The sequence below is a fragment of the Pseudarthrobacter sp. NS4 genome (genome assembly GCF_024758005.1).
Classification (GTDB): Bacteria; Actinomycetota; Actinomycetes; order Actinomycetales; family Micrococcaceae; genus Arthrobacter.
The window spans coordinates 285,202-513,141 of sequence record NZ_CP103288.1; the positions used below are offsets into that span (position 1 = coordinate 285,202).

Here is a 227,940-nt window from a genome sequence, read left to right on the forward strand (position 1 = left end):
GGAGCGGCGTTCCGTTGAGAACACTATCGGCGAAGTGTTCGCCCATCCGTACGAAATGGTTTTCGCCCTTGACCCCGTGATAGACGGTGTCCTGCCCGAAGTGATGTTCCTCCAGGACCGAATTCTCCTCCAGGAGCCCAAACGGATTGTCAAGGTAGAGACGGCCCCCGGTGCCCGTGACTTCCAAAAAGTTGCGGCGCTCGAGGTTCAGCCCTGTATCAAACAGCGCGGTTGCGCCCTCGGGAAAGCGCAGTATGCCCGCAATGCTGGAGTCGATCCGACCGCTGTCGTTGGCGTCACGGTAGTTGCCAAAGGCGGCGACATGAGCAGGCTCCTGCCCCGTGACCATCCGGCTCATGTTGACGCAGTAGCACCCGGCATCGAAAAGTGCGCCGCCGCCGAGCCCGGTGTACCAGCGGATGTTGTCGTCCCCGCCCGCGTCGAAGGAGTGTGCGACGTGGACAAAGGTCAATGTGCCCACCGCGCTGGCTGCAAGCAACTCCTGCAGCTTTTCGAAACGTGGGTGAAAACGGTACATGAAGCCTTCCAGGACTTTCAGCCCGGTCTCGTTGGCCTTGCGCGCAATCTCCCCGCACTCGGCGGCGCTCATTGCCAAAGGCTTTTCAGAAAGGACATGCTTGCCTGCGTCCAGGGCTTTAAGAATCCATTCGAGGTGCAGTGCGTTCGGCAGCGCAATGTAGACGGCGTCGATGTCCGGGGAAGCGAGCAGCGCCTCATAAGAACCAAAAGCCTGTGGAATGCCGTGCTTATCAGCGTACTCTCGGGCCTTTTGCTCGGTGCGGGACGCAATACCTAGGACCTCACCGTTTCTCGTTTCCTGCAACGCCGGAATTGTCTTTCGGACGATGCGTGCGGTGCCCAGGACGCCCCAACGCAATTTCTCTCCCATTGAACTCTCCGTTTCTACAACCTACCTTGACTGAAAACAGTACTGTTGGAACCACCTTCGCAGACAAACGGGCCAGCCGGTTTCCGGTATAAGTTCCTGCACAACAGACGCGAATTTCGGTCATGATGCGGCCAGCTGTAGTTCGTAGTCGTCCTGAATGTGGAACAGACAGCGGCCATCAAAAGGATCGTGGACCCAAATGATTGGTAGAACAGCGGGTTCAAAAGTTGGGCCGCTCTGCCCTGGCTCGCTGAGGAACAAGAGGAACCAGCGGTTCGAATGGCGGACGGATTCCGCGAAACCCCTAATCGTCATCAAACCCGTGTCGGCATCCGCCCGGACTCACTACACTGGACCGCATGACCGGGCAGGAACCGGCCCCTTCCAGGGCCGCTGAAGCTCACGACGGCGGCGCGAACCTGAACGAGGACGCGGCCCACGCCTCCGCCCAGGCAGAGGATGGCGGCGCTCCCCGCCTGACTGATCCCGACGCCGTCGACACCTCCTTGCGCAGCCCGGACCAGCGCCAGCGCACCTTCGCCGGGATCCTGGTGAACACCGCGCTCGCCAACATCACCACCAGCTACCTCTGGTTCGCCCTGACATTCTGGGTGTACCTGGAGACCCGCAACGTGATCGCCACCGGCGTGATCGGCGGGGCGTACATGCTGTTGATCGCCCTCTCCAGCATCAGCTTCGGCACCTTCGTGGACCGCTACCGCAAACTGGCCGTGATGCGCTTCGCCGCCGGCTTCACCCTGGTGATGTTCGTGCTGTCCGGAGTCATGTTCCTGCTGACACCCACGCCAAGGCTGCTGGACCTGACCCAGCCCTGGTTCTGGATCTTCGCCTTGATCATCCTGGTGGGCGCCGTGGTGGAAAACATGCGCAACGTCGCCCTCTCCACCACGGTCACCATCCTCATCGAGCCGGACCGGCGGGCCAACGCCAACGGCATGGTGGGCATGGTGCAGGGGCTCGCCTTTATCGTCACCTCTGTGCTCTCCGGACTCTCCATCGGGCTGCTGGGAATGGGCTGGACCGTCGTCGTCGCCGGTGTGCTCACGGCGCTGGCGTTCGCACACCTGCTCACCCTGCGCATGCCCGAGGAAGTACGCGTGGCCGCGACGGACGCCCACGGCGCCTTCGACCTCCGCGGTTCCATTGCCGCCGTCATGGCCATCGCCGGACTGTTCGCGCTGATCCTGTTCTCCACCTTCAACAACTTCATCGGCGGCGTGTACATGGCACTGATGGATCCGTACGGCCTGGAGATGTTCCCCGTGGAGCTTTGGGGGGCCTTCTTCGCTCTCGGTTCCACCGGGTTCATCGTGGGCGGTGCGCTGATCGGCAAGTTCGGCCTCGGCTCCAACCCGCTGCGCAGCATGCTCATCGCCGTGGTGGTGATGGGGTTCCTCGGCGCGGTGTTTACCATCCGTGAATGGGCGTGGCTCTACGTCGCCGGCATCTGGCTGTACCTGGTCCTGATACCTGTCGTGGAAGCTGCCGAGCAGACCGTCATACAGCAGGTGGTGCCGCTGCACCGGCAGGGCCGCGTGTTCGGGTTCGCGATGGCGTTCGAGTCCGCGGCAGCACCCATCACCGCCTTCCTCATCGCACCCATCGCGCAGTTCTGGATCATCCCGTACGCGAGGTCCGAGGAGGGTTCCGCGCAGCTGGCCCCGCTGCTGGGCGAGGGCGTCTCCCGCGGGATCGCCCTGGTATTCCTGATCGCCGGAATCATCATGATCACCGCCGCGCTGCTGGCCTTCCTCACCCCGGTGTACCGCCGCGTTTCAGCCTCGTACGCGCGGGCGGCTGCCGAGGCTGCCCGTGACAAGGACGCCGCCGGCGGCCCGGCAAGCGACAATGAGGCGGCCGGCGACAGCGGCACCACCGCCCGGCCCCTGGCTGATTAAGGGTTAACCCCGCAGCGCGCCCAGTCCCGAAATCAGCGCCTCCAGGCCCAAGGTAAATGCAGTGTCGGCCGAACGTTCCGACGACGGCGGCGCGGCAATGCTGCGGACGGCGGCGGTGAAGTGCGGGGTTGATTCAGCCATGGAACCGGGCTCGAAGATGTCCTCCGGCGCGGTGACATCGTAGGCGGACCCAAAGATGAAGGACTCCAGCGCCACAATCGAGGAGACAATCCGCGACTCCGGAAAGCCGGCGTCGAGGAATCCCTTGCTGATTGCCTCGTACATCGCCAGCGTTTGCGGCGCGTCCGTCACGGGCAGGACGGCGATAACCGGGATCAGCGGGGTGTGCTCCGCGAAGACATTCCGGTAGCTCCAGGCCCACGAGCGCACAGCCTCCTCCCACGGCGAGGTGCCAAAGCCGGAAACATCCACCAGGGACATCAGGTGGTCCTCCACCAGGAGCAGCACGTCACGCTTGGACGCCACATGGTTGTACAGGGCAGAAGGCGCGACGTCGAGCTGCCTGGCCAAAGCGGCCATGGTCAGCCCCTCGTAGCCTTTCCGGCTGACGAGTTCCAGCGCGGCGCCGGTGATGCCCACCTTGTCCAGCACGGCCGCCGAAGGCCTGCCCGCCCGCCGTCGCCGTGCCTCAGCATTGCCGGCGGCTTTTCCGGTGGAGCGTCCCTGTGCGGCTGATACTGCCGGCATTACTGCCCTTTCTCTGGTGGTCTCAAGCATTATTCCACCCGGGCACTTCCGGTTCCTGCCAGGAACCGCTATAGTTCTAAAAAATGAATGGCATTCATTTAGTGGTCCCGGTCACTCGCGGACCGCAGAAAGGACATCATGCTGAACCTTAACCGCGACGTTGTGGTCGTTGGAGCCGGACCGTCCGGATTGACAGCGGCACGCGAACTGAAGAAGGCCGGCCTCACCGTGGCAGTGCTTGAGGCGCGCGACCGCGTGGGCGGCCGCACCTGGACCGACACCGTTGACGGCGCCATGCTGGAGATCGGCGGCCAGTGGGTCTCGCCGGACCAGGCCGTGCTCCTGGAACTGCTTGATGAGCTGGGCCTGCAGACCTACCCCCGGTACCGCCAGGGCGAGTCCGTCTACATCGGTCCGGACGGCATTCCCATGCGCTACACCGGCGACACCTTCCCCGTAGACCCCGCAACCGCCGTCGAAATGGACAGGCTGGTAGCCCTGCTGGACGTACTCGCGGCCGAGATTGGGCCCACCGAACCCTGGGCGCACCCCAAGGCCCGCGAGCTGGACACCATCTCCTTCCACCACTGGCTGCGGCAGAACTCCGCCAACGAGGAGGCCTGCAAAAACATCGGCCTGTTCATCGCCGGCGGCATGCTCACCAAGCCCGCGCACGCCTTCTCCGCGCTGCAGGCCGTGCTGATGGCAGCCTCCGCCGGATCATTCACCCACCTCACGGATGAGGACTTCATCCTGGACCGGCGGGTGGTGGGCGGCATGCAGCAGGTCTCCCTGCTGCTCGCACAGGAACTCGGTGACGACGTCGTCCTCAATTCCCCGGTGCGCACCGTCAACTGGGAGCCCGACGCCGACGGCGGCCACCGCGTCACCGTCGAATCCGACCGCGCCACCGTCAATGCCCGGTTCGTGATCATGGCCGTTCCGCCCAACCTGTACTCCCGCGTCTCGTTCAACCCGCCGCTGCCCCGGCGCCAGCACCAGATGCACCAGCACCAGTCCCTGGGCCTGGTCATCAAGGTGCACGCCGTCTATAGCCAGCCGTTCTGGCGCAACGCCGGGCTGTCCGGCACCGGTTTCGGCGCCGACGCCCTGGTGCAGGAGGTGTACGACAACACCAACTACGGCGACACCCGCGGCACCCTGGTGGGCTTCATCTCGGACGAAAAAGCGGACGCCGTGTTCGAGCTGAGTGCCGAAGGCCGCAAAAAGGCCATCCTGGCCTCGATCGCCGGCTTCCTTGGCGAGGAGGCGCTGACGCCCGAGGTCTACTACGAGTCCGACTGGGGCTCGGAGGAATGGACGCGCGGTGCCTACGCAGCCAGCTACGACCTGGGCGGGCTGCACCGCTACGGCAAGGACCAGCACGCCGCCGTCGGGCCCATCTACTGGTCCTCCTCGGACCTCGCGGCCGAGGGGTACCAGCACGTGGACGGCGCCATCCGGATGGGTCTCCGCACGGCAGCCCGGGTTGCCGAAGAAGCGAAGGTGGCTGTTCCCGCCGGATGGTAAATAAGCATGCTTACTAATAGGCTGGCCGGTGGGGAACGTCCCCGCCCCCAGACGAAAGAGGTGAGGCATGACTGACGCCCAGAGCATCAGCAAGGTTACGGATATCATCAACGATTCCAAGATCGGAATGTTGACCACCATCAACGAAGAGGGCGCCCTCGTCAGCCGCCCGCTGGCCGTCCAGGAAGTCAAGGACGACGGCGACATGTGGTTCTACACCGGGCTCGGCACTTCCCAGGTTGCCCACGTCCGGGCGGACTCCCGCGTCAACGTCGCGTTTGGCAAGAACACAGAGTGGGTTTCGGTGGCAGGCCGCGCGGAGGTTGTGACGGACCGCGCCAGGATCCGTGAGATGTGGAACCAGGCGGTTGAAGCCTGGTTCCCGGACGGACCGGACACCCCGGAGGTCTGCCTGCTCCGCGTCGACTCGGACTCGGCGGAGTACTGGACCAGCCCCGGCGGCACGGCAGCCACGGTGCTGCAGTGGGTGAAGTCCAAGGTCACCAACAGCAAGATGAGCGTCGGCGAAAGCGGCACCGTCGAGCTTTAAGTTCACATGCAGGAAGGCGGGGCAGCAGATTGCTGCCCCGCCTTTCGCGCCTTCCGGGCCGGGGCGCAGGAAGGTCAGGCGCGGGAGCCCGCCGGTAGGCTAATCCTGGCCGGTCAGTGCCCCTAGTACCGCCGGCAGCAGCACGTCATTCCGGCCCCACACCGGGTCCAGGATTTCCACGTACCAGGAGTCGGCGAGCAGCAGCGCCAGGGAATCGTTGGTTTCCTCAGCCCAGTCCCGGATCTGTTCCTCATCCACCGGGTTCTCGCTGGAGCCAAGCACCGTGGTCACTTCCGTTCCGGCCAGGGTCACGGGGATGGCGGCGCTGCTCTCCTCGCCCGGGGCGTGGGCCACGGTCACCAGTTCGGTGCGGGTGGAGAGCGCCAGCAGTGCTCCGGCCATGGTGGCGCTGCAAAAACCCGTTACATACTCCCGTTGCGCGGCCGAGCCGGACAAGAGGCCGGGCTGGGATTCCTTGGTGAACAACCCGTTCCGGTTCAGCTTGGCCAGGGCGGCCGCGATGGGGGCCGTCTCCTCGTCAAAGCCGGCCGCCAGGTGTCCCGGCTGGTAGGAGCTTCCACCCTCCAGCCAGCGTGCGGTCAGCTCCCCGGCCGCCTCAAGGGAGGTGGCCTGCCGCCAGACCCCGCGGTCCTCCAGCAGCCGGCCGAACTGGTCACGGGATGGCAATTCCTCGGGCTTCATCTTCGGATGCTATCCCCGTCACCGCAGACCACTCCACTGCGGCCGACACACCACTTAACGTCCGCCGCCTGAAAATGCCTGAAAAACTGCCGCCTAGGACTGCTCGGCCGGAATTCCTGCTGCCCGCTCCGCAGCAGCGAGGGAGGCGGCCAGGCGGGCGACGGCTTCGGGGTAGCCCTGGTGGGGATCATTGCGCAGCTGGTCTGCCGCCCGCATCGCCTTGATGAGGGCCGACGTCTCCGGAAGCCGGACGTCCGTCAGGGAGGGGTAGTCGATGCTGCAGGCCGGATCAAGCTCATAGCGGCGCCACCGGGCAATCAGCTCATCATGCTGGGCCCGCGCTGCCACATGGGCGGACTCCAGCGCCTGGTAGTCACTCCGGGCGGCACGCCGCGCCAGATACTTGGGGGTGCCCCGGTAGGCAGCAACCCCGGCAGCCACCCCCGCCCCGCCCAAAAACAGGCCCGTCCACGGCGAAATCAGGGTGGGGATCAGCAGGGCAGGAACGGCAACGGCTGATCCCAGGAAGAGGTCCCAAAACAGCTGGTCCGAGCGTTCACTCCCGCTGTCCCCGCCGGCCAGGGCGCGGCGCCGCACCACAAAGACCGTCGCGGCCACGCTGGCAACCAGTATGGGGCCGCAGAGTATCAGGGCCCAAACTCCCTGGACCAGTCCCTCGAACAGTGCTTCCCCCATGGCCGACACCCCACCTCCTGCGCATGCCCGGCCCGCGGATTTCCCGGGCTGTTATTCCATTGCACCCTGTTCGGGAACCGGGGTCAATGGCCCGGGCAGGTCAGCCTGAGCAGTCCTGCGGGATGTGCGGCAGCCCGCGTTTCATCGGTCCCCTGGCGCCCAGAAGCGGCTGGAGCCACGCAGGGCCGCTGACTGAGTCCAGCCACCCCCGCGCCCGTCCCGGATCATCCGCAGTTCCACCCGCCGCCAGCAACTCCAGCCCCCGGCAAACATCCTCAAAGGAGCCCAACGGCCAGACGTGAACATCTATGTTGCTGCTGCGCAAGCCCGCGACATGCAGCCGGGACAGGTTTTCGAACCCGGAGTACAAAGTGGTGGCACCGGTGCGGGCCAATGTTGCCGTGAGTTCTTCCTGCTGCTCAGCGGTGCCAGGAAAAGCGCTGATGATAAGGCCGCGGGGAACATCCGGCAGGTGCTGCTGCAGCCGGAACAAAGCTTCGGGCAGGAAGCTGCTGAACCTGATCCGCGGCAGCCAGCCAGGACGCCTGAACAACAGGTCGGCGATGCCCGGAACGGCGGCGGGATCTTTGATCTCCATCTGGAGCCGTACTTCGACCATATCCAGCACATCGGCAAGAGTAAGGACCGGCTGCCCGGAGGCCAGGGGGACTGAACGGACCTGTGCCAGTGATAACTGGTTGAGAGGCACATCCCCGAGAGGGTGTTTGCCGGCCGCGAGGCGGCCGAGGGTGGGGTCGTGAACGACGACGGGAACGGCGTCAGCTGTTATTCGGACATCCAGTTCGATTTCGTCGGCATGGCAGGCCGCCAGATGGAACGACAATGCGCTGTTCTCGGGCGCCAGGGTCATCGCTCCACGGTGGCCCGAAATAACGAAGGCACCTGGCCATTCCTCGCCATAGGAACTGGTAATTGAATCAAATTGAACGTTCTGCTCTTGCACAGCGGAAAGGACTTCGTTGCTGGTCACCAGTCGAAACTATTGGAGCAAAGCCAACAGCGGGGCGCCTTCCACTTAACCGGAATACAACGGCGCCCTAAGTCCTTCTGCCGGCCTTCCCGCGTACCCTAGGCACCATGAGACTCAAAATGTGCAGCATCCACGTCAAGGACCCCGCCGCTGCCCACGCCTTCTACACCGGCACCCTGGGCTTCGAAACCCTGATGGCCATGCCCGAGTACAACCTGTTCATCATCAAGGATCCGGGCGCCGGCGACGGCTCGGTTGGCCTGCTCCTGGAACCCACCGACAACCCGATCGGCGCCAACTACATGAATGCGCTGCACGACGCCGGGATGCCGGCCATCGTCTTCGGCGTCCCGGACGTGCGGGCGGAGTACGACCGGCTGGTGAACGCGGGCGTGGTGTTCAAGGGAGAACCGGCCGAGGACCCCTCAGGCATCAGCGCCGTGTTCGACGACGGCTGCGGCAACTTCGTCCAGCTGCACCAGGACTGACCTCTTAAGCGCCAGAGGCTCGTCCGCGGGTGCTGACCCTGGGGGCCGGATCCGCGAACAAGCCTCTGACTTGAGTCGGTCAGCCTACTCAGCCCTGGCGCGGGCCTTCTTCGCTTCCTTCTTGGCTGCTTCTTCCTTCACGCGCTGGGCTTCGGCACGCACGGCGGCATGCGTGGCGCGTTCGGTGACCAGCCACTGCGGGGGAGCCTGGAGCAGCGCGGTGATTTCCGCCGTCGTCAGCGCCTCTTCAACCCCGCCGCGGGCGAGGCCGCTGATGGAAACGTTCAGCTTCTGCGCCACCACGGGGCGGGGGTGCGGCCCGTTGCGGCGGAGCTCGGCGAGCCATTCCGGCGGGTTGGCCTGGAGCTCGGCGAATTCGGCCCGGGTGATGCTTGATTCCTGGAACTCCTGGGGCGTTGCGGGCAGGTAGATGCCAAGTTTCTTGGCAACGGTGGCCGGCTTCATGGACTGGGAGTTTGCAGAGGTCATGCTTCAAGGGTATCCGGGCGGACGGTACTGTGAAGACGTGCCCTCCGACAACACCTCCCCGCCTGACGCTCCCGCCGAACATGATGTCCCGGCTGAGCAGGCCGTGCCCCAGACGCTCCGCATTGCCTACGTGCCTGGGGTGACGCCAGGCAAATGGATCCGCCGGTGGGAGGAGCGGATGCCGGATATTCCGCTGGAGGCGTTTATGCACGACGGCGGTGCGGGGGTTGAGGCGGTGCGCGGCGGTTCCGCGGACATGGCCTTTGTTCGTCTGCCCATTGAGCGCGACGGCCTCAGTGTCATTCCACTGTACGGGGAGCAGCCCGTCGTGGTGGCCCCGAAAGGCCACGAGATTTCAGTATTCGAGGAAGTGGCGCTCGCGGACCTGGAGCAGGAGGCATTCCTTGACGTCTCCGCGCTGGGCGGTCCGGAAGCTGCCCTCGCGGTGGTTGCCGCCGGCGCCGGACTGGTGATCCTGCCCATGTCCGTGGCCCGCCATTTCAACGTCAAGGACACTGTTGCGCGCCGGCTCACCGGCGCACCCGGAACGGAAATTGCCCTGGTGTGGCCCGCGGATTCAACCAACGAGGTTCTTGAGGAGTTCATCGGGATCGTCCGGGGGCGCACCGCCCAAAGCTCGCGGCAACCATCAGCGCAGCCCGCGAAGGTGAAGAAGGAGCCCAAGCCGGACCGGCGCGGCAGCGGGACCAGGAAGGCGCCAAAGGTGGCCCAGCGGTATGCGCCCAACCCGGACAAGGGCCGCGGCAAGGGCTCACGCAAAAAGGGCAAACGCTAGCTGAACCTGACAACAGGCCGGCTCCCGGATGGGGAGCCGGCCTGTCACGTCTGGTTAGGCCACCGTATTAGGTGTTTTGGACGTTGGTTTTGGCGTCGGTGGCGCGGTCCTTGACGTCGGTGGCGGCGTGTTGGCCTTCGGCTTTGACGTTTTGGGCTGCGTCGGTGGCGGTGGCTTTGACGTTGTCCATGGCTTCCTGGGCAGGTTCCTTGAGGTCCTGGACCATGTCCTTGGCGGCGTCGGTGACCTGGGTGGCCAGGGGCTGCGCGGCGGTTTTGAGCTGGTCGGCCGCTTCGCGCTCCTTCTGGCTTGGCGGGATCAGGGACGAGACGAGCATCCCGGCGCCGAACGCGATCAGGCCTGCGGCCAGGGGGTTGCCCTGGGTTCTGGCTTTGACCTGGTCCGGTGCCTGGGAGATCGCGGTCCCGGCGTCGGAGAGTTTGGCCGCGGCGTTGTCCTTGGCCCCGTGCAGGCTGTCACCGGCGGAGTGCATGGCGCCACCGGTGCTGCTGGTGCCCGACGAGACCTTCTCCTGGACAGTGGAAACCTTGTCTCCGACTGTGGACGTGGCGGAATCGGCTGCTCCCATTACCTTCTCCTTGACTCCTGCGACGGCGTCCTTGACGCTGCCCTTGACCTTGTCGGTTTGCCGCTGGACGACATTGGCTGGGGTGACCTTGTCCGCGACGGCGTCCACGTTGGTGCCCAGGCGTGCTCGGGTGGCTTCAATATCTGAACGGATTGCGTCCGGGTTATCGCTCATCGGTTTACCTCACCTGGTTTTAGGGTTGGGGGGATCTCGGAAAGTGTTTCGCCGGTCTGGGGCATGCCCTGGATCTGCTTGAGTTTCTTGCGGCCGATCGCTGCCAGGACGGCGGCGATGATGCCCCAGATCACGGCGACGATCACGGCAGCCCAGCCCAGCGGCATCAGGGCGCCCAGGGCGAACATCAGCGCCAGGGACAGGAAGACCAGAACGAAGTGCCCGGCCACCCCGGCGCCGGCGAGCATGCCCGCGCCCTTGCCTGCCTTCGTGGCGGACTGCTTGGCCTCTGCCTTGGCCAGCTCCAATTCCTGGCGCATCAGCGTGGACAGGTCCCGGGTCACATCACCCAGCAACTCACCCAACGAGGCGTTATCGGCCTTCACATGCGCTTCACTCGGAGGAGGCTCCGGAATCTGGCTGCTCACAGCTGGCGTCCTTCCGTCGACCGGTAAGTGCCGTCCGCAGCGTGGTAGCTGCCGTCCTCATCGCGGTAGGGGTCATCCTCGAACCTGAGCGGGGAGTCCTCCGCGGTTCCCGACGGCAGCGTTGAGGTGGATACGGGTGCACGTGTGCCCACCACCGGCTCATCGAAGAGATCGTCAGTGCCTGCGGCATAGACGGTCTCCTGGCGGAGGGGCGCAACCGGCTGGGGCTGCGCCACGCGCTGCGACGGCGCGGCCTGCACTGCATTCTGCGACTGAGTGGCGCCGGCGGTGAGGCCGCGGGTGAGGCGGCCTGCCAGGACGCCTGCGCCTGCTGCCAGCAGCAGGAAGGTGCCGGGACGGTTGCGGGCGAACCTCTGGACTTCACCGAGCAGGTCGCCCGGTTCCTTGTTCTCGAGCCATGAAGCCACGGATTCGCTGCGCTGGGCAGCCTGCCGGATGAGGTCGCTGGCCATGCCCTGCTGGTCCGGTGCGTCCGCCATGCTCTGCAGCTGGCTGGAGATGGTCCGGATACCCTCGGCGGCCTTCTGCTGCTGGGTACCGGCCTGGCTGCTCAGTCCCGACTTTGCCTGGCCAAGGAGGTCCTGTGCGCTGGACTTCGCCTCGGAGGCAACGTTGGCTGCCTCTTCCTTGGCAGTCTGGGCTACATTCTGGGCTGCCGATGCGGCCTGGCCGGCCACGTTCGAGGCCTCTTCCTTAGCCGCCTGGCTCTTGGACGTTCCGGAGGAGTCCGGGGCGGGGGCGGTGGTGAAGCTGTCTTCAGTTCCTACCTCTGATGCGCCATACGGGTTGGTCACAGGGGTAGTGGGCGTCTGGGGCCATTGGTTCTCTGTCATCGGGCTCTCTTTCCTCAAGGGCTGGCTGGCGATCAAGAACCAGCAGTGCTGGGTTAGTAAGCAAGGTTACTAATTAGATACTAAGCACACTTCCCTTTTGATGCGCAAGGGGCGCTGGTGATGTCAGCCCAGTTCAAGGCGTGTTTGGGCGGCCCATAGTAAGCCTACTTGCGAATATGATGCTAAGCATGCTTATTGTAGGAAGGTAGCGACGCAGGGCGACCCCCGCACTTTGCCACCTACAGGAAGGCCTCGGCCGATGACCAGCAATCTCGATCCGGACGCCCGGAGCAGTTACCGCCTGATCACTCTGGCGGCACGTCTGGTCCAGCGGCGCCAGGACGACGCGTTGGCGCACTTGGGCCTGACCCGCGCTGCCGTCATAGCCCTCGAAGGGCTGGCTGCCGGACCGCTCAATCAGGAGCAGCTGGCGGAAGCCATCCGCGTTCAGAGCCAGACATTGGGCCGGGTACTCACACGACTCGAAGCTTCGGGGCACCTCACCAGGACGCGGCATGCCGCAGACCGCCGGCAGTTGAAAGTGGAACTGACGGAAGCCGGGCATGCTGCCCTCCAGGCCGCCCGGGAGGCTGAAATCAACGCCTATCCGGACGATCCGGGCATCGCCTGGAAAGTGCTTAGGGAAGAGTTGGCAAAATTTGTTAAGGCCCTGCCCGCCGGCCACGATCCCGAAGTGGTCCCGTTCGTTGCCCCCGAGCACCGCTCGGTCCGGCGTCAGCACACCGGGCATAGCGGTCGCAGCGGCGGCCGGCGCGGAATGGACCAGCATCCGGATTGGGACCAGGACTCACAGTCCTGATCCCGGCAGTGGGCGGTTGTTGGTTGCCGAAACCCGGCTTCGACAACTCAACCACCTATTCGGCGAGGCCAGTCCTGGCCTCCGGCGGCACTTTCTACGACGACGCCGGCGCGGCCGGACCTGTTGACCAGCGGAGCAGGGCGGCAACATCCACGCCCTCGGGCAGGACGGGGCCGGGAACCAGAAGAACCCGCGCATCGGTCAGGGCGGCCGCACGCAACAGCGCTGCGGGAGCGGGAACCTTTCCCAGGACGTTTGCCGCCAGGGATTCCTCCTCAGCGGTGGCGATCCACGGCTCGGCGTCGAGGGCCAGCAACGTCCGCTCGGACAGGGCCTGATCATTGAAGATCAGCACCTCCACCTGTGCCTGCTGCAGCGCATGCACCACGGCGCCGACCCCGGTGGTTGACTCCGGGTTGGCCTGGCCCTCCTGCATTGCCAGCCGGTCCATGATTTCCTGCTGCTCTGCAGCCCAGACCTCGGCGACCCGCTGGTTGACCTGGTCATTGAGGAGGGAATCGTCGGCACCGCCCGTATGGGTGTGGGAGTCAACCACTGACACCAGGGGCTGGGTGGCCTTGGCGAGCTGCTCCTGGACCAAGCCGCGGGCCCGGACGTCGCCGGCCAGAACCACCAGCCGGGCGCCGCTGTCGGCGACGAGCCTGTCAATCTCGCCGGCCACCTCGTCGGCGTTCCGGCGCCAAACGTCCTCGGTGTGGTGCTGGAACCGGAGGTGGGCCCAGCCCCCGCCCTGGAACTTGCTCACATGCCCGGTTTCGCCCTGGACCTCCTGGGTGCTCTCAGGTGCTCCGGCACCTGCCCGATACAACCGGATTTCCCCGTGCTCCCGGCTTACTTCGGCAACGATGTAGGGGAATTCTTCCGGCCGGTGCTTCACCAGCGGCAACAGATCGGGAACCGGGTCCACCGACAGCCGCTCCGGGAGGACCCGCTCACCCGGCAGGACCTCGTTGATTTCAGTTTTGCCTTGATGGACCAGGACGAACCTCGCGACTGGAGCGGGGACTCCTGGCTCCGGCTGCAGTGCCTGCTCCAACGCTTCAAGGTCTGCGGCAGCTGCTCCCTGGGGCTCCAGCCGGGTGCGGGCGTTGCCGGGCCAGGCGTCCCCGGCCTCCAGCGTGTCCACCGTCCCGGTTCCCGCGTCTACGTACGCTGTGCACCAGGGGCCGGGCAGCCGGTAGAGGTCCGCGTATTCCTTCAGGCTGCCGGTCACTGTTCCCCCTCCTCATCGCTGAGCGGGTCCGGAGCTGCAACCGGGTTGAGGGCCTCCTGCACCTCGGCAGGATCCGTGTCATCCGGGAAGGGCTCCGTTTCACGCCATTCCTCTGCGTGGGCCGGCTGGTTGCCGTGGACCACGCCCTGGGTTTCGTGCTTCATCTGGTCGTCCAGATTTGAACCGTGCTTCGTATTGCCGCGTTCCGCTGCCATGACGATCTCCTTTGCGCGTGATTAGTATCACAGGCTTACTAGCTCGTCATTTCACGGTAGCACCAAGAACCAGGCGGCTAAAGGGGTAAATCTTTGGGGCACAACCTACGCTGAACAGGCGTCCTTCAGGGCCTGGACGGACTCAGCCGGCACCTGGTCCCCGGCCTCCGCAATCTCGCCCAGCGGCGTCGTAATTTCGGACGGGACACCGGCAGTCCGTGCCGCCGAGACAAGGCCGCCCAGCACCTGCTTGTCCTCAGCGCTGACCAGGCCGTCCTGGATAACAGCGCAAACCTGCCGGTTCACTTCGTCCGCGGCCGCCGTGGCAACCTTCGACACGGCGTCACTGGCTGCATTGCCGGCAGCCTCTTCCACGGCACCGCAGCCGGCAAGCAGCAGCATCAAAGGGACGGCGGACAGGACGGCGAGGCGGCGTTTCATCTGTCCAGCCTAACCGGTAGCGCCACGCGCCCAACCGCCGCAGCTCAGCGGGAGCTGGCGGCGGGCACGCCGAGGATGCTGTCCAGCAGCGGGTTGCGGAACTTGCCGCCCGGATCGTGCGCAGCGGCGAGGGAGCGGAAGTCTGCGAAGCGGGGGTACAGCAGCTCCCAGTCGTGGCCGTCCGGGGAGAACAGCTTGCCCCAGTGCGGCCTGGCGCCGAAGGGGCGCAGCAGATCCTCGAGCTCCGGAAGCAGTGCTTCCACCTCCGGCTGCAGCGGCTTCCAGGTGAAGTGCAGCGCCACGCTCTGCTGGCGGTAGAAAGGGCTGAGCCAGAACTCGTCGGCCGCGCCGGTGCGGATCTCCGACACAAACAGCAGGGGTGCCAACTTGTCGGCGAGGCTGCGGACAGCCTGGATGGCGGCCGGCGCGTGCTCCAGCGGGAGGATGAATTCGCTTTGCAGCTCCTCACCCTTGCTGGGCGTGAACTCGTGGCGGAAGTGCGGCAGCCGGTCCAGCCACAGGCCGGGCTCGTCCAGCTGGAGCGTGCAGTTCTCCGCCGACATGTCCGGCAGGGGGTGCCGGGGACTGAGGGCTGCGGTGGCGCCAAACAGGTCCGCCAGGGGCGGTTCGTCCTCCAGCGCCTTGAGCCAGACCTGGCTGATGGCATCCCCTGCGTAGTCAGTGAAAAGGCTCACGCTGTAGGCGCTCGAGACGAGTTCGTCGAACCTCTCCAGCGCGCCGTCCCAGGGCAGGTCCACCAAAACACGCTGGCGCATCCGGAAGCTGGGACGGACTGCAAGTTCCAGTCCGGTCACGATGCCCAGGGCACCCACGGCCACCACGCTCGCCAGGAACTCATCGCCGCCGGCGCGGGACAGGGTCACCTGCTCCCCCGAGGGCCGGACCAGTTCGATGGACCCGACGGCACCAGCGAGCGACGGGTTGTCCACACCGGACCCGTGCGTGCCGGTCTGCACTGCCCCTGCCACCGAAATATGCGGCAGCGATGCCAGGTTGTGGATGGCGACGCCGGACTGTTCCAGCGTGCGGCACAGCGCCCCGTAGCTGACGCCGCCGCTGACCCGGACCGTCCCCTTCGAGGAGTCCAGATCGATCTGCTGCGGCAGGGCATCCAACAGGACGTGCACGCCGTCCGTGTCTCCCACCCGGTTGAAGGAGTGCCGCGAGCCCAGAGCCTTGACGCGGTGCGAGCGGGCAACCACCTCGGCGAGTTCAGCCACGGACTCCGGGCGCTGCACATCGGCTGAAGCGTATTCGAGGTTTCCTGCCCAGTTCTTCATCATGGCTTTCCGGTTGGGGGAGTTGGCTCATCCAACTGTCAGCGCTAACAAATCTCCTGTCAAGACAGTGTCACGGCGCGGCCACCCCCTCTGTGGAGGCGGCAACAAGAGTGGTGGCGCATTTCTTTCTATCGTTGTAAGTGTGCCGGATGACTCTTGCGGGACCCCAGGCGGCTACAACGACATGGCCGAGCTGGAGCTGGACCCCTACGGCAGGCAGTTGCCCGCCGTCAACAGGTTTCCCTCGGCAGCAGGTGGACTGGGCTTCAAGCCGCTCGGCGACTGGAAACACCGACAACTTCGGCCTCAACCACGGGCACGCCGGCGCGCAGGCCTACTACGATTCCCGGAAGCGCCCACATGTGGCGGGTCTCCGACGATCTCTGGGACGTGTGGGAGGACGTGGAGGCACAGTTCACCCGGATGGCCCGCTGGGCGCCACACCAGCAGCCGGGCGGGTGGGCAGATGCCGACATGCTGCCCGTTGGGCGGATCGCCCTGCGCGCCGAGCGGGGGAAGGAACGGCTCAGCCGCCTGACGCCGGCGAGCAGCGGACCATGCTGTCGCTCTGGTGCATGTCCCGTTCCCCGCTCATGCTCGGCTGCGACCTCCCGTCCTCGCCCCCGGAAGCGCTGGAACTGCTCACCAACCAGGACCTGCTGGACGTCCTCAAAGGGAGCCGCAACAACCGTGAACTGCTGCGCGACGGCCACCTGGTCCTGTTGGCGGCAGAGAGTACGACGTCGGACGACCGTTTCGCGGCCGCCTTCAACACCGGGACCACCCGGCTGGGCCGGACGCTTGCCCTCACGGACCCAGGCCCGTCCTTCCTGAATCCAGTGCCCGGGGCAACTGCAGTGGCCCTGGTCATGCCGTTGTTTCTTTCCCAGGGGACGTGGTGCGTGGCGGCGGTACCCGGCGGCTGCCGGTGGCTTCGAAGGCTGCGGCCAGGTGCAGCAGTTCCGTGTCGCTGTAGGCCCTGCCGGCAATGGTGAGCCCCACGGGCATGCCGATGTCCGGGGCCACGCCCATGGGGACCGTGACGGTGGGGATGCCCAAGTGCCGGGGGACCAGGTTCCCGTTCGCCACCCAGACCCCATTGCGCCACGCCAGGTCTGCGGAGGCCTCGTTCCGGTCGGCGTCGGCGGGCCCGATGTCCGCCACCGCAGGGAACACGACGGCGTCGATGCCCAGCCCGTCCATCCACTCCTCGAGGTCGATCCGGCGGGTTTCCTCAAGTCCGGTCAGCCCTGCCTTGAGGTGGGGGATCTCCGTCAGGGACGGCACCCCGTTTTTCCGGATCCAGGCGGGGTAGTCGCTGATGTCGTCGTCGAAGCCTTGGTAGCGGTCCGGCAGTGACCCGTCCGGCGCGGGGAAGATCGCAACACCGTCGACGTGGGCCAGGCGGCGGAGGTGAGGGTCTCCGTTGGCGTCGAGGAAGTCGTTCCACGCCCAGGCGGAGAGGTCCACGATCTCCCGGCGCAGGTAGTCCGGGGATACCAGGCCGCGGGTGGCGATGGTGGGGGCGCCGGGACGGTCCCCCTCATAGTTGGACACGGCCGGAAAATCGACCTCGATGACCTCGGCGCCCGCGGCTTCCAAATCGTGCCGGGCCGCATTCCACAAGTCGATGATGGAGGCCCGGGTGTGGATGCGCCGGCCTGTGGGGCCGCCGATGCCGGGTGCCTCGGCGGTGCCGGCGCCCGGGTCTGCGTTGATGTACATCCGGGGGACTCCGATGCGCTTGCCGGCCAGGACGCGTTGAGCCGCGGCCGGGTCCGGGACCGCCAGCTCCAGGTATGAGTCCGGGCGAACCTCGGATGCCTTGGGGAGCGGGACCCAGGGCTGTACCCGCCAGAAGTCACCGCGGGTTTCGTCGTCGTCCGCCACCACCACGTCGAGGACCTCCAAAAGGTCGTCCATGGTACGCGTGTGCGGAACAACCACGTCCATGGTGGGAACCAGCGGCCAGTTGCCGCGGACGGAGATCACACCGCGTGAAGGGGTGTAGGCGCACAGGGCATTGTTCGACGCCGGCGCACGTCCTGATGACCAGGTTTCCTCCGCGAGGCCGAAGGCGGCGAAGCTGGCGGCCGTGGCCGTGCCGGAACCATTCGAGGATCCGGAGGCGAAGGCTGCCGTGAGGTAATCGGCGTTGTAGGGGCTTTCAGCCCGGCCGTAGACGCCGCGCTGCATCCCGCCATTGGCCATCGGGGGCATGTTGGTGAGGCCGATCAGGACGGCACCGCCGCCACGCAGCCGCTCGATGGTGAAGGCGTCGTTCTGCGCCACCAGGTCCTGGAACGCCGGGGACCCTGCGGCGACAGTGAGGCCGCGCGCCTGGTAGCTGTCCTTGGCAGTGTAGGGAATGCCGTCGAGCGGCCCCAGTTTTGCGCCGTCGGCACGGCGCGCGTCCGACGCCCTTGCATCGGCCAGCGCGTCCGGATTCATCACTACAAGCGCGTTCAGGCATATGCCTGACGAGTCATACTTCGCAATCCGCTGAAGGTAAAGACGCACCAGCTCCTCACTGGTGACCTCGCCTGCCTCCAGCGCCGCGCGCAGCTCGCCAATGCCGGCTTCCACAATATCGAACGGGTTCACGCCGGGGAGCCCTTCTTTGCGGGTGCCGGCTGCTGCTGGGTGATGCAATGGATGCCGCCGCCGAATGCGAAGATGTCCCGCGCGTCCACCAGTTCCACTGTCCGGTCCGGATAGGCACGTCCCACGATCTTCAAGGCTATGGCGTCATTGGGATCGTTGAAGGCGCACAGCACCACCGCGTTGTTCGCCACATAGTGGTTGATGTAGGACCAGTCCACGAACCCTTCGCCGTCTTGAAGGACGGTGGGTGCCGGGACGTCGATGATCCGCAGGGAACGGCCCTTGGCATCCACTTGGCCGGCGAGGACGGCGGAAAGTTCCTGGTAGACCGCATGGTCCGGATGGGCGGGGTCGTCCTGGCGGTGCAGCAAAACAGTGCCGGGGCCCGCGAAGGAAGCCACAATATCAACGTGGCCGCGCGTGCCGAACTCGTCGTAGTCGCGCGTCAGGCCACGGGGCAGCCAGATGGCCTTGGTGGTGCCCAAGGCGGCGTGGATTTCGGCTTCGACCGATTCCCTGGTGGCGCCGGGGTTGCGTCCCGGGTCCAGTTGCACCGTCTCGGTCAGCAGCACGGTCCCTTCACCGTCCACGTGGAATCCCCCGCCCTCATTGACCAGCGAACTGGGCCGGACCGGCACTGAAACGTTCGCAGCCACTGTGCGTGCCACGTCCTGGTCATTCCCCCACGCGGCCCACTCCTGTGCGCCCCAGCCGTTGAAGACCCAGTCGACGGCGGCCAGCGAGCCGTCAGGCTGGTGGACGAAGGTGGGTCCGCTGTCACGCAGCCATGCGTCATCGAGGGGAACTTCCACCACGGTGATCCCGTCGCCGAGCGACTCTTTGGCGGCGGCGGCATCGCCCGGATCGGCCACGACCGTAACCGGCTCATAGCGGGCGATGGTGCGGGCTACCGTGGACCAGGCAGCCCGGGCGCGGTCCAGGGTGGGGCTTCCGGCCGGACCGAAGGTTTCGTTGGGTGGCGGAAAGGCCATCCACGTTCCCTGGTGGGCCTCCCATTCGGCAGGCATGCGGCCGCTGGAGGCCGGTTCAGGGGCCGGTGTTGTCGTGGCGGGGGCGGGTGCTGGTTTCATCTGTCTTCCAGGGTTCTTTCTGATCGTCCGTGGTATTGCTTCAGGCGGGCTGGCCGAGGCGGTGCCTGTCCACTGCGCCGTGCGGGGAAGCAGCGGGGAGCGGGGGAGCTGCGGCGGTGCCGGCGTCGAACATTGTTGTGCCGCCCACCACGGTGAGCCGGGCGTGGTTGGTGAGCAGCCGGGACGCGTCAGCCTGGAGCGGATTGGTGTCCAGGACGGTGAAGTCTGCAAGGTGGCCGGCAGCGATCCGGCCCTGCTGGTCTTCGGCGCGGCAGGAGAAGGCGGCATCGCGGGTGGCATGGCAGAGTGCGTCGGTGAGGTCCAGGGCATATTCGGGCAGGTTCGCTTCGAGGGACGGATCGAGTGCGGAAAGCCGTGTTGCGGCTATGTACATATTGGGCAGCGGCTTGTGTGGAGCCGTGGGCGCGTCAGTGCTCAGGGCAAGGGTTGCGCCGGCCTCCGTAAATTCGGTCCAGGGGAAAGCCCTCTCGATGCGGTGGTCACCCAGGACGCTCCGCCAGTTGTCCTGGATGGCGGGGTCTGCGTGGACAGGCTGCATAGAGGCCACCACCCCAAGGGCAGCAAGCCGCCGGACGTTGGCCTCGGTCACGGTTTCCAGGTGCTCGATACGGTGCCGCCGGTCCCGCGGACCATTGCGGCGGTATGCCTCCTCGAGGGCGTCCAGGGCGATGTCGGAGGCTTCGTCGCCGATGGCGTGCAGTGCTATCTGGAGGCCGGCGGCGTCTGCGGCCACCACCACGGGAATCAGGGATTCCCGGTCCCAGATGGGCTCGCAGGAGCTTCCGTCAGCGTACGGTTCCTTCATGGCAGCGGTGCAGCTGTCGATGACGCCGTCCACGATGAGCTTGATGCCGCAGATCTGCAGCCAGTCGCCGTCGAGCTCGGCGGCCAGCCACGCTGCTTTGGCCACCTGCACCAGGTTCTCAGCCGCAGATGCATGGCGGGACACAAGGATGTGGCCTTTGACCCGGATGGGCAGGGTGCCGCCGCGCCGTTCCATGGCGCGGCGGAAGGCGGCCAGGTCGTCGTCCTGGACCGCCATGTCCACGGCGCCGGTGACGCCTACGGCGAGGTAGTTCGCGAAGGCCTCCTCCAGCTGGGCATCGCGGTCCTGGTCCGTGGCATGGGCAGCCAGTGCCGGCCAGACAATCTGTTGGGCTGCCGTCTCGAACAGCATGCCGTCAGCCTCGCCCGTGTCCGGGTCGCGCCCAATCCGTCCCCCGATGGGATCGGGAGTGTTGCCATCGATCCCCAGTTCGGCCAGGGCCGCGCTGTTGACCCAGACCGAGTGCAGGTCATTGGCATCCAGGTAGACGGGACGGTCCGGCACCGCTTCGTCCAGCAGCTGCCGGGTGGGGGCCTGGCCGGCGAGTGAACTGTAGAGCCATCCAGCCCCCAGGATCCGGGCGGCGTCGCTGGCGTTGGCGGCCTCCCGGAGGCGTCGCTGCAGATCGGCAGGATCACTCGCGTCCCGCAGCGGGACCTTTTTCAGGGCCTGCCCCATCATCAGCAGGTGCGTGTGGGCGTCGATGAAGCCGGGAAGGACAAATCCGCCGGCAAGATCGACTTCAGTGGCTTCTTCGCCGGCCACGTTCCGGGCAGCGGCTTGGTCGCCGACATGGATGAAGCGGGAGCCATCCACCACGAAGGCCTCGGCGAGGGAGCCGTCAGCGGTGAAAACGGTGGCGTTGGTGTAGAGCGTACGCGCAGTCAAGGAAATGCTTTCTTTCAGGAGGGGGAGGGGCGTCAGGCGATTGCCGCTTTGTTGATGTCGGCGGGCGGTGCGGCCACGCCGGCTGCCTCGGCACGGACCGAGATCCGGGAGATGAGGAGCAGCGGAACCATCAGGACGAGGGTCATGCCGGCCAGGACATAGCCGAGGACGTCGTAACCGGCCGTGGAAGAAAGGAAGGTTCCAAAGAACGGGGCAAACGAGGATCCAAGGAGGTAGACGCCCAGCACCGGTGCGGACCAGCGTCCGGAGGCGTCCAGGGCGGCGGCAGTGGCCACGATGTAGATGAAGGCCAGGATGTAGATGGTGTTCCAGGCGATGATGACGGCGATGTAAAGGTTGGGATCAGTCACGGTTCCGGAGAGCATCTTGAGTGCGGCCCCGGCCACGAGTGCCACGGCCAGCGGCGCGGTCCGTCCAAGCCGGCGCCCGGCCAGCCCCACCAGGCCGGAGGCGAGCAGTCCGCCAAGGGTGGAGAGGCTCAGGACCAGGCCCATGCCGGTTTCGTCGAGCTGTGCCTGGTCCGCTCCCATGGTGGCCGCGACAGCCCAAAGGGAGTCCTCGCTGAGTGCCCACAGCGCGAAGCAGGCCAGCAGGCCGATGCCTGCGATGGTGGTGGTCCTGGAGCCCTTGGCTGGAGTGGAAATGGCCAGCGGCGCGGCTTCGGAGCGGGTGGGGCGGTCCGGCAGCCAGGCGGTGGTGAACAGGGCCGCCAGGGCAAGGCCCGCGAGCAGGCCGAAGGCGCTGCCCATGCCGGCGCCCAGGGCCGGAATGATGAACAGGAGAACCGATACGATGGCGCGGTTGGTGAACCCGCTGATGCCGGAAGCGCGGTCAGGATTTCGGAGGGCGCCGAGGGCGGCACCGCCGGCGGAAACAGCTCCGCCCGCGCCGAGCCCGCCGATGAGGACCCCGGCGACGACGACGGGTGCGGACGGGACGAACGCGGCGGCGCCGAATCCTGCCGCCGTCAGAACCAGGCCGGCACGTGCCACCAGGTACCGCCCGTTCCTGGCTGCCCATTTCGAGGTGAGCAGGCAGGCGAGGGCGCAGGCCAGCAGCGAGCCGGTCACCAGCGAACCCGCCCCGGTGTCGGAGAAGCCAAGCTCTCCAGTCAGTGCGACGATCATGACCGGCACCAGGTTGGCCGTCATGAACCCGACAACGCTGATGCCGAAAACGGAGACCGCCCTGGTGGCGGTCAGGGGAACGCGCCCTGTTTCGTTATCGTCCGGAGACATAGCTTCTCCTTGCTGGGATGGGGTGAAGGCCGTCACAAAATGAATGGTCTTCATTTATTATGGGGATGCCCCGCCGCCAGCACAAGGGTTTTTGTGAAAGCCTTTCAGAAACTTGCTTTTGTGACCGCCCTGATGCCGGCCAGCAGCGTCTCCAGCCCGAACGCAAAGGCAGTGTCGGAGCGCTCCGCCGGTGTCCCCAGATCGGCGATCGCTGCCGACAGTGCCGGGAATTGTCCCGGCGGGGGCGACCAGACGACGTCGGGCGCGGTGAGTTCCAGGGCGGAACCAAGGACCAGGTAGTCTACGGCGGTGATGGCCGGAACGATGGCCGGTGACGCCAGGCCGGCCTTGCCGAGTACTGTCGCCATGTCCTCATAGATGCGCATGACGCCCAGGTCCTGCACCGTCTGGGTCACCAGAAGCGGCACCAGCCGGGGGTGGTCCACCAGGCAGTCACGGTATTCGTGGGCAAGGATGCGCAGCGCCTCATCCCACGGCAGGTTCTGTGTATCGAGGTGCTGCCGTTCGGAAAAGACGCGGCCCCGCATCAGTTCAATAATGTGTTCGCGGTTTTCAATGTAGTTGTACAGGGCGGCCTGGCTGACTCCGAGTTCCCTCGCCACCTTCGGAAAGCTGAAGTCGCCGGTGGAATCGACCAGGGCCAGGGCGGCGGCGACGATGGCGTCTACGGACAGGAGCGGCGATCGCGGACGTGGCATGTGGACTCCTCGGCAGGGGGCGTCCGTTCAATGTAACCTGTGCGCCCCGTCCACGGCCGCCAGGATGGCCCGGGCCAGTTCCGCCGGCCTGGTGAACTGCGGCCAATGCCCGGTGGGCAGGTCCACGTACTCCACATCACGGACGCGGGCCAGCTCGGCGACGAACGGATGGCCGGCAGCGATCCACTCACGAAGCATGGCGGACGGGAACTCGCAGGCAATGACGGTGGCCGGGACGTCGTAGCGCCGCTCGTCGTGCAGATGCTGCTGGTCGTAGGCAACCCCCTTGGGTTGGGGAATGGCGCGGGCGCGGAAAGCCTCGCGGAGGCCGTTGTCCAGGTCCACCAGGTCTGCGTCCTCGAACGCTTCCCACGGCGGCAGCGGAACATCGTCACCGTCGGCCGGCAGTTCGTCATTGATAACCCCGCCTTCACCGAGCGGGCCGCTGTCCACATAAATGGCCCGTTCCACTTTGTTGGGTCGGGCGTCCACCACGCCATGGACAATTGCGCCGCCGCCCGAGTGTCCCACCAGGACCACCTTGCCCTCGATGGCATCGGCAGCCGCCGTGACGGCGGCGATGTGCTGTTGCAGGCCAATTCCTGCGCGGCTGGCGTCGACGCTTTCCAGGCCCGGCAGCGTAAGGGGATGCGTGCGGTGTCCCGCGGTTTTCAGCGCCGGTGTCACCTCATCCCACGAGGAAGCGTCCAACCAAAAACCGGGAACCAGGATGATGTCCATGACGGAACCCTACTCCTGGGGGACCATGGCCGGCAGGGCGGTCCATATATCCGGCCGACAGGAAGCCAGGGGTTTCGTGCGGCGGCGGGCAGCAGTAAAGTCCGGGAGTAGCCCGTGAACTCACCTCCAACGCCAGCTGAGAGAGAGCACCACATGAAACGGCCAGAATATTGCTGTTGCCAGGGTCCGGCCTTTGGCGTCCGGGCAATGATGCGGGGGTGGTGAGATGAGCAGTTCCCCAGCCGCCCGCCCATCCGCTCCGGTGAAGCGCGAAACATTTTCTTCACGCCGGCTTTTCATTCTGTCCGCCATCGGTTCGGCAGTGGGACTGGGCAATATCTGGCGCTTCCCGTACATTGCCTACGACAACGGCGGCGGGGCGTTCCTGATCCCGTACCTGGTGGCACTGCTGACAGCCGGCATTCCGCTGCTTTTCCTGGACTACTCCGTCGGTCACAAATTCCGGGGTTCCACCCCGCTGGCCTACCGGCGGCTCCACCGGGCCGCCGAACCGCTCGGCTGGTGGCAGGTTCTGGTCTGCTTCGTCATCGCGGCGTATTACGCAGTGATCATCGCATGGGCCCTGATGTACACCATCTTCTCCTTCACGGAGGCATGGGGCGATGACGCCGAAGGCTTCTTCTTCGGCAACTTCCTGGGCGTCGCCGAGGCCCCGGGTCTCGGGTTCGACTTCGTCCCGTCAGTCTTCTTCCCGCTGCTGCTGATCTGGGCGGCAGTCATCCTCATCATGGTCGCCGGGATCCGCAAGGGCATTTCCCGCGCGAACGCGGTCCTGTTGCCGCTGCTGGTAACGATGTTCATCCTGCTGGTGGTCCAGGCGCTTTTCCTTCCAGGGGCAGCCCAGGGCCTCAACGCCTTCTTCACGCCCGACTGGTCCGCGCTCGCCGACCCGTCAGTGTGGGCGGCAGCCTACGGACACATCTTCTTTTCGCTCTCCGTCGGCTACGGCATCATGGTCACCTATTCCTCCTACCTGAAGCGCAGGACGGATCTCACAGGCTCCGGCATGGTGGTTGCCTTCTCCAATTCCGGGTTCGAAATCCTGGCCGGCATCGGTGTTTTTGCCGCCTTGGGCTTTATGGCGCAGGCAGCGGGTACCGGCGTAAACGAGGTGGTGACCCAGGGCATCGGCCTGGCGTTTGTCGCGTTCCCCACCATCGTGTCGCAGGCGCCTTTCGGGGCTGCCATGGGTGTGCTGTTCTTCGGTTCCCTGGTCTTTGCGGGAATCACGTCCCTGATCTCCGTGCTCGAAGTCATCGTTGCCGCCGTGCAGGACAAGCTCGGCTGGGGCAGGATCAAGGCCTCCCTGGTGGTCAGCATCCTGGTGGCCGCCGTTTCGCTGGCATTCTTTCCGACGGCGACCGGCCTCTACCTGCTGGACACATCCGACGCATTCGTCAACAGCTTCGGCATCACCCTCGGGGCACTGGTAACAGTGGTGGTGCTTGCCTGGTTCCTGCGCAAACTCCCGATGCTGTCCGCCCACCTGAACCGGATCTCTACGGTCAAGATGCGCGGAACCTGGATGGTGCTCGTTGCGGGTGTGGTGCCGCTCGCGCTGATCTACATGGTGGCCAACGAGTTCATCAGCAAAATCTCCACTACGTATGAGGGCTATCCGGAGTGGTTCGTGGGCGTATTTGGCTGGGGGATGTCAGGGGCGCTGGTGGTCCTGGCGCTGGTGCTGACTTTCATCCCGTGGAGCCGCAGCTCCAAAGCCCATGACGATCCCGAGTATGACGCCGTGGTGGAGCAAGAGGCAAAGGAGACCGCACTGTGACACCGATCGCCATCACCATGATGATCATCGCCATCCTTACCGTCTGGGGCGGGCTCGCACTGGCGCTGCTCAACCTGAAGCGGCACCCGGAGGACGAAGGCGCCCTGCCGGAAGAGCCTGCGCGGGAGCTTTAGGCCGGCAGGGTCATCAGGGACGGCTCACCAGCTGGACGGACAACAGGTCACCGGTGCTGCAGCCGGGCAGTGCGTGGACTGAAAAGACGATGCGCCCGGCGCCGGACTGTCCGTCCCGCGGTTCGGGCAGGGCATAGTCCGTCACCACCTGGTCCCCTTCCTGCCACTCCTGGGACGGTTCATCCAGAAGTACCCCGTCCAGCCGCAGTTCATGGCCCCGTCCCTGAACCTGGCGGAAACGCACCCGCAGCACCCCTGCGCGCTGGTCCGGATCCGCCAGGACGTAGGAAAACCAGCCGGTGGCGCTGCGCCAGTGGATACCTTCCCTGCCGCCGGCGCGGGTAGACTCACCGGCGAAACCATGGTCGGACTCGGGCTGTTGTTCGCCTGCGGTCACCGCATCAACAACCTGCCCCTGGGCCGCCATTTCCCGGTCCAGGTCCCGAAGTTCCCCATGCCGCCTGGCAGGGTCACCAGTGGGCCAGTACACGGTGTAGCGCTCATCGTGGATTCCGGAAAACGGCTCCAGGACCACGGTGCCCGTCCGCCCGCCGGCGTCAACCACCGGCAGCTCGGCCGCCAGCGCCGCACGGTCCAGCAACCGGACGGAACCGGCGTCGGGCACCACCGGGGTCTGCGCGAGTGGCAGCAGTGCCCCGGCGGCCACGTGGCCCATCCGTTCGTCCGCAGCTTCAAAGCCGGGTACCCCTTCTGATCCTGCCCGTGCGGACAGCACCACCGGACCATAGAGGAACGAGACCCACGGCGAACCGTCCGGCAGCGCCTCGGAGCGAACCTCCGCGGCAACGTTTATCTGGATCGCGGACGTGCCGTGCCAGGTACGGCTGATGCTGACGTAGCCGTCTTCTTCGGTGACGGGACCGCCCGCTCCACCGCCGCCGTCGACCGCCATTTCCGCTGCCCAGCCCGGTCGGCGAAGCCGGATGGTGGCTTTAACCGGAGAGTCCGCGGAAACATGCAGCGTCACCAGGCCGGAGCGCGGAAACCCGGTTTCCAGCCGCACGTTAAGGCCCCGCTCTGCCCAGTCCAGCGTTGAGGGAATGTACAGATTGACCAGGAGGTCGTCGCCGTCGTGGCTATAGATGAGCTCCCCATAGCGCGCATGGTTCTCTAGGCCTGACCCGACGCAGCACCACATCGATTCCTGCGCCCGGGAGTAGACGCGGTAGTGCCCGGGCCGCATCGGCGTGAAGTACACCAGGCCGCCACTGACAGGATGCTGCGAGGACAGGATGTGGTTGTAGGTGGCCCGCTCGTAGAAGTCGACGGCGGCGGGGTCGCCCGAGGCTTCAAAGCGCAGTTTGGCGAGTTTGAGCATGTTGTAGGTGTTGCAGGTTTCCGGGCCCTGCGGGTCCAGCACCATGGGCGTGAAATCCGACGCCGGGTGGAAGTGCTCCCGCACACTGTTGCCGCCGACGGAGACGGAACGCCGGGAAACCACGGAATCCCAGAAGGAGCTGCCGGCCTGCGCAAACTCGGGATCACCCGTTGCGGCTGCGAGGCGGGCGTAGCCCACTACCTTGGGAATCTGGGTATTGGCGTGCAGCCCGTCAAGCTGGTCCCGCCCGGCCGCCAGCGGCTCCAGGAGGGCGCGGTGCGAGAACCGGCGGGCCTCCTGGAGGTACTCATCCCTGCCCGTGAGCTCCCACAGGATGGCGAAGGCGTCATTCATGCCGCCGAATTCGGTGTGCAGGACCTCCTCGAAAGCTTCCGTTCCCAGGTGGGCTGAGATCCCGAGCCACCAGTCCGCGAGGCCGGCGGCGATTGCGAGGGCCTGGTCAGACCCGGCGAAGACGTGGGCGTCCAGCAGCCCGGCCAGCGTCTTGTGCAGGTTATAGAGCGGAACCCACCTGCCATTGAGGGTGAACAGGTCCGCGTCCACGTTCCCGCCGGCCAGCTGCTTTCCGAGCTCCCGGCCGGCGGGGATGCCTCCCACGTAGCCATCCCCGCCGGCCTCCTGGCAGTTCCCGAGAACCCCGACGACGGTCCGAACCTTCGCCAGCAGCTCCGGATTCCCGGTAGCCGCGAAAAGCCTGGCGCAGGCCGAGAGGTAATGGCCCCCGATATGGCCTCCCATGCCGTCGGCTTCCCAGCTGCCATACGGATCCGCGGCAGTACCCAGTCCGGCCTCCCGGAGGTACGGAGCACACAGCCGCTGAAGGTCGAGGGACAGGACGTAGCGGATGGAAGTGTCCTGGGCGTTCTTGAAGTCGCCCTCGAGGAGGCGGACCCTATGCAGCGGAAAAGAGGCAGGGCCGCTGCTGCGGTGACTGGCCACGGTCACCGGACAGGGCCCCCCGCGGGTTTGTTGCCAGGGACTGCAGGGAACGGGACGGCGTCGGTCGCGGCCTTGCCATGGGCGTTGTGGAACACTGCCCGTACCAGCAGGTCCTCTCCGCTGCCCTCCCCGGCGGGAAGCTCAAGCGTGGAGCGGTAAGTCCCTTCGTCCGTCCGCTTGGTGACCGGCTGGGTGTCCGCCCGCTGCCAGTCCGCGCCACCGTCGGACGATGTTTCCCAGACTGCCACCGGGCCGGGCGTGCCTGCGGCAGTGGCGGTGAAGCTGGCGGCAGTGCCGGCAACCGTGGCTTTGGGCTGCTTGAGAACCGATGGCAGCTCCACTGTCTGGTTGAATTCCGGCCAGCCGTCCGCCCAGTCAATTTTCTGGAGGCCGAGGGTGGGGAAGAAGGGAATGTCTTGGTTGGAGCCGTCGTAGTAATGGAACGCCAGGTAATCGCCAAAGACCGACTGCCCGCCGGGGCCGGTAACTGCGCCGTGGGAATCCAGCACCACGGACCCGCCGCCACCGAACATGTCGCGGCCCTCCTTGTCCAGGTACGGACCCTTCACCGAAGTGGACCGACCCACAGCCACCTTGTAGGTGGAGTCCCCGCCACGGCAGCAGGAATCGAATGAGACAAACAGGTAGTAGTAGTCGCCATGCTTGGTGATGTACGGGGCTTCGACGGGGTTCCCGGGCATGAACCGGTCCGCGATGTTCACCGTTTTCGACTGCCAGTCCGCCACCGGCTTGCCGCTGGGCCATTCGATGGGGACCAGGAAAATCCCGTACCAGAAGGAGCCGATGGCCATGTAGGGGGTGCCGTCGGCATCCTCGACAATGCCGGCGTCGATCGCGTTGAAGGTCTTGCCGGGGTTGGCGGGATCCAGGCCGGTGGCAGGGGACGAAACCACCAGTCCCTGGTCCACCCACTCGTAGTCCGGATCATTGGGGTTGAGGGTGGTGTTGGTGGCCAGCGCCGTGAGGGAGTTGTTCCCGCCAAAGCGCGACGCCGAGTAGTACAGGTAGTAGGTTCCGTCATGTTCGGTGATTTCCGGCGCCCAGAGGCTGCCGGGCAGCTCGCCGTCAGCGAAGTGCTCATCAATCCAGGCCGGAATCCGGTCCCAGACGGTGCCGCTGTAGTTCCACGTGGTTCCCTGGTCATGCGACGCCCAGATCTGGATGGTGCCGCCGTTCTCCCGGTTCACCAGGCCCGTGGAGTAGACGTACCAGGTGCCGTCGTCGTCGATAATCAGCGCGGGATCATGGATGGGGGAGGTCTGGCCCACCACCGTTTTGCCGCCCGGCAGGTCGGCGTGGAGCTTCTGTTGCGCGGGCTTCCGCTCTGATGCCTGGCCGAAGGAAACTTGAGCGGTTGGGGCATCCGTGCCGCTGCGGGAAGTGCCCGATGGTGGGAGTGCTGCTGCCGTCAGGGCGATAACCGCTGCTGCTGCCAATCCTGCGGCGCGCAGCGCCCATGGACGTGACTTCATCATCACGTGGTCCTTTCAAGAGCTGGGGCGGCGCTGTCGCCGCAGGGGGTGCAGAACGTGGAAAACTTGCAACGTTGTAACGCAAATATCGCATGAGACGCCGATCACGTCAATGAACCCCGATGCACAACCAAAAGTAATTCCGCGTGAACCCTTGACGACTCTTTGTGGACTGTGTGATTGTTTCTTACAACGTTGCAAAGGATCCGCCCCGGATGCCGGTCCGCCACCGCGGACAGTGGGGCCCCAGTACCACTCAACTCAGTCAATACACTTGTTTGCTCCACCAACCCGGAAGGACTGCGTGATGATGAAGTCACGTCCCATGGCCGCGACCCTGGCGCTTTTTACCGCCGCCGGCCTCATGCTCGGCGGTTGCTCCGCCCCCACCGCCGATGACAGCGGGGAAAAGAAACTTACCTTCATGTTCCGTGGAGGTGAGGACGAGAAGAAGGCCTACGAGAAGGCCGTTGAGCAGTTCGAAGCCGCCAACGGGGTGGACGTGGACATCATCGTCACCACCGCGGACCAGTACGCCACCAAGCTGAAGGCTGCCATCGCCGGCAAGCAGGTCCCGGACGTCTTCTACATCGGCCCCGGAGATCTCCAGGCCTACGTACAGAACGGGATTGTCAAGGACATCACCGAATACGTTGAAGGCTCCGACACGATCGACCTGGACAACATCTGGGAGTACGGCGTAGACAGCTACCGCTACGACGGCAAGCGCGTGGGCGAAGGCGCCATCTACGCGCTTCCCAAGGACGTGGGCCCGTTCTCCTTCGGCTACAACAAGACGATGCTGGAGAAAGCCGGGATCCCGCTGCCGGACAAGGACAAGCCCTACACGTTTGACGAGTTCGTGGCAGCCGCCAAGAAGCTGACCGCCGATACCAACGGCGACGGCACCCTGGACCAGTGGGGCACCGGCCTGAACGTCCAGTGGAACCTGCAGCCGTTTGTCTGGTCCAACGGCGGGGACTGGCTCAACGAAGACCGCACCAAAGTCACCGTGGACACCCCGGAGTTCGCCAAATCACTGCAGTGGTTCGCGGACCTGCAGAACGTCCATGGTGTGACGCCTTCGGTGGGTGAAGCCCAGACCCTGGACACCTACCAGCGCTGGATGAAGGGCGAAATCGGGTTCTTCCCCGTCGCCCCCTGGGATCTCTCCACGTACCAGAAGCTGGGCTTTGAGTGGGACGTCATCCCTTACCCGGCCGGAGACACCGGCAAGACAGCCAGCTGGATCGGTACGCTCGGCATCGCTGTTTCCGAAAGCACCAAGCACCCTGAAGAAGCTGTAAAGCTGGTGGAGTACCTCACAGCCAACAAGGAAGCCCAGCAGAGCCTGGTGGACGCGGGCATCCAGATCCCCAACCTGAAGGACATGGCCGAGACCTGGGCCGCGGACACCACCACCAAACCGGCCAACAAGGCCGAGTTCCTCGAGATTGTGAAGGACTATGGCCGGGCGCTTCCGGGCGGCAACACCTTCAACGCTGAGTGGTACGACGAACTCTGGACCAACATCCAGCCGGTGCTCGACGGCAAGCAGACCGCCGCCGACTACCTGAAGGAGGCGCAGCCGCGAATGCAGGAATTCCTGGACGCCGCCAACCAGCAGGCCGGCAACTAGCTGACCCGTCCCGCCAGGGACCCCACACCAGGTGCCGCGGTCCAGCCGGAGCGGGCCGCGGCACCTTATCCAACCCGCCTTTCCCGGGCTGCCCGTCGGCGCCCAACACGAATCAATGAGGATCCAGCGATGACCACAATCACGCGCCCGCGACGCTCGCGGCTTCACCGGAAGGAACACCAGGCCGCCCTTGTCTTCGTTGCCATACCGGTGATCGGGTTCCTCCTCTTTACGCTCTTCCCGCTCCTCTTCTCCGTCTACGCGTCCTTCACAAACTGGAACGGCATCTCCGCCCCGGTCTTCAAGGGCCTGGACAACTACACGAAAATGTTCGGGGACCGCTACTTCCTGAAGTCGTTGTGGAACACGCTGTACATGATGCTCGGCATTCCCATCGGCCTGGCTATTTCCCTGGCACTGGCCCTGGCGATGAACCGGAAGATGCGCGGGACAACCTTTTTCCGCACGGTCTACTACCTGCCCGTGATCTCGTCCATCGCCGCCGTCGCCATCCTTTGGCAGTGGGCTTTCAACGGCGACTTCGGCCTCATCAACCAGGGCCTGGCGCTGGTCGGCATCGACGGCCCCAACTGGCTCCAGGACACCGCCACGGTAAAGCCGGCGCTGATCATCATGGCCATCTGGAAAGGCCTGGGCTACTCCATGCTGCTCTACCTGGCAGCCCTGCAGTCCGTGCCCCGCTACCTCTACGAGGCGGCAGCCCTCGACGGCGCCTCCGCCTGGCAGCAGTTCCGGCACATCACCATCCCCATGGTCCGCCCGGTCACGTTCTTCCTGATCGTCACCAGCATCATCGCAGGATCCCAGATCTTCGTGGAAATCAACATCATGACCCCCACCGGCGGGCCTGAGTTCGAGTCCGCATCCATCGTTTGGTACATCTGGCAGAAAGCGTTCGACAACCTGCAGATGGGCTACGCCTCCGCCATGTCGGTGGTCCTGGGACTGCTGGTCTTCGTCATTACCTTCATCCAGTTCCGGCTCAACCGCCGCAACCAGTTTTCGATCGATTGAGGCAGGCAGCCATGTCCGCACAGAACGTGATCACCACCCCTCCGCTGGAGCCCACGGACGCCATTCCCGGCACCGGCACGTCCCGCCGTCAGGCCGGCCCCGCCGGCCCTGGCCAGCGGTCGGTCAAGGACCGCACCCGGCTGGGCAACCTCATCACCACCCTTATCCTGTCCCTGGGCGCCGTAGTGATGATCGCCCCGCTGGTCTGGACGTTTTCGACGTCCCTGAAAACCAAGGACGGCGTCTTCGAGCTTCCGCCGCAGTGGATCCCGGACCCCTTTGTCTGGGAGAACTATGCCCGCATCTGGACCGCCGGCCCGCTCCTGAGCGGAATCCAGAACAGCCTGATCGTGGCGTGTTCGGTGACCATCATCGGCTCCCTCACGTCCGCACTCGCGGCCTTCGCGTTCGCCAAGATGCGTATGCCGTTCAAGAACGTGCTGTTCCTGGGGCTGCTCTCGGGCCTGATGATTCCGTTCCCCACGCTCATGATTCCGCAGTTCACCATCTTCGCCGGAATCGGCTGGGTGGACACGCTGCTTCCATTGATCGTGCCGGGGCTGTTCGGCAACATCATCATGATCTTCTTCCTGCGCCAGTTCCTGAACAGCGTCCCGGATTCCATCGTGGAGGCCGCCCGGATCGACGGTGCGTCCTACCTCCAGATCTTCTGGACGCTCATCCTGCCCGCCATCCGGCCGGCGCTCGCAGCCCAGTTCATCCTCTGGTTCATGGCCATGTGGAACGACTACCTGGCGCCCATCATCTACCTCAACTCCCCGGGGACACAGACCCTCCAGCTGGTCATCGCCAACTTCAATGCCCAGTACGCCATCCAGACCGACTACCCGCTGATCATGGCGGCGTCCTTCATCGCACTGCTTCCGGTGCTGATCGTGTTCATCGTCTTCCAGCGCCAGATCATCGAATCCATCGCGCTGTCCGGATCCAAGGGCTGAACCATGCCGCATCCCGATCTTGAGCAGGCAACGCTGCAGCGCGAGCTGGCCCCTGCAGAAACCTCTGCCGACCCCGCCACGTGGGGCGCCCGGCATGCCCACGACCCCACGGTGGTGCGCGACGACGACGGCACCTACTTCATGTTCTCCACCGACGCCGTTGCCAACTCGCAGGATATTCCTTCCGGAGTACATATCCGTAGGTCCCCTGACCTGGTGCAGTGGACCTACGCCGGAACAGCGTTCGACGGCGTTCCCACCGCTGCCGCCGAATGGTCCGGCGCGCGCGGTCTCTGGGCCCCGGAAGTGGTCCGCTGGCCGGGTGGCGGATGGCATATGTACTACTCCGCTTCCACCTTCGGTTCCAACACCTCCGCCATCGGCCTGGCCGTGGCACCGGCACCGGACGGGCCGTGGGAGGACCGCGGCATTGTGGTTGCCACCAGGGCCGGAGAACAGACCCAGAACGCCATTGACGCGGCGGTCACGTTTGGCCGGGACGGGCAGCCGTGGCTGACGTACGGCTCCTTCTTTTCCGGGATCTACACCCTGCCGCTGGACCGGACGTCCGGCGCCCCGGTGAGGGCCGGGGACCTGGGCACCTGCATCGCCCGCCGGCCCGTCTCCGTGGACAGGGCCATCGAGGGCGCCTTTATCCTGTACCGCCCGGAGGAGGACCGCTACGTCCTGTTCTGCTCGTACGACTCACTTTTCGACACCTACAACATGCGGGTGGCGGTGGCGGAGCACATCACCGGGCCCTACCGCGACGTCAGGGGAACATCACTCACGGAACCTGCCGCGCCCCCGGCTTTGGCGGGCACGAAGGTGCTGGGGAGCTACCGGTTCAGTGGCGGCACCGGCTGGCTGGCCCCAGGACACAACTCCGTCCTGGCCCAGCCCGGCCCCGAGGGAACCACCGAGCATTTTGTGGTGCACCACGTCCGGTTCGCCGATGATCCCAGCCAGCACGTGGTGCAGGTCCGGCGGATGTTCTTCAACGCCGCGGGGTGGCCGCTGGTCTCACCCCAGCCCTACGCGGGCAGGGCCAGCGAGGTCCTTCCGGCTCCGGTCCCCGTGGACGGCAGATGGCAGGTGCTCCGGTTCGATCCTGAATCCACTGACGTTGTGGAGGCCGTATCCCGCCAGGTCGGGAGCCGGCAGGATCGTGCAGCCCCGGACAGCGTCCCGGGTGAACCCGAGCGGCTGGCCCTTCTCGTGCAGGATCCCGACGGCGGCACCGTGGAACTGGACGCCGTGGTCTTCCCGTCGTGGGACTGGGCAGGCAACCGGGCCGCGCTGTCCTTCAGCGGAATCGACCCCCACGGAGTGGTGTGGAGCGGTACCAGGGAGGACTCATGAATGACGCTCCCCTGGGATGGGCCGGGCGCCTGATGGAATGGCTGCGGTTCGCCACCAGCCTGGTCCTGGTCAACGTGCTGTTCATCGCCGGATCGCTGGCCGGCCTGGTACTCCTGGGCATTTTCCCGGCAGCCGTCGCAGCCACCACGGTCCTGGCGCGTTTGCGGGCCGGTGAAACCGCGCACGTGGTGCGGGACTTCGTGGCCGTCTACCGCTCCCGGTTCCGGCACGCGAACCTGGTGGGCAGCATTTTCTGGCTGGCGGGCCTGCTGCTGGGCCTCAACCTGCTTGCTGCCATGGTGCCCTCGGGCACCGGGGCCTCCCCGGTCAGTGCCGTGCTCCTGCTCCTCTCCGTGCTTGCAGGCGCGGCAACACTCCTCGCGGCAGCGGCAGCGGTCACCCTGTGCGGGCGCTACCGGGACTCCGTGCTGAACACCTGGAAAGCCGCCTTCCTGCTTCCGCTCGTATCACCTGGAATGAGCGTTTCGCTGCTGGGAGTCCTGGCAGCGCTCGCCGTCATTTTCGCCGCTGCGCCCATCCTGCTGCCGCTGGTGGGCGCCGCTGTTCCGCTCCTGGCATGCGGCGCACTGGTAAGCCGCAGGGCCGCCCGCCTATGGGACCAGCTGCCTGCGGGCACCCGGCCGGTTACCGCCTAAAAAGTTCCCTGCCTTCCATAAGCTCAACACCCCGTACTTCTACAACGTTATAAAGAATAGGAAAAACCATGACCATCACCTCTCCAGCCACACAGGACGCCGCCCTGGCCGTTGTGGCGCCTACTGTCATCACCGTGGACCGTTCAGCTGTGGTGGCCCCTGTCAGCCGCCGCATCTTCGGTTCCTTTGTGGAGCACCTGGGCCGCTGCGTCTACGACGGTATTTACGAACCCAACCACCCCACCGCAAACGAGGACGGTTTCCGCCTGGACGTCATCGAACTCGTCAAGGAGCTCGGCTCCAGCACCATCCGCTACCCCGGCGGCAACTTCGTCTCCGGCTACCGCTGGGAGGACGGCGTTGGCCCCCGGGACCAGCGGCCGGTCCGCCGCGACCTGGCCTGGCACTCCCTGGAGTCCAACCAGGTCGGCCTGGACGAATTCGCCCGCTGGTGCAAGCTCACCGGCTCTGAACTGATGATGGCCGTCAACCTGGGCACCCGCGGGATCGAGGCCGCCCTTGACCTGCTGGAGTACACGAACCACCCCTCCGGCACGGCACTCAGCGAGCAGCGCATCGCCAACGGCGCGAAAGACCCCTACAACATCCGCATGTGGTGCCTGGGCAACGAGATGGACGGACCCTGGCAGATCGGCCACATGTCCGCCGAGGACTACGGAAAGCTCGCCGCCCGCACCGCGTCCGCCATGAAGACGGCGGACAAGAACCTGGAGCTGGTGGTCTGCGGCTCGTCCGGGTCCTCCATGCCCACGTTCGGCGAGTGGGAGCGCGTGGTCCTCGAACACAGCTACAACTACGTGGACTACATCTCCTGCCACGCCTACTACCAGGAACGCAACGGCGACCTGGGCTCCTACCTGGCCTCATCGCTGGACATGCAGTACTTCATCGAGACCGTGGTGGCCACCGCGGACCACGTCAAGCACAAGCTCAAGAGCAAGAAGACCATCCAGCTCTCCTTTGACGAGTGGAACATCTGGTACCTGGACGAGCACCAGGCCTCCGACGAGGTCAACGAGGAATGGACGCACGCGCCGCGCCAGCTGGAGGATACCTACTCGGTGGCCGACGCCGTGGTGTTCGGCAACCTGCTGATGACGCTCCTGAAGAACCATGACCGGGTTGCCGCTGCATCCCTCGCCCAGCTGGTGAACGTCATTGCGCCCATCATGACAGAACCGGGCGGCGCCACCTGGCGCCAGACCACGTTCTTCCCGTTCTCCGTCACGTCACGGCTTGCCAAGGGCGAGGTGCTCCGCCCGCGGATCGAGGCCGGAACCTACACGACGGCGGTGTACGGCGAGGCCCCGCTGGTGGACTCGGTGGCAACCACCGATGCCGCTACCGGAGAATCCGCCCTCTTCCTGGTCAACCGCAGCCAGACCGAGGCGATCGATGTAACCATCAACGTGGCCGAGCTCAACGCCACTGTGATCACCGAGGCCGTGACCCTGCACGATGAGGACGTCTACGCCAAGAACACCCTGCAGGACCAGGACCGCGTGGGCCTGAAGCAGCTCGAAGGCGCCGTCCTGGACGAAGGCACGCTCACGGTGACGCTGCCGCCCGTGTCCTGGTCCGCCGTCGCGCTCGGCTGACGTGGCCCAGCCAAACAAGTCCGCCGCCAGCCGCCCTGCTGTTCGATGGACAGCGGTACGGCTGGCGGCGGTGCTGGCCGCCGCCGTCCTTGTCCTGACTGGATGCGGCGCAGCGGCGCCGGCGTCGGACGCCCGCCCGGCCGCCGAACTCAGCGGTGACTTCTTCACCCATGATCCCGCCCTCGTGAAGGGGGAGGAGGGCGAACCCTGGTTCATCTACTCCACCGGGAACGGGCAGGTGGCGGACGGCAACATCCAGATCCGGAGCTCCACCGATGGCACCGACTGGGAGTACGCGGGGGAAGTGTGGCAGCAGAAACCCGCCTGGCTCAAGGAAGCGGTGCCGGGCGTGGACAACCTCTGGGCGCCGGAACTCTACAAGCATGACGGCACCTGGTACCTCTACTACTCGGCGTCGACATTCGGGAAAAACCTGTCCGTCATCGCCCTGGCCACGAACACCACCCTGGACCCGGCAGATCCCGCGTACGAATGGGTGGACCGCGGGCAGGTGGTCTCGTCAAAGGGGGAGCGGTTCAACGCCATAGACCCCGGCATCGCGGAGGACGCGGACGGGACGCCGTGGCTGTCCTTTGGCTCCTTCTGGACCGGGCTGCAGCTCATGCAGCTCGAGTGGCCCACCGGGATGCCGGCCAACGCGGCGGAACCGCTCACCATTGCGGACCGGAAGGAGCCGCCCAACGCGATCGAGGCGCCGTACATCCTGCCGCGCGACGGCAAGTACTACCTGTTCTTCTCCCGCGACTTCTGCTGCAAGGGACTGGACAGCACTTACAACATCGCGGTGGGCAGGGCGGACAGCATCACCGGGCCGTACCTGGACGCCGACGGCAAGCCACTGCTCGACGGCGGCGGCACGCCTGTGCTGGGCGCAGCCGGCGACCGTGTGGGTCCGGGCGGCCAGTCCATCTCCGGTGGCACGCTTGCGTACCATTACTACGCCAAGGAACTGGACGGTGCCTTCCGGCTGGGGCTGCTGGACCTCGAGTGGAAGGACGGGTGGCCGTCAGTGCCGCAGGACTGAGGCTGGCCGGGCCGGCGGCCCACGTCAGCCGCCTGAGCCCACCGTGGATTCGCGGGCCACAATCCGGAACGCCGTCTCGATTTCCCGGGGCGGGGTTCCGTCCCGGTCCTTGATCCGTTCCATAAGCATCCGGATGGCGGTCTCGGCGATCTCGGTGCGGCCGGGGTCCACGGTGCTCAGCGTGGGGAGGGTATACCGGGTCTCATCGAGGTCGTCGAAGCCGATGACCGCCACATCGTCCGGCACGCGGAAGCCGGCTTCCTGCAGGACGCGCACCGCACCTTGCGCCAGGGTGTCATTGAGCCCGAAGACCGCATCGAACCCGGCGCCGCGGTCCAGAAGGTCGTGCATGGCAGCAGCGCCGTTGGACCGGTGCCAGTCCACCACGTAGGCGACTATGCCGTCGTCGTACGGAATGCCCCGCGCATCCAGCGCCTCCCGGTACCCACGCAGGCGCAGGCCGGCCGAGCCGATGACTTCCCCTTCATGGGCGCCCACCACGGCGATCCGCTTCCGGCCGATGTCCAGCAGGTGCTCGGTGGCGGCCCGGGCAGCGGTGACGTTCTGCATGGTGACATGGTCCGAGGCGCTGCCGAAGATGCGCTCGCCGAGCAGGACGATGGGCACGTCAGCCTTGATCAGGTCCGCGTCCTCCTGGCCGAGCGCCAGCGGGCTGAAAATCAGGCCGTCGGACATCTTCAGCCGCGGGCTGGACATCACCTCAAGCTCGCGGGTCCGGTCGGCGCCGGTCTGCTCGATCAGCACCACCAGCCCGCGCTTCGCGGCGGCTTCGATCACGGAGTCGGCCAGCTCGGCGAAGTACGGCAGTTTCAGCTGGGGCAGGGCCAGGGTGATGGCTCCCGTGTGGCCTGACCGGAGGCTGCGCGCGGTGAGGTTGGGCCGGTAGCCCAGCTCCTGGATGGCCAGTTCAACCTTGGCGCGCGTGGTGTCCCGGACATGGGGGTGGTTGTTGATGACGTTGGAAACCGTCTTGAAGGAAACCCCTGCCACCCGGGCAACGTCGTGAAGCGTAGCCGCCATGTGGCCCCCCTTGCGTCAGTCAAAGGCCCGCAGGCCGGTTACCCAAATTTTACAACGTTGAATTCAAAAGACGCAGTTCACGGCCTGCGGCTGGACACCGGACCGCGTCCTGCTCCAGCCGCAGCCGCCGTCGGAGCCAATACCGGGGACAGAAAAGGCAGGATTCACTTCCGGCGGCTATCAGCGCTGCAGCTCAAGTGCACGCTTCTGGCGCGCGGAGATGGACGAGACGTACCCGCAGTTGGTGCAAGTGATGTGGTATTTCCGGGACGTGGTGAACACCGGGATGAAGAACAACGTGAACTTGGTGGCCCGCTCCTCCAGGTGGTGATGGACAAAGGAACGGCAGTACTGGCAGGTCGCCGCCTTCCCCGGAAGTGCTTTTAGTACCGTTTTGAAGCCAAAGAGAAGGAACATGGCCGGCCTTTCGCTAGTCCTTATGCTTACGGACCACCCTAGGCGCTTTCCTTCATGTTTTTTATGGCTCCGGGTGCTGCTGCGCGTTCAGGGGTGCGGTGCGATACTTGGGGCAGGCAGCTTTCGGCGTTGGGGGGGGGAACTTCGGAAATATGGCTCTGGATACCGTGACTCTCCGGATCGCATTCGGCCTGATGGCGCTGGTGCTGGTTTTCCTTTTCTACTTCTCCGCCTACCGGGTGACGCGCTCGCCGTACAGCGGCTGGTGGTGCCTGGCCCTCATCTTCTTCCTCACCGGGGCTGCCTGCTTCCTCCTGGACGGGACAGTCCACCAGGTCTGGGCCAACCCGGCAGGCAATGTGCTGCTGGTGCACGGCGGGGTGGCCGTGTGGGCAGGCGCCCGTTCGCTGCGGACAGTGCATCCGCCGAAATGGGCGTTCACCGGCATCCCGCTGGTTACCCTGATTGCCTCCGTGCTGGACAACCCGGCTACCAACACCTGGTCCGGCGGCCCGGTGTTCCTTGCCGCGATGGGCATCACCATAGGGTTGGCGGCACGCGAACTATGGCGCCTGGAGCCGGGGTATTCACGCGTCCGGATTCCCATGGCCGTGTCCGCCGGTGGACTCGCCGTCTTCTACTTATTCCGCTGGCTGGCGTTTGTGCTGGAGGGCCAGGATGGACCCACCTTTACAACCGTCTTCGGCTCCGCGGTGACCACCCTGGTGACCATGGTGCTGCTGGTGGTGGTTTCCTTCAGCATGGCAGCCCTGAGCAGCGAACAGCAGACCCGGGCCTTGCGGGTGGTGGCCTCGCGCGACGACCTCACCGGGCTGCTGAACCGCAAAGCCTTCCTGGACCTGGCCGCCGAGCAGCTGGCGGACCACGACGTCGCCAAGGGCTCCGGCGCGCTGATCCTCGCCGACCTGGACCACTTCAAAGCAGTCAACGATACCCATGGCCACGCCGCCGGTGACGTCGCCCTGCAGTCCTTCGCGGGCGCCTGCACCGCAACGGTGCGCTCCACAGACCTGGTGGGGCGTTACGGCGGCGAAGAGTTCGTCCTCCTTGTCCCGGGATCCAGTCCTGAGCGGGCCGAAGATATCGCCGAAGAGATCAGCCGACGCTTAGCGTCGGCACCGCCCCTGAACGGGATGGAGATGCCCACGGTGAGCTACGGGATATCCATGTATGATTCCCGGACCCGCAACGTTGAGGAGCTCATCGCTTCGGCCGACGCCGCGCTCTACGTGGCCAAGTCACTGGGCAGGAACCGGACTGCCCGCAGCGACCGGATGATGTAACCGGGTCAGTGGCACGCCCGCAGGCCGGGCAGCGGTGCTGCGCACCGTTACCCCCGCCCCCGTGCGGGCGGCTTCCAGCACGCATTCCATGACGTCCAAAACATGGAATGCCAGTTCCCCGCCGGCGCGGGGTTCGCTGCCGGCAGGGGTGGTGGCCAGGTCAGCTATTCCAAAGCCACGCCCGGCCTCCTCGTAACCGGCCGAAACCGGAAGCACCTCCCAGTCCGCCGCGCCGAGGGCACAAAGCTCCACATCGCCGTCGAACCGGTTGGGATCCGGCACTGCCAGGGAACCCAGCTCACCGTGGATTTCGAGGTTGGGGCTCTTGGTCCGGACGGCATCGAAGCTCATCACGAGGGTGGAGATGGCACCGCCCGTGTGTGTCAGCGTGCCCGTTACGTGCGTGTTCACCTCGACCGGAACCACTTCACCCGCGCGGGGCCCAGAGTCGATTGTCCGCTCCGTTCTGGTCTGGCTGGCGGTGCCGGTCACGGAAACCACCGGCCCCAGCAGGGTCACCAGCGCGCTGACGTAGTACGGGCCAGCAGCGGCCCGCCGCCGGGCTGGTAGTAGAAGTCCGGGTTCGGGTGCCAGCGTTCGTGCCCGGGAGTGGCCATCACTGCGGTGGCGGAGACGGGCCTGCCGATCAGGCCGTCATCGATTGCCTTCCGTGCTGTCTGGATGCCGGTGCCCAGGACGGTGTCCGGAGCGCACCCGAGCAGCGCTCCGGCCGCACGTGCCGCCTCGAGCACTTCCTGCGCCTGTTCCCGGGTGGCGGCCAGTGGCTTTTCGCCGTAGACGCCCGTCCCGGCGGCGATGGCTTTAAGGGCAACCTCTGCGTGGGCGGCGGGCACGGTCAGGTTCAGGACAAGGTGGACGGCGGGATCCGCAAGGAGGGCGTCCACGCTCAGCGCCCGCACGCCGTCACAGGAGCCGGCAACGGCCTGTGCACGGGCGGTGTCCAGGTCCGCCACCGCCACAAGCCGGACCGTGCTGAGTCGGCGGAAGGTGGCCAGGTACTGCGCGCTGATGGCGCCGCAGCCCACGATGCCCACGTTCAATACCTTGGACCCGTTCAGCGGCTCGCCCACAGCATGCCCCTTTCGATGATGGTGCGGACGTTGCTGTCCTCCAGGACTTCCACGCGGTGGCCGGGGGTGGAGACGAAGATCCGGCCTTCGCCCCACTGGCGGGTCCAAATCGCCGGGGAAGTTACCTCACGGTGCCAGGGGTCCCAAGCCCGCACTTTCTGCGTGCTGGTGGCAAGGACGTCGATGTAGTCGTCGGCCAGGACCCAGTACTGCTCAGTGAACAGGTCAAAATCCCCGATGCCGCGGGTGATGGGGTGGTCCGCTGCCGCGGGAAGCATGTTCACCGTATACGGGACGTAGTTGTCCGACTGGTCGCCCCTCCGATCATCCGGATGCTTTCCTGGATGGGAGGCGAACTGGCCGCCGATCAGGTGCAGGTAATCCGACGTGTTGCGGTAGGAATCGGCAATCCCGCCATGCCATCCTGCCAGGCCCGTCCCGTTTTCGACGGCAGCGTGGAGCCCCTGGAATTCGTCCCGTTCGATGGTGGACATGGTCATGCATTGCACGATGAGGTCAACGCCCGCCATGTATTCCGCATCGGCGTAGATCTTGGGTGACTCCTCGATGCGGACGCCGTAGCCGTTGTCCTCGAGGAAGGGGATGAACACGTTCGTAGCTTCGACGGGCTGGTGCCCCTCCCACCCGCCGCGGACCACCAGCGCTGTCTTAGTGCCGTTCATGCTTATATTCCTTCATCAGTATTTTTCCGGGGGAGTGCTGGGTGTGCCGTGAGCGTGCTGCCGGCGGAACGGGTTGGCGGCACGTGTTTCAACTGCCTTTTCCTCTTCAAAAATTCGAAACGTTTCGAAAAGAGTAGTCTTGTCCTTGAACCTATTCGGGCCAGAGTTGCGCAGTCAACGATTTGAATCTCCGAAAAGTTTCGAGCTTGGTGAGGACGTGTAATGCAGGGACAACAGAGCAGGCTCACGCTGGCGTCGTTGGCCCGCGAGGCGGGCGTTTCCGCGCCGACGGTCTCCAAGGTGATCAACGGCCGTCCGGATGTTTCCGCTGAAACCCGGAAAAGGGTGCTGGCGATACTGGCCCGCACCGGCTACAAATCACCGCTGCAGCAGCGCCGTACCTTCGCGGCCAACCCCGTGGTTGAGGTGGTGCTGGACTCCCTCAATTCCGGTTACACGGCAGAGGTGCTCAACGGCATCCTGGAGTACGCGGCCGGTGCCGGCGTCGAAATATTGCTGGGCAGCACCGGTATGAAAGGCGGCCCCGCGCCCACTCCGGAACAGCGCGCGCAACGCATCGTCGACCAGGGCCGCTACGGGATGATCGTGATCACGTCGGCATTCGCAGATGCCCCGCTTGATGCCTTCCACCGCCGGGGCATCCCGGTGGTGGTTATCGATCCGCTCAACCCCCCATCGGAGCAGGTTGTGAGCGTCGGATGCACGGACTGGGCGGGAGCCAAGGACGCTACCTCCCATTTGCTGGGATTGGGGCACCGCCGGATCGCGTTCCTCGGCGGGCCGGAAACGGTGGACTGCAACCAGGCCCGGCTCCACGGCTACCTTGCCGCGCTCCGCTCCCGCGGTGTTGCAGCCCAGGACGGGTATGTCCTGGCCGGAGAGTTCCGGTCCGACGACGGCGCGCGCCGGCTGCGCTCATTGCTGCAGTTGGACCCGGGGCCCACAGCCGTCTTCGCCGCCAGCGACACCATCGCGCTGGGGGTGGTGGCCGAGGCGCTCCGGCAACAGGTCCGGATCCCGGAGGACCTCAGCGTGGTGGGTTTCGACGGCATCCGCCAGACTGAAGAGGCCGTTCCCGCCCTGACCACTGTGGCGCAGCCGCTGCGCGACATCGGGCGTGCGGCCCTGCGGATCATCCTGCGCCAGGTCAAGGGCGAGGTGCCGGATTCGCGCCGCGTTGAGCTCGCCACGACGTTGGTGGTCCGGGAATCCACGGCCCCGCCGCCGGAGCCCAGGTAGCTTGCCGTCCCTGTAGCCAAACTGTGGCTGCCCCGGCCGTCATAGGCCCCCTGGCCGCACAAAAGGCGGCTGGTAAAATAGACGGGTTGCATGGCGGCCTTCTTGCTGGTCCAACCAGCGCCGTATCGAAGTAGGGGACCAGACGAAATCATGACGGCAGGCGGGTCACACCTCGGGATTTCGGAAAGCCAGCCGGGCGCGCCGGCCAAGGCTTCCGAGCCGGCTAAAGGCCGCGCCTATCTCGCCACCATCGAAGGTTTTGTCGGCGCCCTCATGATGTTCGTCGGCTCGATCGGGACCGGCTGGATAGCCAACGGCTCGCCCATGATCCGCCAGCCCGTGGTTATCGCGCTCCGCACCGAGGGCTGGGGAGTCACTGTTTCCACCATCCTGCTCACCGTGGGTGCCATGGTTCTGATGCGGTCCTGGTTGCGGCTGGGGCAGCGACTGGCCGACTGGGGGAAATCATCGCTGCGTTCCGTGGTGATCGCCATTTCCGCCTGGTCCCTGCCGTTGCTGTTCTGCGTGCCTGTCTTCTCCCGCGACGTCTACGCCTACACCGGCCAGGGCCGGCTGGTGATGGAAGGCCAGAACCCCTACGAGGTGGGCATTTCCACCCTCAGCAACTGGTTCTCGCTGGGGGCCGATCCCGCGTGGGCGGAGAACCGCACGCCCTACGGCCCGTACTTCCTGTGGCTGGCGCGCGGGGTGGTGGGGCTGACCGGCGCCCAGCCCGACGTGTCCGTGCTGCTCTTCCGGCTCCTGGCCGGCGTCGGGGTCCTGCTCTGCGTCATCTACGTGCCCAAGCTGGCGGAGCTGCACGGCATCAACGGGGCCCGGGCGCTCTGGATCTCGGTGGCCAACCCGCTGTTCCTGATCAGCTTCATTGCCAGTGCCCATAACGACGCCCTGATGGTGGGGCTCGCCGTTGCAGGCGTCTACTTTGCAGCCACGCGCCGTTACCTGCTGGGCCTCCTCCTGGTCACGGCATCGATCGGGATCAAGCCGATCACGGTGCTGCTGCTGCCGTTCATCGGGGTCATGTGGGCTGGCCCCTCGGCTTCGTGGCCGCGCAAGTTCCTGGTCTGGGGCGCGACGGCGGGCATCAGCTTCGGCGTGCTGGCCCTCAGCGGCATCCCCTACAACCTCGGCATCGGCTGGACCTGGGCCATCATGGACCCCACTCCGGGTTACACCGGGTACTCACCGTCCGGTTTCCTGGGCCAGCAGGTGGAATTTCTGGCCAACGTCCTGGGACTCGCTGGCGGGACGTTCGCCACGCTGCTGCGGACGGGCATGAAGTGGGCCGCCATCGGGCTGGTGCTGCTGCTGATGTTCCGCGGTGACTACTCCCGGGCGGTGCGCCGGATGGCTCTGGCGTTCACCGCCGTCGTAATGCTCTCACCCATCATCCAGCCCTGGTACATCCTGTGGTTCCTGCCGTTCCTGGCCGTTACCGGGATCAGGGACGACTGGCAGATCCGCTCGCTGTACGTTGGCGTGACGTTCTTTGTGGTGTTCGGGGCGCAGGACCAGCTCTCCGTGTGGTCCTTCGTGGAACTGCCCATCGACGCCTCGTCGCTGGCATTCGTGACGGCCCTGGCATTCACGTTCTACCTTTTATTCCTCGACGTGCATACACGAACACTGCTTATCCAGGGCAAGCCCCTGGACCTGGCAAAGCGGGGCTGGAAGTGGGTGCTGGCACGGCGCGAGGCCAGGCGCGCCCAGGCGGAACAGCCCGGCCGCGAGCGACTGGGAAGCCGCTAGCGGTTAGTGCAGCCGGCCCCTGAGGCGCTGGGGCCTTTTGGCCCTGTTGCCTGGTTCCAGTCAGGTGTCTAGTGGGAGGATGTTCACGTCCGCCGCTGGATTCGTCCTGCCTTGAGCGACTACCGCAGCGTCCACATTCCCGTTGACGCGGTAAAGCTTGAAGGTGACCTGCATCTGCCCGGCCACTGGGACGCCATTGTGGTGTTCGCGCACGGCAGCGGCAGCAGCAGGCACAGCCCCCGCAACCGCTACGTTGCTTCCGTCCTCCACCAGGCGGGCCTCGGAACCCTCCTTCTGGACTTGCTGACCCCTGCTGAGGAAGCCGACCGCGGCAACGTCTTCAACATCCCGCTGCTCGCGCACCGCCTCAGCGCAGCAACCCACTGGCTGGCTGAGGCGGATGACACTGGTGCACGCCGATGTGGCTACTTCGGGGCGAGTACCGGGGCCGGTGCGGCGTTGTGGGCGGCGGCTGAGCCCGGGGCCCGCGTGGGCGCCGTCGTTTCCAGGGGCGGGCGTCCGGACCTGGCTGGCCCGCGGCTGGCAGCCGTCCAAGCCCCGACCCTCCTGATTGTCGGAAGCGCCGATCCCCAGGTCCTCGACCTCAACCGCGAAGCACTGGAACGTCTGCACGCACCCGCCTGCCTGGAGATTGTTCCGGGAGCGACGCACCTCTTCGAGGAACCCGGAACCCTCGCCCAAGCGGCGGCGCTGGCCGCGGACTGGTTTGTCCGCTACCTGATGCCAGGCACCACGGAAAAACCTGTTCCTTGAGGACCGCTGCTGCGGGCTTAGGCGTCCGCAGGCACGTGCGCTGCGTGCTTCCGCCCGAGCTCTGCCGTCCGCTTCACCGACCACCAGAGCAGCACCACCAGGAGCACGTTGCGGGTGGTAAGGATCGCTGCCATGACGGGGTGGGCGTGGATGAGCGGGGTGTAGAACAGCGGATAGATCACAAAGGTGGTGATGGCGATGCCCATCAGGAGGGCCGCCGGTACCTTCCACCGTTCCCAGTCATGGGTGAGGCCCGCGATGATCACCGGCGCCAGCCAGATGATGAACTGCGGCGAGCCCACTTTGTTGAACACGATGAAGGCGGTGACCATCATGAGGGAACCCTCGAGGAACAGTTCCTCGCGTTCGGCGCCGCGGTTCATCGCGCGGACCAGCAGGATGGCCGCTCCCACCGCAGCCAGGATGAGGAGCGGCTGCATCAGGAACGCGGCTGTGCCCGCTCCCGGGCCATAAACCTCGGTGGAGTTGATGGCCGTGTTGTCCGCCATTTTGGAACCGGCGATGTTGAAGACGCTCAGCCAGACCCACGGCGTGGAGAATGTGGCCTCCAGCTGCATGCCGCGTTCGCCCTGGTTGGTGAGGAAGTCCATGATGTGCCGCAGGCCGCCGGAAAGCCACGTTCCCAGGGCGACAACGGCCGTCACCACCACGCCGGAGAGGACCACCTGGACCCGTTTCTGGCTTGCAATCACGATGGGCGCCAGGACGGCCGCCGGCCACACCTTGATCCAGGTGGCGATGCTGAGCAGGATGCCAGCCACCACGGGCCGCTGCGCCGCATACAGCAGCGCGATCAGCACGATGGGTGCGGTAATGCCCTCTACCCTCGCAAAGCTGAGGTAGCCCATAAAGACCGTGAAGAACAGCCACCACCAGGCCGGGGCAGTGCCGCTCACCTTCCGCGGGCCGCGGGTAAGGAAGGCAAGCCCGACGGCGTTGAGGGCCGTGATGATCAGGAACCACACCAGCAGGTACAGGCCTGGCCCGGCGATGTGGGCAAGGAAGATGGGGATCTGCGCCAGTACCGGGTACACCCACGGGCTGATCTTCCCGTCGAGGTTCTCCGGGTTGTAGCCGTCCATAGCCCACTGGCGATACTGCTCGGTGTCACTGAAGGTATCGCCGTGCAGGAAGAAGGACGCCATCCAGCCCAGGAAGTACAGATGGACGACGGCGAAGCCCCACCACACGCTGGACGGGCGGGCGAACCAGTCCACCGCCTTTGCAGGAAGGACTTTGGTGCGGATGCTGACCAAACGGTCAAAGAACCTCGTGGAAATGTCAGGACTCCTTGAGCGCGGGGGTTGCCGCCGGAGCCTTCTTGCCCAGCGCGTAGAGGCGCCGGACGCTCCAGAGGAACAGGACCACCAGGAGGACGTTGCGGATGGTCAGCACCAAGGCCATCCAGGGGTTGTTGTGGCTGAGGGCATCGTAGAACAGCGGATAGATGAAGTACGTGGCCACGGCGATGACGATCAGCATGGCAGCCGGAACCCGCCACTCCCGCCAGCTGTGCGCCAGCCCGACGGCGACGGCGGGGGCGAGCCACACCATGAACTGCGGGGAACCCACTTTGTTGAAGACTACGAAAGCGGTGGCCAGGGTGAGTGCGCCGGCCAGCAGCAGTTCGGTGCGGTCTGCGCCGCCGCTGAGCTTGCCGTTGTGCAGGGCCCAGAAGGTCAGGCCGGCCACCAGCAGGGCGGCGAGGATCAGGAGGGGCTGCATCAGCACGGACATCAATGCAGTGCCGGGGCCATCCACCTGCATGGAGTTGATGTCGGTGTTCATGTACATCCGGGAATCACCGATGTTCAGGACAGACAACCAAAGCCAGGGCGTGGTGAAGGTGGCTTCGAGCTGCATGCCGCGGTCGCCCTGTTGGGTGAGGAAGTTCAGGAGCTTCGGGAGGCTCCCCACCGCAGCTGCCAGCGCAATCACGGCCGCCGAGGTAGCAATTCCGGCAAGCACCACCAGGATCCGGTTCTTGACGACCGCGAACAGGGCCAGCATGACGGCGGCCGGCCAAACCTTAACCCAGGTGCCGATGGCCAGCAGGACGGAGGCGATGAACGGCCGGCCCACGCCGTAGGCGAGGGCCACCAGGACCAATGGCGCGGTGAGGCCGTCCACGCGGGCGAAGCCGAGCCAGCCCATGAGGAAGGTGAAGACCAGCCACCACCAGGCGGCAGGAATGGCTTGGCGGTCCCGGCCGCGGTTGGTGAGTTTCAGCACGGCCCAGCCGTTGAGGACCGTGGTCATCAGGACCCAGAGGAAGAAGAACGGTCCGGGCCCCGCGATGCCGGCGATGGCCATGGGGATGAGCGCGAGGATGGGGTAGACCCAGGGGCTGGGGCCGCCGGTGAGGTTCGCGTCATCGAAGCCGGCCATGGCCCAGTCACGGTAGATGAAAGTGTCGCTCAACGCCTCGCCACGCAGGGAGAGCGAGGCGGCGAAGACAAGGAAGACGAGGTGCACCACGATGAAGCCGCCCAGCAGCCCGCGCGGGGTGTTCAGCCGGTCCCGCACCGGTGTTGGGAGGATGACGTTGCGGATCCTGGTCAGATTGCCGAAGAAAGCGTCCGTGGAAATGGCGGGATCCTTGTCAGGTTGTTGCACAGTACGTCGTTGCGCAAGTGGCTTGGGTTCTGCCGCATGGCGGGTGTCGGGGGCACCGGAGCCGCTTTAAAACGGCTTCCACCCGGGTCCAACTCTAATTCACGGGCCCTTGCGGTCAGTAATCCCAGGCAGTAGTCTCCAGCGCCCGCGCCCCTGACCTGCGGTTACTCGTGGGTAGGTTTCTAAAGTTGCTGGCGGTGCCTTGCTGGGGCACCATGAACTGGGCACTCGGATGCCCAAACGCGTTTGCAGCCTTTTGGGGAGCGCATGCGCCTGCCCGATCCCCAAATGCAACGAAACATTAAGGCTTACCCATGACCGCTCATCACTTCCCTATGACCCTGACCGTGGCCGACCGCGCAAGTATGGACAGCGAGCTCGAAGCAGCCGTCAGCGCCGCCAGGGCGCACGCGCTCGCTGAGAAGCGCCACGGCATCCTGGTGACGCGGCACGGCGTGGACAAGTTCACGGTGGCCCTGAGCGAAACGGTCCCCTTCGGCCTGACGCGCGAGCACCAGGCCTGGTAGGCCCTTTTCCCTTATGGTGGGCCTGAACTAGCTGCCGGATTCGTTTCCGTTGCCGGACACCCGTCCACTGCGCTGCTGCAGCCGGTCGATGTGCTTTGACGCTTCGGCTTTGCTGAGGTCCGCCGGCAGTTCTTCCCCTGCCTCGCGGGCCAGGGTGTCGAGGTAGCTCCGCTGGGCTGCCGTCATGGGTTCATCGCCCGTTGCCCAGTCCTCCGGGTCCCGGTTGAGGCCGGCGTCCGGTTCCGGAGTAGGGCTGCCGATTTTTTCCTGGTCACTGTTGTTGTCCATGGCCAAGAGTTTAGGCGCCGCCCCTGACATCCTGCAGTTGTTAAAGCTGCCTTTACGGCAGCCGGCTTGGCCGAAGCAGGCTGGGCACACCTGCCTGATCCGGATCCAGCGCCACGGGGCTGACAAGCACGGCGGGGCCGCGGTGCAGAATGCCGCTGGACAACGGCTGGCAGCGGATGCCGCCCCGTCCCCGCATCGCGGCGTGCGCCCCCGGTGCCAGCACCGCGTTCATCCACGCGCAGGGGTGGGCAGGGCGCCCGCCGCGGAATCGCACCACCGACCCGGCAGACTCCAGCGCGAAGTCATGGCCTACCAGCGGAGCCAGCTGCGCCCCCCGCAGTACAACGTTCCGCCGGGTGTCGAGCGGATCGAACGGGCCGGCGCCCAATTCAGCAGCCATGGCCTCGAGGGCCTCGACGGCGAACAGGGTCACCGCCGCGTCCATGTGGGCTGCCTTCCCAAAGAACCGGTCGCCCACAATGCCCTTGCCGGCCACCACTTCGGCCTGGTGGGCGTCAGCGGTGGGCACATCCGCAGCGCCATCCTTCGCCCGGCCAAAGTAGGCGTGCGCCGGCGATACCAGCAGGTGCAGGATCCCGACGTCGTACCGGTAGCTTTCCGTCATGCCCCCACCGTAAGCCGTCGCCTACGCCTCCACATAGGCCGCCAGGTGCTGTCCGGTGAGGGTGGACTGCGCCGCCACCAGGTCACCGGGCGTGCCCTCGAAAACGATCCGGCCGCCGTCGTGCCCTGCCCCCGGACCGATGTCGATGATCCAGTCAGCGTGCGCCATCACCGCCTGGTGGTGCTCGATGACGATCACCGACTTTCCCGACTCGACCAGCCGGTCCAGAAGGCCCAGCAGGTTCTCGACGTCGGCCAGGTGAAGGCCCGTGGTGGGTTCGTCAAGAATGTAGACGTCGCCCTTCTCCGCCATCTGGGCAGCAAGCTTGAGCCTCTGCCGCTCGCCGCCGGACAGTGTGGTGAGGGGCTGGCCGAGGGTGATGTAGCCCAGTCCGACGTCGGCCAGGCGTTCGAGGATCCTGTGCGCGGCCGGCGTCTTCGCTGCACCCGCGCTGAAGTAGGTCAGCGCCTCCTCCACCGACATGGCCAGGACCTCGGCGATGTTGCGTCCACCGAGGGTGTACTCGAGCACGGCAGCCTGGAAGCGGCGGCCTTCGCAGTCCTCGCACGTGGACTCAACCGTGGCCATAACGCCGAGTTCGGTGAAGATCACCCCGGCGCCGTTGCATGTTGGGCATGCGCCTTCGGAGTTGGAGCTGAACAGCGCGGGCTTAACGCCGTTGGCCTTGGCGAAGGCCTTGCGGACCGGCTCGAGGAGCCCGGTGTACGTGGCGGGATTGCTGCGCCGGGATCCCTTGATGGCGCCCTGGTCGACGGTGATGACGCCCTCCCGGCCGGCCAGTGAGCCGTGGATCAGGGAGCTTTTGCCGGACCCGGCGACGCCGGTCACCACGCACAGAAGGCCCAGCGGCACATCGACGTCCACGTTGCGCAGGTTGTGCGTTGACGCGCTACGCACCTCAAGCGCGCCGGTGGCCGCCCGGACAGAATCCCGAAGCCGGGCGCGGTCGTCGAGGTGCCGGCCGGTGACGGTGTCGCTGGAACGAAGCCCTTCGACGTCGCCCTCGTAGACAATCTCGCCGCCGCCCGAGCCGGCTGCCGGGCCGAGGTCGACCACGTGGTCGGCAATGGCGATCATTTCCGGCTTGTGCTCCACCACCAGCACTGTGTTGCCCTTGTCGCGCAGCCGCAGCAGGAGGTCGTTCATCCGCTCGATGTCGTGCGGATGGAGGCCGATGCTGGGTTCGTCGAAGACGTAGGTGACGTCCGTGAGCGAGGAGCCCAGGTGGCGGATCATCTTGGTCCGCTGCGCCTCTCCGCCTGACAGGGTGCCGGCGGGCCGGTCCAGCGAAAGATAGCCCAGGCCGATCTCGGCAAAGGAGTCCAGCAGGTCGCGGAGGCCCGCCAGCAGAGGGCGGACGGAGGGCTCATCAACCCCGCGGATCCACTCGGCCAGGTCACTGATCTGCATCGTGCACAGCTCGGCGATGTTCTTGCCGTTGATTTTCGAGGAGAGTGCCTCCGGCGTCAGCCTCGTCCCTCCGCAGTCGGGGCAGGTGGCGAACGTGACCGCGCGCTCCACGAAGCGCCGCACGTGCGGCTGCATCGCTTCCACGTCCTTGGAGAGCATCGACTTCTGGATCTTGGGAATGATGCCCTCGAAGGTGAGGTTGACGCCCTCCACCTTGATCTTGGTGGGCTCCGCATAGAGCATCGTGTCGAGCTGCTTGTTGGTGAACTTCGCGATGGGCTTGTCCATTGGCAGGCCCATCCCCTCGAAGAGCCGGCCGTACCAGCCGTCCATCGAGTAACCCGGCACCGTCAGGGCGCCCTCGCCCAGCGACTTGGAGTCGTCATACAGGGCCGTGCGGTCGATGTCGCTGATGTTGCCCATGCCCTCGCAGCGCGGGCACATGCCGCCGAGGTAGGTCACCTGGCGCACGACGTTCTTTTCGACCCGGCCGCCCTTCTCGGTGCTCATGATGCCGCTGGCTTTACGGGTGGGGACGTTGAATGAAAATGCCGTGGGCGGGCCGACGTACGGCTGGCCCAGACGGCTGAAGAGGATCCTCAGCATCGCGTTGGCGTCGGTGGCGGTGCCGACTGTGGAGCGCGGGTTGGCGCCCATGCGCTCCTGGTCCACGATGATCGCCGTTGTCAGGCCCTCGAGCCGGTCCACGTCGGGCCGGGCGAGGCTCGGCATGAACCCCTGCACGAACGCGCTGTAGGTTTCATTGATCATCCGCTGGGATTCCGCGGCGATGGTGGCGAACACCAGTGAGCTCTTACCGGAACCGGAGACGCCGGTGAACACGGTCAGCCGGCGCTTGGGCAGCTCGACGCTGATGTCCTTGAGGTTGTTCTCCCGCGCCCCCTGCACCCGGATCAGGTCATGGGTGTCGGCGACGTGCAGCTCGTTTGTTTGTGCGTCCGTGCTTGTGTCCGTACTCATCGGGTCTCCATCTGTCGGCTGGGGCGGGTAGGGATGCTGCGCCCCGCAGCCTCCCCGGCGTCGCTGGTTTCAATAGTCGCAGCTCAGGGCTGCTGGTTGATGCGGACGGTGTTGCCGGCGGGGTCACGGAAGGCGCAGTCGCGGATTCCGTAGGGCTGGTCGATGGGTTCCTGCACGACGTCGGCCCCGCTCGCCTCCACTTTGGCGAAGGCGGAGTCGACGTCCGGGGAAGAGAGGACGACGGTGGCAAAAGTGCCCTTGGCCATCATTTCGGCGATGGTCCGGCGTTCCTCGTCGGTGATGCCGGGGTCGGCGGCCGGCGGGTACAGGACGATGGAGACGTCCTTTTGGCCGGCCGGGCCGACGGTAATCCACCGCATGGTGCCGCGGCCAACGTCATTCCTGACTTCGAAGCCCAGGGCGTCGCGGTAAAACGCCATTGACGCGTCCGGATCGGTGTGCGGAAGGAAACTTGAGCTGATGGTGATGTCCATGGCAGTCATGCTATTTGCGGCTCCGGGGCCGGCGCTTCTCGATTCCTGACCGGTCTGGACACCTGCTTCTCCACGCACGCCGGGATCCCCGCCGTCGAGCCTTCTGCCTCCTGTTTGTAGAAGCTGGGAGGCATCCCGACGAGCTCGCTGAAGCGGGTGCTGAAGGTACCCAACGAGGAACAGCCGACGGCGAAGCACACCTCAGTGACGGAAAGGTCGCCTTTGCGGAGGAGCGCCATGGCACGCTCGATCCGCCGGGTCATGAGGTAGCTGTAGGGGGATTCGCCGTAGGCGAGCTTGAACCTGCGGCTGAAATGGCCGGCTGACATATGGACATCCCGGGCCAGGGATTCGACGTCCAGCGGCTGCGCGTACTCCCGGTCGATCCGGTCCTTGACGCGGCGGAGCTGGGTCAGCTCGCGAAGATAGGGGTCACTTTGGGGAGTGGTGGTCACATCTGTGATCGTGCTACCCGGCGGGGGAGTTGTCCAGAGCCGGAGAGTCCTCCAAGGCCAGTTTCCACCTATGGATCCGGCTGATTTCGCGTGGTACTTTGACCCCCTACGTCGCTTGCAAGGAAGCGATCCAGGAGGAGGGAAAGCTCGTGAGTGATACCAATTCCGCCGGAACCAACGTGGACGTCGTGGACATCCTGACCGCTGACCACCAGGAGATGATCGCGTTGATCGGCCAGATCCACGGCGCAACCGATGGAAGCCAGCGCAGGGACTTGGCCGACACCCTGATCGCGGAAGTGATGCGTCATGCCGTCGCCGAGGAGATGTACGTCTACCCCGCCATGGAGGACCACGTCCCCAACGGTAAAGAGGAAGTCGAGCACGACAAAAAGGAGCACGACGAGATCGTCAAGCTGATGAAGCAGCTGGAAAAAGCCGAGCCTTCCGACCAGGCCTTCCTGGATCTGGTACGCGAACTCGAAGGGCAGCTGACCCATCACGCGGGCGACGAGGAGTCCGACCAGTTCCCGAAGCTGCGCCAGCACATCCCCCGCGAAAAACTCGTTGATATGGGCGAAAAGGTAGAAAAAGCGAAAAAGCTGGCACCGACAAGGCCGCACCCAAGCGCACCGCACTCTGAGCTGTTCCATAAGACTGTGGGTCCGGGCATCGGCATGGTGGACCGGCTCCTGGACAAACTCACCAAACGGCACACCGGTTCGTAGGACGACTGACCGGCTGGCGGGTTCATCCTCGGCCCATACAACGCGCATACCTGAATTGACGAAGGCGGGCGAACTTGTATGTAAGCCCAAGGCGGCTGGGCTGGTCAACTAGGAGACGTAGGCCAGTTCGGCTTACTATGATCAACTTATGCCACCACTCAGCGCCCGAAGCAGCCGACGAACCGTCTTCGAAGAGCTCCGACGTCGGGTTGTGACCCTCGAGTTGGCTCCTGGGACACCATTGTCAGAGAACGAACTGGCAGCTGAACTCGGAACATCCCGCACCCCGGTCCGGGAGAGCCTGATCCTGCTGGCCCAGGAGGACCTGGTTCAGATCTTTCCCAAAGTGGGCTCTTTTGTCTCACGCGTGGACCCCGAACGCGTGGCCGACGCACAGTTCCTGCGGGAGGCCGTGGAGTTGGCCTCCCTTGATGACATGCCGGCTGCGCCGGATCCGGCCCAGGTCGAGGCCTTGCGCGAGAATCTGGCTAACCAGCAGCTCGCAGATAACGACCCTGAGACGTTTTTCCGGTTGGATGAGGACTTCCACCTCGGTCTGCTCCGGCTCGCTGGCCACGAGCGCATCTGGCCCACTGTGGTGGCCGCCAAAGGTCACCTCGACCGTGCACGGCGTCTTGGGTTGACCGAGAACCCCTCAATGAAGGTCTTCCGGGACCAGCATGCCGACGTGCTGGAGGCCCTGTTGCGGGGAGAACCGGACCAGGCCCGGAGCATGATGCGCGCTCACTTGCGTACCGTCTTTGCCGACATTGAGCGTGTACGTCGTCGGTCGCCGGAACTGTTCTCATCCAACTCGGGCGCGGTGCCAATCCGGCGGAGCGTCGCCGTCTGGGAGTGATTTCCCTTGATGGGGTGCCAAAGGTAGACCCTCGGCCCAGCCTCTAACATCTCTTCGAGGGTCTTAGCCTGCTCCCATCGATTCCCTTGTCGTCGGCTGGGCCACTGGCAGCAGGCGCCACAAGGTTAGCTGTGCCCTGCTATACGCGCGCAGGGCTTTTTGCTGGACATGCCACTTGACGACAGCTCAACCAGTCTGCCAAACTCTCCTTACATACAAGTGCTGTACTTCACACGCGGCACTGATTTTTTTCGCAAAGGAGCGTCGTGGATTCAAGGTCAAAACCGCCCTCCCTTGTACCGTGCAGCATGGCTGGCGGTCAGCTCCGGGCGATAGGGGCAGGTTCGTGAAGGCAGTTGTGGTTCATGGGGCGGCCGACCTTCGGGTGGATGACCTCCCCGAACCTGAACCTGGTTCCGGCGAAGTGCTGATAGCCGTCGACTGGGGCGGCATCTGCGGCTCCGACCTGGCCTACGTTGCCAAGGGAGCGTCCGGGACTGCGGTGCTCAAGCACCCGTTGATTCTCGGGCACGAATTCGCGGGCCGCGTCGTCAGTCTTGGTGCTGGGGTGGAAGGCATCGAGATCGGGCAGCGTGCGGCTATATCGCCGCCGACCCTACTTGGTGACGGGAAGTTGCCCGATCGGATCCGGGGTCGGACCAATCTGTACCCGAGTGTCCGCTACTTTGGATCTGCCGCCCTCGATCCGCACACTGACGGCGGCTTCGTCGGGCTTAAAGTTGTCCGCGCCGACCAGGTGCTGCCGCTGCCTGACAGCGTGAGCACTCGGCTGGGCGCTGTCGTCGAGCCGCTGGCGGTTGCCTTGCACGCTGTCCGGCGGGCGGAAGCCCTGCTGCCGGGGGGTGTGGCCGGGCGCGACATCCTTGTGAACGGCGCGGGACCTATCGGTCTGCTCACGATGGCGGTGGCTAAGCATCTTGGAGCGGCCTCTGTCACAGCAACGGATTTGTCGCCCGCCGCTTTGGCGATTGCGGCCAGTATCGGGGCGGACCGGACAGTAGACGTCTCCACGAGCGCAGTGGGCAGCGAGTTCGAATTGGTGATCGAAGCGTCCGGGGCGCCCGGGGCGTTAGGCTCTGTCCTGCACTCCACCGCCCGGGGCGGAGCCGTTGTTCAGGTCGGCAACCTCCCGGCCACGCCGGTGGCTGCGGTCCTGGGCGATCTGGTAACGCGGGAAATTGTCTGGGGCGGCTCATTCCGGTTTGTCGATGAGATGACTGAGGCAATCAACCTGCTCGCCTCAGGCCTCCTGGTGGACCCTATCCTCACCCATGAGTTCGCCATCGATGAAGCCCACAAGGCGTTCGACGTGGCGTCTGATCGATCTTCGGGATCGAGCAAAGTTCTGCTCCGAATTAGTGGATGACAGCCGCGTCGAAAGGCGCCGAACAAATACCCGAGCACAAGTAAGGCAGCGGTTAAGCCCCGAGGGGTCACCAGCTGTAGAAGCAAAACCGCCCATGCGCAAACAAAGGAGTTAACATGAAGCGATTGGTAACCATCCTCACGGCAACTGTCCTGGCAGCATCACTGGCTGCCTGTGGTTCATCCGAGCCCGGTGGTGCAGGCGAGACCAAGACCATCCGCGTCGCCGACACCTGGGACGCAGGCCACCCGATGGCGGCCGCTATCGACGAAGTCTTCAAAAAGGAGATCGAAGAGGCCTCCGACGGCGCTTTGCTCGTCGATGTACACCACGGCGGCACGTTGGGCAACGAGGCCGACTTGTGGGATGGCGTGCGGAACGGAACCCTTGAGGTCGCCGTCGTCGGCACACCCATGAACAAAGAGTTTTCCAAGATGCTGATCTCCGACTGGCCATTCCTGTACCGCGACCTGGAGCACGCGCAGGCCGTATGGACCGGTGAAATTGCCGATGAACTTAGCGCAGAGTTCCATGAGCAGTTCCCCTCGACATACCTCCTGGGCTGGGGGCCGAACAGCGCCCGTACCTTCACCAGTTCCAAGCCGCTGGAGTCCGTCGATGACTTCCAAGGACAAAAGTTCCGCATGCCCGGCAACCCCATCCACATCGGGCTTGCCGAAAACCTTGGCGCCAGCGCGCAGGTCATTCCGCTTGGGGAGCTTTTCACCGCACTCGAAACGGGCGTCGTTGACGGTCAGGACAACGGCATGGTGACGGTTATCAGCCAGTCCTTGCACGAGGTGCAGGACTACCTCCTTGAAACCAACCACATTATCGCGACGCTTGAGCTCGTCGTGAGCGCTCCGTTCATGGATGACCTCAGCGAAGAGCACCAGCAAATCGTGCGCGACGCCGCCCGCAAGACCTCGGAAGAGGCGTGGAGCAACTACATCGCAAACGTGGATAAGGACCGCGCCTTCCTCGAGGAGCAGGGCGTAACCGTTACTTCGCTCTCCGAAGCCGACCGGCAGAAGATGATCGACCGCATCGAGCCGTTGACCAAGAAGCTCCTTGAGGACAACGAATGGGCCGAGGACCTCACTTCGCGGATTCGCGAAGTTAAGTAACCAAACGGTGAGGGCATCGGCAACGGTGCCCTCACCACTTCGAACAAGGAACGAACTTGACAAGATTTTTAGATTTCCTCTTCCGGGGGGTGGAGATCCTGATGGCCGTACTGCTGGCCCTCATGGTTCTCCTGATGTTCCTCAACGTGGTCCTGCGTTTCGCGTTCTCTACCGGTTTCGTATGGTCGGAAGAGGTTACACGCTTGTCTTTCATCTACCTCGTTTACCTGGGCACCGTCGCTGCCTTCCGTGATAATCGGCACCTTGGTGTGGACACCCTGCTTGAACATGTCCCGCCGATGGTGCAGAAGGTTCTCTACGCGGTCGTCCAGCTCATCATCATCTGGGTGATGTGGCTGCTCGTGCAGGGAAGCTGGGATCTCGCCATGCAGAGCCGGAACGACGCGTGGGTTGCCACCCAATACCCGCGATCGCTCATCATGGGGGCCGGTGTCGTTACCGGTGTGGCCATCGTGCTCATCGCGCTGGGGAATCTGTACCGCTTGCTGGTGATGAAGAGCCCTGTTGCTGAGTTGCTTGCAATCAAAGACGGCGAAACCAGTGCTGCCGGCACAAGAACCTCGATCGACTAGGGGATATCTGACATGAAGGTTCTTGTGCCCTTGTTTGGGTATCTCATCGGTTCCATTGCGATCGGTGTACCGATCGCGTTCGCGCTGCTTTTTGCCTCTGCCGCAACCGGCATGCAAATGGGCGGAAGCTCAGGCAATCCGCAGATCATGGCCGCGCAACTCATGCGCGGCACTGATTCAGTCGCCATGATGGCGCTCCCGTTCTTCATCCTCACCGGTGAGTTGATGAACCGTGGCGGCCTCACGCACCGCATCATTGCCCTTGCCAGCGCCACCGTTGGCCGTGTACGTGGTGGTCTCGGCTACGTCGCGATCCTGTCGGCCCTGTTGTTCGGCAGCCTAGTAGGTTCGGCTGTGGCGAGCACGGCAGCACTGGGGGCAATCCTCATTCCCATGATGGTCAAAGATGGCTACAACCGGGAACGATCCGCCGCGCTTATCGCCTCCTCGAATCTCGTCTCGCCCATCATGCCGCCATCGGTACCATTGATCATTTACGGTGCCGCCGCGGGCGTTTCAATCAAGTCGCTGTTCCTGGCCGGTATTGCTCCCGCGCTCTACCTGACGATCGTAATGTTCATCGTTTGGTTCCTGATCGCGCGCTCGAAAGAGAACATCAGGTCCGACATTCCCCGCGTAGGGGGCCGCGGGCTGGCCAAGCTGGCTTATCAAGCGGTTTGGGCGCTGTTGCTGCCGGTGATCATCCTGGTCGGCCTGCGAAGCGGGGTGTTCACAGCCACGGAAGCCGGCGTGGTGTCCGTCGTATACGCGCTCATCATCGGCGTGTTCGTCTACCGGGAGATTAACCTCAAGGAGGCATTCGCAGCTTTGAGGTCCGCAGCCAAAGTGTCGGCCGTGGTCATGTTCCTCGCCGCTGCCGCCCAGGTTACGGCATACTATATGGCGATCTCCGGCGTACCTGCAGTGCTTACCCGTTCCTTGGGTGGACTCGTCGACAACCCGACGCTCCTGATGATCGTCCTGCTGATGTTCATCATTCTTCTGGGGTTGGTGCTCGACGTCGTACCGACGATCCTCATCGTCACCCCGATCGTCCTGCCGCTGCTCAACGCCGCTGGAATTGACCTGATCTATTTCGGCATCGTCTTCACGCTGGCTAACGTCATCGGTTTGAACACACCCCCTGTTGGGCCGTCTTTGAACGTGGCTGCTGCTGTAGGGAACGTCAAGGTGGGTGCAATTATCCGGCCCACCCTGCCCTACCTCCTGGCCCAGACGGCGCTCGTGGTAGCGATGGCATTGCTCCCTGAGCTGGTCCTGGTGCCGCTTGGGTGGCTCGATCCCCAATAACCCCGTGCTCGCCAAGGCCGGCGGGATTCTGCCGGCGGCAGCAACGACGTCAGCCCCGGGCTCAGTTGAGCCATTGGCTGACAGCCCGTCCAGTTCCACTTTTCCACCCTTAATACCTAGAAGGACCAACCAGTGAAGATCACCGACGCACGGGTAGTGGTTTCGTCGCCCGGACGGAATTACGTCACGCTCATCATTGAAACCGAGGACGGCACCACAGGTATTGGCGACGCTACGCTGAACGGCCGTGAGCTGTCTGTGGCGTCCTATCTGTCCGAGCATCTGTGCCCCCTGCTGATCGGCCGGGATGCTCGCCGCATCGAAGACGCGTGGCAGTACTTCTACAAGGGGGCCTACTGGCGCCGCGGGCCGGTGACCATGACGGCGATCGCCGCGATCGACGTCGCGCTTTGGGACATCAAAGGCAAGGCCGCGGGCATGCCGGTCTATGAGCTCCTCGGCGGGGCAGCCCGCGAGGGCGTCATGGTCTACGGCCATGCCAGCGGGTCCACCCTGGAGGACCTCGGCGCTGATTTCCAGCACCACCTGGACCTCGGGTACAAGGCCATCCGTGCCCAGGCTGCGGTTCCTGGTCTGGAGAAGACCTACGGTATTGCGCCGCTGGGCGGCAAGCTTTACGAGCCTGCGAGCGGCAATGTTCCCCAGGAGGACGCGTGGGAGACGACGGCTTACCTGGACTTCGCTCCGAAGATGATGGCGCATATCCGGGAGGAGTTCGGCTACGGCACCCACGTCCTGCATGACGTGCACCACCGGCTTTCGCCCATTGAGGCCGGCAGGCTGGGCGCGTCGCTGGAGCAGTACAGGCCCTTCTGGATTGAGGATCCGACGCCGGCCGAGGACCAGTCGGCGTTCCGCCTGATCCGCCAGCACACCACCACTCCCATCGCCGTGGGCGAGGTGTTCAACTCCATCTGGGACTGCCAGCAGCTGATCACCGAACGCCTCATCGACTACATCCGCACCTCCGTGTCGCACGCCGGCGGCATTACCCACCTGCGCAGGATCTTCTCCCTGGCGGATTTGTACGGTGTACGTTCCGGGTCTCACGGCGCGGGTGACCTCTCCCCTGCCTCGTTCGCGGCAGCCCTGCACGTGGACATGAGCATCCCCAACTTCGGCATCCAGGAATACATGGGCCATCGGGAGCCGGCCAACGAAGTGTTCACCACGTCCTACACCTTCAACGACGGCTACATGCACCCCGGTAACGCTCCCGGCATCGGCGTGGAGTTCAACGAGGAAGCCGCCGCCCGCTTCCCGTTCGACCCGAAATACCTGCCCATCAACCGGCGGCTCGACGGATCGGTGCATGACTGGTGAGCATCACAGCGCAACACTCCAAGCAAGAACCGTTCGATGTCCTCGTCATGGGCGAGATCCTCGTTGAGGTAGCCACCGACGTGGCCTTCGCCCACGGCGTGCCTGCCCAGCTGGGCATCTCCGGCGACGCCCTCAACGTCGCAGCGGCCGCGGCTGCGGCCGGAGCACGCGTGGGCCTGCTGTCGGTCCTTACCGACGACGACCTCGGCCGGGCGATCGCCGCCCGGATCGTTGAACTCGGCATTTCACCGGACCTCCTGAAGTTCCGGACAGGCCAGCAGGGCGTCTACCTGGTACACAGCGACCCTGACGGGCAGCGGGAGTTCTCCTACGCCCGCAGCGGCAGCGTCGGTTCCAGCCTTGGCCCCGACGACGTAGATCCCGCAGTGATCTCGGCCGCCGGCGCAGTAGTTGCGGGCGGCATTGCGTGCGCCATCTCGGCATCTTCCCGGGCTGCAGTGCTGAAGGCTGCGGCGCTTGCCAAACGCTTTGTGTTTGATCCGAACTTCCGCCCCCGGCTGACCTCCGTGGAGGACGCGGCAGCGGTCCTCCTGCAGCTCGCGCCCCGGGCCTTCCTGGTGACCCCGTCCTTCCCCGGCGAAACGTCCGCACTCCTGGACTGTGCTACAGCAGTGGGGGCAGCGGAGAGACTCCGCAGCCTTGGTGCGCGGAACGTGGCCGTAACCTGTGGAGCGGAGGGGGTCCAAGTCGAAGGCGAAGGCCTCGACAGCACCTGGATCGATTCGATCCCTGCCCCCGCGGTCGTGGACCAGACCGGGGCAGGCGACGCCTTCGTCGGCACGCTGACCGCACGTATTGTCCTGGGCGACACCCTCCCGGTTGCTGCCCGCTACGGCGCGGCGGCGGCGTCGCTGGTAGTGGGCGGCAAAGGCGGGACGGGATTCATCCCCACCTTCGAACAGACCCGCGCCCACGCTGCCGGACCAGCCGAAGGAGCATTGTCATCACCCGCCTAAGCGCAGCCACCCTCGCCGCCACCGGCAACCACCGTCCACTGCTGGCCCCGCGCACCCTCCAGCCCGGCATCGTCCACCTCGGCCTGGGCGCCTTCGCCCGCGCCCACACCGCGGTGTTCACCGAAAACGCCATGCTCGCGAACGGCTCCTCCAACTGGGGGATCGTTGGGGTGACCCAGCGTTCGGACACAGTGGCACGCCAACTGGCACCGCAGGACGGACTGTTCACCGTGGCGGAGCGGGGCACCGGTGCCGGGCCACTCCGTGTGGTCTCCAGCATCGTGGAGGCCATTTCCGGCAAAGACCACCCCGAAGCAGTGGTGGACCGCATCGCCGCGTCCACCACGCACGTGGTAACGCTGACGATTACGGAAAAGGGCTACCGGATTGATCCGCACACCGGATCGCTCAACATCGAGGATCCGCAGGTGCGGTCCGACCTTGCCGGCCACCCGCCGCAGACGGCCATCGGGCAGATCGCCCGGGGCATCCAGCAGCGGACCCGCGGCGGGGCAGGGCCCCTGACCATCGTGTCCTGCGATAATCTGCCGGGCAACGGGGAACTGACCGAAAAACTGGTCCGTGCCTTTGCCGTCGCCCTGCCTGAGGATGAGGCAGGGCCGCTGCTGGCCTGGCTGGACGCAAATGTCACGTTTCCCAGCACCATGGTGGACCGGATGGTGCCGGCCACAACCGGCGATGACCTTGACGCCGTCGAATGCGAACTCGGGCTCCGGGACGAGGCCGCGGTGGTCGCTGAGCCCTTCATGCAGTGGGTCATCGAAGATAACTTTGCCGGGGACCGGCCCGCCTGGGAGGAAGCCGGCGCGCTGTTCAGCACCGACGTCGCCGCGTGGGAGGCAGCAAAACTGCGGCTGCTCAATGCCAGCCACTCGCTGCTCGCCTACCTCGGCCTTGCCATCGGCAAGGACACCATCAGCGACACAGTAGGAGAGGACTCTTTCCGCACCGCCTGCCGCCTGATGCTGGCCGAGGACGCCCTTCCCACCATCAGCCTGCCCGCCGGCCTGGACGGCGAAACCTACTGCGACCAGATCCTGGAACGCTTCGCGAACCCCGCCCTCGGCCACACCACGGCCAAGGTGGGCAGTGACGGATCCCAAAAGATCGGCCTGCGGCTGCTGACCACGGTCCGTGCAAACCTCGACGCCGGACGGGAACCGCGGTGGGCTGCCCTGGCCGTGGCCGCGTGGATGCACCACGTTGCCACTACTCCCCGGCAGGAATTGAACGACCCCCTCGCTGCGGAACTCCAGGCCAGCTTGCCAAATGACCGCTCTGCCGCAGCCGTTGTCCCCGCGCTGCTCAGCATGAGAAGCATTTTCGACGACGGGCTCGCGGCCAACACCACCTTCGCGGGGCTGCTCACACACTGGTACCGCATTATCGAAACCCACGGCCTGGACGGGCTGAGAAACGAGATCAACAATGGCTAATGCCACCGGCGTCCTTCACGTATCACCTGTCATTCCGGTGGTGACCATCGATGAACCGCAATACGCTGTTCCCCTTGCAAGGGCCCTGGCCGACGGCGGAGTCCGCATCATCGAGCTCACGCTGCGGACGGACAGCGCCCTCGAATCGCTGAAGCGCATTGCCAACGAAGTGCCGGACATCCTGCTGGGTGCCGGCACTATCCTCACGCCCGGCCAGGCAGACGCGGCGGTTGCCGCCGGTGCGCAGTTCCTGGTCAGCCCGGGTGTGACCCCGTCACTGCTTGACCACATGCTGGCCCTCGATGTCCCCGTCCTGCCCGGCGTGGCCACAGTGGGCGAGGTCATGGCCGTGCTGGAGCGCGGGCTGGACACGATGAAATTCTTCCCGGCAGGACCGGCCGGCGGACCGGAGTACCTCGCGGCCATCGGAGCGCCCATTCCCCAGGTGCGGTTCTGCCCAACAGGAGGCATCAGCCTCAACTCGGCACCGGGATACCTGGCACTGCCGAACGTGTCCTGCGTTGGCGGCAGCTGGCTCACACCCCGCAGCGCTATCGAAAACCAGGACTGGCAGCAGATCACACAGCTCGCCCAAGGCGCCGCTTCCCTCCGGGTGGAGTGAGGAGGACCGCTACTTCTTCGTCAGCCGGTACCGCTCGATCTGCTTGAGCCGCCGCAGGAGGCTGTCGCGCCGGGGGTGCGGAACGGCGTCGGCAGCCTCAGCGGTGAGGTCGATGTGCTTGGTGCCGTACTGCCACAGCAGGAGGTCATCCATCAGCCGGTCCGGGCCGGGGGAGTAGCGGTGGTCCAGGGCCTTGCGGACCTCGGTGATGCGGTTGGCGCTCAGCAGTCCGGCCAGCTGCATGGTCTGGTTGAGGCCGTGGGCGGCGAGGAGTTCGGCGGCCCAGCCCCAGTCGTCGTCCACCTTCCGGTCGACGTGCGGCAGCAGCGTGCGCCAGACGTCACGAACCCGGTTGGGGGTAAGCGGCGCCGCTCCTTCGCCGTCCGTGTCCCAGAAGCTGCGGACCTCCTCGTAGCGTTCGTGCAGGTCCGCGAACGCAGTCTCCACTGTTTCCAGCATCGCCGCGGTGGCGGTGAACTGGCGGTCAAAGTGGGGCGTCCAGGCGCGCGGGTCCTCGGCCTTGAACCGGATGTCGTGCTCGATCTCGCTCCACGCATGCGCGAAGATCGTGCGGATCTGGCATTCAAAGAAGTAGCTGCCGTTGGGCGCGATGTCCGGGTTGAAGACCTGCTGGTACTCCTTGACTGCCTCATTCTGGATGGTCCGGAGGATCAGGTGCCGGCTGGAATAGCCGTACGTACCGGATTCGATGGAACCGATGTCCTTCTCCCGGTCCCCCCGGCAGTCGAAGAGCTGCCGTTGGCGTTTGATGATGTTCGCCACCGCCGCATTCTCCGCGGGAAGCTTGGTAATGACACGGATCCCCACCATGTCATTCAGGGTGCGGAACGGGTCCGGGAACTTCAGTACCGGAGGTCCCCCCGGTTCGAGGGGCTGCTCCGTCCGGGAGATCTTTTCCTTGAACGACTCCACCGTTTTGGTGCGGCCGGTAACAAAGAGCGGGGTGACCTCCGAGTCCTTGAGCATGTCCCGCAGGACCAGCAGGACGTCGCGGGTGACCAGCTTCAGGGCAGGGCGGACGCGCTCGTAGATCTCCACGTTGTGCTGCACGGACTCGCGGAGGGGCGCGTCCAGGTTTTCCCAGTGACTCGGCATGATCCCAGCTTACGGCTGGGGCCGGACAGAACGACGGCCGCGTCCGGCCTTCAGGCCCAGGGGCGCGGCGGGCAGGTGGACACTGGTGAGGCCCGGGCTGCTGGCGGCGGAATAGGGTAGGTCATCCAAGCCGGCCACGCCCAGCTCCTCCGAAATGATCGCCGGCACGGTATTGCTGGGCATCATGTACGCCGGTACGGTCAACATCATGCTTAATGGACTGGGCGTTGTCCTCCCGCCCGCAGGGAATCCGGGCTTCCTGCCCGGCATGAACGCAGGCGCCTTCAATTTGGGCGCGGGCCTGAGCTTCCTCATCCTGTCCGCCGTGCTGGTGGCGACGTCGGCACCCGGCGGCGCGAAGGCGTCCTGCCTGACCGTCGTGGTCGTCGGCCTGGCCCTGACCGTGGCCGCGTTCGCCGCCTCGCTGCTGATCCCCAAGCCGGTCGAGGCCGAGGTGGCCGAATGAAGGCCGGAACAAGCGGCACCACCGGCCGGATCGTCGTCGTCGGCTCCCTCAACGCGGACCTGACCATCTACTGCGAGCGGCTCCCGCGCCCCGGTGAGACGGTCCACGGCAACGGGTTCGCCGTCAATCCGGGCGGCAAGAGCGCCAACCAGGCGGTCGCCGCAGGCCGGCTGGGCGGCCACGTCAGCCTGGTGGGTGCCGTGGGGGAGGACGCCAACGGCGACATGCTCCTCGCCTCGGTTGCCGGGGCCGGGGTGGACGTGGGGCATGTCCGGGCTTCCAACGAACCCACCGGTGTCGCCGTGATCGCAGTGGATGCCAACGGTGAGAACAACATCATCATCTCGGCCGGCGCCAACGGCACCTTGTCCCCGACCGACGTGGCCGAGGCAGCCGATGTCCTGGACAACGCCGCCGTCGTCAGCCTCTGCCTGGAAGTCGCCATGGAAACGGTGGTGGCGGCAGCACAGGCAGGGCACGGCGCCATCGCAACGGTTCTGCTGAACCTCTCGCCTTACGCGGAGATCCCCCCAGCCCTGGCCAACCTGACCGACGTCCTGCTGGTGAACGCCCACGAGGCCGCGCTGTTCCTGGGCGACGGGGCGTCTGTGCCGGGTGCCGATGCGCCCGCCGCCGACTGGGATGCGGTGCGGCAGCGCTTCGCTGAACGGGACATCCGGCAGGTCCTGGTGACGCTGGGCCCGCAGGGCTCCGTGGTGCTGGATTCGCTTGTCGGACCGGACGGCCGGGTCATCTTTGTCGAACCGACGAAGGTGTACGCCGTGGACACCACCGGGGCCGGAGATGCCTTTACCGGAGCGGTTGCCGTACGCCTGGCTGCAGGGGACGCGCTCGCCGATGCTGCTGCCTTCGCTTCGGTTGCGGCTGCCCTGGCAACCACCCGGAAAGGGACGCAAACGGCGTATCCCGAAGCGGCCGACGTCGAACGGCGCCTGCGGGGAAGTCACCGCAGTTAATAGTTCCCGGGTGGCAGAGGAATTAAGTTAGCCTTACCTTGCCAAATTAAGCGTTGCGGCTGCAGTGCCGCCCCTGTGAGAAGAGCCCCCGACGTGCCCACTCGACGTTTGACCGTTGCCGCCGCAGGCCTGACAGTACTGGCGTCAGCCCTGACCGGTTGCGGCATCATCGGCGGACAGCCTGCCGACCTGCAGATTTACTCCGCCCGCCACTATGACCTGGAAGGCGCCTTCGGGCAGTTCACGGACGAAACGGGCATCACCGTTGAGTTCATAACAGGTGATGACGCCGAGCTTCTTGAGCGGCTCAAGGCGGAGGGGGAAGACAGCCCGGCGGACGTATTCATGACCGTGGATGCCGGAAACCTGTGGAACGCCGCGCGCCAGGACGAACTTGCCGCCGTCGACTCCCCGGTCCTCAATGAAGCGGTACCGCAGGACCTTCGCGACCCGCAGGGCCGCTGGTACGGCCTGGCCATGCGGGCCCGCACGGTTACCTACAACCCCGGAAATGTGGATCCCGCTGAGTTTGACCCGGCAGACACGTACGCGGGCCTGGCCGACCCGAAGTGGAAGGGCCGGCTGTGCATGCGCGATGCCACCTCTTCCTACACCCAGTCGCTTGTGGCGAGCCTGATCGACCTGCACGGCCGGGAGAAAGCCCTGGAAATCGCCAAGGGGTGGGTGGCCAACGACGTGCAGATCATGAGCAACGACGTCCTGCTGCTTGAGGCCATAGATGCGGGAACCTGCGACGTCGGGATCAACAACCACTACTACCTTGCCCGCACGCTGGAGGAAAAGCCGGACTTCAAGGTAGACCTCTTCTGGGCAAGCCAGGAGGGCTCAGGGACGCATGTCAACATCTCCGGGGCCGCCGTGGTGGAGGGCTCGGACAATGCCGGGGACGCACAGCAGCTGATCGAATGGCTCGCGACCAAGGGGCAGAACTCCTTTGTGGACGCCAACCACGAGTTCCCGGTCAATCCCGCAGTGAAGCCCGAGCCGGTCATTGCGGGTTTCGGCGAGTTCAAGCGGATGCCACTGAACGCTGAAGCCTACGGCGACCTCAACGCCGAGGCCGTCGACCTGCTCGCCGAGGCCGGATACAAGTGACCGAAACGGCTGTCCTCGCTGAAGCGGGGATGCCGAAGCGCCGTCCACGCCGGACGGCCGGTCCCGGCCGTCCGGCGTGGACCGCCCTCGTCGTCGTGGTGGCTGCCGTTGTTGCCATGCCCGTGCTCGCGGTGGTCCTTGACGGCCTCGGCAGCCTGGGTAACACGGCGCCGCCCCGGAACCTTGCGGGGATGGTGTTTACAACCCTGGTCCTGATGCTTGGCGTGGCCGCGGGATCGCTGCTGGTGGGCGGCGGCCTGGCGTGGCTCGTCACCGCCTACAGATTCCCTTTGCGGAATATCTTCGTTTGGCTGCTGGTGCTGCCCCTCGCCGTGCCCGCCTATATCCTGGGCTTCGTTTTCCTGTCCGTATTCGACGTATCCGGGCCGGTACAGTCTGCCCTGAGAACTGTTTTCGGTGCGGATATCTGGGTCCCCGAAGTCCGCTCACTGCCGGGCGCGGTGCTGGTGATGTCGCTGTCCCTGTACCCCTACGTCTACCTGCTGGCACGCACCGCGCTGACTGAGCACGCCTCCGGCACCTATGACGCAGCGCGGACCCTCGGGGCAGGGCGTGGCAGGGCGCTGCGGCGGGTTCTGCTGCCCCTAGCCCGCCCGTCGCTGGCCGCGGGCATGGCCCTGGTGATGATGGAGACGCTGACCGACTTCGCAACCGTGCAGTACTTCAACGTACAGACCGTCTCCGTGGGTGTGTACCTGGTCTGGAAGGGCACCTTCAATTTCCACGCCGCCACCCAACTGGCCGTCCTGGTACTCCTGTTCGCAGTTGCCGTGCTGGCGGGCGAGCGCCTGCTCCGCGGCCGGGCCCGCTACCACCGGCAGGGCGGGCGGGGGCAGGGCCTGCAGCCACAGCGGCTCGACGGCGGACGCGGCTGGGGAGCAACCGCGCTTTGTGCGGCGGCCGTGAGTACAGGCTTCCTGATCCCCGTCTTCCAGCTAGTGGGATGGGCGGTTGGCGGAGCTGCCAAAAACCCAGGCTTCCTGGCGGATCCACGCTTCGGGGAATACGTCGTGAACACGCTCCTCGTGGCGGCGGCCACCGCGGCGGCCTGCGTGTTCCTTTCCGTGGCGGTAGGACAGGGTGTGCGCCTCAGTGGCGGAAGGCTCGTGTCCTCCGCGGCGCAGGTGACGACTTTCGGTTACGCGGTGCCGGGTGCCGTGGTGGGCATCGGCGTGCTCATCTCCTTCGCGGCACTGGATAACGCCCTGGAGGCTGCCGGGGTTCCCGGGGGCACCGGACTGCTCGTCACCGGTTCGGTGCTGGGCATCCTGTACGCCTACGTGATCCGCTTCCTCGCACCGGCGTACCAGGCGGTGGATGCAAGCTTCGCGAAAATTCCGTTGACCCTCACCTCTTCCGCCCTGAGCCTGGGTGCCGCCCCGTGGCGGGTCCTGGCGCGTGTGCACGTCCCCCTGGCCAGGTCCGGGATTGCTGTGGCCCTGATGCTGGTGGCGATCGACGCCGTCAAGGAGTTGCCCATCGTGCTGCTGCTGCGGCCCTTCGGATTCACCACCGCATCCGTGTGGGTCTATGAACTTGCGCGCGAAAACTTCTGGGAGAAGGCATCACTGCCCGCGCTGGTGATCGTGGCGGCCGCCGTCCTCCCCGTTCTCGTCCTTGTCAGGCAGGCCCGCGCCGTTGAAACCGAAGGGAAGGGCCGAGCATGAGCCTACGGGCGAGCATACGGAGGGCCAGCGCTCCGGGCACCTCCGACACCGGGGTTCCTCCCGCTGCCCTGGTATTTGAAGATGTCAGCAAGCACTACGGGCCGGCCATTGGGGTGGACACGCTGGAGCTGTCAGTTCCGGCCGGTGAGTTGGTGACCCTGATCGGGCCTTCGGGTTGCGGGAAGTCGACTACGCTGCGCCTCGCCGCAGGCCTGGAACGGCCGGACAGGGGCATCATCCGGGTTGCCGGGGACGTCGTGGCGGATGGACGCCGCTTCGTGGATCCCGAACGGCGCCGGGTGGGGCTGGTGTTCCAGGACTACGCGCTGTTCCCGCACATGACGGTGGCGCAGAACGTCGAGTTCGGCCTGGACCGACTGACCCGCGCTGAGCGCCGGGCGCGGACCGGTGACGTACTCGACCTGGTGCGGCTGGCCCATCTGGCCAACCGATACCCGCACGAACTTTCCGGCGGCGAGCAGCAGCGCGTGGCCGTGGCCCGCGCCCTGGCGCCGCGGCCTGCCGTGGTGCTTCTCGACGAACCGTTCTCGGGCCTGGACGAGTCCCTGCGCGCCCAGGTGCGCCGGGACACGGTGGCGACTCTGCAGGAAGCCGGTACCACCGGAGTGCTCGTTACCCACGACCAGACCGAGGCTCTTTCCGTGGGCACCCGGGTAGTGGTCATGCGCGGCGGCGTCATCGAACAGGCGGACACTCCGGAGAAGGTCTTCGAACAGCCGGCCACCCGTTTCGTGGCCTCATTCATGGGTGACGCCGACTTCCTCCCGGCCCGTGTGCACCGCGCCCTGCTGACCTGCGAGATCGGGGTTGTCTCAACAGTCCCGGGCTGGGCCAACAGCGAAGCGGATGTTGATGTAGTGCTGCGGCCCCACGAGGTGGCACTGCAGCCGGACCCTGAGTCTCCTGCACGGGTGTCTGCTGTCGAGTATCACGGGGCGTTCGTGCTTCACTACGTCAGGCTGGCCTCGGGACGGACTGTCCGCTCCTGGCAGCCGCACAGCGTACGTCACCCCATCGGCACTGCGGTTGCCGTCTCGGTTGCGGCAGGCACCACGCCCACGCTTCTGCTGGGCGACCATGCCATCACGTCACCACCTCCGGGCAGCTCGTTGAAGTATCGTTTGCCCCCGCCCATTCAGTAAAGTTAGGCCAATTCCCATGTCCACAAACACCGCCCGGATTACGCGTTGACCGCGCAGCCTTACCTCGCCGGGGCAGCTTTTACCGACCTTGCGCGCCACGGTGACCGGCCGGCAGTTTTCACCGCGGACGGGGTCCTCTCGTATCGGGAGCTTGCCCTCCGGGTCGATGACGTCGCCACCCGCCTGGGTACAGAGCGCCGGCTGGTGGCGCTGGCAGCACGCAACGACCTGGACTCGCTCGTTGGGTATCTCGCGGCCCTGTCGGCGGGCCATGCCCTTTTGCTGGCCCCGGCGGACAAACCCGAGGCGCTGGCGTCCCTTATGGGCGCATATGATCCGGACGTATTGCTGCTCCCGGGCGACGGCGACGGCAGGCCGGCGCTTGAGGAGCGGCGTTTCGGTTCCCGGCACGAGCTGCACCCTGAACTGGCGCTGCTGCTGAGCACCTCGGGTTCGACGGGCTCCCCGAAACTGGTGCGGCTCTCGCACGCCAACCTCTCCGCGAATGCCGAGGCGATCGCGGAGTACCTGCGGATAGGACCCGACGACCGTGCCGTGACCACGCTGCCCCTGCATTACTGCTACGGACTGTCAGTGGTTAACAGCCACCTGGTACGCGGGGCAGGGCTTGTTCTCACGGACCTTTCGGTTGTGGATCCCTGCTTCTGGGATCTCTTCCGGGAACGGCGGGCCACCTCCTTCGCCGCCGTTCCCTACACTTTCGACCTTCTGGAACGGGTGGGTTTCGCGGAGGCGGACCTGCCGCACCTGCGCTATGTCACCCAGGCCGGCGGGCGCCTGGCGCCGGAAAAGGTGCGCTCCTGGGCAGAGGCCGGGCAGCGCCGCGGCTGGGACCTCTTCGTCATGTATGGGGCAACGGAGGCAACTGCCCGCATGGCCTACCTGCCACCGGACCTGGCAGCGGAGTACGCCGAGACCATCGGCGTCCCCGTGCCGGGCGGCACGTTCCGCATCGAACCAGTGGACGGGCTGGCGGATGGGGAACTGGTCTACAGCGGCCCCAACGTCATGCTCGGCTACGCTGAGCACCCCGCGGACCTCGCGCTGGGCCGGGAAGTCCACGAACTGCGCACCGGAGACCTCGCCCGCCTGCACCCGAACGGGCTCTACGAGGTAGTGGGCCGGCGAAGCAGGTTCGTGAAAATCGTGGGTCTGCGCGTGGACCTTGGGCAGGTGGAGCGGATTTTCGCTGACATGGGAATCACTGCGGCGGCCGCCGGTTCCGATGACGGCCTTGTGGTCGCTGTTGAAGGCGACCACGACGCCGGAACACTCGCCAAAATCCTGGCCGGCAGCGTTGGCTTGCCCCGCGCCGCCGTCGTGATCCATCCTGTCGAGGCCCTGCCGCGCCTGGCTACCGGGAAGGTGGATTACCCGGCGGTCCTCGGGCTGGCCGCCGCAGATTTCACTGCTCCCGGTGCTGCCGCTCCCGGTGTTGCCGCTGCCGGCTCCGGCGAGGCCACCGCGGCGAAAGCCGAGGGCCCGGAAGACATCCAGCGCATTTTCGCAGAGGCCCTGGAATGTTCCCACGTGCGTGACGATGACACGTTCGTCTCCCTGGACGGGGATTCGCTGTCCTATGTGGCGGTGTCTGTGCGGCTGGAGCGCGTCCTGGGACAGCTGCCGCCGGACTGGCACCTCATTCCGGTGCAGGAGCTGGAACGCCGCCGGAAGCCGGCGCGGCGCCGCTTGGTGTCATTCCTGGAGACCTCGATCGTGGTCCGGGCCGCCGCCACCGTGTGCATTGTGGCCACGCATGTGGAGCTGTTCATGTTCCAGACCGCCCACCTGCTGTTCGTGGTGGCCGGGTACAACTTCGCCCGGTTCCAGTTGGCTGATGAACGGGTTCCCCGGCTGCGCCGGCAGCTCCGCGGTGTTGCGCGCATCGTGTTGCCTTCCATGGCGTTCATCGCCCTGGCATACCTGCTGACAGACCGCTACACCATCGCCAACATCTTCCTGCTCAACGCCATCGTGGGCCCGGAGGAGGTGACCACCCAGTGGCACTTCTGGTTTGTGGAACTGCTGGTGTACATCCTGCTTGCCCTGGCGGCGCTGATGGCCGTGCCCCGGGTTGACCGGTGGGAGCGGCGCGCGCCTTTCGCCTTCGCGCTGGGCCTGGTGGCCATTGCCCTGCTGAGCCGCTACGACATCGTGGACCCCGGCCTGCCGAAACCCCCGCCGGTGTTCTGGCTTTTCGCGCTTGGCTGGGCGCTTGCCCGGGCCCGCACGAATGTCCACCGGTTGACCGTCTCCGCCATCACCCTGCTGACCCTGCCGGGTTTCTTCGGCAGCACCGTCCGCGATGTCACGGTGGCCGCGGGCATCCTGCTGCTGGTGTGGGTGCCGGCACTGCCGGTGCCCGCGATCCTGCGCCGGGTAACCGGCTGGCTGGCCGCAGCTTCGCTTTACATTTACCTCACCCACTGGCTGGTCTACCCGGTGCTGCTCCCGCTCAACCCGGTCCTGGCCGTGGTGGGTTCGCTCGTGGTGGGGGTCGGGTACTGGGCCCTGTGCCTTTGGCTGCCTGCTGCAGTCGCTGGCTTCCGGGCCAGGCGGCGCAATGCACGAATCACCGCCGAAACAGTAATGGAACAGCCGCGGCGAAGGTGATGGCCGCCGTCGTCCGCGGTGTGTTTGACCCGCCCGGGGACGGGCTCATCAGACGCTGTCGGTGGGGGCCGCACGGTGGTCAATCCGGGCGGTCAGTCCGTCGATCCGGTCAAGCGCGGCGGTGAGGTGTTCCACCGAAGACCACAGGTCCTGGTGCTGTTCCCGGATCTGCTCCAGGGTGGCACCCGCGGACCGCAGGGACGCCAGGTCGAAACTGACGTTGGTCCGCGCCCCGGCCACCGCCGCCCGCAGGGCGCCGAACGCGACGACGACATCGGCGATGAGCGCAGGGTTGCCGTTGTCCGCCAGCCAGGCCAGGTCATCGATGGCTTCCCTGGCGCGCTCGCCGAGCACGGCTGATGATTTGGCGGCGTCCAGGGACGCGTTGTGGATGGCTTCCTCCCGTTCCGGGCCCGGGTCCAGGCGGAACGCGGCACCGAAGGCCTGGGACGCCGTCGAGTCTTCATCGGCCAGCCGGAGGGACTCCTGCCGCAGCGCTTGTGCCCGCTCCCGGATGCCGTCGACGTCGGCGCGTCCATGCTCTTTCGGCTCGCTGTAGCCGGCAACCATCGATGTCAGTGAGGCGGCGACGGCAAGCATGAGTCCGGCCCCCGCTCCGCCGCCCGGCGAGCCCGTGGACTCCGCCAGCGCACTGGTCCATTCCTCGACAGTTGAGCCCTGGGTAGTTATCGCTTCAGATGTATCCATGACACCAAGGTGCCCAGAAACTGCCTTGGCCAAACAGGCGGGACCGTGGTTTTACCCGCCGTTGCCCTCCGCCTGCGCCCGGCGTCCTTCCGGATGAACCATTGCCGCGAGCCGGTTGTCCAGGTGCCGCATGACCAGCGCGGCCGAGATCAGGGCTGCGGAAAAGGGTATGGCTGCCATCGCTGTGAACATGTACAGTTGCGCGACCATCATGGCGGCCGGGTTGGTGCCATCAAGGGCGCCCAGGCCGAAGGACTGCATGAATTGGTTCGAGAAGACCATCGCCAGCATGGCCACGACCCCCAGGATGATGCCGGTGAACAGCGTTCGTGTGTACAAGGACGCCTTATGTGGCTGAGCCATGTTTCCCCCAAGAAATATTTCCGGCAGCCTGCCTGGTGAGCCCTCAGCTAAGCACGTGGTGCGGGCTGCTTCAAGACATTCGGCGGTGTGGGGTGAACTGGATGACGTCAGGTGCCCGGCGGCTGGTATTTGATCTGTTGGGCTTTTTGCAGGGCTTCCATCGTTTCCTCGACGCTCATCAGCACTGTGGTTTCCAGTGCGCTCAGCGCCCCGCCCCCGCTGATCGCAAGTGCCACCGCAGCCATGGACACGTTGTTTGGGGCTTCCCACAGGGTGTAGCCGTCGTGGCTGCCGAATGCATACCAGAATCCATGCAGCTTCCCGCCCACCGATTCGATGTAGGCCTGCGCGGCCTTTCGCCGGTCTTCGGGGCTTTTGATCAGCCTGCCCCAGGTCTCCGGTGTGTAGCTGAACCTTGACAGGTAGAGCGGCATGATCCCATCCTTTCGGTCGCTTGCTGGAGGTGCGGATCCACCCAGAATGGCAGTGCGCTGCTCGTCGGGCAACGGGCTGGCTTGTCCTGCGCGGTACGCTCGGCAGATGGTTCAGCGGCATAGGTATAACTACGGCGATGACCCCAGCCAATGGGGGGAGCTGTTCCTCCCGGAACTGTCCGACGGCGGCACGCACCGCGGCGTGGTGGTGGTGATCCACGGCGGCTACTGGCGCCCGCAATATGGGGCCGGGCTAGGGGAACCGCTCGCCGCGGACCTCGCCGCGCATGGGATGGCGGCATGGAACCTGGAGTACCGCCGGGCGGGAAACGGCGGTGGCTGGCCGGCCACCTTCAAGGACATCCTGGCCGGCATCGACAAGCTGGGCGAGCTGGCGGACCGGCACTCGCTGGACCTGCGATGGGTGGTGGCCCTGGGCCATTCAGCGGGTGGTCATCTGGCGGTGTGGGCCGCCGGCCGGGAACGGCTGGGCGGCCTGGGACTGGAGGCCGAACACCGCGAGGTAGGGCCCGGTTCCGATGGCCTCCGCCTGACTGGGGTGGTGAGCCAGTCGGGCGTGCTCAACCTGGCCGAGGCCGAAAGACTCAACCTCAGCAACGGTGCCGTGGCCAACCTACTGGGCGGGCCGTCGTCGGACTTTCCGGGGCGGCACCGGTACGCGGACCCCATCGCCATACTGCCACTGGATATCCCCGTCTACGCCGTCCATGCCCTGGAGGATGACGACGTACCGCTTGCCATGTCGGGTACGTATGTGGACGCGGGCCAATCCGGGCCGTTGCCTGCGCGGCTGGTCACGGTGCCCGGCGGCCACTTTGCGCTGATTGACCCCGGTGCGCCCGCCTACGCAAAGTGCCGGGAGCTGGTGCAGGAGCTGCTGAGTTTGCCCGGCGACCCTAATCGTCCTGGCCCAGCCCGGTAACCGCAGCTCCTGCTGAGCCAGTTGCTGGATGCGCAGGCGCTGATGGGGATTGGAATCATTGTGCTCAGCAACGTGCTGGTCAGCTGGTCCTCTGGCAGAGTATGAGCATGCTCACTGTTATTGGCGAGGGCCTCGTCGACGTTGTCCAGCGCGCTTCCGGAATTGAAGCTCACGTGGGCGGCAGTCCCCTGAACGTTGCGGTGGGCCTGGCCCGCCTCGACCACCCCGTGCAGTTCATCGGCCGCTACGGCCGGGACGCCTACGGTGATTCAGTGGCGGCGCACCTGCGCGCCAGTTCGGTCATGCTGCCGCTGGGCCCCGACGAACTGCCCACCAGCGTGGCCACCGCTTTGATTGACGACGACGGCGCTGCCACCTACACGTTCGACCTCACCTGGGAGCTCCCCGGCATCGCCGACCGGCTCGCCTTTATGCTGCAGGGCACCACCCTGCTGCATACCGGATCGATCGCCACGATGCTGGCACCGGGCGCCACGGACGTACTGGCCGCCGTCGAATATGCGCACCCGCGTGCCACCATCAGCTTCGACCCCAACTGCCGGCCCAGCATCATTAGGGATGTGGACTATGCGCGGCGTCATGCTGAGAAGTTTGTATCCCTGGCGGACGTGGTGAAGGCTTCGGATGAGGACCTGGCCTGGCTGTATCCGGACATGGACGTGCTGGACGCCGCCCGCCGCTGGCTGTCCCTTAGCGGCGCGGAGGGCCCGGCCATGGTGGTGGTCACGCGTGGAGCAGACGGGCCGTGGGGAGTGACCCGGGTGGGCGAGGCACAGGTGGACGCGCCGAAGGTTGATGTGGCAGACACGGTGGGGGCCGGCGATTCGTTTATGGCCGCACTGCTGTCTGGCCTGGTGGACCGCGGGCTGGACGGTGCGCAGAACCGCAAGGACCTGCGGGAGCTTCCCGCGGAGGGGCTGGGCGAACTCCTGGCCCACGCTGCGCGGGCGGCGGCAGTTACTGTTTCGCGGCCTGGCGCCAACCCGCCCACACGTGCCGAGCTGAACGGGGCATCGGGGGAGTGAACAGGAAGAAGCGCAGTCCGGCTGATTCCGGACTGCGCTTCCCGACTTCCGGACAGCGAGCCGTTCCACAGGTCCTGCTCATCCACTGCGGCCCTGGCCCCGGCGGTCAGCAACGGATGAACGGGTTGGTCCCGTTGTCAATGGGGACCGTCTTTAACTACCGCCGCGGGCAGGATGCACTATCACCGCTTTCCCCATAGTCTGGCCAAGTGGATACAAACACCGTGAAGTCCGGCGAGCAGGTCGACAGGCAGTCGCGCATCCTCGAAGCGGCACTGGGCCTGCTGTCGCGCCACGGTATTTCAGGTGTCAACATGCGGGCGGTGGCCCGCGAAGCCGGCGTGGCCCTGGGGCTCGTGAACTACTACTACGAAGACAAGCTCAGCCTGATCCGTGCGGCCCTGCACCGGATTGACGAGCACGACCTGGAGCTCGTCGCGTCAGACCCGGAATTACCCCCGGAGGAACAGCTCCAGAAGGCCCTCCGGCGCGTTGCGGGACCGGAATTCCTGACCACACAGTATCTGTCACTGCGCCTCCATCTTTGGGCGCTCGCGCAGGCCCATGAGGACTTTGCGTTGATCAACACGGCAGCGTTTGACCGGTATCTGGGCGGACTCGCGACGCTGATAGGGAATGCCAAACCGGAGCTTTCCAGCAAAGAGTGCAGGGAGCGGGCAGCTGACATCGTCGTGGTGCAGAACGGGATGTGGCTGACGGCGCTCCTTGGCTTTGACGAGGAGTCCATCCGGAGGAGCATCGCCCGCACCGAAGAGATTGCCTTTGCCGGTTAGCGGCTGCTGCCACACTCCCCGGCCACGTCGAAGCATCCCCGCTGCCACCATCCGGCCCATCTCTTCATGACAACCGGTCGTCACATTCGGTGCCCGTGTGCTGCGTTCCCAGCCGTTTCACGAGGTGCTGTTCCCTCGCCGTTAAATTTTGAACACTTGTTCAGTCAGCCTATTGAACACTCGTTCAAGGTGCACTACTCTCCTTCATATGAGCTACACACAAGGAGCTCCGCCGAACTGGCGCAGCTTCACCGCTGACCAGGTAACCACACATTTCGCCTGTGTATGCTGTGGCGGCACAGTGCCCTACGGACATGGACGATGAGATTTCTGACGTAATGGCAGTCCAGGGGGCCGCGTCAGGAAAAGGTCCGGGGTCGTAGCCTGGTCCCCTTCCGGGACCAGCACGACGGCGGGGCGGCGCCAGCCCCGCACGGGCATTCCTTCACCAGGGTCCGGTGGGGGATGCCCGTCCGGCGCCCGCTTCAGGCGGCCCTAACCAAGGGGAGTTCGTCCCAGTGCGTGGTGTACCGCGGGGAGCGCATGTCGCGCTTCATGGTCCAGTCCAGCCCGGTCTTTATCCCCGCTTGCCCCAGCCCGATGGAGCCGCGCCCGAACTTGCGGCTGACATCTTCGAGGAGCGGGCCAATGCCCCGTTCTTCGTGCCGGTTCTCAAACAGCTTTAGCGGGGACTGGTTGCCCGTGGGGCGCAGGTCGGTGAGCATAATTCCGGCCTTGGCATACTGGAGGCCATCCCGGATGCCGGGCAGCAGCGCATGCGCGGCCCTGGCCAGCAGGAGCGGATCCGCCGTGGGCATCGGAAGGGAGACGCAGACAGACGGGTACGCCTGCTCGTGCTGCCTGAAAGGGGACGTTGCAGCGAAGGCTGTGAGGACTTTGGCCTGGAGCCCGTGCTTCGAGAGCCTCGCGCTGGCCTGCTGGCCATAGATGCTCAGGACCTGCCGCAAGCCTGCAACGGTGGTGACCGGCTTAGCAAAGGAACGGGAAAAGATCAGCTGGTCCCGGCCGATGCGCTCCTCTTCCATGGGGATGCAGGGCGTGCCCCGCAGCTCCAGGACGGTGCGCATCACAATTACCGAGAACTTGTCCCGGATCACCACGGGGTCCGCACGGACGAGGTCCAGGACTGTGAAGATGCCCAAGACGTTCAGGCGTTTTGTCAGCCTGCCAGCGATGCCCCAGACCTCCTCCACGGACAACCGGTCCATCAATGACTCCCGTTGCTGCCAGGGGACACTGTCCCAGTGGCATACCCCGCCAAAGGCCGGGTTGTTCTTGGCCCACTTGTTGCACAGCTTGGCCAAGGTCTTCGTGGGGGCGATTCCCACGCATACCGGCACGCCGACATGCCTTCGGACTGCCTCTTTGATTCTGCGACCGAGGGCCAGCAGTTGTTCCGGCTCTCCTTTCACGCCCAGGAAAGCCTCATCGATGCTGTAAACCTCGAGCCAGGCTGAATACCTGCCGAGAAGTTCCATAACCCGGGAACTGATGTCGCCATAAAGCTCGTAGTTGCTGGATTTAGCCACCAATCCCCACTCCTTGGCGCGGGGTGCGAGCTTGAACCAGGGATCGCCGGTGGATATGCCCAGCGCTTTCGCTTCGGGGGAGCGGGTCACGGCACACCCGTCGTTGTTGGACAAGACCACCAGCGGCCGGCCCTCCAACGAGGGGTCAAATGCACGTTCCGCGGAGGCGTAGAAGCAGTTGACATCCACGTGGGCAATCTGGGGCATTTGCCGCATGATGGCAGGTTTACTCATGGGTGCGACCGTGCTTGCTGCCGGCTACACATGGTGCAGGCACCTCGTCGCGACGCCCCAGATTGTCAGCTCCGAGAGGGCGGTCACGTTGATGTCCGGATATTTCGGGTTCTCAGCCTGCAGCACAACGCCGGAGGCAGTAAGGCGCAAGCGCTTCACGGTCAGTTCCCCATCCAGTACGGCGATGACCACCGAGCCGTCCTTGGGTTCGAGTGCCCTGTTCACGATCAGTTCATCACCATCACTGATTCCGGCCCCCTCCATGGAGTCTCCCGTCACGCGGACCACGAATGTGCTGGTGATGTCCTTGATCAGGTACGCGTTCAGATCAATGCGGCCATCAAAGTAGTCCTGCGCGGGCGACGGAAACCCGGCAGCGACCGCCACAGGAGAGATCAGAACCGAGAACAACGAGGCGCCCGCATCTATCACGCGGGGACCGACAACAACGCCCACAACACACCCTTATTCGAAAATATGTTCGATTCATTCAGTGTAACGCCGGGCGCCGACAACGCGACCTCTTTGCTAAGGCAATGCCGCCGGCGTTCTACTCGTTGACGAGGACGGGTACGCCTACCGCCGCCGAAACGGCCCGGGCTCTTAGATCGGCCGGCACCGGGATGTTGAACTCTTCATCTTCTTCAGACGGTCCCGAATGGTTATGGTCTTCGCTGCCGAGATGGTGCACAAACCGGGCAGAGCCAAGGAAGTTACCGCGGTCATCATAGAACCCGGCGAGTACCTGGAGTTCGAGCAACTCGCTGGCATCACTGGTGACTCTGATTGCCCCGGTGGCCGACGATCCATCGAAACCCGAGTTTTCGAACACAAACCTGTCATCGAACGGGCCCTGGACCTGGAGGATCTGGCCCGGGGACGGCCGGACTGCCTGGAGTTCGGCCAGGTCAGGTTCACCCTCGGCAGCGGGCAGGCCGGGGAAGGTTGTCTTAGCTGCGGCAGCGGGCGGGACGTCATCGCCGGGCACAGGGGCAGAACCCCGTCCGCCCAGGACGACGTAGGCGAGTACTGCCACTGACACAGCAACGAGGGTTGCGGTCAGGAGAATCCGGAATCTGCGGTTCATGGTGTTCCCTTCGGCCACTCTGCAGTAACAGTTCACCCGAAGGGTCAGCGCAGGAGGCGCAGTGCCTTACCTGCGATGTCGAACAGGTCAGTGTTGTCCACGCTGCCCTGCAACTGTTCCGAGCCCGGGCCGCAGGCGTAAACGGGCACATCCGCGCCGGTGTGGTTTCCGGAGGCGTAGGCCAGCCAGAGACTGGCGTCCTTGGACCCATCCTTAACCTCAGGCGGGTCATCCGGCGTCCGGAAGGTGGCGGGGCCGAAGTTTTTCGGGTCCGTTGCGCCTCCACCGTTGCTGGCACCCGTTGAACGGTCCGGGTCCTTGGAGTTTCCGTCACGCCGGATCGGGGTGGAGTTATTGGCGGCGTTCCTGGAATCAACGTTGATGGGAGGGCCGGCTGCTTCGGCGTTGGTGAAGGTGCCCTTTTCGATGATGTTGAAGCCCCCGGTTTCGTGGTCTGCGGTAACAATGACCAGGGTATTGCCGTCCTTCTTGGCGAAGTCCAAGGCTGCGGCCACGGCGTCGTCGAAGGCTTTGACTTCCCCGAGTGTTTGGGCCGCATCGTTGTCGTGGGAGCGTTTGTCGATCAAGGCGCCTTCAACCTGCAGGTAAAAACCCTTGCCGTTCGTTTTCTGGTCCAGCAGCTCAATGGCTTTCTTTGTCATCTCCGACAGGGAGGGCTCCTTCGCCTCCGGATCTTCCGGGTTGTCCAGCTTGGCTTTTTCGACGGTCAGGTTTCCCTTGTTGAACAAGCCAAAGACCTTTTCCCCCGCTGCAAAGTTCAAGTCGGCGCGGGTGGCGGGGATCTGGCTGGAGACCGAACCCAGGATCGAGTAGCCCTGCTCCTTCAGTTCGGTTTCATCCGACGCATCGAAGCGGGCCATGCCGCCGCCCAGAATGACGTCCGCGGTGCCGTTACGGGCAATCTGGTCTGCGATCGGGGTCACCCGCACATCACTGGTAGGCAACGGTTTGCCGGTGATCCCGGTGTCCTGGCACGCGTCGGCCGAGTAGTCGGGTCCCTGGCAGCCGCGGGACAGGACGTGGCTCATCTGCCCGGCCGGCGTTGCGTCGGTGACTTCGGCAGTGGAGACATTGCCGGTGCGGTAGCCGGCCTGCTTGGCCAACTCCATGATCGTCGGCACCACAGCCCCCTGGGGGTCCACTCCGATGGCGGCATTGTAGGTTTTCACCCCAGTGGCAAAGGCCGTGGCTGCCGCGGAGGAATCTGTGACCGGCTCCGGCCTGAAGTTGTCCTGCCCAGGCTGGCCGGACTTTTTCTCCACGGCGTAGGTACTGACCGAACCATGCGCCGGGAGGGTTTCCATCACCAGCTTGCCCTCCGCCCCGTAGAAGCGCTCCCTCGCCGCAGTGACATGAGTGCGGCCCATGCCGTCACCGAGCAGGTAGATAACGTTCTTGGCCCTGGTCTGGTGCAGTGCTGCAGGTGCCGGCCGGATGGCGGCGAACACCGCGTACGAGACCAGCCCGGTTACCACGACGACTCCCAGGATGATCCAGACAATCCCGGGTATTCTTCGTGCCGGGCCAGCGGGGGTGATGGCGGGTGGAGCGTTCGTCATCGGTGGCTGCTTTCTCAGTCAGGGGTCCCTAAGCCTGCGACCAGTTTGTAGACACCCTAGAAAGCAGTAAGGCGTGACGAAAGCGCTTTTATCCATCCCTGTGGTTTATTAGGCAAATCTTGAGACGCGACGTCCAAGCCTTCTTGAGGGGTCTTCCTGAAGCGTTCGTCCGGTGGGACGATGCCCTTATGAGCAATGACCCCAGCGGAAAGCAGCAGCGGGACAATGGCCCCCACCTGCACGCGCACGCGGCGCCCACAACCCAGCAGATCAGGACCGTGGGCCAGCGCCGGCGGGAAGCAGAGGAAAAGCTGGAGCATCACCTGGCTGAAGCGCGGCATAAGAGCGAATCGGACCGGGCCGCTGGCCTGGATGCCGGCAGCGCGAAAACCGGCCCCGGGAATGCTGGCCCCGTTCCGCCTGAGGAGGACAACGACATACCGGCTGCCGGCGGACCCGCGGATCGGGCTGACGACGGTTGATGCCTACGGTTGCACGGAATCAAAGAACCGGTAGTGGGGGCCCGGCTCCTCGGTCTCGGCCTCGCGGGATTTCATGCGGATGAAGTCTATGTCCTGCTGGCAGAGGGTGGTCTCGCCGTGGGGGTCGTCGTTGGTCGCTTCCTTCGTGGCCACACTGATCTCCGCTGACAAGGTGCGTGGAAGGATCAGGCAGCCGGGGTTGTCAAGGAGCCACTGCGTCACGGAGAGTGGAAGCCGGTCCCATTGGTCGCGGAGGTGGACGTCGGTCATGATGTGCCTTTCAGGGGCTTTGGATGCCTCGCGGAAACTTTGCAGCCACGGTGCTGCAGGAGAGGCCGGCTCATTATTCGGGGAACCGGATGTCCAGTCACGACGTCCCGACGTCCCCTGAGTCTACGCGCCAAGGGCACGTACCGGTCTGAAAGCCCGCAATGAATTTGCCGCTTGGAACATTGCCTAAGGAGAGGCAGATCCGCCCCGGCACCAGCAGTTGATACTCCTTAAGCCTCGGTGCTTCATTGGAAGGTAGCCCGGGAGGGCACCGCCGCCAACCCACGTAAACTGGCATGATGCGGTTGGTAGCAAGCGATATAGACGGAACAATCCTCGGACACGACGGAAAAATCAGCGACCGTACCATCCGCGCCTTCCATGCCTGCCGGGACGCCGGCGTTGAACTCGTCTTCGTGACCGGACGGCCGCCGCGCTGGTTGCATCCGCTGCAGGACCAGCTGGGGCACACCGGACGCGTGATCTGCTCCAACGGCGCCGTGGTCTGGGACCTCGAGGCGGACCGGCTGGTCTCCGCCCGCACTCTCACCATCGACGCCGTGCTGGAGATCCGCAGCATCATCAAGAAACTGCGTCCGGCCGCCCTCTTCGCAGCCGAAACGCTGACCGGATTCCACCTCGAACCCGGTTTCATCGAGAACGGCTCCCGTGAACTGCTGTCAGAGTTCACCCCGGCGCCGCTCGCGGAAACCCTCGTTGCCGATGATGCCGTGGTGAAGTTCCTCGCCATCGTCCGGGAGGGCACGCCGGACGACTTCCTCGCCGAGGTGCGCCCCGCCGTCGGGCATCTCGCGGCAGCCACGCACTCCTCGCCGGGCGTCGCCATGCTCGAACTCTCCCTGCCTGGCGTTAACAAGGCCGTGACGCTGGCCGAATACGCCCTGGCGCTCGGAGTCGATGCCTCCGAGGTGGTGGCGTTCGGCGACATGCCCAACGATATCGAGATGCTCCGCTGGGCCGGCCACGGATACGCGATGGCCAGCGGACACCCGGAGGCCATCGAGGCTGCCGGACAGCAGGCGCCGCATTTTGACGACGACGGCGTGGCCCAGGTTTTGGAGGAACGGCTCGCCTCGCTGGGCGCGCGGCAGCCCTGATTCCCGCCGCCGTATTCGCAGCTGGCGCACACCTGGCGTTCATCTTTGCTCCGTACCGTGGGGTCCGGAGAGCAAACTCCTCTCCTGCTGGACTAAGGGGTAAAGATGGCAAAGAACGTCAAGCACCAAACAGCCGATGCGCCGCTGCGCAGGGCAACGCCCGCACCGCACTGGAAGCAGCTGCGGCAGGGCGACCGCGTCCGCGTCCTCATTTCGCCCGGTTTCGAGACCGGCGGTCTGGTGGACGCCATCACCCCTGACAACACGGTGGTGTGGGTCAATCTCGACGGCGGCCGCGGCCGTACCCTGCTGCACTGCGGCGACGGCGTCGAAATCCTCCCGCACGAGGACTAGCGCCGCGCTCGCCGGCGGACGGCCGGGGCCCGGGAGGCTCGGGTACGCTCGCACTGTGAGCCTGCCGTACTTCGCCAACCCGGATGCCGCCGGGAACCAGTTGCCTGTCGCGATGGCGCACCGCGGCTTTTCCGGCGAGGGCCTGGAAAACTCCATGCCGGCGTTCCGCGCCGCCGTCGGCCTCGGCTACCGGTACCTGGAAACGGACGTGCGCACTACTTCCGACGGCGTGCTGCTCCTCTTCCACGATGCCACGCTGGACCGGGTGACCGACGGCAAGGGGAAGGTGTCCGGGCGGTCCGCGGCGGAGGTCTCGAAGGCCCGCATCGGCGGCCGCGAGCCGATACCGACCTTCGACGAACTGATCGCCGAATTCCGCGGCGTCCGGCTTAACCTGGATGTCAAAGACTGGAACTCGGTCGGCAGTACCGCCGCCGCCATCGAACGCCACCAGGTGCATGACCGGGTGCTGGTGACCAGCTTTTCGGACCGGCGACGGCGGGCGGTCCTGAAGCTGCTCAGCCGTCCGGTGGCTGCATCCGCCGGCGTCGTGTCCATCGCCCTCTTCACGCTGTTGGGCCCGGTGCTGCCCGGCCCCGTTTTTCGGCGGCTGATGCGGCCCATTCTGCGCGACGTCCAAGCACTCCAGGTTCCGGTCCGGCGCGGCTTCATCAGAGTTGTTACGCCCGGCTCCATCCGGCGCGCACATGCCCTGGGGCTGGTGGTGCACGTCTGGACAGTCAACGATCCCACCGAGATGCGCCGCCTCCTGGAGCTCGGCGTTGACGGCATCGTCACCGACCGTGCCGACCTGCTCCGCGAGGTGCTGACCGGGCGCGGCGAGTGGCCCGGAGGGCCGCCCGCCCAGCCTTATTCCTGAACCAGGTCCTAACCCCTCCCGGTGCTGGTGGACGGGTCCTGGTCTCCCTCCGAAGGGTCTGCGCGCAACTCGTCCGGATTGCTCTCCGGCAGGCCGCCCGGGCCCCGGACGCCACTGGGAGCACCCTGCAAACCACCAGCAGGGGCAGCAGCATCCCTTGCCGTGCCGTCGTCACCACTGGCTTCCTCGGCCCTGTCATTGTCGGTCTCGTCCACGTCTCCGCCAAAGGGGTTTTCGGACACCGGCGCGGGCGCGGCTCCGGTCTTGAGTCCCGGTGCTTTCTGCTTCTCGGCCTCCATTGCGTTGGAGCCCTCGCTAATGGAGGAGTGGACCTCCACGTCGTCATTGGGGTCCGTGGGGTCGGGAACATTCAGCTTCTCCGTTGGCTTGGATGTCCCCGCCAGGTCCTCCATGGCGTTTTCTGCTGCCTTGCCGATGCTGTCGCCGATTCCCATGACTGCTCCTCCGTGACATTGTGTGCCGGGCACTCCGGCGGCTGCCCTGCTCTACCCTTCCAGAATTATCAGCATGCTTACAATTAGTCCAGAGCTGGGGCAAAGAACCGCGGCCGGGCAGGAAGGACACGCACGATGAGCAGCTACCATCCGGAAAATGATCCCGCCAACCCTGATCAGCCGGGTAAGGCGCAGCCGGGGAGCCAAGCGGGTACGGGACTCACCGGAAGCAAGGACTCGGCAGGGACGCCGAACCCCGACCCTGCCGAAGGCAACGTCACGGGCCTGGAGCCCGGCGGGGGAGTCCCTCCGGGCGAGACACCCCCGGCCGAGGACCAGATGAGCGGGGACCAGGGGCACGAAGAATAAAGCTGGCCCAGCAAAAAGTCACAGCGGATTGGCGGGCGAACATGCCCGCCAGTCCGGTGTTGCTGAAGCCTAGACAAGCCCTTGGGGAGAGTCGGTTGGTTGCGGATCCCGGCTGGCCTGCTCGGCGCCCAGCTGCCGCTTGAGGCCGTCCACGTCCAGGCGGGTATTCCAGGAAGCCCAGTCCTTCGGCCGGACGGAGGGCCGGCCCAGGAGGTAACCCTGGCCGGCGTTGATTCCCAGTTCGGTGAGGACCTTCAGCTCGCCGACCGTTTCGATGCCCTCAGCAACCAGGGTGGTGCCGATCTGCTCGGTAAAGTCCACCAGGCAGGAGGCCAGCGCACGCTGGATTCCGTCATTGTCCACATCGCCAATGACGTCCCGGCCCACCTTCAGGAAGTCCGGCCGCAGGTGCACCATGCGGCTCAGTGCGCCGGCTCCTGAATGGGTATCGTCAACGGCGATCCGCAGGCCCTTGTCCCGCAACGGGTTGATGGCTGCAATGAACTGCGCGTACTCCTCATCCGCAATGGTTTCCGTCAGCTCCAGCACCACCCGGCCGATGGGAAGGTCGATGTGCTCGAACAACTCGGGCAGCCGCGGATCGAGGCATGACGTGGGCGAAATGTTCAGGGATACGAACAGATCCGCTGGAAGGTCCCTGGCGGCCGCTGCGGCCGATCCCAGCGCCGAGAACTCAAGGTTGGCGCCCAGGCCAACGGCTGCTGCCTCCGCAAACCACAGCTCGGCCCCCGCGCCGTCATCGCTGACAAAGCGCGACAGCGCCTCCACGCCCACCACGCTTTTTTCGGCAAGCCCGTAAATGGGCTGGAAAGCCGTCATCAGCATCTGGCTCTCAAGCAGGGCGCTGATTCGCGACATGCTGCGGATGGCATCGATTTGTTCAGCAAGCTTCGGTGGAATGGCCCGGGGCGTCAGGCGCATTTCCCTGGCGCTCTCCAAGGTCTCTACCGTATTTGCCTCGCTGCGGCGCGTCTCAAGGAGATATTCCAGCAGGGCCCGTTCCGGGACTCCCGGGTTCTCGTCAAGGCTTTTACTCAGGCGCTGACGAACGGCGGCCCCGGACGGATCCGTATCCGCCAACACCGCGGCAATGATTCCCCATGCCTGTACACGAACCGACATTAGCTACGCCCCCAGTTGACGAAGTAATGACCCATTGGCCCATTAATGTTCAATTTCTAAAACCTTTAAAATCCGGTGCTTCTTTTCATCGTTTACGCGGCGATGAAAATCAGACACCGCACGATGATCGTATATCGCTGTGAACAAAAGCGCAGTACTTATGGCCCTACTGGTTAGCGCTTTCCGGCTGGTCCGCCAGCAACAACGGGATCTGTTCGGGCGGGACAGGCCTGCTGAAGAAATATCCTTGGGCGCTGAGGCAGCCCAGCCCGCGCAGGATTTCAACCTGCTCCGCTGTTTCCACGCCTTCCCACACTGCTTCCAGTCCGCATGCCCGCACCAGTTGCAGGACCGCAGCCACCAGCGCCGGCTGGCTCGGATCGCTGCCCAGTCCGGTAATCAGCGAGCGGTCCACCTTGACCCGGTCCACCGGCAGCCGGCGAAGGTAACTGATGGAGGAGTATCCGGTGCCGAAGTCGTCAATTTCAATGCCCACACCCAGGCCGCGCAGGCCTCCCAGCGAATAGCGGTCCAGTTCGTTGCCCCTGACGATGGCCACTTCCGTCAGTTCCAGGACCACCTGCTCCGGCATTACGCCGGTTTCCTTCAGCACATTCCGGACGTCCTCAATGAACTGCAGGCTCTGCAGGTCCGTTGCGGAGATATTGATCCGTACGGAGAACTTGCTGTCCACGCGGGAGGCATCGAGCCAGCTCCGCAGCTGGTGCACCGCCGTCTTTAGCACCCAGTGCCCCAGTTCGGAGATCAGTCCGGCTTCTTCGGCCAGCGGAATGAACTCATCCGGCATGATTAAGCCGCGGGTGGGGTGGTTCCACCGGACCAGCGCCTCCACACCCTCGATCCGGCCGGAGGCGAGCTCCACCACGGGCTGGTAGTGGAGGGTCAGGCCGTCGCTTTTGATGGCGGCGCGCAGGTCCTCCACCAGCTGGCTCCGCAGCCTGCGCACCAGCAGCAGCGCCGGCTCAAAGCGGTGCAACCGGTTCTGTCCTTCCGCCTTGGACGCGTACATCGCGACGTCGGCCTCCATCAGCATGTCCTCCGGGCTCTGGCCGGGACTGCCAACGCTCAGCCCGATGCTGGCGCCGCAGCGCACGCTCCGCCCCGGGAGCTCAACAGGTTCGTTGAGGGCCGCCAGGATGCGGTGCCCCACGACGGTTGCCTGGTCGGCTGACGCCGCCGGCAGAACGATGGCGAATTCGTCCCCGCCAAGGCGGGCGACGACGTCAGTTACGCGCACTGCGCCGCGGATCCGTTCGCCTACAGTGATGAGGACCTGGTCCCCGGCCGTGTGGCCCATGCTGTCATTAATGGATTTGAAGGCATCCAGGTCCATCAGCAGGATGGCGGGGCCCTCGCCGGGTGCGGAGCCGGCGTCGAGCGCTGTCCGCAAAGCCTCAAGGAGGGCGGATCGGTTGGCCAGGCCCGTGAGGGGGTCCTGCATGGCCATCTTCTGCATTTCAAGGTGCGCTTCGTGCAGGAGTTGCGTCCGCACCTGCACGCGCTGTTCAAGCTCTTCGTAAATAATCTGCAGGTCTTCGGCCAGCAGGTTGGTGCCCATGATGATGGCGTCCAGCTCATCACGGGCCTCGGATACCTCGATCCGGGAGCTGAGGTCTCCGGAGGCCAGGCGCACAATGCCTTCCAGGAGATGCGAGAGCCGGGGATCGTTTTCCGCAAACATAGGGGTCACCCTTCCCGGGCTCAGTTGGACCGGGAGCGGTCAGCATTTAGGGGAAGGCTGACCGTGACTGTGGTTCCTGCGCCAAGCGTGGAGGCTACATCTATGTGCCCTCCATGGCGGGCCACGATGTCCTTGGTGATGGCCAGCCCCAGCCCTGTCCCCGGGATGGCGCCGGACATGGCATTGGAAGCGCGGTAGAACCGTGTGAACACGTGGTCGATTTCGTCGCTGGAGATGCCGATGCCGGTGTCTGCGACGCTCACGGTGGCCCACCGGGTGCCGTCGGCGGCTGCGTGCGACTCGCTGCCCACCTCGATCCGTCCGCCGCTGGGAGTGAACTTAATGGCGTTGGACACCAGATTCGTGAATACCTGCTGCAACTGCACCTCATCGGCAAGAATCTCCGGGTCCTCCGGAACCGGATCGACTGCGATAGTGACGTTCTGCAGTTTGGCCAGCGGCCGGAGCGCTGCCGCAACCAGGTCAAGGGTCTGGCCCAGGCGCACCGGGGTGAGGTGCATCAGGCTGTCATCCAGGCCGTTGCGCGAAACGCTCAGCATGTCCTCGATGAGTGACCGGAGCCGCTCGGTGTTGCGGACCACAATGTCCAGCATCTGGTGGACCTCGGAGGAGACCGGCTGTTCCGTGCTCTCCTGGATCATGTCCAGGTAGGCCATGATGGACGTCAGCGGCGTGCGCAGTTCATGGTTGACGGTGGCCAGGAAGTCCGTCTTGGCCTTGTCCAGCTGTTGAAGCTGCTTGACCACCTGTTGCTGGCTGCTGATCAGATGGCTTTGGATCAGGCCGTGTGCGGCGTTGCCCGCCACGTGCTGGATGAGTCCCAGTTCTGCACGCGACCATTTACGCGGCCGGTCAATACTTGTGATCCAGATAATGCCCAGCGAGGAGCTTCCTTCGCCCATGGGCACGGCCAGCGTAGAGGCGGTGTTGGCGATGTTCGACGCCGGCGCATCGCCTGCCGCTGCATCCGCCCCGGCCCACAAGCGGTCTGCCGTCCGTCGCGCTTCCTCCTCGCCTGGAAGCGCATTGGCCGGGAGCGGCCCAAGCCCAGGCCTGTTCCATGTGGCGGTGATCAGGGGAACCCGGTTGTCCTCAAACGTGGTCAGCCGGACGTGGTCGGCCTTGAACGTCCGGCCGAAACCCGCCACTACTTGTTTTGCAATTTCCTCAGGATCATTGGTTGCCCTTACCGCGGCGGACACTTGCCGCAGCTGCTCGCGCAGCGCCTCTGCCTCCTGCCGGGATGCATTGCGCCGCGACACCAGGTCAATCAGTGCAGTGGCGCGGTGGACCAGTTCCCGGGGCGCCGGCGGTTTGGCGATGCAGTCGTGGATTCCGGGCGGACGGACCTTGGTTTCCGCGGGATTGTCGAGGTCCACCATCACCAGGACCGGAACATCCGACTCGGCCGCGGGCAGCAAGGGGGCGTCCACTACGATGACGGAAGGCTCGCCGGCGTTCAGGAGGCCAGCGAGCCCGGCAGTATCAGAGATGGTATGAACGGTGAAACCGGCATCGCGCAGTGCGGCGGCATTAAGCGCCAGCCGCCCGGCGTCGGGGTCCGCGACGACCGCGCTGCGTGGCATGTGCAATTCACACTGCATATCAGCTGCCACAATGCTCACTTTCCTCCCAGTTGAGTACATTGTAGGGGGATGTGGGGCAGGCGGCTCCATGAAAATTTGTGCGGAGGACAAAGTGACGAACCAGCCGGGAGAATCATCCGCGGGCGATTTGAGCCTTGAAGACGGCGTCCTCTACCTGCGCTGGCCCCGCGGCGCGGTCATCAGTGAGGCCGATGCCGGGAACGCCATGAGCAGGGTCAATGAGCTGTGCGGCGAAAACCGGCACCCCATGCTCGTGGACATGGCGACAACGGAAAAAGTCAGCCGCGGAGCACGCGCCGTATTCGGGCGCCCGTGCCAGGCTTCGCGGATTGCGCTGCTGGGGGCGTCCCCGGTGGACAAAGTGATGGCCAACTTCATCCTTGGCATCAACAAACTGCCGTGCCCCACCCGGTTTTTCACCTCCCGGGAAGAAGCCATGTCATGGCTGAAGCTGCAGGGTCCGGCAGCCTGACCCCGCTTGACCCGGCATGGCCGCAGGAGAGGGCGCCGCCGTCGTAACATCATGCCGCGTCCGCCCTGCAATTGTCCCGGGACATATATTGGACCGGTGTCCTCTCCAGCGAAATCGGTAACGTCTGCCCTGCAGAAGTACCTGATGATCCCCAAACTTGTCCGGCTCTCACGGCTTGCGCCGAAGGACCGGCCGCTGGCTTGGGAGCGGTACTGGGCCGGCATCAGGGCAACCGGGCCGGCAGGTGATGTCCTGTGGGATGCCGGGACGGACCACGAGTTCCTCAGCTACAGGGATGTGCTCCTCCGCCACCTGGACCCCGGGCTTCCCGTCGTGGACATCGGCTGCGGCCATGGCAGCTTCAGCAGGGCGCTGGCCGATATTTTTCCTGAGGTTATTGGCGTGGACATTTCGCAGCATGCGGTCAAGCGGGCAAGGGCGGAATCGGCGGAGCTCGGCAACGTACGGTTTGAGGTCCGGGACATGACGGCCCCGGGAGCAGAAAAAGACCTCCCGGATGGCGCCAACGTCTTCATCCGGGGCGTCCTCCATGTCCTGGACCCGGCAGACCAGGCGGCCCTCGTGGAAAACCTCCACCCCTTGGCGGGGACGCGGGGGACGGTATTCCTCGCGGAGACCAATTTCCAGGGAAACCCGGTGGAGTATGTGTCGCACCTGGGTGCCACCTCCCGCAGCATTCCGGCGCCGCTGGAGCTGGCCATCCGCGGGCTGCCGATGCCTGGACGCTTCGGCCCGGAAGAGCGCTCCCGGGCCCTGCCGCCTACGGCTTGGGAGCTTGTGGAGGACGGGGCGGTGGCCATCGAGACGAATCCCGCCACCGGCGTCGAAGGGCAGGGCAGGGTGCCCGGATATTATGCGGTGCTGCGCCCCCGGATGTAGCTGCCGAAAACCCGGCTGAAGGCGGGCAAGGCGTTGCGGGAAGCCGCTGAAAGCCCCCAAACCCCTTGACAGGGGGGCCGCTCCGGAGGCTACATAATAAGTAGACTTAGTACTTAGCCTCTGGGGAAAGGATGGCCACCATGGCGGAGGACAAGGGCAACAGGACCCGCGAAGCCAAGACGGACCGGGACGACGAGGATCTGGGCGCTGGCCCGGACGACGGGAAGATCCGGCGCGGACCGGACTCGTCAAAATCGCTCAAGTATTCGCAGGAAGTCACCTCGCCGGATGAGGAACCGGAACGCGAGGGCCGCAGCCTCGCCACCACGCACCACGAAGTCATCAGGCAGTGGGCGGAGGAGCGTGACGGTGTTCCGGCCACCGTGGAAGGCACCGAGCACGGTGACCATCTCGGTGTGCTGCGAATCGACTTTGGTGGCGAAAACGACAAACTTCGCCACATCAGCTGGGAGGAATGGTTTGAAACCTTCGACTCCCGGGGACTGAACTTCATCTACCAGGAACAGCGCAGCGACGGGCAGCAGTCAAATTTCTTCCGGCTTGAAAATCCCAACCGAGAAGACGCCTAAGCCGCACTCGCGCCCCAAATCGTTTCGGCAGCACCGGAATTGCACCCGGCGCCACTTCAGCGACCGCGGACGCAAGATCTACAGGACATACAATGCGCAAACTCATACCGTCAGGCTCCCTCCGGGCAATGGTGCTGCCGCCCACCTATGGACGACACGTGACGAAATCCAACGAATTCACAGTCTTGTCCGTCGAGATCTGGACCTCCGGACTGGTGGTCAATATCCAGATGGCCTCCGACGGCGGACCGGAGCCCCGCATCATCCTCCAAGACCACTTTGGAACCGAGTATTCGCTGCAGGACTCCGCCGTCCTGGATTCCCGGAACCTGCAGGTTTTCACCCCTTCGGTGCCTCCCGGCACCAGGAGTCTGACCGTCAGGTCCGCAGATGATGCCGAGGCGCGGCAGGTGGTTACCTTCGCCGTCCCGCTGATGGCCGTGCCGGATGAATCAGCTGCAGCAAAAAGGGACCACTATCCACCGGGACCTGAACTCCGCCGCCCGGCCTGAACCTGTTTTGCCCGACCATGCCGTCATGCCGGCCACGGCAGAACGGGCATGGGTACCGACAATCCCAGCACCCTGACCCATCGAAAGGCTGCCACGATGCAGGACACCACCAGTTTCGCCCCCGCCACCGCCATCGTCACCGCATCCGATTCCGGCATCGGCAAGGCCACTGCCGTGGCGCTCGCCAGGGCAGGGATGGATGTGGGCGTCACCTGGCATTCGGACAAGGCCGGGGCCGAAGGAACTGCCGAAGAAATCCGGGCCTTGGGCCGCAAGGCCGCGATCCGGCAACTCGACACCACTGAACTTCGGGCTGCAGGCGCGGTTATCGACGAATTGGCTGACGAACTGGGCGGCGTTGACGTCTTCGTGAACAACGCAGGCACCGGCGAGAGCACCAAATTCCTCGACATGGACATTGATCGCTGGATGCAAACGCTCGACACGAACCTGAACGGCGCGTTCGTCTGCCTGCAGGCGGCTGCCCGCCGGATGGTCCAGGCGGGCAGGGGCGGGCGGCTGATCGCCGTGACCAGTGTCCACGAATTCCAGCCCCGGGTGGGGTCCTCCGCCTATGACGCGTCCAAGCACGGGCTGGGCGGGCTGATGAAGACGCTGGCCCTGGAATTGGCGGAGCACGGCATCACTGCCAACACCGTGGCGCCCGGTGAGATTGCCACTCCCATGACCGGCCAGGAAGATGAGGACCCCGCGACCAAGGACCGGCCGGGTGTGCCGCTGGGCCGGCCCGGTGATGCCTGGGAGATTGCTGCTGTCATCGCTTTCCTTGCCTCGCCCGCCTCCAGCTACGTCAACGGGGCGTCCTGGCCGGTGGACGGCGGCATGCTCCAGATGGGTCCGCAGGCGGGTTCGCACATCAACAGCCACGAGTGGCGCGAAGGCTAAGGCCTCTCCGGCGCAGCCCCCTTCTGTGTTACGGAGCGGCAAGCCCATTCCCGTTCGTTGCTGGCATGATGGAGCGCATGCGCATCCTTATTGCTCCGGATAAGTTCAAGGGTTCCCTGACGGCAGCCGAGGCGGCCGCCGCCATCGCAGAAGGCGCCCTGCGCGTTTACCCTGACGCGGTGGCCACCCAGTTCCCGATCGCTGATGGCGGTGAGGGCACGCTTGAGGCGGCTGTCGCCGCCGGCTACGAGGAGCGGCTCAACGCCGTGGTGGGTCCGATTCTTGCCCCCGTGGGGGCCGCCTGGGCGATCCGTAAGGCCGGCGATGGCAGCGCCACCGCTGTCATCGAAACCGCGCAGGCCTCGGGCCTGGCCAGCATGGAGCCCACGCCTGACAACGCGCTCCGCGCCCACAGCTATGGGTGCGGCCAGCTCATCGCGGCCGCCCTTGACGCAGGCGCAACGGAAATCGTACTGGGGCTTGGCGGGTCGGCGATGACCGACGGCGGCAGCGGCGCCTTGCGCGCCCTCGGCCTGAAGCCGCTGGACGCCGCCGGCAACGTGGTGCCGCTGGGCGGGGGATTCCTCGCCGACGTGGCGTCGCTGGACATCACCGGCCTGGATCCCCGGCTCGCCGCGACCACTTTCCGCATCGCCGTGGACGTCCGAAATCCCCTCTACGGGCCGTCCGGCGCCGCGCACGTCTTCTCCCCGCAAAAGGGCGCGGACCAGGACACGGTTGAACTGCTCGACGCAGGCCTCCGCAATTGGGCCTCGGTCCTGCGGGAAGCCACAGGGCGGGACGTGAACGTCCCTGGCGCGGGCGCCGCCGGCGGCTTCCCGGCGTCGTTCCTTGCCTTCACCGGCGCCGCGCTGGAAGGCGGCTTCGCGCTGGTGGCAGGGCTTACCGGGCTGGCGGAACAACTGGGCAACGCAGATCTGGTGATTACCGGCGAAGGGTCCATGGATTCCCAGTCGCTCACCGGCAAGGCGCCCATCGCCCTTGCGGACGCCGCACGGGAGCGCGGCATTCCGGTGATTGTTGTGGCCGGCCGGATCCTGGTGACGCCGGAGGACCTCGCGCAGCACGGAGTGGTAAGCGCGGCCCAGCTGCTGGACGTGGCGTCGAGTCCGGAGGACGCGGTGGCAAACGCCGGAAAGTACCTGGCCTGGGCAACAACCCAAGTACTCGAAGGGGCCTAGTCCCGGTGGGACCCGGCGTCGTAGACGCCGGCCTTTAGTGCGCGCCCACCCTCACGGCGCGGCTTACAGCGGCTTCCGCTCCCTGCGTCCAGGGCTTCCCGTGGCCGGAAAGCACCGTGGCTGCGCCGGTTGCGGCGATTGCTTTCAGAGACGCCAGGGCCTGCCCGGTATCCTTCGTGGCCGCTGACGCAACAATTTGAGGCCCCGATTTACCCGTATAGGGGTCGAGGGTCACCAGGGCATCACCGCTGAGGACGGCGTCCCGGTCGGGGAAATGCAGGATGCAGTGCCCGTCCGTGTGGCCAGGAGTGTGGACAACAGTCGGACGCCCGGGCACCGGCACCGCAGCACCGGTGCCCAGCGGCAGGGTATCGGACACGCCCTTCACTGCCAATGCCCCGGCTGCCACCATCCTGCCCAGGAGCGGCAGTGACCGCGGATGGGTGAAGGGGTAGAGGAACCGGTTGCGCTGGGGGGTGTACCGGTACGGGTGGGCGGCCAGATGCGAGTCACCGGAATGGACCAGCACCGGCACACCCCACTCCCCGTGGGCCCGCAGGGCAAACCCCACGTGGTCGAAATGGCCGTGAGTGAGGACCAGCGCCTTGATCTCGTCCGGGCGCCGGCCGCGGTCAGCCAGGAGCTCCAGCAGCATGGACCACATGCTCGGCAACCCGGCGTCCACGAGGGTCAGTCCGTCCTGGTCCTCCACCAGGTAGCAGTTGACATTGGCATGCGTGATGAGGTGGATGCCGTCGGCCACGTCCCGGGTGATCATCTGCCTGTCAGCCGACAATGGTGGTGTTGCGGCGGCGCCGCCAGATGAGAACCGCAATCAGGGTTGCCAGGGCGATCCCCCCGATTACCCAGGGCGCCCAGTCCAGCCGGGTGGCCTCATTCTGGGCTGACTCGCCCGTCCCCGGGTTGGCGGGGCCGCTGGAGGCGGTATCCCCGGGAGAAGGGGTGGGAGTGGAAGCTGACATGGCCCACACCCCTCCGGAGGATCCCGTACCCGTTTGGACTGTTGCTTCGTTGGCGGCAACTGACGGAGCATTGGCCGCTGAGGCTGCGCCCGCCGAAAGAGCCGGGGCGGCCAGGACCAGCAGGGCCAGAAGGACGGTTTTCAGGATGGTTCGCATAGATTCCTCTCAACGTGGAGCCGGCCCAGGCGCCGGTCCCGCAAACGTGGTTTGGCAATGTTCCTGGATTCGGGTTTATCGTGGCCTGCCAGCGACGGCGCGCTTGTTCAGGTGCAGGGGGACATAGACCAGCAGGACCACCATCACGGCCAGCAATGCAGCGCCGGCGGTAAGTCCGGCCGATCGGCCGGCGGTAACGTCGAAAACCAGGGCGGCAGTGCCGGCGCTGAGCAGCGCGATGCCGGCCAGCGTTATCTTGGCGATGGTGTCTCCGCTGGAAACCAGGGTTTCCTTGAGCCGTTTCCGGAAAAGCCGCCTGTGCACGCTCACCGGCAGGAGGATGAATGCCGTGGTCAGCGCGGCAATCACGACGTTCGTCAGGTAGAGGTTGACCTGGAAGGTATCCAACTCTTCAAACCGATCCTGGAAGGGAAGGGTCAGCAGGAAGCCGGCCAGGATCTGGACGCCCATCTGCAGGACGCGCATCTCCTGGAGCAGTTCCGCCCAGTTGCGGTCCAGCTGTTCCTCGCGGGTTTCGTTCCGACCCGTTTTGCCGGTGTAATCCTCCACCTCGGACATAGCTCCTCCTTCCTTGCGGGCCGGCGCGTGTTCCCTTGCTACTCCTCACATACCCAGAAACAAGGCAAACGTTGCGCCTGCACCTACATTTGATAAGTTTACTGATTATTCGCAAAGGGCGGTGGACTTTGTTCCGCCGGCCGGGATAGCTTCGAAGGGCCGGTGCACCGGCAGGGCTCTTCGAAAACCGACACAGTGAGTAGGCGGACTATGAGCGGCACAGACAAGCAGACAGACCAGCCAAAGGACCCCCGGGGCGGTTATTACTCAGGCCCCTTCCCCGAGCAGGAGCAGAAGCAGCCCGGCCTGACGGCGCCGATGGACCCCAAACCGGACCACGGCGAACTCAGCTACGAGGGGCACGGGAAGTTGGAGGGCAAGGCGGCACTCATCACCGGCGGCGATTCCGGAATCGGAAAGGCGGCGGCGATCGCCTTTGCCCGGGAGGGCGCTGACGTAGCCATCTCCTACCTTCCCGAAGAGGAAGATGACGCGCAGGACACCGCGGACTGGATCCGGAAAGCGGGACGGCGCGCACTCCTCTTCGCCGGGGACGGCCGTGAAGAGGAGTTCAGTACCCGGATCGTCGAGGAAACCGTATCCGAGTTCGGTGGCCTGGACGTGGTGGTGCTGAATGCTGCCTACCAGAAGAACCGGGAAAGCCTGGAGACCCTGCCCACGGAGGAGTTCGACCGGGTTTTCAAGACCAACCTGTACTCGCTGCTCTGGACCGCCCGGGCGGCAGTTCCCCACCTGAAGGCCGGTGCCTCGATCATCACCACGGCATCGATCCAGGCCTTCAACCCCTCGCCGGGCCTCATCGACTACGCCATGACCAAGGCGGCACAAGTGGCGTTCACCAAAGCCCTGGCGCAGGAACTCGGGGCCAAGGGAATCCGCGTCAATGCAGTGGCGCCCGGCCCCATCTGGACCCCGCTGATCCCGGCTACCGAGTGGCCGGACAAGCTCCCGAAGTTCGGCCAGGACACGCCTCTGGAGCGCGCGGGCCAGCCTGCCGAGCTTGCCGCGGCCTACGTGCTGCTGGCCTCCGAAGACGGCTCCTACATTTCCGGGGCCGTGCTTCCGGTGACCGGCGGCAAGGGCCTCTGAGCAGCCGGAATTTTGTAAGCCAGATTCATCCGCAACGCACACAGGAGGAACCATGACGCAGGAAAACCAGCACGCCGAACCGGAAACTGACCCGGGCGGCTACGGCACTCCAACGGCAGAGCAGGAGATGGGCGGCAGCCAGGGTGATGGCTCGCAGGACGCAGCCATCTCCGGCGCGGCTGATACCAACGAACCGCAGTCCGGTGCCGGTGAGGACCCCGTGCCCCGCGACGTTGACCTTCCCTCCGGTGAAGCTGAACTGGATGAAGGGAATGACGACTCCAAGGGCTCCGCTCCCGTCTCCTCGGAGCCCGGCCAGGAAGCAGCCGGAATCCCCGACGGCAGCGGCAGCGACCTTCCGCAGGAGAAGTCGCCCAACGACGACGGCGGCGAGAGCTTCGACGCTGGCTAAACGGTCCTGAGCTACCACAGAAGGCTCCCGCCGCGGCTTCCCCGGGAAGCCACGACGGGGGCCTTCGCTGTGCCCGCCGGGCATACATGGCCATCGGCTGGGTACGGGAGATGCGGAACCAATTCACGAACTGCCGGCCTTGCTTGCCGGCGGCAGGAGGGGCTGTGAGCAGGAGAACCTCGGAACAGTGGGCACGGCAGGCAGACCTGCCGGAACAGGTGGCAGTGGATGTGCTGGTGCCCACCTGCAACCGGCCGGCAGAGCTCGCCGTCACCCTCGCCGGACTTGCCGGACAGTCCGACCCGGCCTTCGCCGTCGTCATCAGCGACCAGTCCACCGGCGACCCCGGCTGGGAGCATCCCGCCGTTGCCGCCATGGTGCGGGTCCTGGAAGCCCAGGGAAGGCCGGTTACGCTGCTTCGGCACCTGCCGCGGCGCGGACTGGCCGAACACCGCCAGTTCCTGCTGGAGCAGTCCAGCGCCGACCAGTGCCTCTTCCTTGACGACGACATTTGGCTGGAGCCAGGTGCCCTGGAGTTGCTGAGCCGGGCACTCGACGAGCTGGAGTGCGGCTTCGTGGGGATGGCACCGCAGGGCCTGTCCTATCTGGGTGACAGGCGGCCACATCAGACCGCCAGTTTCGAAGCCTGGGAGGGCCGGGTGATGCCGGAGCGCATCCGCCCGGGTACCCCGGGTTTCGAACGCTGGCCGCTGCACAGCGCCGCCAACCTGAGCCATCTCAGCGCTGAGCTGTCCCTTCATCCGGGCCAATGGATGCCGTACCGGGTGGCGTGGCTGGGCGGGTGCGTGATGTACCGGCGCGAAGCCCTGGACGACGCCGGCGGGTTCAGGTTCTGGCTGGACCTGCCGGCGGATCACGCGGGGGAGGACGTCCTGGCCCAGTGGCAGGTCATGGAACGGTTCGGCGGGGCTGGCATCCTGCCCTCCGGGGCCGTCCACCTGGAGTCGCCCACCACGGTGACGGACCGGCGGGTGGAAGCCTATGAGGTGGTCCTGAACCGCGACCCGGCCTAAGCGGGGGCGCCGTGGTTTTGCCTTCCCGGCACCCGCGCCTGGGCCGGACTAAACCCGCGTGTCGGCGTCGTAAGTCAGGCCGATCTGGCGGCGGATCTCATCCAGGGCGGCCATGATGTCCACGCTCTCACGCGGGGGCAGCAGGGTGCCCGCGGTAAGGCCTTCCCGCACCAGCCGCTCCAGCTCGGCTGCCTGGTACTGCATGCCCCTGCTCTTCACCGGCTGGTGGAACTTTTCGAGGACATTCCCCGCGGTGTCGTATCGGGTGAAAGGCGTGGGGTTGTACCAGACCGGGTCGATCTCGACCCACCCCTTCGTGCCAATGATGACCGCCCGGTTGTTTCCCGCCGTGTCCAGCGAGCAGTCCACAAGCGCCTGCTGCCCATCCGCGTAGTCGAAAATCGCTGCCGTTTGGCGGTCCACCCCGGTGTCGGCCATGGCGGCGGTGGCCACAATCCGTTGTGGAGCTCCGAAGACGTCGAAGGCGAACGAGACCGGGTAGATGCCCAGGTCAAGGAGGGCTCCACCGCCGAGCGCGGGGTCGTTCAGCCGGTGGGCGGGGTCCTTGGGCAGGTTCTGGTTGTGGCTGGCCACCACTTTCCGGACTTCCCCCAAGGTCCCGTCCCGGACGATCTCACGCAGGCGTGCCATGTGCGGCAGGAAGCGGGTCCACATGGCCTCCAGCGCCACCAGCCCTTTGGCCTCCGCCAGCTCCACGATGTCCTGCGCTTCGCGGGCGTTGATGGTGAAGGCCTTCTCCACCAGCACATGCTTGCCGGCGTTCATCGCGAGCAGCGCATTGGCGTGGTGGAACACATGGGGAGTGGCAACGTAGACCACGTCCACCTCTGGATCAGCGGCCAGGTCCTCGTAACTGCCGTGGGCTGTGGCAATGCCGTACCGGTCGCTGAACGCCTGGCTCGACCCCAGGCTGCGGGAACCCACGGCCTGGACGGTAAATCCGTTGTCCAGCAGGTCCTGGGTCTGCAGGCCGGCGATGAAGCCGGTGCCCAGGATACCCCAACGGAGCTGCCCGTCGGAGGAGCCATTGTTGTGGTTGGGCATGTCAGTCCTTGCTGCTGAAGGCGGCGTCGAAGGAGGTGCTGGAGGCGGGGAAGTCGTACTTCTTGAGGTTGGCGAGGGCTTCGGGGGCGCCGTGGAGGCGGTCCATACCGGCGTCCTCCCATTCAACGCTGATGGGCCCGTCGTAGCCGATGGCCGCGAGGGCGCGGAAGGACGCTTCCCAGGGGACGTCGCCGCGCCCGGCGGAGACGAAGTCCCAGCCGCGGCGGGGGTCGCCCCACGGCAGGTGGGAGCCCAGGACGGTGTTGCGGCCGGTCTGCCGGATCTTGGTGTCCTTGCAGTCCACATGGTAGATCCGGTCCTTGAAGTCCCAGATGAAGGAGACGGGGTCGATGCCCTGCCACATCATGTGCGAGGGGTCCCAGTTCAGCCCAAAAGCGGGGCGGTGGTCGATCGCTTCGAGGGTGCGGACGGTGGTCCAGTAGTCGTAGGCGATCTCTGAGGGGTGGACTTCGTGGGCGAAGCGGACCCCGCATTCGTCGAAGACGTCCAGGATGGGGTTCCAGCGGTCGGCGAAGTCCTGGTAGCCGGCGTCGATGACCTTTTCCGGGACGGGCGGGAACATGGCCACGTACTGCCAGATGGAGGAGCCGGTGAACCCGACGACGGTGTCCACCCCAAGTGCCTTGGCTAGCCGGGCGGTGTTCTTCAATTCCTCGGCGGCCCGGGTGCGGACGCCTTCGGGATCGCCGTCACCCCAGACTTTGGATCCGACGATGGCTTCGTGGCGGAAGTCAATGGGGTCATCGCAGACGGCCTGGCCCTTGAGGTGGTTGGAGATGGCCCAGACCTTCAGGTTGTACTTGTCCAGGATCTCCAGTTTGGAGTCGACGTAGCCGGGTTCGTCCCAGCGCCAGGCGTCCAGGTGGTCTCCGGAGACGGCGATCTCCAGGCCGTCGTAGCCCCAGCCGGAGGCAAGCTTCGCGACTTCTTCGAAGGGGAGGTCAGCCCACTGGCCGGTGAACAGGGTGAAGGGGCGGGGCATGTCAGGCTCCTTGGGAATCTGTGGCGGGGGCCAGTTGAATGAGGGCGCTTTTGGCGGCGGCGGATTCCTCCACGGCGTTCAGGATGTACTGCACGTTCAGTCCTTCCTCGAACGACGGCGACGGCGCCTCGCCGGCGACGACAGCCAGCAGGAAGTCGCGCACCTGGTGGGTGAAGGTGTGTTCCCAGCCGATGATGTGGCCTTGCGGCCACCAGGCTTCAAGGTACGGGTGTTCGGGTTCATTGACCAGGATCCGGCGGAAGCCCTGCTCCCGCACGGGCAGTGTGGCGTCCAGGAAGCCGAGCTCGTTCAGGTTCTCGAGGTCGAACAGGATGCTGCCTTTGTCCCCGTAGATCTCGAGTTTCAGGGCGTTTTTCCGGCCGGTGGCCACGCGCGAAGCTTCAACCGAGGCGATGGCTCCGGAGGCGAGGGAGAGCGTTGCCCAGGCGGCGTCGTCGACCGTTACGTCTTCGGTGCCGTTGGCGCCGGGGCGGCGGTCCACGAAGGTGTGCAGGCGGCCGGTGACGCCCGTGACCTGGTCGCCGATGAGGTACAGGACCTGGTCGATGGCGTGGGAGGCAATGTCGCCCAGGGCCCCGGACCCGGCCGTTTCCTTCCGCAGGCGCCAGGTCATGGGCGCCTGGTCATCGGCGAGCCAGTCCTGCAGGTACGCGGCGCGGACGTGCCTGACCGTGCCCACCCGGCCCTCGGCGACGAGTTCCTTTGCCAGCGCCAGGGCGGGAACCCTTCGGTAGTTGAACCCGATCATCGACTGGATACCCCGGGCGCGGGCGGCACGTGCCGCTTCGGTCATGGCCTCGGCTTCGGCCAGCGAATTCGCCAGGGGCTTTTCCACCAGGACGTGCTTGCCGGCCTCCAGTGCAGCGATGGCGATCTCGGCATGCATCCAGCCCGGCGCACAGATGTCCACGATGTCGATGTCATCCCGGGCGATGACGGAGCGCCAGTCAGTGGCCGACTCCGCCCAGCCGTACTTGGCAGCTGCTTCGGTGACCTGTCCGGCGTTGCGCCCGACGAGTACTTTCTGCTCGAAAGCGGGGACGTCGAAGAAGCTGGCCACGTTTCGCCACGCGTTCGAGTGGGCTTTGCCCATGAACGCGTAGCCGATGGCGGCAACGCCCAGCGGGCGGGCCTGCCCTGTTGGTGATTCCTGTGCCATGGTCCCGATTTCCTAAAGGGTTGTGGTTTCCGGGGCCCAGTCCTCGGGGAGGGCGGGGGATGCCGGGGCGGAGCTTACGACGTTCACGAAGGTGCCGGAGCCAATGGATTCGGAAATGGAAACCATGCTGTCCAGTACGTGGTAGGCCAGGTCGCCGGTGGCGCGGTGCGGGACGCCGGCGCGGATGGATCGGGCCATGTCCAGGACGCCCATGCCACGGCCGTTCGCGGGGCCGGTTGCCGGGATGGTGGTCCAGTCCTCGTCTCCGGCGCGCCACAGCTTGATGTCGCCATCGAAGAAATTTGGATCGGGCAGTGAGATGGTGGCCTCGGTGCCGGTGATCTCAACGAAGCCCATCCGTGCCCGGGGGGACTCGAAGGAGAAGACGCTGTGGGAGGACGCGCCGCTTTCGAACTGCGCCATCGCTGAAACGTGCGTCGGCACCACGACGGTGAATTCCTCGCCGGCCTTGGGACCGGAGCCAATGATCCGGACGTCTTTGGCCTTGGAACCGACGGCGGCCACCTTGCGGATGGAGCCAAACGCCTGGATCAGGGTGGTGAGGTAGTACGGGCCCATGTCGAACAGCGGGCCGGCGCCGTGCTGGAAGAGGAACGCTGGGTTCGGGTGCCATGATTCGGGGCCGGGGGTCTGGAACGTGGTCATCGCCGTCAACGGCGTGCCAATGTCGCCACCCTGGATCAGGCGCAGGGCCGTCTGCAGCCCGGCACCGAGGAACGTGTCCGGGGCGCAGCCGAGGCGGATTCCTGCTGCGTCCGCGGTCTTGAGCAGGCCGAGGCCTGATTCGCGGTCCAGGCTGAAGGGCTTTTCGGTCCAGACATGCTTGCCGGCGTTCACGGCAGCGGTGGCAACCTCGACGTGGGCCGCCGGGATGGTGAGGTTGACGATGATTTCCACGTCCGGGTGGTTCAGTGCCTTGTCCACACCGCCCCACTCCGGAATGCCGTATTCCCTGGCCCGCGCCTCCGCGGCCTCCTCAAAGAGGTCGGCAATGACGTGGACCTTGAGATCGGGGAACACGGTGAGGTTGTCCAGGTACTGCTTGCTGATGTTGCCGGCACCGATGACTCCGACGCCCACCGGGCCCTTGCGGGCCGACGGCGCCGATGCGGGGGTGCTCATGCCTTGACTCCTTCGCCCGCTGCCGTCAGGAACGAAAGGCTCTCGTTGATGCCTTCGAAGATGTCACGGGAGTAGTCGTCGAATTCCACCACGCCTACCTCCAGCGACTTCGCGGCAGCGATGACGTCCAGGACTGCCACCTTGCCCTGGCCTGCCGGTACCTGTGCCTTGGTATCCGTGGTCAACGGGCCGTCCTTGATATGGATGAGCTTCACCCGGCTACCCAGCTTGGTAAGGATGTCCACCGGGTCCTGGCCACCGACGGCCACCCAGTACGTGTCCACCTCCAGGACCAGCTCCGGATCCAGCAGGCCTTCGAAATACTCCAGCGCGGTGCGGCCCTCAACCATCGACTCCAGCTCCCACTGATGGTTGTGGTAGCCCACCCGGATGCCGTATTCAGCACCTTTTTTCGCTGCCGTGTTGAGCCCGGCGGCCGTGGCCTGGATATCTTCGGCGGACTGCCAGCGGTCTGCGGGGATAAAGGGTTCGATCACCGTTGCAATACCGAGTTCCCTGGCAGCGGCGAAAATTTCATCCTGGTCCTGGCTCAGCAGGGGTGCATGGCCGGAAGGCGCGGTAAGGCCGTTTTCCCTCAGCGCGGCGCCGAGTTCTTCGGCTGTCGCCACGAAGTCGTAGGGCTCCACCTGGGTGAAGCCGATTTCCGCCACCTTCCTGATGGTACCGGCAAGGTCTTCCTGAATTTCGTTGCGCAGGGTGTAGAGCTGAATCGAGTAGGACATGGTTCTCCAGGCTTCTTCGGCATGCGGTCGCAATGTCCCGCCATGGCATTTCGTGCTACTGCAAAACTAGGAGTACTTTTACCGAACGTCAAGCAAAAGTTGAGCGCGTGACAGAAATAAGTGGGCGTGCTATCAATTTCGTATGACCAATACCGCGGCCGGGCGAGCCACCCACCCCGACATCCAGGGGCTGCAGGGGCGCGCCGGGGATCTTTTCCAGCTCTTGCGTGACGGCCGGGCCCGGACCCGCGCTGAGCTTGCCCTTACCACCGGGCTGGCCCGTTCCACCGTTGCCTCCCGCATCGACGCGCTGATCGGTTCAGGCCTGGTGGGCCCGGCGGGGGAGGCAAGCTCCAGCGGCGGAAGGCCGCCGTCGCGCTTTGCGTTCAACCCCGCCGCACGCGTTGTGCTGGCCGTGGACGTTGGAGCGACCCACGCAGTGGTGGCGGTCACCGACCTTGCCGCCGGCATCCTGGCAGAACGCAGGGTGGAGCAGGAAGTCGCTGATGGTGCTGAGGCCGTTCTTGACCGAATCATTGCCCTCGGGCTCGAGCTGCTTGCGGAAGCGGGCCGCGGCCTGGGGGACCTTGCCGGAACGGGCATTGGCCTGCCCGGCCCCGTCGAACATGACACCGGCAGGCCGGTCAAGCCGCCCATCATGCCCGGCTGGGACGGTTTCAACGTAGTCGAGTACGTCCAGCGCTCGCTGCCCGTCCCCGTCCTGGTGGACAACGACGTTAACATCATGGCACTGGGTGAACGCACGGCCCACTGGCCGGAGCACGACAACTTCCTTTTCATCAAGGTTGCCACCGGGGTAGGGGCAGGCATCATCAGCAGCGGCCAGCTGCAGCGCGGCGCCAATGGCACCGCAGGCGACCTGGGCCATGTGCGCGTCCCGCGCGGTGACAACGTCCTGTGCCGCTGCGGCAACTACGGCTGCCTTGAGGCGCTCGCTTCCGGACCCGCCGTCGCCCGCCAGCTCCAGGAGCTAGGCCTGGATGCGGCAACGGGAGCCGACGTGCTTCGGCTGGTGCGCGCGGGCAGCACGCAGGCCGTACAGGCTCTGCGCCAGGCCGGGCGCGACGTTGGCGATGTCCTGGCCACCGTGGTCAACCTGCTCAACCCGTCCATGATCGTGATCGGCGGCAGCGTCGGGGAGGCGGGGGAACACCTGGTGGCCGGGATCCGTGAAGTGGTGTACCGGCGCTCCCTGCCATTGGCCACCGCCCACCTGCGCATCGGCATCTCGATGGCCGGTTCCCGCGCCGCAATCCTCGGCGCCAGCCAGATGGTTACCCAGCACGTGCTGTCACCGGACGTCGTCGAGGCGGGGCTTGCGGGGAGCGCTGTGGCCGGCTGAGCCCGGGCAGAAAAAATCCGGCCCTGGTGAGGTGATCACCAGGGCCGGAAGTTTGGCGCTACTTCGTAACGGTTTCCCTACCGGGGCTTCCCCCGGGGCAGGAGCCTGAGTCAGGGCACGTTTCGCCGCATTCGTGCCGTGTCACGAGGTCGAACTGGACGCCGTTGTGTTGCTCGACTCCCGTGCGGATGGCCCGTTCCACCACGTTGTCGGCCAGCCGGCGACGCAAGGAGAGCGGGTCGCGGCGGAGGTCCTTGAGGAGAGCGAAACAGAGCAACAACATAACGATTACGAAGGGCAGGGCCGCCACAATAGTGATGCGTTGAAGTCCTGACAGTGCCGCGGCGGGTTCATCACCTCCGGCCAGGAGCATGACGGAAGCCACCGCGCCGGTGAGCAGGCCCCAGAAGATGACCAGGCGCCGGGATGGGTCATTGGCGCCGTTGGAGCTCAACGAAGCTATCACGATAGAGGCCGAGTCGGCACTGGTGACGAAGAAGTTTGCAATGAGGACCATGGCCAGCACTATGACGGCGGTGACTGCCCAACCCGGCATGCCCAGGTTCTTGATCACATCGAAGAGTGCTCCGTCGAAACTAATGGACGGGGCTCCGTCCACCATGGTAACCAGGCCCGGCGTGCCTGCCTTATCGGCCTCGCGCTGGATGTCGAAAGCTGCCCCGCCGAAGATGCTGAACCAGATGACGGTGACGACGCTGGGAACCAGCAGCACGCCCGTGACGAACTGGCGGATGGTGCGGCCGCGGCTGATGCGGGCAATGAACAGTCCTACAAACGGCGTCCAGGAGATCCACCATGCCCAGTAGAAGATGGTCCAGCTGGACATCCAGCTGCGCAGGGCCTCATCGCCTACGGCCTCCGTGCGGGACGACATTTCCGCGAGGTCGCGGGTGTAGTCACCGACGGCCGAAGGGATCAGGTTGAGGATGAACAGGGTGGGACCTGCGACGAAGACGATCAAGGCCAGGGTGGCGGCCAGGATCATGTTGATGTTCGAGAGCCATTGGATGCCGCGGCTGATGCCCGAAACGGCGGAGGCGACGAAGCCGCATGTCAGGATTGCGATGATCACCACGAGTACCGGGGTGCCAATTTCTCCAAGCCAGCCGTTCGAGGTCAGGCCGTTGCCGATCTGCATTGCGCCCAGGCCCAGTGAAGCCGCAGTTCCGAAGAGGGTGGCCAAGATGGCCAGGATGTTGATGAATTTTCCGATAGGTCCTTCTACCCTCTTGATGCCGAAGAGCGAGGTGAAGGCTGCGGAGATGAGCTGCCTGCGGCCCAGGCGGAAGCTTCCGTAGGCCATGGCGATGCCCACTACTGCGTACATCGCCCAAGGGTGCAGGGCCCAGTGGAAGATCGAGGTGGCCATAGCCGTTTGGATGGCCTCGGGGGTCCTTCCGTCCACCGTCCCCGGTGGTGGGGAGACGAAGTGGTAGAGGGGTTCGGCCACGCCGTAGAACATCAGCCCGATGCCCATGCCAGCGGCAAAGAGCATCGCGATCCAGGATACCGTCCGGAATTCCGGCTTCTCGCCGTCCTTGCCCAGCGGGATGTTGCCGAACTTGCCGAGGGCAAGCCACAGGACAAAGACCACAAAGATCGAAGCCGTGATCATGAAAAGCCACCCGGTGTACTCCATGACCCAGTTGAGGGCCCCGGTGGAGGTCGCGGCGAGGTTATCCTTTCCGACGAAGCCCCAGACCACAAAGGCGATGGCGAAGACGCCCGTGATCCCGAAGGTGACTTTGTCAAGGATGTGTCTGCGGTTACGGCGTTCGGAGACGGCCTGCTCCGTTTTGCCCTGGCGCAGCTCCTCCAGGATCTGCTCGTATTCTTCTGTCTCGGGGAGAACAGTTGTTTCGGTTTCTTGAAGTGTGCTTCCCGTGCTTTCGGGGTCCGGGCGTGCAGGAGCATCCAGCGGGTCGTTGTCCGCGGGACGTTCGTTCGGTTTGGGGGACGTTATTTCACTGTTGATTGCCATGAGCGGGTCCTTTACTCGGCGAGTCATGGGCGTGCGTTTAAGCATGGCCTTGCGGCATTGATCCGGGCAGTTTGGGGGCCTGGCCCGGTTCGATGACCATGACGTTGCCGTCGGTGGCGAAAATTTCGCCGTTTCCGTATGGAAGACGGCCACAGGCGGAGCTGTGGCCAGTCAGAGTGCCTCCCCGCGCGGTGTTCTTACCGAACGGGCAGGGCTTGTGCATGGTGCACCTCTTTAGGTTCAAGGTTCTTGTTCACAGGGAGGGGCCCGGGAGCCCCTGGGGCGGTGTTCCGCAAGAGTCAACAGAACTCGCGCTAGGCAACAGAGTGAACTACGCCACAGTCAAAGTCAAGGTTTCTCCACATCCTCCGTAACCCTTGACAGTGGAAGTGTCATGGGTCACGCTGTTGCATATCGCGATTCATGTTGCGTAAGAAGCGATCCGGAAGGAAATTATGCAGACGCTTGCGATCGTGGGAGCCTCCCTGGCCGGCCTTTCAGCCGCCCGGGCGGCACGCGCTCAAGGCTTCGCCGGACGGCTGGTCATCATTGGCGATGAACAGCACCGTCCCTACGACAGGCCCCCTCTCTCCAAGGACTTCCTCTTGGGCACTATTACGTCCGAGGACCTGTTCCTGGAAACGGCTGACGACGGGCTCCAGGCGGAATGGATCCTTGGCGTTGCCGCCGTGGGCCTCGACGCCGCCAGCCGGACTATAAAGCTTTCAGATGGGCAATCGGTGGCCGCTGACGGAGTCGTCATCGCCACCGGTGCCCGTTGCCGCCAGCTTCCCGCACTGGCCGGCCTGGACAATGTCTCCAACCTCCGCACCATTGCCGACGCCGAACGCCTGGCACCGCGGCTGGTTGCCGGGGACCGCATGGTCATCATCGGGGCAGGCTTCATCGGAGCAGAGGTTGCCTCCGCCGCCGCAGCACGCGGCATGGATGTCACCATGATCAACAACAACCCGCTCCCCTTCACGGCCCAGCTGGGACCGGACATGGGCGCAACGGTGGCCAGGCTGCACACCGCCAACGGCGTCAATCTCGTCTGCGGGACGGCGATCGAGTCCATCGACACGTCGGAAAGCTCGGTCACCGGGCTCCGGCTGGCTGATGGACGCTACCTTCCCGCCGATGTCATGGTGGTGGGAATCGGTGCCGAACCCAACGTGGAGTGGCTGGAAGGCTCCGGGGTTGAGCTCCGCGACGGCGTACTGTGCGACTCCATGGGACGCACAAACATCCCGGGCATCGTCGCAGTCGGAGACTGCGCTGCCTGGTTCGAGGTTGGCACGGGCAAGCACCGCCGGGTTGAGCACTGGACCGGCGCCCTGGAACGCTCGGCCCTCGCCGTCCAGGCGCTGCTGGACGACGATGCCCCGCAGCAGCCGCTGAAGCCGCCTTACTTCTGGTCTGACCAGCACGGGGTGAAAATCCAGTTCGCGGGCCATTCCGCCGGGTACGACCGGCTTGAGATAGAAGCCGGCAACCCGGAGGAGCACAGCTTCCTTGCCGTCTACTACCTAAGCGATACCCCGGTGGCAGTGCTTGGCATGAACCAGCCCAGGCTCTTCACCAAGTGGCGCCGCAGCATCGGGACACCCGTTGCCCGGCCGGCTCCTGCACCGCTTGCGGTTTCGGCAGCATCCTAGCTCCCACTAAGTCAGGTTCCGTACAGAACCTTTTGCCCTGACTTGTCATACAGGGGGCCATGCCCCCCACCCATTTTTGGCTTTACCAAGCTTCCACACGCAATTTTTTGCCGTGTGTCCTGAGGAGGAACATTGACCACAGAAGTGACCACCCCGAGTTTGATTCCTACGTTGTCGGGTTTGACGTATGTGGATGAGGCGGTGTTCCGTGCGGAGCAGGAGCGGATTTTTGAGCAGATGTGGTTCTGTGCCATCCGTTCTGCGGATCTGGACAAGGCCGGTGCGTGGAAAACGGTTCAGATCGGCCGGGAGTCGGTGTTGATCAGCCGTACCCGCAAGGGCGCTATCCGCGCTTTTTACAATGTCTGCCGGCACCGTGGTGTGAAGCTGTGCATGGAGGAGCAGGGCGAAGCTGCCCGTTCGTTCCAGTGCCCGTACCACGCCTGGACGTATGACTTTGAGGGCAAGCTCATCGCCGCGCCGAACCTGACCAAGATGCCGGACATCGACCGGGACGAGTACGGCCTGGTGAAGGTCCACGTCCGCGAGTACCTGGGTTATGTGTGGGTGTGTTTGGCTGATGAGCCGCCGTCGTTCGAAGAGGACGTCATGGGCGCCATCGAGGAGCGCCTGGGTGACCTGAAGGCGATCGAGGGCTACGACGTGGCGAACCTGGCCCTGGGCCGGCGGATCAGGTACGACGTGAAGGCGAACTGGAAGCTCATCATTGAGAACTTCATGGAGTGTTACCACTGTGCCACCATCCACCCGGAACTGACCGAGGTGCTGCCGGAGTTCGCCGACGGGCTGGCCGCGCAGTACTTTGTGGGCCACGGTGCGGAGTTCGGTGAGGACGTCAAGGGCTTCACCGTGGACGGCTCCGAGGGCCTGGACGTGATTCCCGGGGTGGGCGAGGACCAGGACCGTCGCTACTACGCGATCACCATCAAGCCCACCGTGTTCGTGAACCTGGTCCCGGATCATGTGATCATCCACCGGATGTTCCCGCTGGCCGCTGACCACACCATCGTCGAATGCGACTGGCTCTACCTGCCCTCGGTGGTCGAGTCCGGCAAGGACGTCTCGGCGTCCGTGGAGCTGTTCCACCGGGTGAACATGCAGGACTTCGACGCGTGCGAGCGCTGCCAGCCCGGCATGGCCTCCAAGACCTACGCCAAGGGCGGCGTGCTGGTCCCCAGCGAGCACCACATCGGCGCGTTCCACGACTGGATCCAGGAAAAAGTCGGCGACGTGCAGCACTCAGGGGACGTCCGCATGGGCATCACCGCGGACACCCCGCCGCTGATCGAACGGGCCCAAACCCTCGAACGCAACGAAGCCCACACAGCCCCGGCCTCCTAAAACCCCGCAACAAAACAAGCACAACCAAACATAGTGATGGCCCCGGACCAAGGTCCGGGGCCATCACTATGTTGCAGCCTTGAGCGTTAGTCAGGCGGGAAGCTGGAGGGTGTCGTTTTCCTGGCGTGCCGCATTGCGGGGGCGCCCTACCCGGTCCCGGCCCGCGTAGACGTTGAGGCTGTGTCCCCGGCTGAATCCCACCAGGGTCACTCCCATTTCTTCAGCGAGGTCGGCGGCCAGGCTTGATGGAGCACTGACGGCGGCCAGGACCGGGATCCCTGCCAGGGCGGCTTTCTGGACGAGCTCGAAAGAGGCCCGGCCGGACACCTGCAGTACCGTGCCCCGCAGTGGCAGCAGCCCCTGCCGCAGTGCCCAGCCCACCACCTTATCGACGGCGTTGTGGCGGCCTACGTCCTCCCGCACGCACAGCAGTTCCGGTTCGTCGCCGTCCACCCTGAACAGGCCAGCCGCATGGACGCCTCCCGTCTTGTCGAAGACGGCCTGGGCTTCGCGCAGCCTCTCCGGCAATTCGGCCAGGACGTCGACGGGTATCCGCAGCCCGTCCTGGGAGGGGTCGAAGTGAAGGGTCTTGCGGACGGCGTCGATGGACTCGGTCCCGCAGATGCCACAGGAACTGGATGTGTAGACGTGCCGCATGGTGTCCGGCATGGGCACGTCCGGCGCCAACTGGGCGTCAACCACGTTGAAGGTCTGGACGTCGCCATTCCTTCCGGCGCAGAAGCGCAGGGAGACCAGCTCCGACTGGTGGCGGATGACGCCCTCGGAGACGAGGAATCCGGCCACCAGGTCGAAGTCATCCCCGGGAGTCCTCATGGTGACGGAAAAGGAGCGGCCGGAAAGCCTGATCTCGAGCGGTTCCTCAGCGGCCAGGACGTCTTCCTTGAACCGGACGGGGTGTTCGGTGGCGGACCCATCCAAACGGAACCGGTGGATCTTCCGGCGCTGGGTCATGCGTGCCATGGTGTGTGCTCCCGCCTGTTCCTGGATTCGGTGGTTTCAGTTGGCTGCGTCCACGGAAGCGGGAGAACGGGAACAGGTTCGCCTGAGTCCACGCCGGCCGGCGGGACGGCCATAACGCCGTCGGCCCACGCCAGGCCGCGCATCATGCCGGGACCCGTGTGCTGGACCGGAAAGGCCAGCCCGGAAAGGAACCTGCAGGGGATCAACCGCGTGCGTCCCCCGTCAGGGCCGATGTCGCTTCCGGAGAGGACATGGTGCAACGGAGGCAGCTGCCGGCCTTCAAGGGCCGCCAGCAGCGGCGCGGCGATGGTCAGGAGCGCCATCATGGCTGCCAGCGGATTCCCCGGCAACCCGACGACGAAGCGGCCATCAGGGAGTCCGGCCAGCACAGCGGGGTGGCCGGGGCGCATGGCGATCCCGTCCAGCAGCAGTTCGCCGCCCAGGGCGGCTATGGCCGCACGGAAGTGGTCGGTGCCGGACCGGCCGGTGCCACCTGTTGTGATGATGACCTCGGCGCGTTCACCGGTCGCCTCGGCAGGGCCATTGAGGGCGGAAAGCCATTCGCTGAAGGAGTCGCCGATCCTAACGGGGCTGAGGGGAGTGCCTCCGAGCAGTGAAACAACCGTACCCAGTTGCGGGCCAAAGGTGTCCCTGACCTGTCCAGGTGCGGGAAGGCCTTGTGTCACCACTTCGCCGCCAGTGAGTACGACGGCGACTGTGGGCCGGGCGCGGACCTGTACTTCGTCGTGGCCCGCTACAGCTGCCAGGGCTATGTGCCCCGGGTTGAGGACGGTGCCGACGGGCAGGAGTACCTCGCCCGCCCCGGCCTCTTCGCCTGCGGGGCGTATGTGCTGGCCGGGGTGTGGCTCGCCTTGGCGTGCGTCGGGGCCAAGTGTGAGAACGGCATTGCCCGCTCCGTCCGTGGCCACTTGGCCGCTTTCCCTGCGCAGGATGGCAGCGGCACCGGCCGGTACCAGGCCTCCGGTCGCAATGACCCTCGCATGGTTCGGCGGCAGGGCCCCGGGGGGCGGTAGGGGCTGTCCGGTATTGGGAAGGAGCCAGGGGCCTGGACCGTTCACCGCCCAGCCATCCATTGCGGACGAAGCATAGTGTGGAAGGTCCTGCAGTGCGGTGACAGCGCGGGTCAGGACGCGGCCCGCGGCATCGCCCAGCGGGAGGGACACCGCCGGGAGCGGCCCCGCGCAGTCGAAGGCCAGCTGGCGGGCTTCAGCCCACGTTGGAGACGCGCCGTGCACGCCCGGTGCGCAGGAAGCGGATGCACCGGGTAGGAGTTCTTCGGTGAACATCGATGTTCCTTGTCATGTCGAAAGCGCTCGGTCCCCGGCGGGAAGCAGGTGGTCCCGTTTCCGAAAGTGGTGCTTCGATGAGGAATACCTCCCCAGGTTTTAGGCCCATCGAAGCACCATTCACGGAAACGGGACCAGAAAGTCGTTATGGTTAGTTCCGCGCAGGTCCACCTGCCCTGATATTTCATTCAAATACGAAAGATATATCAGTTATATTAGTGAGTTGGGACACCTTTGTCCAGCTTTTCCGGAGCCGGAATGGGAACTGCCGGAACCCGCTCCAGCAGGCCGGGCAGCCCCGAAAAATCGTTGAAAGTGTAGATGTGGAAGCCGGCGAAGAGTGGGTGGCCCCCGAGCTTTCGGTGTACCTTCCCGGCAAGTCCAGCGCTGTCATACTGCAGCAGGTGCTGCCGGTTCCACAGCGCCCTGGCCATTCCGGTTCCATGGGCCAGTTTGATGGAGCGGCCCACTCCGAGCCGCGCTGCCATCGCAACCAGCTTCCCGGTCGAAACGGGTCCGGGGATCCCGACCCATACGGGCAGATGCGGCCCGCTGTGGACCAGGCCGTCGAGGTAGCGGGTGATGTCGTCAGCTGAGAAGCACATCTGCGTGACCAGGGAAGAAGCCAGCGGCGCCTTGGAGTCCAGGCTCGCTTTCAACCCGCCTGCAGTGATCCCCGGATGTCCTTCCGGGTAACCGGCGATACCGATCGTGAGAAGTGGGGAGAACGCTTTTACGGCGTCCAGGAGCTGCCCGCTCCAGGCGTACGGTCCTTCGGGTGTCCGGCGGTCGCCGGCAACAATAAACAGCTCTGATACTCCGGCCTCGAGCAGTTGCCGCAGGAAGCCGTGCAGCTCTTCCTCGCTGCCAATACTCCGCGCAGCGACGTGCGGCACCACGCTGTACCCCAGACGTGCCAGCCGGACGGAGGCAGCGACCGTCCGTGCCGGGCCATGGTGGGGAAGGCACGTGACGCTGACGGAACCGGGGGCCGGGTAAACCTTTGGGAGCTGGTCCAGCAGGCTTGCCGACGGGACAACTTCCAGCCTCACCCGTACACCCGGTTCCGCGTCCATTGCTTCCTTACCCGGCGGTTTCCATGACCTGTGCAGCCAACATGGGCGAAGGAGACTGGTTCCGCGCCGCTTCCACCGTGTGGAGCAGCAGCAGCGCCGTGGTGACGGACCCGACTCCGCCGGGGACCGGAGTCAGTGCAGCCGCGACGCCGCGTACGCTGGCCTCGTCCACATCGCCCACCAGGGAACCGTCGGGGAGGACGTTCGTGCCGACGTCGACCACTACGGTCTTGCCGGAAACATCGCTGCCGGTCAGCAGGCCGGTGCGTCCGGCGGCGACCACCACCACGTCCGCCTCCCTGGTGTATTTCCCGAGTGGTCCTGACCTGGAATGGCAGACTGTGACGGCAGCGTCCCGTGCCAGCAGCAGGAGGGACAGCGGCTTCCCCACAACGGCGGAACGGCCAACCACGACGACGTTCCGGCCCGCCACCGGGATGTCGTAGTGGTCGAGGATTTCGACGACGGCCCGGGCGGTGGCAGGTGGGAACGCGGGCTGCCCCACGGCCAGCCGTCCAAGGCTCAGCGGATTGGCGCCGTCGATGTCCTTTTCAGGGGCGATGAGGCCCACCAGCGCATCGGCCCGGACATCCGCCGGAAGGGGAGTCTGCAGGATGATGCCGTTCACAGACGGCTCTGCGCTCAGGTCCCGCAGCACACTGGCCAGCACCTGCTCTGTGGCGTCATGGCCCAGGTCAATGATCCGGCAGTCAATGCCGGCACGTTCCGCTGCGCGTTCGATGGAGCGGACGTACCAGAGCGTTGATTCGTCGTCTGTAGCCATGACGACGGCGAGCACGGGACGCAGGCTGTCCTGTTCGAGACTCCTGGCCTCATCCTGGGTCTTCTCCCGGATGATCCCGGCAAGTGTCTTTCCCGAAAGCGTTGCAGTGCTCAACGGAGGATCCTTTCACGTACGCGTGCCACCAGGGAATCGGCGGCGAGGACAATCTTGTCCTCAAGGCCGTCCGTCTGATTCGACAGGAGCAACCGTGTCCCGGGGTCCTTGATGGCCACTACGTTGATGTCGATATTGACGCGTGCGGTGGTTGCGGCCGCGCGGGCGGCATCGGCGGCGGCGGCGACGTCACTGATGACGTTGGCATTTGCCACCTCAAACAGCTCTGTGGCGAGTTCCACCACAGCGCCGGCAACTTCGATGAGTTGTGCCGGTGTCTGTGCCGCCTGGACGAGGGCCGCATCAATGGTCTGGGCCCGGGTGGCCTTGAGCTCCTCTGTGGTGGAGGGGAGCTTGTAAGCGTCAATGACGCCCTGGAAGGCCTGCTCGTCCGCGTCGGCCAGGCGCAGCGCCTCACTGACGAGCCCGTCGGAGGCCTCCGTGATCCGCTGCACCAGTGCCGCGTGCTGCTCATATTTGCCGCCCGTGGTGTACCGCGCCACCATGGCCACCAGGGCGGCGCCCTGCGCGGCGTGCAGGGCGCCAGCGGCACCGCCGCCCGGGGTGGGCTGACGGGACGCGAGCCGGGTGAGGTAGCTGTGGATTGTCTCTGCGCTGATCATGGCTTAGCCGCGGAGCCGGGTCATGGTGGGGTCGTACAGCGGATCCTGGGTGACTGTGGCCTGAATGCGCCGTCCGAAGTACTCGATCTCAACCGAGTCGCCCACGGACACTGCGCTGGGCAGGTAGGCGTAGGCGATCGGCTTGGCCACGGTGTAGCCATAAGCGGCGCTGGTGACGTAGCCAACTGCCTGGTCCTTGTAGAAGACAGGTTCCTTGCCCAGCACGATGCTGCGCCCGTCGTCGACCGTCAGGCAGCGAAGGCGGCGGGTGGAGTTCTCCTCGGTGCGGCCTTCCAGCGCTGCCTTGCCGACGAAGTTTTCCTTGGTCATCTTCACGGCGAACCCGACTCCGGCTTCCAGCGGGTCGTGCTCGGTGGTCATGTCGGTGCCCCACGAGCGGTAGCCCTTTTCCAGGCGCAGCGAGCTGAACGCGGCGCGGCCGGCAGCGATCACGCCGAAGGGCTGGCCTGCCTTCCACAGCGCATCCCACAGCCGCTGGCCGTTGTCTGCGCTGGTGTAGAGCTCCCAGCCCAGTTCACCGACGTAGGACAGGCGCATGGCGGTGACCGGAACTCCGCCGATGACTACCTTCTTGGCGCGGAAGTAGCGGAGGCCATCGTTGGAGAAGTCGTCGCTGCTGACGGTGCTGATGAGGTCCCGGGCGAGGGGGCCCCAGAGTCCGATGCAGCAGGTGCCGCCGGTGGTGTCGCGGACCTGGACCCAGTCGCTGGCTGTTCCGTTTTCCGTCTGGTGGCGTGCGGCCCGCTCGAAGTAGGCGGTGTCGATGTTTCCGTTGGCGCCGAGCTGGAACGTGTCTTCGCTCAGGCGGGCAACGGTGATATCGCTTCGGATTCCGCCGGCGTGGTCCAGCACGAGGGTGTAGGTGACTGCCCCCGGCTTTTTGGTCATGTCGGCGGTAGTCAGCTCCTGCAGCAGCTTCATGGCTCCGGGACCGGAGACCTCAAGGCGCTTGAGCGGGGTCATGTCGTACATGGCCACCGCGGTGCGGGTCTTCCAGGCTTCGGCGGCGGCGATGGGTGAGCTGAACATCCCGGACCAGGCGTCACGTGCCGGCGGCTGCCATTCGTCAGGCATCTCCTTGAGCAGTTCGGCGTTGGCTTCGAACCAGTAGGGGCGCTCCCATCCGCCGCCCTCCAGGAAGTAGCCGCCCAGTTGCTTGTGGCGGGCGTGGAACGGGCTGACGCGCAGGTTCCGTGGCGAGAGCTTCGGCTGCAGCGGGTGCAGGACGTCGTAGATTTCCACGAAGTTCTGCTGGGAGGTTTCGCTGACGTACTCGGGGGTCAGCTGGACCTCTTCGAAGCGGTGGATGTCGCATTCTCCAAGGTCGATCTGCGACTTGCCGGTGGTCAGGAGTTCCGCGACAGCGCGGGCGATGCCGGCCGAGTGGGTGACCCACACGGCTTCGGCGACGAAGAAGCCATCAAGCTCCTTGGACTCACCCACCAGGGCGCCGCCGTCCGGAGTGAAGGAGAAGATGCCGTTGAAGCCATCCTCGATGTCGCTCTCGCGCAGGGCCGGCAGCAGCTGCTTGGTTGCTTCCCATGCCGGGAGGAAGTCCTCCAGGGTGAAGTCGAGGCGGGAGGGCATGTTGTGTTCAGTGATGGTGCTGGGGTCGTAGGATCCGAGTTCATCAAGGTCCACGGGCATGGGACGGTGTGCGTAGGAACCGATGCCGTAGCGGTCACCGTGCTCGCGGTAGTAGAGGTCCTGGTCCTGGTGCCGCAGGATCGGCAGGGCAGCGTCGTTGGGCAGTTCGTTCTTGCCCTTCTGGGCCGGCACCGGAGTGGTTTTGACGTACTGGTGGGCCAGCGGGAGGATCGGGACCGACATTCCGATCATCTCGCCGATCTTGGCGCCCCAGAAACCACCGCAGGAGACCACGATGTCGGCAGGAATGGTGCCTTCGGAGGTCTGGACGCCGGCGACCCTGCGGCCGGACTGTTCGATGCCGGTCACCGTGGTGTTGCCCAGGTACTTGACCCCTGCGGCTTCCGTCCGCTTGATCAGCAGCTGGACTGCGCGGGCAGCGCGGGCCAGGCCGTCGCTGGGAACGTGGAGCCCGCCAAGGATGTCTTCCTCGTTCAGGAGCGGGTAGAGCTCCTTGCACTCGGCGCGGGAAAGGATCTTCCCCTCGATACCCCACGCGGCGGCATAGCCGAGCTTCCGCTTCAGGTCCGCGAGGCGGGTCTCGGTGGTGGCAACTTCCAATCCGCCCACCTGGTTGAAACAGCTGACGCCGTCCTCTTCGAGGGACAACAGCTTTTCCACCGTGTACTTGGCGAAGAGCGCCATGGACTTTGAGGGGTTGGTCTGGAAGACAAGGCCGGGTGCGTGGGACGTGGATCCACCGGGCATGTTGAGGGGGCCCTGGTCCAGGACGGTGATGTTGTTCCAACCCTTGGCGACGAGTTCGTCTGCCAGGTTCGTGCCGACGATTCCGGCTCCGATGATGACTATGCGGGGCGACGGTTCCATATGGTTTCTCCTGCTGGTTTCAGTGTCTGTCGTTGCTGGTGGTGCGGGTCCGGCTAACGGAACACCACGGTGCTGGTCTGGTCCAGCAGGACCCTGTGCTGGCAGTGCCACCGCACGGCACGGGACAGGGCGAGTGCTTCGGCGTCCTGTCCAATCGTGGACAGTGTTGTCGGGCCGTAGGTGTGGTCCACCCTGATGACTTCCTGCTCGATGATGGGTCCCTCATCAAGGTCTGCGGTGACGTAGTGGGCCGTCGCGCCAACCAGCTTGACGCCGCGGTCGTAGGCCTGGTGGTAGGGGCGTGCACCCTTGAAGCCGGGGAGGAAGGAGTGGTGGATGTTGATGGCGCGCCCCTCCAGGGCCCGGCAAAGGTCGTTGGAAAGCACCTGCATGTACCGGGCCAGGACCACCAGGTCGACGTTGTACTCCTCCACGAGCTCCAGCAGCCGGCGCTCGGCGTCGGCCTTGGTGTCCGGAGTCACCGGGATGTAGATGAACGGCAGGCCCGCGGCTTCGGCCATGGCCCGGTGGGTCTCATGGTTGGAAACCACCGCGACCAGGTCGCCGCCCAGGCTGCCGCCCCGCCAGCGGAAGATGAGGTCGTTCAGGCAGTGGCCGAACTTGGACACCATCACCAGGACGCGCTGTTGGGTCTGGTCGTGGAAGCTGAACTTCATGTCGAAGCGGTCGGCGATGGGACGGAACTGTTCTTCAAGCATGTCCGGGGTATAGGCCGGGGAACCGGAGAACGCCGTGCGCAGGTGCAGGGTCTCCCGGAGGCCGTCGTCGAACTGCTGGTGCTCGTCGATGTTGAAGCCCCGCTCGAACAGGAAGGTGGTCACGGCCTGCACGATTCCGGCGCGTTCGCCGCACGACAGTGTGAGCACGAACTTCTGCGCCTGCTCCTGCACCGGTGCCGCCAGTGCGGCAGTTGATGACTCTGTTTCGATAAGGGTCATGTCCCCTCCTCCTTTTTAGATATATTCAAATGTTGGGAACTGATATATTAGGTTGATGATCAGCGTATACTGGTCGCAGAGTGAGGTCAATAGTTCATTTCCGGCCCGGGGAAGGGGTCCTAGCGTGGCATTTGAAACTTTGGCAGTCGCGGATGATGTCAGTCGGAAGTCCCTGGCGGATGTTGCCTACGAAAGCATCCGGGACCGGCTCCTCATGCTGGAAATCAAGCCCGGTGAACTCCTCAACGATGACGTCCTTGCCAAATCGCTCGGTGTCGGCCGTACCCCCGTCCGCGAAGCCCTTAAGCGGCTCGAACTGGACCGCCTGGTGGTTACCTATCCCCGCCGCGGTACCTTCGCCACCCGGGTGGACGTCACGGATCTTTCATTCATTTCGGAAATCCGCGCCCAGCTTGAGCCCCTGGCGGCCGCCCGGGCAGCGCGGATAGCTACCCAGGGTGTCCGGGAACAGTTGCGGGCCATCCTCAGTGACGTCGAGGTGTTTGATGCCGCCGCCGCCTCCGTAACCGAAACCCTGAGGCTGGACGCCCGCGTGCACCAGGGGATCTACGCTGCGGCCGCCAACCCCCACCTCGAGGACATCCTGATCCGCTACGACAACCTGGCCACCAGGATCTGGTGCATGGTCATTGACCGCCTTCCGGACCTGTCCCGCCACGTCCACGAACACCTGGACTTGCTCCGCGCGGTCATTGATGGTGACGAGGACAAAGCCGCTGAGCTCGCGCGGGTTCATGTGAGCGGCTTCGAACACGCGGTCCGCGAGGCACTCTTCAGCGCGTAGGCCACTCACGGCTCCGGTTTCTTTTCCGAAGCGCGTTGACACCCGGTGTGACCTGCAACATACTTGGATCCCCTATTGATATATCAATGAAATATCAGCTTGTTTAGGGCCAAGGATTGCGGCACCCCTGTGCCAGGTGATGGAGGAAAACGTGAACCCAGGCGCACGCACGGAGTCAGCCTCCGTGGGAAGCACCACAAGGCCGGCAAAGCGCCCGGCCCGCAGGAAAGGCGGGCGTGGAGTCCGCGCCGACTGGGCACGGCTGACCGGACATACCGTCGAGGTGTGGCTGCTGGATGAGCATGTCACCACCGGCGTGGTTGACCAGGCGGCCGAGGACGATTCCGTTTTGTGGATAGCGGGCGAAGGCATCAGCACCCGCAGGTTGTTCGACAAGTCCACTGGCTACCAGGTGTGGGTCTAAAGCAGATTCCCGCCCGTTGGCGTGCCCCCTGCCGCCACTTCATCTCAGGCCATGGCTGTGCGCCAGGGCGATGGCTTCGGTCCGGGAAGCCACCTGGAGTTTCCTGAACAGGTTGCGGACATGGAACTTGACGGTGTTCTCGCTGATGTTGAGCGCGGATGCGATGTTTCGATTGCGCTGGCCGGCCGCCAGAAGCTGAAGCACTTCCAGTTCCCGGGCGGCGAGGTTCCAGGCTGAAACATCGCCGGGCGCGGCCGGTGGATCCAGGGGGAGGGTAACGGAAATGTCGGCTCCCCAGCCCGGCATGAGGTCGATTTCCATACGCCCGTCCAAGGCCTGGACCCTGCGGTCGAGCCTGCCGATGTTGGGAGCATCGGCAGAGAGCCCGCCCTTGCCATCGTCCCGGACATTGATGAGCAGGTTTTCGCCGTCACAGTCCCATTGCGTGCGGACCCGGCGGACCTCCGGCTGTTCCATCATCGCCAGCAGCAGGCCGCGCACCACGGCCCTCGCCGCAATTGCTACCTCCCCAGGCAGCGCCCTGCCGTTCAGCGGGGGTTCGATGAATTGGACGTCGATGCCGCTGAACCTGGTGAGGGGCCGCAAGTCCTCCCGCAGCCGTTGAAATGCCGTGGCCACCGGCTCCTCGATCAGTTCTGCAGTCCGGTCGTTGTGCGTTCGCAGCTCCACGAGTGCTTTGGCCGCGACGTCCGTTACGGTTGCGCGTGCCGCTGGGTCATCGAGGGATGGTGACCTCAAGGCGGCGAGCAATGTTTCCAGGGTTGTTGAATGCAGGTCGACGAGCTCGCTTGTCACCCTGAGCCGTTCCGCCGATGCCGCACGGGATTCCAGCAGGTAGGAGGGCGGGGCGTCCTTGACCTTTTCCTGGATCCGGCGCGCGGCCAGCTCCCACAGGTAGGGCACCAGCTCCAGGTTGCGGGATTGCTGAACTCCGGCTTCAGGCGCATCGGGGTAGGTGATGACCAAAAGGGCCTTGCTGGGCTGGTAAGTCAGCGCATGGATGTGCCGGCTGCGGCCTGCGATCTGGGCTTCTCCAGACCAGGGCCCGGCACTACTCAGCGAGGCCCGGAGCTGCTGCAGTTCGGCGATGGACACCCGGTCAATGACATCAGCGTCGCCGGCTTTCTTTTGCGGACGCCCTGTGCACTCTTCGGTGAAGATCACCAGTGCGTCGCCCCCGGTGTAAGGATGTATGGCCTCCCGCAGCAGCTCGGCGATTGCGGAGAGCGGGGCATCCGCAATCCGGGAAATGGCGCGAAGCAGGGGCCATGGCAGCGCGTCTTTGGGGACTGCCGCAACGGACCCAATGGATGGTGCACTCTCACTCATCCGGTCATCCTACTGGACAGACGCGGGGGCTACCTACCCAAAAGGGTGGCCAGAACCATCCCGATTTAGCGTATCGCCTACCCCGCAAGCACAGGAGTATTGATTGCAGGCCAATCCTAAGGAGGAAACGTGGAATCAACCGTTCTGACGGCACCCGCCGTTGAAGCAACCGGGGAAGCCATCGCCGGCAATATCTCCCTGGTTCTGACGGAGATCGCAGACACGTCCGGCAACATCAGCCCGCTGCAGTTGGATGATGCTGCCGCGGAATTGGGCCGGGCCAGCCGGGTGTTCGTCGCAGGCGCCGGACGCAGCGGCCTGGTGCTGAGGATGGCCGCAATGAGGCTGATGCACCTTGGCCTGGTGGTGCACGTGGCAGGGGATACCACCACGCCTGCCATCCGCGAAGGCGACCTTCTCCTGGTCGCATCAGGCTCGGGCACCACCTCCGGGGTGGTGAAGGCAGCCGAGACGGCCTCAAAGGCCCAGGCGAGGATCGTTGCCTTTACTGCCAACCCAGGTTCTCCGCTGGCAGGCCTGGCTGACGCCGTCGTGGTGCTGCCGGCCCAGCAGAAGACCGACCACGGATCCGGCGTCTCCCGCCAGTACTCCGGAAGCCTTTTCGAGCAGGTGCTGTTCGTGGCCACGGAAGCGCTGTTCCACTCCCTGTGGGACACGGCAGATGTGCCGGCCGAACAGCTGTGGCTGCGGCACGCCAACCTCGAATAGACCTCGCTCCTTTCCCTTCAGAAATCCCTTAAAGAAAGCAGAAACACAATGAAACTTCAGGTTGCCATGGACTTGCTCACGATCGAGGATGCCCTCGAGCTCGCAGGCAAAGTCGCCGAACACGTTGACATCATCGAACTGGGTACGCCCCTCATCAAGGCCGCCGGCCTGGGCGCTGTCACAGCAGTCAAGGAAGCCCACCCGGACAAGATCGTCTTCGCCGACATGAAGACCATGGATGCAGGCGAGCTGGAAGCCGACATTGCCTTCAAAGCCGGAGCAGACCTCGTCTCTGTGCTTGGAAGCGCCGACGACTCCACCATCGCCGGAGCCGTCAAGGCTGCAAAGGCACACAACAAGGGCATCGTCGTGGACCTCATCGGAGTTCCCAACAAGGTTGCCCGTGCCAAGGAAGCCCGCGCCCTCGGTGCCAAGTTCGTCGAAATGCACGCCGGTCTGGATGAGCAGGCACAGCCGGGCTTCGACCTGAACGGACTGCTCCGCTCCGGCGAAGAGGCCCAGGTTCCCTTCTCCGTGGCCGGCGGGGTCAACATCTCCACCATCGCCGCCGTGCAGCAGGCAGGCGCAGAGGTGGCCGTAGCCGGTGGTGCCATCTACGGTGCTGCCGATCCTGCAGTGGCCGCCAAGGAACTCAAGGCCGCGATCAGCTAATCCCTGCCTCGGCCAAACGGCGGTCCCACCCGGCAAGGGTGGGGCCGCTGTTCCGTCAAAAGCCCATGTACTTGCTCAAGCACCACATTCCTACAGCGTCGTAGAAAAGGACACGTCAATGGCTGGAACAACGTTATTGACCCGGCCCCCGCGGGGCGGTAATCCGTTGCGGGATCCGCGTGACCGCCGTTTGAACCGGATTGCGGGTCCGTCGTCGTTGGTGCTCTTTGGGGTGACCGGTGATTTGGCGCGGAAGAAGTTGATGCCGGCGGTGTATGACCTGGCGAATCGTGGGTTGTTGCCGCCGAGTTTCGCGTTGGTGGGGTTCGGGCGCCGGGGGTGGAGTGATGAGGATTTCGCTGCTGAGGTGAAGGCTTCGGTGCAGGCGTATGCGCGGACGGCTTTTGATGAGGCGGTGTGGAACCAGCTCTCGGAGGGGATCCGTTTTGTCCGGGGTGAGTTCGACGACGACGGGGCGTTTGAGCGGCTTGGCGAGACGATCAAGGAACTCGATGATGTCCGTGGCACCCGCGGGAACCACGCGTTCTACCTCTCGATTCCGCCGAAGGCGTTTGAGCAGGTCTGCCGGCAGTTGTCCAAGCACGGCCTGGCGCAGGCCGAGGGTGAGAAGTGGCGCCGGGTGGTGATTGAGAAGCCGTTCGGGCATGACCTGGCCTCGGCCCGGCAGTTGAACGATATTGTCGAATCGGTGTTCCCGGCCGATGCGGTGTTCCGGATTGACCATTACCTGGGCAAGGAGACGGTGCAGAACATCCTGGCTTTGCGGTTCGCGAACCAGTTGTTTGAGCCGTTGTGGAACGCGAACTATGTGGACCATGTCCAGATCACGATGGCTGAGGATATCGGTACCGGTGGCCGGGCAGGGTATTACGACGGTGTGGGCGCGGCGCGGGATGTGATCCAGAATCACCTGCTGCAGCTGCTGGCGCTGACCGCGATGGAGGAACCTATTTCGTTCAACGCCGATGATTTGCGGGCGGAGAAGGAAAAGGTCCTCGCGGCGGTGAAGCTGCCGGAGGATTTGTCCACGCATTCGGCGCGGGGGCAGTTCACCGGCGGCTGGCAGGGTGGGGAGCAGGTCCAGGGTTACCTGGAGGAAGAGGGCATCCCGGCCGATTCGACCACCGAGACGTTCGCGGCGGTCCGGGTCGATATCCATACCCGCCGCTGGTCCGGGGTCCCGTTCTACTTGCGCGCGGGCAAGCGGCTGGGCAGGCGGGTGACGGAGATCGCGGTGGTGTTCAAACGTGCCCCGAACCTGCTGTTCCGGGATCACAGTGATGATGACTTCGGGCAGAACGCGGTGGTGATCCGGGTCCAGCCCGATGAGGGTGTGACGATCCGGTTCGGGTCCAAGGTCCCGGGCACGCAGATGGAAGTCCGGGACGTGACGATGGACTTCGGCTACGGGCACTCGTTCACCGAGTCCTCCCCGGAGGCGTATGAGCGGTTGATCCTGGACGTGCTGCTGGGTGAGCCGCCGCTGTTCCCGCGGCATGAGGAAGTGGAGCTGTCCTGGAAGATCCTTGACCCGTTCGAGGACTACTGGGCGTCCCTGGACGAACAGCCCGAACCCTACGCCCCGGGATCCTGGGGCCCGGCCTCCGCTGATGAGCTGCTGGCCCGTGACGGACGAACCTGGAGAAGGCCATGATTGTAGATTTGCCGGACACCACCACCTCCAAGGTCTCCAAGAAGATCATGGCCCTGCGCGACCAGGGCGGGGTGATCGCCCTGGGCCGGGTCCTGACCCTGGTGGTGGTCACCAAATCCGGGCTTGAGGAAGAAGCGATCGAGGCCGCGAACGAGGCCAGCCGGGAACACCCCTGCCGGATCATCGTCCTGGCCGACGCGGGCAAGGACAACGCGGACCGGCTCGACGCCCAGATCCGGGTCGGCGGGGACGCCGGCGCCTCGGAGGTGATCGTGCTGCGCGGCTACGGCCAGCTGGCGCACGAGTCCGAGTCCCTGGTCGCGGCGCTGCTGCTCCCGGACGCCCCGATCGTGGCCTGGTGGCCGCACGGCGCCCCGGAAAACGCCTGCGAAACATCCATCGGACGGATCGCGCACCGCCGGATCACCGATTCGGCCAACGAACCGGACCCCCAGGCGGCCCTGGAAAACATCCGCGCCACCTACAAAGCCGGCGACACCGACCTCGCCTGGACCCGCCTGACCAACTGGCGGATCCAGCTCGCCGCCGCCCTTGACCAAGCCAGCTCGGGTTCGGTGCTTGCTGCCGAAGTCGAAGGAGCCCCGGATTCCCCAAGCCCCCTGCTGATGGCTGCCTGGCTGAACCTGGCTCTTGACGTGCCCGTGAGGATCGTCCCGGGCCCGGCCGGAACAGGGCTTCGCCGCGTCCGCCTCACACTTCCCGACGGCGACATCCAGCTCCTCCGCCCCGGACACACGGTCACCGAACTGACCCAGCCCGGCCAACCCGCTCAACGCATCTCCCTCCCACGCCCGAACCTCCGCGACTGCCTCGCCGAAGAACTCCGCCGCCTCGACCCCGACCACGTTTTCGGTGATGTCATCGCTGCTTTGGCGGCTCGAGGTCATGCACGCCAGGAGGCGTTGCCGTCCAACGGTCGGGAGGAGATTCCGGGCGTTCGTGAGGCATGCCTCACTACGGCATAGGCTTTCCGGGCGAAGGCGCCTGCCAAAGGGCCCGGGGTTCACACCATTGTGGCTGGGGGACGTATTCTTAGAAGAAGGTTTTGCAGTAGGCCGCAGCGCTTCAAACAAGGCGTGGAGTATGGCCGCTGAACCCTCGGGGCAGGTTGGCTGGGGACCCCTTCCAATGTCACCGGAGCCGGTTTTCGACAGCAAGGACGTCGAGACCTACCTCTGGGAGGTCACCCGTGACTTCATGACGGACATCAAGGGTGAGCGCCGCGGCATCAGTTGGGCGGCCACCCTCTTCCGACTGGGTAAGGCCCATACCCTCGCCGCAAGCACCGAGCAGGCCCGCGAGGCGGACCGGGAACAGTGTTCCTTCGCCGACGGCCCCGTCGTGGAGGCGCTCCGCACCGGCGAATTTGTTATCCTCTCCGATCTCAGCCGGGACCGGCGCTGGCCGGGCTACTCCAGCGCGGCAGCGGGCCATGGCGTCCAGTCACTGCTGTCTGCGCCAATCGTCTCTGAAGGCGGAGCAAGCGCCGCAATCAACCTCTACGCAGCCGAACCACACACCTTCACCAGCGATGACCTCGTTCGGAGCCGGAGCTATGTGCAGCAGGTGGCCCGTGCACTGCGCGTTGTGGTGCGGGTTGCCGCGCGGGCGGAGGCGACGGCGGGAATCGCCGTCGTGCAAAGCTCGCTCGTGCTGGTGGACCTCGCGGTGCGCAGCCTGATGAACGAATACAACCTCAGCCGGGAGGGGGCCCTTCGGTTCCTGCAGACACAGGCACTGCACCACGAGCTGGACCTGCGGGACGCGGCCTTGAACGTTGTCGTGCCCGGAGCGGCCGGCATGGACCGGCCTGGAATGGAACGGCCGGGAATGGAGCGGCCCGCGGGGGAGGCTTCTGCGGCGCAGCAGGAAGTCTCCGACGGCGTGGCGGACTGGCGCGTGCCGGCGCCGGCAGGGCTGGACCATCCGACGCAGACCGATGCCATCCGGGAGGAGGCCGCGGACCAGGTTCCGGAGCAGGGGCACCGGTCCCGTGCAAGCCGTCCCCGTGCAGGCCATCCCCGTGCGGGCAGGAGGACGGCATGACAACGGAAAAGCACTACCTCCAGTCCGGCGCCGGGAGCACCGGCGACGTGCGGCATCCCTGGCACCGCTTCGTGGCGATCGGCGACTCCTATACCGAAGGCGTGGGCGACCCCGAACCGCGCAGCCTGGGCGGCCTCCGGGGCTGGGCTGACCGGGTGGCGGAGGAACTGAGCGACGGCAGCCGGATTTTGCGTACGCCAACCTCGCCGTGCGGGGCATGCTCCTGGGCCAGATCCTGGACCGCCAGCTGGCTCCCGGGCTGGCCCTGAAACCGGATCTGATCGCCATGTCCGGCGGCGGAAACGACGTGGTTTTCCGGCGCAGCGATCCGGACAAGCTCGCCGAAAAGATGGATGACGCAGTGGGTGCAGCGGCCGATACCGGTGCCACCGTCCTTCTTTTCGCGGGCCCTGACTGGGGTAATACCCCTGTGTTCAGCCAGATCCGCGGAAGAATCGCCATCTACAACGAGCACCTCCATACGATCGGCCTGCGGCACCAAGCCATCATGGTTGACCTCTGGTGCCTGCCGGAGCTCCAGGATGCCAGGATGTGGGACCGGGACCGGCTCCACCTGTCGCCGCTAGGCCATCAGGCCGTAGCGGTTGCCACCCTCGATGCGCTGGGAGTGCCCCACGCCTTGAAACCCTTGCAGCCCCGGCCCGTTCCGGCGCAGGGCTGGACCCAGGCGAGGACTGATGACTTCATCTGGGCCCGGCAATACCTGTTCCCCTGGGTGCTCCGGCGTCTGCGCCCGCGGCCCCCTGGTGACGCCCTGGCAGCAAAGCGTCCTCAGCCGGGGCCCATCTTTGGCCTTGGCCGCCCGGGACCGTTTCCTTCCGGTCACCCGGCGGGTAGGAGCGCCGTGAAGGGCCGGACGCCGGGGACGGAATCGGACGAGGTGGCCTGAGTGGGTTGGTGCCTGGCCGGGGCCCGTCGTCTGCGCCTAGCGCTTTTTGGGCGCCCGCTTGGCTGCAGAGTTGAGGGCTGCCTTGGCTGCCGACGGGAGTCCTGCCTGCTCTGCCTCCGGCTCGGCCACGGTGCCCCGGGCGTTGGCGATGGCCTTCATCCCGTGGTAGATCACCAACGCCGCGGCTGAACCCAGTGCGATGCCGGTGAAGGTCAGTTCGCCGATGGTCCAGGTGTAGTCCGCGATGCCGATGATCAGGGCCACCGCCGCAGTGGTCAGGTTCACCGGATTGGAAAAGTTCACCTTGTTCTGCACCCAGATCTTGACGCCCAGGATGCCGATCATGCCGTACAGCATGGTGGCCGCACCGCCCAGCACGCCCGGCGGGACGGTGGCGATGAGTTCGCCGAATTTCGGTGAGAAGCTCAGCAGGATGGCGAAGACACCTGCCACCCAGTAGGCCGCCGTCGAGTAGACCTTGGTGGCAGCCATGACCCCAATGTTTTCCGCGTAGGTGGTGGTGCCTGAACCTCCGCCGAAACCGGCCAGGACGGTGGCGGCGCCGTCGGCCATCAGCGCGCGCCCGGAGACGCCGTCGAGGTTCTGGCCCGTCATGGCGGCCACAGACTTCACGTGGCCGATGTTCTCAGCCACCAGCACCAGCACCACGGGCACGAAAAGGCCCAGGACACCGATGTGGAACTCCGGGGTCTGGAACTGCGGCGCGCCCACCCAGGCGGCGGCGTCCATCTTGTCGTAACTGACTTCCCCACGCAGCATGGCCACGAGGTATCCGACCACAACGCCCACCAGGATGCTCAGCCGGCCAAGGATCCCGCGGAACAGGACGCTGACCAGGATGATGGTGGCCAGCGTGACGACGGCGGTAACGGGCGCGGCATCAAAGTTCTGTTTGGCGGCGGGGGCGAGGTTCAGGCCGATGAGCGCCACGATGGCGCCGGTGACGATGGGCGGCATGAGCCGGTTGATCCAGCCCGCGCCGAACTTCTGCACGATGGCGCCCACGAGGGCCAGCGCGGCGCCGGCCAGCACCACTCCGCCGAGGGCGCCGGGGACGCCGAACTGCTGCTGCGAGGCCATGATGGGCGCGATGAACGCGAAGCTGGAGCCGAGGTAGCTGGGCACCCGGCCCTTGGTGATCACCAGGAACAGCAGCGTGCCGATGCCTGAAAAGAACAGTGTGGTGGCCGGGGGCATGCCGGTAATGATGGGCACCAGGAACGTGGCGCCGAACATGGCCACCACATGCTGCATTCCCACGCCGATGGTCAGTGGCCAGGCCAGCCGCTCGTCCGGCGCCACCACGTGGCCTGGTTTGATGGATTTGCCGGTGCCGTGCAGCTTCCATTTGATTCCGAGCATGCTCATGGGAAGGAATGCCTTTCAGGGATGCCGCGAGGGGGCGTAGATCAACTCGCACCAGAATACCGCCCTGCCTTGGTGTGCTGAAGGTCACGTGCCGTCGCGGGAAGAGGACGGAAGAACTTGAAGTTGCAACTATGGAAAGCGAAGAGGCCACCCCGGCAGGCGGGGAGGCAAAGCGAAAGGTAAGCCAATGACCATTGCCCACGAAGAAGCGGTTATCGATCCGGCCGCCGTCGACGCCATTTTCGCCCAGGCCCGCACCGCCAATTCCTTCACGGGAGAAGTGACCGAGGAGCAGGCCCAGGCCATCTACGAACTCACCAAGTTCGGTCCCACCGCGTTCAACTCGCAGCCGCTGCGCGTCACCTACGTCCGCTCCGACGAGGCCCGCGCCAAGCTGGTGGAAGCGCTGATGCCGGGCAACCGCGCCAAGACCGCGTCCGCCCCGCTGGTGGCCATCCTCAGCTACGACACCGACTGGGCCGGCCAGTGGGACAACTTCCTCCCCGGCTACAACGCCCCCAAGGCCATGTATGACGCCAACCCCGAACTCGCCGCTGCCACGGGCAACAACAACGCCCACCTGCAGGCCGGCTACTTCATCCTGGCCGTACGCTCGCTCGGTTTCGCCGCCGGGCCCATGACCGGCGCCGACTTCGGGGCCATCGACGAGGCCTTCTTCCCCAACGGTGACCAGAAGAGCTTCCTGGTGGTCAACATCGGCCAGCCCGCCGAGGATGCCTGGGGCGAAGCCAAGCCCAAGTTCTCCTACCAGGACGTCGTCCGCACCGTCTAACCCCGGACGCTCTCTCACCTTTCGCGCCATTCCTGCAGACGCTCTCTCACCCGGCGAAAGAGCGTCTGTGCTTAAGGCGCGGGAAGTGAGAGAGGGTTTGAGGGCGCAGGGGGGTGCAGTGGGACACTGGGCAGATGCGGAACCTCATCTTCGTGGTGTTCGTCGAGCCGGTGGCTGCGCATCAGGTGTTTCCGCGGTCGGACTGGCCGCTGCACATCACCCTGGTGAGGTTCGACGTCGCCACGGGGCAAAGTGCCGGCGTCGCCGAGCGGATTGGTTCCCTCGCCGACGCCCCGGCCAGAGCTGCCTTGGGCGCCGGGCTGGTGGTGGGGGAGGATGCGGCCTTTGGCCGGAACGGAACCGTACCTGTCAGCCTGGTGGAACCGCACCCGGTCCTCCAGCGCCTGCACGAGGACCTCGTCGGTGTGGTGACAGACATGGACGGCAGGATCCTGACGCCGCGCCACACCCTGAGCGGCTACCGCCCTCACGTCTCCCACCATGGCACGGCAGGACCGGATGCCAGGCGCCTCCACCCGGGGGACGACGTCGTGCTTGACCGGATCGCGCTGGTGGATATGGCGCCGGACGGTGACCACACCATCCGGCGCATCCTCCGGCTCTGGAGCCGGCAGCCGGAAACCGGCTAGGCGATAACCCCGTCCACCAGTGCCTTGGCCTCGGCCTGCACCTGCCTGAGGTGCTCCTCGCCCCTGAAGGACTCAGCGTAGATCTTGTAGACGTCCTCGGTACCGGACGGGCGGGCGGCGAACCAGGCGTTTTCCGTGACCACCTTGAGCCCGCCGATGGACGCGCCGTTGCCCGGTGCCTCGGTCAGCTTGGCAACAATCGCCTCGCCGGCGAGTTCAGTGGCAGTGACGTCCGACGGCGAGAGCTTGCCGAGTGCCGCCTTCTGCTCACGGGTGGCAGCGGCGTCGATCCTGGCATAGACCGGAGCACCGAACTGGTCCGTCAGGCCCTTGTACAGCTGCGACGGCGACTGGCCCGTCACAGCTTTAATCTCCGAGGCCAGCAGGGCGAGCAGGATGCCGTCCTTGTCCGTGGTCCAGACGCTGCCGTCCTTTTTGTTGAAGGAGGCGCCGGCCGATTCTTCGCCGCCGAAGGCGCCCTCGCCGGAGAGCAGGCCGGGCACGAACCACTTGAAGCCGACCGGCACTTCCACCAGCTTGCGGCCCAGGCTATCGGCCACGCGGTCGATGATGGAGGAGGACACCAGGGTCTTGCCCACCACGGAGTCCGGGTTCCAGCCGCTGCGGTTCCGGTACAGGTAGTCAATGGCAACCGCAAGGTAGTGGTTCGGATTCATCAGCCCGCCATCGGGGGTGACGATGCCGTGCCGGTCGGCGTCCGCATCGTTGCCGGTGGCGACATCAAACGCTGAACCGCCGTCAGACATGCGCTTGATCAGGGACGCCATGGCGGCCGGCGATGAGCAGTCCATCCGGATCTTTTCGTCCCAGTCCAGGGTCATGAATGCCCACTGCGGATCCACCGTGGGGTTTACCACGGTGAGGTTCAGGTGGTGGCGTTCGCCGATCTCGCCCCAGTAGTCCACCGCCGCGCCGCCCATGGGGTCCGCGCCGATCCGGACACCGGCGTCGCGGATGGCATCCAGGTTCAGGACCGAGGGGAGATCGTCCACATAGCTGCTGAGGAAGTCGAATTTGCCGGTGGTGTCCGCGGCCAGCGCGTCTGCCAACGGAATGCGCTTCACTCCGCGCAGGTCATTCTCAAGCAGCTCGTTGGCGCGGTTGGCGATCCAGCCTGTGGCGTCCGAATCGGCGGGGCCGCCGTGCGGGGGGTTGTACTTGAAGCCGCCGTCGGCCGGCGGGTTGTGGCTGGGGGTGACCACGATGCCGTCTGCCTGCGGGGCGGCGGGTCCGGCATTGCGGTTGTAGGTGAGGATCGCGTGGCTCAGGGCCGGGGTGGGGGTGTAGCCGTGGCGGGCGTCGATGAGGACCTGGACGCCGTTGGCCGCAAGCACCTCCAGTGCGGAATTCTGTGCCGGCTCGCTCAGTGCGTGCGTGTCCTTGGCCAGGAACAGCGGTCCGCTGACGCCCTGCGCCGAGCGGTATTCAACGATGGCCTGCGTGATGGCAACGATGTGTTTCTCGTTGAAGGATGCCTTGAGGCTGGAGCCGCGGTGCCCCGAGGTCCCGAACACCACCCGTTGGCCTGGTTCACCCATGTCCGGGGTGAGGTCGTAATACGCGTCAAGGAGCGCAGTGATGTCAACAAGGTCCTGGGGTTGGGCAACTGTACCCGCGCGGCTAGCCATGGCACCAGCATGCCAGAACCTCGCTGGAGTCAAAACGACCCGCCCGGAATCGGGTCACCTGTGACGGAGCCGCGTCATGAACCGCGGGTCGTCAACCAAGTAGCCAACCTGAGTACAGGCTCCACAAAGTACTTATATACCGGCGCCTTAGTGCCCTGTTACTTTCGAAAAATCCGGAAGACCATCCGCAAGCAAAGGACGACGGCGGCCCGCCGCCATCGTCCCTCCGGCAGGGAAGCAGGGACGCCATGGGGGCAGCAGACGGGGCAGCCGAGCAGTCCAGGCTGGCTGCTGAAAGGGTTGCCAGGCTCAAGCGCCGGCTCGACCAGGCCGAGCATGCCACGAAGGCGTGGGATGCGGGGGCAGTAAGCGAGCGGGTGGTTGCTGACAAGCTGAGCGAGCTGGTTCCCCGCGGCTGGTATGTGCTGCACGACGTGCACTGGCCCGGGCGTCCGAAAGCCAACCTGGACCACGTCCTGGTGGGTCCCGGCGGCGTGGTGGTGGTGGATACCAAGAACTGGACCGGCGAGGTGCGGGTTGCGTCCGGGGTGCTGTGGCAGGGCCGTTACGCACGGACCCAGGCGGTGGAAGGCGCGCTGGCCCAATGCGCCGCGGTTGCCTCCGTGGTTTCCCCGCCACACCGGCGGCTGGTCCGTCCCCTCATCTGCATGGTCGCGCAGCCGGACCTCTTCGGCATCACCAGCTCCGATGTCGCGGTCGCCGGTGCCCGGCGCCTGGTGGGGGCCATCGAGTCGCTGCCGCCCGTTTTGGATCAGCAGGCCGTGGTGGGCTTGTACGCGCACCTGGGCCAGGAGCTGACGCATGAGCAGGAGGCCGGCATCACTGCGTTCCGGCATGTCCGCCCGGGGACCGTGGTGCGGCCGGCAGGAGGGCTGCCGCCGGGGGCGCCGAAAGAGCCGGGAAGTTCACGTCCCGGCGGCGGCCAGGATCCTGCGCCCAGGGGAAACGTCGCAGGCCGCAGTGGAAGCTCAGCCCAGCCGCGGACCAGCGGAAGCGGAGCAGGAGCAGGGGCACGGAAGGACCGGAAGGTCAAGGCCCACCAGCATGCGGGCACCAGCGCGGGACGCCTGGCGCTGCTCGCCGCTTTCGTCATTCTCGCCGTTTATATCCTGCCCTATTGGGGACGCTAGCCCCGCGGAGGGCTTTCGATGGAGGCTGCTTCCGGCCCGACCCGGAGGGTGCCGGGCGGAGGTGCGCCCTGCTGGCCTGGCGGACAGTCGCAGTGATGCGGTTGAGCCGCTCGGAGTCCAGTGTCCAGGCCTGCCAGTAGAGGGCAACGTCCTCGTGTGTGTCCTCCAGCCGGACAAGGGACCCTTTGGCGATCTCCCCGGTGAGCTGCAGTTCGGGGATCATTCCCCATCCAAGTCCGGCCCTGACGGCTGCGATGAAGCCTTCCGAGGAGGGGACCGTGTGCGTGGGAGGAGGCTTTTCGATGCCTTTGGAGGCAAGGAGCCGGCGCTGCAAATCATCCTTGGCGTTGAACTTCAGCACAGGCATGGCGGCCCAGTCCGGGCCCTCGGACGTACTGAACCGCTGATGAAGTCCGGCGGCAGCCAGCGGGATGTACCGCATGTGCCCCAGCAGCTCCACCCGGCAGCCGCTCACCGGCACGGGATCCGAGGTTACGGCTCCCATCACTTCACCTTCACGAAGGAGCTGGCTGCTGTAGCCCTGGTCCTCCACATGGAGGTCTATTGTGGTGTCGTCCCAGCCGGCGGCCTCGCCGAGGACAGGGACGAACCAGGTGGCCAGCGAATCCGCGTTGACGGCCACCGGAAGGTGCGTCCGGGATGACCGGCCGCTTCCTAACGCGCTCGAGGTCTCGGCTTCAAGGACCTGCACCTGCCGCGCCATGCGCAGCAGAAGCATACCGGCCTCGGTAGCGCTGCACGGCAGCCGGCGGCGCACCAGGACCTGACCCACGGAAGCTTCCAGTGCCTTGATGCGCTGGCTTACGGCGGAGGGGGTGATCCGCAAAGCGTCTGCTGCAGCCTCGAAAGTTCCCTCGTCGATCACCGCGGTAAGTGCTTTCAGGTGGTCAAGGTTCATGAAGCAACTCTAATGGAGGCGAACAATCCGTTATTTGTCTTCATTCTGGGGCGGGATTACCGTCAGAAGCATGATGACCGTATGGGCCACCGGCCTGCTGACCGGCCTGGCACTGATCGTGGCGATCGGGGCGCAGAACGCCTTCGTGCTGCGCCAGGGAATCCGGCGGGAACACGTCGGTGCCGTGGTGGCCGTGTGCATGGCCGGTGATGCTGCGCTGATCCTTGGCGGCACCGCCGGCATCGGGGCCCTGGTCACCCAGTTTCCCGAGGCCTTGGAGGTGCTGCGCTGGGGCGGGGCTGCTTACCTGCTGTGGTGGGCGGTGCGATCCTTTATCTCCGCATCTAAGCCTTCCTCGCTGGCAGAACAGCCCCCGAAATCGAAGAACTCCGTGATCGCCAGTGCAGTCGCGCTGACCTTCCTGAACCCCCACGTCTACCTGGACACTGTGGTGCTGTTGGGCAGCCTCGCGAATCAGCAGGGCGCCGGCGCGCGCTGGATCTTCGCAAGCGGAGCCGTGACCGGCAGCGTGCTCTGGTTTTCGGCGCTGGGTTATGGGGCACGCACCTTGGCGGGAGTCCTCAGCAGTCCGGGCACCTGGCGCTGGGTGGACGTTGCCATCGGCGTGCTGATGCTCGTCCTCGCCACCAGATTGGTTATGCACTGACCGGTTCGGGACCCGCCGTTCACCGGTAGGCTGGGAAGCAAAATCCTAGGGGGAAACCTTGACTGACCAGCCTTCCCAGCGCCCGGAGTACCCGGGGGCCAATTCCCCGGGCGGGGACCAGCGGCCCGGCACACCGCCGTCGGGCTATGAACCACCCCGCTTCGTCCCGCCATACGGCTCAGAAGCTTCCCAGCAGCCTCCCGCCGGCCGCGGTGCCTATGACCAGGGCAACCAATACGGCGGGGGACAGTACAGCGGAAGCCGATATGGCGGCAGCCCCTACTCCCAGCCTGCAGCCCCTTACGGGCAGCCGGCCTACTACGGCATGCCCGCCGAGCCCAAGACGCTGAGCATCGCCAGCATGGTCTGCGGCATCGCCTCCGTGATCATGGGCTGGCTGCTTCTTCCGCAGATCGCTGCGATCGTGACGGGCCACATGGCCCTCAAGCGGGAGCCCTCCGGAAAGGGTATGTCCATTACCGGCCTGGTCCTCGGCTACCTGTGCCTGCTCGGTTACGGGGCGTTCTGGCTGCTGCTCATAATCGGGCTGGCGTACGCCGGCTCCACGGCAACCTACGGGTACTGACCCGGATTTCGAAGCGCCGGCAACACAACACCGGCAATCACAACCCTGGCGACCCAAGACGGCGGCCCGCCGAATGGTCGCCGCGCGGGCCGCCGTCGTCTTTCCTTAGGGCCCCTGGCGGAGCAGCTCCACATCCGAAACGAGCTCGATGTGGGCCAGCATGGCCTCAGCTGCCCCTTCGGCATCCTGGGACCTGATGGCATCCGCAATCTTGCGGTGGGAGGCCAAGGACTGCTCTGGCCTGCCCGGCTGGCCCAGTGACTCCATCCTTGTCTCAAGGATCATCTCGGCAATGAACGCCATAAGCTGCGCCAGCACTGACGAGTGTGCCGCCGCCGTGACGGCCTGATGGAACAGCTCATCACCGCGGGTGCCGCGGTCGCCGTCATTAATCTCGCGTGACATGACGTCCAGGGCCTCGTCTATTGCCTTGAGGTCTTCGTCCGTACGCCTGGCAGCGGCGAGCGCTGCAAGCTTTACCTCCAGGGTGCTGCGTGCTTCCACAATTTCCGGCAGCCGGCTTCGGTGCTCGCGCAGCCCCTTGATCACGGAAGCGACACTGGGGCGGCGCGCAAGAACGGCACCCGTACCGTGCTGCACATCGATGACGCCCAGGACCTCAAGGGCAACCAGGGCCTGGGCCAGGGTGGCCCGGGAGACGCCGAGGCGCTCCGCAAGGTCCCGTTCAGCGGGCAGGAGGTCACCCGGCCCCAGCCGGGCGGACTCGATGTAGGCCAGGATCTGCTCAACCAGCTGCTCGTAAAGCCGCGGCCGTGCGACTCGCTCCAGTCCCAGCCGTGATGTCTTCTCCACAAAAGCCCTCACTTTGTTGTCGATCTTCCAAGAATACAGGGAGCTGCTATTGACATACAGACTCACACTCTAGGAGGCTAGGCCAGTGGTCCACTGCCGGGGAAGATGCTTCCGTAAACCTTCGTCCCGGCCGCCTACCAACTCAGAAAAGGAACCAGCATATGAGCAGAGCTCACCATCCCCAAGGTCCGCTGGCCGGACACACGGTCGTTGACCTGAGCCGGGCCCTGGCCGGCCCGCATGCCGGCATGATGCTGGCGGACCTGGGCGCCCGTGTCATCAAGGTGGAGAATCCCGGTGCCGGGGACGATACCCGCGGCTGGGGTCCACCGTTTGTCGGCCCGGAAAACGACCTTCAGTCCACGTACTTCATGTCCTGCAACCGCAACAAGGAGTCCATCAGCCTGGACCTGAAGAGCGGGGAGGGCCAGGCCGTGTTGCGGGGGCTGCTGGAGCGGGCCGACGTGGTGATCGAGAACTTCCGCCCCGGCGTCATGGACCGGCTGGGCTTCCCGATGGCCGCCATGCACGAACTCAACCCCCGGCTGGTGATCCTGTCCATCACCGGCTTCGGCCACGACGGGCCCGAGTCGCAGCGCAGCGGCTACGACCAGATCCTCCAGGGCGAGGCGGGCCTGATGTCCCTCACCGGCTCCGGGCCGGACGATCCCCAGCGGGTGGGCGTCCCCATTGCCGACCTGCTGGCCGGCATGAACGGGGCGTTCGGTGTACTGGCGGCGCTGGTGGAACGTGACCGGACCGGCCACGGCCAGGTGGTGCGCACCTCGCTGCTGGCATCGCTGATCGGGGTCCACGCCTTCCAGGGCACCCGCACCACGGTGGCGGGGGAAGTTCCACAGGCGCAGGGCAACCACCACCCTTCCATCGCCCCCTACGGGCTGTTCGCATGCAAGGACGGCAGCGTCCAGATCAGCGTCGGCAGCGAAAAGCTGTGGTCCTCCTTCGCGGCCGCGTTCGCCCTGGATCCCGCCGCACCCGGCTTTGCCAGCAACGCGGAAAGGGTGCGGAACCGCGCCGGGGTGATTGCCGCCGTCGAACGCGTCTTTGCCGGTTATGGCGCCGCGGAACTGCTGCAAAAGCTGAACGACGCCGGGATCCCGGCCGGGAAGGTCCGCTCGCTGGATGAGGTGTACGCCTGGGAACAGGTGGCGTCACAGGGCCTGGTGGTGGAGGTGGACCACCCGCTGCTCGGCAAAGTCAGCCTGCCCGGCCCCCCGCTGCGGTTCTTTGCCCCGGGCGGCGCCGCAGAAACCACCGTTACAGAGCATGTGGCCCCGCCGCTTCTGGACGCCGATGGGGAGTCCATTCGGGAATGGCTGGGCCTGACCGCTGCCGCGGGGGCGAAATAGCATGCCGACCACCGAAAAGCTGCGGCACCTCAGCGCCGCTGAACTGCTGGGCAGCGTGGTGGACGAGGGGTCCTTCACCTCCTGGGACACCCCGGCGCAGGAACCGGCGCTGTCCGAAGAGTACGCCCGGGACCTGGCCAGGGCGCGGGAACGGAGTGGAACGGACGAATCCGTCATCACCGGCGCCGGCCTCATCCGCGGCCGCCGGGTGGCAGTGATCGTCAGCGAATTTTCTTTCCTGGCGGGATCCATCGGCCACGCCGCGGCGGAGCGGATCGTGGCCGCCGTGGAACGGGCCACTGCCGAAGGGCTGCCGCTGCTGGCCGGTCCGGCATCCGGCGGCACGCGCATGCAGGAGGGCACTCCCGCATTCCTGTCCATGGTGAAGATCACCGGCGCGGTGAGGGCGCACCGGCAGGCCGGCCTTCCCTACCTGGTCTATCTGCGCCATCCCACCACCGGCGGTGTGATGGCCTCGTGGGGATCCCTGGGGCACATCAACGTGGCGGAACCCGGCGCGTTGCTGGGTTTTCTGGGACCCCGGGTCTACGAAGCCCTGCACGGGGAAGCATTCCCCGGCAACGTACAGGTGGCGGAGAACCTGTTCCACAAAGGGCTGATCGACGGGGTGGTGGAGCCGGCAGATCTTGCCGGCCTGGTGGGCAGGGCGCTGGATATCCTGGTGCCCCCCGTGGATGTGTCGCCCGGGCCGGACGTTGTGCCTGCCGCACCGCCCACGCTGTCTGTCCGGCCCGCTGCCGTGGATGCCTGGACGTCGATCGAGATTTCACGCCGGCCGCGGCGGCCGGACCTGCGCCAGCTTCTTAGATACGGCGCCACCGACGCCCTGCCGCTGAACGGGACCGGGCAGGGGGAGAAGGACCCCGGGCTGCTGCTGGCGCTGGCCCGCTTCGGGAGCCAGTCCTGCATTGTCCTGGGACATGCCCGCCCGCTGCGGAAGGATGCGGCCGGGATGGGCCCGGGGTCGCTGCGGGAGGCGCGGCGCGGCATGAAACTCGCGGAGGAATTGCGGCTGCCGCTGCTCACGGTCATTGACACCGCAGGTGCAGCCCTCTCCCAGGAAGCGGAAGAGGGCGGCCTGGCAGGCGAAATCGCGCGCTCCCTGCACGAGCTGATCGGGTTGGAATCGCCGTCGGTCTCGGTACTGCTGGGCCAGGGGGCCGGGGGAGGGGCGCTTGCGCTGTTGCCCGCCGACCGGACCATCGCCGCCCAGCACAGCTGGCTTTCCCCGTTGCCTCCCGAGGGTGCGAGCGCCATCGTACACCGCACCACCGCCTTTGCCCCGGCCATGGCCCAGGCGCAGGGGGTAAACGTGGCATCGCTCTACGCCAACGGACTGGTGGACCACATCGTGGATGAACGGAATGACGCTTCGCTGGAGCCGCGCCAATTCTGCGTAAGGATGGCCAGCGCCATCGAGTACGAACTGGGGTCAGTTACCGGGGTGCCCGTGGCCGAACTGGTGGCATCGCGGGCAGGAAAATACCGCAACCTCGGCGGTATCTGACCTTTTCCGCCAGCTGCCTGCCCGGTCGGTTGCTACCCGCGCCGGTCCCCTGTTGGTGGTGCTGATGGCTTGCCCCGGCGCGGCTGCTGCTTCTGCTCCATTACCGTCGCTTTGGTGCCCGCGCGCGGCGTGCGTTGGCACGGAGCTGAAGGATGCGTGCGCCGCCGGCCGCGGCCACCAGGACTCCGCCCGTCACGCTGGCGATAAACAGCGCCATGCCCAGCGGTAAGGCTCCTTCGAATCCCATGAACTGCACCAGCACCTGGTCCTGGTTCTGCAGGATAAAGACGATCAACAGGATCAGCAGGACCAGGGACGCCACAACAGCGGCCCAGACCACGCCGGCACGCGTCACCTTCGGCTCATCGGCTGATGCGGGCGCAGCGGCGGGGGCGGAGTCTGTGGGCCGCGTCTTCGGGGTCCCTGTACGGTCAGCTCGTGAAGTCCCACTGTTGCCGGGTTCCGGCTGCCCCTCAGGCCCAGGCGTGTACTTACCAGCATTCATTCACGTCCCCTTCCAGGATGCTAAGCATGCTTATGATCCCACCTTAGCGGCAGGCTTCCGGCTTGCACAACGCCATGCCAGTTGTGCTGGCGGTCCGGTATGCCTGCCCGCGCCCGCCGTCGTTACTTCACCCGCTTTCGGTCCCCACAACTGTCCATCTGATAATGGTGCCGTCCGGGGCGGTGAGGATCCTTCGGCAAGTGCACCCTCGACAGGACGTAGGACCTGACCTTCCAGGCATGTGTCCACGCCCAGTCGGCGGCGCCCGCGTCCCAACACAGCGGAAGGGCCCCGGGGGAGGCCCTTCCCTGGATTTCGACCCTGTGCCATACCGGGGCGGGGTCAGACCCTTTCCTTGCTTTGTTCGGCGGAGGGCGTGCGGGGCCTTGGCGTCCTGCGCCAGTTGGGGAAGGCCCAGAACGTGTAATCCTGTGCCTTGACCTGCTCCTCCCGGGTCTCCACCGGGGTCTCCTGCTTGGCTTCAGGCTGGCGCTCAGTTTCCTTCTTGATGCCCCAACCGAAGTCTTTGCTGGATGAATAGCACATCACAGACCTCCTCATAGTGACTGCCCTTTAATCGTCCTCCCGATCCGTTCAGGAGTCGACACCCCCAGGCAATCCAACCTTCACCGTCCGGTACCCGATCGCTTACGGGACGTCCGCGGCTGTGGCTTCGGCCTCCTGGGGGCCTTGAAAATCGCAGGGGCCCTGGTGGCGGAGTGGAAGGAGGCAGGTCCTGCCCGTTGGAAGGTGCACCAGCGCACAACGGCCGGTTTTTGCCACATCTTCACGGACAGTGGCATTGCTCAGGTCCGGCCGGGCATTTTCACCCCGCCCGGCAGCAGGGACTTCGGCACGGCTTGGGGATTCAGCATTCATCAGGGCAACTCCTCGTCGAGCATGGGCTATATGGAGGATGCAAGGCGGTACCGCCTTAAAAAGTCTGTGCCCGCCAGGTTACGGGAGGGTTAAAGGCGTATTAGGGGCCGGTCAACAGGCGTCCTGCTAGTAGCCCAGCTGATGGGCCAGTTGCAGCAGGAGGGCCTCCGAGCCAACGGGACCAACCATCTGGATCCCCATCGGAAGCCCGCGGCCGGGTGCGCCACCGGTCCAATGCACCGGAATGCTGATCGCAGGCAGGCCGCACACGTTGACCATGGAGGACCAGGGCGCGTATTCGCACTGTTTCCGGTAGTCGCCGTCGGCATCCCCGGGCCACTGGGTTGAGGGCCAGCGTTCATCGCCGTGGCCCGTCCCGGTGAACCAGCCCACCGGACGCGGGGTCTGCGCCAGCGCAGGCATCAGCAGCAGGTCCCACTGCGCGTACTGCGCTGCCGTGTCCTGCTGGAACCGCCGGAGGAACCCAAGCGCTTCGGCAAGTTTCGCGGGGCTGCGCTGCTGGGCGCGCCGGCGGAAGGTGCGGGTCAGCGGGGCAAGCAGAGCTTCCCGGTGGGGGCTGATCCTTGCAGTGCCCACCCCGGCGGTCCAGGCCGTAGTAAAGGCATCCGGATACCGGTTGTCGTAGCGGATGCTTGCTCGGTGACCTTGTGCCCCGCATGCTTCAGCAGCTTCTCCCCGGCCTCGAGGGCATCCAGGGCCTCCTGCTCCAGGGTAAAGGGAAACGTGCTGGACCAGGGGCTGTCCAGGGTGACGCCGATCCGCAGCGGCGGTGGCTCCTGGGCCACGGTTTTCAAATATGCTGCCCCGGGCACCATGGCATCCATCATCAGTGCGGCGTCGGCGGCGCTGCGGGCCAGGGGACCGGGCACCACCAGCCTGGCGGGGTCGCCCTGGCTTTCCCCGGCGGGCACCAGGCCGCGGCCCGGCTTCAACCCGACCAGTCCGCAGGCCGCCGCAGGGATGCGGACCGAGCCGCCGCCGTCGGTCCCCGGGGCGAAGGGAAGCAGGCCCCCTGCCACCGCTGCCGCGCTGCCACCGGAGGAACCGCCGGAGCTCCTGCTCAGGGCATGGGGATTGCGCGACGGCGGTGCAATGCGGTTTTCGCTGTAGGCCGTCAGTCCGAATTCGGGAACCTGGGTCTTTCCCAGGGAGATCACGCCTGCTTCCCTGAGGAGCGCCACCAGCGGGCCGTCAACGGGCGCGGGCTTGTGCTCCAGGGCCGCACTGCCGTGGGTGGTCGCAACGCCGGCCACGTCGGTGAGGTCCTTGAAGGCCAGCGGCATGCCGTGAAGGATGGGGAGCCCGCCGGCCGCAGTCCGGGAGTGCAGGGCGTCTGCCTCGCGCGCCTGCTGGACAGCCTGCTCTGCCGTGACGGTTACGAATGCGCCCAGTAAGGGATTGTGCTGCTCCACCCTGGCCAGGAAGTGCGCGGCGGCGTCCCTTGCTGACACTTCGCCCTTCTGCAGGGCGTCCCTCAGTGCGACGGCGGACAGTTCGTGAATCTCTGCCGGCATGTGTCCTCCTCAGGGTTCCTTAGAAAGCGTAACTTGCCAGGCGGCCGGACCTGCCGGGGGTGGAAGTACTAGGCTTAACGCTGAATTCGATCCGCCACGAACAGGACTTCCCATGAGTGATTTCGATACCGTTCCCGTCCATGACATCCCCGCCGACGCCGTGATTGTGGACGTCCGGGAGGACTACGAATGGGTGGCCGGCCATGCCGAAGATGCCGTCCACATTCCCATGGACCAGATTCCAACGCGACTGGATGAACTTGACCCGGACGAGGACCTGTACATCATCTGCCGCACCGGAGGCCGTTCCTTCCGTGTGGCGCAGTGGTTGACCGGCCAGGGATACACGGCCATCAACGTGGCCGGCGGCATGGACCAGTGGTTGGAGCTCGGCAAACCCCTCGTCTCGGACAACGGCCTCAAGCCGATCGTCCTCTGATGTCCGGCCACGCCGTCACCTACGCCTTCCTCGGTCCTGAGGGGACTTTTACCGAAGCAGCCCTGCTGCAGGTGCCGGACGCGCTGCAGGCCATCCGCCTCCCGGCATCGAACGTCAACGCTGCCTTGGACCTTGTGCGGGATGCTTCGGCTGACGCGGCCATGGTTCCCATCGAGAACTCGGTGGAGGGCGGCGTGACCGCCACCCTCGACGCCATAGCCGGCGGGCAGGAGCTGCGGATCATCCGGGAGGTCCTGGTGCCCATCAGCTTCGTCCTGGTGGCCCGTCCCGGCGTGCGGCTGGCCGGCGTGCGGAGGGTGTCAACACACGGTCACGCCTGGGCGCAGTGCCGCCTATGGATGGACGCCAACATTCCCGCGGCAGAATACGTCCCCGGTTCCTCCACCGCCGCCTCGGCCATGGGCCTGCTGGACGATGACTGCCACTACGATGCTGCCATCTGCGCGCCGCTGGTGGCCCGGGAGCAGCCCGGCCTGTCCGTTCTTGCGGAAAACATCGGCGACAACCCCGGCGCGGTGACCCGCTTCATCCTGGTCAGCCGCCCGGGCCAACTGCCGGAGCGGACGGGCGCGGACAAGACCACGGTTGTGGTTCCACTCCCGGAAGACCGCCCGGGCGCCCTCATGGAAATCCTGGACCAGTTCGCCACCCGTGGCGTGAACCTGAGCCGGATCGAATCCCGCCCCACCGGGCAGTACCTGGGCCACTACTTTTTCAGCATTGACGCCGACGGCCACGCAGGTGACGCGCGGGTGGCGGATGCCCTCGCCGGCCTGCACCGCATCAGCCCCAACACCCGCTTCCTGGGCTCATATCCCCGTGCAGACATGCAGGGAACAGCAGTGGAAGCGCACACTTCGGACGAGGCATTCGCGGCGGCAAGGTCATGGGTGGCTTCCATACTCCGGCCGGAATCCGCGGCCGTGGAAAGCGCTTCCGCCACTTCGCCAACAGCGTAGGTAAATGCCGCTTCGGGTACTTCCCGGGGCTGTGGACAATGCGTATGCTTGCTTGATCCACATGGGGGATGGCCCCTAACGAAGGGAGCGGGTCATGACTACCAGCAGCACCGACAACGACGGCCAGGGGATGATCGTCAACCCCCGGCCCACTGCCGATAACCAGGACTGGGACGGCGACGATGCAGACCGGGCTGACCGCCTGCGCTTCGAAGAGGAGCAGGCCATGATCCGCGAACAGTCCGAGGCCCGCGCTGCCGCTAAGGCCGCAGCCCAGGCTGCGAAGGAAGCCAACGCCTGACCAGCCCGGTGCGGAGCCCTCCCTGGATATCCGCCTGCGCGCTGCCCAGTAGCTCCTGCCCGTCCTGGATCTGACCCTTGACCCGGATCAGCAGCGAACGGGGATCCACCTGGACTGTGAGCCGGGTGGCCTCACCTGATGTGTCGCCGTCGAGCTGGGTGGGCATAGGTTCCGGGCACCTGATGACCACCCTGCCGGACCGGTATACGGTCATGACGGGCAATTTTCCGGTGTGCTTGAACATGATCTTCACGTACATCAGCAGCCACCCCAGGGCGCTGCGGGGGCTCATCACCACCACATCCAGCATGCCGTCGTCGATCATGGCCTGGGGAATGAAGTCAATGCCGCCGGGCACCAGGCCGCAGTTGGCAAAAAGGACACTGCGGATGTTCCGGACCTGTTCAGGACTGCCGTCCAGTGAGATCGATATCTTCTTCCGCCGGCCGGGGAGGTGCCGCATGCCCGCCTCTGTGTAGGCAAGCCAGCCAACAGCCTTTTTCAGGCCCGCGTTCGTGTCAGCGAGCACCTCGGCGTCCATGCCGATGCCTGCAATCACCAGGAAAACATGCTCGGAGGAGTGCCCGGTGCGGGAGTTCTCGATCCCCATCCGGGCAGTGTCGATGAAGCGCTGCCGCCCAAAGAGCGCTGTACGGACATTCCCATGCAGGTCATTGACGTCCAGGTCCACGTTCCTCGCCAGGAGGTTGCCCGTTCCCAGTGGAATCAGACCCATGGCCACTCCGGTGTGGGTAAGGGACTCGGCCACCACCCGCACCGTGCCGTCGCCGCCGCCCACCAGGACGACGTCGGGCTTGTGCGCCAGGGCGTCCTGCACCTGGGAGAAGCCGGGGTCCTCCAGTGTTGTCTCGAAAAAGACGGGCTCATCCCAGCCGGCCGTCAGGCAGGCGCGCTGGATGGTCGCCTTCGCTTCAGCCGAGCGTGCCTTGACCGGGTTGAGGATCACGGCCACCCGCTGCTCTATGAGCCCGGAATCCTGCGCGTCCCCGCCCATCGCGCTGCGGACGTGCAGGGCCTTGAGCCGGCGCACGCCCCACCAGCTCGAGACCGCGAAGGCAAGCGCCACCGCAATCAGGAGGTAGAGAATCAGGTCGCTCATGGTGCTTCAACAGTAGTCCCGCCCAAGGCGGACAAATCCGGCGCGCCCCGCACAGCCCGCCGTCCTGCAAGGTATTGGATACCCTTATGTGGTGATCGACGTAAAAGACCTCAGCGAAAACCCGGACAAGTTCCGTGCCAGCCAGCGCGCCCGCGGCGCCGACGAATCAGTGGTGGACGCGATCATCGCCGCGGATTCCGCCCGCCGTGCAGCGCTGATCCGCTTCGAAAACCTCCGGGCCGAGCAGAATGCTTTCGGCAAAAAAGTGGCGCAGGCCAAGGGTGACGAAAAGCAGGCCCTGCTGGCCGAGGTCAAGGAACTGGCCAACTCCGTCAAGGCGGCGTCTGCCGAAGCCGATGCCGCGCAGACGAAGCAGGAAGAACTCCTGCGCACTATTCCGAACCTTATCGAGGACGGCGTTCCCGCAGGCGGCGAGGACGACTACGTGGTGGTCAAGACCGTCGGAACGCCCCGGGAATTCACGGACTTCGAGCCGAAGGACCACCTGGAAATCGGTGAGCTGATCGGCGCCATCGATATGGAGCGCGGCGCGAAAGTGTCCGGGGCCCGCTTCTACTTCCTCCGCGGCGTGGGGGCCCGGCTGGAGATGGCCCTGCTCCAGATGGCCATGGACCAGGCCATTGAGGCGGGGTTTGTCCCGATGATAACGCCCACTCTGGTGCGTCCGGAGACCATGCAGGGCACGGGTTTCGACGTAAAGCACGACGCCGAGATCTACCGCCTCGCCGAAGACGACCTTTACCTGGTGGGCACCTCGGAGGTTGCCCTCGCCGGGTACCACGCCGACGAAATCCTCGACTTCTCCAAGGGCCCCATCCGGTACGCCGGCCAGAGCTCCTGCTACCGGCGTGAGGCCGGCTCGCACGGCAAGGACACCCGCGGCATCATCAGGGTCCACCAGTTCAACAAGGTGGAGATGTTCATTTACACCACCGTTGAAGAGGCGGCCGCCGAGCACCAGCGCCTGCTGGCCTGGGAAGAGGAGATGCTGGCCAAGTGCGAGCTTCCCTACCGCGTGATCGACACCGCCGCAGGCGATCTCGGCACCTCCGCCGCACGGAAGTACGACTGCGAGGCGTGGGTCCCCACCCAGGCCGCCTACCGCGAGCTGACGTCCACCTCCAACTGCACCACGTTCCAGGCCCGCCGCCTGAACATCCGTGAGCGTGTGGTGAATGAGGCCGGGGCCGCCAAGGGCACCCGGACCGTAGCCACCCTGAACGGTACCCTGGCCACCACCCGCTGGATCGTGGCGCTGCTGGAACACCACCAGAATGCCGACGGCTCGGTCAACGTGCCCAAGGCCCTGCAGAAGTACCTGGGCGGCCTCGAGGTCCTCCCGGTCCTGTAGGTTACTGCACCGCTATACAGGAAATCCCCGTCACATGGTCAATTTCCCCGGCAACGCCGAGGGAAGTCGTCCATGCGACGGGGATTTTCGCGTTGTGGTCCCAGCCGCGGAGGGGCATGCGGACACACAGGATTTACCGGGTGTTCCACAATTGTGTGGCGCGCGTCCTAGCGCCGGTGCGGGTCGTCTGGTTCACTATGTGAATGACAACGCTGACTGAAACCTCAGTCGCCGGCAACGATGACCGGCGAGAGATCGAAAACGACAACGTAAACCAGAAGCTCATGGTCGCCCTGGATGTAGACGGCACCCTGGTGGACCACGACGGCCACATGTCGCCGGCCGTCCGCGAGGCGGCGCAGGCAGTAGTAGCCGCCGGGCATGAGGTCATGATTGCCACCGGCCGCTCCCTCAACGCCATGCTGCCCATCCTTGAGAATATCGGGATTGAACGCGGCTATGCGGTGTGCTGCAACGGGGGCGTGACACTGCGGCTCAACCCGGAATTCGAAAACGGCTATGAGGTTCTCCATAAGGCCACCTTCGACCCCGCTCCTGCCCTTCGGGCCCTCCGGGAACGGCTTCCGTCCGCCAAATACGCGTTGGAAGATGAGGACGGTAACTTCCTGTCCACGGAACGCTTCCAGGACGCAAGCTTCGGCGTCGAGGCCGTGGGTGTGGACTTCCACACCATGCTCGAATCCACAGCCGTGCGTGTAGTGGTGTTCAGCACCGAAAACACTCCGGAGGAGTTCAATGAGGCGATCGAGCAGATCGGCCTTGCCGGCGTCACATACTCGGTGGGCTGGACCGCGTGGCTGGACATCGCCGCTGCCGGCGTGACCAAGGCCAGCGCCCTGGAAAGCCTGCGTAGCCGCCTCGGCATTGAACCGCACCTGACGGTGGCTGTCGGAGACGGCCGCAACGACATCGAGATGCTCGGCTGGGCGGGACGGGGCGTGGCCATGGGCCAGGCCCCGGAGGAAGTCATTGCCGCCGCGGACGAGGTCACCCATTCGGTGTTCGACGACGGCGCCGCCCACGTGTTGCGCAGCCTGCTGTAAGCGGGGCGGAGTCTCTAGTTCCTTTAGCTTCGTGGGCAGCGCTCGCTGCCTGCGTTATTTTGGCCGGCCTGGCCATCTTCCGCCCTCGGGCAGAATGGAAAGCATGACCCTTACCACCTTCGCCCTCATCCGCCATGGCCAGACTGACTGGAACGCCGAGCGCCGGCTGCAGGGGTCCACCGACATTCCGCTGAACGACGTCGGCCGGGCCCAGGCGCGCGACGCCGTCGCTGTCTTGTCCGGCTACGAATGGGACGCCATTGTGTCCTCGCCCTTGAGCCGGGCCGCTGAAACGGCAGACCTGATCGCCGAAGGGCTTGGACTGAACGACGTGCGCCGCGTCCCGGAGCTCACCGAGCGCAGCTTCGGGCCGGCTGAGGGGATGCAGGACGGGCCCGAGCTGGATGCCCTGCGCATTCCGGGTGGGTTCCGCGGTGCTGAAAGCGAGGACGAGGCAGCCGGCAGGGGACTGGCCGCCTTGGAGGCACTTGCCGAGGAGTTCAGCGGCCGCAAGCTTCTCGTCGTCGCCCACGGAACGCTGCTCCGCGTGAGCCTCAGCCGCGCCGTGGGGAGCACCCTGAAGAGCATCGACAACGCCGTACTCAACCTGGCCCACCACCATGCGATTGACGGCTGGCAGCTCGAGTACTTCAACGGCGAACCGGTTCTGGCTGCGACACAACGCTAGGCCGCAGGCCCAACCCTTCAGCACCGCTCGAACGCTGCTGGCCGTGGGCGGCGTCATCCCCATGATCCTGTGCAGGACCCTGAAAGGCAGCGGGGAACGCCTTAGCGGACCTCAAGGATCAGCGCGAGCAGCCTGGCTGCGGCAGGCCGGGCAGCGTGTTCCTCGTTCCATTGCGCCCGCGCCACAGCTTTACTGACGGCCTGGGTGGTAATTCCGAGCTCCTGCGCCACGGCTTTCTGCTGCCCGCGGACCCCGGGGGTCAGCAGGTCAAGGACCCGCCACTCCGCATCGGACCGGTCACGGACAATATGGCCCAGCAGCCGCAGCACGGCCTCCGCATCGTGCGCGATATCCGCCAGGGGACCTTCGACGGCCACCGGAACCCGCTCCTTGCTGCTGCGGAGCCGGTCCACTGCCCGCCGGGCGTACACGAGTCCGTGGCCGGAAGCGTCCTTGATCTGGTTGGGGAGCGGCTCGTTGACGGGGCCGGCGCCGATCCCCACGTACCAGGAACCGCTGCGCAGGGCGATCAATGCTGCCTCCACCGCCTGGTGCGGGCAATCGACAATGCCCTGGACTTCATCCTCAACGGAACGGTCGAAGTCCAGGCGCGCGGGGATATGCCGCAGGTCCTTGAGCAACTGCGGCACCCGGTCTCCGTCGCGCCGGCTGTCCGTTTGATTGATTGTCAGCGTGAACATTCTGGATACACACTACCCGGTAGTAGGAATCCTGGAACTGCCATGTTACGGCTGGTCAAACACGTGCCGCCGGAACCCATGCCAGCAGCAAAGCGAGCGCAAAAGGTTGCCTCGGCCGGGCCCATCTGTTGCGATGGAGGGACGGCCGCCGCCAGGCGGCGCACCGACGTGAGGATGGTTATGGCCGGCAGCATGGGGCAGGAAGAACTCGAACTCGTAGACCGCTGGTGGCGGGCAGCCAACTACCTTTCGGTGGGCCAGATCTACCTCCGCTCCAACCCGCTGCTGCGCGAACCGCTTCAGGCGGAGCACATCAAGTCCCGCCTGCTGGGCCACTGGGGCACCACTCCCGGACTGAACTTCGTCTACGCCCACCTGAACCGCGTGATCCGCCGCGACTCCACCGAGATGCTCTTCGTGGCCGGTCCCGGCCACGGCGGCCCCGCCGTCGTCGCCAATGCCTGGCTGGAAGGCACCTACTCCGAAATTTATGCCCACGTGGGAAACGACGAGGCCGGCATGGCCGAGCTCTTCCGCCAGTTCTCCTACCCCGGTGGAATCCCCAGCCACGCAGCCCCGGAGAGCCCCGGCTCCATCAGCGAGGGCGGTGAACTCGGGTACTCGCTGGCGCACGCCTACGGCTCGGTGTTCGACAATCCCCAGCTGGTGACCGCCGTGGTGATTGGCGACGGAGAGGCGGAGACGGGACCGCTGGCCGCCAGTTGGCACTCCCACAACTTCCTGGATCCGGCCGCCGACGGCGCTGTGCTGCCCATCCTGCACCTGAACGGCTACAAGATCGCCAACCCCACGGTCCTGGCGCGCATGCCGGAGCAACAGCTGGAGCAGCTGCTGCGCGGCTACGGCCACGAGCCGTACTTTGTCACCGTGGACAATCCGGACAGCACGGAGAAGGCGCACCGGGATTTCGCCGAGGCGCTGGACCGGTGCCTGGCGGACATCCGCGCCATCCAGGACGCGCACCGGGTCCCGTCGGACAACCGGAACGCCAGGGAGGACGGAGCGCCCCGCTGGCCCATGATCGTCCTGCGCTCGCCGAAGGGATGGACAGGGCCGCGCTACGTTGACGGACTGCAGGTTGAGGGCACCTGGCGCAGCCACCAGGTCCCGCTGTCCGAGGTCCGGGCCAACGGCGGGCACCTGAACCAGCTTGAGGAGTGGCTGCAGTCCTACCGGCCGGAGGAACTGTTCGACGGCGACGGCCGGCTCCGGCCCGACGTCGCCGACGCTGCCCCCACGGGCGATTTCCGGATGAGCGCCACGCCGCACGCGAACGGCGGACTGCTCCGGCGAGCACTGAAGCTGCCCGCTTACCGGGACCACGCCGTCGAGGTTGCGCAGCCCGGCACCGAACGGACCAGTCCCATGATCACGCTCGGCTCGTGGATGCGGGACGTCATCTCCCTGAACATGGAAACGTTCCGGCTTTTCGGTCCGGACGAGACGGCGTCGAACCGGCTGCAGAACGTCTACGAGGTCACCGACAAGGTGTGGCAGTACCGGATTGACGACGTCGACGAGCACCTCGCACGGTCCGGCCGGGTCATGGAGGTGCTGAGCGAGCACCTGTGCCAGGGCTGGCTGGAAGGCTACCTCCTCACCGGCCGGCACGGCGTCTTCAGCTGCTACGAGGCCTTCATCCACATTGTCGATTCCATGTTCAACCAGCACGCCAAGTGGCTGAAGGTGCACCAAAAGCTGCCCTGGCGCCAGCCCGTGGCCTCGTTGAACTATCTGCTGTCCTCGCACGTCTGGCAGCAGGACCACAACGGGTTCTCGCACCAGGACCCGGGGTTCATTGACCATGCCGTGAACAAGAAGGCGGAGGTCATCCGGGTGTACCTGCCGCCGGATGCCAACACCCTGCTGTCCGTCATGGAGCATTGCCTGGCGTCCACCGATTACGTGAATATCGTGGTCAGCGGAAAACAGCCCTCACCCACCTGGTTGGGACCAGCGGACGCCGCGAGCCACTGCCGCCGCGGGCTGGGGATCTGGACGTTCGCCGGATCCGAGATTCCCGGCGAGGAGCCCGACGTCGTGCTGGCCTGCGCCGGTGACGTGCCCACGGTGGAAACCGTGGCCGCAGCGGAACTCCTCCGCAAAGGCGCGCCGGGGCTGAAAGTCCGGGTAGTCAACGTGGTGGACCTGATGCGGCTGCAGGACCAGAGCGAGCACCCGCACGGGCTCCCGGCAGGCGACTTCGACGGGATCTTCACCACCAACAAGCCGATCATCTTCGCCTACCACGGCTACCCCGCGCTGATCCATCGGCTGGCCTACCGCCGTACCAACCAGGAGGGCCTGCACGTCCGCGGCTACAAGGAAGAGGGAACCACCACCACGCCCTTCGACATGGCCATGCTGAACGGCATCGACCGGTTCCAGCTGGCAATTGACGCAATCGACCGCGTTCCGGGGCTGGCGGAGAGGCACTCACTCCTCCGCCAGGACCTCCAGGACCGGCGCATGCGGGTCTTTGAACACACCAGGACCCACGGCGAGGACCCGGAGGAGATCAGGAACTGGAAGCTTTCCTAGCCAACCAGTGCGCCGTGCTGGACACCGGGTGACGCCGTGCCCCGGTTCTGCGAGGCTGGTGCTTGGTGGGCCGCCCGGCAGACCACGTCCGAAAGGATCCCCTTCATGCCATGGCTTGATGTACTCGGCAATGACATCCACTACACGGACTCGGGCAAAGGCCAGCCTGTGGTGCTGCTGCACGGCCATGCCTCGGCGGCGGCCTGCTGGGAACCGATCATCGCTGAGCTGGAGCAGGACTTCCGGGTCCTGGCATACGACACCTACGACCACGGCTGGTCATCGAACTCCCCGCGGCAGGGGCCGTTGGTTGACCGGGCTGCAGAGCTGGAGCACTTCATCAGCTCGCTTGGGCTGCAGGATCCCGTGATTGTGGGGCAGTCCATGGGCGGCATGACAGCGCTTCGCTGGGCCGTCCGCCACCCCGGTGATGCCGCCACCCTGGTGGTGTGCGGGATGGGCTGGCCACTGGTGGTGCCGCCGCCGGGCCAACCCGGCCAGCCGGAAAAGTTTGAGGTGTTCAGCTCGCTCGACGCCGGTGAACGGATCTGGCTGGGGGTAGGAAACTCATTCACTGAGCGGTGGATCGCGGAGAACCCGCTGGACCACGCCCGCTATATCAGGGTCCGTTCAACCGCGACGGCGATTGAAGCAGCCCGCCACCCGCGAAGCCTCGAACAAAGCCAGGGGGAGTTCCTCAGCGCTGACCCACAGGACGTCGACTGGTTCCAGCAGGGACTCCTGTCCATATCCAGCCCGCTGGTGGTGATGATCGGGGACGGGGAAAGGCCGCGCATCCGCCGTGGGGCTGAACACGTTGCCGCCACTGTCCCCGACGCCCGTCTGCTCGTTGTCGGGGACGCCGGACACAACGCCTACTTCCAGCGCCAGGACATCCTGGTGGAAGCCATCCGCACCACGGTGGCCAGTACCCGGGGACGGTGAACGGAATGAGCCGGCTGGTGCTCCGAGGTGTACTTGAGAGCACCAGGAATTTCACCCTTTTCGCCAAGTCCCTCGCCCCGGGCAAAAGCAGCCCACAGGCTTCGCAGCTCCCGTCCCACGGCGTCCACGTCATCCCAGCCGGCGCCGGCGATCAGCCCCACTCCGTCCCAGGTCTTGCGGTTGCCGAAAAGCAGCGGGAGATCAATGGTGTGGGCAGCGCCGAAGATGTTTCCCGGCGCATGCCAGTGCAGGATGTAGCGGAAGGCCTTTCCGCCGGCCCTGGCATGGCGCCGGGCAAACTTCCGGGCAGCCCGGCCATAAACAGTCTCCGTGACCACCCAATCAATGGCCCGGACGGCGGCGGTCCCGGCGACGGGAAGCTTGGCCAGCCGGATTAAGTAAGGGCTGCGCGGGAGGAACAGCCTCGCCTCCTCGGAAGTATGACCGATCAGCACCTCAATGCCGGGGGCGGAACGGTCCCAAGCGGCTTCTATTATGGCTTCCTCCGGCAGCGGCGCGTGCCCGTACTGGGTCCCGAAAGGCATGGCGGCCAGCATGCCGAATTTCCTGGCCAGCTGCGCCACGTGGTCCTCGCGCTCAACCACTTCCATCGCAGGAGTTTCCTCGGTGACGGCCTCGGCGGCAATACCCATGGCGTGGTTCATTTTGTCCCGGCCGCGCGAGATGCCCAGCGGGGCGCTCTGGATGATGGCCCGCTGGAACAGCGACGGCGCTTCAGGAGTCGCCATGAGGTGGGCGATCGCATCCCCGCCGGCCGACTGGCCGAAGGCAGTCACACGGCCCGGGTCACCGCCGAATGCCGCAATGTTGCGCTGTACCCAGCGGAACGCCTCGAGCTGGTCCAGCAGCCCCAGGTTGCCCGGCCGGCCGGAGCGGGTGGCAAGGAAGCCGAACAGTCCCAGCCGGTAGGTCACCGAAACCACCACCACCCGGTTCTCGGCCACCAGGACCGCGGGGTCGAAGATGGCAAGATCGCCTGAACCGGTGGTGTAGGATCCGCCGTGGATCCACACCATGACCGGCAACCGTTCGCCCGGCGAGAGGTCGGCAGGCATGGTGATGGACAGGTTCTGGCAGTCCTCGCTGCCCGGAAGCTCGCCGTAGCGGGTGCCCAGGACGTCGTCGAGGAACGGCACCGGCCCCTGCGGGCAGGCAGGTGCGGGCGAGGTGGCCTCAAGCATCTCCGTCCGTTCCGGCACCGGGACGGGTGGCTGGAACCGGGCGGCCTTGGCGTAGGGGATGCCTGTGGCGCGGAGGACGTCGCCGTCCTGCCAGCCGGTGACGGGACCGCAGGGCGGGTTGAAGATTGGTGCAGCGTTCACGGACCAACAGTTTCATATTTTGCTGGTGTGTTTCTGACAGCCGGCGCGGCCCTTTGAGCGCCCGCCTGGCGCCCTTTAAACGACGACGGCGGGTGCCGGACTCCCGCGAGCCGGGCACCCGCCGCCGTACTGCTGGCTGGGCCCACGCCGTCAGGGTTCCCTGACCGAGCGAAGCGAGGTGAGGGAGTCGGTGGATGGGCCCACGCCGTCAGGGTTCCCTGACCGAGCGAAGCGAGGTGAGGGAGACGGTGGGGATCAGTGGCCGGTGGGCACGTACCGCTTGATGGACGCTTCCAGCTCGGCTTCGGCGGCGGCGCGGTCGCCCCAGCCCTCGGCCTTGACCCATTTGCCCGGCTCCAGGTCCTTGTAACGGGTGAAGAAATGCTCGATTTCCTTGATCAGGAAGTCGTTGACGTCACTGACTTCCTGGATGTGGTCAAAGCGGGCGTCCACGGGGACACAGAGGATCTTGGCGTCTCCGCCGCCGTCGTCAGTCATGTTGAAGACGCCGATGGGACGGGACTCGACAATGACGCCGGGGTGCAGGTCGAAGTCCTGCAGGAGCACCAGTGCGTCCAACGGGTCGCCGTCCTCGCCAAGGGTGTTCTCGAAGTACCCGTAGTGGGTGGGGTACTGCATGGAGGTGAAGAGGACGCGGTCCAGGCGGACACGGCCGGTCTCGTGGTCAACTTCGTACTTGACGCGCGATCCCTTGGGGATCTCGATGGTCACGTCGTGCTTCATGGAATGCTCCTCGCAATTGCAGGGGGTGCGCGGCACACTTGACGGGTCCACAAAAAGGAGTGTCCGTGCCGCCGACTATTATTGAGGATATAGCGAGAGGCCCTGGAATCAGGAACTTGTGGGGATATTTCAGGACTTGAGGACCAGCACCAGCATGACCACATCAACCGGCACGGATACGTGGACCGGCCGCGTCCGCCGTGGGGCGCGGAGCGTCCTGGCCGGCTTCCGGAGGTCCTGGCCGGCGGTCCTGCTCACCGCCCTCCTGGTTGCACTGGCTGTCCCGGCGGCCCTCCTGGTGGCTCCCGGGTTCCTGGGCCCGGAGCCTCCTGCCCCTGCACCGCCGGCGCCCGAGTGGCACCAGGATCCGGTCACGCTCTCGGTCCGGCAGGGGCTTGCGCCCTTGGACCCTTCCGCAGAGATCCCGTCCCCGGATTCGGTCAACGCCCAGGTGGACCCTGTCCTGCAGACCGACGGCGGGGGTACCTTTACGGGGCTGGTCCAGGATGCACTGACGGGCCAGGTCCTCTTTGACCGGGGCGGCTCCGAAAACCGGGTACCGGCGTCGAACATGAAGCTGCTGACCGCGGTTGCTGCGCTGCGTTCGCTGGGACCGGACCACCGGTTCACCACCACAGTAACCGCCGGCCCGGCCGCCGGACAGGTGGTCCTGGTGGGCGGCGGGGACGTCCTGCTGGGAGCCGGGGAGTCGGACGGGGCACAGGTGATGGGCCACGGTGGCCTCGCCACGCTCGCGGCCGGAACTGTCCAGGCGCTGCAGGCAGGGGGTGCATCCGGGGAGATCAAGGTCCTGGTGGACGATTCCCTTTTCACGGGCCCTGCCCTTAATCCTGCATGGCAGGCGGGGGACATTACCGCCGGGGAAGTGGCGCCGCTGTACCCGCTGGCGCTGAACTCGGCGCGCTTTGATCCCGCCGTCACCACCGGGCCCCGCCCCCAGGATTCAGCAATCACCGTCGCGGAGGAATTTGCGGCCCGGCTGCGGGCGGCAGGTGCTGCCGCAGGACTGACCGTGGCGGCCGGCGTCGAACGTTCCCCCGCGCCGGCACAGACAGCGCCGGTACAGGCAACGCCGGAACCCGGCGCGGAAAATCCATCGCCGGAAGGTGCAGGACGGACGGTGCTGGCGGAAGTGGAGTCGGCCACCGTTGCCGAGCAGGTTGACCTGATGCTGCAGGTCTCGGACAACTACCTGGCCGAAGCCTTGGGCCGGATGGCTGCCCTCGCTACTGGCCAGCCCGGCAGTAACGAAGGCGCCACCACCGCCGTCCGCACACAGCTTGCCAAGGCCGGAATCCCGGCAGACTCCATGAAACTGGTTGATGTTTGCGGGCTGGCCATGGAAAACCAGGTATCGGCCCGCCAGTTCACGGAGGTGGTCCGGGCCATCACAGCCGGCACGGACAGCAGGCTCCGGGAGGCGCTGGACGGTTTTCCGGTTGCCGGCCTCACCGGCACCCTGGACATGAGGTACGGGGAAGACTCGACGGCGGGCGGCGCCGGGTTGGTGCGCGCCAAAACCGGAACCTTGAACACGGTGCTGGCGCTGAGCGGCTACGTAGTGGACGCGGACGGGCGGCTCCTGGTCTTCTCCTTCATTGGAAACGGGCTCACCCCGGGAGCTGCCGGCAATAAGGTGGCACTGGACCGGGCGGCAACAGCGCTTGCCGCCTGCGGCTGCCGCTAAGGAGCCGCCATCCCGCGCGGCGCGATTACCGCCAGCGAAGGTTCGCCGGTGAGCGAACTTAAGTACTATCTCCAGCCTGCTGTGTTCTGATGGGACTTATGGAGTCCACTGCAGGTGAGTCGTCAGCACAAACGTTGTCCAACCCGGCCGATGCCCTGATCAACTGGGACCTCGCCGCTTCCACCGCTGCGCGGTTGACGCCCGCCGGGCCTGACTTGAGCCATGCCGCCATCGGCGAAGCGGTGGACAGCCTGCGCCGGCTCGCGGACGCTTCCGTTCCGCACGTCCACGAGATCACCGGGCTGGAAGCGGCCAGGGACCTCCGTGACTCCACGGTGCTGGTGGTGGACAGGGCGTCGTGGGCCAAGGCCAACACCCAGAGCTTCGCCGTGATGCTGAAGCCTGCCATGGAAAAGATGCTGGAAAACCGCCGCGGTTCCCTGAGCCCGGCTGCGGCCGGCGTGAGCGGCGCGATCACCGGCAGCCAGTTGGGCGCCGTCCTGGCTTTCCTGTCCAGCAAGGTCCTTGGCCAGTACGATCCCTTCGCCGCATTGGCCGAAGGGTCCAACGCGCCATCCGGCGGCAGGCTCCTGCTCGTGGCCCCGAACATTGTCTCCGTGGAACGCGAGCTGAACGTTACCCCGGAGGATTTCCGCCTGTGGGTGTGCCTGCATGAGCAGACCCACCGCGTGCAGTTCGCCGCAGCGCCCTGGCTGCGCCACCACATGCTTCAGCAGATCGATGAACTGAGCGCACACCTGTTGGGCAATGTCGATTCGCTGATGGAACGGGCCACCGCCGCCGCCCGCTCGCTCAAGGACCGCACGGCCACCGGGAACACCCCCGGCCGCGGCGCCATCCTGGACCTCCTGCAGGACCCGGAGGAAAAGGCCGCCATCTCGCACCTCACCGCCGTCATGAGCCTCCTCGAAGGCCATGCCAACGTGGTCATGGACGCCGTGGACGCCAGCATCGTCCCCTCGGTGAAGACCATCCGGCAGCGGTTCAACGACCGCGGCAAGGACCGCGGCGTGATCGAGAAGTTCATCCGCAACCTGCTGGGGCTGGATGCGAAGATGCGCCAGTACTCCGACGGCGCCCGCTTTGTCCGCGCAGTGGTGGATGTTGCAGGGATGGAAGGGTTCAACAGGGTCTGGGAATCAGTTGACCACCTGCCCACCGAACCCGAAATCCACGACGCCAAGCTGTGGCTGGACCGGATGGGACTGTAATTGCCTGACGTTCCACCGCCCGGAGTTCACCTGCCCTCGACCGCAGGCGCATCGGGTACCTCCCCGGCCGCCGCAAGCGGCCGGCGGAGCCCCGGGAGGCTGGCGCCCGTCGTCGGCACCGCGCGCAAAATGCTCCAGGAAGCACTCGCCAATGCGGGCTACCCGCATCATGTCCTGGTGGCCTGCAGCGGTGGGCCGGACTCCTTGGCACTGGCCGCCGTCGCGGCATACTTCGCACGGCGCGGCCACGTTGACGGACACCCGGTGACCGTCGGCGCGGTGGTGGTGGACCACCAACTCCAGGAAGGCTCCGCCCAGGTGGCCGCGCACACTGCCGGAGTGCTGCGGGACCTCGGACTCGCCCCGGTGGAAATCCGGACCGTGACCGTGTCAGGCGCCGGCATGGGCCCGGAAGCTGCAGCCCGTGAGGCCCGGCATGAAGCACTGGAAGCGGCTGCGGCTGACCAGGGCGCGGACGCCATCCTGCTCGGACACACACTGGACGACCAGGCTGAACAGGTGCTGCTGGGCCTCGCCCGCGGCTCGGGCACCCGTTCCCTGGCGGGTATGCGGCCTGCGCGGGGGATTCTGCTGCGGCCGTTCCTGGGGCTTCGCCGCATGGATACGGAAGAGATTTGCGCGGTGGAGGAGCTGGAGCCCTGGCACGACCCCACCAACACGGACCCGGCTTTCGCACGGTCGCGCACCCGCACGGAAGTCCTTCCGCACCTGGAGGAAAAGCTGGGGCCCGGCGTCGCCGAATCGCTTGCCCGGACGGCGTCCATCCTGCAGCTGGACGCCGACTACCTGGAGGATGTGGCGGAAGCCACCTTTGCATCCCTGGCGGAGCGGAACGGGCCTGAAGTGAGCCTTCCGGAGGAGGCGTTGCGAGCCCTGGCCCCCGCCATCAGGTTCCGGGTGATCGCCAAGGCAGCGGCCGACGTCGGCGGGCAGCAGCCCAGCTACCAGCGCCTTTTGGCGGCGGAGGCGCTGCTCCGGCGGCAGGGCTCCGCGGGCCCCGTCGAATTGCCCGGCGGGGTAAGCGCCTACCGGCTGTCCCTCGCTCAGCTGGAAGCTTCGCCTGTCCTTGACCTGTCTGCCGGGGCGGATAAGCCCGGCTCCGTTCCCCGTGAGGGGCCGCGCTGTGGGAAGCTAGTGTTCCGGCCTCAAAAACCGCCCACAAAATAGTCGCACCCCGCATCTACACAGGAGCCATTGGTGGATTCAAACGACGTCCAGGCAGACCTCAAGCACGTTCTCTACACCAAGGAACAGATCCAGCAGCGGATCACTGAACTCGCTGCCCAGATCGACAAGGACTACGAGGGCCGCGAGATCCTCATTGTGGGCGTCCTCAAGGGTGCGGTCATGGTCATGGCTGACCTCGCCCGTGCGCTTCACAGCCACATCTCCATGGACTGGATGGCCGTATCCTCCTACGGTTCCGGCACCCAGTCCTCCGGCGTGGTGCGGATCCTGAAGGACCTGGACACGGACCTGATGGGCAAGGACGTGCTGATTGTCGAGGACATCATCGACTCCGGGCTCACCCTTTCCTGGCTCAAGACCAACCTGGAATCCCGTGGCACTGCCTCGGTGGAAGTCTGCACCGCGTTCCGCAAGCCCACCGCCGCCAAGGTGGAGATCGACGTCAAGTACGTCGGCTATGACATCCCCAACGAATTCGTGGTGGGCTACGGCCTGGACTACGCCGAGAAGTACCGCAACCTGGACTTCGTGGGAACCCTCGCCCCGCACGTCTACGAGTAAGCCTCCTGGCGCGCCCTGTGAAAGGGAAGACCGGCTGAACAGGAACATCGGCATCAAGGATGTGGCTCTGGCGGCAGGGGTGTCCGTCACAACCGTGTCGCATGTCCTGAACGACGTTTCCTACGCGCGGATCAGCCCGGAAACGCGCGGCAAGGTGAAAGCCGCGGCGCTGGAACTGGGCTACGGCCCCAACCGCGTTGCCCAGGCCCTCCGCAGCCGACGGACCGGGGTCCTTGGACTGGTCAGCGAGGACGTAGCCACCACACCGCACGCAGGCCGGATTATCCTCGGTGCCGATGAGGCTGCCCGCGCCCGCGGCTACACCCTGATGGTCATCAACACCTCCGGGTCGGCGAGCCAGGCCTCGCGGGAAAGCGACGTTGAGGCCGTGCTGGAACGCCAGGTGGACGGGATCCTCTACGCCACGATGTACCACCGCTACCTGAAGGCTCCCGCCAACCTCGCCAGGGTGCCTTCGGTCCTGGTGGACGCCGTTAGCGCGGACGGCGGATTTCCGGCCGTGGTTCCCGACGAGTACGGCGGTGCCCGCACCGCCGTCGATGCCCTGCTCAAGGCAGGCCATACCCGCATTGGCTTCATCAACAATACGGAGGGCGTTCCTTCCACCGCCGAGCGTCGCCGTGGTTTCCGGGACGCCCTCGTCAGGGCAGGGTTGGACGGCGGCGCGGCCCCAGTGGAGGAGTCATCCTCCGATGCTGCAGGGGGATATGAGGCGGCCTCCAGGATCCTGCAGGGCGCCAACCCGCCGTCGGGCCTTTTCTGCTACAACGACCGCATGGCCATGGGGGCATACCGTGCCGCAGCCGAGCTGGGACTGTCCATAGCGGGCGACCTGTCCGTCGTCGGATTCGATGACCAGGAGCTGATCGCCGGCAGCCTCCACCCCGGCCTGACAACCGTCGCACTGCCGCACTACGCAATGGGCGCCTGGGCCGCGAACCACGTGATCGACATCCTTGAAGACAAGACCGGCGGTGCCCGCCCGGGCCGGGAACCCACTATCCTCGAGTGTCCGCTGGTCTTCCGGGGGTCGGTTGGAGCGCCGGGGCAGTAGGGCTGCCGCGGCAGCAACCAGCACCCCAAACCCGCTACGCCCACAGGGAACTTTTGCTTTCCATCATGCGTGATCTACTCCGGACGGTGTATAGCTAGAAGCTGACGCAGCACCATCACGCGCGCAGACTAGTCGCCGTGCAGCACTACCAGAAGGGACGGGGCCGGCCCCCGAACAGATGAAAGCTAAGAACTTTTTCAAAGGCCCGGGAATCTGGATCGTCGTCGTGGTCGGTCTGCTCCTGGTGGCTTTTGCAACGCTGGCTCCCGGCGGCGCGGCACGGATTGACACCGACAAGGGCCTGGAACTCCTCGCCGGTGACACCGTGGAGCAGGCGAAGATCTTCGACGGTGAAAACCGCGTTGACCTGACGCTGAAGGACAACCTGCAGCTGGACGGGCAGGACAAGGGCAAGAGCGTCCAGTTCTTCTTCGTGGATGCCCGCGCCGAGGACGTGGTCAAGGCTGTCACCGACGCGGAGCCCGCGCAGGGCTACACGGACCAGCCGATCGAGAGCAACTGGTTCTCCGGCCTGCTGTCCCTCCTGATACCCGTCATCCTGCTGGGCGCGCTGTTCTGGTTCCTGATGACCCGGATGCAGGGCGGCGGCTCCAAGATCATGCAGTTCGGCAAGTCCAAGGCCAAGATGGTCAGCAAGGACATGCCGCAGGTGACGTTCGCTGACGTCGCCGGTTCCGATGAGGCAGTAGAGGAACTCCAGGAGATCAAGGAATTCCTGCAGGAACCTGCCAAGTTCCAGGCCGTTGGCGCAAAAATCCCCAAGGGCGTGCTGCTGTACGGCCCTCCAGGTACCGGTAAAACCCTCCTCGCCCGTGCCGTCGCCGGCGAGGCCGGCGTACCCTTCTTCTCCATCTCCGGTTCCGACTTCGTGGAAATGTTCGTCGGTGTGGGTGCCTCCCGTGTCCGCGACCTCTTCGAACAGGCCAAGGCGAACTCACCGGCCATCATCTTCGTGGATGAGATTGATGCCGTCGGCCGCCACCGTGGTGCCGGCATCGGCGGCGGCAACGACGAACGCGAGCAGACACTTAACCAGTTGCTGGTGGAGATGGACGGCTTCGACGTCAAGACAAACGTCATCCTTATCGCCGCCACCAACCGTCCTGACGTGCTGGACCCCGCGCTGCTGCGTCCGGGCCGCTTCGACCGGCAGATCGGTGTGGAAGCACCGGACCTGATCGGCCGCGACCAGATCCTGCAGGTGCACGCAAAGGGCAAGCCGATGGCGCCCGGTGTGGACCTGAAGGCCGTGGCCAAGAAGACTCCCGGCTACACGGGCGCCGACCTTGCCAACGTCCTCAATGAGGCCGCCCTGCTGACCGCGCGCTCCAACGCGAACCTCATCGATGACCGCGCCCTGGACGAGGCGATCGACCGCGTGATGGCCGGCCCGCAGAAGCGCAGCCGCGTCATGAAGGAACACGAACGCAAGATCACCGCCTACCACGAAGGCGGCCACGCCCTCGTGGCGGCAGCGCTGCGCAACTCATCGCCCGTCACCAAGATCACCATCCTTCCCCGCGGCCGCGCACTGGGCTACACCATGGTGGTGCCGGACAACGACAAGTACTCCGTGACCCGCAACGAACTCCTGGACCAGATGGCTTACGCCATGGGCGGGCGCGTGGCTGAGGAGATCGTGTTCCACGATCCGTCCACCGGCGCCTCCAACGACATCGAAAAGGCCACCGGGACCGCACGCAAGATGGTCACCGAATACGGCATGAGCGAGCGGGTGGGCGCAGTCAGGCTTGGCCAGGGCGGCGGCGAGCCGTTCCTCGGCCGCGACGCCGGGCATGAGCGCAACTACTCAGACCAGATCGCCTATGTGGTGGATGAGGAAGTACGCCGCCTCATCGACCAGGCCCATGACGAGGCCTACGCCATCCTCACGGAGAACCGCGATGTCCTGGACCGCCTGGCACTTGAACTGCTGGAACGGGAGACCCTGAACCAGGCGGAGATCGCCGACATCTTCCGCGATATCCGCAAGCGCGACTTCCGCGAAGTATGGCTGTCCAAGGAGACCCGCCCGGTCCAGATGGCAGGCCCCGTGGAAAGCCGCCAGGAAAGGGCCGAGCGGGAAGCGCAGGAAGAAGCCAAGCAGGCCCGTCTGGACGAGCCGCTGGACGCCCAGCCCCCGCACCCGCAGGGCGTTCCGGAAGACGCACAGTTCCACGGAGGCTCCCCCGAATCGGGGCCTGACACCCTTCGCGGCTAAGCTTTCCCTGTGACTCACTTCGACGATGACGACGTTCCCGCCTCCGCCGGATACCCGGCGGAGGACGGTTCCTCCCACTCCAAGCACCAGAAGGTGGACCGGCCCCGGATCGAGGCGGCCGTCCGTGAAATCCTATTTGCCATCGGGGAAGACCCGGACCGCGGCGGCCTGGTTGACACCCCCAAACGGGTGGCTAAAGCCTACGCAGAGGTTTTCGCCGGGCTGCACCACGATCCCGCGGATGTCCTGTCCACCACGTTTGACCTGGACCATGAGGAACTGGTCCTGGTCAAGGACATCCCCTTCTACTCCACGTGCGAGCACCACCTGGTGCCGTTCCACGGGACGGCCCACGTGGGCTACATTCCTTCCCATGACGGAAAAATCACCGGGCTGAGCAAGCTGGCCCGGCTCGTGGATATCTATGCCCGCCGTCCGCAGGTGCAGGAGCGGCTCACCACTGAGATCGTCGAGGCGCTGGTCCTGCACCTCAAGCCGCGTGGCGCCATCGTAGTTATCGAATGCGAACACATGTGCATGTCAATGCGAGGTATCCGCAAGCCCGGAGCGAAGACCGTCACCAGTGCGGTCCGCGGGCAGCTTCATGACCCGGCCACCCGTGCCGAAGCCATGAGCCTCATCCTCGGAAGGTAACCAAACAGACCATGGACTCACTAGCTGCAGCCCCGGGAACCGGGCCCGCAACTTCGCCGCTGCCCATCCTGCGTAAACCGCGGCCGGCCGCGCGCTTCGAAGACCTGCCCACGGACCGCACCCTGGTCATGGGAATCCTGAACGTCACGCCCGATTCCTTCAGCGACGGCGGCAGGCACGCCTCCGCGGACACCGCCATCGCCGCGGGCCTGCGCATGTTTTACGCCGGTGCGGACATCATCGACGTCGGGGGTGAATCCACCCGGCCAGGCGCTGAAGATGTCAGCCCGGATGAGGAACAGCACCGCGTCATCCCCGTCATTGAAGCGCTGGTGAAGGCCGGCGCCCTGGTCAGCATCGACACCACCCATGCCGCCACGGCTGCAGCCGCGGTGGAAGCCGGCGCCGCCATCATCAATGACATTTCGGGCCTCAGCATCGAACCTGAAATGGTGGAACTCGTGGCTGCCTCAAAGGTTCCGTATATCCTCACCCACCGCCGCGGCGACGCACGCACCATGAATTCCCTTGCGGAATACGCCGACGTGGCAGGGGAAGTAGTGGCGGAACTCGCCGGAGTGCGGGACAAGCTCTACGCCGCCGGCGTCAGCCAGGAACAGATCATCATCGACCCGGGTTTGGGCTTCGCCAAGAACGACGCCCAGAACTGGGAACTGCTGCAGAACCTGGACCAGTTGGAAAGCCTGGGCCACAAGGTCCTGGTGGGGGCATCCCGCAAGCGGTTCCTTGGCACCCTGCTCACCGTGGCCGGCAAGTCCGCTGCCCCGGAGGAACGGGACGCCGCCACAGCTGCGATCACCGCCATCAGTGCCTATCGCGGCGCCTGGGCGGTCCGCGTGCACGATGTCGGCCCCAGCCTTGACGCCGTCAAGGTTGCCGCCCGCATGGCCGCACTACCCAAAACGCAGTAGGGCCGGGGGACCCATGGACAGGATTACGCTGACCGGTGTGACCGCCGTCGGCCATCACGGCGTGTTTGATTTTGAACGCCGTGAGGGCCAGCCTTTTGTTGTGGACGCAGTGCTTTACCTGGATTTCGCCAAAGCGGCGGAGTCTGACGACGTCCGCGACACCGCGCATTACGGCGAGGTGGCGCAGCGTATTACCGAATGGATCTCGGGTGAGCCGCTGAACCTGATTGAAGCCCTCGCGGTGCGGATCGCGGACAGCCTGCTCGCCGAGTTCCGGCTCCAGGCCGTGGACATTACCGTGCATAAGCCGCAGGCACCCATCGAAGTCCCGTTCGGTGACGTGGCAGTCACCGTCCACCGCGGGAGTCCCGTTCAATCCGTTGATGGGGGGACGCCGTGAATACCGGTTATGCCAAGGTGGTGCTGGCCCTGGGCAGCAACCTCGGGGAACGGAACGACACCCTTTCCGAAGCGGTTGCCGACCTTGTTGACCCGCCGGAGGTCCGCCTCCTGGCCGTTTCACCGGTGGTCCAAACCAAGGCAGTGGGAGGCCCTTTGGGCCAGCCTGACTTCCTGAACATGGTGGTTACCGTGGAAACCAGCCTTCCTCCGCTGGAACTGCTGGAACACTGCCAGGCGGTGGAGAACAAGCACCACCGTGTCCGGGAGGTGCGCTGGGGGCCGCGGACGCTCGACGTCGACATCATCACCTACGGTGACCTCCGCAGCGACGACCCCCTACTGACCCTGCCGCATCCACGCGCAGCCACGCGGGCCTTCGTGCTGTACCCGTGGTCGCTGATCGAACCTGCCGCAACCCTGAACGGTGAACGCATCAGCACGCTCGCCGCCCGGGCCGCTGACTTTGACGACCTTGCCCCGTTCGACGGCTTTGGCGACTTCGACGGCATGCCCACGGCCGGGGCGGTGGAGGAAAGATGAAGCCCATCAATCCGCTGCGCCTGGTGCTGATCGGCACCATCCTCGCCGTCGCAGGCTGGTCGGCCACCGTCATCACCAGCCGGTACAGCGTGGCCACCCCCGTCCTGCCGGCAACTGCGCTGGCCACGATGGGCGTGATTGTCGCCATCACACTGATCCTGGGTATCCGGGTCCTGAGGTGGCGCAACAGCGTCAAGCCCAACAGCACCGCGAAGAAGACCATGCTGGATCCGCTCCTCGCTGCCCGCACCCTGGTCCTCGCGCAGGCGTGCGCCTACGCCGGCACTGTGCTGCTGGGCTGGCACGTGGGCATCTTCCTCGACCAACTCCGGATCTGGAGCCTCCGCAGTGACCAGGGCATCACCTGGCTCGCCCTTGCCATGGCCGGCGGAGGACTGGTGATGATCGTGGTTGGCCTGCTGGTGGAGCGGTTCTGCAGGATTCCGCCCGAGGACGGCGATGCCAAGGGCGTTGACGGCAAACCCGGGCGCGCGGTCCGGGGAGAAACCGCGGGGGAAGGCGAATATGCATACCGAGGCGATTGATCCGCCGGGCATCGTCTGGCAGCGGGTGTCGCCCAAGTACGTCACCGTCCGGCTGGTCCAGTGGGCCCTGGGAAACCTCGTCACGGTGCTGATTCTCTCCTTGCCCCTTCTCTTTGTCCTCCTGGACGCGTGGGCCTGGCCACCGTTGTGGCTGGCTGTGACGGTTCCGGCGGTGATGCTGGTGCTGGCCCTCTGGCGGCTGGTGCTGATACCGCGCCAGGTCCGGGCCATTGGCTATGCCGAGCGGGACGATGACCTCCTGATCAGGACCGGCATCTTCTTCCAGCGCACCATGGCGGTCCCCTACGGCCGGATGCAGTACGTGGACATTGGCGTGGGCCCGGTGGAGCGCGGCCTGGGTTTGTGCACGCTCAAGCTGCACACCGCAGCACCGGGTACGAATGCGCAGATCCCGGGCCTGCCTGCCGCCGAAGGTGCAAGGCTCCGCGAGCAGCTGGCGGCGCGGGGCGAAGCCAGGCTGGCAGGGCTGTGACAGCTGACGGGCGGTTCCCTGATCCAGGGGTGCCGGGAAGTCAGCCACTGCCCGCCGGACCGGCCGCTCCGGACAGCACAGTGCCCGACGCCGAATGGTTGCGGGTGCATCCTGCGTCGCCTTTTATCCGCGGTTGGGTAGCCCTGGCCGCCATCGGCTTTTTCTTCGGCCGCGACATTTTCGAGCGTACGCTGCAGGGGCGGCCGGTGTTCGAAGACGGGTTTGCCGGCCGGGCGCCTTTCCTGCTGGCCGGCGGCGGGACCGTGCTCCTGATTGCAGTGCTGGGCTTCATCCTGACCTGGTACTTCACCAAGTACCAGGTGTCCGGCGGCTACGTCCGGGTTAACACCGGCTTCCTCTTCCGCCAGCAGCGGCAGGCGCGGCTGGACCGCGTCCAGGCCATCGACATCGTCCAGCCGCTGCTCGCCCGGATCTTTGGCCTGGCCGAACTCAAGTTCGAGGTGGCGGACGCCGGAGAATCGGCGGTGCGGCTGGCCTACCTGAAGATGGACGACGCACGGCAGCTTCGAGCCACTATCCTGGCCCGGGCCGCCGGCGTGACCACCGGCGTCGAGGGTCCCGGCGAGCCCGCGCCCGAGGCGCCGGAATACCCGGTCCTTTCGGTCCCGCCGTCGCGCCTTGTCGGCTCGCTGCTGCTCAGTGAACAAAGCTTTTTCGTTATGGTGGGCGGCGTCGCGTCCGTGATTCTTTCCGCCGTCACGGAGAACCAGGCCTTCTACCTTTATCTGATTCCCGCTGGGCTGGGCCTTGCCGCCACTTACTGGAACCTCTTCAACAAGGGGTACAACTTCACTGCCGCCATCTCGCCCGATGGCATCCGGCTGCGCTACGGACTGCTGGATACCCAGGCGCAGACGCTGCCGCCCGGCAGGATCCAGGCCCTTAGGATTGCCCAGCCGCCGCTGTGGCGGCCCTTGGGCTGGTACCGGATGCAGGTCAACGTGGCCGGCTACGGCCTGGTGGACAACGCGGGCGAGGGTACGTCGCGGACCACGCTCCTGCCTGTAGGCAAGCTTGGTGATGTCATGAATATGCTCGCCCTGGTGCTGCCGGATCCCGGCACCCAGCAGCCTGCCGCTGTTTTCGGTGCCGGGCTCACCGGGCTGGATTCCGACGGCGGCTTCGTCACCACTCCGCGCCGGGCCCGGTTGCTTGCCCCGTTGGGATGGCGCCGGAACGGGTTCACCGCGACGGACACTGCCCTGCTCCTCCGTTCCGGCCGCTGGTGGCGGGAACTGGTGGTGGTTCCGCACCAGCGCACCCAGTCCATGGCGCTGCACCAGGGGCCATTGGCCCGGCGGTTCCGGGTTGCCGACCTGGTGCTGCACACCACCGCAGGCCCTGTCACACCGCGCCTGACCCAGGCCGGCGTGGATGAGGTGCGGGTGCTGTTCGACGAACAGTCCGCACGCGCCCGGCGGGCCAGGAAGCGCCAAACGACGGAACAGTGGCTTCGCCAGGTGGCTCCGCCGGTCGAGCCGGGGAGTGAAACCAGTTCCGTTGATGCCCCAACAAAGGAAGGCCCGCAGCATGGCTAAACCCGGACGCCTCGGCGTCGGAATCATAGGCGCGGGGAAAGTGGGGGCCGTTCTTGGTGCCGCCCTGCGCGCGGCGGAACACGCCGTCGTCGGGGTTTCAGCGGTGTCCGATGCCAGCCGCGAGAGGGCCGAAACGCTGCTTCCCGGCGTCCCGGTCCTTGACGTACAGGACATCGTGGAACGTGCCGAACTGGTGCTGCTCGCCGTGCCGGACGACGCCCTGCCGGACCTGGTGGACGGGTTGGCCAAGCTGGGCGCGTGGCAGCCGGGCCAACTGGTGGCCCACACATCGGGCCGGTTTGGCGTGGGCGTCCTGCATCCGGTGCGGGCGGCCGGTGCTGTCCCGCTGGCGCTGCATCCGGCCATGACGTTCACCGGGATGAGCCTGGACCTGACGCGGCTGCTGGACTGCACGTTCGGCGTGACGGCCGACGCCGCCATGCTGCCCATCGCCCAGGCCCTGGTGGTGGAGATGGGGGCGGAACCCGTCGCCATCGCCGAGGCGGACAGGGCGCTGTACCATGCAGCCCTGGCGCACGGGTCCAACCATCTGGTAACCCTCGTGGCGCAGGCCTCGCAGCTGCTGGCTGAAGTGGGAGTCGAGCTCCCGGAACGAATGCTGGGCCCGCTGCTGCGTGCCACCTTGGAGAACGCGCTTGCCTCGGGGGAGTCCGCCCTGACCGGCCCCGTGGCGCGTGGTGATGTGGGAACAGTGAAAGCGCATGCGGACGCCTTGCGGGAGTTCGACGGCGGCGGGGGCGGCGATGTGTTGGCGGCGTACCTCGCGATGGCGCGCGCCACAGCCCTGCGCGCCGAGGGGCGCGGACTGCTGAAAGCCGGCCAGCTGGAGGGGCTGCGCCAGGCCCTGGACCCGAGGGAGGACTGACCATGCCCATCAAACTCGTTACCACGGTGGCTGGGCTGCACGCCGAAAGCGCCCGGCTCCTCACGTCCAGGCAGGGGGTTTCCCAGGGCCTGGTGCCAACCATGGGCGCTCTCCATGAAGGCCATGCCGCCTTGGCCCGCACCGCCGTCGAACAGAACGACGTGGTGGTCGCCAGCATCTTCGTCAACCCGCTGCAGTTCGGCGACGCCGTGGACCTCGACCGGTACCCACGCACGCTGGACGACGACCTTGCGCTGCTGGAAGCCGAGGGCGTCGACCTTGCCTTCGCGCCGTCCGTGGAGGAGGTGTATCCAGACGGTGAGCCGCTGGTGCGCGTCACGTCCGGCCGGTTGGGGGAGAAATGGGAGGGCGCTTCGCGTCCGGGGCACTTCGATGGTGCGCTGACGGTGGTGGCCAAGCTGTTGCACTACGGAGTTCCCGCCGCGGGGTTGGCGGGGGCCGGTTCACATGGTTCCGGGCTCCCCGCTTACCGGGCATACTTCGGCCAAAAGGATGCCCAGCAGCTGGCGCTGGTCCGGCGCATGGTGGCGGACCTGAACTTTCCGGTGGAGATCGTGGGGGTTGCCACGGTCCGCTCGGCAGAGGGGCTGGCGCTGTCCAGCCGCAACCGTTTCCTCTCGGACGAAGAGCGGGACGCGGCGCTTGTGCTGTCCCGGGCCCTTCGGCTGCTCGAGGAGCGGGCTGCCGCCCGGGAACCGCTGGACCTGGAGTCAGCCGCGGCCCTGGTGGAGTCGCAGCCGCTGGTGGCCTTGGACTACTTCGACGTGGTGGATCCCGCTACGCTCGAGCCACTCGCCGAAAACTGCCGCGAAACGCCGTTCCGCGGCGAGGGGCTGGCGCTTATCGCCGCCAAGGTGGGGCCGGTGCGGCTAATCGACAACGCACGGCTCGTTTCATGAGGTCTGGACCGGCCGGTGCAGGATTCAGTGGTTACGGCGCCGGGCTGTCCCGGCTGGTCATGAGCTGTTCCAGGAGCGCGCGCTCGGGCCGCCCCGGGTTTCTTGCGACGCAACGCCGGAGCCTCGCCCGCGACAGCTCTTCGCCGGGTTCCTTGCTGCACAGCAGTTCGTCAATGATTTCCTGGGCCTGCCACCGGAGGGATTCGATGGCGAACTGCCGAATTTCGGCAGGCGTATCACTGGGCATCCAGGGGTCGGGGTCCGAAGGAACGCCTTGGAACATCCGCTCTGCAGACAAAGGGGCCTCCTTGCACCAATCCGAAGTGGCCGGTGGAGGGCCGCCACGGTGTTGTAAGCACTGCGCGTAGGAAAAACCTTACAGCGGGAAAGACCAGTCTGTCTTCCCTCGCGATAAACTGAGAGTCCAATGGATTTTAACGCAGAAATCTCAACGGCCCGCGTGTCGTCTCCGGCGGAGGCGGCAATGACCCCTGCCGGTTCTGCCGAGCGGATTATGTCGGTCGCTTATGAGCTTTTCTCCAGGCGGGGTGTTCGTGACGTCGGAGTGAACGAACTGATCGAGCGGTCCGGGGTGGCCAAGGCAACCTTCTACCGCCACTTTCCTTCCAAGGACTCGCTCGTTCTGGCATTCCTCGAGCAGCGGGACAAGCTGTGGACGGTGGATGCGATCCTGTCCGAGGCCCAGCGCCGGGGCACCACTGCTGAGGAGCAGCTGCTGGCCATCTTTGACGTGTTGGGGGAATGGTTCCTGCGGGAGGACTTCGAAGGCTGTTCCTTCGCGAAGGTCCTGTTGGAGATGGGGCCTTCCCATCCCCTGGGGCGGGCCAGCATCGAGTACTTGGCAAAGATCCGCGGCCACATCCAGGCCGCGGGCGAAGAGGCGGGGCTGGTGTACCCCGAGGAGTTTGCCCGTTCACTTCTGATCCTCATGAAGGGCTCCATTCTTCAGGCACTGGAGGGTGACGTGCAGGCCAACAAACGTGCGCAGCAGATGGCCGGCTGGCTGATAGAGCACCATCGGCCATAGAACCGACTTTGCCTGGGTGAACGGGAGGGAGCGCACCCACTAAGCTGCCGCCGTCGTAATCCTCAATGGGCAGCCGCACCAATAGTCAGCTTGCTTATCACTTTCCGCTTTCCTAGGCTGGAAACTGTCAGGCAAACAACTCTCGAAGCGGTAATCCGCGCCCTCAAAAAGCGCTGAATGCCGCCTCACATGAGGAGGAAAAATGTCAGAACACAGCATCTCAGGCAAGAAGGTCGCATTCCTGCTGACTGACGGCGTCGAGCAGATCGAGCTGACCAGCCCCTGGCAAGCCGTAAAGGAAGCGGGCGGTGTGCCCACCCTCGTAGCCCCCAAGAGCGGGAAGATCCAGGGGTTCGAAGGCACGGAAAAGGGTGACTCCTTTGACGTGGACCTCACCATCGCGGAGGCCAACGCCTCCGACTTTGACGCGCTGGTCCTTCCGGGAGGCGTCGTCAACGCCGACCACCTGCGTGTGGACAAGGACGCGCAAGGTTTCACCAGGAGCTTCTTCGAACAGCACAAGCCGGTCGCCTCGATCTGCCACGGACCGTGGCTGCTCATTGAAGCAGGGGTCCTTCGCGGCAGGAACGTCACGTCCTACCACACGCTCGAGACCGACCTCAAGAACGCCGGCGCCAACTGGACCGACCAGGAAGTGGTGGTGGACCAGGGCCTGGTGACCAGCCGGAACCCGGACGACCTTCCCGCGTTTAACAGCAAGCTGGTGGAGGAAATCTCCGAAGGTGAGCACGCGGGCCAAACGGCCTAGGGTTCCCACAAAGGTGTTCCATCAGGTGAAAACCTCCTGACGGAGGAATTACTCCAACAGATAGAGTGTTGAAGTCTGCGTAACGCTGACCTCCCGCATTCTTCACACTCCCTGAGGGAACATCCATGTCTACCGAAGTCTCTCCGCACGCCAACGGCCAGTCCGTTCAAACACAAGGAACCAAGCCCGCAGCGCCGGAGAAGATGTCCCGCGAGTCGGTGACGGTCATCAGCACGCTGTTGGTGGCGACGTTTGTGGTGATCCTCAACGAGACCATCATGAACGTCGCCCTGCAGCGGCTTATGGTGGACCTCCAAGTGGATGCGCCCACCGTCCAGTGGCTCTCAACCGGCTTCATGCTGACCATGGCCGTGGTCATTCCCACCACCGGCTTCATCCTTCAAACCCTGTCCACCCGTGCAGTCTTCATGCTGGCCATGGGGCTCTTCGTCGGCGGCACTGCCCTGGCCGCCGTGGCACCCGGATTTGGAATCCTGCTGCTGGCCCGCATCATCCAGGCGGGCGGGACCGCCATTATGTTGCCGCTGCTGATGACCACCATCCTCACGCTGGTCCCGATTGCCAAGCGCGGGGCCGTCATGGGCAACGTCAGCATTGCGATCTCGGTGGCCCCCGCCATGGGCCCCACCGTTTCGGGCCTGATCCTGGAGCACTTCACCTGGCGCTTCATGTTTGTGTTCGTCCTGCCGGTGGCGCTTGCGGCGTTGGCCATCGGCGCCAAGTACCTAACCAACGTGGGCGAGTCGGCAAGGCCCAGGCTCGACTTCGCCTCCGTCCTCCTGACGGTTCCGGCGTTTGGCGGACTCGTCTATGGACTCAGCCAGATCGGCGGCGGCCACGGCGGCCAGGCCGGGCCCGGCGCTCCTGCCATCGCAGCGCTGGTCATTGGCGTAGCCAGCCTTGCGGTCTTTGTCCTCCGCCAGGTCAGGCTGCAGAAGGCCGAGTCCCCGCTGCTGGACCTCCGCGCCTTCAACTTCCGGATGTTCACCGTCTCGGTCCTGCTGATGGTAGTGGCCATGATGGCGCTGTTCGGCGGCGTGATCCTGCTGCCGCTCTACCTCCAGGAAATCCGCGGCCTGGGATCCCTTGAAACCGGGCTGGCGCTGCTCCCGGGCGGACTGGCCATGGGACTCCTGGGGCCCGTCATCGGCAGGCTGTTCGACAAGATAGGGCCGCTGCCGCTCACCGTCACCGGGTCCATCCTGATGGTCTTGAGCCTCTGGCAGTTTTCCATGCTCGACGCCGGCACTGCCGTTGGGTGGATCGTCACCCTGCACGTGGGGCTGAGCTTCGGCCTGGCGCTGCTGTTCACCCCCGCGTTCACCACCGGCCTGAACCCGCTCCCGCCGCATCTCTACTCACACGGTTCCGCGATCATGAGCACCACCCAGCAGGTGGCCGGGGCCGCCGGCACTGCGCTGCTGGTGTCCATCTTCGCGGTGGTTTCCGCGACGTCGGGACTCGTCGCCGGGATGAGCGCCGCCTTCATGACGGCAACCGTCATAGCCCTCGCCGCCATCGTACTTTCAGCCATGATGCGCAAAACCGAAGGCGCCGGCGCGGGACACGGGGCACACTGACCCAACCAGGTAGCAGTAAAGTGTCGTTTTGATCCGTCAAAACGACACTTGCTGCTTCCTGCATGGGGTCAGCCGGCGTAGAAGTCGCTCAGTTCCTTAATGAGGATGTCCGGTGCCTTGATGACGCCGTCGTGCCCGAAGCCGGGGAGGATGGTGTAACTGGAGCCGGAGAGGACGTCATGGATCTGGCCACAGGCGACGCCGAAGTAGGCCGGGCTCTTTTCGCCCACCACGATCAGCGTTTCGAGCGGAAGGGCCAGGAACGGCTCGGCCGGCATGTCCGCGGCGATAATCGCCTTGATCTCACGGACGCCGGTCCGCATGAGCTCCCGCTGCTGCTTGCCCTCTGAGGTGCCGGCAGTCAGCTTGTTGGCGAGGGTCAGCATGGAGAGGGGCATCCGGGACGAGAATGAGCCGCCGGCTTCGAGCCCGCGCTGGATGACCGCAAGGGCGCGGTCGTCATCGCCGGCCGCCACCGCGCGCTCGTACTCGGCGGTCCAGTCGGCCTTGACGCTGTGGTTGACGGAGACCGCGGGGTCGTAGACGGCCAGACGCTCCACCGGCAGCGTCCGCGCCGCGTGGAGTGCTACCGCCCCGCCAAAGCTGTGGCCGAAGACGTCCGTGCTGGACGTGTGCTTCATGACCGTGTCAAGGTCCCGGATGTCCACATCCAGCGTGTAGTCCTCCGGCTGGGGCGACGAGGACCCGCGGCCGCGGCGGTTGAACGTGTGGACGGGCCGGCCCAGGGCGGCGCTGAGTTTCTGGGCGAACTTCGTGTAGTCCGCAGCTGTCACCATGGAGGGCGGGACAATCACCACGCCGGAACCGGCGGAAGCCAGATCCGTGCCGGTGGAGAAGAGCTCCAGAGTGCCGCCGTCGGGGGTCCTGATGTTCTCGCGCGTCATGTTCCGAGCCTAGCTGAGCAACCTCAACGGAGGCACCATGGACACCGCCGACGGCAGGATCCACGCCAGCCGCCCGATGACGCGCTTACGCCTTGAAGTACTCCGAGATGTCCGCGACGAGTTCATTCACGGCGGCGGGAATGGAACCGTGGAAACCCTTGGGGGAGAGCTCGTAGGTGCTGCCGGGGACGGCGGCGTGCAGCCGCTCAGCCGTGACCTTGTAATAGCTGGGGCTCTTTCCGCCGGCCATGAAATGGGTTGCGGAGGGCAGTACGCTGAAGTCCCTGGCATGGTCGGCCTCGTTGTAGGCCGCCCGGAGCTCACCCACTCCGCTGGGCATGACCTCCTGGAACATCCTGTTGATCCTGGTGTTTGAGACCAGCGCCATCAGCCCGGCAAGGAGCGGCTCCGGGATCCGTGCCAGGGCCGATCCGGGCGAGGTGGCCTTCTTCATGTGTGCCAGCGCGTGGCCCACTTTGCCGTTGTTGACGGCGTCCTCGAACCCGTCCAGCCAGGCGGTGTCGATGCTGCCGTCGATATTCACCGCGGCGTCGTATACAGCGAGTTTGTCCGGGACGTAGGGGGTTCCGGTGAACTCCTGGACCGCGTTCAGGGCTACCGATCCGCCCAGACTGTGGCCCAGGATGTTCCTGGCTCCCGTTGCATCCAGGACAGTCCGCACATCGGCTATCTCGGTGGCCATGGAGTAACCGGCGGGCTGTTCCGAGGAACTGCCCCGGCCCCGGCGGTCGTACACGTCCACGGCCCACCCGTCACCCAGGCCCTTTGCCAATGCGACTGAAAACGGGCGGTAGATCGTTGCGGTCAGGAACGCCCCGCCGATCAGCAGCACCCGGCGCTCTCCCGGCGCACCCGCGGTGCCGTAGCTGTACAAGGCCAGGCGGCCGCCGTCGTGCGTTGGAAGGACCTGTTCTTTCACCACCCCATCCTAGGCGGGAGCCGGCCGGGCTACCGCGAAGCGAGGCCCGCCGAACGCCCGGTAAACTTGATGACTGTGACTTCCCAAAACGCCCCCGCGCCCAAGAACGCCCCAGAGCCGCTCGATGCCAGCGAGCAGATGCGCATCCGCATGGAAAAGCGGGCCAAACTGCTTGAGCGCGGCACCGAGGCATATCCGGTGGGTGTGGAGCGCACGCATTCCCTGTCGGAGATCCGTGAAAAGTACGCGCACCTCGAAGCGGACGACACCACGGGGGACATCGTGGGCGTCACCGGCCGCGTGGTCTTCATCCGCAACACCGGCAAGCTGTGCTTCGCCACGCTCCAGGAGGGCGGCACCGACGGCAAGGGAACCCGCCTGCAGGCCATGCTCAGCCTTGCCAACATCGGCGAAGAAGCACTCGCCGACTGGAAAGCCCTCGTTGACCTCGGTGACCACGTGTTCATCAAGGGCGAGGTCATCTCCTCCCGCCGCGGCGAACTGTCCATCATGGCCGACTCCTGGTCCATGGCCTCCAAGGCCCTCCGCCCGCTGCCGGTGCTGCACGCGGAACTGAACGAGGAAACCCGCGTCCGCCAGCGCTACGTGGACCTGATGGTCCGCGACGAAGCCCGTGAAATGGTCTACACCCGTGCCGCCATCACCCGCTCCATCCGGGAGACGCTCTTCCGCCACAGCTACGTCGAGGTGGAGACCCCCATCCTGAACCTGGTCCACGGCGGCGCGCTGGCACGGCCGTTCGAAACCCACATGAACGCCTTCGACCAGAAGATGACCCTTCGCATCGCCACCGAGCTTTACCTTAAGCGCGCAGTGGTGGGCGGCATCGACCGCGTCTATGACATGGGCCGCGTGTTCCGCAACGAAGGCGTGGATTCCACGCATAGCCCTGAGTTCACCACCCTTGAGTGCTACGAGGCCTGGGCGGACCAGTTCGTCATGGCTGAGCGCATCAAGGAGATCATCCTGGATGCAGCGGACGCTGTGGGTGCCGGCCGCGTCATCCAGACAGACGCCGGGGAGATCAACCTCGACGGCGAATGGGCCTGGCTCGCGGTGTACCCCGGACTTTCCGACGCCGTGGGGCAGGAAATCACTCCGGACACTTCGCTTGAGGTGCTTCGCGAAATCGCGGAAAAGCACGAAGTCAAGGTCGACCCCAAGTGGGACACCGAAAAGCTGGCGGTGGAGCTCTTCGGGGAAATCGTGGAGCCCACCCTGCTCAACCCCACCTTCGTTTACGACTACCCGCCGTCCGCCCAGCCGCTGGCCCGCCCGCACCGCAAGGACGGCCGGCTCATCGAGGCCTGGGACCTGATTATCGGCGGCATGGAGCGCGGCACTGCCTTCTCGGAGCTGATCGACCCCGTCATCCAGCGTGAACGGCTCACGGAACAGTCACGGCATGCAGCTGCAGGCGATGAAGAGGCCATGCAGTTGGACGAGGACTTCCTGCGTGCACTTGAATACGGGGCCCCGCCCATGGGCGGCATCGGCCTGGGCATCGACCGCCTGGTGATGCTCTTCACGGGCGCGGGCATCAGGGAGACCATCCTGTTCCCCCTGCTTAAGCCCGAGGGGCACTGACCATGGAGTACGTAGCAGTCCTCCTGCCCTCGCTGGTAGTAGGCCTCATCTTCTGGTTCGCCATGAGGGCGATCTTCAACGCGGACAAGTCCGAGCGCCAGGCGGAGGCCCGGGCCCAGGCTGAAGCAGAGGCCCGTGCCGCGCAGCTCTCCGATGGACAGTCCACGGACCGCCGCGACCCCGATTCAAAATAGATAAAACCCGCTAATCTCCTGCCAATATCCCCAAGGAACCATTAGGCACTTTGACGCGTTGCCATAAAGGGAGTCATACTTTTTAAGGAAACATCCTGCTTTTCTGAAAACCGTCCCTTTCCAAGAGGAAGACCTTTAATGGCACAGAAAGTAAACATCATCCTCGTTGATGATCTGGATGGGGGATCCGCAGACGAGAATGTAAAGTTTGGCCTCGATGGGGTCAACTACGAGATTGACCTCTCGGCGGCAAATGCCGCTGAACTCCGGTCTTCGCTGGAGCGGTTTGTTGCCGCTGCGCGAAAGGCTTCCGGTGGCCGTGCCACCCGCACGGCCAAGGCTCCTTCCGGGGGCCGCAGCCACGATTCAGCACAGATTCGCCAATGGGCGCGGGATAACGGGTACACCGTTAACAGCCGCGGCCGAATTCAGGCCGAAATCCAGGAAGCCTACCAAAAGGCAAATTCCTAGCCGCAGGCCCAGCGCCGTATTAAGCCCTGCTTCCCGTCACGGGGAAGCAGGGCTTTTTGGTGTCCAAAATGTCCTGTCGGGACCGGCCTAAATTTTGCGCCATGGGACAGATTCGACGGTTCCCCACGTACCCGACGTCCGGCCACGCCCTATGTGCAGGAAATCGATGAGACGGCTGTTCCGCTACCTTGTCAGGTCCCTTGTTGCGGGTGGTGGCCGGCGGTGTGGGGCAGAGCCGACCGGTATTCCCGAACCATGCGGGTTTCCCCTGTGGCGAACACGCTCCACAAGTCTGGGTCCGCCACGTAGCATCAAAGTACGTCGTAGCTAGGAGTGTGGCGAAATGTTTGAGCGATTTACGGACCGTGCCCGTCGCGTAGTTGTGCTTGCCCAAGAAGAGGCACGCATGCTGAACCACAATTACATCGGTACCGAACACATCCTCTTGGGTTTGATCCATGAGGGTGAGGGCGTTGCCGCCAAAGCTCTTGAGTCCTTGAGCATTTCGCTCGACGGCGTTCGCGAGCAGGTGCAGGAGATCATCGGACAGGGCCAGCAGGCGCCGTCCGGCCACATCCCCTTCACCCCCCGTGCCAAGAAGGTACTGGAGCTCTCGCTGCGCGAGGCACTCCAGCTGGGCCATAACTACATTGGCACGGAGCACATCCTGCTGGGCCTCATCCGCGAGGGTGAGGGCGTTGCCGCCCAGGTGCTGGTCAAGCTCGGTGCCGACCTTAACAGGGTCCGCCAGCAGGTCATCCAGCTCCTCTCCGGCTACCAGGGCAAGGAAACCACCGGCGCAGGCGTTGGTGCGGGCCAGCCCGAAGGTGCCCCGGCCGGTTCCGTCGTCCTGGACCAGTTCGGCCGCAACCTGACCCAGGCTGCCCGCGAGAACAAGCTGGACCCGGTCATCGGACGCGAGCAGGAGATGGAACGCGTCATGCAGGTCCTCTCCCGCCGTACCAAGAACAACCCGGTCCTGATTGGCGAACCCGGTGTCGGCAAGACGGCCGTCGTCGAAGGCCTGGCCCAGGCAATCGTGCGCGGCGACGTCCCGGAAACCATCAAGGACAAGCAGCTCTACACCCTCGACCTTGGCTCCCTCGTCGCTGGCTCCCGCTACCGCGGTGACTTCGAAGAGCGCCTGAAGAAGGTCCTCAAGGAGATCCGCACCCGCGGGGACATCATCCTGTTCATTGACGAGATCCACACCCTCGTCGGTGCCGGTGCTGCCGAAGGCGCCATCGATGCCGCATCCATCCTGAAACCCATGCTGGCCCGCGGTGAGCTGCAGACCATCGGTGCCACCACGCTGGACGAGTACCGCAAGCACATCGAGAAGGACGCCGCGCTGGAGCGCCGCTTCCAGCCGATCCAGGTCAAGGAACCCTCTGTGGCGCACGCCATCGAGATCCTCAAAGGCCTGCGTGACCGCTACGAGGCACACCACCGCGTCACCATTACCGACGGCGCCCTGGCCTCCGCTGCCGCCCTCGCCGAGCGCTACATCTCGGACCGCTTCCTGCCGGACAAGGCGATCGACCTGATCGACGAGGCCGGCGCGCGGCTGCGCATCCGCCGCATGACCGCTCCGCCGGAGCTGAAGGCCATGGACGAGCGCATTGCCAAGCTCAAGATGGAGAAGGAGTCCGCGATTGACGCGCAGGACTTCGAAGGTGCAGCTTCGCTCCGGGACAAGGAGCAGAAGATGATTTCCGAGCGCGCGGAGAAGGAACGCCACTGGAAGTCCGGCGGCATGGACGACATCTCCGAGGTGGATGAGGATCTCATCGCCGAGGTGCTGGCCAACTCCACCGGCATCCCCGTGTTCAAGCTGACTGAGGAAGAGTCCTCGCGCCTGCTGAAGATGGAAGACGAACTGCACAAGCGCGTTGTCGGCCAGAACGAGGCCATCAAGGCCCTGTCCCAGGCCATCCGCCGCACCCGTGCAGGCCTCAAGGACCCCAAGCGTCCCGGCGGCTCATTCATCTTCGCCGGCCCCACCGGCGTCGGCAAGACCGAGCTGGCCAAGGCACTCGCGGAGTTCCTGTTCGGTGAGGAGGACGCCCTCATCACGCTGGATATGTCCGAATACTCCGAGAAGCACACCGTCTCGCGGCTCTTCGGTGCCCCTCCGGGCTACGTCGGCTACGAGGAAGGCGGCCAGCTGACCGAGAAGGTCCGGCGCCGTCCGTTCTCCGTGGTGCTGTTCGACGAGGTTGAGAAGGCCCACGCGGACCTCTTCAACTCGCTGCTGCAGATCCTGGAAGACGGCCGCCTGACCGACTCCCAGGGCCGTGTGGTGGACTTCAAGAACACCGTGATCATCATGACCACCAACCTCGGCACCCGGGACATCTCCAAGAGCGTTGCCACCGGCTTCCAGTCCGGCACCGACACGCAGACCGGCTACAACCGCATGCGTGCCCGTGTGACTGAGGAGCTCAAGCAGCACTTCCGCCCCGAGTTCCTGAACCGTGTGGATGACGTTGTGGTGTTCCCGCAGCTCACCCAGGACGAGATCATCGAGATCGTGGACATGTTCGTCTCCCGCCTGGAGAAGCGCCTCAAGGACAAGGACATGGGCATCGAGCTCACGCCCGCGGCCAAGGTGCTCCTCGCAACCCGCGGCTACGATCCCGCCATGGGTGCCCGGCCGCTGCGCCGCACCATCCAGCGCGAGATCGAGGACCAGCTCTCCGAGAAGATCCTGTTCGGCGAGATCCACGCCGGCGACATCGTAATGGTGGATGTGGAAGGCGACGGCGACGACGCCAAGTTCACGTTCGCCGGCAACGCCAAGCCGCGCATCCCGGAAATCGCCCCGATCGTCTAAAGCACTACCGGAAGGCCCCGCCCGCTCCCAGAGCAGGCGGGGCCTTCCGCTTTAATCCGAACCACCCAAAGGTTGAGTCCGGGTGCCTGGCTGGGGCTTGGTGCCTTCCGTGGTTGCATCCGGTGCCGGCCATCAGAGATTTCCCGGCGCCTGCTCCTTCGTCGCTCTGACGGCGCCTACATAAATCCCTGATGCCCGGCACCTCGTGCGTGGCGGTACCCGGCGCAGGTGCCGGGGTCATTTGTGTAGCTTGCGTCAAAGCGACGAAGGAGCAGCAAGCGGCAAATGGGGCCGGTGGCGGCGCAGCCCAGGCAACCGCCCGCCCGGTGCCCGGCACCAGCATCTAAACTCGGCGTCGATCGGGGCAAAAGGTTGAACGCCGCCGCGCCTTTTTGTGATGTGGGGCACAATCGGGTTGAATCGGGGCATGGCTATTCTGAACCCGGCGATCCCGGGCGAGCAACCACTGACCCCTTTCCACGACCTCGACCACTACCTGTCCATCCCGCGGGTGAGCGGCCTGAGCCTGAGCCCGGACGGCACGCGGTTGGTGACCGCAGTCAGTACGCTGAACGGCAAGGGCACCGAGTACGCAACAGCGTTATGGGAGCTGGATCCTGCCGGGCAGAAGCAGGCGCGGCGTATCACCCGGAGCGCCAAGGGCGAGGCCGGCGCAGCTTTCGCTGCCAACGGCGATGTCTATTTCACGTCTGCGCGGCCCGATCCGGAGAACCCGGACGAGGACCCGGTCAGCGCCCTCTGGCTGCTCCCTGCCGACGGCGGGGAGGCACGGGTGGTGCTCAGCCGTCCCGGCGGCGTGGGGAGCGTGCTGACAGCCAGGAACGCGGACGCCGCCTTCGTGACGGCGGAAATCCTGGCCGGTTCCGCCGACGAGGAAGACGACGCCCGGCGCCGCAAGGCGCGCAAAGAGAATAAAGTCTCGGCCATACTGCACAGCGAATACCCAGTGCGGTACTGGGACGCCGACCTCGGGCCCGGCCAGCCGCGGATCTTCGCTGTGGAACCCGGTGAGGACAAGTCGACCGGCAAGCCCGCGACTGTGGACGCCACCGTCCCCTTGGTACTTCGGAACCTCACCCCCGGCGCAGGGCCGCGGCTGCGCGAAGCGGAGACAGTTGCCAGCCCCGACGGCCGGACCATCTATACGAGCTACACAAAGCCCCTCGCCAGGGCGGACAGCCGCTCCATCCTGGTGGCGGTGGACGTCGCTTCCGGCGACCTCAAGGTGCTGCTGGACCATGAAGGCATGAGCTACTTCCCCGGTCCCGTCAGCCCCGACGGCCGGAGCCTGGTGGTCGTGAGCGAGAGCGACTCCACCCCGCGCCGGGCGCCGGAGGTCAAGCTGCACCTGCTGGACGTTTCCGGTACTGCGGATGAGGCCGCCGGTCTCCTGCCGCTGGCCCATGACTGGGACCGGTGGGCCAAGCCTGCAGCCTGGCTGCCGGACGGTTCGGCCATCCTGGTCACCGCGGACGACGACGGCGCGTCGCCGCTTTTCCGGATCAGCGTTCCGGCTTCTGCCGCCGAGGTGAGCGTCACCAGGGTGACGCAGGACGCCGCGGCCTACTCCGACGTTGTGGTTTCACCGGAGGGGCGCAACGCCTATGCCCTGCGCAGCTCGTATGAGTTCCCGCCGGAGGCAGTCCGCATCGACCTGCAGACCGGCGAGACCAGTCGCCTGCCCGCCCCCGCGGAACGGCCGTCGTGTCCAGGCCGGCTGGAGCGCATCGCCGCGACTGCTGCGGACGGTTCCCGCGTCCCCGCCTATCTGGCTTTGCCCGAGGGTGCCTCGAAGGAGTCCCCGGTCCCGATGTTGCTCTGGATCCATGGCGGGCCGCTGGCTTCCTGGAACGCCTGGACCTGGCGCTGGAACCCATGGCTCCTGACGGCCAAGGGGTACGCGGTGCTGCTGCCTGACCCGGCGCTGTCCACCGGCTACGGCCAGGCCTACATCCAACGCGGCTGGGGCTCCTGGGGCAAGGCACCGTTCACCGACCTCATGGCGGTGACGGATGCTGCCGTCAGCCGGGCTGATATTGACGGGGAGCGTACAGCGGCCATGGGCGGTTCATTCGGCGGCTACATGGCCAACTGGGTGGCCGGGCAGACGGATCGGTTCCAGGCCGTCGTCACCCACGCCAGCCTGTGGGCCCTCGACCAGTTTGGTCCCACCACGGACGCCTCCCAATACTGGCTGAAGGAAATGACCGAGGAGATGGCCATGGACAACTCCCCGCACATGCATGTGGAAAAGATCAGCACGCCCATGCTGGTCATCCACGGCGACAAGGACTACCGGGTGCCCATCGGGGAAGGCCTGCGGCTCTGGTACGAGCTGCTGTCCAAGTCCCAGCTCGCTGCAGACCAGGACGGGCAGACGCCGCACCGGTTCCTCTACTTTCCGGACGAGAACCACTGGGTCCTCCAGCCGCAGCACGCCAAAGTCTGGTACGGCGTCGTAGAGAGCTTCCTGGCCCGGCACGTTCTGGACCAGGATGTGCCCTTGCCCGCTGAGCTGGGGCTCTAATCACCTTCGGCGGGAAGGCTGCGACATTTACCGCTTGCTGCTCCTCCGTCGCTCTGACGCAAGCTACATAAATGTCCCAGCCTTCCCGCCTCTTGCCGCAGGGTTGGCGGCCAGGGCGCGTGCTACATAAATGTCCCAGCCTTCTCGCGCGGACAGTGCGCCTTAGGGTTTGGGGTTAGGGCGCGTCTGCCCTTTCCGGCTGTGCGTCCTGCTCGTTCAGCCGGTCTTTCTGCCCTCGGCCGTACTTGTAGTGGAAATAGGCGTAGCAGGCGCCCACAAACGGAATGCCGAAGTAAAGCGCAGTTGCCTGCGTGGGATCGAAGCCGATGCCTATCAGGGAGATGAGGCACAGGACGAACGCCACGATGGGCAACAGCGGAAACAGGGGTGCGCTGTAGGCGAGACCTGCAGTGCGGCCTCCTGAGCGCAGGAAAGCCCGCCGGTGGAAAAAGTGGGATGCCGTGATGGACATCCAGACCCCCACCGTGGCGAACCCGGCGATCGACACCAGGACCAGGTACACCGTAGTGGGGGCCACCACGGTGCTGACCAGTGAGGCCAGGCCGCCCAGCATGCTGACGCACAGGGCAAGCATGGGAATTCCGCGTTTTGTCAGTTTTCCGAATGCCTTCGGCGATGTCCTTCATCCGCCAGGGAGAAAAGCATCCGCGCACAGGAGAAAAGACCGCAGTTTCCGGCCGACAAAAGGGCGGTGATGATGACGAAATTCATGATATCGGCGGCGTATGGAATCCCCAGCTGTGAGAAGACCGTGACAAAGGGGCTTGCCTCCAGTGAGGTTTCCTCATACGGAACAGTGCAGGCAATCACGGTGATGGCCCCGACAAAGAAAATCAGCAGGCGAATAACGGTGGTCCGCATCGCTTTCGGGATGTTGACGGCGGGATTGGCAGTTTCTCCTGCGGCCACTCCAATTAGCTCCGAACCGGAAAATGCGTAGAACACGGCAAGCGTGGTGATGAGGACGCCGGAAATCCCATATGGAAACAGGCCCTGGGGGGTATTGCGTATTGAGGTTCTCCCGAGGAAGGGGTAGCCATTTTCGGCCATCGGGTGGAAGCCAGGCAATGCCGCGCCGCCCAGGACTATCAGCCCGATGACTGCAGCTACCTTGATCAGTGCGAAGCAGAATTCGGATTCACCGAAGACGCCTGAAGAAATAGCGTTAAGCGTGAAAAGGACGGCGGCAAACACAAAGCACCAGATCCACACATCAACCTGCGGAAACCAGCGCTGCATCAACAGTCCGGCAGCCGTGAATTCTGAGCCGCAGTGGCGGAGCAGGCCCCGACCACCAGATATTTGCCGGAGCCTGCTCGTTCCTCGCTTTGACGGCGCCTATACAAATGCCTCGCGGTGGGCGCCTCGTGCCACCGTCACCGCAGCGGAGGTGCCGGGGTCATTTGTGTAGCTTGCGTCAAAGCGACGAAGGAGCAGCAAGCGGCAAATGGCCCCGGTGCCGTAGCGTCCCCTCGTAGGTTCGGAACGCGAGTCCGGAGCCGATGACACCTCCCATCGCAATCATCACGAGGTGACGGGCCTCCATGGAGCGTCGAAGGCCGCGTTTCTCGACTTGCTCCTTCGGGGTTTCGGTCAGGGTGGGGAGCCTAAGGCCATTTTTTCCTCTGCGTCGGGCTTCGTTGCCCATGGGGGCGAGGGTAACAGGCGAAACACTGCTTGGTTGCCCCTGACCTGCGCAAACGCAAGCAGGCGACATCTCATAATTCTGCGCAATGAGGGGCGCTTTCGATCTCTGAGCGTAAGCAGAGCTTTGACTTGGCGTCCTCATTACGGACGGCAGCTGCGGCTCTCAGATGCACATGGCGCCGCCGGTGGAGTGGACGCAACCACTGCGACGCTGTCGAACTAGGATTGGCCTGTGACTGACTCCTTCCGTATCCGGCCTGCCCGCACCAGTGATGTGTCCGCCATCAAGAAGCTGGTGGCGCCTTTGGCGGAGCAGCGGATCCTGATGGCGAAGGAGACCGTGGCCTACTACGAAAGCCTGCAGGAGTTCCGGATTGCCGAGTCCTTCGACGGCGATGTAATCGGCTGCGGGGCGCTGCACGTCATGTGGGAGGACCTTGCCGAGGTGCGCACCCTGGCCGCTTCCGAGGACTGGCGCGGCAGGGGAGTGGGCCACGTGCTGGTGGAGAGCCTGCTGGATGAGGCGCGTGCCCTGGGCGTCGCCCGCGTCTTCTGCCTGACCTTCGAGGTGGACTTCTTCAAGCGCCACGGCTTCGAGGTCATGGCCGACCAGTCCGCGGTGGATCCCGTCGTGTATTCGGAGCTCCTCCGCTCCCACGATGAAGGCGTGGCGGAGTTCCTGGACCTCGCCCGGGTCAAACCCAATACCTTGGGCAATACCCGGATGATCCGGTTCCTCTAAAGGCGGCGGAACCAGCTCTGGTGCCTGCTCGGCGTCCTGCGGGCTGCAGAACCAGCTCTGGCGCCTGTTCGATGTCCTGCCGCTGCAGGACCTGCAGGGCATAATGGATGATTTTTAGGCTATTCCTATCCCTCCATTCGATGGATAAACTTATTGAGGCTTGCTGGGGAGCAACCCGACTAGTGAAAGCCAGAAATGCAAACCCTCCCTATCCATGCGGCAAAAACCGAACTGCAGCTCCTTGTCCGCGGGCTGGTTTATGCCCCCGGCGACGCGTCCTATGAATCAGAAGCCGCAGCCTTCAACCTCGCTACCCGGCACACCCCGGATCTGGTTCTAACCGCAGTCAACGCCGACGACGTCGTGGCTGCCGTCAGGTGGGCCTCCGCCCGCAACATGTCCATCTCCGTTCAATCCACCGGCCACGGCGCCGCCAATGCCATCGCCGACGGGCTCCTTATCAGCACCCGCTACATGATGGAGCTGTCCATTGACCCGGAGGAGCAAACTGCCCGTGTGGGCGCTGGTGTCCGCTGGCGCGACGTCCTCCACGCCGCTGCACCGCACGGGTTGACGGGGCTGCACGGATCCACCACTGATGTAGGGGTGGTTGGCTACACCCTTGGCGGCGGACTGCCGCTCCTGGGGCGCAAGTACGGTTTCGCCTCCGACCACGTCCTGGCCTTCGACCTGGTGACTCCGGACGGTGAGCTGCGCCGGGTGGACGCCGTGAGCGATCCGAGCCTGTTCTCCCTGCTCCGCGGCGGCAAGGGCAACCCCGGCACCGTCACCGCCATGGAGTTCTACCTCTTCCCGGCCGCCGAACTGTACGCCGGAGGCGTCTTCTACGAGGGCGCGCACGCCAGGGACGTCCTGGCCAGTTTCCGGAACTGGACCCAGGATCTCCCATCGGGCGCGTCTGCATCGCTGGCATTCCTGCGGCTGCCCGACTTGGAGGAGGTGCCCGGATTCCTGCGCGGCAAGTTCGTGATGCACCTGCGGTTCGCCTGGCAGGGCAGCGAAGCGGAGGGCTCGGCCCTTCTTGCTCCGATGCGGGCAGCTGCGCCGGTTCTGGTGGACACCGCGGGGCCGCTCCCGTACAACCGGGTGGATGAGATCCATGCGGATCCGCAGCATCCCGTGCCCGTGCGGGAGGGTGGCATGCTCCTGAAAGGCTTCGGGCCCGGACTGGAGGATGTACTGCTCGACCTTGCCGGCCCGGAGAGTCGGGCCCCGCTCCTGCTGACCGAAATTCGCCTGATGGGCGGCGCGCTCGCGGACCCGCTCACCGGCAATGCCCCCGGGGCGGACTGCCTGGGTGGCCGCGACGCCGGCCTCTCCTTCTTCACCGTAGGCATCATGGCTCCACCCATTGCAGAACTGGTCGCGGACGCGATTGAGGGAGCCCGAACCGCACTGAAGCCGTGCGGCACCGGCGGGAGCCTGGTGAACCTGCACGGGCACCTGGCCTCACCCGAGCTTGCCGTGAGCGCCTGGCCTGAGGAAGCCAGGGAAAGAATGAGTGCTGCCAAGGCGGAACTCGATCCGAAGAACCTGTTCCGCCACGGCCACGCCGTCCTTCCCCTGCTGCCGGAGGCGGCTGCGGTGGTTGCCTGACACCGTCACATCCACGTCGCATTGGTTTTATTCGAATTGATGGATAAATTAGGCGAGGCCGGGAATGGGGGGCCTCAGGAAAGGGACAGTCATTGGGGGCTGTCCCTTTGCTGCGTCTGCCCCCGACCAGCGGAAACCCTACCGTTGCCCGCTACGCCGGTAGTAGGGTCAAAGGGACACCTCCAGGAACACAGCCAGGAGCACCGCCAAATGAAGAAACTCATCAACGATCCCCGGTCTGTCGTCCAAGAAGCTGTCGAGGGCTTTGGCCTTGCGCACGCAGGCCTTGTCACGGTCAGCACCGACCCTACGTACATCACCCGAAAAGACGCGCCGGTGAACGGAAAAGTAGGGATGGTGTCCGGCGGCGGCAGCGGCCATGAGCCGCTGCACGCCGGCTTTGTGGGGCTGGGAATGCTCGACGCCGCCGTCCCGGGGGCGGTGTTCACCTCGCCCACGCCGGACCAGATCCTTCCCGCAACCCTCGCCGTTGACTCAGGCGCCGGCGTCGTACATATCGTCAAGAACTACACAGGTGACGTCCTGAACTTCGAGACAGCGGCCGAGCTGGCCGAAGCGGAAGGCGTCAGCGTCCGCACCATCCTCGTCAACGACGACGTGGCCGTCGAGGACTCCCTGTACACCGCGGGGCGCCGGGGCGTAGGCGGCACCGTGCTGGTGGAGAAAATTGCCGGTGCCGCCGCAGAACGGGGAGACGACCTGGAGGCCGTCGCGGGCATCGGCGAGCGGGTCAACGTGAACGTCCGCACGATGGGCGTGGCGCTCTCCGCCTGCACCGTTCCCCACGCCGGCTCACCCAGCTTCGACCTCGCCGAGGACGAAATCGAGATCGGCATCGGAATCCACGGGGAACCGGGGCGCCACCGCATTGCGATGGAAAATGCCGACGGCATCACCGACCGCCTCCTGGAGCCGGTCCTTACCGACCTGAACGTGAGGTCAGGGGACAGGCTGCTGCTTTTCGTCAACGGGATGGGCGGCACCCCGCTGAGCGAGCTGTACATCGTGTTCCGGCGTGCTGCCCAGGTCCTGGCGGACAGGGGAGCCACGGTGGAACGCTCCTTGGTGGGAAACTACATCACGGCCCTGGAAATGCAGGGCTGCTCCATCTCAGTGCTTCGGCTGGACGACGAACTGACGGAACTGTGGGATGCGCCCGTGCACACAGCAGCCCTCCGCTGGGGTGTGTAGCCGTGCTTTTGGATGTCAACTGGGCTATGAAGTGGCTGACCCTGTGTGCACAGGCCATGGCGGAACACCGGCTGGAGCTGATTGAACTGGACCGTGCCATCGGCGACTCGGACCATGGTGAAAACATGGACCGGGGATTCCAGGCGGTCCTGGACAAACTGGCTGAAGCTGCCCCGGAGACCCCCGGCGCAGTCCTGAAGCTGACGGCAATGACCCTGATGTCCAAGGTGGGCGGTGCCGCCGGCCCCCTTTACGGCACAGCGTTTCTCCGGGCGGCCACTGCGGTGGGCGATTCGGCGGAGATTGATCCGGCCGCTTGGGCCGATGCCCTGGCTGCCGCCCGGGACGGCATTGTGGCCCGCGGCAAGGCGGAGCCCGGAGACAAAACCATGGTGGACGCCTGGACGCCGGCGGCCGAGGCCGCGAAAGCCGCCGCGGACGAGGCCAGCCCAGAGATCCTCACGGTCCTGGTGGCTGCGGCGGAGGCGGCCGAGGCCGGGGCTGCGGCAACCGATCCGCTGGTGGCGCGGAAGGGCCGCGCGAGTTACCTGGGCGAGCGGAGCATCGGGCACAGGGATCCGGGTGCAGCCTCCAGCGCGCTGATTCTCCGGGCAGCCGTAGGGGCGGCTGCGTGACCGTCAGCATTGTGGTGGTCTCCCATAGCGAAAAGATTGCCGACGGCGCCACGGAACTTGCCGCCCAGATGGCGCCCGACGTCGTCATCCTGGCAGCGGGCGGCACCACCGACGGCAGGATCGGCACCAGCCTGGAAAAAGTGCTGGCCGCCCTGGACCGGGCCGCCGGTGCCGACGGCGCGGTGATCCTCACGGACTTGGGTTCAGCGGTGATGACGGCGGAATCCGCGCTGGAGTTCGCGGACAGTCCGGCCGACATTGTCATTGCCGACGCGCCGCTGGTGGAGGGCCTCGTGGCGGCGTCCGTCGCCGCCCAGGGCGGAGCGGACGTCCACGCGGTCAAGCGCGCCGCCGAGGCTGCAGGTGGCACGGTCCAGGCTCATGACATTCCGCCCCGGCAGGTTGTGGATGAAGTCTCTGGCCAGGGCCCTGAGTGCACCGGTGAGTTTGAGCTGATCAACCAGGCGGGCATGCACGCTCGGCCGGCGGCAAAGATCGCCGGCGGGCTTTCCTCGCTCGATGCCGAAGTCACCATCAACGGGGTGGACGGCGCATCCATGACGTCCCTGATGACGCTGGCCGCCGGCAAAGGATCGTTGCTGCGGGTTGAAGCCCGGGGCGCAGACGCCGAACGTGCGGTGAACTACGTGGGCGGGCTGGTGCAGGCGGGTTTCGGCGAGCCCTAGAAGACCCACCACAGTCCCAATCCCGGCACCGCGGTGTGTTCAGAACTTCATTGGAGGCACCTGCGAATAAGCTCGATGCCATGGAACGGCTCGACCTCGAAGGCAACTCCCCGGAAATCGAAGTGCTGGACGGGCAGATGTCAGTTGAGGAGCTGCTTGCCGACCTTGGCCTGGAGTGGCGGCCTGGATCCGGGGCAGGAAGCCCCGCCCCTTGCAGCGGGAGCAGCTTCAGCCAGCCCGCGTTGTTCTAGGTTCAGATCCGTTCGCGCAGGCCCTGGGCGTCCAGTTCTACGGAAGCGCTGACGAACCTCCCGCACTGCTCACCGAAGGGGTATTCACCCCGGGGGCGGAAATCAAGGGTTCGGACAGGCAGGGCGGACCCGTCGGCGGCGGTTCCGGAAGCAGTTACTGTCATGGGTGATTCCGTCAGGGTTTCCAGCATCAGGCTTCCCACTTTCGTCCCGTCCGGTGATGCTGTTGCCGAGCAAACCCCGTCCGGAGTGCAGCCCTGGTCAATGGAGGCGCTTCCCGGGTGCAGCTCCACACCGGCTTCCTTGCACGCGCCCTCCTGGCACGCCTTCAGGTGCAGGGCCCCGACGTGCGGCGCGTAGTCCGCCGTGACAGTTACGGAAACTGCCGTTGCCTGGGCGATGGCCGGGCAGGGGACCGCACCGGATCCCGGGCCGCACGCGGAGGCAAGGCCCGCCGTCGTGATTAATGCCAGAAGCAGCCCCGGCTTGCGCATACTTCAGCGTAGGACCGGGGCCGAAAAAGAGCCCCGGCCAAGGCAAAAGTGATACCGGCATTGTTATGGTTGCGGCTCGGGTGGCTGCCAGAGGAGATCGAAAAGCCGCTTTAGCCGAGCGGGAAGATGCTGATGAACCAGAACAGGGCGACGGCGAAGACAGCGAAGAACGGGATCAGGCATCCCATGCCGGTCCGCGGGGTCGAGGACACCTGGAGCGACTCGTTGGGGTTTGCCGGGTTGTAGGCCACCTCAATGAGCGAACCGGGAACCGGCTCGGCGGCCAGGGAGATCTCGGACTTGCCCATGAACAGCGTGCCCTGGGAGTCGGTGAACTGATAGGTGGGGAAGAATCGCCGGCTGCGGCTGGAGCCGCCGCCACCGCTTGTCCACCCCGCCACGCTGCCGGTCACTGCTGCCTGCGCCTTCGGCCAGTCCGCCATCAGCTGCTCCTGGCGCCTGGTCTTTCGCATGGCGTGGATAAGTGCGAACACGGCGGCAGCTACGAACAGCGCCCACACGATGTACAGAACAATTCTCATGGCTTCCCCCGGTCCCAGTCACCAAAAGTATGCCATCCACGGTATAGACGCCGCTTCATCAACACATTTGTGGCGGGTCAGGCCGGGAGCTGGTATCCGCCGTCGTGCAGTTCGGCCAGTCCATCGGCGAGCAGCCCAGCCAGCGACCGTTCCAACTGTTCAGGCGGCGGGTTCAGCCGGTGCAGGGCTGCCAGCGGAACTCCGATTCCCTCCGGAGCAAAGCCCAGGTCAGCGGGCTCATTGCTGAACATTTCCGGCGGCACAGGACTTTCCGCCAGGCGCAGCACCGCCACCACGGCTCCCCGGACCTGGCGGTCGGTGCCGTGCCAGGCCTGGCCTTTGGGGACGTACGACGGCGGCGGCTCACCTGCCGCCAGCCAGGCGCAGGAGTCCTTGACCGGGCAGGCAGTGCACTTGGGTGCACGGGCCGTGCACACCACGGCGCCCAGTTCCATGACCGCGGCATTCCAGCCCACGGAGGTGGCATCGTCGTCGGGGAGAAGCGAGGCGGCCAGGCGCATCTCCGCGGCCGTCAACGCCGGGGCAGGAAGCGCGACGCCGGAGACCAGCCGGGCGTGTACGCGGCGGATGTTGGTGTCCACCACCGTCTCCCGGCGGCCGTAGGCGAACGCGGCGACGGCCGCGGCCGTATAACTTCCCACTCCGGGAAGCGCCAGCAGCTCGGCGTAGGTGTCCGGGACCTTTCCGCCGTGGTCCTGGATGATGGCGCCTGCGGCCGCATGCAGCCGCAGGGCGCGGCGGGGATAGCCCAGCCTTCCCCACGAACGGACTGCCTCCCCGGCAGGTTCACCTGCCAGTCCTGCAGGGGTGGGCCAGCGCCTGAGCCATTCGTGCCAGACGGGCAGGACCCGGACCACGGGCGTCTGCTGGAGCATGATTTCACTGACCAGCACGCCCCAGGGGGAGCAGGAGGCTTCACGCCAGGGCAGGTCCCGGGCGGTTTCGGCGAACCAGCCATTGATCCTGGTGTGCAGCTGCTGGAGCTCCGCGCCATTGGCCGGCAGGGCTGCGGGCGCGGCTGGGGAAGGAGTCTTAGTGTCGATCCCAACACTGTAATGGATGTGTTCCGGGAGGCTGAAAACAGGATGTGACCAGAGCGATGACTGCCCGGCGGCGTGGTGGCAGGGCAGATCCGGAGTGCTTCTCTAGCCTAGGAGGATGGGCAGGCAAGGGGATTCACCAGCACGCGGCAAAGCATCGTCATCCGGCTCCAGCAGCGTCCGGAAGCCCAGCCCTGCCGTCTACCGCCGGCGCCGGCTGTTCGCAGGTGGCGCCCTGCTGATGGTCATCGCGCTGGTGGTGAGCGGGTTCGCCCTGGCCGGCGCGTTTTCCGGGTCCGAACAGGCCTCCTCTACGGATCCGGCAAGCAGCCCTGCTCCCTCCCAGCCTCCGACGGCCACGCCCGAGCCGTCTGCTCCCTCGGCCACGCCCACCCCTTCCGCGACACCCGGCTGCAACCAGAACCTGGTGACCGTCTCCGCGTCCACGGACAAAGCTGCGTACGGTCCGGAGGAAAACCCGTTGCTCACCCTGAAGGTGACCAACGGCGGCACCATGCCGTGCGAGGTCAACATCGGAACCTCCCAGATGGAATTCCTGGTCACCAGTGGCCCGGACCGCATCTTCTCGTCCCGGGATTGCCAGGCCACCAGCGAGGACCTGGTGAAGGTCATCGCTCCCGGAGCAAGCGAGACGGCCAACTTTCCGTGGTCGCGGAACCGGACCGTGGAGGGCTGCCAGGCCGTTGAGTCCAAGCCAGGCGGCGGCGGGGCGTACTACATTTTCACTGCAAAGCTCGGCTCGAAGGCCAGTCCCAAGGCTGTCTTCCAGCTGAACTGAGGCTTTTGCCTGGAATTCCAGGCCTTAGAGGAATCGGTCCAGCAGGCTTGCTTCCGCCATGCGGCTGAGGCCTTCGCGGACGGTCCGGGCGCGCTGATCGCCGATGCCGTCCACCGTCATCAGGTCGTCGATGGTGGCGGCCATCAGGAACTGCAGCCCGCCGAAGTGGTCAACAAGGCGGTCTGCGACGGCCTTGGGCACTGCCTTCAGGCCGGACAGCAGGCGGTAACCGCGTGGCTGGACGACGGCGTCGAGGTTGGCTTCACCGCCCGCGAACCCTACGATTCCCGAGATCTTTCCGAGGTCGATCAGCTCGGTGGGTCCGAGGTTCATCAGCTCGCTGACGGCCTTGTCGATGTCCTCGGCGGACGCGTTCGGGCTGGCGTAGTCACGGATGATCACGTCGCTGCCGGGACCGCGGCCCACGGTCAGTTCGTCGAGCTGCAGCGAGAGCAGGCGGCCGTCCTCGCCAAGTTCCAGCACGTACTGGGAAATTTCCTCCGAAATGCGCCGGACCATTTCCTGCCGCTGCAGGGTGACCGCGACGTCGCGGACCGTCACCATCGCCTCGATTTCGAGGGCGGAGAGCGAGCTGGTGACCTGGTCCAGCCGGGAGCGGTAGCGCTCCAGGGTCGCCAGCGCCTGGTTGGCGCGGGCAAGGACCTTTTCCGATCCTTCCAGCACGTGGCGCAGGCCGTTCACGTAAAGGGCGATGATCTGCATGGACTGGCTGACCGAGATGACCGGAACGCCGGTCTGGATGGCCACGCGCTCTGCGGTGCGGTGCCGGGTGCCGGACTCCTGGGTTTCGATGCTGGAATCCGGGACGAGTTGGACGGCGGCACGGAGGATGTTTCCGGCGTCCTTGTCGCAGATGATGGCGCCGTCCATCTTGGCGAGTTCGCGGAGGCGGGTCGGGGAGAAGTCGATGCCGATGTCGAACCCGCCGGAACAGATGGAGTCTATGGTCCGGTCCGAGCCCAGAACAATCAGCGCCCCGGTGCGTCCGCGCAGGATCCGCTCGAGTCCGTCGCGCAGGGGAGTTCCGGGTGCCACCCTGCCCAGAGTTGCCCTGAGTGATTCTTCGGGGCTCCGCGCCATAGGTGTTCCCTTCAAAGGTGCGGACCGCCGCCCGCAAGAATGCCGGCTTTACTGCTTGGCCGGCAGGACCTGAAAGTACTCAGTTTCCCGCAAGCTCAATGATAGGGGTAAGAAACTCCAACTTCCGCACGGGCAAGCCCCAAAGTGGCCCATTAGGGGGTTCCGGGGAAGGTACAGGAAGCGGGTTGAACGGCGGGTTGCCGGGTGGGCACTTTGGCCCACTTTTTCACGCTTGGCATGCCCTCGGTGCTTTGGGCCGCAGTTAGTCCTCGGCAGCGGCAAGCTGGCCGCAGGCCCCGTCGATCTCCTTGCCGCGCGTATCGCGCAGCGTGCAGGGAACCCCCGCGGCGCGGAGCCGCGCGATGAACTCCTGCTCCACCGGCTTGTCCGAGGCGGTCCAGATGGAGCCTGGGGTCGGGTTGAGTGGGATCGGATTCACGTGCACCCAGCCGCGGCCGCGCTGGTTGAGCTTCTTAGCCAGCAGGTCTGCACGCCAGGGGTGGTCGTTCATGTCCTTGATCATCGCGTACTCGATGCTGACCCTGCGGCCCGTCTTGCGGTAGTAGTCGTAGGCCGCGTCGAGCGCTTCGTCCACCTTCCAGCGGTTGTTGACCGGGATCAGTTCGTCGCGGAGCTCGTCGTCGGGAGCGTGCAGGGACAGCGCGAAGGTGACCGGCAGGTCCTCGTCCGCAAGCTTGCGGATGGCGGGGACGAGGCCGACCGTCGAGACAGTGATGTTCCGGGCAGACATGCCCAGGCCCTCGGGCGCGGGGTCCACGAAGCGGTGGAGGGCGGCCATCACGCGCTTGTAGTTGGCCAGCGGCTCGCCCATGCCCATGAAGACGATGTTGCTGACCCGCTCGTCGTCGTGCTCCTTCGGGCCCAGCTCACCGGCTGCTACCACCCGGTTCGCAGCGACAACCTGATCAACGATCTCCGCCGTGGACATGTTGCGGGTAAGCCCGGCCTGGCCGGTAGCGCAGAAGGGGCAGTTCATTCCACAGCCGGCCTGCGAGGAGATGCAGAGAGTAATGCGGCCGGGGTAGCGCATCAGCACGGACTCGACCAGCGCACCATCGAACAGCCGCCAGAGGAACTTGATGGTGTCCCCCTTGTCGCTGCGTTGGCGGCGGACCTCGGTGAGCAGCGGTGGGAACATCTGGGAAACGAGTTCCTCACGGCCGGCCTTGGGCAGGTCGCTCATGGCGTCCGGGTCCACGGTCCAGTGCTGGAAATAGTGCGTGGAGAGCTGCTTCGCCCGGAAGGCAGGAAGGCCAAGCTCCTTCACCTTTGCGCCGCGCTCGGCCAGGTTCAGGTCGGCCAGATGTGTCGGCGGCTGCTTCACCCGCGGGGACGCGAACTGGAGCAGCGGCCTGCCCTCGACGGTACGCGCCTGCTCCCAGCCCTCCGCAGTGGGGCGGACCTGCGGGCGGGTGCTCTCAGTTGCCTCTCGGCTGGCGCGAACGGGAGTATCAGTGGAAGAAGTGGGGGAAGTCATCCCCTCCATCATCCCATGCCGGGTAACCACTGATGGTGCTACTGGAAGGGCTGTGCTAAGTGTTTCCCAGCGGCGTGACGGTCCTCGTACCGCTGTCCCACAACCTGGCATGGGCGCACATGCCCTCCAGCCTCAGGTCCAGCAGGTCCACCGCCTTGCCAAGGAGGTGGTGGGGGACGCGGCGGGCGAGGGTGACGTGGGGTGTCCACGCATCCGGCAGGGTGAGGGGCAGGGCGCCGGCGGCCTCCTTGTGGACGAGGCGGTGCAGTTCCAGAAGCTGCTGCGTCAGCATGATCGACCTCGCGAGGACGTACTTTCCGGGACCCCCGGGAAAGACGAGGGCACCGGAAAACCCGATCCGGACCGGCAGCATCCGCAAAATGTCCTGGACTTCGCCGGAAAGCTGCAGGCCGGGACCAGCTGCAAGGGTGACGTGCGGACGGTTGCTGGGTCCGGTATGTCCCGCCAGGCTCGGCACCCCCGCGTCGGCGAGCGCGGCCCAATCCGACCTGATGCGCGCATCGGTAGCGTCCTCAAACGTCAACTCGATACTGCGCATGCTCCCATCATGCCGCTCGGGTTGATCAGTTTCCTTCCCTGCGGGACTTGGAACTGCCGCAGGAGTTGCCAGGCGTCATCATGCGGCCACGGTAGCGGGCACTCATTTCGCGGCTTTGAACTGCTGGTTTCGGCGGGGTTAGTCGGGCCCCGTGGAATTGCCGTGTTGCGATAAACTGGAACTTGGCTTTCCGCCAGCCCGATTCCCGGCCCCACGGCCGCAGCGCCCGGCGTGCAGTGTCCGTAAGGCGCCTGGGCAGTCCCACCCGCAGCGAAAGTAGCACCGTGTCCCAAGATGTCCTGACCCCCGCCCGGATCTCGGCGATTCACAAAGAGGCAGGCCGCCGTCGGACCTTTGCTGTCATCTCGCACCCCGACGCCGGCAAGTCCACGCTGACCGAGGCGCTTGCCCTGCACGCGAAGGTGATCGGTACCGCCGGTGCCTCCAGCGGCAAGGCCAACCGCAAGGAAACCGTCTCGGACTGGATGCAGATGGAAAAGGACCGCGGCATCTCCATCAGCTCCGCGGCGCTGCAGTTCTCCTACCGGGACACCGTCATCAACCTGCTCGACACCCCCGGCCACGCCGACTTCTCCGAAGACACCTATCGCGTGCTGGCTGCCGTTGACTGCGCCGTGATGCTGGTGGACGCCGCCAAGGGCTTGGAAACCCAGACCATGAAACTGTTCGAGGTCTGCAAGCAGCGCAACCTTCCCATCATCACCGTCATCAACAAGTGGGACCGTCCGGGCCTGGACGCGCTGGCCCTGATGGATGAAATCACCGAGCGCACGGGCCTGCAGCCCATGCCCTTGACCTGGGCCGTGGGCATCTCCGGCGATTTCCGCGGCGTGTGGGACCTCCGCAATGACCGCTTCGCCCGGTTCCAGCGCAACAATGCCGGCGCGCAGATCGCCCTCACGGAATACTTCACCCCGGAGGAAGCGGCAGAGAGCCAGGGCAGCAACTGGACGGACGCCGTGGATGAGGCAGGCCTGGTGATCGAATCGAACCTGGAGTTCGACGTCGACGCCTTCCATGCCGGCAAGGCCACCCCCATCCTGTTCAGCTCCGCCGCGCTCAACTTCGGCGTCAAGGAACTGCTGGACGCGCTGGTGGACTTCGCTCCGCCTGCAGCGCCCCGTCCGGATGTGGACGGCAACCCCCGGGCCGTCGAATCCCCGTTCTCAGGCTTCGTGTTCAAGGTCCAGGCCGGCATGAACAAGGCACACCGCGACCATGTGGCCTTCATCCGCGTCTGCTCCGGCGTCTTCGAACGCGGCATGGTGGTCACCCAGACCCGCACCGGCAAGTCCTTCGCCACCAAGTACGCCCAGCAGGTGTTCGGCCGCGAACGCGAAGTCATCGACGAGGCCTACCCGGGCGACGTCGTGGGCCTGGTCAATGCCTCCTCCCTGCGTGTCGGCGACAGCCTGTTCCTGGAAGATTCCGTGGAATACCCCGCCATCCCGTTGTTCGCCCCCGAGCACTTCCAGGTTGCGCGCTCCAAGGACCCCAGCAAGTTCAAGCAGTTCCGCCGCGGCATTGAGCAGCTGGAGCATGAGGGCGTCATCCAGGTGCTCCGCTCCGACGTCCGCGGTGACCAGGCGCCGGTGCTTGCCGCCGTCGGCCCCATGCAGTTCGAAGTGGTGGAGGACCGCATGGCCCACGACTTCAGTGCCCCCATGCGCCTGGAACGCCTGCCCTACTCGCTGGCCAGGATTTCGACGGCGGATGCCATGCCTGCGCTCGCAAACGTACCGGGCGCCGAGGTGCTTTTGCGGTCCGACGGCGAATACCTCGCCCTGTTCAACGATGTCTGGGCGCTGCGGCGGATCGAAAAGAACCACCCGGACCTCACCCTCATGCCCATCGGCACCCACAACCCAGCGAAGTAGGGCGACATGACTGCATCACAACCACGCGCGCTGGTCACCGGCGTCGGGACCATCAACCCTGTTGGGTCTTCCGTGCCCGAAACCTGGTCCGCCCTTCTGGCGGGCAAGTCCGGCATCGCCGTCCTCAAGGAGGAGTGGGCGGAACAGCTGCCCGTGAAGATGGCCGGACAGGTCAAGGCTGACCTCTCGGAGCACCTCAGCACCCGCGAGATGAAGCGGATGGACCGCTGCGGCCAGCTGGCGCTCATCGCGGCACGGGAAGCGTGGAAACAGGCCGGCGCCCCCGAGGTGGACCCCGAACGCTTCGCCGTAGTCATCGGCTCCGCCTACGGTGGCCTGGGCTCCACCCTGGAACAAGACCGCGCCCTGGCCGAATCCGGTCCCCGCAAGGTCTCGCCCCACACCCTGACCCGCCTCATGGTCAACGGACCCGCTGCCTGGGTGTCCATCGACCTGGGCGCCCGCGGCGGCGCCCGCACGCCGGTCAGCGCCTGCGCTTCCGGAGCCGAAGCCATTGTCCAGGCAGCCGAGATGATCCGCTCCGGCGCTGCCGACATGGTCATTGCCGGCGGTGTTGACGCCTCCGTGAATGACTTGGTGATCACCGGCTTTTCCCAGATCCGTGCACTCTCCACCCGCTCAGATGACCCGCAGCGGGCATCGCGCCCGTTCGACGGCGGCAGGGACGGCTTTGTGCTCTCAGAGGGAGCCGGCGTGGTGGTGCTCGAAAGTGAAGAGCACGCCCGCGCACGCGGCGCAGCAGTGCTCGGAGCCGTGGCCGGGGGAGCGGTAACCTCAGACGCCAACGACATCGTTGCAGCAGATCCCGCCATGCAGCGGCGCGTCATGCAGAAAGCACTGGAGTCGGCCGCGATGGAGCCCGCGGAGATCGGCTTCGTCCACGCCCACGCCACCTCCACGCCCGTTGGGGACCGGCTCGAAGGCCAGGCCATCAACGCAATCTTCGGTGCCGACGTGCCCGTGACCTCCACCAAGGGACACACCGGCCACCTGCTGGGCGGGGCCGGTGCGCTGGCCGCAGTGGTGGTCCTCGAGGCCCTGCGCACCGGGCAGCTCCCCGGCACCCTGAACGTCGACGCACAGGACCCCGAAGTGGACCTCAACGTGGTCACCGAGCACGCGCACGCCTTGCCTGCGGGGCACTCCCGGGCAGGGCTGGTGAACGCGTTCGGCTTTGGTGGACACAGCGTTGCTTTGGTGATCACCGGCGAGTAGCCCTCGGCCGTGTAAGCAGAAGAAAGCCAGCCCCAGGGGTAGTCATGAAACCCCGCGGACATGCCGGGCCAGGGCATCAAGGACCGGCAGCTGGCCTTTCACCAGCTTGAGCCTTGCCTCCCGTTCAGAAAACCAGCGCGCGTCGTCAATTTCGGGGTAGTGCTGGATTTTGCCGGACCCCTTGGGCCACTCGAGCGGGAAGGTATTGCTGACGATCCATTCGGGCAGGAAGTCCTGCTCCGCCGCGTAGACAGTGATGATCTTTCGGGACGGTTGGCGGAATTCGCCGAGGTGAAGGTAGTCGGCGGCCGGTGCGGGAGTCCCCATCTCCTCGGAGAATTCGCGGAGTGCGGCCGCCAGCGGATCTTCGTCCTCCCTGTACTCGCCTTTCGGAATGGACCAGGCGTGGGCATCCTTGCGGGCCCAGAACGGCCCGCCCATGTGCGCAATCCACACCTCCAGCCCGTCCGGTTCAGCGGACACGTTTCCCGCGTGCTGCCTGCTGACAGTCGCTGACGTACTGCCGGTTCCCAGCCTGTACAGAAGGATTCCTGCACTTCGAACCGGCATATGTCCTCCACTTTCAGCCGCATTTCAAAAGAATTGATTTCGCCGTCCCGCGTTAACCCGCAGTTCACGGCACTGCTTTAGGTTATTCCTTCAGGCACTTTGCTCGAAGGGACCCGTCATGGCCAATATTGCTGAGGTTTTGGGGCGGCTGACGCCGGAAGAACTTGATGAGCTTCGCAGCCTTGGCCCGCAGGGCCACCTGCCCAGGCACCTGCTGGATGCCTTGGACCGGGCGGCCGGCGGTCCCGGCTCCGGGCGCGGGTACTACGTCCCCACGGGAAACGTGAGTGCCACGGGAGGCCCGCTGCTGGCGCTGCGCAGCGACGTGTCCGGCTGGCTCTTCAACTCCCACCGGGACGAACCGGGCCAGCTGCCGCGGCACCCGTAGGGCCCGGGCCCCGCGGTCAGCGCACGCTGTCAATCAGGCCGGTGCTAGCCAATCAACAGGCTCAGCGCTTCCGTCAGGTGCTCCACTTCCCGGACCGAAAAACCGGCGGGCACGGGCCCCGGTCCTGTGTGGCTGGCCGGGACCACGGCGTGGGTGAAACCGAGCCGGTGGGCTTCCTGGATGCGCTGGTTAATGCCGGGCACCGGCCGGACCTCGCCCGCCAGCCCCACCTCACCGAAGGCAATCAGCCGGATAGGCAGCGGTTTGCGCGCCTTGGCTGACGCGACGGCCAGGGCAACTGCAAGGTCCGTGGCTGGCTCACTAAGCTTCACCCCACCCACGGTGGCCACGTACGAGTCGTCCTTGTGCAGCAGGGTTCCGGCACGCTGCTGCAAAACGGCCAGCAGCATGGAGACCCGGGAACTGTCCAGGCCGCTGGTGGCCCGACGCGGCTGCGAGTTGGGGCTCTCGGCGAGCAGCGCCTGCACTTCCGCAAGCAGCGGCCGCCGGCCTTCCATGGTGACAGTGATGCAGGTCCCGGAGACCGGATCCTTGGTGCGGCTGACGAACAGCCCGCTGGGATCTGCCAGCCCTTCAATGCCGTTCTCGTTCAGGTCGAAGCAACCCACATCATCGGTGGGGCCGTAACGGTTCTTGACGGCACGGAGCAGCCGCAGCCGGGAATGCCGTTCACCCTCGAACTGGCACACCACGTCCACCAGGTGTTCCAGCAGACGGGGGCCGGCGATGGAGCCGTCCTTGGTCACGTGGCCCACCAGCAGCGTGGTCATGTTCCGGCGCTTGGCTGCGGCGATGATGGATGCCGCCACTTCGCGGACCTGGGAAACGCCTCCTGCACTTCCGTCCACGTCAGCGCTGCTAAGGGTCTGGACCGAGTCCACGATCAGGAGCCGCGGCTCGATCTTTTCCACCTGCCCCAGCGCCTGGCCCAGGTCCGTTTCTGCGGACAGGTACAGGGACTCCGCGACGGCGTCGATCCGCTCCGCGCGCAGCTTCACCTGGGCTGCAGATTCCTCACCGGTCACATACAGCACGTCCTGGGCTGTCCGGGCGAACTTGGCGGCCACGTCCAGCAGGAGGGTGGATTTGCCGACACCGGGCTCCCCGGCGAGCAGGATCACAGCCCCCGGAATCAGTCCGCCGCCCAGCACCCGGTCCAGTTCGTCCACGCCGGTGGGCAGGAAGGCGGCCGTGGTGGCGTCCACCTCGGCAATCCGGCGGGCCGGCTCCACAACTGTTGTTGCCGCCGTCGTGCGCGCAACAGCGGTGCCGGTTTCCTCAACGGTGCCCCAGGCCTGGCACTCGCCGCAGCGCCCCACCCACTTGACGGTGGTCCAGCCGCACTCAGCGCACTTGTAGGCGGGCGCCTTGGAGGTCCGGGATGTCTTTGTTGCCATGCGTTCAACCCTAGCGGCGGGCACTGACATTCCTCCCCACCCGCACCCTAACCTCGCAAGCTCGGCCAGGGAATCCTGCGGGCGTGGGCCCAGTCCGCCGCAGCCAAGCCCATCGCCTGCGGGAAGGATTTGCACGTGGCCCGCATGGCTGACGACCTTCGCCGCCGGGAGATCAACAAACCCGCCTAGACACTGCGGGCGCAAGCTCCGCCGCAAACTTATAGCGCCGGCAGCACGTCCCGCGCTTCGCGGGCATCCATGCCGGTGGCTTCCAGCAGGTCCACCATCAGCGGCCGGTACAGCATTACCACGGTTTCGCCTTCCAGCCGCTGCACCTCCAGCAGCTTGGGATGCAGCCGGAGCGCGATCTCGCTGAAGTCCCGGCGGGCCGTGCGCAGGTGCGCGCGGCGGACGCCGTCGTGCGTTTCCGCCAACCCAAGTGACAGCTCATCAATCGCGGCAGCGGTCTCCTGCAGCACCTCAGCAATGTTCCCGGTGGCCTCGTCCGAGAGCGCGGCATGGTTGATGGCGCTGGTCAGGCGGCGGGCAAAAACCCTGCTGTTCCTCAGCGCCAGGTCAATGAAGTCGAGCGATTGTTTTAGCCGGTCGAGTTCGTCGCGGTGCCGCCGGTAGGCGGGGGCCAGGGTGGCCACCTCGCCCGAAGCGCGGAGGGACTGGCGCATGCCGTCCACCAGGGGCTGGCAGTTCCTGCCGCGGATGAGCGCGTGCCAGGCCTGGGTGGAATCACTGGTGGTCAATGCCGTTGCGCATTCACGCAGCACTTCGGCCAGCTCGTGGAGCAGCTTCTGGACGTCCCTGCGCGGTTCCCGGCGCGGATCCTTGGGGACAAGGATGGTCACCAGCAGCGCGAACAGCCCGCCGATGATGGCATCGATACTTCGGGTGAACGGACCGCCGGCCGGCGCCGGGAGCAGGACCACCAGCAGCGACTGCAGCCCCAGTTGGGTGGTGAAGATGGTGCCGCTGTCCAGGAAGCGGGCCAGCAGGATGGAGAAAAGAAGTACGACGGCGGCCTGCCAGATCCCGCTGCCCAGCCAGTGGAGGAGCAAATCACCCACGGCAATGCCGATAGTGCAGCCCAGGCCCACCTCCACCACCCGCCGCAGCCGGGGTTCATGGGAGAAACCCAAGGCAATGAGGGACGAGGTGGCCGCGAACAGTGGCCCGGAGTGGCCCAGCACGTATTCAGCGAAGGCGTACGCGCCCACTGCACACACCGTCATCTGGATGGCGGGAACAAGGGAATTCCGGCTGCGGATCAGCCCTGTACGGATACGGCCGCGCAGGAATCGCCTGCCTGCTGAAAGTCCTGCTGCGGGAGCCATGCCGACCAGTCTATTTGTTGCCCGCTCCCTTCCGGGCAGCCGGTAATTTGCTGCCGGCGCATTAGGGCCGGAGATGTGACCTGCGCAATGGGAACCCGGCAGTTGTAAGCGAAAGGTCCGTCGTCGTTAATGTTCCGTTCACCTTCGGCAGGGCATCCCGTTACCTGAAGCCCATAACTTCGTTGAAGGTACAAAAAGTACGCATCGCGCTGCAGGGTTCTCCGTCCCTGTCCCGCACCTGAATAACCCTGGAAGGGGTACATCTAGTGAAGGCACTCCGCTTCGGCCGCCACGCGGCTATCGCTGTTATCGCAGCCGGCGCACTCGCGCTTACCTCCTGCGGTTCAGACAACGCCACGAACACCGCCCCCGCCGGCGACCAGACTGCCGGTGGCTCGAAGGTCACCGGCACGCTGACCGGCATCGGTTCCTCCGCGCAGGGCGCGGCAATGGACGCCTGGAAGACCGAATTCGCCGCTGCCAACCAGGGCGCCACCGTGCAGTACTCCCCGGATGGCTCCGGTGCAGGCCGCAAGGCCCTCCTGGACGGATCCGCCCAGTTTGCCGGCTCCGACGCGTACCTGAAGGATGAGGAATACGCTACTTCCCAGGAAGTGTGCGGCCCGGAAGGCGCCATCAACATTCCGGTATACATCTCCCCGATCGCCGTCGCTTTCAACCTCCCCGAAGTCAAGGACCTGAAGCTGGACGCAGCAACAGTGGCCAAGATCTTCCGTGGTGAAATCGCCAACTGGAATGATCCTGCTATCGCCGCCCTGAACGAGGGTGTGGAACTCCCGGACCTTAAGGTCACCCCGGTGAACCGCTCCGACGATTCCGGTACCACCACCAACTTCACTGAGTACCTGGCCGCAGCCGCCCCCGAGGTCTGGACGGACAAGGCCTCCGGCGTATGGCCGGCCAGCCTCCAGGGCGAGAACGCCAAGGGCACCTCCGGCGTGGTCAAGACGGTTACCGACACGCCGGGCGCCATTACCTACGCTGATGACTCGGCCGTAGCCGGTTCGCTGGGCGTCGCGCAGATCAAGGTCGGTGAAACCTTCACCAAGATCTCCGCCGAGGCAGCCGCCAAGGCTGTTGACGCCGGCACTCCGGTTGAAGGCCGTTCCGCCAATGACCTGTCCATCAAGCTGGACCGCACGACCACCAATGAGGGTGCTTACCCGATCGTCCTGGTGTCGTTCCACATCGTGTGCTCAACCTACGACAACCAGGAGACCGTTGACCTGGTCAAGGCCTTCGAGAACTACGTGGTATCCGAGGAAGGCCAGCAGGCCGCCGCGGATTCCGCCAAGTCCGCCCCGCTCTCCTCTGAGCTGGCTGAAAAGGCAACCGAGGCCATCGAGTCCATCAAGGTAAAGTCCTAATTACCGCACCAAAACCGAAGTTCCCCGCCTGCCGAAAGGCAGTGCGGGGAACTTCGGTTTGGATGCAGCAACTTTCAGTGTCAGTAAACGATCGAAGGGCCGTCGAATGACCGCCACCCTCTTGACCAGTAATCGGGGCGTCGCCCGCACCGGAGATAAGATTTTTTCCGGTGCAGCACTGGCCGCCGGTTGCCTCATCCTCGCCGTCCTCTTCGGCGTTGCACTGTTCCTGGTGGTCCAGGCAATTCCGGCCCTGACCGCACCTGCCTCAGAGATCCAGGGCGGCAAAGGCTTTTTCGCCTACATCTGGCCCATTGTGATCGGCACACTCATCGCGGCTGTCATAGCCCTGGTGATCGCCACACCGATTGCCATCGGTGTGGCGCTGTTTATCTCGCACTTCGCGCCGCGCCGCCTGGCTTCCGGCCTGGGTTACGTGATTGACCTGCTTGCAGCCATCCCCTCCGTGATCTACGGGGCCTGGGGTGCTGCATTCCTGGCCAAGGAAATCTCGCCGGCCTACATCTGGCTCGCTGGGAACATGGGCTGGCTGCCCATTTTCCAGGGCCCGGCGTCGGCTACCGGCAAGACCATCCTGACCGCGGGCATCGTCCTGTCCGTCATGGTGCTGCCCATCATCACTTCCCTCTCCCGGGAGATCTTCCTGCAGACTCCCAAGCTGCATGAGGAAGCCGCGCTTGCGCTCGGCGCCACCCGCTGGGAAATGATCAAGATGTCCGTCCTGCCCTTCGCCCGGCCCGGCATCATCAGCGCCGTCATGCTGGGCCTCGGCCGCGCACTCGGCGAGACCATGGCCGTGGCACTGGTGCTCTCCTCGGGCGCCCTGACCGCCAGCCTGATCCAGTCCGGCAACCAGACCATCGCCGCCGAGATTGCCCTGAACTTCCCTGAGGCAAGCGGCCTCAAGGTCAGCACCTTGATCGCTGCCGGCCTGGTCCTGTTCGTCATCACCCTGGCCGTCAACATGGTCGCGCGCTGGATCATTACCCGGCACAAAGAATTCTCGGGAGCCAACTAAATGACGTCCACGCTTACCCCGGTGCGCAGCAAGCGCTCCGCACTCACCAAGGGCCAGCTGCCCAAGTACGCGCCGTACATCGTTCTGGCCGCAGCCTTGATTGTCGGTGCTGCCATCCTGGCACTGATGGGCTTCAACGCCTTCGGCTGGGGCATTGTCTCGGCGTTGCTGTTCGCCGTCGGCCTCGTGTCCTGGAGCGCGGCGGTGGAAGGTTCCCGCAAGGCCAAGGACAGGCTCGCAACCTGCCTGGTGGTGGGATCCTTCCTGGTTGCACTGCTCCCTCTGATCTCAGTGATCTGGACCGTGCTGGTCAACGGCGTGCCCGGACTCGTGAACCCCGGGTTCCTCACCAATTCCATGAACGGCGTGACGGGCGTCTACGACAACCGGGCAGTTGAGGAAGGTGCGCCGGTGCTGGGCGGCATCTACCACGCCCTGCTGGGCACCGTGCAGATCACCTTGCTGGCCACCGCTATCTCCGTACCCGTGGGACTGCTCACGGCCATCTACCTCGTGGAGTACGGAAACGACGGCCGGCTGGCCAGGGCCATCACCTTCTTCGTGGACGTCATGACGGGCATCCCGTCCATCGTCGCCGGCCTGTTCGCCGCGGCCTTCTTCTTCGCCGTGGTGGGGCCGGGCACCAAAACCGGCGCCGTGGCCGCCGTCGCGCTTTCCGTGCTCATGATCCCTGTGGTGGTGCGGTCCAGCGAGGAAATGCTGAAGATCGTTCCCAACGAGCTGCGCGAGGCGGCGTACGCGCTGGGCGTGCGCAAGTGGCGGACCATCGTGAAGGTGGTCATCCCGACGGCGATTTCCGGCATCGCATCCGGCGTTACCTTGGCTATCGCCCGGGTAATCGGCGAAACGGCTCCCATCCTGGTCACAGCAGGCTTTGCCACCAGCATCAACTCCAACGTGTTCAGCGGCTGGATGGCGTCACTGCCCACGTTCATCTACACCCAGATCCTGAACCCCACCTCGCCGGCCAACCCGGACCCGTCCTCCCAGCGTGCCTGGGGTGCGGCCCTGGTGCTGATCATCCTGGTGATGATCCTCAACCTGGGGGCCCGGCTGATCGCCCGCGTCTTCGCTCCCAAAGCCGGCCGCTGACCCCGGCTCCGGCTGCAGCCCCTACCGGTTCTTCCGCCCGGTACCTAAACTTCAATTCATACCCAGTTAGTGAAGGAACACCATGTCTAAGCGCATCGACGTCAAGGACCTGAACGTGTACTACGGCGATTTCCTCGCCGTGGAGGACGTCACCATCAACATCGAAGCCAAGTCCGTCACCGCGTTCATTGGCCCGTCGGGTTGCGGAAAGTCCACGTTCCTGCGGACCCTGAACCGCATGCACGAGGTACTCCCCGGTGCCCGGGTGGAGGGCGAAGTCCTGCTCGACGGCGACAACCTGTATGGCCCCGGCGTGGACCCTGTCACCGTGCGCTCGCAGATCGGCATGGTGTTCCAGCGCCCCAACCCGTTCCCCACCATGTCCATCCGGGACAACGTGCTGGCCGGCGTCAAGCTGAACAACAAGAAGATCTCCAAGGGCGAGGCCGATGTCCTGGTGGAACGCTCGCTGAAGGGCGCCAACCTCTGGAACGAGGTCAAGGACCGCCTGGACAAGCCTGGTTCAGGCCTCTCCGGTGGCCAGCAGCAGCGCCTCTGCATCGCCCGCGCCATCGCCGTGGAGCCGCAGGTGATCCTCATGGACGAGCCGTGCTCCGCCCTGGACCCCATTTCCACGCTGGCCATTGAAGACCTCATCAACGAGCTCAAGGACCAGTACACGGTGGTGATCGTGACCCACAACATGCAGCAGGCAGCCCGCGTCTCGGACCGGACAGCCTTCTTCAACATCGCCGGCACCGGCAAGCCCGGCAAGCTGATCGAAGTCGGGGACACGCACACCATCTTCAGCAACCCCATCCAGAAGGCCACCGAGGACTACGTCTCCGGCCGCTTCGGATAAAGCCGGAAGGCACGCCGGCGTTATTCCGGAACCTCCAGCTGGAACCCGCAGCGGCAGCGCAGCACCCGCGTGGGCAGGCAAACCGCGCTTAGACCGCTCCCACTGTTGCTGCTCCGGTAGCAGAGACGCTCAATTTCAAACTCGGCTTCCTCCATGGGAAAACCACAGTGGATGTAGTCGTCTCCGAACATGATCACCTTCGCCATCCAGCGCACCTGGTGCAGGGCTGATGCGACGTCTGACGCATAGGCAAGGTGCTCGTGGAACAGGCTGCATTCATTGCAGGTGTAGGAGACGGTGACCAGGTCGCCGCCCCCGGCTCCCATTGCCGTGATGGCGTGGATGGTCAGCTGGTGTTCGGTCCCACAGGTCTCACACCGGAGTTGCCGTGGCTGGGGCAGGGGGCGCCGGGGATTCGAGGTAGACATGACGCCTGCTCTTTTCCGCGTTGTGCATCCAGGCCGCCGGTATGCTGCAGCGGCGAACGTCCGCGGCCCTGCACAAGGTGGCGGACGGCTGTCCCTGGCGTCAGTGCTGAGGGACTACTTTCGAATTTACGTCACCGGCGTTCGGCTGTACAGGGTGCGTCCGGTCTACAGATTCGTCCGTGCCAGCCAGAACGGCTCCAGCCGGCGGCTCAGGGGAAATCAGCTGCCCAGCGGGGAGAGGGCCAGCGCCAGGACGAACGCCAGTCCGGCTGTGGCGGCCGGAGTCAGCGCCCAGAGGCCCACGATCCGGATCACCAGCCTGCGGTTGGTCACCGAGAAATGCTGGTTCTCACCCGCCCCCAGGACGGCTGAGGTGACGGTGTGGGTGGTGGACAGCGGCCAGTGAAGCCCGATGGCGCCCACGAGCAGCATCACGGAGCTGAGAATCTGCGCCACGGAGCCCCGCAGCGGATCAATACGGGTCATTTTGTACCCAATGGTTTGCGAAATCCGCCAGCCGCCAAAGAGCGTTCCTGCCGAGATCATCACGGCCGAAAGCAGGGCAACCCACAGGGGGATGGTCCCGCCGTCGGAATAGCCTGCGGCCAACAGGGACAGCAACAGGACCGCGCTGATCCGCTGGCCGTCCTGCAGGCCGTGACCGAAGGCGACGGCCCCCGACGCGATGGCCTGGCTGCGGCGGAAGCGCTGGTTCACCACATTGGGCTGGGTATGGCGGGCCGCCCAGGTGGCCGGGTAGACCAGCAGGAACGCGCCGCTGTAGGCCACCAGCGGGGACAGGACCAGTGGGAGGACCACCTGGAACAGCAGTGACTGGTCCACCCCGCCCACGCCCGTGCCACCCACTGCAAGGCTGGCAAGACCCGCGCCGGCCAGGCCTCCCACCAGGGCGTGGGTGGAGGACGCGGGGATGCCGCGCCACCACATCAGCAGCCCCCAGGCGAAGGCGCTCGCCAGCCCGGCAACCACAATGTTGAGGCCGTCCGTGCCGGGCGGCAGGGTAATCCAGTGCTGGCTGACGGCCACCGCCAGGGTGGCACTCAGCAGGGCGCCGATGAAGTTGAAGAAGGCGGCCAGCAGCACAGCGACGCTGGGGGTGAGCGCCCTGGTGCGGGTGGCGACAGCCACGGAGGTGGAAGCGTCGCGGAAGCCGTTGAGGAAAGCAAACCCGCCGGCCAGCAGGACCACCGCGCCGAAGATGAGTGGTGTCACCTCAGGATTCCTTGACGATGATGCTGCCCACCTGGGTGGCAATCCGCCGCATGTCCTTGGTGACCTCCACCAGCTGGTTGGCAATATCCCGGTTGCGGGAATACTGGGCCCATTTCATGTCCTTGATCATGTCCGCCACCCACACCCGATGCGTCCGTTCGGCCCGTTTGGCCAGGCGCAGGATTTCGATCCAGTAGTCCTCCAGGTCATCGAGGTTGTTCAGCTGGCGCATGGCCTCCACAGTCAGCTCGGCCTGCCTGCTGATGATTTCCAGCTGGTCAGTTGCACGCTTGGGCAGCCGCTCCAGCTTGTACAGGGCCACGAGCTCCGCGGCGGCGTCCATCTTTTCCATGGCCTCGTTGAGGTAGCGGGAAAGGGCGTACATGTCCTCGCGGGGGAGCGGGTTCACGAAGCTGGTGCGCATGTGGGTCAGGAGGGCGAAGTGCAGTTCGGCGGACTTGGCCTCGTGGTTGTGCATGTCCTCGACGAGCTTGCCGTGCTCGGCTGCAGGGACGCCGAGGATTTCCGCCAGAGTGCCGCTGGCGTGCACGATCTGCTGTGCCATCTGTGCGAGGAGGGTCAGCCCGGCGGGCTCCTGGGGAAAAAGGCGCAGCTTCACAGTGATTACCGGTCTCCGGGGAAAGTACAGGGCGGGGATTGCCGCCGTGTGACTTGACCCCGGCAGGCAACTGACGCTAACTCTACCGGGCCGTAACTGCGCCGTAGAAATGGCAGGCAGAACCTGAAATGGGAGAACACCGAAAGGGCAGGAAAATGGTGCCGAACCGGATACGCCTCTCGGCGGTAGGCCGCTCTAGGCGGCTAAGTGTTGAAGCCCGGGGGTTTCGCGGTTCGGCACCGATTTCAGTGTTCTACTTTGCAGGCCTCAAGTCAATCTTGACAGATGGGCACTGTGGGGAAAACAGGACGGAGATCAGCCTTAGCCCAGGTCAGTCCAGTTCGCCCAGGCGCCACGCGTTGGCGGCGTGCTCCAGGTCTTCGGCTGTTTTCACCAGTTGGTGCGAGTTGCGGGTCAGCTTGCTGGCGTGCGCCTCGTTCGCGTGCTCGGCTCCGTCTGCGATGGTCGCCTGGCCGAGTGCCACCACGCGGCAGAAAGCGGCGGAACGTTCCAGCGCGACGTCGAACTCGCCGTCGAATGCTCCGGACAGGATGGCATCCGCCATGGCGGTCATTTCATCTGCGCCGGGCGGCTCGGCTGCGCCTGCCACCACGTTGGACACCTGCGCGGTGTCCCTGCCGGCGCGGAAGTACACGGAGATCCGCTCCGGGTCCTGGACGGTGGCCGCACGCAGGGCATAGAGCCGCCACAGTGCGCCGGGAAGCGAACGGGCCGGGCTCTCTGCCCACATCTCGGCGATAGCCTCGAGGCCCTGTTCGTCGGCGAGCTTCACCAGCCGTTCGGTGACCACGGGGTCGTCGCTGTCCCGGCCGTGGCGGACCAACGCCTGGGCGGCAAGGTGGGCGGCCTCTGAGACGCGGGCGGGATCGGCGCCGCCCGCAAACGGCTCGAAGTCGATGGGAGCGAAGGGCTTGGGCTTGTGGTGCCGGTTCGCGCCGCCGTAATGACTGGATCCTGCTTGCTCACTCATGCCCCCACGCTACTCCTGTGCCGCAGTGGAAATCGAGCATCGCCCGCTGTCCTCCACGTCCGACGGCGGCGCCCGGGTGGCGTGCGAAGACGCTTGAACCATGCGTTAGAGTATTAACGTCCAGAAATGGATGGGCCGGATGGGCCGGACACAGTGTGTCTGACCAACCGGCTGGGGCCTTTAGCTCAGTTGGTAGAGCATCGGACTTTTAATCCGTGGGTCGTGGGTTCGAGCCCCACAGGGCCCACCCGCGAAGCAGGCCAGAGGCGTTTAGCCTCTGGCCTGCTTTTGTTTTAAATACCCAAACAACGCAAACCCAAGGTTTTCACTCGGGACGTTTTTGAGTTGCGTCGTAAGCGCCATTTGAGCCGGAACCGCAGCCAAGGCCGGATCCATGGAGGCGTCATAATACTGCTCCAAGTGGACTTTCTTTTCGGGCTTTCAGCCAAGGAACAAACAAGTATTGGACCAACGTAGATGTGAAGAAGGCAGCGCCTAAAGTAGCTGCGATTGCCCAGAGCGTCCTCTCGGCAGACATCAGTGGACCACCCTGTCATCTCCTCCGCACTTAGGGCCCGTTCCGGCTTAGATTCCATTTTTATCGTCCCCGCGTCGCGGACAGGGTTGGGGGCGCCCCGTACCGGACGGCAAGCCGTATTAGCTGATGGCGGTCATGACGTTCCAGCCGTCGCCGACTTTGATGCGGGAGTCGTAGAGGCCGGTTCCGGTGCCGGGGTAGGTCCAGAGGGTGCCGTTGGTGTCGCGGGCGGTGAGGTCGGGTTTGCCGTCTCCGGTGAGGTCTCCGGCGGCGCTGATGGCGGTCATGACGTTCCAGCCTTCGCCGACTTTGATGCGCCAGCCGAAGAGGCCGGTTCCGGTGCCGGGGTAGGTCCAGAGGGTGCCGTTGGTGTCGCGGGCGGTGAGGTCGGGTTTGCCGTCGCCGGTGAGGTCTCCGGCGGCGCTGATGGCGGTCATGACGTTCCAGCCTTCGCCGACTTTGATGCGCCAGCCGAAGAGGCCGGTTCCGGTGCCGGGGTAGGTCCAGAGGGTGCCGTTGGTGTCGCGGGCGGTGAGGTCGGCCATGCCGTCGCCGGTAAAGTCCCTTGCTGCCGCAGAGGGAGCCAACAATCGGGGGACTGTTCCGGTGTTGAGCAGGCGATTAGGGGTACCGGCTGAGGTGTTTGTGATAAGACCGGAAATAGCCGCGGAGGTCAATTCGGTAGTTATCCCTGCCGGCGTCGATCCAGGCGTCAAGGACAAGGCAACGGCGGCAGCACCTGCAGCGTGCGGAGACGCCATGGAGGTCCCGCTCATTGTGGCTATCGCCGTCGTCGAGGTGTGGACAGCGGACTGAATGCCGACGCCGGGCGCGTACAGGTCCACACAGCTCCCGTGATTTGAGAACGATGCCTGTCGATCCGAGGAATCGCTCGCTGCGACAGTCAGGGCTTCAGGCACCCGCGCCGGGGAAGCGTTGCAGGCGTCGATCGCGGCGTTGCCGGCAGCCACGACAGCTGTAACGCCGTCGCTGATGACTCCCCGGACAGCAGCGTCCAACACAGCGCTGACGGGACCGCCAAGGCTGAGGTTGACCACGGCGGGTGTTCCTTCAGCATGGTGGGACGCTATCCAGTCAAGGCCAGCGATGACGTCGGAGTAGAAGCCCGAGCCGTCGCAGGCGAGGGCACGCACGGGAATGATGGTGGCCGCTTTGGCTACCCCATAGGACTTTCCGGCGATGGTTCCGGCCACATGGGTGCCGTGGCCGTTGCAGTCGCTGCTGCCCCGGCCGTCGACAATTGCAGTCCAGCCCGCAGTTACCCGGCCACCGAAATCAGTATGGGCAGCCAACACGCCAGTGTCGATAACGTACACATTCACGCCCGATCCGGTGGCTGGTGGCGTGAAGGTGCCAGAGAACGGGAGTGACTCCTGGTCAATTCTGTCCAGGCCCCACGGTGGCGACTGCTGGGTCTCGTATAGGGAAACGGGAGCGTCGAGTTCGATGGCGGACACCCGGGCAGAGTGGGCCAGGGAGGCAGCCTGTTCTTTGGTGGCGGTGATGACCGCTGCCTGTACCGCTGCGGAGAAGGTCCTTTCCACGCCAACCCCCTGTGAGCGTAGGGACTTGGCCTCCTCAGCTACGCTGGCACCTTTATGGAAGCTGACCAGGTACCGGCTACTGTCACCGGCCAAGGGGGCGGCAGTTGGGGCTGTGCCCTTACCAGCGGTCTCTTTCGGTGCCTCTATTACGGGAATCAGCGGTCCAGGTGCGAGAACCTCGGCAGAGGGGGCAGACGCGGGGATAGGCGCCGGCGCCGGTGTCTGGGACGTGCCGGAGACAGACGGGAGCACTTTGTCGTTTCCTCCGGGCCAGAGGAGCGGATCGACCGCCACCGTCGGGGTGCTTGCCATAGCCGGAGGGGCCATGAGCGTAACAGCAGCCGTCACAACCAGTACGACGCCAATCGAGCACTCGAGGCGTTTCCGTAATGACATGTGTCCTCCTATCGACCGACGGCCGAGCTTGAACAAGTGGATGTTTATGCAGAAGAAGCTGGCCGTCGCGGCAACACACTTTCTCCAAATGGTAAATATGCCGCGACTGGGAGCGGCGACCGCTGTCCGTCCCGCAGAAAAGAGCGGCCCGGACTCCCTTGCGGAAATACTGCTGTGACCTGCAGTGTTAGGGGCGGCTGTTACAGACGAGCGGCCGGCGCCATACCGCGGACCTTGGTGAACAGCCCATTGATAGTAATTTCTATCGAATGGCTTGTGGCTGAGATCAATTGCCGTGCCCTTCAAAACGTGGCTGGGAAGCTTTTGAATTGGCGAGGTACCTCGCCAATAACTTCAAAATATCGCGTGTTATGCAGTTGAAGGGCGATCCTGTGTAAAACCTGCAGAATCCCTGCGGAGACAGGGAATCGCATGTGCAAAACATGCACCAGCGTTGAGGTTTCAAACAGCACAAGAGCAAACACCCGGCGCCCTTCTTTCGGTCTGATGGCGCAGCGAAGGTGTGTGGGAGGCGCCAGCGCTACCCGTTCGGGCCTCCGTTATGTCTTCCAGACGGCGGCCGACCCGGCCAAGGTCCGGGGATTCGGCGTGTCGGATTGTCACTGCGAAGTCGGGGCCGATGAAGACGTGCAGTTCGCCGAATTCCACCTTTTTCGACGTCGTCCAGGTACCGGGCGGGCCGCAGGACTGTTTGGCGGCTCATGACACTGATTTGGTCTGGCCCCGATACGCTGGATGCCCGTTGGTGGGACAACGCCAAGGCAGAGGACATCGTCCGCGTCCACCAAACCGCCACGGCATGGAAGGGCCAGGACCTCATGGCGCGCTCTGCGGCCGACGCCATCCGCGAGCAGGTACAGCACGCTACGGGATCGACGTCGAAGCCCGAACGACGGGTGTGGGGCACGGCCGCCGGCCTAGGTTAGCCGATTGGATGACCTTCGCTGCATGTGGTTTCTCCTGGCAGGAGGTCGTGGCCCTGAATGCAGGTAGCCGACGGAGGGGGCGGAGTATCGTGTGCCAGGAAGAACAGGCTGCTGTTGCCTTGGGCTATTGCAGCGTCCGCACGCTTAAGCCAGGTGGAGCGGCGAACGCCCAGCTTCGATTCATCGCCATGTGCACGGCGGGTGTCTCTAAATGGATTCCTGACCACGGCTAACCGCGACCTTCCCGCGCTACCGTCGCTGCCCACGCAGTGATCTCCGGTACACCGAGTATAGGGCCGCACCCCTTCTGGAGACAGAGACAGACACAGGCCGCAAGCCTCCGGCGCCACCGCCGCCGAGCACCTACGTCGGGGGCAGCCCCGAGGGGCTCGGGCTCCAAGAGATTGCCGTCCAATACGACGGCATTCGTGTCAACCTCTTCGCTCAGCGGATCGGGGCGCGGGTCGCCGTGATCTTAAACGCTGCCCGCCCGGCTAGTGCACCTCCACTTGCCACTCCTCTGCGGACCAGGGTGTCCTTGTAGAACGCGTCCACCGCATCCCCTGGCGTGAGTTCATAGTAGGAGTCAACGAGGATGCGCTCATTGCTTGTACGACTTGTCCCTCCAAATTTTCCGATATGTTCCCCGGCTCCGATTGTGCCTTCGCGAGGTTGCTCGATGCGGCGGAAGAAATTGACCACGGCTGCCCCAGTTAGCCCAGTGTTCATGCTCTGGACGAGCTGCAGTTTCCGGCTTGTTTCCGGTAGGAATTCTCAGTAGTAATTTCCTCGCAACGCGAGTAGGGACTCGTAAAAAAGACGGGTAGTGGCAAGGACGATTAGGGTACCGGGGGCTCTGGCGGGGGATAAATGCTTTCACGCATGCTCGTTATAAGGCTCATTGCAGAGTCGGCAGCAGTGAGCGGCCAAGGCACCTTCAGCAGGTGAACTGATGCTGGGGGCGCCTTTGTCGGCTCCTGTGCGGTGATGACAAGCGCCGCCTTCCCCTGGCCCGGCAGGTCCCTCACTGACATCCACCCCAGCGAAGGAAGCCCATGCCCACCCTTCTCCTTGACTTCAACGATGCCCTGCAGGGCTTCAACCGAAGCAACATCAGTGAACTTTACGCAGAATTCGCCCCCTACTTTCCGCTCGCGGTGGCGGGTGTGATCGTTTGGGGGCTCTGGCTTTACCGCTTCATCCTCTCGCACCGGGCGCGCCCCATTGTCACGGAGTTCCGGGCTTCCACGTCGGTGATCGTGCCGTCCTTCCACGAGGATCCGGAGATCCTGATGAGCGCGCTGGAGTCTTGGCGGCAACAGAAGCCGGACGAAATCATCATTGTTTTGGACGTCGAGGACCTTGACGCCTACCAGCGCATCACGGCGCTGGGTGATGACTCGATCCGGCCCGTCCTGTTTCACCACATGGGCAAGAGATCCGCGCTGGGTGTGGGGATGCGGATGGCCAGGCACGAGATTCTTGTCCTCACGGACTCGGACACCTGGTGGCAGCCGGGCCTGCTGGTTAACGTCCAGATGCCCTTCAAAGACCCCGCGGTTGGGGCAGTTGGCACCCACCAGAACGTGTACCAACGGGATACGAGCATCTGGCGCCGTATCGCGGACTGGCTGGTTAATGTCCGGTACCTGGACTACGTGCCTGCCATGGGCAGGGTGGGAGCCGTTCCGTGCATTTCCGGGCGTACTGCTGTCTACCGTCGAAGTGCGGTGATGGGCGTCATCGAGCACTTGGAAAACGAGTTCTTCATGGGCCGTCGCTGCATTTCAGGTGACGACGGGCGGCTTACCTGGCTGGTGCTGGCCTCCGGCTACAAGACGGTCCATCAGTCCTCCGCACGGGCGCTGTCCATGTTCCCGTCCAGCTTCCGGGCGTTCATGAAGCAGCGCATCCGCTGGAGCCGGAACTCATACCGGTGCTACCTGACTGCCATTGCCAAGGGGTGGCTGTGGCGGGTCCCGTTCGTGACCAAGGTGACTGTACTGCAAATCCTGCTGACGCCGGTCACCATGGGCCTGACCCTCGTCTATCTGATCTTCCACCGCTTGGATCCCACCCCGCTGGGTTTCGGTGCAGCCCTCTGTTGGCTTCTGCTCGGCCGGGGCATCCGCGGCGCGTCCCATCTGCGCCGGCATCCGAAGGACCTCCTGATCCTCCCGGTCCTGGCAGTCACTGTGATCCTTGTGGCCCTGCCCATCAAGATGTACGCCTTCGCCACGATGAATAAGCAGGGCTGGCTTACCCGCCATGCGAACCAAATGGGCGGGGACGGACAGGGCTCCCGCACGCTCAGCACCGGCGAGGTGACAGCATGAGTATGACGCGGGTCATCCTGGCCGCCTGCCTCACCGCTGCACTGGGTACGGCCGGCTTCATCTACGGCGGGTCCATCCGGGATGGCTCCGCCGTCGATGCCCTGGGCCGGAACGAGATAGCGGCCAACGGCGAGGTGCAGGGAGTTCTGTACCCCGGCAACCCTGCCAGCGAGGCACGGCTCGTGGAGCAGGAAGACCAACGGCTTGTCTACGTCCGGACCATTGCTTCCGCAGCCCGCTGGCGGGTGGAAGGCCTCGAGGGGCCCTACCGGATCCGGACCGGGTCCAGCTACACCCTGGTCCTGCCGGCCCGGAGTGAGGCCTACTCGGTAGCTGACCTGCTGGCCCTGGCCCCCAATACCTTCCGGCTGCAGGACAACGGATCTTATTTGCTGTCCGAGAGCATCGCCGTCCTTGCCGGGGCCACCCTGTCACTCGCCTCACCGGATCCTGCCAAGCCGCTGAACCTTCGTTTGGAAAGCGGGGCGCAGACCTTCGTCTCGGTGGTAGCGCTGGGTGGATCCCTCACTCTGGGCGGGACTGAAACCGCCCGCGTGAGCGTCACCAGCTGGGACAGCACCAAGGCCGGGCCGGACGGGAGCACAGTGGACGGCCGGGCGTATATCCGGGTGATTGGCGGGCACGCCTCGTTCACTTACGCAGAGGTCTCCGAGCTCGGCTTCTGGAGTGGGAACACAGGAGGGCTGTCACTGACCGGAAGCGATGAGGTGGGTACCTTCGGCGGGCAACAGCCGACACCGGGGGAGACGGCGGCCGCCAGCGGTGGCGCCAGGCTCCTCCCGGAGGCAGAACTGGCAACCCTGACCGAAAAATCCGCCCTGGACTACAGTGTGGTCACCGCCGGCATCGACAACGTCCGGTTCCGGAACAACGCCTTCGGCCTCTTCGTCACCAACGCCCGTGACATCGCCATCAGGGACACCACCATCACGGGAAGCCTCGTGGATGGGCTGGTACTCCACCGGTACGTCACCAACGCCACCATCACGGGCACCACCTCCTCCGGAAACGCCGTTGACGGATTCAGCATCGGAAGATCGACCAAAGGCGTCCGACTCGAAGGAATCAAGGCTGTGGCCAACGGACGCAACGGCATCTCCCTGGACGGCCGGCCCCTCGCGGACGGGCCTAACGCCGTCGGAACCGCGGTTGACGGCTACGGGAACAACACGGTCGCCGCCGGATCCTTCGAGGACAACGCCCGCTACGGGATCGAAGTCCTCGGAGGTTCGGGAATGACCCTTACTGGCAACAGACTTGAAGGCAACGAGGTAGGCATAGTGGCCGCCGACGGCGCCAAGGGAGTCGCCATCACGGGCAACACCCTGCTGGACCATGCAAGGCAGTCCATAGCGGTGCGCGATGCCGGTTCCACCGCTGAGGTGAGCGGCAATACGATCACCGGGGGTGACACCGGCATCTACGTCCGGGATGCCAGCGCCGACGTCAGCGCCAATACGTTGGAGAGGATCTCCAACCACGGGATCACGCTCCTGGGCGAAGTCCCGGAAACCGGTGTTGCCGGCAACACCGTGAGCGGGAACGGCTCCACCGCGATCTGGGCGGAGGCGTCAACAGGGTCGACGGTGGGCGAAAACGACACTTTGGGCTGGGTGCCTGCGTACACGGTGGAGCGGGTGGTCAAATCCGTGTTCCAGCCGCTGACCTTTGTCTGGTTCGTCCTGGCCGCGCTCCTGCTCATTACCGCCGTTGCCCGCGGCAGGAACGCCGAGCGGGTTATCCGCAGTCCCTACGCAGACCACGTCCCGCTGACCTCCCTCAGCAGGGGCGTCGTGTCGTACGAAGACGTGAGGCAGCCACGATGACCGGCCGCAGAATGATGCCCGCCGTTGGCATAGCCTTCGCCGCCGTCCTCCTGGTAGCAGTCGTCGGAATTTTCGCCGTGATCAGCTTCCAGGCCGCCGCACCGGAAAGGAAGGCGCCCCCGGAAGGACCAGCCGTGACGCAACCCGGCGGGGAATCTCCGCCGGCTGCCGGCGGCCCTCAACCTGTTCCCGCGGACTGCCCTGCCGACACCATCACGGTCACGACTGCAGCCGAACTCACTGCAGCGCTGGCATCGCCGGAGCCGGGCGCGGTGATCATGCTGGCCGACGGCGTCTACCGCGGGAATTTCCGGGCACCGGGAGCAGGGACCGCCGAGAAGCCCATCACCCTGTGCGGAGGTTCCGGAGCAGCCCTGGACGGCGGGGGCCCGGAGGAAGGCTACGTTCTGCACCTGGACCAGGCGTCCTACTGGATGGTGCAGGGCTTTACCGTCCGCAACGGCCAAAAAGGCGTCATGTTGGACGAGACCACCAACTCGGTGATTCAAGGCCTGAGGGTCGAAAGCACCGGGGATGAAGCGATCCATCTGCGACGATTCAGCTCGGACAACAAAGTCATCGGCAACACCATCAGCGGAACCGGGCTGAGGAAAGCCAAATTCGGTGAAGGAATCTACATCGGAACAGCCGAAAGCAACTGGTGCGACATCAGTTCCTGTGAACCGGACAAAAGTGACCGGAACGAAATCCGCGCAAACACCGTCTCGGGCACGACGGCCGAAAGCGTCGACATTAAGGAGGGAACATCTGATGGCAGCCTGGTCGGCAACACCTTTGACGGTGCATCCATCACAGAAGCTGACTCCTGGGTGGACGTCAAGGGCAGGGGCTGGCGGATAGAAGAAAACACCGGCAGGAACTCACCTCTGGACGGGTTCCAGACCCACGAAATTCTTGATGGCTGGGGCACTGAAAACGTCTTCCGCAACAACGTGGCCGAAGTCAACGGACCCGGTCTTGGTTACTCACTCAAACCGGTGCGCGACAACGTCGTCGACTGCAGCAACACAGCCTCCCAAGCGGAACAGGGACTTTCCAACGCACCCTGTACCGGCTAAAGGAGAAAACGCCGGCAATCCGGCGGACTGCTCACTCCCTCACTAGAGACGGAATCGAGAAAACAATGAACAACCTTCCTCCCCTCAGCGCGCCCAAAATCACGGTCATTGGAACCGGATACCTCGGTGCAACCCACGCCATTTGCATGGCCGTCATGGGTTTCGACGTCTTGGGATACGACGTTGACCACCGCAAAATCGGCCAGCTCCAAGCCGGGGTGGTGCCGTTCTACGAACCGGGCCTGCCCGAAAAGCTCCAGGAGGCCCTGACCTCCGGACGGCTCAGATTCACCACCGATTTGGATGAGGTGGCACAGTTCGGGGATGTTCACTTCATCTGCGTAGGGACGCCGCAGGCTCCCAATTCATCGGCCGCCAACCTGACCTACGTAGAGTCCGCCTTCACGGAACTGGCGGCCAGGATTACCCACAAGTCCCTGTTGGTAGGCAAATCGACGGTGCCCATCGGCACCGCCGCCAGGCTGGCCGGTATGGTGGCGGACATCTCGCCCTTGGGACCAGCGCTGGAAGTGGCCTGGAATCCGGAGTTCCTGCGGGAAGGGTTCGCGGTGCAGGACACCCTGCACCCTGACCGGCTGGTGTTCGGCGTGGCATCAGCCTGGTCCGAATCGATGCTCCGGCGTGCCTTCGAGCCCCTGCTCACAGAGGGTACCCCGCTGATCGTCGCCGACATGCCCACAGCCGAACTGGTCAAGGTAGCAGCGAACTCCTTCCTGGCCACCAAAATTTCCTTCATCAACGCCATGGCCGAAGTCTGCGAAGCCACCTCCGCCGACGTCAGCGTGCTCGCTGCTGCACTGAGCCTGGACGACAGAATCGGACCCCGGTTCCTCAAGCCCGGCCTGGGATTCGGAGGCGGCTGCCTGCCAAAGGACATCCGCGCCTTCAAACACCGCGCTGAGCAGCTCGGAGTGGGACAAGCAGTCAGCTTCCTGGGGGAGGTGGACTCCATCAACAACCGCCGGCGCATCCGCACCGTGGACCTGATCCGGGAACTTGCAGGGGGAAGCCTTGCAGGGGTCAAAGTGGCCGCCTTAGGCGCAGCCTTCAAGCCCAATTCCGACGACGTGCGGGACGCACCCGCTTTGGACGTAGCGCGCATGCTCTACCTGGAAGGAGCCGCCGTTACTGTCTACGACCCCGAAGCCAACACCAATGCCCACCGCCTCTATCCGGACCTGAACTACGTGGATTCCCTGGCCACCGCAGCTGAGGGAGCGGACGTCGTGGCCCTCCTTACCGAATGGGATGAGTTCCGCTCAGCGGACCCGGATTACCTGGGCGGATTGGTAAACCACCGGCGCATCGTGGATGGACGGCACGCCCTGGACGCGGGCCGCTACATCTCCAGCGGATGGGAATACCGGGCCCTCGGCCGGCCCTACCAAGCCAAAGCCGCCGCTCCAAGCGCGGTGCCGCAGCGGGACACAACCCCAAATCTTGCACTCTAGGTCCCGGCCCTCCCACGTCATTGGCGCCCGCAGCACCCCCAGCGCTGCGGGCGCCAATCCAGCAGCGAACCCGGAAAACCTCCTGACGGAAGGACCGAACCATGGCGAAGCCTGATGCCAAACGCCTGCCCCTTCTGGACGAATCCGTACTCAAGAGGCTCTCCGCCAATCCGGATGACGGCGGAGTCTGGAAAGTCTTCATACATAACTTCCTCGCACACCTGCCCAAGAGAATTGAAGAACTGCGCTGGGCCCTCAGCACCGGGGACCTGACCAAAGCACTGGATGCGGTCCACAGCCTCAAGACCTCCAGCCAAATGGTGGGCGCCGAACAGCTCGCCGACCTTGCGTCAAAACTGGAGCTGTCTATTCGTGATGATTCAACCCGTGCAGAACCCGCAGTCACCCTTCCCCGACTGGCAGCGGCACACCTCAGGGGTATCAAGCACCGCAGCCAGCGGACCACTGAGCTCCTGCACGCTCAGCTACGGTCCGGAATCTGACTCCCCGTGTCGATGTCCGGAAACGAGTGTCCGGCATAACTCTTTTCGAAACGCCTGCCATTAATACGAATGACAGTCACCTTTGCGGGCGGGAAGACACCTAACGAACTTGGCTCTTGTTCCTGATGCCTAACAAGGGTGAGGTAGTCATTTTAGGTATTCAGTCTGATGGGATCGGATAGAAGGCGCGGGCGCTGCACCCGGCTGGCAACAAGTTGCCGAACAGGCGTGACACACGGCTTCGGCTAGCCCCGCTCATGATCGGCGGAGGCGTCCCTCAATACCGCGGTGGCAGGGCCTTTCCCTCCTTTCGGCCGGTAGCACTCGTGCAGCGGCCGGAAAGCAAGGGGAACTCTTTTGGTCTTGGTGGTTCTGTAAGGGACGCATCATTCAGGAGACACCCTCAGGTAACCTTGCGCTGACACACTAAGGGGGCAAACCCATCGCGAAAGTCGAGAAAGGTCAGGTTATGACCAGCACTAATGGCGCTGTTATTCCCTCGTGCCAAGCGCTCGTACCGGGAGATGCAGTCGAAGCCTTCTATGGGAGCACGTTGGTCCATCGCGGGCCGGTGACGGACACGGCCCCGGACTACGGACTGTGCTGGATCCTGGACACTTTAACGGGAAGCAGGTGCCTTCTGGACATGTCCGAACTTGAAATCGTTCGGCTGCCAACGCACTACCGCGAAGTCTTGGTAGGGGCACCTCGGCAATAGGAGACGGTAGGCCCCGGCGCTTCACATGCCGAATCTGGACCAGGACGACCTGGTCCTGCGGAAGTATTGGAACCAGCTGATTCAGAGTTTCGTCTGGGGGATCAACGCTGGCGTCTTTAGCTGTTTGTGGACTGCTATGCAGCCGAGTACCCGAACAGCTTCCCCAACTGGGACTCCTTGTCTCCCCAACTAAGGATGACTACCGATTTTGACGCCCCTACTTGCGATACATAGTTGCGACCATCAATGGCCAGCCCCCACCTAAATGAGATCTGAGAGGGTCCGCCCTTCCAGGGTGAAAGCCGTATACGAGAACGGGTACATCTGTCCAATAGCTTTCTCCCCGGCGCCGTTGCTGACTACGAACGCCCGTGACGTCAGCCCGACTAAAAGCACCAGCAAGGTGCCATCCCTACACTTGCGCTGTGATCTAGGTAAGTGCACGCAACAAAAACGAGTACTCATCACTGCTAATTTATCCCCCTGCAGGCATTACTCTGCAGGCTACGGCAAAGTTGTGGCGGCTGAGTTGCTGGGCCAAGGACCTGACCATATCCCTATGCGTGCTGGTGTGGCGCTCCGGGAGGATGGAGTTCCACTGGCCGATTTCATCTCCCTGCGACGAAGCAAGGGGTGAGGCAGTTGTCTATCTCTATCCAGCTCCAAAGTACGATGGCCACGCGGAAAGTAGCGCTAGGGAGAGTGTCCGTAAGTTTGGTTATACCAACCCTCAATGAGGCACAAAACATTGCTTGGGTCCTTCGGGGTATGAGCACTGGCCCGCGCGGACTCTCCGGGGCGCGCAACACCCGGGTTGATATGGCTGAGGGTGCTTTACCTCTGCTGGCGACCGTACGGAGTACCTGCCTGGCAGTGGTAAGTCCGCCCGCTACTTGCCCTACTGGACCGGGTTCTTGCTTTTATGACTACCGTCTGATGGTCCGGGGGTTAGCTCATGCGCCCAGCGGCTAAAGTGCTCTCTCTTGGGGGCAACACGATCTGGTTGACCGGAGCCCGTGTGGTGCCGATGGTAACGGGTCTTCTGTTTTGGGCCCTGGCTGCAATTCTCTTGGCCCCGGCCGAGCTCGGTTTAGCTTCCGCGGTCGTGGCGGCGGCGCTGCTGACAGTTCAAATAGGGATGCTTGGCGTCGGCCCGGCCATACTGACCCTCCTGCCCGCCGAAACCGATGGGCGTCGGCTGATAACCACAAGCCTGCTCACTGTAGGGCTCTCATCACTTATAGTCGCGACCGGGCTGGTCATAATAACGCGCGCCCTCGGTCCTGGGGTCGGCCAAGCCTGGGATGATCCATCAGCGGCGGTGGCGTTTTTGGCTGCCGCTTTTTTCGCTACCACGGCTTACCAACTTGACCATATCCAATCTGCGCAAAGCCAAGCCCATTTGGCGTTGATGCGCAGTTTCCTCCAGAGTCTCGTCCAGTTGGCGGTTCTGGCTATTTCCCTGGCCGGCGGATACCGCACTCTGAACACCGTTGTCACCGCGGTCGCCACCGGAGCCGCAGCCAGCGTACTTCTTGGACTGCTGCAGGTGTACCGTGGCCTTGGTCCCAGGCGGAAAAAAGCCCTGCAGTTTCGGGAAATCCTGAACCTGCTTCGCCCCGCACTCCGGAATTATCCCCTTATGCTCTCTGACCGCGCGCCAGGCTACCTGTTGCCTCTCATCATCGCCGCTACACTCAGCGCCTCAGCCACTGCGGCCTGGTACGTGGTCTGGATGCTGGCAACAGCAGTCTTTTTCGTTCCGCAGTCCGCCGGCTATTCTCTGCAGACTAAGCTCGCCGCCCCCGGCCATCATCCGGGGCTGGTTGTACGGGCGCTTCGAATCAGCCTCCTACTCACCCTTGCGGCCGGGGGAGTCCTGCTTGGAGCCAGCCGCTTTATCCTGCAATTGCTCGGCTCTCAGTACGCCCCGCATTGGGTTTTATTTCTCATACTGGTCCCGGCATTGGTCCTGAATTGTGTGACGCAGATTTACTACGGCGTTTGCCGGGCCCGCGGGCACCAGGCGGAAGCAACCGCCGTTGCAGTCCTGGCAGCAGCCATCGCAGTAGTGCCTGCCACCGCCGCAGCCCATCTCTACGCGCTACCCGGAGTGTCGGTGCTGTGGCTTGCAGCCCAATTAGCAGCAGCACTCGTTGCTGCCTGGCGCCTGCGGGATATTCATGCCCGAGCAGAAAGTCCAAAAGCAAACCAAATCCCTGCGCGTACAGTCAGCAACCCGGACGAATTGGACGCAGCCTGATTCGAAGGCGATGCCCCGTCCTTCAAAACTCCGACAGTGGTGTGTAGCAAGCAACAAGGGCAAGAAAACTTGGCCCGCCGGTCCCCAACGCGAACACGGATTGAAGTGGCTGCCGACTGCAGAGTGGAAAATGCGCCGGCAGTTTCCGCGAGGTTGTCGGGGGATTTTTTGTGTGCGCGAGCAGGGACAATAGGCCCATGGCAAAAAGCAGCAAGGGCAGGATGCCACGTCTCGAAGACGTGGCAGACATCGCGGGCGTCTCCCACCAGACCGTCTCCCGCGTGGTCAACAACCATCCCAACGTCAGCAAGGCAACCCGCGAAAAAGTGGAGGCGGCCATTGCGGAGCTTGGGTACCGGCGGAACACGGCAGCCCGGAGCCTCGTGACCCGGCGCTCGCAAACCATTGGGGTGCTGGCCAGCGAACTGTCCCAGTACGGCCCGGCCAACACCCTCCTGGGCGTGGAACAGGCCGCCCGCGACGCCGGATACTTTGTCAGCATCGCCGCGCTGCGCGAGGTTAGCCGGGACGCGATAGCCGACGCCGTCAGCCACTTTATGGACCAGGCTGTGGATGGGATCGCGGTGCTGGTGCCGCACTCGGACACCCTGCTGGTTTTGGATGACATGCAGCTTTCAGTCCCTGTGGTGGCGGTGGGATCCCTCGGCAACAACAATGTCAGCGGGGCCATGGTGGACCAGCGCCGTGGCGCCCGGCTCGCCGTCGAACACCTCATCGGGCAGGGGCACCGGCAGATCGGGCACGTGGCGGGCCCGCCCGACTGGACGGACGGCGCGGAGCGTGCCGAAGGATGGCGGGAGGCCCTCAGCCAGGCGGGACTTCCGGACGGCCTGCTCGTGGAGGGTGACTGGAGCGCCGGCAGCGGCTACGACATCGGCCGCACGCTCGGGGCCCAGCGCAGCGCAACCGCGGTGTTCGTCGGCAACGACCAGATGGCGCTGGGCCTGCTCCGGGCGTTCGCCGAGGCGGGCGTCCGGGTGCCCGACGACGTCTCCGTGGTGGGCTTCGACGACCAGCCGGAATCGGCCTACTTCACCCCGCCGCTCACCACCGTCCGCCAGGACTTCGAGGAACTCGGCCGCCGCTGCATGGACATAATGCTGAAGGAAATCGAGGCCGGTGCCGCCGTCAGCTCCATCGTTGTCACCCCGGAACTGGTACTCCGGGCAAGCACCGCACCCCCTGCCGGGGCCAAGTAGCTGGACCAGCTCTTCCTGCACAACCCGGCGAAAAAATCAGCAAAAAGAATTTCCATGAATCTGCGTCCAACTCCGGGCCTGCAGGCTGCTTCTGGACGGTGAACTGCCCCATTGTGGATGTCTCGGACGAACCCGTGGACGGCAACCCCGCCCACTCAAGCGTGAGCATCGTCAGGGGAACGCTTACTTCCTGACAGGAGTGATTCCCGGCGGGGCCGGTTCCCGACTGGCCGCGCCTCGGTGCGGTGATGATTCCCTGGCAGCAGTCAGTCAACGGCGGTGATCAGTCCTTGCCCGTTCGTTCCCTGGGCCGTCCCGGGAAGGCCTTGTTCAACTTCCCGAGCTTGTTCCACTGCGTAACCACGGCCATGGTCACCAGGGCAGCGCCCATGTGCAGGTGCAGCATCAGGTGCAGGGTGTGCGGGGCGCCAGACACCCCCGGCTCCGCAGGAGGCACGTCCGGGGCTCCACCGTGCCCGTGCCCGGGCAACGCGACGCCATTGGAGACAGAGAACGCGGCGAAGGCCAGGTGCAGGAGCTGCTGCGCCAGGCCGGCCACCACCAGGACTGCCCAGGCCGGAAGCTGCCGTGGCCCAACTATGGATGCGGCCATGCCGAGCAGCGCTGCCAGCGCCAGGACGATCAGGACCGCCGGGGACTGCCCGCCCGACGCCGTGTGCGCGGCCCAAGCGAGCCCAGTGGCAAGGGGGCCGCTGAGCCAGACCAGGGAGCCGTTCCCCGTCCGCAATGCATTCCGGCCGTCGTGCATGGGTTCCCCTGTCGCTTGGAGTCCAGTCTCCCTCGTCTTACCCATTCCTGCGACGCATCTGCAGGCATTCGGGCCATGGCGATCCCACCCTCTGCGTGAATCTGTTGACTTCCCGCTTGTTAGCGCTCACAATTGTTACCAGGCCGCGATGTGGCGGCAGCTAATGGAGGAACATTCTTATGAACGCAGTGGACGGCTCGGACGTCTTTGTCATCGGTGTGGACTACGGAACGCTCTCCGGCCGCGCTGTGGTGGTGCGGGTACGGGACGGCAAGGAGCTGGGCAGCGGCGTCTTCGACTACCCGCACGCCGTGGTCACGGAAGCCCTGCCCCGGGACGTAGCAGGCGGTGCAGAGGGAAAAAGCGTCCGGCTTCCCGGCGAATGGACACTCCAGGTGCCGAACGACTATCGGGATGTCCTTCGTCATGCCGTTCCCGCCGCCATCGCGGACGCTGGGATCGACCCCGCCGCCGTCGTCGGAATTGCCACGGACTTCACCGCCTGCACCATGGTCCCGGTGAAAGCGGACGGCACCCCGCTGAACGAACTGCCCGGATTTGAAAACCGGCCGCACGCCTACGTCAAGCTCTGGCGCCACCACGCAGCCCAGCCGCAGGCTGACCGGATCAACCAGTTGGCCGCCGAACGCGGCGAGGACTGGCTCCCCCGCTATGGCGGGCTGATCTCCTCCGAATGGGAATTCGCCAAGGGCCTGCAGCTGCTGGAGGAGGACCCGGAAGCCTACGCCGAGATGGACCATTGGGTGGAGGCCGCGGACTGGATCGTGTGGCAGCTCTGCGGCCAGTACGTCCGCAACGCCTGCACTGCAGGCTACAAGGGGATCTACCAGGATGGGCGCTACCCGTCGGAGGATTTCCTTGCCGCCCTGAACCCGCAGTTCAAGGACTTCGTCAGCAGCAAGCTGGAGCACACCATTGGCCGCCTCGGCGACGCCGCCGGCTACCTCACGGCAGAAGCTGCCGAATGGACGGGGCTGCCGGAGGGCATCGCCGTGGCCGTGGGTAACGTGGACGCACATGTCACCGCTCCAGCGGCAAGGGCTGTGGACCCCGGCCAGCTGGTGGCGATCATGGGCACCTCCACCTGCCATGTCATGAACGGCACCGAGCTCCGGGAAGTTCCCGGCATGTGCGGCGTAGTGGACGGCGGCATTTTCGAAGGACTCTGGGGCTACGAGGCCGGGCAGTCCGGCGTAGGCGACATCTTCGGCTGGTTCACCAAGTACGGCATCCCCCCCGAATACCACCAGGCCGCAAAGGCCGCGGGCCTGGGGATCCACGAATACCTCACTGAACTTGCCTCCTCCCAGGCCATCGGCGAACATGGCCTGATCGCCCTGGACTGGCACTCCGGCAACCGCTCGGTGCTGGTGGACCACGAATTGTCCGGCATCGTGGTGGGCCAGACCCTCGCCACCAGGCCCGAGGACACCTACCGTGCCCTGCTCGAGGCCACCGCGTTCGGTACCCGCACCATCGTGGACGCCTTCCGGAACGCAGGCGTTCCGGTCAAGGAGTTCATCGTTGCCGGCGGGCTGCTCAAGAACAAGCTCCTGATGCAGATCTACGCGGATGCCACCGGGCTGCAGTTGTCCACCATCGGCTCGGCGCAGGGCCCGGCCCTCGGTTCGGCCATCCATGCCGCCGTTGCCGCCGGGAAGTACGCAGACATCCGGAAAGCCGCCGCGGCCATGGGCTCAGAGCCCGGGGATGTCTACACCCCCATCCCCGAAAATGCGGCAGCCTACGAGGAACTTTTCCAGGAATACCGGACCCTGCACGATTACTTCGGGCGGGGCAGCAATGACGTGATGCTCCGGCTCAAAGCCATCCAGGGCAGGGCCGCCGGCTCCCTCCTGGGGTCCGCTGCGGTGTCCGGGGAGGTATCCGCATGAGCGCCGGAATCCTCGGGACCATCGCCCGCATCCGGGAAGAGGTCTGCGCCCTGCATGCCGAGCTGACCCGCTACGAACTGGTGGTATGGACCGCAGGCAACGTCTCCGCCCGGGTCCCCGGCAAGGACCTGATGGTCATCAAGCCTTCCGGGGTCTCCTACGACTCCCTGACGCCGGAGCAGATGGTGGTCACCGACCTCTACGGCGTTCCGGTGGCGGGCAATGAGGAAGGTGAGTGGGGCAATCCGGCGCTGTCACCGTCGTCGGACACCGCAGCACATGCCTACGTCTACCGGCACATGCCCGAAGTGGGCGGGGTGGTGCACACGCACTCGACGTATGCCACCGCCTGGGCCGCCCGCGGTGAAGCCATACCGTGCGTGCTCACCATGATGAGCGACGAATTCGGCGGCTCCATCCCGGTGGGGCCCTTCGCCCTGATCGGCGACGATTCGATCGGCCACGGCATCGTGGAGACGCTCAAGAGCTCGAACTCGCCGGCGGTCCTGATGCAGAACCACGGACCGTTCACCATCGGCAAGGATGCCAA

At 65.3% G+C, this 227,940-nt stretch carries 213 protein-coding genes, 1 tRNA gene and 7 pseudogenes (2 of these 221 cut by a window edge); 128 read left to right on the plus strand and 93 right to left on the minus strand.

The annotated features are described in order from the left end of the window. A protein-coding gene (locus NXY83_RS01345; RefSeq protein WP_258804333.1) for a Gfo/Idh/MocA family protein crosses the window boundary here: on the minus strand, positions 1-910 show its 5' portion. The gene continues 83 nt to the left of window position 1, outside the view; the window shows 910 of its 993 coding nt (coding positions 1-910); its start codon is at positions 908-910; its stop codon lies off the left edge, out of view. A 359-nt stretch (positions 911-1,269) separates the two neighbouring features. On the opposite strand from NXY83_RS01345, the gene NXY83_RS01350 reads away from it, so the two are divergent. After that, positions 1,270-2,829: an MFS transporter gene (locus NXY83_RS01350; protein WP_258804334.1), complete on the plus strand. Its 1,560-nt coding sequence runs from the start codon at positions 1,270-1,272 to the stop codon at positions 2,827-2,829. A 3-nt stretch (positions 2,830-2,832) separates the two neighbouring features. Here NXY83_RS01350 and NXY83_RS01355 read toward each other — a convergent pair whose 3' ends face one another. Continuing rightward, positions 2,833-3,537, minus strand: coding sequence for a TetR/AcrR family transcriptional regulator (locus NXY83_RS01355; RefSeq protein WP_258804335.1), 705 nt, complete (start codon positions 3,535-3,537; stop codon positions 2,833-2,835). A 138-nt stretch (positions 3,538-3,675) separates the two neighbouring features. Here NXY83_RS01355 and NXY83_RS01360 point away from each other — a divergent pair, with 138 nt between their 5' ends. Both NXY83_RS01360 and NXY83_RS01365 read left to right on the plus strand, forming a co-directional pair. Beyond that, positions 3,676-5,067 (plus strand): flavin monoamine oxidase family protein, encoded by a 1,392-nt coding sequence (locus tag NXY83_RS01360; protein WP_258804336.1) that lies wholly within the window; start codon positions 3,676-3,678, stop codon positions 5,065-5,067. A 67-nt stretch (positions 5,068-5,134) separates the two neighbouring features. After that, positions 5,135-5,617, plus strand: a complete 483-nt coding sequence (locus NXY83_RS01365; RefSeq protein ID WP_258804337.1) for a pyridoxamine 5'-phosphate oxidase family protein — start codon at positions 5,135-5,137, stop codon at positions 5,615-5,617. Positions 5,618-5,716: 99 nt separating this feature from the next. On the opposite strand, the gene NXY83_RS01370 is transcribed toward NXY83_RS01365, so the two are convergent. From NXY83_RS01370 to NXY83_RS01380, 3 genes are all read right to left on the minus strand, one after another. Then, on the minus strand, positions 5,717-6,319 hold the full coding sequence (locus NXY83_RS01370; RefSeq protein WP_258804338.1) for a DUF6919 domain-containing protein: 603 nt from the start codon (positions 6,317-6,319) through the stop codon (positions 5,717-5,719). Between the two features lie 93 nt (positions 6,320-6,412). After that, positions 6,413-7,015 (minus strand): hypothetical protein, encoded by a 603-nt coding sequence (locus NXY83_RS01375; RefSeq protein WP_258806383.1) that lies wholly within the window; start codon positions 7,013-7,015, stop codon positions 6,413-6,415. Positions 7,016-7,115: 100 nt separating this feature from the next. After that, a complete protein-coding gene (locus NXY83_RS01380; protein ID WP_258804339.1) occupies positions 7,116-8,006 on the minus strand; it encodes a glycerophosphodiester phosphodiesterase in 891 nt (296 codons plus the stop codon). Positions 8,007-8,113: 107 nt separating this feature from the next. Here NXY83_RS01380 and NXY83_RS01385 point away from each other — a divergent pair, with 107 nt between their 5' ends. Beyond that, positions 8,114-8,494, plus strand: coding sequence for a VOC family protein (locus NXY83_RS01385; protein ID WP_258804340.1), 381 nt, complete (start codon positions 8,114-8,116; stop codon positions 8,492-8,494). Positions 8,495-8,578: 84 nt separating this feature from the next. Here the strand turns inward: NXY83_RS01385 and NXY83_RS01390 are convergent, their stop codons facing one another. Continuing rightward, positions 8,579-8,983 carry a DUF5997 family protein gene (locus tag NXY83_RS01390; protein ID WP_258804341.1) on the minus strand — a complete coding sequence of 135 codons (405 nt, stop codon included), beginning with the start codon at positions 8,981-8,983 and terminating at the stop codon, positions 8,579-8,581. Here NXY83_RS01390 and NXY83_RS01395 point away from each other — a divergent pair. Next, on the plus strand, positions 8,982-9,779 hold the full coding sequence (locus tag NXY83_RS01395; protein ID WP_258806384.1) for a LysR substrate-binding domain-containing protein: 798 nt from the start codon (positions 8,982-8,984) through the stop codon (positions 9,777-9,779). The two genes, NXY83_RS01390 and NXY83_RS01395, sit on opposite strands and share 2 nt — an antisense overlap. Before the next feature lie 67 nt (positions 9,780-9,846). On the opposite strand, the gene NXY83_RS01400 is transcribed toward NXY83_RS01395, so the two are convergent. Genes NXY83_RS01400 through NXY83_RS01410 form a run of 3 tightly spaced genes read right to left on the minus strand, consistent with a single transcriptional unit; the run spans position 9,847 to position 11,824 of the window. Next, entirely contained in the window at positions 9,847-10,542 is a 696-nt protein-coding gene (locus tag NXY83_RS01400; RefSeq protein WP_258804342.1) for a DUF3618 domain-containing protein, read from the minus strand. Beyond that, complete coding sequence (locus NXY83_RS01405) at positions 10,539-10,970, minus strand: phage holin family protein (protein ID WP_258804343.1); 432 nt, start codon at positions 10,968-10,970, stop codon at positions 10,539-10,541. Before NXY83_RS01405 ends, NXY83_RS01400 begins: the two co-directional genes overlap by 4 nt. Then, on the minus strand, positions 10,967-11,824 hold the full coding sequence (locus tag NXY83_RS01410; protein WP_258804344.1) for a hypothetical protein: 858 nt from the start codon (positions 11,822-11,824) through the stop codon (positions 10,967-10,969). The genes NXY83_RS01405 and NXY83_RS01410 overlap by 4 nt, the downstream gene beginning before the upstream one ends. A 259-nt stretch (positions 11,825-12,083) precedes the next feature. Here NXY83_RS01410 and NXY83_RS01415 point away from each other — a divergent pair, with 259 nt between their 5' ends. Continuing rightward, entirely contained in the window at positions 12,084-12,644 is a 561-nt protein-coding gene (locus NXY83_RS01415) for a MarR family winged helix-turn-helix transcriptional regulator (RefSeq protein ID WP_258804345.1), read from the plus strand. Positions 12,645-12,738: 94 nt separating this feature from the next. On the opposite strand, the gene NXY83_RS01420 is transcribed toward NXY83_RS01415, so the two are convergent. The 10 genes from NXY83_RS01420 to NXY83_RS01465 all read right to left on the minus strand — a co-directional run bounded on the left by NXY83_RS01420 (position 12,739) and on the right by NXY83_RS01465 (position 23,984). Next, positions 12,739-13,878 carry a Vms1/Ankzf1 family peptidyl-tRNA hydrolase gene (locus NXY83_RS01420; RefSeq protein WP_258804346.1) on the minus strand — a complete coding sequence of 380 codons (1,140 nt, stop codon included), beginning with the start codon at positions 13,876-13,878 and terminating at the stop codon, positions 12,739-12,741. Then, complete coding sequence (locus NXY83_RS01425; RefSeq protein ID WP_258804347.1) at positions 13,875-14,093, minus strand: hypothetical protein; 219 nt, start codon at positions 14,091-14,093, stop codon at positions 13,875-13,877. The genes NXY83_RS01420 and NXY83_RS01425 overlap by 4 nt, the downstream gene beginning before the upstream one ends. Before the next feature lie 105 nt (positions 14,094-14,198). Further along, positions 14,199-14,534, minus strand: a complete 336-nt coding sequence (locus tag NXY83_RS01430) for a hypothetical protein (protein WP_258804348.1) — start codon at positions 14,532-14,534, stop codon at positions 14,199-14,201. A gap of 44 nt (positions 14,535-14,578) precedes the next feature. Then, positions 14,579-15,835, minus strand: a complete 1,257-nt coding sequence (locus NXY83_RS01435; protein ID WP_258806385.1) for a D-arabinono-1,4-lactone oxidase — start codon at positions 15,833-15,835, stop codon at positions 14,579-14,581. 867 nt (positions 15,836-16,702) lie between these two features. Continuing rightward, positions 16,703-18,439 (minus strand): amidase, encoded by a 1,737-nt coding sequence (locus NXY83_RS01440; RefSeq protein ID WP_258804349.1) that lies wholly within the window; start codon positions 18,437-18,439, stop codon positions 16,703-16,705. After that, the gene (locus NXY83_RS01445) at positions 18,436-19,530 is read right to left on the minus strand and encodes an agmatine deiminase family protein (protein ID WP_258804350.1); all 1,095 of its coding nucleotides are present in this window, start codon (positions 19,528-19,530) and stop codon (positions 18,436-18,438) included. Before NXY83_RS01445 ends, NXY83_RS01440 begins: the two co-directional genes overlap by 4 nt. A 40-nt stretch (positions 19,531-19,570) precedes the next feature. Continuing rightward, on the minus strand, positions 19,571-21,265 hold the full coding sequence (locus tag NXY83_RS01450) for an amidohydrolase (RefSeq protein WP_258804351.1): 1,695 nt from the start codon (positions 21,263-21,265) through the stop codon (positions 19,571-19,573). Between the two features lie 32 nt (positions 21,266-21,297). Continuing rightward, positions 21,298-22,524, minus strand: a complete 1,227-nt coding sequence (locus NXY83_RS01455) for an MFS transporter (RefSeq protein ID WP_258804352.1) — start codon at positions 22,522-22,524, stop codon at positions 21,298-21,300. A gap of 104 nt (positions 22,525-22,628) precedes the next feature. Further along, entirely contained in the window at positions 22,629-23,243 is a 615-nt protein-coding gene (locus NXY83_RS01460; protein ID WP_258804353.1) for a TetR/AcrR family transcriptional regulator, read from the minus strand. Positions 23,244-23,270: 27 nt separating this feature from the next. Beyond that, positions 23,271-23,984, minus strand: a complete 714-nt coding sequence (locus NXY83_RS01465) for an alpha/beta fold hydrolase (protein ID WP_258804354.1) — start codon at positions 23,982-23,984, stop codon at positions 23,271-23,273. A gap of 226 nt (positions 23,985-24,210) precedes the next feature. Between NXY83_RS01465 and NXY83_RS01470 the strand changes: the two genes are divergently transcribed. Continuing rightward, positions 24,211-25,785 carry a sodium-dependent transporter gene (locus tag NXY83_RS01470; RefSeq protein ID WP_258804355.1) on the plus strand — a complete coding sequence of 525 codons (1,575 nt, stop codon included), beginning with the start codon at positions 24,211-24,213 and terminating at the stop codon, positions 25,783-25,785. After that, complete coding sequence (locus NXY83_RS01475; protein WP_258804356.1) at positions 25,782-25,919, plus strand: methionine/alanine import family NSS transporter small subunit; 138 nt, start codon at positions 25,782-25,784, stop codon at positions 25,917-25,919. The genes NXY83_RS01470 and NXY83_RS01475 overlap by 4 nt, the downstream gene beginning before the upstream one ends. Before the next feature lie 13 nt (positions 25,920-25,932). Here the strand turns inward: NXY83_RS01475 and NXY83_RS01480 are convergent, their stop codons facing one another. Both NXY83_RS01480 and NXY83_RS01485 read right to left on the minus strand, forming a co-directional pair. Continuing rightward, positions 25,933-28,224, minus strand: a complete 2,292-nt coding sequence (locus tag NXY83_RS01480) for a glycoside hydrolase family 127 protein (protein WP_258804357.1) — start codon at positions 28,222-28,224, stop codon at positions 25,933-25,935. Further along, on the minus strand, positions 28,221-29,714 hold the full coding sequence (locus tag NXY83_RS01485) for an arabinan endo-1,5-alpha-L-arabinosidase (RefSeq protein ID WP_258804358.1): 1,494 nt from the start codon (positions 29,712-29,714) through the stop codon (positions 28,221-28,223). The genes NXY83_RS01480 and NXY83_RS01485 overlap by 4 nt, the downstream gene beginning before the upstream one ends. Positions 29,715-30,018: 304 nt before the next feature. Between NXY83_RS01485 and NXY83_RS01490 the strand changes: the two genes are divergently transcribed. From NXY83_RS01490 to NXY83_RS01520, 7 genes are all read left to right on the plus strand, one after another. Next, positions 30,019-31,350: an ABC transporter substrate-binding protein gene (locus tag NXY83_RS01490; protein WP_258804359.1), complete on the plus strand. Its 1,332-nt coding sequence runs from the start codon at positions 30,019-30,021 to the stop codon at positions 31,348-31,350. 129 nt (positions 31,351-31,479) lie between these two features. Continuing rightward, positions 31,480-32,385, plus strand: a complete 906-nt coding sequence (locus NXY83_RS01495; RefSeq protein ID WP_258804360.1) for a carbohydrate ABC transporter permease — start codon at positions 31,480-31,482, stop codon at positions 32,383-32,385. An 11-nt stretch (positions 32,386-32,396) separates the two neighbouring features. Then, the gene (locus NXY83_RS01500) at positions 32,397-33,344 is read left to right on the plus strand and encodes a carbohydrate ABC transporter permease (RefSeq protein WP_258804361.1); all 948 of its coding nucleotides are present in this window, start codon (positions 32,397-32,399) and stop codon (positions 33,342-33,344) included. A gap of 3 nt (positions 33,345-33,347) precedes the next feature. Then, positions 33,348-34,706: an arabinan endo-1,5-alpha-L-arabinosidase gene (locus tag NXY83_RS01505; protein ID WP_258804362.1), complete on the plus strand. Its 1,359-nt coding sequence runs from the start codon at positions 33,348-33,350 to the stop codon at positions 34,704-34,706. Continuing rightward, positions 34,703-35,362: a YesL family protein gene (locus tag NXY83_RS01510; RefSeq protein ID WP_258804363.1), complete on the plus strand. Its 660-nt coding sequence runs from the start codon at positions 34,703-34,705 to the stop codon at positions 35,360-35,362. The genes NXY83_RS01505 and NXY83_RS01510 overlap by 4 nt, the downstream gene beginning before the upstream one ends. 68 nt (positions 35,363-35,430) lie before the next feature. Beyond that, positions 35,431-36,981, plus strand: coding sequence for an alpha-N-arabinofuranosidase (locus tag NXY83_RS01515; protein WP_258804364.1), 1,551 nt, complete (start codon positions 35,431-35,433; stop codon positions 36,979-36,981). A 1-nt stretch (position 36,982) separates the two neighbouring features. Continuing rightward, a complete protein-coding gene (locus tag NXY83_RS01520; protein WP_258804365.1) occupies positions 36,983-38,026 on the plus strand; it encodes an arabinan endo-1,5-alpha-L-arabinosidase in 1,044 nt (347 codons plus the stop codon). A 24-nt stretch (positions 38,027-38,050) separates the two neighbouring features. Here the strand turns inward: NXY83_RS01520 and NXY83_RS01525 are convergent, their stop codons facing one another. After that, positions 38,051-39,067, minus strand: coding sequence for a LacI family DNA-binding transcriptional regulator (locus NXY83_RS01525; RefSeq protein ID WP_258804366.1), 1,017 nt, complete (start codon positions 39,065-39,067; stop codon positions 38,051-38,053). Between the two features lie 180 nt (positions 39,068-39,247). After that, positions 39,248-39,484: a zinc ribbon domain-containing protein gene (locus tag NXY83_RS01530; RefSeq protein WP_258804367.1), complete on the minus strand. Its 237-nt coding sequence runs from the start codon at positions 39,482-39,484 to the stop codon at positions 39,248-39,250. Positions 39,485-39,636: 152 nt separating this feature from the next. Here NXY83_RS01530 and NXY83_RS01535 point away from each other — a divergent pair, with 152 nt between their 5' ends. Further along, entirely contained in the window at positions 39,637-40,788 is a 1,152-nt protein-coding gene (locus NXY83_RS01535) for a GGDEF domain-containing protein (protein ID WP_258804368.1), read from the plus strand. On the opposite strand, the pseudogene NXY83_RS01540 reads toward NXY83_RS01535, so the two are convergent. Further along, positions 40,744-41,879 (minus strand): annotated as a pseudogene (locus NXY83_RS01540) (Gfo/Idh/MocA family protein). The gene NXY83_RS01535 and the pseudogene NXY83_RS01540 sit on opposite strands and share 45 nt — an antisense overlap. After that, the gene (locus NXY83_RS01545) at positions 41,864-42,562 is read right to left on the minus strand and encodes a ThuA domain-containing protein (RefSeq protein ID WP_258804369.1); all 699 of its coding nucleotides are present in this window, start codon (positions 42,560-42,562) and stop codon (positions 41,864-41,866) included. The pseudogene NXY83_RS01540 and the gene NXY83_RS01545 overlap by 16 nt, the downstream one beginning before the upstream one ends. 222 nt (positions 42,563-42,784) lie before the next feature. Between NXY83_RS01545 and NXY83_RS01550 the strand changes: the two genes are divergently transcribed. The 3 genes from NXY83_RS01550 to NXY83_RS01560 all read left to right on the plus strand — a co-directional run bounded on the left by NXY83_RS01550 (position 42,785) and on the right by NXY83_RS01560 (position 46,366). Continuing rightward, on the plus strand, positions 42,785-43,822 hold the full coding sequence (locus NXY83_RS01550; protein ID WP_258804370.1) for a LacI family DNA-binding transcriptional regulator: 1,038 nt from the start codon (positions 42,785-42,787) through the stop codon (positions 43,820-43,822). 150 nt (positions 43,823-43,972) lie between these two features. Then, complete coding sequence (mptB, locus tag NXY83_RS01555) at positions 43,973-45,592, plus strand: polyprenol phosphomannose-dependent alpha 1,6 mannosyltransferase MptB (protein WP_258804371.1); 1,620 nt, start codon at positions 43,973-43,975, stop codon at positions 45,590-45,592. A 111-nt stretch (positions 45,593-45,703) separates the two neighbouring features. Continuing rightward, positions 45,704-46,366: a dienelactone hydrolase family protein gene (locus NXY83_RS01560; RefSeq protein ID WP_258804372.1), complete on the plus strand. Its 663-nt coding sequence runs from the start codon at positions 45,704-45,706 to the stop codon at positions 46,364-46,366. 17 nt (positions 46,367-46,383) lie between these two features. On the opposite strand, the gene NXY83_RS01565 is transcribed toward NXY83_RS01560, so the two are convergent. Together NXY83_RS01565 and NXY83_RS01570 are read right to left on the minus strand one after the other, a co-directional pair. Beyond that, positions 46,384-47,643, minus strand: coding sequence for a DUF2029 domain-containing protein (locus NXY83_RS01565; RefSeq protein ID WP_258804373.1), 1,260 nt, complete (start codon positions 47,641-47,643; stop codon positions 46,384-46,386). A gap of 25 nt (positions 47,644-47,668) precedes the next feature. Next, positions 47,669-49,003, minus strand: a complete 1,335-nt coding sequence (locus NXY83_RS01570) for a glycosyltransferase family 87 protein (RefSeq protein WP_258804374.1) — start codon at positions 49,001-49,003, stop codon at positions 47,669-47,671. A gap of 314 nt (positions 49,004-49,317) precedes the next feature. Between NXY83_RS01570 and NXY83_RS01575 the strand changes: the two genes are divergently transcribed. Beyond that, complete coding sequence (locus tag NXY83_RS01575) at positions 49,318-49,530, plus strand: hypothetical protein (RefSeq protein ID WP_258804375.1); 213 nt, start codon at positions 49,318-49,320, stop codon at positions 49,528-49,530. 27 nt (positions 49,531-49,557) lie between these two features. Here the strand turns inward: NXY83_RS01575 and NXY83_RS01580 are convergent, their stop codons facing one another. The 5 genes from NXY83_RS01580 to NXY83_RS01600 form a co-directional block, all read right to left on the minus strand. Continuing rightward, positions 49,558-49,818 carry a DUF3072 domain-containing protein gene (locus NXY83_RS01580; RefSeq protein WP_258804376.1) on the minus strand — a complete coding sequence of 87 codons (261 nt, stop codon included), beginning with the start codon at positions 49,816-49,818 and terminating at the stop codon, positions 49,558-49,560. Between the two features lie 52 nt (positions 49,819-49,870). Beyond that, on the minus strand, positions 49,871-50,443 hold the full coding sequence (locus tag NXY83_RS01585; RefSeq protein ID WP_258804377.1) for an MOSC domain-containing protein: 573 nt from the start codon (positions 50,441-50,443) through the stop codon (positions 49,871-49,873). Between the two features lie 21 nt (positions 50,444-50,464). Continuing rightward, positions 50,465-52,855, minus strand: a complete 2,391-nt coding sequence (locus NXY83_RS01590) for an excinuclease ABC subunit UvrA (RefSeq protein WP_258804378.1) — start codon at positions 52,853-52,855, stop codon at positions 50,465-50,467. An 83-nt stretch (positions 52,856-52,938) separates the two neighbouring features. After that, positions 52,939-53,358, minus strand: a complete 420-nt coding sequence (locus NXY83_RS01595; protein WP_258804379.1) for a VOC family protein — start codon at positions 53,356-53,358, stop codon at positions 52,939-52,941. Then, positions 53,355-53,804, minus strand: a complete 450-nt coding sequence (locus NXY83_RS01600) for a helix-turn-helix transcriptional regulator (protein ID WP_258804380.1) — start codon at positions 53,802-53,804, stop codon at positions 53,355-53,357. The genes NXY83_RS01595 and NXY83_RS01600 overlap by 4 nt, the downstream gene beginning before the upstream one ends. A 149-nt stretch (positions 53,805-53,953) precedes the next feature. Between NXY83_RS01600 and NXY83_RS01605 the strand changes: the two genes are divergently transcribed. From NXY83_RS01605 to eda, 10 genes are all read left to right on the plus strand, one after another. Then, the gene (locus NXY83_RS01605; RefSeq protein ID WP_258804381.1) at positions 53,954-54,532 is read left to right on the plus strand and encodes a hemerythrin domain-containing protein; all 579 of its coding nucleotides are present in this window, start codon (positions 53,954-53,956) and stop codon (positions 54,530-54,532) included. Between the two features lie 148 nt (positions 54,533-54,680). After that, a complete protein-coding gene (locus NXY83_RS01610) occupies positions 54,681-55,391 on the plus strand; it encodes a GntR family transcriptional regulator (protein WP_258804382.1) in 711 nt (236 codons plus the stop codon). A gap of 346 nt (positions 55,392-55,737) precedes the next feature. Continuing rightward, the gene (locus NXY83_RS01615; RefSeq protein WP_258804383.1) at positions 55,738-56,778 is read left to right on the plus strand and encodes an L-idonate 5-dehydrogenase; all 1,041 of its coding nucleotides are present in this window, start codon (positions 55,738-55,740) and stop codon (positions 56,776-56,778) included. 116 nt (positions 56,779-56,894) lie between these two features. Beyond that, positions 56,895-57,905, plus strand: coding sequence for a TRAP transporter substrate-binding protein (locus tag NXY83_RS01620; RefSeq protein ID WP_258804384.1), 1,011 nt, complete (start codon positions 56,895-56,897; stop codon positions 57,903-57,905). Between the two features lie 56 nt (positions 57,906-57,961). After that, on the plus strand, positions 57,962-58,498 hold the full coding sequence (locus tag NXY83_RS01625; RefSeq protein ID WP_258804385.1) for a TRAP transporter small permease: 537 nt from the start codon (positions 57,962-57,964) through the stop codon (positions 58,496-58,498). A 12-nt stretch (positions 58,499-58,510) separates the two neighbouring features. Then, complete coding sequence (locus NXY83_RS01630) at positions 58,511-59,809, plus strand: TRAP transporter large permease (protein ID WP_258804386.1); 1,299 nt, start codon at positions 58,511-58,513, stop codon at positions 59,807-59,809. Positions 59,810-59,941: 132 nt separating this feature from the next. Then, positions 59,942-61,153, plus strand: a complete 1,212-nt coding sequence (gene manD / locus NXY83_RS01635; protein WP_258804387.1) for a D-mannonate dehydratase ManD — start codon at positions 59,942-59,944, stop codon at positions 61,151-61,153. A 47-nt stretch (positions 61,154-61,200) separates the two neighbouring features. Beyond that, the gene (locus tag NXY83_RS01640; protein WP_258806386.1) at positions 61,201-62,130 is read left to right on the plus strand and encodes a PfkB family carbohydrate kinase; all 930 of its coding nucleotides are present in this window, start codon (positions 61,201-61,203) and stop codon (positions 62,128-62,130) included. Positions 62,131-62,243: 113 nt separating this feature from the next. Then, positions 62,244-63,587, plus strand: coding sequence for a mannitol dehydrogenase family protein (locus NXY83_RS01645; RefSeq protein ID WP_258804388.1), 1,344 nt, complete (start codon positions 62,244-62,246; stop codon positions 63,585-63,587). Beyond that, positions 63,580-64,209, plus strand: a complete 630-nt coding sequence (eda, locus tag NXY83_RS01650; RefSeq protein ID WP_258804389.1) for a bifunctional 4-hydroxy-2-oxoglutarate aldolase/2-dehydro-3-deoxy-phosphogluconate aldolase — start codon at positions 63,580-63,582, stop codon at positions 64,207-64,209. The genes NXY83_RS01645 and eda overlap by 8 nt, the downstream gene beginning before the upstream one ends. 9 nt (positions 64,210-64,218) lie before the next feature. On the opposite strand, the gene NXY83_RS01655 is transcribed toward eda, so the two are convergent. Next, positions 64,219-65,325: a GTP pyrophosphokinase gene (locus NXY83_RS01655; RefSeq protein ID WP_258804390.1), complete on the minus strand. Its 1,107-nt coding sequence runs from the start codon at positions 65,323-65,325 to the stop codon at positions 64,219-64,221. A 154-nt stretch (positions 65,326-65,479) separates the two neighbouring features. Between NXY83_RS01655 and NXY83_RS01665 the strand changes: the two are divergent. The 6 genes and pseudogenes from NXY83_RS01665 to NXY83_RS01690 all read left to right on the plus strand — a co-directional run. After that, positions 65,480-65,791 (plus strand): annotated as a pseudogene (locus NXY83_RS01665) (MFS transporter); the annotation flags it as partial. Continuing rightward, complete coding sequence (locus tag NXY83_RS01670; RefSeq protein WP_258804391.1) at positions 65,788-66,768, plus strand: ribokinase; 981 nt, start codon at positions 65,788-65,790, stop codon at positions 66,766-66,768. The pseudogene NXY83_RS01665 and the gene NXY83_RS01670, both read left to right, overlap by 4 nt. A gap of 93 nt (positions 66,769-66,861) precedes the next feature. Beyond that, entirely contained in the window at positions 66,862-67,884 is a 1,023-nt protein-coding gene (locus NXY83_RS01675; protein WP_258804392.1) for an extracellular solute-binding protein, read from the plus strand. Further along, positions 67,881-69,572: an ABC transporter permease gene (locus NXY83_RS01680; protein ID WP_258804393.1), complete on the plus strand. Its 1,692-nt coding sequence runs from the start codon at positions 67,881-67,883 to the stop codon at positions 69,570-69,572. Before NXY83_RS01675 ends, NXY83_RS01680 begins: the two co-directional genes overlap by 4 nt. After that, the gene (locus tag NXY83_RS01685; RefSeq protein WP_258804394.1) at positions 69,569-70,735 is read left to right on the plus strand and encodes an ABC transporter ATP-binding protein; all 1,167 of its coding nucleotides are present in this window, start codon (positions 69,569-69,571) and stop codon (positions 70,733-70,735) included. The genes NXY83_RS01680 and NXY83_RS01685 overlap by 4 nt, the downstream gene beginning before the upstream one ends. 45 nt (positions 70,736-70,780) lie before the next feature. Further along, on the plus strand, positions 70,781-73,369 hold the full coding sequence (locus NXY83_RS01690) for an AMP-binding protein (RefSeq protein ID WP_258804395.1): 2,589 nt from the start codon (positions 70,781-70,783) through the stop codon (positions 73,367-73,369). A 48-nt stretch (positions 73,370-73,417) separates the two neighbouring features. Here the strand turns inward: NXY83_RS01690 and NXY83_RS01695 are convergent, their stop codons facing one another. From NXY83_RS01695 to NXY83_RS01705, 3 genes are all read right to left on the minus strand, one after another. After that, positions 73,418-74,077, minus strand: coding sequence for a cyclodeaminase/cyclohydrolase family protein (locus NXY83_RS01695; protein WP_258804396.1), 660 nt, complete (start codon positions 74,075-74,077; stop codon positions 73,418-73,420). A gap of 51 nt (positions 74,078-74,128) precedes the next feature. Then, a complete protein-coding gene (locus NXY83_RS01700) occupies positions 74,129-74,440 on the minus strand; it encodes a hypothetical protein (protein WP_258804397.1) in 312 nt (103 codons plus the stop codon). A gap of 107 nt (positions 74,441-74,547) precedes the next feature. Beyond that, positions 74,548-74,874: a GYD domain-containing protein gene (locus NXY83_RS01705; RefSeq protein ID WP_258804398.1), complete on the minus strand. Its 327-nt coding sequence runs from the start codon at positions 74,872-74,874 to the stop codon at positions 74,548-74,550. Between the two features lie 106 nt (positions 74,875-74,980). Between NXY83_RS01705 and NXY83_RS01710 the strand changes: the two genes are divergently transcribed. The 3 genes from NXY83_RS01710 (at position 74,981) to NXY83_RS01720 (ending at position 77,657) form a co-directional block, all read left to right on the plus strand. Next, the gene (locus NXY83_RS01710; protein WP_258804399.1) at positions 74,981-75,817 is read left to right on the plus strand and encodes an alpha/beta hydrolase; all 837 of its coding nucleotides are present in this window, start codon (positions 74,981-74,983) and stop codon (positions 75,815-75,817) included. A 107-nt stretch (positions 75,818-75,924) separates the two neighbouring features. Next, a complete protein-coding gene (locus NXY83_RS01715; protein WP_258804400.1) occupies positions 75,925-76,863 on the plus strand; it encodes a carbohydrate kinase family protein in 939 nt (312 codons plus the stop codon). Positions 76,864-77,072: 209 nt separating this feature from the next. Further along, positions 77,073-77,657, plus strand: a complete 585-nt coding sequence (locus NXY83_RS01720) for a TetR/AcrR family transcriptional regulator (RefSeq protein ID WP_258804401.1) — start codon at positions 77,073-77,075, stop codon at positions 77,655-77,657. Positions 77,658-78,142: 485 nt separating this feature from the next. On the opposite strand, the gene NXY83_RS01725 is transcribed toward NXY83_RS01720, so the two are convergent. The 4 genes from NXY83_RS01725 to NXY83_RS01740 form a co-directional block, all read right to left on the minus strand. Further along, the gene (locus tag NXY83_RS01725; RefSeq protein ID WP_258804402.1) at positions 78,143-79,441 is read right to left on the minus strand and encodes a Y-family DNA polymerase; all 1,299 of its coding nucleotides are present in this window, start codon (positions 79,439-79,441) and stop codon (positions 78,143-78,145) included. A gap of 24 nt (positions 79,442-79,465) precedes the next feature. After that, positions 79,466-79,897 (minus strand): LexA family protein, encoded by a 432-nt coding sequence (locus tag NXY83_RS01730; protein ID WP_258804403.1) that lies wholly within the window; start codon positions 79,895-79,897, stop codon positions 79,466-79,468. A gap of 94 nt (positions 79,898-79,991) precedes the next feature. After that, positions 79,992-80,528, minus strand: coding sequence for a hypothetical protein (locus NXY83_RS01735; RefSeq protein WP_258804404.1), 537 nt, complete (start codon positions 80,526-80,528; stop codon positions 79,992-79,994). Between the two features lie 44 nt (positions 80,529-80,572). Beyond that, positions 80,573-82,108 (minus strand): alkaline phosphatase, encoded by a 1,536-nt coding sequence (locus NXY83_RS01740; protein WP_258804405.1) that lies wholly within the window; start codon positions 82,106-82,108, stop codon positions 80,573-80,575. 188 nt (positions 82,109-82,296) lie between these two features. On the opposite strand from NXY83_RS01740, the gene NXY83_RS01745 reads away from it, so the two are divergent. After that, the gene (locus NXY83_RS01745; protein WP_258804406.1) at positions 82,297-82,590 is read left to right on the plus strand and encodes a hypothetical protein; all 294 of its coding nucleotides are present in this window, start codon (positions 82,297-82,299) and stop codon (positions 82,588-82,590) included. A gap of 3 nt (positions 82,591-82,593) precedes the next feature. Here NXY83_RS01745 and NXY83_RS01750 read toward each other — a convergent pair whose 3' ends face one another. Then, complete coding sequence (locus NXY83_RS01750; protein ID WP_258804407.1) at positions 82,594-82,860, minus strand: hypothetical protein; 267 nt, start codon at positions 82,858-82,860, stop codon at positions 82,594-82,596. A 299-nt stretch (positions 82,861-83,159) separates the two neighbouring features. Here NXY83_RS01750 and NXY83_RS01755 point away from each other — a divergent pair, with 299 nt between their 5' ends. From NXY83_RS01755 to NXY83_RS01765, 3 genes are all read left to right on the plus strand, one after another. Beyond that, positions 83,160-83,978: an HAD family hydrolase gene (locus tag NXY83_RS01755; protein WP_258804408.1), complete on the plus strand. Its 819-nt coding sequence runs from the start codon at positions 83,160-83,162 to the stop codon at positions 83,976-83,978. 105 nt (positions 83,979-84,083) lie between these two features. Then, positions 84,084-84,332, plus strand: a complete 249-nt coding sequence (locus NXY83_RS01760; RefSeq protein ID WP_258804409.1) for a hypothetical protein — start codon at positions 84,084-84,086, stop codon at positions 84,330-84,332. 55 nt (positions 84,333-84,387) lie between these two features. Next, positions 84,388-85,212 (plus strand): glycerophosphodiester phosphodiesterase, encoded by an 825-nt coding sequence (locus NXY83_RS01765; protein ID WP_258804410.1) that lies wholly within the window; start codon positions 84,388-84,390, stop codon positions 85,210-85,212. Between the two features lie 8 nt (positions 85,213-85,220). On the opposite strand, the gene NXY83_RS01770 is transcribed toward NXY83_RS01765, so the two are convergent. Then, positions 85,221-85,667, minus strand: coding sequence for a hypothetical protein (locus NXY83_RS01770; protein WP_258804411.1), 447 nt, complete (start codon positions 85,665-85,667; stop codon positions 85,221-85,223). Between the two features lie 135 nt (positions 85,668-85,802). Here NXY83_RS01770 and NXY83_RS01775 point away from each other — a divergent pair, with 135 nt between their 5' ends. After that, positions 85,803-86,036 (plus strand): DUF6480 family protein, encoded by a 234-nt coding sequence (locus NXY83_RS01775; RefSeq protein WP_258804412.1) that lies wholly within the window; start codon positions 85,803-85,805, stop codon positions 86,034-86,036. 69 nt (positions 86,037-86,105) lie between these two features. Here the strand turns inward: NXY83_RS01775 and NXY83_RS01780 are convergent, their stop codons facing one another. The 3 genes from NXY83_RS01780 to NXY83_RS01790 form a co-directional block, all read right to left on the minus strand. Further along, positions 86,106-87,179, minus strand: coding sequence for an EAL domain-containing protein (locus NXY83_RS01780; RefSeq protein ID WP_258804413.1), 1,074 nt, complete (start codon positions 87,177-87,179; stop codon positions 86,106-86,108). A gap of 166 nt (positions 87,180-87,345) precedes the next feature. Further along, a complete protein-coding gene (locus NXY83_RS01785) occupies positions 87,346-88,881 on the minus strand; it encodes a putative bifunctional diguanylate cyclase/phosphodiesterase (protein WP_258804414.1) in 1,536 nt (511 codons plus the stop codon). Positions 88,882-88,901: 20 nt separating this feature from the next. After that, entirely contained in the window at positions 88,902-90,488 is a 1,587-nt protein-coding gene (locus NXY83_RS01790) for an ATP-binding protein (protein ID WP_258804415.1), read from the minus strand. 112 nt (positions 90,489-90,600) lie between these two features. Here NXY83_RS01790 and NXY83_RS01795 point away from each other — a divergent pair, with 112 nt between their 5' ends. The 6 genes from NXY83_RS01795 to NXY83_RS01820 all read left to right on the plus strand — a co-directional run bounded on the left by NXY83_RS01795 (position 90,601) and on the right by NXY83_RS01820 (position 95,091). Next, positions 90,601-90,981, plus strand: coding sequence for an STAS/SEC14 domain-containing protein (locus NXY83_RS01795; protein WP_258804416.1), 381 nt, complete (start codon positions 90,601-90,603; stop codon positions 90,979-90,981). Positions 90,982-91,125: 144 nt separating this feature from the next. Continuing rightward, the gene (locus NXY83_RS01800) at positions 91,126-91,881 is read left to right on the plus strand and encodes a class I SAM-dependent methyltransferase (protein WP_258806387.1); all 756 of its coding nucleotides are present in this window, start codon (positions 91,126-91,128) and stop codon (positions 91,879-91,881) included. Between the two features lie 140 nt (positions 91,882-92,021). Then, positions 92,022-92,471, plus strand: coding sequence for a hypothetical protein (locus NXY83_RS01805; RefSeq protein WP_258804417.1), 450 nt, complete (start codon positions 92,022-92,024; stop codon positions 92,469-92,471). 158 nt (positions 92,472-92,629) lie between these two features. Further along, entirely contained in the window at positions 92,630-92,983 is a 354-nt protein-coding gene (locus tag NXY83_RS01810) for a hypothetical protein (RefSeq protein ID WP_258804418.1), read from the plus strand. 96 nt (positions 92,984-93,079) lie between these two features. Next, entirely contained in the window at positions 93,080-93,889 is an 810-nt protein-coding gene (locus tag NXY83_RS01815) for an SDR family oxidoreductase (RefSeq protein ID WP_258806388.1), read from the plus strand. Between the two features lie 77 nt (positions 93,890-93,966). Then, positions 93,967-95,091 carry a glycerate kinase gene (locus NXY83_RS01820; protein ID WP_258804419.1) on the plus strand — a complete coding sequence of 375 codons (1,125 nt, stop codon included), beginning with the start codon at positions 93,967-93,969 and terminating at the stop codon, positions 95,089-95,091. Between the two features lie 34 nt (positions 95,092-95,125). On the opposite strand, the gene NXY83_RS01825 is transcribed toward NXY83_RS01820, so the two are convergent. From NXY83_RS01825 to NXY83_RS01835, 3 genes are all read right to left on the minus strand, one after another. Then, complete coding sequence (locus NXY83_RS01825) at positions 95,126-95,869, minus strand: MBL fold metallo-hydrolase (protein WP_258806390.1); 744 nt, start codon at positions 95,867-95,869, stop codon at positions 95,126-95,128. A 7-nt stretch (positions 95,870-95,876) separates the two neighbouring features. Then, entirely contained in the window at positions 95,877-96,230 is a 354-nt protein-coding gene (locus NXY83_RS01830; protein WP_258804420.1) for a LuxR family transcriptional regulator, read from the minus strand. A gap of 75 nt (positions 96,231-96,305) precedes the next feature. Then, a complete protein-coding gene (locus tag NXY83_RS01835) occupies positions 96,306-96,809 on the minus strand; it encodes a DUF6328 family protein (protein WP_258804421.1) in 504 nt (167 codons plus the stop codon). 210 nt (positions 96,810-97,019) lie between these two features. Here NXY83_RS01835 and NXY83_RS01840 point away from each other — a divergent pair, with 210 nt between their 5' ends. The 3 genes from NXY83_RS01840 to NXY83_RS01850 all read left to right on the plus strand — a co-directional run bounded on the left by NXY83_RS01840 (position 97,020) and on the right by NXY83_RS01850 (position 99,365). Next, positions 97,020-97,919, plus strand: coding sequence for an SDR family oxidoreductase (locus tag NXY83_RS01840; protein WP_258804422.1), 900 nt, complete (start codon positions 97,020-97,022; stop codon positions 97,917-97,919). 52 nt (positions 97,920-97,971) lie between these two features. Then, positions 97,972-98,331 (plus strand): hypothetical protein, encoded by a 360-nt coding sequence (locus NXY83_RS01845; protein ID WP_258804423.1) that lies wholly within the window; start codon positions 97,972-97,974, stop codon positions 98,329-98,331. A gap of 164 nt (positions 98,332-98,495) precedes the next feature. Then, positions 98,496-99,365, plus strand: a complete 870-nt coding sequence (locus NXY83_RS01850; RefSeq protein ID WP_258804424.1) for a glycosyltransferase — start codon at positions 98,496-98,498, stop codon at positions 99,363-99,365. A gap of 48 nt (positions 99,366-99,413) precedes the next feature. Here NXY83_RS01850 and NXY83_RS01855 read toward each other — a convergent pair whose 3' ends face one another. The 5 genes from NXY83_RS01855 to NXY83_RS01875 are packed head-to-tail and all read right to left on the minus strand — an operon-like array spanning position 99,414 to position 104,499. After that, positions 99,414-100,430, minus strand: coding sequence for a Gfo/Idh/MocA family protein (locus NXY83_RS01855; protein WP_258804425.1), 1,017 nt, complete (start codon positions 100,428-100,430; stop codon positions 99,414-99,416). 1 nt (position 100,431) lies between these two features. After that, positions 100,432-101,433: a sugar phosphate isomerase/epimerase family protein gene (locus tag NXY83_RS01860; RefSeq protein WP_258804426.1), complete on the minus strand. Its 1,002-nt coding sequence runs from the start codon at positions 101,431-101,433 to the stop codon at positions 100,432-100,434. A gap of 1 nt (position 101,434) precedes the next feature. After that, positions 101,435-102,613: a Gfo/Idh/MocA family protein gene (locus NXY83_RS01865; protein WP_258804427.1), complete on the minus strand. Its 1,179-nt coding sequence runs from the start codon at positions 102,611-102,613 to the stop codon at positions 101,435-101,437. Between the two features lie 12 nt (positions 102,614-102,625). Next, positions 102,626-103,756 (minus strand): Gfo/Idh/MocA family protein, encoded by a 1,131-nt coding sequence (locus NXY83_RS01870; protein WP_258804428.1) that lies wholly within the window; start codon positions 103,754-103,756, stop codon positions 102,626-102,628. Next, complete coding sequence (locus NXY83_RS01875; protein WP_258804429.1) at positions 103,753-104,499, minus strand: sugar phosphate isomerase/epimerase family protein; 747 nt, start codon at positions 104,497-104,499, stop codon at positions 103,753-103,755. Before NXY83_RS01875 ends, NXY83_RS01870 begins: the two co-directional genes overlap by 4 nt. A gap of 142 nt (positions 104,500-104,641) precedes the next feature. Here NXY83_RS01875 and NXY83_RS01880 point away from each other — a divergent pair, with 142 nt between their 5' ends. Continuing rightward, positions 104,642-105,862 (plus strand): ROK family transcriptional regulator, encoded by a 1,221-nt coding sequence (locus NXY83_RS01880; RefSeq protein WP_258804430.1) that lies wholly within the window; start codon positions 104,642-104,644, stop codon positions 105,860-105,862. Positions 105,863-105,920: 58 nt separating this feature from the next. Here the strand turns inward: NXY83_RS01880 and NXY83_RS01885 are convergent, their stop codons facing one another. Continuing rightward, the gene (locus NXY83_RS01885; RefSeq protein WP_258804431.1) at positions 105,921-107,864 is read right to left on the minus strand and encodes a BCCT family transporter; all 1,944 of its coding nucleotides are present in this window, start codon (positions 107,862-107,864) and stop codon (positions 105,921-105,923) included. Positions 107,865-108,319: 455 nt separating this feature from the next. Between NXY83_RS01885 and NXY83_RS01890 the strand changes: the two genes are divergently transcribed. Together NXY83_RS01890 and NXY83_RS01895 are read left to right on the plus strand one after the other, a co-directional pair. Beyond that, entirely contained in the window at positions 108,320-109,522 is a 1,203-nt protein-coding gene (locus NXY83_RS01890) for an NAD(P)/FAD-dependent oxidoreductase (RefSeq protein WP_258804432.1), read from the plus strand. A 132-nt stretch (positions 109,523-109,654) separates the two neighbouring features. Further along, positions 109,655-110,884 carry an aromatic ring-hydroxylating oxygenase subunit alpha gene (locus tag NXY83_RS01895; RefSeq protein ID WP_258804433.1) on the plus strand — a complete coding sequence of 410 codons (1,230 nt, stop codon included), beginning with the start codon at positions 109,655-109,657 and terminating at the stop codon, positions 110,882-110,884. 90 nt (positions 110,885-110,974) lie between these two features. On the opposite strand, the gene fdhD is transcribed toward NXY83_RS01895, so the two are convergent. The 7 genes from fdhD to purU all read right to left on the minus strand — a co-directional run bounded on the left by fdhD (position 110,975) and on the right by purU (position 119,224). Beyond that, complete coding sequence (gene fdhD, locus NXY83_RS01900) at positions 110,975-111,865, minus strand: formate dehydrogenase accessory sulfurtransferase FdhD (RefSeq protein WP_258804434.1); 891 nt, start codon at positions 111,863-111,865, stop codon at positions 110,975-110,977. Further along, a complete protein-coding gene (locus NXY83_RS01905) occupies positions 111,853-113,172 on the minus strand; it encodes a molybdopterin molybdotransferase MoeA (protein ID WP_258804435.1) in 1,320 nt (439 codons plus the stop codon). The genes fdhD and NXY83_RS01905 overlap by 13 nt, the downstream gene beginning before the upstream one ends. A 215-nt stretch (positions 113,173-113,387) precedes the next feature. Continuing rightward, the gene (locus tag NXY83_RS01910; protein ID WP_258804436.1) at positions 113,388-114,248 is read right to left on the minus strand and encodes a methylenetetrahydrofolate reductase; all 861 of its coding nucleotides are present in this window, start codon (positions 114,246-114,248) and stop codon (positions 113,388-113,390) included. Positions 114,249-114,255: 7 nt separating this feature from the next. Further along, the gene (locus NXY83_RS01915) at positions 114,256-115,146 is read right to left on the minus strand and encodes a bifunctional 5,10-methylenetetrahydrofolate dehydrogenase/5,10-methenyltetrahydrofolate cyclohydrolase (protein WP_258804437.1); all 891 of its coding nucleotides are present in this window, start codon (positions 115,144-115,146) and stop codon (positions 114,256-114,258) included. Next, positions 115,143-115,769 carry a cyclodeaminase/cyclohydrolase family protein gene (locus NXY83_RS01920; protein ID WP_258804438.1) on the minus strand — a complete coding sequence of 209 codons (627 nt, stop codon included), beginning with the start codon at positions 115,767-115,769 and terminating at the stop codon, positions 115,143-115,145. The genes NXY83_RS01915 and NXY83_RS01920 overlap by 4 nt, the downstream gene beginning before the upstream one ends. Before the next feature lie 3 nt (positions 115,770-115,772). Further along, positions 115,773-118,265, minus strand: a complete 2,493-nt coding sequence (locus tag NXY83_RS01925; protein WP_258804439.1) for a GcvT family protein — start codon at positions 118,263-118,265, stop codon at positions 115,773-115,775. A 53-nt stretch (positions 118,266-118,318) separates the two neighbouring features. Then, a complete protein-coding gene (gene purU, locus NXY83_RS01930; RefSeq protein ID WP_258804440.1) occupies positions 118,319-119,224 on the minus strand; it encodes a formyltetrahydrofolate deformylase in 906 nt (301 codons plus the stop codon). Between the two features lie 124 nt (positions 119,225-119,348). On the opposite strand from purU, the gene NXY83_RS01935 reads away from it, so the two are divergent. Both NXY83_RS01935 and NXY83_RS01940 read left to right on the plus strand, forming a co-directional pair. Continuing rightward, positions 119,349-120,029 carry a GntR family transcriptional regulator gene (locus NXY83_RS01935; RefSeq protein WP_258804441.1) on the plus strand — a complete coding sequence of 227 codons (681 nt, stop codon included), beginning with the start codon at positions 119,349-119,351 and terminating at the stop codon, positions 120,027-120,029. A 151-nt stretch (positions 120,030-120,180) separates the two neighbouring features. Then, the gene (locus NXY83_RS01940) at positions 120,181-120,453 is read left to right on the plus strand and encodes a hypothetical protein (protein ID WP_258804442.1); all 273 of its coding nucleotides are present in this window, start codon (positions 120,181-120,183) and stop codon (positions 120,451-120,453) included. Between the two features lie 39 nt (positions 120,454-120,492). Here the strand turns inward: NXY83_RS01940 and NXY83_RS01945 are convergent, their stop codons facing one another. After that, positions 120,493-121,803, minus strand: a complete 1,311-nt coding sequence (locus tag NXY83_RS01945; protein ID WP_258804443.1) for a helix-turn-helix transcriptional regulator — start codon at positions 121,801-121,803, stop codon at positions 120,493-120,495. Between the two features lie 129 nt (positions 121,804-121,932). Here NXY83_RS01945 and hxlB point away from each other — a divergent pair, with 129 nt between their 5' ends. The 6 genes and pseudogenes from hxlB to NXY83_RS01975 all read left to right on the plus strand — a co-directional run bounded on the left by hxlB (position 121,933) and on the right by NXY83_RS01975 (position 127,856). Next, the gene (hxlB, locus tag NXY83_RS01950; RefSeq protein WP_258804444.1) at positions 121,933-122,532 is read left to right on the plus strand and encodes a 6-phospho-3-hexuloisomerase; all 600 of its coding nucleotides are present in this window, start codon (positions 121,933-121,935) and stop codon (positions 122,530-122,532) included. 48 nt (positions 122,533-122,580) lie between these two features. Continuing rightward, positions 122,581-123,204, plus strand: a complete 624-nt coding sequence (gene hxlA / locus NXY83_RS01955) for a 3-hexulose-6-phosphate synthase (protein WP_258804445.1) — start codon at positions 122,581-122,583, stop codon at positions 123,202-123,204. A gap of 118 nt (positions 123,205-123,322) precedes the next feature. Continuing rightward, entirely contained in the window at positions 123,323-124,879 is a 1,557-nt protein-coding gene (gene zwf, locus NXY83_RS01960; protein ID WP_258804446.1) for a glucose-6-phosphate dehydrogenase, read from the plus strand. Continuing rightward, positions 124,876-125,865 (plus strand): glucose-6-phosphate dehydrogenase assembly protein OpcA, encoded by a 990-nt coding sequence (locus NXY83_RS01965; RefSeq protein ID WP_258804447.1) that lies wholly within the window; start codon positions 124,876-124,878, stop codon positions 125,863-125,865. The genes zwf and NXY83_RS01965 overlap by 4 nt, the downstream gene beginning before the upstream one ends. A gap of 118 nt (positions 125,866-125,983) precedes the next feature. Further along, the gene (locus tag NXY83_RS01970; RefSeq protein ID WP_258804448.1) at positions 125,984-126,946 is read left to right on the plus strand and encodes a GAF domain-containing protein; all 963 of its coding nucleotides are present in this window, start codon (positions 125,984-125,986) and stop codon (positions 126,944-126,946) included. Beyond that, positions 126,943-127,856, plus strand: a pseudogene (locus NXY83_RS01975) (SGNH/GDSL hydrolase family protein). The gene NXY83_RS01970 and the pseudogene NXY83_RS01975 overlap by 4 nt, the downstream one beginning before the upstream one ends. 36 nt (positions 127,857-127,892) lie before the next feature. Here the strand turns inward: NXY83_RS01975 and NXY83_RS01980 are convergent. Next, positions 127,893-129,245 carry a uracil-xanthine permease family protein gene (locus tag NXY83_RS01980; protein ID WP_258804449.1) on the minus strand — a complete coding sequence of 451 codons (1,353 nt, stop codon included), beginning with the start codon at positions 129,243-129,245 and terminating at the stop codon, positions 127,893-127,895. A 187-nt stretch (positions 129,246-129,432) separates the two neighbouring features. Between NXY83_RS01980 and NXY83_RS01985 the strand changes: the two genes are divergently transcribed. Next, positions 129,433-130,038, plus strand: a complete 606-nt coding sequence (locus NXY83_RS01985; protein ID WP_258804450.1) for a malonic semialdehyde reductase — start codon at positions 129,433-129,435, stop codon at positions 130,036-130,038. Between the two features lie 134 nt (positions 130,039-130,172). Next, positions 130,173-130,688, plus strand: a complete 516-nt coding sequence (locus NXY83_RS01990; protein WP_258804451.1) for a 2'-5' RNA ligase family protein — start codon at positions 130,173-130,175, stop codon at positions 130,686-130,688. On the opposite strand, the gene pgm is transcribed toward NXY83_RS01990, so the two are convergent. Next, positions 130,685-132,337, minus strand: a complete 1,653-nt coding sequence (gene pgm / locus NXY83_RS01995; protein WP_258804452.1) for a phosphoglucomutase (alpha-D-glucose-1,6-bisphosphate-dependent) — start codon at positions 132,335-132,337, stop codon at positions 130,685-130,687. The genes NXY83_RS01990 and pgm overlap by 4 nt on opposite strands. Positions 132,338-132,585: 248 nt before the next feature. On the opposite strand from pgm, the gene NXY83_RS02000 reads away from it, so the two are divergent. Beyond that, positions 132,586-133,488: a nuclease-related domain-containing protein gene (locus tag NXY83_RS02000; RefSeq protein ID WP_258804453.1), complete on the plus strand. Its 903-nt coding sequence runs from the start codon at positions 132,586-132,588 to the stop codon at positions 133,486-133,488. On the opposite strand, the gene NXY83_RS02005 is transcribed toward NXY83_RS02000, so the two are convergent. Continuing rightward, entirely contained in the window at positions 133,448-134,407 is a 960-nt protein-coding gene (locus tag NXY83_RS02005; protein WP_258804454.1) for a LysR family transcriptional regulator ArgP, read from the minus strand. The two genes, NXY83_RS02000 and NXY83_RS02005, sit on opposite strands and share 41 nt — an antisense overlap. A 70-nt stretch (positions 134,408-134,477) precedes the next feature. Between NXY83_RS02005 and NXY83_RS02010 the strand changes: the two genes are divergently transcribed. Continuing rightward, positions 134,478-135,074 carry a LysE/ArgO family amino acid transporter gene (locus NXY83_RS02010; RefSeq protein ID WP_258804455.1) on the plus strand — a complete coding sequence of 199 codons (597 nt, stop codon included), beginning with the start codon at positions 134,478-134,480 and terminating at the stop codon, positions 135,072-135,074. A gap of 58 nt (positions 135,075-135,132) precedes the next feature. Further along, entirely contained in the window at positions 135,133-135,660 is a 528-nt protein-coding gene (locus NXY83_RS02015; RefSeq protein ID WP_258804456.1) for a DUF4190 domain-containing protein, read from the plus strand. Positions 135,661-135,765: 105 nt separating this feature from the next. On the opposite strand, the gene NXY83_RS02020 is transcribed toward NXY83_RS02015, so the two are convergent. Beyond that, positions 135,766-136,473 carry a FadR/GntR family transcriptional regulator gene (locus tag NXY83_RS02020; protein WP_258804457.1) on the minus strand — a complete coding sequence of 236 codons (708 nt, stop codon included), beginning with the start codon at positions 136,471-136,473 and terminating at the stop codon, positions 135,766-135,768. A 161-nt stretch (positions 136,474-136,634) separates the two neighbouring features. Between NXY83_RS02020 and NXY83_RS02025 the strand changes: the two genes are divergently transcribed. Continuing rightward, a complete protein-coding gene (locus NXY83_RS02025) occupies positions 136,635-137,843 on the plus strand; it encodes a CaiB/BaiF CoA transferase family protein (RefSeq protein WP_258804458.1) in 1,209 nt (402 codons plus the stop codon). A gap of 1 nt (position 137,844) precedes the next feature. Next, a complete protein-coding gene (locus NXY83_RS02030; protein ID WP_258804459.1) occupies positions 137,845-139,371 on the plus strand; it encodes an acetyl-CoA carboxylase carboxyltransferase subunit alpha/beta in 1,527 nt (508 codons plus the stop codon). Between the two features lie 100 nt (positions 139,372-139,471). Here NXY83_RS02030 and NXY83_RS20880 read toward each other — a convergent pair whose 3' ends face one another. From NXY83_RS20880 to NXY83_RS02045, 3 genes and pseudogenes are all read right to left on the minus strand, one after another. Beyond that, positions 139,472-139,726, minus strand: coding sequence for a lipopolysaccharide assembly protein LapA domain-containing protein (locus tag NXY83_RS20880; protein WP_309484115.1), 255 nt, complete (start codon positions 139,724-139,726; stop codon positions 139,472-139,474). A 492-nt stretch (positions 139,727-140,218) separates the two neighbouring features. Further along, positions 140,219-140,422 carry a hypothetical protein gene (locus tag NXY83_RS02040; RefSeq protein ID WP_258804461.1) on the minus strand — a complete coding sequence of 68 codons (204 nt, stop codon included), beginning with the start codon at positions 140,420-140,422 and terminating at the stop codon, positions 140,219-140,221. Between the two features lie 459 nt (positions 140,423-140,881). After that, positions 140,882-142,290, minus strand: a pseudogene (locus NXY83_RS02045) (amidase). A 112-nt stretch (positions 142,291-142,402) separates the two neighbouring features. On the opposite strand from NXY83_RS02045, the gene NXY83_RS02050 reads away from it, so the two are divergent. The 3 genes from NXY83_RS02050 to NXY83_RS02060 all read left to right on the plus strand — a co-directional run bounded on the left by NXY83_RS02050 (position 142,403) and on the right by NXY83_RS02060 (position 144,010). Beyond that, positions 142,403-142,729, plus strand: a complete 327-nt coding sequence (locus NXY83_RS02050) for a rhodanese-like domain-containing protein (RefSeq protein WP_258804462.1) — start codon at positions 142,403-142,405, stop codon at positions 142,727-142,729. Beyond that, positions 142,729-143,709 (plus strand): prephenate dehydratase, encoded by a 981-nt coding sequence (gene pheA / locus NXY83_RS02055; RefSeq protein WP_258804463.1) that lies wholly within the window; start codon positions 142,729-142,731, stop codon positions 143,707-143,709. Before NXY83_RS02050 ends, pheA begins: the two co-directional genes overlap by 1 nt. Positions 143,710-143,803: 94 nt before the next feature. After that, positions 143,804-144,010: a hypothetical protein gene (locus NXY83_RS02060; protein ID WP_258804464.1), complete on the plus strand. Its 207-nt coding sequence runs from the start codon at positions 143,804-143,806 to the stop codon at positions 144,008-144,010. Here the strand turns inward: NXY83_RS02060 and NXY83_RS02065 are convergent. After that, positions 143,970-145,130, minus strand: a complete 1,161-nt coding sequence (locus tag NXY83_RS02065) for a diacylglycerol/lipid kinase family protein (protein ID WP_258804465.1) — start codon at positions 145,128-145,130, stop codon at positions 143,970-143,972. The genes NXY83_RS02060 and NXY83_RS02065 overlap by 41 nt on opposite strands. A 91-nt stretch (positions 145,131-145,221) precedes the next feature. On the opposite strand from NXY83_RS02065, the gene serS reads away from it, so the two are divergent. The 3 genes from serS to NXY83_RS02080 all read left to right on the plus strand — a co-directional run bounded on the left by serS (position 145,222) and on the right by NXY83_RS02080 (position 148,254). Beyond that, positions 145,222-146,502, plus strand: coding sequence for a serine--tRNA ligase (gene serS / locus NXY83_RS02070; RefSeq protein WP_258804466.1), 1,281 nt, complete (start codon positions 145,222-145,224; stop codon positions 146,500-146,502). Positions 146,503-146,705: 203 nt separating this feature from the next. After that, complete coding sequence (locus NXY83_RS02075; RefSeq protein WP_258804467.1) at positions 146,706-147,566, plus strand: HAD family hydrolase; 861 nt, start codon at positions 146,706-146,708, stop codon at positions 147,564-147,566. 103 nt (positions 147,567-147,669) lie between these two features. After that, on the plus strand, positions 147,670-148,254 hold the full coding sequence (locus NXY83_RS02080; RefSeq protein ID WP_258804468.1) for a histidine phosphatase family protein: 585 nt from the start codon (positions 147,670-147,672) through the stop codon (positions 148,252-148,254). 101 nt (positions 148,255-148,355) lie between these two features. Here the strand turns inward: NXY83_RS02080 and NXY83_RS02085 are convergent, their stop codons facing one another. Then, positions 148,356-148,955 (minus strand): hypothetical protein, encoded by a 600-nt coding sequence (locus NXY83_RS02085; RefSeq protein WP_258804469.1) that lies wholly within the window; start codon positions 148,953-148,955, stop codon positions 148,356-148,358. Between the two features lie 180 nt (positions 148,956-149,135). Between NXY83_RS02085 and NXY83_RS02090 the strand changes: the two genes are divergently transcribed. Both NXY83_RS02090 and NXY83_RS02095 read left to right on the plus strand, forming a co-directional pair. Further along, positions 149,136-151,517: a phosphoketolase family protein gene (locus tag NXY83_RS02090; protein ID WP_258804470.1), complete on the plus strand. Its 2,382-nt coding sequence runs from the start codon at positions 149,136-149,138 to the stop codon at positions 151,515-151,517. Between the two features lie 105 nt (positions 151,518-151,622). Continuing rightward, positions 151,623-152,462: an alpha/beta fold hydrolase gene (locus tag NXY83_RS02095; RefSeq protein WP_258804471.1), complete on the plus strand. Its 840-nt coding sequence runs from the start codon at positions 151,623-151,625 to the stop codon at positions 152,460-152,462. On the opposite strand, the gene NXY83_RS02100 is transcribed toward NXY83_RS02095, so the two are convergent. Both NXY83_RS02100 and NXY83_RS02105 read right to left on the minus strand, forming a co-directional pair. Then, positions 152,393-153,805 (minus strand): carboxylesterase family protein, encoded by a 1,413-nt coding sequence (locus tag NXY83_RS02100; protein WP_258804472.1) that lies wholly within the window; start codon positions 153,803-153,805, stop codon positions 152,393-152,395. The two genes, NXY83_RS02095 and NXY83_RS02100, sit on opposite strands and share 70 nt — an antisense overlap. A gap of 255 nt (positions 153,806-154,060) precedes the next feature. Next, positions 154,061-154,549: an inorganic diphosphatase gene (locus NXY83_RS02105; RefSeq protein ID WP_079596875.1), complete on the minus strand. Its 489-nt coding sequence runs from the start codon at positions 154,547-154,549 to the stop codon at positions 154,061-154,063. A gap of 154 nt (positions 154,550-154,703) precedes the next feature. On the opposite strand from NXY83_RS02105, the gene dacB reads away from it, so the two are divergent. The 15 genes from dacB to NXY83_RS02180 all read left to right on the plus strand — a co-directional run bounded on the left by dacB (position 154,704) and on the right by NXY83_RS02180 (position 169,507). Next, entirely contained in the window at positions 154,704-156,257 is a 1,554-nt protein-coding gene (dacB, locus tag NXY83_RS02110) for a D-alanyl-D-alanine carboxypeptidase/D-alanyl-D-alanine endopeptidase (protein ID WP_258804473.1), read from the plus strand. Between the two features lie 98 nt (positions 156,258-156,355). Continuing rightward, positions 156,356-157,489 (plus strand): zinc-dependent metalloprotease, encoded by a 1,134-nt coding sequence (locus tag NXY83_RS02115; RefSeq protein ID WP_258806392.1) that lies wholly within the window; start codon positions 156,356-156,358, stop codon positions 157,487-157,489. Between the two features lie 129 nt (positions 157,490-157,618). Continuing rightward, positions 157,619-158,677 (plus strand): tRNA lysidine(34) synthetase TilS, encoded by a 1,059-nt coding sequence (tilS, locus tag NXY83_RS02120; RefSeq protein ID WP_258806397.1) that lies wholly within the window; start codon positions 157,619-157,621, stop codon positions 158,675-158,677. Between the two features lie 30 nt (positions 158,678-158,707). After that, positions 158,708-159,259: a hypoxanthine phosphoribosyltransferase gene (hpt, locus tag NXY83_RS02125; protein ID WP_258804474.1), complete on the plus strand. Its 552-nt coding sequence runs from the start codon at positions 158,708-158,710 to the stop codon at positions 159,257-159,259. A 79-nt stretch (positions 159,260-159,338) separates the two neighbouring features. Continuing rightward, on the plus strand, positions 159,339-160,334 hold the full coding sequence (locus NXY83_RS02130) for a LacI family DNA-binding transcriptional regulator (protein ID WP_258804475.1): 996 nt from the start codon (positions 159,339-159,341) through the stop codon (positions 160,332-160,334). 178 nt (positions 160,335-160,512) lie between these two features. Further along, positions 160,513-162,576 carry an ATP-dependent zinc metalloprotease FtsH gene (ftsH, locus tag NXY83_RS02135; RefSeq protein WP_258804476.1) on the plus strand — a complete coding sequence of 688 codons (2,064 nt, stop codon included), beginning with the start codon at positions 160,513-160,515 and terminating at the stop codon, positions 162,574-162,576. Positions 162,577-162,585: 9 nt separating this feature from the next. Next, positions 162,586-163,230, plus strand: coding sequence for a GTP cyclohydrolase I FolE (gene folE, locus NXY83_RS02140; RefSeq protein WP_258804477.1), 645 nt, complete (start codon positions 162,586-162,588; stop codon positions 163,228-163,230). An 11-nt stretch (positions 163,231-163,241) separates the two neighbouring features. Further along, entirely contained in the window at positions 163,242-164,162 is a 921-nt protein-coding gene (gene folP / locus NXY83_RS02145) for a dihydropteroate synthase (protein ID WP_258804478.1), read from the plus strand. Positions 164,163-164,175: 13 nt separating this feature from the next. Then, entirely contained in the window at positions 164,176-164,562 is a 387-nt protein-coding gene (gene folB / locus NXY83_RS02150; RefSeq protein WP_258804479.1) for a dihydroneopterin aldolase, read from the plus strand. Then, positions 164,559-165,104 carry a 2-amino-4-hydroxy-6-hydroxymethyldihydropteridine diphosphokinase gene (gene folK, locus NXY83_RS02155; protein ID WP_258804480.1) on the plus strand — a complete coding sequence of 182 codons (546 nt, stop codon included), beginning with the start codon at positions 164,559-164,561 and terminating at the stop codon, positions 165,102-165,104. Before folB ends, folK begins: the two co-directional genes overlap by 4 nt. Beyond that, positions 165,101-165,649: a DUF3180 domain-containing protein gene (locus NXY83_RS02160; RefSeq protein WP_258804481.1), complete on the plus strand. Its 549-nt coding sequence runs from the start codon at positions 165,101-165,103 to the stop codon at positions 165,647-165,649. Before folK ends, NXY83_RS02160 begins: the two co-directional genes overlap by 4 nt. After that, a complete protein-coding gene (locus tag NXY83_RS02165) occupies positions 165,630-166,142 on the plus strand; it encodes a PH domain-containing protein (RefSeq protein ID WP_258804482.1) in 513 nt (170 codons plus the stop codon). The genes NXY83_RS02160 and NXY83_RS02165 overlap by 20 nt, the downstream gene beginning before the upstream one ends. Positions 166,143-166,171: 29 nt before the next feature. Next, positions 166,172-167,701: a PH domain-containing protein gene (locus NXY83_RS02170; protein WP_397427550.1), complete on the plus strand. Its 1,530-nt coding sequence runs from the start codon at positions 166,172-166,174 to the stop codon at positions 167,699-167,701. Next, on the plus strand, positions 167,694-168,587 hold the full coding sequence (locus NXY83_RS02175) for a Rossmann-like and DUF2520 domain-containing protein (RefSeq protein ID WP_258804483.1): 894 nt from the start codon (positions 167,694-167,696) through the stop codon (positions 168,585-168,587). The genes NXY83_RS02170 and NXY83_RS02175 overlap by 8 nt, the downstream gene beginning before the upstream one ends. A gap of 2 nt (positions 168,588-168,589) precedes the next feature. Beyond that, the gene (locus tag NXY83_RS02180) at positions 168,590-169,507 is read left to right on the plus strand and encodes a 4-phosphopantoate--beta-alanine ligase (RefSeq protein ID WP_258804484.1); all 918 of its coding nucleotides are present in this window, start codon (positions 168,590-168,592) and stop codon (positions 169,505-169,507) included. Positions 169,508-169,538: 31 nt separating this feature from the next. On the opposite strand, the gene NXY83_RS02185 is transcribed toward NXY83_RS02180, so the two are convergent. After that, on the minus strand, positions 169,539-169,805 hold the full coding sequence (locus NXY83_RS02185) for a hypothetical protein (protein WP_258804485.1): 267 nt from the start codon (positions 169,803-169,805) through the stop codon (positions 169,539-169,541). 186 nt (positions 169,806-169,991) lie between these two features. Between NXY83_RS02185 and NXY83_RS02190 the strand changes: the two genes are divergently transcribed. From NXY83_RS02190 to NXY83_RS02200, 3 genes are all read left to right on the plus strand, one after another. Then, the gene (locus NXY83_RS02190) at positions 169,992-170,555 is read left to right on the plus strand and encodes a TetR/AcrR family transcriptional regulator (protein ID WP_258806401.1); all 564 of its coding nucleotides are present in this window, start codon (positions 169,992-169,994) and stop codon (positions 170,553-170,555) included. Between the two features lie 202 nt (positions 170,556-170,757). Beyond that, positions 170,758-171,324 (plus strand): type 1 glutamine amidotransferase domain-containing protein, encoded by a 567-nt coding sequence (locus tag NXY83_RS02195; RefSeq protein ID WP_258804486.1) that lies wholly within the window; start codon positions 170,758-170,760, stop codon positions 171,322-171,324. Between the two features lie 125 nt (positions 171,325-171,449). Further along, on the plus strand, positions 171,450-172,925 hold the full coding sequence (locus tag NXY83_RS02200) for an MDR family MFS transporter (RefSeq protein WP_258804487.1): 1,476 nt from the start codon (positions 171,450-171,452) through the stop codon (positions 172,923-172,925). Positions 172,926-172,993: 68 nt separating this feature from the next. On the opposite strand, the gene NXY83_RS02205 is transcribed toward NXY83_RS02200, so the two are convergent. Then, a complete protein-coding gene (locus NXY83_RS02205; protein ID WP_258804488.1) occupies positions 172,994-173,830 on the minus strand; it encodes an alpha/beta fold hydrolase in 837 nt (278 codons plus the stop codon). An 85-nt stretch (positions 173,831-173,915) separates the two neighbouring features. Beyond that, positions 173,916-174,770 carry an alpha/beta fold hydrolase gene (locus tag NXY83_RS02210; protein WP_258804489.1) on the minus strand — a complete coding sequence of 285 codons (855 nt, stop codon included), beginning with the start codon at positions 174,768-174,770 and terminating at the stop codon, positions 173,916-173,918. Positions 174,771-174,839: 69 nt separating this feature from the next. On the opposite strand from NXY83_RS02210, the gene lysS reads away from it, so the two are divergent. The 5 genes from lysS to NXY83_RS02235 all read left to right on the plus strand — a co-directional run bounded on the left by lysS (position 174,840) and on the right by NXY83_RS02235 (position 182,427). Then, positions 174,840-176,378 carry a lysine--tRNA ligase gene (gene lysS / locus NXY83_RS02215; RefSeq protein ID WP_258804490.1) on the plus strand — a complete coding sequence of 513 codons (1,539 nt, stop codon included), beginning with the start codon at positions 174,840-174,842 and terminating at the stop codon, positions 176,376-176,378. Between the two features lie 2 nt (positions 176,379-176,380). Then, entirely contained in the window at positions 176,381-176,572 is a 192-nt protein-coding gene (locus NXY83_RS02220) for a hypothetical protein (protein ID WP_258804491.1), read from the plus strand. Between the two features lie 138 nt (positions 176,573-176,710). Further along, complete coding sequence (locus NXY83_RS02225) at positions 176,711-177,043, plus strand: histone-like nucleoid-structuring protein Lsr2 (RefSeq protein WP_258804492.1); 333 nt, start codon at positions 176,711-176,713, stop codon at positions 177,041-177,043. Between the two features lie 343 nt (positions 177,044-177,386). Continuing rightward, on the plus strand, positions 177,387-179,879 hold the full coding sequence (locus NXY83_RS02230) for an ATP-dependent Clp protease ATP-binding subunit (RefSeq protein WP_258804493.1): 2,493 nt from the start codon (positions 177,387-177,389) through the stop codon (positions 179,877-179,879). A 427-nt stretch (positions 179,880-180,306) separates the two neighbouring features. Continuing rightward, complete coding sequence (locus NXY83_RS02235; RefSeq protein WP_258804494.1) at positions 180,307-182,427, plus strand: S9 family peptidase; 2,121 nt, start codon at positions 180,307-180,309, stop codon at positions 182,425-182,427. Positions 182,428-182,602: 175 nt separating this feature from the next. Here the strand turns inward: NXY83_RS02235 and NXY83_RS02240 are convergent. Next, positions 182,603-183,994 (minus strand): annotated as a pseudogene (locus tag NXY83_RS02240) (S-methylmethionine permease). A 333-nt stretch (positions 183,995-184,327) separates the two neighbouring features. Between NXY83_RS02240 and NXY83_RS02245 the strand changes: the two are divergent. From NXY83_RS02245 to NXY83_RS02270, 6 genes are all read left to right on the plus strand, one after another. After that, the gene (locus NXY83_RS02245) at positions 184,328-184,837 is read left to right on the plus strand and encodes an amino-acid N-acetyltransferase (RefSeq protein WP_258804495.1); all 510 of its coding nucleotides are present in this window, start codon (positions 184,328-184,330) and stop codon (positions 184,835-184,837) included. A gap of 195 nt (positions 184,838-185,032) precedes the next feature. Beyond that, positions 185,033-186,454 (plus strand): FAD-binding oxidoreductase, encoded by a 1,422-nt coding sequence (locus NXY83_RS02250; RefSeq protein ID WP_258804496.1) that lies wholly within the window; start codon positions 185,033-185,035, stop codon positions 186,452-186,454. A gap of 210 nt (positions 186,455-186,664) precedes the next feature. Next, positions 186,665-187,666, plus strand: coding sequence for a dihydroxyacetone kinase subunit DhaK (gene dhaK, locus NXY83_RS02255; RefSeq protein ID WP_258804497.1), 1,002 nt, complete (start codon positions 186,665-186,667; stop codon positions 187,664-187,666). A 2-nt stretch (positions 187,667-187,668) separates the two neighbouring features. Further along, positions 187,669-188,301, plus strand: a complete 633-nt coding sequence (dhaL, locus tag NXY83_RS02260) for a dihydroxyacetone kinase subunit DhaL (protein ID WP_258804498.1) — start codon at positions 187,669-187,671, stop codon at positions 188,299-188,301. Next, on the plus strand, positions 188,298-188,987 hold the full coding sequence (dhaM, locus tag NXY83_RS02265) for a dihydroxyacetone kinase phosphoryl donor subunit DhaM (RefSeq protein WP_258804499.1): 690 nt from the start codon (positions 188,298-188,300) through the stop codon (positions 188,985-188,987). The genes dhaL and dhaM overlap by 4 nt, the downstream gene beginning before the upstream one ends. An 80-nt stretch (positions 188,988-189,067) precedes the next feature. After that, entirely contained in the window at positions 189,068-189,238 is a 171-nt protein-coding gene (locus NXY83_RS02270) for a hypothetical protein (protein WP_258804500.1), read from the plus strand. Between the two features lie 2 nt (positions 189,239-189,240). Here the strand turns inward: NXY83_RS02270 and NXY83_RS02275 are convergent, their stop codons facing one another. From NXY83_RS02275 to NXY83_RS02285, 3 genes are all read right to left on the minus strand, one after another. Continuing rightward, the gene (locus NXY83_RS02275; protein WP_258804501.1) at positions 189,241-189,732 is read right to left on the minus strand and encodes a hypothetical protein; all 492 of its coding nucleotides are present in this window, start codon (positions 189,730-189,732) and stop codon (positions 189,241-189,243) included. Between the two features lie 110 nt (positions 189,733-189,842). Next, complete coding sequence (locus NXY83_RS02280) at positions 189,843-190,274, minus strand: DUF3592 domain-containing protein (protein WP_258804502.1); 432 nt, start codon at positions 190,272-190,274, stop codon at positions 189,843-189,845. A gap of 77 nt (positions 190,275-190,351) precedes the next feature. Beyond that, complete coding sequence (locus NXY83_RS02285) at positions 190,352-191,170, minus strand: A/G-specific adenine glycosylase (protein WP_309484116.1); 819 nt, start codon at positions 191,168-191,170, stop codon at positions 190,352-190,354. Between the two features lie 283 nt (positions 191,171-191,453). Here NXY83_RS02285 and NXY83_RS02290 point away from each other — a divergent pair, with 283 nt between their 5' ends. Next, positions 191,454-192,134 (plus strand): hypothetical protein, encoded by a 681-nt coding sequence (locus tag NXY83_RS02290; RefSeq protein ID WP_258804503.1) that lies wholly within the window; start codon positions 191,454-191,456, stop codon positions 192,132-192,134. A gap of 24 nt (positions 192,135-192,158) precedes the next feature. Here the strand turns inward: NXY83_RS02290 and disA are convergent, their stop codons facing one another. From disA to NXY83_RS02305, 3 genes are all read right to left on the minus strand, one after another. After that, entirely contained in the window at positions 192,159-193,235 is a 1,077-nt protein-coding gene (disA, locus tag NXY83_RS02295) for a DNA integrity scanning diadenylate cyclase DisA (protein WP_258804504.1), read from the minus strand. A gap of 262 nt (positions 193,236-193,497) precedes the next feature. Then, positions 193,498-194,733, minus strand: a complete 1,236-nt coding sequence (gene rlmN, locus NXY83_RS02300) for a 23S rRNA (adenine(2503)-C(2))-methyltransferase RlmN (RefSeq protein WP_258804505.1) — start codon at positions 194,731-194,733, stop codon at positions 193,498-193,500. 55 nt (positions 194,734-194,788) lie between these two features. Then, positions 194,789-195,292 (minus strand): 2'-5' RNA ligase family protein, encoded by a 504-nt coding sequence (locus NXY83_RS02305; protein WP_258804506.1) that lies wholly within the window; start codon positions 195,290-195,292, stop codon positions 194,789-194,791. Positions 195,293-195,576: 284 nt separating this feature from the next. On the opposite strand from NXY83_RS02305, the gene NXY83_RS02310 reads away from it, so the two are divergent. Beyond that, positions 195,577-197,190, plus strand: coding sequence for a peptide chain release factor 3 (locus NXY83_RS02310; protein ID WP_258804507.1), 1,614 nt, complete (start codon positions 195,577-195,579; stop codon positions 197,188-197,190). Positions 197,191-197,196: 6 nt separating this feature from the next. Further along, on the plus strand, positions 197,197-198,426 hold the full coding sequence (locus NXY83_RS02315) for a beta-ketoacyl-[acyl-carrier-protein] synthase family protein (protein WP_258804508.1): 1,230 nt from the start codon (positions 197,197-197,199) through the stop codon (positions 198,424-198,426). Positions 198,427-198,468: 42 nt separating this feature from the next. Here the strand turns inward: NXY83_RS02315 and NXY83_RS02320 are convergent, their stop codons facing one another. After that, on the minus strand, positions 198,469-198,996 hold the full coding sequence (locus tag NXY83_RS02320) for an NUDIX domain-containing protein (protein ID WP_258804509.1): 528 nt from the start codon (positions 198,994-198,996) through the stop codon (positions 198,469-198,471). Positions 198,997-199,114: 118 nt separating this feature from the next. Here NXY83_RS02320 and NXY83_RS02325 point away from each other — a divergent pair, with 118 nt between their 5' ends. After that, complete coding sequence (locus NXY83_RS02325) at positions 199,115-199,384, plus strand: hypothetical protein (protein ID WP_258804510.1); 270 nt, start codon at positions 199,115-199,117, stop codon at positions 199,382-199,384. 44 nt (positions 199,385-199,428) lie between these two features. On the opposite strand, the gene radA is transcribed toward NXY83_RS02325, so the two are convergent. Together radA and NXY83_RS02335 are read right to left on the minus strand one after the other, a co-directional pair. After that, the gene (radA, locus tag NXY83_RS02330) at positions 199,429-200,802 is read right to left on the minus strand and encodes a DNA repair protein RadA (protein ID WP_258804511.1); all 1,374 of its coding nucleotides are present in this window, start codon (positions 200,800-200,802) and stop codon (positions 199,429-199,431) included. A 218-nt stretch (positions 200,803-201,020) separates the two neighbouring features. Beyond that, positions 201,021-202,148, minus strand: coding sequence for an FUSC family protein (locus NXY83_RS02335; RefSeq protein ID WP_258804512.1), 1,128 nt, complete (start codon positions 202,146-202,148; stop codon positions 201,021-201,023). A 266-nt stretch (positions 202,149-202,414) separates the two neighbouring features. On the opposite strand from NXY83_RS02335, the gene pstS reads away from it, so the two are divergent. From pstS to pstB, 4 genes are all read left to right on the plus strand, one after another. Then, a complete protein-coding gene (gene pstS / locus NXY83_RS02340) occupies positions 202,415-203,536 on the plus strand; it encodes a phosphate ABC transporter substrate-binding protein PstS (protein ID WP_258804513.1) in 1,122 nt (373 codons plus the stop codon). Between the two features lie 106 nt (positions 203,537-203,642). Next, positions 203,643-204,575, plus strand: coding sequence for a phosphate ABC transporter permease subunit PstC (gene pstC, locus NXY83_RS02345; protein WP_258804514.1), 933 nt, complete (start codon positions 203,643-203,645; stop codon positions 204,573-204,575). Beyond that, positions 204,576-205,688, plus strand: coding sequence for a phosphate ABC transporter permease PstA (pstA, locus tag NXY83_RS02350; protein ID WP_258804515.1), 1,113 nt, complete (start codon positions 204,576-204,578; stop codon positions 205,686-205,688). 82 nt (positions 205,689-205,770) lie between these two features. Beyond that, positions 205,771-206,550, plus strand: coding sequence for a phosphate ABC transporter ATP-binding protein PstB (gene pstB, locus NXY83_RS02355; protein WP_258804516.1), 780 nt, complete (start codon positions 205,771-205,773; stop codon positions 206,548-206,550). A 20-nt stretch (positions 206,551-206,570) separates the two neighbouring features. Here pstB and NXY83_RS02360 read toward each other — a convergent pair whose 3' ends face one another. From NXY83_RS02360 to NXY83_RS02375, 4 genes are all read right to left on the minus strand, one after another. Next, a complete protein-coding gene (locus NXY83_RS02360) occupies positions 206,571-206,978 on the minus strand; it encodes a hypothetical protein (protein WP_258804517.1) in 408 nt (135 codons plus the stop codon). A 219-nt stretch (positions 206,979-207,197) separates the two neighbouring features. Then, on the minus strand, positions 207,198-208,211 hold the full coding sequence (locus NXY83_RS02365; RefSeq protein ID WP_258804518.1) for an inorganic phosphate transporter: 1,014 nt from the start codon (positions 208,209-208,211) through the stop codon (positions 207,198-207,200). Position 208,212: 1 nt separating this feature from the next. Further along, positions 208,213-208,830, minus strand: a complete 618-nt coding sequence (locus tag NXY83_RS02370) for a DUF47 domain-containing protein (protein ID WP_258804519.1) — start codon at positions 208,828-208,830, stop codon at positions 208,213-208,215. Positions 208,831-209,161: 331 nt separating this feature from the next. Then, positions 209,162-209,821 (minus strand): hypothetical protein, encoded by a 660-nt coding sequence (locus NXY83_RS02375; protein WP_258804520.1) that lies wholly within the window; start codon positions 209,819-209,821, stop codon positions 209,162-209,164. Between the two features lie 174 nt (positions 209,822-209,995). Between NXY83_RS02375 and NXY83_RS02380 the strand changes: the two genes are divergently transcribed. Beyond that, positions 209,996-210,068, plus strand: a tRNA-Lys gene (locus tag NXY83_RS02380). 410 nt (positions 210,069-210,478) lie between these two features. Here NXY83_RS02380 and NXY83_RS02385 read toward each other — a convergent pair. Beyond that, on the minus strand, positions 210,479-212,320 hold the full coding sequence (locus tag NXY83_RS02385; RefSeq protein ID WP_258804521.1) for a S8 family serine peptidase: 1,842 nt from the start codon (positions 212,318-212,320) through the stop codon (positions 210,479-210,481). Positions 212,321-212,875: 555 nt separating this feature from the next. After that, positions 212,876-213,029: pseudogene (locus NXY83_RS02390) on the minus strand (transporter); the annotation flags it as partial. Positions 213,030-213,042: 13 nt separating this feature from the next. Here NXY83_RS02390 and NXY83_RS02395 point away from each other — a divergent pair. The 9 genes and pseudogenes from NXY83_RS02395 to NXY83_RS02435 form a co-directional block, all read left to right on the plus strand. Then, positions 213,043-213,267, plus strand: a complete 225-nt coding sequence (locus NXY83_RS02395; RefSeq protein WP_258804522.1) for a hypothetical protein — start codon at positions 213,043-213,045, stop codon at positions 213,265-213,267. Positions 213,268-214,322: 1,055 nt separating this feature from the next. Then, entirely contained in the window at positions 214,323-215,603 is a 1,281-nt protein-coding gene (locus NXY83_RS02400) for a glycosyltransferase (protein ID WP_258804523.1), read from the plus strand. Further along, positions 215,600-217,450: a right-handed parallel beta-helix repeat-containing protein gene (locus NXY83_RS02405; RefSeq protein ID WP_258804524.1), complete on the plus strand. Its 1,851-nt coding sequence runs from the start codon at positions 215,600-215,602 to the stop codon at positions 217,448-217,450. Before NXY83_RS02400 ends, NXY83_RS02405 begins: the two co-directional genes overlap by 4 nt. Then, positions 217,447-218,529 (plus strand): right-handed parallel beta-helix repeat-containing protein, encoded by a 1,083-nt coding sequence (locus NXY83_RS02410; RefSeq protein WP_258804525.1) that lies wholly within the window; start codon positions 217,447-217,449, stop codon positions 218,527-218,529. Before NXY83_RS02405 ends, NXY83_RS02410 begins: the two co-directional genes overlap by 4 nt. Before the next feature lie 65 nt (positions 218,530-218,594). Further along, positions 218,595-220,001, plus strand: coding sequence for a UDP-glucose dehydrogenase family protein (locus tag NXY83_RS02415; RefSeq protein ID WP_258804526.1), 1,407 nt, complete (start codon positions 218,595-218,597; stop codon positions 219,999-220,001). A gap of 101 nt (positions 220,002-220,102) precedes the next feature. Beyond that, on the plus strand, positions 220,103-220,504 hold the full coding sequence (locus tag NXY83_RS02420) for an Hpt domain-containing protein (protein ID WP_258804527.1): 402 nt from the start codon (positions 220,103-220,105) through the stop codon (positions 220,502-220,504). Between the two features lie 1,721 nt (positions 220,505-222,225). Continuing rightward, a complete protein-coding gene (locus NXY83_RS02425; RefSeq protein ID WP_258804528.1) occupies positions 222,226-223,485 on the plus strand; it encodes a hypothetical protein in 1,260 nt (419 codons plus the stop codon). Positions 223,486-223,682: 197 nt separating this feature from the next. Next, the gene (locus NXY83_RS02430; protein ID WP_258804529.1) at positions 223,683-224,705 is read left to right on the plus strand and encodes a LacI family DNA-binding transcriptional regulator; all 1,023 of its coding nucleotides are present in this window, start codon (positions 223,683-223,685) and stop codon (positions 224,703-224,705) included. A gap of 107 nt (positions 224,706-224,812) precedes the next feature. Further along, positions 224,813-224,899: pseudogene (locus tag NXY83_RS02435) on the plus strand (anti-sigma factor); the annotation flags it as partial. Between the two features lie 89 nt (positions 224,900-224,988). On the opposite strand, the gene NXY83_RS02440 reads toward NXY83_RS02435, so the two are convergent. Next, entirely contained in the window at positions 224,989-225,474 is a 486-nt protein-coding gene (locus NXY83_RS02440; RefSeq protein WP_258804530.1) for a hypothetical protein, read from the minus strand. 179 nt (positions 225,475-225,653) lie between these two features. On the opposite strand from NXY83_RS02440, the gene araB reads away from it, so the two are divergent. Continuing rightward, a complete protein-coding gene (araB, locus tag NXY83_RS02445) occupies positions 225,654-227,390 on the plus strand; it encodes a ribulokinase (protein WP_258804531.1) in 1,737 nt (578 codons plus the stop codon). Further along, positions 227,387-227,940 carry the 5' portion of an L-ribulose-5-phosphate 4-epimerase gene (locus NXY83_RS02450; RefSeq protein WP_258804532.1) on the plus strand. 142 nt of this gene lie beyond the right edge of the window, so 554 of the gene's 696 nt are visible here — the first part of the coding sequence; the start codon lies at positions 227,387-227,389; the stop codon falls past the right edge of the window. Before araB ends, NXY83_RS02450 begins: the two co-directional genes overlap by 4 nt.

Coding starts and splice junctions, on each gene's coding strand:
- NXY83_RS01350 (WP_258804334.1), top strand. CDS start 1,270: ATGACCGGGCAGGAACCGGCCCCTTCCAGGGCCGCTGAAGCTCACGAC.
- NXY83_RS01355 (WP_258804335.1), bottom strand. CDS start 3,537: ATGCCGGCAGTATCAGCCGCACAGGGACGCTCCACCGGAAAAGCCGCC.
- NXY83_RS01360 (WP_258804336.1), top strand. CDS start 3,676: ATGCTGAACCTTAACCGCGACGTTGTGGTCGTTGGAGCCGGACCGTCC.
- NXY83_RS01365 (WP_258804337.1), top strand. CDS start 5,135: ATGACTGACGCCCAGAGCATCAGCAAGGTTACGGATATCATCAACGAT.
- NXY83_RS01370 (WP_258804338.1), bottom strand. CDS start 6,319: ATGAAGCCCGAGGAATTGCCATCCCGTGACCAGTTCGGCCGGCTGCTG.
- NXY83_RS01375 (WP_258806383.1), bottom strand. CDS start 7,015: ATGGGGGAAGCACTGTTCGAGGGACTGGTCCAGGGAGTTTGGGCCCTG.
- NXY83_RS01385 (WP_258804340.1), top strand. CDS start 8,114: ATGAGACTCAAAATGTGCAGCATCCACGTCAAGGACCCCGCCGCTGCC.
- NXY83_RS01395 (WP_258806384.1), top strand. CDS start 8,982: ATGCTTCAAGGGTATCCGGGCGGACGGTACTGTGAAGACGTGCCCTCC.
- NXY83_RS01390 (WP_258804341.1), bottom strand. CDS start 8,983: ATGACCTCTGCAAACTCCCAGTCCATGAAGCCGGCCACCGTTGCCAAG.
- NXY83_RS01400 (WP_258804342.1), bottom strand. CDS start 10,542: ATGAGCGATAACCCGGACGCAATCCGTTCAGATATTGAAGCCACCCGA.
- NXY83_RS01410 (WP_258804344.1), bottom strand. CDS start 11,824: ATGACAGAGAACCAATGGCCCCAGACGCCCACTACCCCTGTGACCAAC.
- NXY83_RS01415 (WP_258804345.1), top strand. CDS start 12,084: ATGACCAGCAATCTCGATCCGGACGCCCGGAGCAGTTACCGCCTGATC.
- NXY83_RS01425 (WP_258804347.1), bottom strand. CDS start 14,093: ATGGCAGCGGAACGCGGCAATACGAAGCACGGTTCAAATCTGGACGAC.
- NXY83_RS01430 (WP_258804348.1), bottom strand. CDS start 14,534: ATGAAACGCCGCCTCGCCGTCCTGTCCGCCGTCCCTTTGATGCTGCTG.
- NXY83_RS01435 (WP_258806385.1), bottom strand. CDS start 15,835: ATGAAGAACTGGGCAGGAAACCTCGAATACGCTTCAGCCGATGTGCAG.
- NXY83_RS01445 (WP_258804350.1), bottom strand. CDS start 19,530: ATGAAACCAGCACCCGCCCCCGCCACGACAACACCGGCCCCTGAACCG.
- NXY83_RS01455 (WP_258804352.1), bottom strand. CDS start 22,524: ATGTCTCCGGACGATAACGAAACAGGGCGCGTTCCCCTGACCGCCACC.
- NXY83_RS01460 (WP_258804353.1), bottom strand. CDS start 23,243: ATGCCACGTCCGCGATCGCCGCTCCTGTCCGTAGACGCCATCGTCGCC.
- NXY83_RS01465 (WP_258804354.1), bottom strand. CDS start 23,984: ATGGACATCATCCTGGTTCCCGGTTTTTGGTTGGACGCTTCCTCGTGG.
- NXY83_RS01470 (WP_258804355.1), top strand. CDS start 24,211: ATGAGCAGTTCCCCAGCCGCCCGCCCATCCGCTCCGGTGAAGCGCGAA.
- NXY83_RS01485 (WP_258804358.1), bottom strand. CDS start 29,714: ATGATGAAGTCACGTCCATGGGCGCTGCGCGCCGCAGGATTGGCAGCA.
- NXY83_RS01490 (WP_258804359.1), top strand. CDS start 30,019: ATGATGAAGTCACGTCCCATGGCCGCGACCCTGGCGCTTTTTACCGCC.
- NXY83_RS01495 (WP_258804360.1), top strand. CDS start 31,480: ATGACCACAATCACGCGCCCGCGACGCTCGCGGCTTCACCGGAAGGAA.
- NXY83_RS01500 (WP_258804361.1), top strand. CDS start 32,397: ATGTCCGCACAGAACGTGATCACCACCCCTCCGCTGGAGCCCACGGAC.
- NXY83_RS01505 (WP_258804362.1), top strand. CDS start 33,348: ATGCCGCATCCCGATCTTGAGCAGGCAACGCTGCAGCGCGAGCTGGCC.
- NXY83_RS01510 (WP_258804363.1), top strand. CDS start 34,703: ATGAATGACGCTCCCCTGGGATGGGCCGGGCGCCTGATGGAATGGCTG.
- NXY83_RS01515 (WP_258804364.1), top strand. CDS start 35,431: ATGACCATCACCTCTCCAGCCACACAGGACGCCGCCCTGGCCGTTGTG.
- NXY83_RS01525 (WP_258804366.1), bottom strand. CDS start 39,067: ATGGCGGCTACGCTTCACGACGTTGCCCGGGTGGCAGGGGTTTCCTTC.
- NXY83_RS01530 (WP_258804367.1), bottom strand. CDS start 39,484: ATGTTCCTTCTCTTTGGCTTCAAAACGGTACTAAAAGCACTTCCGGGG.
- NXY83_RS01535 (WP_258804368.1), top strand. CDS start 39,637: ATGGCTCTGGATACCGTGACTCTCCGGATCGCATTCGGCCTGATGGCG.
- NXY83_RS01545 (WP_258804369.1), bottom strand. CDS start 42,562: ATGAACGGCACTAAGACAGCGCTGGTGGTCCGCGGCGGGTGGGAGGGG.
- NXY83_RS01550 (WP_258804370.1), top strand. CDS start 42,785: ATGCAGGGACAACAGAGCAGGCTCACGCTGGCGTCGTTGGCCCGCGAG.
- mptB (WP_258804371.1), top strand. CDS start 43,973: ATGACGGCAGGCGGGTCACACCTCGGGATTTCGGAAAGCCAGCCGGGC.
- NXY83_RS01575 (WP_258804375.1), top strand. CDS start 49,318: ATGACCGCTCATCACTTCCCTATGACCCTGACCGTGGCCGACCGCGCA.
- NXY83_RS01580 (WP_258804376.1), bottom strand. CDS start 49,818: ATGGACAACAACAGTGACCAGGAAAAAATCGGCAGCCCTACTCCGGAA.
- NXY83_RS01585 (WP_258804377.1), bottom strand. CDS start 50,443: ATGACGGAAAGCTACCGGTACGACGTCGGGATCCTGCACCTGCTGGTA.
- NXY83_RS01590 (WP_258804378.1), bottom strand. CDS start 52,855: ATGAGTACGGACACAAGCACGGACGCACAAACAAACGAGCTGCACGTC.
- NXY83_RS01595 (WP_258804379.1), bottom strand. CDS start 53,358: ATGACTGCCATGGACATCACCATCAGCTCAAGTTTCCTTCCGCACACC.
- NXY83_RS01610 (WP_258804382.1), top strand. CDS start 54,681: ATGCCACCACTCAGCGCCCGAAGCAGCCGACGAACCGTCTTCGAAGAG.
- NXY83_RS01620 (WP_258804384.1), top strand. CDS start 56,895: ATGAAGCGATTGGTAACCATCCTCACGGCAACTGTCCTGGCAGCATCA.
- NXY83_RS01630 (WP_258804386.1), top strand. CDS start 58,511: ATGAAGGTTCTTGTGCCCTTGTTTGGGTATCTCATCGGTTCCATTGCG.
- NXY83_RS01640 (WP_258806386.1), top strand. CDS start 61,201: ATGGGCGAGATCCTCGTTGAGGTAGCCACCGACGTGGCCTTCGCCCAC.
- eda (WP_258804389.1), top strand. CDS start 63,580: ATGGCTAATGCCACCGGCGTCCTTCACGTATCACCTGTCATTCCGGTG.
- NXY83_RS01655 (WP_258804390.1), bottom strand. CDS start 65,325: ATGCCGAGTCACTGGGAAAACCTGGACGCGCCCCTCCGCGAGTCCGTG.
- NXY83_RS01670 (WP_258804391.1), top strand. CDS start 65,788: ATGAAGGCCGGAACAAGCGGCACCACCGGCCGGATCGTCGTCGTCGGC.
- NXY83_RS01685 (WP_258804394.1), top strand. CDS start 69,569: ATGAGCCTACGGGCGAGCATACGGAGGGCCAGCGCTCCGGGCACCTCC.
- NXY83_RS01695 (WP_258804396.1), bottom strand. CDS start 74,077: ATGGATACATCTGAAGCGATAACTACCCAGGGCTCAACTGTCGAGGAA.
- NXY83_RS01700 (WP_258804397.1), bottom strand. CDS start 74,440: ATGGCTCAGCCACATAAGGCGTCCTTGTACACACGAACGCTGTTCACC.
- NXY83_RS01705 (WP_258804398.1), bottom strand. CDS start 74,874: ATGCCGCTCTACCTGTCAAGGTTCAGCTACACACCGGAGACCTGGGGC.
- NXY83_RS01710 (WP_258804399.1), top strand. CDS start 74,981: ATGGTTCAGCGGCATAGGTATAACTACGGCGATGACCCCAGCCAATGG.
- NXY83_RS01715 (WP_258804400.1), top strand. CDS start 75,925: ATGCTCACTGTTATTGGCGAGGGCCTCGTCGACGTTGTCCAGCGCGCT.
- NXY83_RS01725 (WP_258804402.1), bottom strand. CDS start 79,441: ATGAGTAAACCTGCCATCATGCGGCAAATGCCCCAGATTGCCCACGTG.
- NXY83_RS01735 (WP_258804404.1), bottom strand. CDS start 80,528: ATGAACCGCAGATTCCGGATTCTCCTGACCGCAACCCTCGTTGCTGTG.
- NXY83_RS01740 (WP_258804405.1), bottom strand. CDS start 82,108: ATGACGAACGCTCCACCCGCCATCACCCCCGCTGGCCCGGCACGAAGA.
- NXY83_RS01745 (WP_258804406.1), top strand. CDS start 82,297: ATGAGCAATGACCCCAGCGGAAAGCAGCAGCGGGACAATGGCCCCCAC.
- NXY83_RS01750 (WP_258804407.1), bottom strand. CDS start 82,860: ATGACCGACGTCCACCTCCGCGACCAATGGGACCGGCTTCCACTCTCC.
- NXY83_RS01755 (WP_258804408.1), top strand. CDS start 83,160: ATGCGGTTGGTAGCAAGCGATATAGACGGAACAATCCTCGGACACGAC.
- NXY83_RS01760 (WP_258804409.1), top strand. CDS start 84,084: ATGGCAAAGAACGTCAAGCACCAAACAGCCGATGCGCCGCTGCGCAGG.
- NXY83_RS01770 (WP_258804411.1), bottom strand. CDS start 85,667: ATGGGAATCGGCGACAGCATCGGCAAGGCAGCAGAAAACGCCATGGAG.
- NXY83_RS01775 (WP_258804412.1), top strand. CDS start 85,803: ATGAGCAGCTACCATCCGGAAAATGATCCCGCCAACCCTGATCAGCCG.
- NXY83_RS01780 (WP_258804413.1), bottom strand. CDS start 87,179: ATGTCGGTTCGTGTACAGGCATGGGGAATCATTGCCGCGGTGTTGGCG.
- NXY83_RS01785 (WP_258804414.1), bottom strand. CDS start 88,881: ATGTTTGCGGAAAACGATCCCCGGCTCTCGCATCTCCTGGAAGGCATT.
- NXY83_RS01790 (WP_258804415.1), bottom strand. CDS start 90,488: ATGCCACGCAGCGCGGTCGTCGCGGACCCCGACGCCGGGCGGCTGGCG.
- NXY83_RS01800 (WP_258806387.1), top strand. CDS start 91,126: ATGATCCCCAAACTTGTCCGGCTCTCACGGCTTGCGCCGAAGGACCGG.
- NXY83_RS01805 (WP_258804417.1), top strand. CDS start 92,022: ATGGCGGAGGACAAGGGCAACAGGACCCGCGAAGCCAAGACGGACCGG.
- NXY83_RS01815 (WP_258806388.1), top strand. CDS start 93,080: ATGCAGGACACCACCAGTTTCGCCCCCGCCACCGCCATCGTCACCGCA.
- NXY83_RS01820 (WP_258804419.1), top strand. CDS start 93,967: ATGCGCATCCTTATTGCTCCGGATAAGTTCAAGGGTTCCCTGACGGCA.
- NXY83_RS01825 (WP_258806390.1), bottom strand. CDS start 95,869: ATGATCACCCGGGACGTGGCCGACGGCATCCACCTCATCACGCATGCC.
- NXY83_RS01830 (WP_258804420.1), bottom strand. CDS start 96,230: ATGCGAACCATCCTGAAAACCGTCCTTCTGGCCCTGCTGGTCCTGGCC.
- NXY83_RS01835 (WP_258804421.1), bottom strand. CDS start 96,809: ATGTCCGAGGTGGAGGATTACACCGGCAAAACGGGTCGGAACGAAACC.
- NXY83_RS01840 (WP_258804422.1), top strand. CDS start 97,020: ATGAGCGGCACAGACAAGCAGACAGACCAGCCAAAGGACCCCCGGGGC.
- NXY83_RS01845 (WP_258804423.1), top strand. CDS start 97,972: ATGACGCAGGAAAACCAGCACGCCGAACCGGAAACTGACCCGGGCGGC.
- NXY83_RS01855 (WP_258804425.1), bottom strand. CDS start 100,430: ATGCCCAACCACAACAATGGCTCCTCCGACGGGCAGCTCCGTTGGGGT.
- NXY83_RS01860 (WP_258804426.1), bottom strand. CDS start 101,433: ATGCCCCGCCCCTTCACCCTGTTCACCGGCCAGTGGGCTGACCTCCCC.
- NXY83_RS01865 (WP_258804427.1), bottom strand. CDS start 102,613: ATGGCACAGGAATCACCAACAGGGCAGGCCCGCCCGCTGGGCGTTGCC.
- NXY83_RS01870 (WP_258804428.1), bottom strand. CDS start 103,756: ATGAGCACCCCCGCATCGGCGCCGTCGGCCCGCAAGGGCCCGGTGGGC.
- NXY83_RS01875 (WP_258804429.1), bottom strand. CDS start 104,499: ATGTCCTACTCGATTCAGCTCTACACCCTGCGCAACGAAATTCAGGAA.
- NXY83_RS01880 (WP_258804430.1), top strand. CDS start 104,642: ATGACCAATACCGCGGCCGGGCGAGCCACCCACCCCGACATCCAGGGG.
- NXY83_RS01885 (WP_258804431.1), bottom strand. CDS start 107,864: ATGGCAATCAACAGTGAAATAACGTCCCCCAAACCGAACGAACGTCCC.
- NXY83_RS01890 (WP_258804432.1), top strand. CDS start 108,320: ATGCAGACGCTTGCGATCGTGGGAGCCTCCCTGGCCGGCCTTTCAGCC.
- fdhD (WP_258804434.1), bottom strand. CDS start 111,865: ATGGCACGCATGACCCAGCGCCGGAAGATCCACCGGTTCCGTTTGGAT.
- NXY83_RS01905 (WP_258804435.1), bottom strand. CDS start 113,172: ATGTTCACCGAAGAACTCCTACCCGGTGCATCCGCTTCCTGCGCACCG.
- NXY83_RS01910 (WP_258804436.1), bottom strand. CDS start 114,248: ATGGACGCGGAACCGGGTGTACGGGTGAGGCTGGAAGTTGTCCCGTCG.
- NXY83_RS01920 (WP_258804438.1), bottom strand. CDS start 115,769: ATGATCAGCGCAGAGACAATCCACAGCTACCTCACCCGGCTCGCGTCC.
- NXY83_RS01925 (WP_258804439.1), bottom strand. CDS start 118,265: ATGGAACCGTCGCCCCGCATAGTCATCATCGGAGCCGGAATCGTCGGC.
- purU (WP_258804440.1), bottom strand. CDS start 119,224: ATGACCCTTATCGAAACAGAGTCATCAACTGCCGCACTGGCGGCACCG.
- NXY83_RS01945 (WP_258804443.1), bottom strand. CDS start 121,803: ATGAGTGAGAGTGCACCATCCATTGGGTCCGTTGCGGCAGTCCCCAAA.
- hxlA (WP_258804445.1), top strand. CDS start 122,581: ATGAAACTTCAGGTTGCCATGGACTTGCTCACGATCGAGGATGCCCTC.
- zwf (WP_258804446.1), top strand. CDS start 123,323: ATGGCTGGAACAACGTTATTGACCCGGCCCCCGCGGGGCGGTAATCCG.
- NXY83_RS01965 (WP_258804447.1), top strand. CDS start 124,876: ATGATTGTAGATTTGCCGGACACCACCACCTCCAAGGTCTCCAAGAAG.
- NXY83_RS01970 (WP_258804448.1), top strand. CDS start 125,984: ATGGCCGCTGAACCCTCGGGGCAGGTTGGCTGGGGACCCCTTCCAATG.
- NXY83_RS01980 (WP_258804449.1), bottom strand. CDS start 129,245: ATGAGCATGCTCGGAATCAAATGGAAGCTGCACGGCACCGGCAAATCC.
- NXY83_RS01985 (WP_258804450.1), top strand. CDS start 129,433: ATGACCATTGCCCACGAAGAAGCGGTTATCGATCCGGCCGCCGTCGAC.
- NXY83_RS01990 (WP_258804451.1), top strand. CDS start 130,173: ATGCGGAACCTCATCTTCGTGGTGTTCGTCGAGCCGGTGGCTGCGCAT.
- pgm (WP_258804452.1), bottom strand. CDS start 132,337: ATGGCTAGCCGCGCGGGTACAGTTGCCCAACCCCAGGACCTTGTTGAC.
- NXY83_RS02000 (WP_258804453.1), top strand. CDS start 132,586: ATGGGGGCAGCAGACGGGGCAGCCGAGCAGTCCAGGCTGGCTGCTGAA.
- NXY83_RS02005 (WP_258804454.1), bottom strand. CDS start 134,407: ATGAACCTTGACCACCTGAAAGCACTTACCGCGGTGATCGACGAGGGA.
- NXY83_RS02010 (WP_258804455.1), top strand. CDS start 134,478: ATGATGACCGTATGGGCCACCGGCCTGCTGACCGGCCTGGCACTGATC.
- NXY83_RS02025 (WP_258804458.1), top strand. CDS start 136,635: ATGAGCAGAGCTCACCATCCCCAAGGTCCGCTGGCCGGACACACGGTC.
- NXY83_RS02030 (WP_258804459.1), top strand. CDS start 137,845: ATGCCGACCACCGAAAAGCTGCGGCACCTCAGCGCCGCTGAACTGCTG.
- NXY83_RS02040 (WP_258804461.1), bottom strand. CDS start 140,422: ATGTGCTATTCATCCAGCAAAGACTTCGGTTGGGGCATCAAGAAGGAA.
- NXY83_RS02050 (WP_258804462.1), top strand. CDS start 142,403: ATGAGTGATTTCGATACCGTTCCCGTCCATGACATCCCCGCCGACGCC.
- pheA (WP_258804463.1), top strand. CDS start 142,729: ATGTCCGGCCACGCCGTCACCTACGCCTTCCTCGGTCCTGAGGGGACT.
- NXY83_RS02060 (WP_258804464.1), top strand. CDS start 143,804: ATGACTACCAGCAGCACCGACAACGACGGCCAGGGGATGATCGTCAAC.
- NXY83_RS02065 (WP_258804465.1), bottom strand. CDS start 145,130: ATGAGCGACCTGATTCTCTACCTCCTGATTGCGGTGGCGCTTGCCTTC.
- NXY83_RS02075 (WP_258804467.1), top strand. CDS start 146,706: ATGACAACGCTGACTGAAACCTCAGTCGCCGGCAACGATGACCGGCGA.
- NXY83_RS02080 (WP_258804468.1), top strand. CDS start 147,670: ATGACCCTTACCACCTTCGCCCTCATCCGCCATGGCCAGACTGACTGG.
- NXY83_RS02085 (WP_258804469.1), bottom strand. CDS start 148,955: ATGTTCACGCTGACAATCAATCAAACGGACAGCCGGCGCGACGGAGAC.
- NXY83_RS02090 (WP_258804470.1), top strand. CDS start 149,136: ATGGCCGGCAGCATGGGGCAGGAAGAACTCGAACTCGTAGACCGCTGG.
- NXY83_RS02095 (WP_258804471.1), top strand. CDS start 151,623: ATGCCATGGCTTGATGTACTCGGCAATGACATCCACTACACGGACTCG.
- NXY83_RS02105 (WP_079596875.1), bottom strand. CDS start 154,549: ATGAAGCACGACGTGACCATCGAGATCCCCAAGGGATCGCGCGTCAAG.
- dacB (WP_258804473.1), top strand. CDS start 154,704: ATGACCACATCAACCGGCACGGATACGTGGACCGGCCGCGTCCGCCGT.
- NXY83_RS02115 (WP_258806392.1), top strand. CDS start 156,356: ATGGAGTCCACTGCAGGTGAGTCGTCAGCACAAACGTTGTCCAACCCG.
- tilS (WP_258806397.1), top strand. CDS start 157,619: ATGCTCCAGGAAGCACTCGCCAATGCGGGCTACCCGCATCATGTCCTG.
- ftsH (WP_258804476.1), top strand. CDS start 160,513: ATGAAAGCTAAGAACTTTTTCAAAGGCCCGGGAATCTGGATCGTCGTC.
- folP (WP_258804478.1), top strand. CDS start 163,242: ATGGACTCACTAGCTGCAGCCCCGGGAACCGGGCCCGCAACTTCGCCG.
- folB (WP_258804479.1), top strand. CDS start 164,176: ATGGACAGGATTACGCTGACCGGTGTGACCGCCGTCGGCCATCACGGC.
- NXY83_RS02160 (WP_258804481.1), top strand. CDS start 165,101: ATGAAGCCCATCAATCCGCTGCGCCTGGTGCTGATCGGCACCATCCTC.
- NXY83_RS02165 (WP_258804482.1), top strand. CDS start 165,630: ATGCATACCGAGGCGATTGATCCGCCGGGCATCGTCTGGCAGCGGGTG.
- NXY83_RS02175 (WP_258804483.1), top strand. CDS start 167,694: ATGGCTAAACCCGGACGCCTCGGCGTCGGAATCATAGGCGCGGGGAAA.
- NXY83_RS02180 (WP_258804484.1), top strand. CDS start 168,590: ATGCCCATCAAACTCGTTACCACGGTGGCTGGGCTGCACGCCGAAAGC.
- NXY83_RS02190 (WP_258806401.1), top strand. CDS start 169,992: ATGACCCCTGCCGGTTCTGCCGAGCGGATTATGTCGGTCGCTTATGAG.
- NXY83_RS02195 (WP_258804486.1), top strand. CDS start 170,758: ATGTCAGAACACAGCATCTCAGGCAAGAAGGTCGCATTCCTGCTGACT.
- NXY83_RS02200 (WP_258804487.1), top strand. CDS start 171,450: ATGTCTACCGAAGTCTCTCCGCACGCCAACGGCCAGTCCGTTCAAACA.
- NXY83_RS02205 (WP_258804488.1), bottom strand. CDS start 173,830: ATGACGCGCGAGAACATCAGGACCCCCGACGGCGGCACTCTGGAGCTC.
- lysS (WP_258804490.1), top strand. CDS start 174,840: ATGACTGTGACTTCCCAAAACGCCCCCGCGCCCAAGAACGCCCCAGAG.
- NXY83_RS02220 (WP_258804491.1), top strand. CDS start 176,381: ATGGAGTACGTAGCAGTCCTCCTGCCCTCGCTGGTAGTAGGCCTCATC.
- NXY83_RS02225 (WP_258804492.1), top strand. CDS start 176,711: ATGGCACAGAAAGTAAACATCATCCTCGTTGATGATCTGGATGGGGGA.
- NXY83_RS02230 (WP_258804493.1), top strand. CDS start 177,387: ATGTTTGAGCGATTTACGGACCGTGCCCGTCGCGTAGTTGTGCTTGCC.
- NXY83_RS02235 (WP_258804494.1), top strand. CDS start 180,307: ATGGCTATTCTGAACCCGGCGATCCCGGGCGAGCAACCACTGACCCCT.
- NXY83_RS02250 (WP_258804496.1), top strand. CDS start 185,033: ATGCAAACCCTCCCTATCCATGCGGCAAAAACCGAACTGCAGCTCCTT.
- dhaK (WP_258804497.1), top strand. CDS start 186,665: ATGAAGAAACTCATCAACGATCCCCGGTCTGTCGTCCAAGAAGCTGTC.
- NXY83_RS02270 (WP_258804500.1), top strand. CDS start 189,068: ATGGAACGGCTCGACCTCGAAGGCAACTCCCCGGAAATCGAAGTGCTG.
- NXY83_RS02275 (WP_258804501.1), bottom strand. CDS start 189,732: ATGCGCAAGCCGGGGCTGCTTCTGGCATTAATCACGACGGCGGGCCTT.
- NXY83_RS02280 (WP_258804502.1), bottom strand. CDS start 190,274: ATGAGAATTGTTCTGTACATCGTGTGGGCGCTGTTCGTAGCTGCCGCC.
- NXY83_RS02285 (WP_309484116.1), bottom strand. CDS start 191,170: ATGCTCCAGCAGACGCCCGTGGTCCGGGTCCTGCCCGTCTGGCACGAA.
- NXY83_RS02290 (WP_258804503.1), top strand. CDS start 191,454: ATGGGCAGGCAAGGGGATTCACCAGCACGCGGCAAAGCATCGTCATCC.
- disA (WP_258804504.1), bottom strand. CDS start 193,235: ATGGCGCGGAGCCCCGAAGAATCACTCAGGGCAACTCTGGGCAGGGTG.
- rlmN (WP_258804505.1), bottom strand. CDS start 194,733: ATGACTTCCCCCACTTCTTCCACTGATACTCCCGTTCGCGCCAGCCGA.
- NXY83_RS02305 (WP_258804506.1), bottom strand. CDS start 195,292: ATGCGCAGTATCGAGTTGACGTTTGAGGACGCTACCGATGCGCGCATC.
- NXY83_RS02315 (WP_258804508.1), top strand. CDS start 197,197: ATGACTGCATCACAACCACGCGCGCTGGTCACCGGCGTCGGGACCATC.
- NXY83_RS02320 (WP_258804509.1), bottom strand. CDS start 198,996: ATGCCGGTTCGAAGTGCAGGAATCCTTCTGTACAGGCTGGGAACCGGC.
- NXY83_RS02325 (WP_258804510.1), top strand. CDS start 199,115: ATGGCCAATATTGCTGAGGTTTTGGGGCGGCTGACGCCGGAAGAACTT.
- radA (WP_258804511.1), bottom strand. CDS start 200,802: ATGGCAACAAAGACATCCCGGACCTCCAAGGCGCCCGCCTACAAGTGC.
- NXY83_RS02335 (WP_258804512.1), bottom strand. CDS start 202,148: ATGGCTCCCGCAGCAGGACTTTCAGCAGGCAGGCGATTCCTGCGCGGC.
- pstC (WP_258804514.1), top strand. CDS start 203,643: ATGACCGCCACCCTCTTGACCAGTAATCGGGGCGTCGCCCGCACCGGA.
- pstA (WP_258804515.1), top strand. CDS start 204,576: ATGACGTCCACGCTTACCCCGGTGCGCAGCAAGCGCTCCGCACTCACC.
- pstB (WP_258804516.1), top strand. CDS start 205,771: ATGTCTAAGCGCATCGACGTCAAGGACCTGAACGTGTACTACGGCGAT.
- NXY83_RS02360 (WP_258804517.1), bottom strand. CDS start 206,978: ATGTCTACCTCGAATCCCCGGCGCCCCCTGCCCCAGCCACGGCAACTC.
- NXY83_RS02375 (WP_258804520.1), bottom strand. CDS start 209,821: ATGAGTGAGCAAGCAGGATCCAGTCATTACGGCGGCGCGAACCGGCAC.
- NXY83_RS02385 (WP_258804521.1), bottom strand. CDS start 212,320: ATGTCATTACGGAAACGCCTCGAGTGCTCGATTGGCGTCGTACTGGTT.
- NXY83_RS02395 (WP_258804522.1), top strand. CDS start 213,043: ATGACACTGATTTGGTCTGGCCCCGATACGCTGGATGCCCGTTGGTGG.
- NXY83_RS02400 (WP_258804523.1), top strand. CDS start 214,323: ATGCCCACCCTTCTCCTTGACTTCAACGATGCCCTGCAGGGCTTCAAC.
- NXY83_RS02405 (WP_258804524.1), top strand. CDS start 215,600: ATGAGTATGACGCGGGTCATCCTGGCCGCCTGCCTCACCGCTGCACTG.
- NXY83_RS02410 (WP_258804525.1), top strand. CDS start 217,447: ATGACCGGCCGCAGAATGATGCCCGCCGTTGGCATAGCCTTCGCCGCC.
- NXY83_RS02415 (WP_258804526.1), top strand. CDS start 218,595: ATGAACAACCTTCCTCCCCTCAGCGCGCCCAAAATCACGGTCATTGGA.
- NXY83_RS02420 (WP_258804527.1), top strand. CDS start 220,103: ATGGCGAAGCCTGATGCCAAACGCCTGCCCCTTCTGGACGAATCCGTA.
- NXY83_RS02430 (WP_258804529.1), top strand. CDS start 223,683: ATGGCAAAAAGCAGCAAGGGCAGGATGCCACGTCTCGAAGACGTGGCA.
- NXY83_RS02440 (WP_258804530.1), bottom strand. CDS start 225,474: ATGCACGACGGCCGGAATGCATTGCGGACGGGGAACGGCTCCCTGGTC.
- araB (WP_258804531.1), top strand. CDS start 225,654: ATGAACGCAGTGGACGGCTCGGACGTCTTTGTCATCGGTGTGGACTAC.